This window comes from Streptomyces sp. LUP47B (assembly GCF_001746295.1).
Taxonomy (GTDB): domain Bacteria; phylum Actinomycetota; class Actinomycetes; order Streptomycetales; family Streptomycetaceae; genus Streptomyces.
This window is the reverse complement of record NZ_MJAH01000011.1, coordinates 123345-334562: the sequence shown is the minus strand read 5'-3', so window position 1 is coordinate 334562 and position 211218 is coordinate 123345. Positions and strand designations below refer to the sequence as shown.

The window sequence follows — 211218 nt, the reverse complement described above, 5'->3', positions numbered from 1 at the left end:
GCCGGCGGCCGGGTCGGCCGGGGTGGATGCGGCCTCCGGCAAGACCGTGGGCGCGGCTGCGGGGTCCGGCCCCACGGGACCGTCTGCGGTCGCCCCCGTCCCGCCGCCCCCGCCCTCCCCTCCCGCGGGCTGGCCCGGAACCGGAAGCGGCAGCACCTGGCACGGACCCGGTGCCGCCGGTGCGCCCGGTGCCCCCGACGGCGGCTGGTCCTCCGTCGAGCAGCTCGGTGGCGGATCCGCGCCGTCGGCCGAGTGGTCGGGAACTTCCTGGTCGACCGCCGCACAGACCGCCGCACAGACCGCCCCACCGACCGCCGCTCAGACGGCCGTCACCCCGCCTCCCACCCGGACGAACCGTCGGCTCGTCTGGTCCGTGCTCGCCGGGGTCGCCGCCGTCGGGGTCGCCGTGACCCTGGTGGTGACGCTGGCCGGCGGCGGGGACGAGGACGACAAGGCCGGTGGCCCGAGCCCGGCGCCCACGGGAGTCGTCTCGCAGCAGAGCGGCCCCGACGGGTCGCCGACCCCCTCGCCGACCGAGGACACGGCGTCCCCGCTCGCCTCGGCGCCCGAACTTCCCGCCGGGTACGAGCTGTACGAGGACGAGGAGGGCTTCCGTATCGCACGGCCCGCGGGCTGGTCGCGCACCACCGTGACGTCCAAGTACGGCATCGACGTGGTCAACTACCGCAGCGCGGACGGCGAACGCCGGCTTCAGGTCTACCAGGTCGCGGAGGAGTCCCCGGAGGCGTCCTTCGAGCTCTACCTCTCCGCCGAGACCAGGAAGCCGGACGGCTTCGAGAAGCTGGACCTCCAGCCCGTCGAGGAGGACGGGTTCACGGGCGAACGCATGGAGTACCGGGCCGACTCCCTCAGCGGTGAGCCGGACGTGGGCCCCTGGCATGCCTACGACGAGCGGTTCGTCGCCCAGGACGGCCTCATCTACGCGATCGCCGCGTACGGCCTGGAGAACGACGGCGGCGAGGACGAACTGGAACTCCTGACCACCGCTCTCTCCGGCTTCTGCGCGCCCTACGCCTGCGACGCGGCGGCGATCGACTGAACCGGCGTCCGGCCACACCCGCCGCCGTGCCTTTCGTCCCGATTTGCCCTCATGTTCAGTGAGCCAGCCCACTTTCGGCCACCGATTGCGCATGCAATCGGGGCCCGGGGGCAGGCGACGACGGTCCCCGTGAGTGACACGTGTGTGACACAGGGGAACTGAACAGGAACGGAAGGCAACACCGATCATGGCCGGACAGCAGGCGCGGCAGGAGCCGCAGACCATCCACGCGGGCGGCGAGTGGCGCGCAGCCGTCTCCGGAGCCACCCGCGAGATCCTCGACCCTGCCGACGCGCGGCCGTTCGCCGTGGTCGCCGAGGGGGACGAGAAGGACACCGACCTGGCGGTCGCCGCAGCCCGCCAGGCCTTCGACTCAGGACAGGGCCCCTGGCCGCTCACCCCCGTCGCCCAACGCGCCGCACTTCTGCGCCGCGTTGCCGATCTTCTCGTACGCGACCGCGAAGAGCTCGGTCTCCTGGAGAGCCGTGACGCGGGCAAGACGGTGGAGGAGGGCCGGGTCGACATCGACTGTGTCGCCGACGCCTTCCGCTACTTCGCCGACCTGGTCGCGGGCGAGGCGCCGGGCCGGGTCGTCGACGCCGGCTCGACCGACATCCACAGCGTCGTCGTCCACGAACCCGTCGGCGTGTGCGCGCTCATCACGCCCTGGAACTACCCGCTCCTCCAGGCCAGTTGGAAGATCGCTCCCGCACTCGCGGCCGGCAACACCTTCGTGGTCAAGCCGAGCGAGATCACCCCGATGACGACGATCGCGCTCATCGAGCTGCTGGTCGAGGCCGGTCTGCCGACAGGTGTGGCCAACATCGTCACCGGGCCCGGCCACACGGTCGGCGCCCGGCTCGCCGAGCACCCCGACGTCGACCTCGTCTCCTTCACCGGTGGCCTGGTCAGCGGCACGAAGGTCGCGCAGGCGGCGGCCGTCTCGGTGAAGAAGGTCGCTCTCGAACTCGGCGGCAAGAACCCGAACGTCGTCTTCGCGGACGCCTGCGCCACCCCCGAGGGCTTCGACACCGCCGTCGACCAGGCCCTCAACGCCGCCTTCATCCACAGCGGTCAGGTCTGCTCCGCGGGTGGCCGCCTCATCGTCGAGGAGTCCGTCCGGGACCGCTTCGTCGCCGAACTCGCCCGCCGGGCCGCGAAGATCCGCCTCGGCCGCGGCACCGAGGACGGTGTCGAGTGCGGGCCGCTGGTCTCCGAACAGCAGCGGACCAAGGTCGAGTCCTACGTCGCCTCCGCGCTCGCCGAGGGCGCGGTGCTGCGCTCCGGCGGTCAGCGCCCCGAGCCGTCGGCCGAGCGTCCCGCCGACGGCTACTTCTACGAGCCGACCGTCCTCGACCGCTGCCACCGCGAGATGCGGGTCGTGCGGGAGGAGGTCTTCGGACCGGTCCTCACCGTCGAGACCTTCCGCACCGAGGCCGAGGCGATCGCCCTGGCCAACGACACCGAGTACGGCCTCGCCGGCGCCGTCTGGACCACCGACGCCGGACGTGCCCGCAGGGTCGCCGGCCGTCTCCGCCACGGGACCGTCTGGATCAACGACTTCCACCCCTACCTCCCGCAGGCGGAGTGGGGCGGCTTCGGAAAGAGCGGAGTGGGCCGCGAGCTCGGCCCCGCCGGACTCGCCGAGTACCGCGAGAGCAAGCACGTCTACCAGAACCTGGCGCCGAAGCCGGTCCGCTGGTTCGCAGGCTGAGCGCACTCGCCCCCCTCTCCTCTCTCAAGACTTTCCTGGAGTACCCCCATGTCCGAGATCAAACAGGAGTACGACTACGTCGTCATAGGCGGCGGAACGGCAGGCTCCGTCATAGCCTCCCGCCTCACCGAGAACCCCGACGTCACCGTCGCCGTCATCGAGGGCGGCCCCAGCGACGTCGGCAGGGACGACGTCCTCACCCTGCGCCGCTGGATGGGCCTGCTCGGCGGCGAGCTCGACTACGACTACCCCACCACCGAGCAGCCGCGCGGCAACTCCCACATCCGGCACAGCCGCGCCCGGGTCCTCGGCGGCTGCTCCTCCCACAACACCCTGATCGCCTTCAAGCCGCTGCCCTCCGACTGGGACGAGTGGGAGGAGGCGGGCGCCAAGGGCTGGGGCGCGGTGCCGATGGAGGCGTACTACGCCCGGCTGAAGAACAACATCGTCCCGGTCGACGAGAAGGACCGGAACGCCATCGCCCGTGACTTCGTCGACGCGGCCCAGAAGGCGCTGGACGTGCCCCGCGTCGAGGGCTTCAACAAGAAGCCGTTCGACGACGGCGTCGGCTTCTTCGACCTGGCCTACCACCCGGAGAACAACAAGCGCTCGTCGGCGTCGGTGGCGTATCTGCACCCGGTGATGGACGAGCGGCCCAACCTCCACCTCTTCCTGGAGACCTGGGCGTACAAGCTGGAGCTGGACGGCACGCGTGCGGAAGGCGTGCACGTGCGGACGAAGGACGGCGAGGAGACCCTGATCAGGGCCCGCCGCGAAGTCCTGCTGTGCGCCGGTGCCGTCGACTCGCCCCGTCTGCTGCTCCACTCCGGCATCGGCCCCCGCGAGGACCTCGAAGCACTCGGCATCCCGGTCGCGCACGACCTGCCGGGCGTCGGCGAGAACCTCCTCGACCACCCCGAGTCGGTGATCGTCTGGGAGACCAACGGACCGATCCCCGAGAACTCCGCGATGGACTCCGACGCGGGCCTGTTCGTGCGCCGCGACCCCGAACACGCGGGCCCCGACCTGATGTTCCACTTCTACCAGGTCCCCTTCACGGACAACCCGGAACGTCTCGGTTACGAACGCCCGGCGTACGGCGTCTCGATGACCCCGAACATCCCCAAGCCGAAGAGCCGCGGCCGCCTGTACCTGACCAGTGCGGACCCGCAGGTGAAGCCCGCCCTCGACTTCCGCTACTTCACCGACGAGGACGACTACGACGGCCGCACCCTCGTCGACGGGATCAAGATCGCCCGCGAGATCGCGCGGACCGAACCGCTCGCCGGCTGGCTGAAGCATGAGGTGTGCCCGGGCCCCGACGTCACCGGTGACGAGGAGCTGAGCGAGTACGCCCGCAAGGTCGCCCACACCGTGTACCACCCGGCGGGCACCTGCCGTATGGGTGCCGCCGACGACGAACTGGCCGTGGTGGACCCCGAGTTGAGGATCCGGGGCCTGGACGGCATCCGTATCGCCGACGCGTCCGTGTTCCCGACCATGACCGCAGTGAACCCGATGATCGGAGTGCTCATGGTCGGCGAGAAAGCCGTAGACCTGCTGGGAGGTGGTGCGTGATGAGTACGACCGCGACCATGGAGAATCCGCCGACGACGGATCAGTCCGTGTTCTCCGTCGACGGCCTGTGGAAGGTCTTCGGCCCCAAGGCGGACCGCGTCCCCGAGGACGCCGAGCTGTCCGCCCTCGACCCCGCCGAGCTGCGCGCGCAGACGGGCTGCACGGCGGCCGTGCGCAACGTGAGCTTCGACGTCCGCAAGGGCGAGGTCTTCGTCGTCATGGGCCTGTCCGGCTCCGGCAAGTCCACGCTGGTGCGCTGTCTGACCCGGCTCATCGAGCCGACCGCGGGCACGATCTGCATCGACGGCGAGGACGTCCGCGCGATGGACAAGTCCCGGCTGCGCGAACTGCGCCGCCACCGCGCCGCGATGGTCTTCCAGCACTTCGGCCTCCTGCCGCACCGCACGGTCCTCGACAACGTGGCGTACGGCCTGGAGATCCAGGGCATGGGCAAGGCCGAGCGCCGGGCGCGGGCCGCCGAGGTCGTCGCCAAGGTCGGCCTGGACGGCATGGAACAGCGCAGGCCCGCCCAGCTGTCCGGCGGTCAGCAGCAACGCGTCGGCCTCGCACGGGCGTTGGCGGTGGACCCGCAGGTCCTCCTCTTCGACGAGCCGTTCAGCGCGCTCGACCCGCTGATCCGGCGGGACATGCAGGAAGAGGTCGTCCGCCTGCACCGTGAGGAGGGCCGCACGATGGTCTTCATCACCCACGACCTGAGCGAGGCCCTCAAGCTCGGTGACCGTATTGCCCTGATGCGTGACGGCAAGGTCGTCCAGCTGGGCACCCCGGAGGAGATCGTCGGCTCCCCGGCCGACGGCTATGTCCGCGAGTTCGTCCGGGACGTGCCGCGCGAACAGGTGATGACGGTCCGCAGGGCCATGAAGCCGGGCGACTGCGCGGGCCCGACCCACCCGGGCGCACTGGCCCCGGACTCCGTCGTCGCCGACGCCATCAAGGTCGTCGCCGGCAGCGGCAGGCCGGCCTGCGTCGTGGAGAACGGGCGGTGCCTCGGCGTCGTCGACCACGAGCGACTGCTCGGCGTCGTCGCGGGAACCGAGCTCGGCAGGGGAGTTGCCGGAACGGAGCTTCGCAAGGAGGCCGTCTGATGGCAACCGTCACCGCGTCCACGCCCCGCGCCCTGCCCAGCGGTCTGCTCAGGCACCGGGCGGTCCACAAGCTCCTTCTCATCGCCCTCGCCGCCGCGGTCCTCGTGCCGCTCGCCAACGCCCGCTGGGCCAGCGGCAGCTGGCCGAGCGCCCTCACCGTCGACCTCACGAGCCCGCTGTCCAGGGCGAGCGACTGGATCATCGACAACCGCGACAGCCACCCGCTGTTCCTCTACTTCTTCGGCTACGTCAGCAACGCCGTCGTGATCTCCGTACGCGCCGTGTATCTCGTCCTGCTCGGCGCGGGCTGGGCCGGCGTCACAGCGCTCGGCGCCCTCGTGGCGTGGCGGGTCGCGGGCGTCAGGCTCGCCGTGGGCACGACGGCGGCGTTCCTCGCCTGCGGTCTGCTCGGCATGTGGGTCCCCACCATGCAGACCCTCGCCCTGATGGTCGTCGCCGTCCTCGCCTCGGTCGTCGTCGGTGTCCTGCTGGGTCTCGCCGCCGGGCTGTCCCGCCGGATGGACAAGATCCTTCGCCCGGTCCTGGACACCATGCAGGTCATGCCCGCCTACGCCTACCTCCTCCCGGTGGTCCTGGTCTTCGGCATGGGCGTGCCCGCCGCCGTCCTCGCGACCGTCGTCTACGCCGCCCCGCCCATGGCCCGCCTCACCGCGCTCGGTCTGCAGGGCGCGGACAAGGAGGTCCTGGAGGCGGTCGAGTCGCTCGGCACCACCGCCCGCCAGCGGCTGCTGACCGCCCGTGTCCCGCTGGCCCGCAAGGAACTCCTCCTCGGCCTCAACCAGACGATCATGATGGCGCTGTCGATGGCCGTCATCGCGTCTGTGATCGGCGCCGCCGGCCTCGGTGACCGCGTCTACCAGGCGCTGGCCTCGGTCGACGTCGGCGCGGCGCTCGCGGCCGGCATCCCCATCGTGCTGCTCGCCGTCGTCCTCGACCGGGTGACGGGCGCGGCGGGCGACGGCACCGAGCCACGAGGGCGCGCGGGATGGGCGTACGCCCTCGCCGGGGCCGTCGTCGTGGCGGTGGCCGGGCGTCTGCTGGGCCGTCTCGACTGGCCGGACGCCTGGACCCTGAACATCGCCGAGCCGGTCAACCGGGCCGTCGACTGGATGACGGACCACCTCTACTCCGGTGTCCCCGTCGTCGGCGGCACCGCCGACTGGGCCGGCCACTTCACCACCTGGGTCCTCGACCCGGTCCGCGACGGGCTCCAGGGGCTGCCCTGGTGGTCCGTGCTGCTCATCGTCGCCACCCTGGCCTGGCTGATCGGCACCTGGCGCACCGCGCTCACCGCCGTCCTCGCCATGGCCGCGATCGGCGTCCTCGGTGTGTGGACACCCGCGCTGGACACCTTGTCGCAGGTCCTCGCGGCCGTCGCCGTCACCCTTGTCCTGGGCTTCGCGACCGCCGTCGCGGCGGCCCGCAGCGACCGCGTCGAGCGGCTGCTGCGGCCCGTCCTGGACGTCTTCCAGACCATGCCGCAGTTCGTGTACCTGATCCCGGTCGTCGCGCTCTTCGGCGTGGGCCGCGCGCCCGCCGCGGCGGCGGCCGTCGTCTACGCGCTGCCCGCCGTCGTCCGCATCACCACACAGGGCCTGCGCCAGGTCGACCCGGCCGCGATGGAGTCCTCGAGGTCGCTCGGCGCGACCAGCTGGCAGCAGCTGCGGCAGGTGCAACTCCCGCTGGCCCGACCCGCGTTGCTGCTCGCCGTCAACCAGGGCGTGGTGCTCGTCCTCGCCGTCGTCGTCATCGGCGGTCTGGTCGGCGGAGGAGCGCTCGGCTACGACACCGTCTTCGGCCTGGCCCAGGGCGACCTGGCGACCGGCCTGGTCGCGGGCGCCGCCATCGTCTGCCTCGGCCTGATGCTCGACCGGGTCACCCAGCCGACCGAACGCCGCACGGGGAAGGGAGCCTGACATGCGAGTACGTGCGATCGCGGGCGTCGGCGCCCTGCTGCTCCTCACCGGCTGCGGCGCCGCCGACATGACCAAGCAGGCCTCGCCCTTCGCCAACGCCCAGGGCGCCAAGAGCCTGACCCTGTCCGTGCAGTCCTGGGTCGGCGCCCAGGCCAACGTGGCCGTCGCCCAGTACCTCCTCGAGCACAAGCTCGGCTACCGCGTCGACACCGTCCAGGTCGACGAGGTGCCCGCCTGGGACGCGCTCAGCCAGGGCCGGGTCGACGCCATCCTGGAGGACTGGGGCCACCCCGAGCAGGAACAGCGGTACGTCAAGGACAAGAAGACGATCACGCCGGGCGGCGGACTCGGCGTGACCGGGCACATCGGCTGGTACGTCCCGACGTACTTCGCCAAGCAGCACCCGGACGTCACCAACTGGAAGAACCTCAACAAGTACGCCTCGCAGCTGCGCACCGCGGAGAGCGGCGGCAAGGGCCAGCTGATGGACGGCTCCCCGTCCTATGTCACCAACGACAAGGCGCTGGTGAAGAACCTGGACCTGGACTACCAGGTGGTGTTCGCCGGTTCGGAGGCCGCGCAGATCACCCAGATGAAACAGTTCGCCAAGGAGAAGAAGCCCTTCCTGACCTACTGGTACGCCCCCCAGTGGCTGTTCGAGAAGGTGCCCATGACCGAGGTGAAGCTGCCCGCCTACAAGGAGGGCTGCGACGCGGACCCGGCGAAGATCACCTGCGCCTATCCGCACACCCCGCTCCAGAAGTACCTCAACACGGACTTCGCCAGGTCCGGCGGCAAGGCGGCGGCCTTCCTGAAGAAGTTCAAGTGGACGACCGAGGACCAGAACCAGGTCTCCCTGATGATCGCCGACCAGAAGCTGACACCCGAGGAGGCGGCGAAGAAGTGGGTGGACAGCCACACGTCGACGTGGAAGGCGTGGCTGTCCTGAACAGCACTATCGCTGGAGGCGGTCGGCGCTCTCCCGCAGCTGGCGGGCCATCCTCCGCTGCAGCCCCGGTCCGAACGTGACGCGAGTGGCCCCGAGTTCACCGAGTTCGGTGGGCGAGGGGCCCTCGCCGTCCAGCCGGCCGAGCACGTTGACCGGCCCCTGGACACCGGACCGCAGCAAGGGGAGCACGCCCACCGGGGCGCCGATCGGATAGACGCAGTCGGCGCCCGCGGCGACGTACAACGCGGCTCGCTCGATGGCCCGTTCGGGATCGCCGTCGCCGTACGCGAACGTGTCCACGCGGGCGTTGACGAACAACTGGTCACCGGCCGCGTACCGCACCTCGGCGAGCCAGTCGGCGTGCTCGCGCGGGTCCTTGAGGACACCCTGGCGGGAGTCCTCGAGGTTGCAGCCCACGGCACCCGCCTCCAGGATCCGCTCCACCAGCTCTTTCGGCGCCAGCCCGTACCCGCCCTCGACGTCCGCCGACACGGGGATGTCCACGGCCCCGGCGACACGCGCCACCGCGGCGAACATCTCGTCGGCCGGGGTGGACCCGTCCTCGTGCCCGAGCGCGGCCGCGATCCCCGCGCTGGGCGTGGCGAGCGCCGGGAACCCGGCCTCCTCGCACACCCGGGCGCTGAGGGCGTCCCAGGGACCGGGCAGCACCAGCGGATCGTCCGGCAGACGGCCTCTGTGCAGGGCGCGAAAGACCTCCACCTTCCTCACGGCCGGTGACCCCCCGGCGGGATCCGGCGAGCGACCATCACCCGGTTCCAGTTGTTGATGGCGACGACCAGACCGATGAGATGGGCGAGTTGCCCCTCGTCGAAGTGCTCGGCGGCGGTGGCGTACACGTCGTCCGGCACGAACCCTTCTGTCAGAACGGTCACCGCCTCCGTCAGCGCGAGCGCGGCCCGCTCCCGCTCGTCGTAGACGCCCTCGGCCTCCTCCCACGCGGCGAGCAGTTCCAACTGGCGCTCGCTCACCCCGTGCTCACGGGCGATCCCGAGATGCATGTCCAGGCAGAAGGCGCAGTGGTTGAGCTGCGAGGCCCGGATGACGACCAGTTCGGCGAGGGCAAGGTCGCCGAGCCCCCGTTTCGCGGCGGCGCTGAGCGCGGACAGGGCCTGGCCGACCTCCCGGTCGAGGACCTCTGTACGGCTCACTGGTGCTTCCCCGCCTCGTAGTGGCCAGGGACCATACGGCAGGTCACGCCGAACCGGTTCCACGCGTTGATCACCGTGATCGCGGCGATCAGCTGGGCCAGTTCGGCCTCCTCGAAGTGCTTGGCCGCCGGGGCGTACACCTCGTCCGGCACGAAGCCGTCGGTGAGCACCGTGACCGCGTCGGTCAGTTCGAGGGCCGCGGCCTCCTTCTCCGTGTAGAAGTGCCGCGACTCCTCCCACGCGCCGAGCTGGATGATCCGCTCGACGCTCTCGCCGGCCGCGAGGGCGTCCTTGGAGTGCATGTCGAGGCAGAACGCGCAGTGGTTGAGCTGCGAGGCGCGGATCTTCACCAGCTCAAGGAGACGGGGGTCCAGGCCACGCCGGGCGGCCGTGTCGAGGCGGAGCATCGCCTTGTAGACCTCGGGGGCGTGCTGGGCCCAGGACAGACGGGGAGTGTGCTCGGGCGCGTACCGGACGGTTTCCTCAGTGGTCATGCCTCGACCCTAGGAGCCAGGCAGCCCAGGGGTATGGTCCACTTCCATGGCGAAACCCTGGGCCACTTTCGGCGTCGACCTGCACCTGGAACCCACCGGAGGGGGTGTCCGGCGGGGCCTCACCGACGCCCTGCGTGAGGCCGTCCGCACCGGCCGCCTCGCCCCCGGCACCCGGCTGCCCTCGTCCCGCGCCCTCGCCGCCGACCTGGGCGTCGCCCGCAACACCGTCGCCGACGCCTACGCGGACCTGGTCGCCGAGGGCTGGCTCACCGCCCGCCAGGGCTCGGGCACCCGCGTCTCGGAACGCACGGTCGTCCCGCCGACCGGCGCCCCACCCCGGCCCCGCCAACCCGGGCGTCCCACCCACAACCTCGTCCCCGGCACCCCCGACCTCGCCTCCTTCCCGCGCGCGCAGTGGCTCAAGGCCGCCCGCCGCGCCCTCGCCACCGCCCCCTACCAGGCCCTCGACTACGGCGACCCGCGCGGCCGCGTCGAACTGCGCACCGCCCTCGCCGGCTACCTCTCCCGCGCCCGCGGGGTGCGCGCCGACCCCGAACACATCCTGGTGTGCGCCGGGTTCTCGCACGGCCTGCGCCTCCTCGGCGCGGTGCTGCGGGCCCGGGGCGCCCGCACGGTCGCCGTGGAGTCGTACGGCCTCGACGTGCACTGGGACCTGCTCGCGGCCGCCGGTCTGCGGACCGTGCCTCTGCCGTTCGACGAACGCGGCACGAACCCGGGGGAGTTGACCGACCAGGGCGCGGTGCTGCTCACCCCCGCCCACCAGTTCCCGATGGGCGGCACCCTGCACCGCGACCGGCGGGCGGCCGTCGTCGAGTGGGCGCGCCGCACCGGCGGCCTGGTCGTCGAGGACGACTACGACGGCGAGTTCCGCTACGACCGCCAGCCCGTCGGCGCCCTCCAGGGCCTGGACCCCGACCACGTCGTCCACGCGGGCACGGCCAGCAAGTCCCTCGCCCCCGGCCTCCGGCTGGGCTGGCTGGTGCTGCCGCCCGGCCTCATGGAGGAGGTGCTGGCCGCCAAGGGCGGCATCGACTCCTGCGGCTCACTCGACCAGCTGACCCTCGCCGAGTTCCTCGTCTCCGGCGCCTACGACCGTCATGTGCGCGCCGCCCGACTGCGGTACCGGCGCCGCCGCGACGCCCTGGTCGCCGAGCTCGCGCGACGGGCCCCGAGGGTCCACGCCACGGGAATCGCGGCCGGTCTGCACGTGGTGCTGCGGCTCCCGCCGGGCACCGAGCAGCCGGCGCTGCGGGCGGCGGCCTGGCAGGGGCTCGCGGTCCACGGGCTGCACCGCTACCAGCACCCCGAGGCCGGCGTCGAGCGGCGCGACGCGCTCGTCGTGGGCTACGGGACGCCGCCGGACCACGCCTGGTCGACAGCGCTGGAGGCGCTGTGCGCGGTGCTGCCCGAATAACGCCGCCCATTTCGGCTGTTCCCCATTCCCGAATACGGCCGCCTGGATAGAGTCGCCCCATGAACAACAGCGCATCCATATCCCGTGTGGCCCTGAAGAAAAGCACCCCCGACGTTTCGTCGGCGATGGGCTCCCTGCACGCCGCCGCCGTTTCCGCGGCCCAGGACGCCAAGGTCGAACCGGAACTCCTGGAACTGATCCGGATCCGCGCCTCGCAGATCAACGGCTGTGCGTTCTGCCTCGACATGCACACCAAGGACGCCCGTGCGGCGGGCGAGACCGAGCAGCGCGTCTACGCCCTGAACGCCTGGCGGGAGACCCCCTTCTTCACCGCCCGCGAGCGCGCCGCACTGGCGTTGACCGAGGCCGTGACCCTGGTGCATGACGGGCAGGTGCCGGACGCTGTCTACGCCGAGGCCGCGGACGTCTTCGACGAGACGCAGATCGCGGCGCTGATCTGGGCGGCGACCGTCATCAACGCCTACAACCGGATCGCCATTGCCACGCGGATGGTTCCGGGGGGTTATCAGCCGACACCGAAGAATTGAATCAAGGCAGCTTTGATTGCGCCGGACCGTATATGGTCCGGCGCATTGTGCGGTAGCAGAGGCCGGATGCGCGGCAGCGGAATTCAGATGCGCGGCAGCGGCTCCATGATGTCGTCCAGCCACGCCCGCCATTCCGGGGCGCGCCGCGCCGGTGCCGCCCGCAACGGTCCGCCGCTCCACCCCGTCACCGGCCGTATTCCGTGCAGCGCGTTCACCAGCCACACCTCACGGCCGTCCAGCCAGGCCACGGTCCGTTCGCGGTGGGCGACGGGGATGCCCTCGCGCCGGGCCCGCTCCTGGACGAGGGCGACGGTCACCCCGGGCAGGACCGGCAGCCGGGGCGGAGGCAGACACAGGGTGTCGTCCTCCCACCACAGCACGCTGGCGGTGGCCGCCTCCAGCACGGAGCCGGAGGGCGCGACCAGCACCGCCTCCTCCGCCCCCGCACCGGACGCCCGCTCGCGCACCCGGGCGAGGGCGCCGAGGTCCGGTCCCTTGCGGCGGGGCACGGTCCGTGGATCGGCCTGGCCGGTCGTCCAGACCCGCACGCCGGTCCCGAGCGGAGGAGCGTGCCGCAGCAGCAACCGCAATTGCGGGGAGCCAGCGGCGAGTTCGACGCGGGGGAACCACTCGCCCGTACGGGGCAGCGCGTCGGTCATGTCCCGCCAGAACTCCAGCAGCCGGCGCAGCGGCGGTCCGTCCACCTCGCCGCAGCTCCGCAGGAACCGCTCCCGGTGGCGTTCGAGCCCGCGCACCCTGCCGTCCCGCACCAGCCAGGAGTCCGCGACGAGCAGGGGTGTCGTCGGCTCCGCGGCAGGGGTCAGCCCACGGGCCGGTGACCACGCCGACAGCCCCTCCACGACGACCGGTTGTGTCACAGCCGCTCCTTCCTCAGTACTTTCGGCCGGCGTTCACCGGCGCTCCGTGCCGGGGCCCGTACGGTGCGTGCTCCAGCCACGCGCCGCACCACGGCAGCACCGGCGCGAGCGTCGCCGCCGCCCGTTGGCGGGCCCGGACGATCCGGCGCCGGGGCCGCAGATGGTCCAGCGCGGCCCCGGCGGCGGCACTGTTGAACAGCGCCGCGGACCGCCGTACGTCGGCGAAGGCCTCGACCGTCCCGTCGGCGATGGCCTCCGCCGCGGCCGCCGCGTCCGCGATGCCGCTGTTCATGCCCCGCGCCCCGAACGGCGGGAAGAGGTGCGCCGCCTCCCCGACGAGCAGCACCCGCCGGTGCGGATCGGTGAACGAGGCGGCCACCTTGCGCAGAAAGCGGTACGTCGACACCCACAGGATCCGCTCGCCGTACCCCTCGCCCACCACCGCCGGAAGCCATCGCCGTACGGCCTCCTCGGTCCCGAACTCCTCCTCGGGGTCGTCGTCCCGGCACTGCAGGTCGACCTGGAAGCCCCCGGTGAACGGCACCCGCATCACACTGCGCCCGCCCGCGCCCGGATGCTCGTAGTGGAAGATCCGCTCGGGCGGCGGCTCGGCACCGGGGGTGTGGGCCACGTCGACGACCACATGGAAGCCCTCGCCCCGCTCGCCCTCCATGGCGATGCCCAGTGCGCCCCGCACGGCGGACCGGGCACCGTCGGCGGCGACGGCGTACGCGCAGCTCCACTCCCGGCCGTTCCCGCAGCTCAGCCGGACCCCGGTCGCCGTCGTGCGGACGTCCAGCACCCGTGCGTCCCACACGAACTCCACACCCGCCCGCTCACACGCGCCCCGCAGGAAGCGCTCGGTGTCCACCTGGCGCAGGCTGGTGAAGGGCGGCGGGCCCTCCTTCGGCGGATAGGTGCGGGAGTACACCTCGCGCCCGCGGTAGAGGGTCCGCCGGGTCCGCCAGGTCTGCCCGTACGCGGTGATCTCGGCGGCCAGTCCCGGACACATCCCGTCGAGCAGCGCGAGCGTCTCGCGATGCACGAACAGGGCACGGCTGCCGGGCCTTTCACGGTCCTCCGGCTCCGCCTCCAGCAGCACGACCTCCCGCCCGCGCGCCCGCAGCGCGAGCGCCGCCGACAGACCCACGGGACCGGCTCCGACCACCACGACCGGTGTCACGCGCGCGCACCCTCGGTGAGCATCCGGGTGATCTCCACCCGCTTCACCTTCCAGGTCGCGGTCATCGGCAGCTCCTCGAACCGCCACTGCCGCGGCTCGGCCATGGCCGGCAGGTCGGCCGTCGCCTCCCGCCAGCGCCCGAGGTCCAGCGGCTGCTCCCCGCGCACGCACACCACCGGCACCGGCTCCCGGTCGGCCCCCGGCACGATGACGACCTCCCGGAGCTCCTCCAGGCGCTCCATCAGGGTGTCCTCGACCTCCAGATTGCTGTGCACGGAGTCGATCCGGTCGATCTCCCGGTCGGTCAGATGCAGGGTGCCGAGGCGACTGCGGTACCCCATGTCGCCCATCTCCCACCAGCCGTCGTCGAGTTGACGGTCGTAGCGGTCCTGCATGCCGAGATAGGTGAGGATGCGGCCCCTGGTACGGGCCTCGATACGGCCGCTCGTCCCGGCGGGGACCCGCTCCCCGCCCGGCCCCGTCACCCGCACGCGGGTGAAGCCGGGTATGCCGATCCCGACCCGCCGCCCGTCCGCGCGGGCGGCACTGCGCCGGGTGAAGCACTGGAAGGCGACCGGGCCCGTCTCGCTCTGCCCGTACAGCTGGATCAGCCAGGGCGAACGGCGCTTCGAGGCGCCCAGCAGCCGCCGTACCGTGCGCGGATGGATCGCGTCGAACGTCGAGCCGTAGGACCGTACCCGCGACAGCGGGGCACCGGGCGCGTCGGTCAACTCCTCCCACAGCACGAACGTGTTGGGGTGGGTCTCCACGATGCCGGGCCGGTGCCTGGTCAGCAGCGGGCCCACGGCGGCCGGGTCAGGGTCGGTGATCAGCACCAGCGGGCTGCCGAAGTGCAGCAGGACGCCGAGCAGATGGTAGAAGCGCGAGTGCACGAACGACATGTGCAGCGCCGCGGTCTCCCCGCGCGTAGGCCAGCCCATGGCCTTCTGCGGTACGAGCCGGTTCCACATGGTGTTCGCGCAGTGCACGGCGAGTTTGGGGAGGCCGGTGGTGCCGGAACTGTGGGTGATCAGCGCCGGCTCCCGGGGATGGAGGCGTACGGCCGGCGGGGGCTCGGTGCCGGCGTACTTCTCCAGGGGCTCGGCGCCCGGCGCGTCGTCCACGGCGAGGACCTGACGCACCCGCAGGCCGATCCCCTTCAGCGGCCCCTCCAGTTTGGCCCGGTCGGTGACCAGCCACGGCTGCCGTAGCCGCTCGATCAACTCCCCGACCACCTCACCGGCCAGCCCGGGGGAGAGCAGCACGGGCACCGCGCCGATACGGGAGACCGCGCAGGTCAGCAGCACGATGTCGACGTTGTCCGTCTTGTGTACGACCACCTGCTCCGAGGGCCTCACCCCCGCCTCCCACAGGCGTCCGGACAGATCCTCGACGACCTTGGCCAAGGCCGGGTAGGTGAGATCGACACCGAGTGCGGGATGGGTGTCCAGCGGCCGGTCCAGGGTCACGAAGACGGCGCCGTGCCGGTCGGCCGCCCGGCGGAACACCGGGCCCAGGTAGAAACCCCGGTCGGTGAAGGGGGGTTGCTGCTCTCGCATGGGGCCGTTCCTCTCCGCGGTGCGGCTACGGTGCTGGTTCGATGCCTGTGGGATGTTCCTGCCGTGGTTCGTCACCAGGCGCCCCGGCGGACCAGGTGGCGGCGGAGCTTGCCGGTCGGGGTGCGGGGGAGCGACGGGACGAGGCTCACGCTCCTGGGCACCTTGAAGGCGGCCAGCCGTTCGCGGGCCAGGCCCAGGAGGTCCTCCTGGAGACTTCCGTCGGGGACCGGGGCGACGGGGACGACGAACGCCCGCAGTCGGCCCACCCCCCTCCCGTCGGTGACGGCCACGACCGCGACCTCCTTCACCGCAGGGTGGGTGCGCAGTACGGCCTCCACCTCCAGCGGGGAGACGGTGATGCCGCCGACCATCTCCATGTCGTCGGCGCGGCCCAGGTGCCGGTAGGTGCCGTCGGCTTCGCGGACCGCCCGGTCACGGGTGGCCAGCCAGCCACCGACCAGGGTGCGTTCGGTCTCCTCGGGCCGGTTGAGATAGCCGGGGGTCACCGTCGGGCCGCGCACCCACAGCTCGCCCTCCGTGCCGTCCGGGACCGGGTGGCCGGCGCGGTCGCGCAGCTCCACCTCGAAGCCCGGCACGGGGCGGCCGACGGTGCCCGGGCGGTTGTGGCCGAAGCTGTTGGCGCAGAAGGCGTGACCGGCCTCGGTGGAGCCGATCTGCTCCAGCACCGGCGCGCCGAGCAGCTCGGTGACCTGTCCGGCGAGCCCCTCCGGCAGGCCCTCGCCGGCCGACACCGCGGCCCGCACCGAGGCGAAGCAGGCCTCGTGCCCGCTGCCCCGGTCGGCCACCAGCGCGGCGTACGCGGACGGCACGGAGTACAGGAGGGTCACCCGGTGCCGGGCGACGAGCTCGTCCACGGCGGCCGGGGTCGGGCGCCGGTCCACCAGCACGGCGGAGGAACCGGAGAAGAGCGGGAAGACGAAGGAGTTGCCGAAGCCGTAGGCGAAGTACAGCTTCGACACCGACAGGGTGACGTCGTCCTGGCCGACCCGCAGCAGCCGCCGGCCGATGAGGTCGTGGTACGCCTTCGGGTCGCCGTGCCTGTGCACGACCCCCTTGGGACGGCCCGTGGTGCCCGACGTGTACTGGACGTACAACGCCGTGTGCGCGTCGACCGGATGGGCGGGGGCCGGCTCCGCGGAAGCGGTGAGCGCGAACAGCTGGTCGGCACCGAGCCGGGTCCGCCCGGCGAACCGGCCCTCCAGACCCGGCCCCGTCACACACAGCGCGGCGTCGGCGTCCGTGGCCATGAACGCGTGGTCGGCCGCGGGGAGTTCGGGATTGACGAGGACGGCGACGGCCCCGAGGCGCGCGACGGCGAGGAAGGCCGTCACCCAGGCGATCCCGTCCGGCAACGCCAGCACCACCCGGTCACCCGGCCCGGCGCCGTGACCGGCGAGCACGGTGGCCGCCCGGGCCGCGAGCGCGTGCACCTCGCCATGGGTCCAGACCCGGTGGCCCTGATGGAAGGCGGGCCGGTCCACCCAGCCGCGCCGCGCGGCGAGATCGGCGAGCTGGGCGGCGAGATTGCCGGGGGCGTCGAAGCCGGCCGAAGAGAGCACGGGCTGCGCAGTCGTCATCGGACCGGCTCCTCGGTGGCCGTGTGCCCTCCGCGGGCGTCGACGCGGACGGCTGTGTGCCGCCGCTGCTCCGCCGTCCGCTCCGCGGTGTGCAGGTGCAGGGCCCTCATCTGTGCCGCCGTCTTCAGCAGCATCTCGTCGTACTCGGCGACCGGATCGGAGTCGAGGACGATCGCGCCTCCGGCGCCCAGCTGCATCAGCCCGTCGGCGAACACGGCCGTGCGGATGACGATGTTGAGATCCGCGCCTCCGCCGCACCCCAGATAGCCGAGGGCGCCGGAGTAGACCCCGCGGGCCTCGGTCTCCAGGGAGTCGATGATCTCCATGGTGCGCAGCTTCGGTGCCCCGGTCATCGAGCCACCGGGGAAACAGGCCCGCACGCACTCCACCGCGTCGGTCCCCTCCCGCAGCCGCCCCTCCACGGTGGACACGAGCTGATGCACGGTCGCGTACGTCTCCGTGGCCATCAGCCGGGTCACCCGCACCGAACCGGTCCGACACACCCGCCCCAGGTCGTTGCGGAGCAGGTCGACGATCATCAGGTTCTCGGCGCGTGTCTTGGCGTCCGCCGCCAGGGCATCCCGCAGCCGGGCGTCCTCCTCCGGCCCGGCGCCGCGCGGCGCGGTGCCCTTGATGGGCCGGGCCTCGGCGATCCCGTCCCGGGTGATCCGCAGGAACCGCTCGGGGGAGGAACCCGCCACGTCGACGTCCCCGAACCTCAGGAACGCCGCGTAGGGGGCCGGGTTGACCCGGCGCAGCACCCGGTAGAACTCGTATGCGTCCGGCGGGGCGGGTAACCGGGCCGCATTCGTCAGACAGACCTCGTAGCTGGTGCCCGCCCGCAGCTCGCGATCGCAGGATTCGATGTCGGCGACATAGGCCGCCCGGTCCCGCACCAGCCAGGGCTCGGCGGCCCCGAGGCCGGCGCCGAGGCCGAGGCCGGGGTCGGTGGGGTCGGTGGGTGTCGGCGGCGCGGGTGTCGCCGTCGGGTCCGGCTCGTTGGCTACGAAGGTCAGCTGGGCCAGCGTGCTCTCCAGCCAGTCCTCGGCCTCCCGCGCGGCCTGCGGGGTGTCCTCGGCCAGGCAGACCGCGTAGGTGAACCTCTTCAGATGGTCCACGGCGATCAACCGGTCGGCGAACAGCCAGCAGGCGTCCGGAACGTCGGAGGTGTGCCGGTTCGGTGAGCCGCAGTCGGCCTTCATCTCGTAGCCGAAGTAGCCGACATAGCCGCCGGTGAAGTCGAAGGGCAGCCCGGCGCCGTCCACCCGGCGGCTCGTCAACTGCCGTCCCAGATAGTCGAAGACGCTCGCCGCGACCTTCCTCGTCGGCCGCCCGGCCCGCTCGATCTCGCACCTTCCGCTCTCGACGTCGTACCGGACGAACTCCGCGAGCGGACCGCTGTCGTCACCGAAGAACGAGAACCGCGAACGCCCGTCCTCGACCAGCGCGCTGTCCAGCCAGAACGCCCGCCTCGACGCCGCGTACATCCGGGTGAAGGCGGCCTCGGTGTCGACCGCGCCGGCGATGCGCCGAGTGTGCAGACGGTAGGCGGGCGCGGCCGGCCGGGGGCGCGGGACGAGCCGCGCGGGCCGGGGGATCACCGCCTCGGGCGGAGGCACCGCGGTGTTCTTCGTACGCGGTCTGCGGGCCCGTTCCGCCGTGAGATTGCGGAAGTTGACGAGCATGCGGTGGCCGTAGTCGGTGAGCACGGACTCCGGGTGGAACTGCACCCCCCACAGCGGCCGGCTGCGGTGCCTGAGCCCCATCAGCACACCGTCCTCGGCCCAGGCGGTGGCCTCCAGCGCCTGCGGGAGCGGCTCGGACACGGCCAGCGAGTGGTAGCGGACCGCGGTGAAGTCCTGCGGCAGCCCCCGGAACAGGTCCCGTCCGTCGTGCCGGACCGTCGACAGATGACCGTGCCGCGGCTCCGGGGCGGGTCCCACCCGGCCCCCCTCCCCGAGGGCGATGCCCTGGTGACCCAGACAGACGCCGAGCACGGGGATCGGCGACGCGGCGAGCACGGCGGTGCTCAGTCCGAAGTCGCGCGGCTCGGCGGGGTGCCCGGGGCCGGGCGAGACCACGACATTGTCGAATCCCGCAAGAAATTCCCCGAGATCGGGAAGGGCGCCGACCGCGTCATTGAGGACGACGACCGGTTCCTCGCCGTTGACCTCGGCGACCAGCTGGAACAGGTTGTACGTGTACGAGTCGTAATTGTCGATGAGCAGGGTCTTCACCCGCCCACCTCCCTCGGTTCGTGCCGGACCTATGCGGTCCGTCTTTTGTGCCGTCCGCGAAGCGCCTGCAGCGGTGGATACAGCCATTTCCTCAAGAAACGCTGAAGCCGGGGCATGAGAATCCAGGTGACGAGAGCCGTCACACACAGGCACAACAGCAGTGTGCGGATGAGCGGATTGAGTCCGCCGAGATAAGGAAGAACGATCAGATTGAACAGGAGCACCGGCGGAAAAACCGCGCTCATGTTCACGAACCACAGTTTCCATTTCGCCGGCGGGACGGGCGGCTTCGGTGTAGTGGTCTGCGAGTCGAACCACATCTTGGAGCCCCGCACGCTCCTGCGCTCCGTCTGCCGGGCGAAGGCCGTCGCCCGGTCGTGCCATTGGTTCCGGACGGGCGAATCTTCCCAGGCCCGGGCCGTTCCCTCGCTGGCGAAGCGATAGACCACATGCCACTCCGCCTCTCGGTCGACAAGAACGCCACCCCCAAGGAAGCCCGGCTGCTGCGCACTCGCGGCCAGCATGGCCCACCCCCAGGAGTGGAAGTCGGCCTCACGGCCCGGCACCACGTGATAGGCCACGGTGACGGTGACGGGATTACTGCTCACGCCGTCGTATACGCAAGGCCTTCACAGCACGTTCAAATATTCAACGAGGCTTTTTCGGCTGTCCGGATCGTGACTCTTTATCGTCCTTTCGGTCGGCATGGCTCAGTCTGTCGAGCTGTGCCGGAAGTAAATCGATCAACCCCTTACGGAATTCGGGAAGGGGAATGCGGGGCGGAATGTTCAGGGGCCTCCCCGAACCTGGCCAGCGCCAACGCTCCCGCGACGGCCACGGCGAAACCCAGCACCGCCACCCACGCCAGCCCCTCACGGGTACGGTCCCCGAGCCACACCACGCCCACCAGCGCCGGCCCGATCGTCTCCCCGATCACCATCCCGGCGGTCGCCGTGGTCACCGAGCCCCGCTGCAGCGCCGAGGTCAGCGACAGGAAGGCCGCACCACCGCCGATGAGAAGCGCGTACGTCGCCGGGTTGGCCAACAGTGCCGACGGCGCGAGCGAGTCGATCAGCCGTACCGCCACCTCGACCACCCCGAACCCGAACCCGGCCCCCAGCCCGAGCGCCAACCCCCGTCCCCGCTCCGGCAGTCGCCCACCGAGCAGCGCGAGCCCCAGCACGGCCAGGGCCATCCCGAGCATCACGTACTTCAAGGCCGACGGCCCCTCCCGGTCGCCCTCCGTCCCGGACGCGATCCCCAGCAGCGCCATCCCCGCGCACACCACCCCGACGGCACCCCACTCGCGCGCGCTCAGCCGGACCTTCAACAACCGCGCCGACACCACCGCGGTCACCGCGAGGCTCGACGCGAGCGCCGCGCCCACCGCGTAGATCGGGACCGACCGCAACGCGGCGATCTGCAGCAGGAACCCCACCCCGTCCAGCGCCAGCCCCGCCAGATACCGCCACTGCCGCACCGCCCGCAGGAACAGCGTCACCGCGAACGCCGTCCCCTCGCCGTCGCGGCCGCCCGTGTCCGCAGCCCGCGCCGCCATCGCCTGCAGCACGGTGGCCGTCCCGAAGCAGACGGAGGCACCCAGAGCACACACCATTCCAAAGAGCACGAAGTGACCTTAGGGGGAGGTGGTGCGGGGTGGGTCGGTTTCCGACCGGCTCTCACCGATCTCCAGCTGTCCGCCGGACCCGAGCCGTATCCCCGGGCCGTGTCCCCGAGGCAGGGTCCGCGAGCGGCCGGCGAAAACGCGTTGTCGGCCCCCGTCCGGTCGCGTTACGGTCGGCGCACTCTGACGCACACGCTCTCTGGAACCATCGCCGCAGAACGGGAGCAGGTCCGCGCACAGCGCGCGGCACCACGGAGGGGCGGCACCGGATCCGGCCGACCGGCGGATCCCGTACGCCCTCCGGAGGACTCTCCCATGAACATCGGCCTCGGCCTTCCCATCGACGACCCCGCCCAGCTGCTCCCCTGGGCCTGGCGCGCCGACGCGAGCCCTTTCAGTACCCTCGGCCTGCTCGACCGCCTCGTCTACGACAACCCCGAGCCCCTCGTCACCCTTGCGACCCTCGTCGGCGCCACGTCCCGCATCCGCGTCCAGACCGAGGTACTGCTCGCACCTCTCCACAACACCGCACTGCTCGCGAAGCAGACCGCGACCCTCGACCGCCTCTCCGGCGGCCGCTTCACCCTCGGCATCGGTGTCGGAGGCCGCGAGGACGACTGCCTGGCCGCCGGCACCGACCTCCACCGCCGAGGCCGCCGCCTCGACGAACAGATGACCCTGCTGCGCCGCACCTGGTCCGGCGAGCCCTACGGCCAAGGCGTCGGCCCCATCGGCCCCACCCCCGCCACCCCCGGCGGCCCGGAGGTGCTGTTCGGCGGCTTCGCCCCCGCTGCCCTCGAACGCGTCGGCCGCTTCGGCGACGGTTTCCTCGGCGCCGCACTGCCGCCCTCCTTCATGTCCAACCTGTTCCGCGCCGCCGAAACGGCCTGGCAGAAACACGACCGCCCCGGCCGCCCCCGCCTGGTCGCCCAGGCGAACGTCGCTCTCGGCCCCGACGACACGCTGGACCGGGCCCGCCGCAACCTCCGCGACTACTACGCCTTCAGAGGCCAGGTCGAGTACATGGAGGCCGGCTTGCTCACCACACCGCGGCAGATCCGCGAGGCCGCCGACGCCTACGTCGGTATCGGTGCCGACGAGGTGATGCTCTATTGCTGGGCCTCGGACGCCGACCAGATCGACCGCCTGGCCGACGCGCTGTTCTGACGCCCTGCACCGCCCCGGCTTCGAGGCCCCGGCCCTTGCCCGGGCCTCGAAGCCGTCGCTCGCATGGTGGACGCCGCACCGGGGCCGTTCCACGTGCCCGGTAGGCTGGCCGACAGGCCGTGACTGGCGCGCTGGGATGGGACGGACCATCGGGGAGCGGCCTGTGAATGACCAAGTGCCGTGCGCCTGGGCCGAACCGTGATCCGTGACCGCTTCAAGCCACGCAGCCCGGAGGCCGCCATGTCAGAGCAGCAGCCCCTGTCCACCGAGTCCACGGCCTTCCGCGCCGCCCTCGACGTGATCCGCGCCGTCGAGCCGCGCGTCGCCGACGCCATCGGCCAGGAGGTCCACGACCAGCGCGAGATGCTCAAGCTGATCGCCTCCGAGAACTACGCCTCCCCCGCCACCCTCCTCGCGATGGGCAACTGGTTCAGCGACAAGTACGCCGAGGGCACCGTCGGCCGCCGCTTCTACGCCGGCTGTCGCAACGTCGACACCGTCGAGTCCCTGGCCGCCGAGCACGCCAGGGAGCTCTTCGGCGCCCGGCACGCCTACGTCCAGCCGCACTCCGGTATCGACGCCAACCTCGTCGCCTTCTGGTCCGTCCTCGCCCAGCGTGTCGAGGTCCCCGCCCTGGAGAAGGCCGGCGTCCGCCAGGTCAACGACCTCTCCGACGCCGACTGGGCCGAGCTCCGCCAGGCCTTCGGCAACCAGCGCATGCTCGGTATGTCCCTGGACGCCGGCGGCCACCTCACCCACGGCTTCCGACCCAACATCTCCGGCAAGATGTTCGACCAGCGCTCCTACGGCACCGACGCCACCACCGGTCTGGTCGACTACGACGCGCTGCGCGCCTCGGCCCGTGAGTTCAAGCCGCTGATCATCGTCGCCGGCTACTCGGCCTACCCCCGCCTGGTGAACTTCCGGATCATGCGCGAGATCGCCGACGAGGTCGGCGCCACGCTCATGGTCGACATGGCGCACTTCGCCGGTCTCGTCGCAGGCAAGGTCCTCACCGGCGACTTCGACCCGATCCCGCACGCGCAGATCGTCACCACCACCACCCACAAGTCGCTGCGCGGCCCGCGCGGCGGCATGGTGCTGTGCGACGACTCCCTCAAGGACCAGGTCGACCGGGGCTGCCCGATGGTCCTCGGCGGCCCGCTCCCGCACGTCATGGCCGCCAAGGCCGTCGCCCTCGCCGAGGCCCGGCAGCCCTCCTTCCAGGACTACGCCCAGCGGATCGTCGACAACTCCCGCGCCCTGGCCGCCGGCCTGATGCGCCGCGGCGCCACCCTCGTCACCGGCGGTACCGACAACCACCTCAACCTGATCGACGTCGCCTCCTCCTACGGCCTCACCGGCCGCCAGGCCGAGGCCGCCCTGCTCGAGTCGGGCATCGTCACCAACCGCAACGCCATTCCGGCCGACCCCAACGGCGCCTGGTACACCTCCGGCATCCGCATCGGCACCCCCGCCCTGACCACCCGTGGCCTGGGCACCGCCGAGATGGACGAGGTCGCCGGTCTCATCGACCGCGTCCTGACCACCACGGAGCCCGGCACCACCAGCAAGGGCGCCCCGTCCAAGGCCCAGCACATCCTGGACCCGAAGGTCGCGGACGAGATCTCCCACCGGGCCACCGACCTCGTGGCCGGTTTCCCGCTGTACCCGGAGATCGACCTCGGCTGACACACGTCCTCTCTTGAGTTGTCAAAGACCGGTGACTCCTAGAGATCGATGAGTTCCTGTCGTGGCTCATCCCGCGGCGGTCCGGCTCCTGGCCCGACCGCCGCGCGGCGTATCAGCCGCGTGCCGCCGGCTCCCGCCGCGAATCCCACGACGAGCCCCGGCACCGCCCACCACACGCCGTGCTCCGGGCCGGTCGAGCTCTTGGACCTCTCCTTTCCCTGTCGCTCCCCGGCACCGCCCGCGAGGCCCGCCCGGTCCAGCCGATCGAAAACCGCCCGCGGCGCCCGGTGCCAGCGGATGTCGTCGTCCTCCCGCTCCGGCGCCGGATCCGAGCGCACCCACGGCGTGCCGTCCCCCGTCAGGAACAGCTGGTCCTGCCGCGCCACCGCCACATCACCCCCTGGCGCCGAGTCCGTCCGAGGCCAGCCGCCGACACCCGTCAGCCCCCACAGGACGGTGAACCGCACCGCCGGATACCGGCCCTCCTCCCAGGCGCCCGGCACCCGCTCCGTGCCCGGGTACGTCGGCTGCAGCAGCTGCCACAGGCGGGTGAAGTACGGCTCGTCGGAACGCACGGCCTCCGTCCGGCCCGAGCCGCCGGTGACGACCATCGCCAGGTCGGGCCGGTCGAGGCCCGCTTCCCGCGTCTGCTGTGTCGCCGCAACGGCTGCCGGCGCCCCGAGCACGGTCACCGCCACCACCGGCGCCAGCGCTGCCAACGCCCTGCGCGGTCCGAGCCGCGTCCTCGTGTGTCTGCTCCGCACTGCCATCCCCCTCGGTCGATCAGCCTCGCTCTCTCCAGCTCGCGGGCACCTCCTTTCGTCACAGATCACGCAGTTCCTGCCGAGGCCCCGGCTCCCGGCGCACACGATCCCCTCGCATCCGCACGGCGAACGGCCGCAGCGCCAGCGCCAGCACGGCTCCGGCCGCAAGCCCCGGAAGCGCCCACCACCAGTCGGTGCCGTCGTCCGCCGTGGAGGACGGGCCCACAGACGCCTCCGTGGCCACCGCCCCCGCGTCGATCCCCGGCTCCTGCCCGGGCGCCGGGAAGATGGCATGGCCCTCGCCGGATACCTTGCCCATCACTCCCAAGTCCTTCAGCAGAGCGCGCAGTTGGGGCGGATTCTTTGTGCGGTGCCAGTGGCCGTTCACCGACTGGGGGACGTGCTCCGCCGTGTGTATCCACACCTCGTCCGTGTCAGCCAGCGGGAAGACCTGGTCCAGCCGCCACGGTGAGACGTCGTGCGCCATCCACGTGACGTTGATCTGCCGGGCGGCGAGCAGATTCGCCTCGGGTGGTTTGGTGCGGGCGCCCGCACCCGGAGGGCCGAGAAGCCGCTCCAACTCGGCGTACTCCTCGTCGGAGTAGTACAGCGATGCCGTCTCCCCGCTCTCCGGCGAGACCACGAGCACGCTCGTCGGTCCGCCCGCCGACGCTGAGGGCGCACCCCACACCGTCAGCGCGAGCGCCACCGCCAAGGCCCCCGATGCCGCCGTCAGTTCACGACAGCGGCCCCTCCGTCCAGCTACACGCTTCTTCATGCCGGCCCCCAACAGGCGATCCCCGTGCGGCCCGTCCGCGAGCCGCGTGTCACTTCTGGTACACCGCCCGGCCCGTCGGGGTTCCCACCCCGCGCGCACTAATCCGAGGGCGTCTCGGCGCCCTCGTGCCCCGGCTCGCCGAGGGACTTCGCGATCTCCACGGCACGCGCCTTCGACGCGACCCCCTCCAGCCGCAGCGTCACGTCCGGCACGTCCAGGACACCCGACCCGTGCATCCACAGCAGCGTCGGCCCGGCGGTGCGCTGCTCGCGGGTGTAGTGGGAACCGGCCGCGTCCACCAGCCAGAAGCTCAGCAGGTGGGGCCGCGGAAACCACAGAGCTGTGTCACGGGTCCCACCGAGCTCCGAGGAGTCCTTGTCCAGCGAGAGCCACTCCGGCTGCTCCCGCACGCTCTTGGTGAAGCCGATGTCCAGACGGGCCCGATACTCGTCCAGCCGTATGGTGTCCCCCCGCTCACGCCAGCACAGACTCACCAGGGACCGCCCCCGCGGCTCCGCCGTCACCGTCACCACGTCCGGAGCGCCGAGCGCCGACGGAACCAGCGGTTCGAACCCCGCCCGCCGCTCGGCCTGCGCGAGCGACACCGAGCGACCGCAGCCGGGCACCTCGGCCCCCGGCGAGGGCACCGCCGACGGGTCGTACCGCACCTCGACCCCCCCGAAGTCGAACCAGTCCAGGACCGCCGCCCGCACCGGAGGAGTGAGCGCGAGGACCGTCAGCAGCCCGCACAGGGTCGCGGCCAGCGAACGCCACCGCGTCCGCGTCCACCGCCGCACCGCCCGCAGCCGCTCACCCGGCCCCGGCGCCTGGGCCACCGGGACCGGCAGCCGCTCGGCGAGTATCTGCTCCAGCACCCGCTCCACCATCGACTCGGGCCCACCCGCACCCGGCGCGTCCAGCGAACGCCCGAGCGCCCGCAGCTCCTCGGGCAGCCGGGACGCAGGCTCACGCCCGCTCCGGTCGGCGCCCTCACCGCCGTAGGCCTCACTCACGCTCATCACCCCCTTCCCGAGGCTCGAAATCCGGCAGCAGTCTGCCGAGCTTGCGCAGCGCGCGGTTCAGCCGGGACTTCACCGTCCCCCGGGGCCAGCCCAGGGCCTGGGCCGTCTCCGACTCGTCCATCTCCAGCAGATACCGGTAGGTGACGACCAGACGGTGCTCCTCGCTCAGCTTCTCCAGCGCGGATCCCAGCGCGGCGCGGCGCTCTATCTCCACGGCCGCGACCGCCGGGTCCGCCGATTCCGGTATCAGCGGCTCGGCCTCCGCGAAGGCCGCCTCGCGGCCGGCGAGCGTGCGCTGGCGCGCCGCCGTCCGCACTGTGTTCCTCGTCTCATTGGCCACGATCGACATGAACCACGGCTTGAACGCCGAGCCCTCCTTGAAGCGGCCCAGCCCGCAGTACGCCTTGACGAAGGCCTGCTGAACCACGTCCTCCGCGTCCGCACCCGCCCCGAGCGCGGCGGCCGCTCGCAGCGCCAGGCCCGTATGGGCCCGCACCAGCTCCGCGTACGCCTCCTGGTCTCCGGCGCGTACACGTGCGATCACCGCGGCCTCATCGACGATGCGGCCCCCCTCCCGCGTCCTCACACGATTGGTACACCGTCCGGACTGAATCGGTTCCCCCTCGTGGCGCATCTGTTTCCGACTGGTTCCGGATCGGACCCCGACACCTGAGAGAATGATGAGCATGGCCTCTGACCGACCCCGTGTGCTCTCCGGAATCCAGCCCACCGCAGGCTCGTTCCACCTCGGCAACTACCTCGGCGCCGTCCGCCAGTGGGTGGCTCTGCAGGAGTCCCACGACGCGTTCTACATGGTCGTCGACCTGCACGCGATCACGGTTCCGCAGGACCCGAAGCAGCTCACGGCCAACACCCGCCTGGCCGCCGCGCAGCTCCTCGCCGCGGGCCTCGACCCGGAGCGCTGCACGCTCTTCGTCCAGAGCCACGTACCCGAGCACGCCCAGCTCGCCTGGGTCATGAACTGCCTCACCGGATTCGGCGAGGCCTCCCGCATGACCCAGTTCAAGGACAAGTCCGCCCGCCAGGGCGCCGACAGCGCGAGCGTCGGCCTGTTCACGTACCCGATCCTCCAGGTCGCGGACATCCTGCTCTACCAGGCCAACGAGGTCCCGGTGGGTGAGGACCAGCGCCAGCACGTCGAGCTGACCCGTGACCTCGCCACGCGCTTCAACGGCCGCTTCGGCGAGACCTTCACGATCCCGAAGCCGTACATCCTCAAGGAGACGGCGAAGATCTACGACCTCCAGGACCCGTCGATCAAGATGAGCAAGTCGGCGTCCACGCCGAAGGGCCTCATCAACCTCCTCGACGAGCCGAAGGCCACCGCCAAGAAGGTCAAGAGCGCGGTCACGGACACCGACACCGTCATCCGCTACGACACCGAGAACAAGCCGGGCGTCAGCAACCTGCTCACCATCTACTCGACCCTGACCGGCACCGGCATCCCCGAGCTGGAGCAGCAGTACGAGGGCAAGCTCTACGGCGCGCTCAAGACGGACCTCGCCGAGGTCGTCGTCGAGTTCGTGACGCCGTTCCGGGAGCGGACCCAGCAGTACCTGGACGACCCGGAGACGCTGGACTCGATCCTGGCCAAGGGCGCGGAGAAGGCGCGCGCGGTCGCCGCGGAGACCCTCTCGCAGACGTACGAGAAGGTGGGCTTCCTGCCCGCGAAACACTGATCGCCGCCGGCCGGCGGTACCGACCGCCGGCCACCGGGGCGTACCACCGCACACCAGCACCACCGGGCAGAGCGCTGCACATCACTACGCCTGCGCCTGCCCACAGCACAGCCGTGGCCGTACAGTCGATAGCCGGACGGCTGGGAACGAATCCGACAGGACGACGGGGAAGAACAGGAGACGACGTGGGGACCGTAACGATCGGTGTGTCGATCGCGGTCCCGGAGCCTCACGGCAGCCTGCTCCAGGAGCGGCGCGCGGGCTTCGGCGACGCCGCGGCTCACGCCATCGCCACCCATGTCACCCTGCTGCCGCCCACAGAGGTCGCGGACACCGCGCTGCCCGCCATCGAGGCCCACCTCGCCGAGGTCGCCGCGACGGGCCGGCCCTTCCCCATGAAGCTGTCCGGCACCGGCACCTTCCGGCCGCTGTCACCCGTCGTGTACGTCCGGGTCGCCCAGGGTGCCGAGGCCTGCACCTGGCTCCAGAAGCAGGTCCGTGACGCCTCGGGGCCGGTCGCGCGGGAACTCCAGTTCCCCTATCACCCGCACGTCACGGTGGCCCACGGCATCGACGAGGCCGCCATGGACCGCGCCTTCGAGGAACTCGCCGAGTTCGAGGCCGAGTGGCCGTGCACCGGATTCGCGCTCTACGAGCAGGGCGCCGACGGGGTGTGGCGCAAGCTGCGCGAGTTCCCTTTCGGTCGCTCGACCGTGCCGCCCCAGGCGGCCCGCGTCGACCGCGGCTCCCTGCCCACAAGCCAGCTGTAACCACGGTTACAGCGGCAGCAGCCGGAACACCGCCCGCGGCAGATGCCGCATCGCCGCCATCACCACCCGCAGCGCCCCCGGCACCCACACCGTCTCCGAGCGGCGCCGCAGGCCCAGCTCGATCGCCGTCGCGACGGCCTCCGGGGTGGTCGCGAGGAGCGCCCCCTCCAGACCGGCCGTCATCCTCGAGCGGACGAATCCGGGACGTACGACCATGACGTGCACGCCCGTGCCGTGCAGGGCGTCCCCCAGCCCCTGGGCGAAGACGTCGAGGCCGGCCTTGCTGGAGCCGTAGATGAAGTCGGCGCGGCGGGCGCGCTCGCCGGCCACGGAGGAGAGCACGACGAGCGAGCCGTGCCCCTGGGTCTGCAACGCGCGCGCGGACACCAGGCCTGCCGAGACGGCGCCCGTGTAGTTGGTCTGCGCGACCCGCACCGCCGCGACCGGGTCGCGCTCGTCGTGGGCCTGGTCGCCGAGGATCCCGAAGGCGAGCAGCACCATGTCGATGTCGGCCTCGGCGAACACCTTGCCGAGCACCGTCTCGTGGGAATCGGGGTGCAGCGCGTCGAAGGCGACGGTGTGGACCTCGGCCCCCAGAGAGCGCAATTGCGTGGCGGCCGCCTCCAGGGCCGGTGACGGGCGCCCCGCCAGCCACACCGTGCGGGTGCGGCGGACGACGAGGCGGCGGACGGTGGCCAGGGCGATCTCGGACGTACCGCCGAGGACGAGCAGGGACTGGGGAATGCCGAAGGCGTCCTTCACGAACAGCTCCTTGGAGGGCCTGGGATCTTCAGAGGGCTTGGAGGGTCAGACGGCGGGACAGGTCCGAGGTGAACACCCCGTGCGGGTCCAGCTCGGCGCGCAGCGCACGGAAGTCGTCGAGGCGCGGGTACATCGCGGTGAGCAGTTCCGGCCGCAGACGGGAGTCCTGGGCCAGGCAGACCCGCCCGCCTGCCATGGCCACCTCCTCGTCCAGTTCGTCGAGGAGGGCGCAGAGACCGGGCAGGCCGGCCGGGATGTCCAGAGCCAGGGTCCAGCCGGGCACCGGGAAGGAGAGCCATCCGGGGTCGGCGTCCCCGAACCGCTTGAGCACGGCGAGAAGGGACGGGCATCGCCGCTCGGAGACCCGCCGCACGATCCGGCGCAGGGTGTCGTCCTGGTCCTGTCCGACGACGAACTGGTAGTGCACGAGGCCGCCGCGGCCGTAGATCCGGTTCCAGTGGGGCACACCGTCGAGGGGGTGGAAGAACGCGGAGATCCCCTGCAGCCGGCCGGTACGCGCGCGGGGCGCCGTCCGGTACCGGAGCTCGTTGAACAGCCCCACGCTCGTGCGGTGGAGAAGTCCCTCGGGGAGGAAGCGGGGCGGGGCCGGGAAGCGCGGGGTCCCGAACGTCAACGGGTCTCTCCGCGCGCGTGTGCTCCTGGCGAGCGGCCCCGGTGTCTCCAGCGCTTCCAGCGGCGCGTGGTCGCCCCGCGTGAGAACCGCCCGCCCCGTCGCGGCCCCGCGGGCCAGCAGGTCGACCCAGGCGGCCGAGTAGCGGTACTGGTGATCGGTCGCCGTCAGACGGGCCATCAGGTCGTCGAGGTCGCGCGCGCGTTCCGTGTCCACCGACATCAGGGACGTCTCGACCGGCTGGAGCTGGACCGTCGCGGTGAGGATCATCCCGGTCAGACCCATGCCGCCGGTGGTCGCGTCGAACAGAGGTGTGCCGCGGCGCACGGTGCGGATCTCGCCGTCGGCGGTGAGCAGTTCGAAGGACAGCACATGGCGGGAGAAGGAGCCGGACACATGGTGGTTCCTGCCGTGGACGTCCGTGCCGATCGCACCGCCGACGGTGACGTACCGGGTGCCGGGCGTCACCGGCACGAACCAGCCGAGCGGCAGCAGCACCTCCATCAGCCCGTTCAGGGAGACGCCCGCGTCGCACAGCACGGTGCCGCCTTCGGCGTCGATCGCGTGGATCCGGTTCAGGCCGGTCATGTCGAACACCGCGCCGCCTGCGTTCTGTGCCGCGTCCCCGTACGCCCGTCCCAGGCCCCTCGGGATGCCGCCACGGGCCCCGCAGCCCCGGACGGCGGCCACGGCCTCCTCGTAGCTCCGTGGACGGATCAAACAGGCCGCGGTGGGGGCGGTGCGCCCCCATCCCGTGACGGGAACGGTGTCGGCAGACATGCCGGTGACCGTATCGCCGCTATAGGGACAATTTGATCTCAAACTTCATGCCTCTACCCGGAATGGGTGATTAATGGGCGCGCCCCCGCCCGACGCCGTCCCGCGTTTTCGGGGTACTCACACATCGGTCTTCCACGCGGAGGGCAAGATCCGATCATGGACTGGCTGAAGAGACTCCCCGTCGTCGGGCCGCTCTGGGTGCGCCTGACGGCCACGCACGCGTGGCGGTCGTACGAACGGCTGGACCGGGTGAAGTGGACTCGGCTGGCCGCGGCGATGACGTTCACCAGCTTCGTCGCGCTGTTCCCGCTGCTCACCGTGGCGGCGGCGATCGCGGCCGCCACGCTCAGCACGAAGCAGCAGGACGACCTCCAGGACAAGATCGCCGATCAGGTGCCCGGCATCTCCGAGCAGCTGAACATCGGCGGCCTGGTACAGAACGCGGGCACCGTCGGCCTCATCGCCGCCGCCGCCCTGCTGTTCACCGGCATCGGCTGGGCCGGCTCGATGCGCGAGTGTCTGCGCGCGGTGTGGGAGCTGCCCGACGAGGAAGAGAACCCGATCCTGCGCAAGGGCAAGGACCTGGGCATCCTGGTCGGATTCGGCGGCGCCGTCCTGGTCACGCTCGCCATCTCCACCGTCGCCTCGGCGCTGGTCGACTGGATCAGCGGGGAGCTGGGCCTTCAGGAGGGCGGCGCGGGCCGGGTCCTGCTGCGTGTCGTCGCGTTCGTCATCGCCGTACTCGCCGACTTCCTGCTCCTGTTGTACGTCCTGACCCTGCTGCCGGGGGTCGAGCCGACGCGCCGCCGGCTGTTCGTCGCCGCGCTGACCGGCGCGATCGGCTTCGAACTGCTGAAGCTGCTGCTGAGCGGCTATATCCAGGGCGTGGCGACGAAGAGCATGTATGGCGCGTTCGGCGTCCCCGTCGCCCTGCTGCTGTGGATCAACTTCACGGCGAAGCTGGTGCTGTTCTGCGCCGCGTGGACGGCGACGGGGAGCAAGGAGCAGGAGCTCACGGACGAGAAGAGCGACGACGTACCAGATCCGGCAGCGGCCAGCGGCGGTTGACGAGGAACGCGGCGCCCGCGAGCAGCACAAGGAGGCCGCCGGAGATCGCGAGGGCGGTGCCCATGCCGCGGGAGCCGTGGTCGGCCGTGGCGGCCGCGGCGTGCTTCGCCGAGTCCCCGGAGCCCGCCGAGTCCCCGGAGCCGCCGGATCCACCCCCGGCCTCCCCGGCCTCCCCCTGGCCGCTGGACTGCGCGGCGCCCTTGGGCGGCACCAGCTCACCCACCGGCTGGACCTTGCCGGCCGCCTTGAAGCCCCAGTCGAAGAGCTTCGCGGTCTCCTTGTAGACCTCGTTGTGCCCTTCCTTCGACGGGTTCATGACGGTGACGAGCAGCACCCTGCCATTGCGCTCGGCGACACCGGTGAAGGTGGCGCCGGCGTTGGTGGTGTTGCCGTTCTTCACACCTGCGATGCCCTGGTACTGCGAGATGTCGTAGTCGCCGCTCAGCAGTCGGTTGGTGTTCTGGATCTCGAAGGGCTTGCGGACGACCTTGCCCTTCTTGTCCTTCTTGGTCTCGCCGGGGAACTTCGCGGTGACCGTCGAGCAGTACTCGCGGAAATCCTTCTTCTGCAGGCCGGAACGGGCGAACAGGGTCAGGTCGTAGGCGGAGGAGACCTGGCCGGGGGCGTCGTAGCCGTCGGGGCTGACCACATGCGTGTCGAGGGCCTGGAGCTCCTCGGCGTGCTCGTTCATCTCCGTGACGGTCTTGGCGACGCCCTTGTTCATCGCGGACAGGACGTGCACGGCGTCGTTGCCGGAGCGAAGGAAGACACCGAGCCACAGATCGTGGACCGTGTACGTCTCGCCCTCCTTTATCCCGACCAGGCTGGAACCGGCGCCCATGCCCGCGAGGTCGGAGGGGACGACCTTGTGCTTCTCGGTCTTGGCGAACTTCGGCAGCACGGTGTCCGCGAAGAGCATCTTCATGGTGCTCGCCGGGGGCAGCCGCCAGTGCGCGTTGTGTGCGGCGAGCACATCGCCGGACTCGGCGTCCGTGACGATCCAGGAGCGCGCGGTGATGTCCTTGGGCAGCACCGGAACGCCGCTCGCGAGATTGACCTGCGTGCCCGCCTGGCCGAGCCGTGAGCCGCCCACGGTCGACATGTTCGCCGGGGGAGTGGCGCTGGGGGACGCACTCGGGGACGTGCTCGGTGACGGGCCGGGAGCCGCGAGAGCGACCGGCGCGGTCAGCGCGAGGGACGACAGGGCGGCGGCGGAGGTGACCAGCAGGGATCGCCCGGCGGTCTTCTTGTGGGGTGCGGACACGCTCAGGAACGTACATGGCGCGGAGGGTGAAGTCCCAGCACCCTCCCCACCCCGGCCGTCGAACCGGCCAACGGCCCGCGATACTGGACCCATGAAGCTCAGCCGCCCCGTCTCCTGGTTCCTGCTCGCCTTCGGGGTGTGGAGCTGGATCATCTGGATCACTTTCGTCAAGAACCTCGTCAAGGACGCCAGCGGGCTCGCGTTCGACGACGCGGGCGACCCGACGGGGTACTTCTGGGTGCACCTGCTGCTGGCCGTCGTCTCCTTCGTATTGGGGACGGTCGTCGGGCTCATCGGGTTGCGTGGAGTGCGCGCACTGCGCCGGAACTCACAGCCGACCCCCGAGAGTTAGCAGACCGTGGTCATCGTCTTCGCACTGCTCGCCCTGGCCGTCCTCGTCACGGCCAACTGGTACCTGTGGCGCCGCCTGTTCCGCGACACCACCGACGGCCCCGGCCGGGCCCGCCGCGTGGGCGCGGTGCTCATCGGCGGCGGCTGGGTGCTGGCGGTCGGTGCCCTGGTCGCGGAGCGCACCGGCGCCCCCTTCTGGCTCCAGCGTGTGCTCGCGTGGCCCGGCTTCCTGTGGCTGGCGCTGTCGATCTACCTGCTGCTCGCGGTCGTGGCGGGAGAGGTCGTACGACCCCTGCTGCGACGTTTCCTCGAACGCCGGGACCGGCGCGGCGAGCCCGCCGTGACCGCCGTACCGCACCCGGAGCGGGTACCGGCGGGAGCACCTGCCGAGAAGCCGCAGGAGCCCGGGAGCCCGCCCCGGGAACCCGGGAAGGACGGACCGGCGTCCGGGGAGCCGTCGGAGCCCGGCGGCGCCACCCTCGTCGGCGCCCCCTCCCGCCGCCTCTTCGTCTCCCGGGTCGTCGCCGGAGCCGCCGCCGCGGCCGCCGTGGGAACCGTCGGCTACGGCACGTACGGCGTCCTGCGCGGGCCCGGGGTCAAGCGGGTCACCGTGCCGCTGGCGAAGCTCCCGCGCGCGGCGCACGGCTACCGGATCGCGGTGGTCAGCGACATCCACCTGAGCCCGGTGCTCGGCCGTGGCTTCGCCCAGAAGGTCGTCGACACCATCAACTCCACCCGGCCCGACCTGATCGCGGTCGTCGGCGACCTGGTCGACGGCAGTGTGAAGGACCTCGGCCCGGCGGCAGCCCCCCTCGCGCGGCTCGAGGCACGACACGGCTCGTTCTTCGTCACCGGCAACCACGAGTACTTCTCCGGCGCCGAGCAGTGGGTCGAGGAGGTACGGCGGCTCGGTCTGCGTCCGCTGGAGAACGACCGTACGGAACTGGCGTGGTTCGATCTCGCCGGCGTCAACGACATCGCGGGCGAGAGTGAGGGCCAGGGCCCCGACTTCGCCAAGGCCCTCGGCGACCGGGACACGGCACGCGCGTGCGTGCTCCTCGCCCACCAGCCGGTCCAGATCCACGACGCCGTCGACCACGCCGTCGACCTCCAGCTCTCCGGCCACACCCACGGCGGCCAGCTCTGGCCCGGCAACCTCCTCGCGAAGGCCGCGAACCCGACCGTCGCCGGTCTGGAGCGCTACGGCGACACTCAGCTCTACGTCAGCCGCGGCGCCGGCGCCTGGGGCCCGCCCACGCGCGTGGGCGCCCCGTCGGACATCACGGTGATCGAACTGGCGTCGAAGCAGGCCTGAACAGCGGCCCGGACCGTCGTGCTGCTGTGCCCGGTGCGGGAGTCGGCGTACTTTGACCACGACGGCCCTCCCGGGGCCGGCCGGGGGAGGGTTCGCGCATGATGTCCGACACGTCCCTCCGGCGCCTCGCCCGCAGCAGGCCGGTTCTGTTCGCCCTGTACGAGACCCTGCTCACCGGTGGCTGCGCGCTGTTCTGGTACGCGGTCGCCGGATTGCTGTATCTGGAGAACGCGGCTCACGACCCCTGGGATCCCGACTACCCACCCGCGCGGCAGTTCTTCCTCCTCGCCTGCGTGTCCGCGCTCTCCCTGCCGGTCACCTGGCTGCTGAGAGGCGTTCCGGTCCCGTGGCTGCGGCGGATCGTGGACCGGGCGATCATGGCGCGGGCCGTCGCGTCGGTCCTGGTGTGCGCCGCGGCGGTCGCCTGCGCGACCGTCCGTTGATCGCCGGCCGGAGATCCTGTGGGAACTCTGTGAAACATGGCCGAAACCCCTTGCGGTAACGTCTTGCCCAACTCGACAAATCCCTCTTCCCCCAGCTGAAACACCTGTGATTAGGTGATCCGCGCCACTAGGGGGTGGCATGTGCACTGGGACCCATGGGGTCCGGGGAGGGCAAACCGATGCGGTCGGTTCGCGTGCGGATTCTCGCGACGCTTCTTGTTCTGGGGGTCGTGGGAGTTGGCGGCTGGCAGTTGCTCCCGTCCGAAGGGACGGGCAGGACGATCAAGGTGGGGACGACGGACGAAGTCACCTCCCTCGATCCGGCCGGAGCCTATGACGCCGGCTCCTGGGCGCTGTTCAACAACGTTTTCCAGTCACTGCTGGCCTTCGAGCCGGGCAGTGCCACTCCCGTGCCCGACGCGGCCGAGAGCTGTGGGTTCGAGGGCAGTGATCTGCGCACGTACCGCTGCGTGCTGCGCGAGGGCCTCACGTTCCCGAGCGGCCGCGAGATGACCGCCAAGGACGTCAAGTACTCCTTCGACCGGGTCAAGAAGATCAACTCGGATGTCGGCCCGGCCTCGCTGCTGAGCACCCTGCAGTCGGTCGGTGCCAGCGGCCGGACGATCACCTTCCGGCTGTCCTCGCCCGACGCCACCTTCCCGTTCAAGGTGGCCACGGGAGCCGGTGTCATCGTCGACAGCACGAAGTACCCCGCGAATTCACTGCGCACCGACAACGGCGTCGACGGCACCGGGCCGTACGAACTGACGGCGTATACGAAGGGCAAGAAGGCGGTCCTCGCGCCCAACGGCGACTACAAGGGTGAGATCAAGAGCACCGGCCGCCCCGTCGAACTCGACTACTACGGCAACTCGAACAAGCTGAACAGCGCCTGGAAGGCGAAGCGGATCGACGTCGCCTACCGCCAGTTGCCGCCCAATGTCCTCGCCGGACTGAACCCGAGCGACCCCGGCCAGCGCGTCTCGGAGGCCGACAGCTCCGAGGTCCGCAACCTCTACCTCGACACCCGCGCGGGCAAGCCCCTGCACGACCCCAAGGTGCGTCAGGCCATGGCCTGGCTGATCAACCGCGAGCAGCTGGCCGCCTCGGTGTACGACGGGACCGTCGACCCGCTCTACTCGCTGATCCCGACCGGTATCACCGGCCACACCACGTCGTTCTTCGACACCTATGCGGAGCCGAGCGTCAAGAAGGCGCGTGCCCTGCTCACCGAGGCCGGCGTGACCACCCCGGTCAGCTTCACCTACGGCTACGGCCTCACCAGCGGTTCAGCCGCCGCGGAGGCCAAGGAGCTCAAGAAGCAGCTTGAGGCGAGCGGCCTGTTCAAGGTGACGCTCAAGGGCTACGAGTGGACCGACTTCCAGAAGCGCTGGGCGACCGGGAAGCTGGACGCCTACGCGGTGGGCTGGGTGGCCGACTACCCCGACCCGGACACGTACGGCTCCCCGCTCGTGGGCACCGACGGCACCATGAACACCGGCTACAGCAGCCACGAGGTCGACCATCTGATTCAGGACAGTCAGCGGTACGCCGACCGCGGCGAGGCAGGGCAGGACTTCCGCGACCTCCAGGCGGACATCGCCCGCGATGTCCCGGTCATCCCGCTGTGGCAGGCCAAGGACTACGTCGTGACCAGCGAGGACGTCGGTGGCGGCCAGTACCTCTCGGACGGCACCGGAGTCTTCCGCCTCTGGCGCCTCAGCTGGATCTGATGTCGGCGTCCTGGATCTGATCCCGACGTCATCGCGCCGTTTCCGACGCATTCCCGTGGAACCGACATTCGCCCGAGTGACGCCGGGCAGCCACTCAACGCAGCACCGTGTGACGGAGGTGTGCGCGGGGTGAGGAGCAAACGTGTTGAGACGCAACTCCTTCCGGCTGCCCCGGCATCCGGCTTCCGTCGGTCTCGCCCGGCGGCGGGTCCGGGACCACCTGGCCGACTGGGGCCACGGACCCGACGATCCGGCGCTGGCCGACGTGGTGCTGCTGGTCTCGGAACTGGCCACCGATGTGGTGCGCCACGGGCCGCTCCTGGAGCGGGAGTTCGAGGTCGCGGTGACCGCCCTCGCGGACGGCTCCTGCCTGATAGAGGTCTCCGACGAGGACCGACTGGAACCCCGGCTGCGAGCGGTCGGCGAGGGCGAGGAGACCGGCCGCGGTCTGCGTCTGGTGGAGAACATCGCCACCGCGTGGGGGGTGTGGAGCCGGGGGCGGCACGGCAAGACCGTGTGGGCCCTGCTCATGGCCGACTGAGCGGACGTACGCGTGGGGTCACTGACCCGCGGACACCCGCGCCGGCAGGCTGACCGTGACCGCCAGCCCCTCGCCCGGGGCCGTGCGGACCGCCACCTCGCCGCCGTGGGCCCGCACGACGCCCTGGACGATCGCCAGACCGAGGCCGCTGCCCGCGCCGCCGCCGACCCGGAAGAACCGGTCGAAGACGCGCGCCGCGTCGTCCGCGTGCAGCCCCGGGCCCTCGTCCGCGACACACAGCCGTACGACCCCGTCCTCGCGCTCCACCCCCAGCCGCACCGGCACCTCGGCGGGTGTGTGCGTGCGCACGTTGGCCACCAGGTTGCCCAGGACCTGTCTGAGCCCCGACTCGTCGGCCCGCACCAGCAGCGAGCCTTCGGCGGCGACCTCGACGGGCCGGCCGGGCTGCTGCACCCGCAGATCCTCGGCCGCGTCCCGCACCAGCCGGCTCAGGTCGACGTTCCTGAACCGCAGTTCGGGCTGCTGGTCGAGGCGGGCGAGGGTGAGCAGCTCGTCGACGAGCCGCCCCATCCGGTCGGTCTCCGCGAGCACCCGGGCCCAGGCGCGCTTGCGGTCGTCCGGGTCGGACAGCATGCCCTTGTCGTACAGCTGGAGATAGCCGCGTATCGCGGACAGCGGGGTGCGCAGCTCGTGCGAGGCGTCGGCGACGAAGCTGCGCAGCTGGGCCGCGCTGTGCTCGCGCGTGCGGTACGCCGACTCGACCTGGTGGAGCATGGAGTTGAGGGCGACCCGCAGCTGCTCGACCTCCAGGGTGGCCTCGCGGCTGGAGGGGACGCGCCGGGTCAGATCGCCCTCGGCGATCGCCGACGAGGTCTCCACCATGTCCTCCAGCGGCCGCATCCGGCGCCGGACGCTGAACATCGTCAGACAGGCCAACAGCGCGAGCAGCAGGGTGCCGATCGCGAGGTCGAGCCGGACGGCCTTGGCGACGCCCTGGTGCAGGACGTCGGTGGGCGCGGCGAGCAGGGCGTAGGAGCCGTCGCCGAGCCGGGCCGCCGTGGCGCGGTAGGCCGATCCGCCCAGAGTGACGTCGTGCGGCTCGGAGTCGGCGGCGAGCGCGCGCGGGTCGCCTGCCGCCTCCGCCAGGCCCTGCTGGGCCTCGGTCGGATCGAAGCCGAGGATCCTGACCGGCTCGCCCCGGCGGTCGACGACCGCGAAGACGGTCTCCGTCGAGCGCTCGTCGCTCGACTCCTGCTGGGTCGGCATGAGCCGGTCGCGCACGAAGCCCAGCATGCTCAGCGAGTCGATCTCCCGCAGGGTGATCTGTGAACCGCCCAGGGAGTCCCGGGTCTTGAGGAGTTCGCTGTCGATCTGGTCGAGCAGGTAGTACCGCATGCCCATCACGCTCACGGCGGTCGCGGCGACGATGCCGATCGCGAGCAGCGCCACATTGGCCAGCGTCAGCTTGCCGCGCAGCGAATGGATGCCGTGTCGGCCACGCGGCAGGCGGACCTTCATGCGAGCCCGTACCCGACACCCCGCCGGGTGGTGATCACCGGCGGTCCCAGGGCGTCCAGCTTGCGCCGCAGATAGCTGATGTAGGTCTCGACGACGGTCGACTCGGGCGGGGTGTGCTCGTACTGCCAGACATGCCGAAGGAGTTGCTCCTTGGGCACGATCCGGCCGCCGTTGCGCACCAGGAAGCGCAGGAGCGCGTACTCGGTGGGGGTGAGCTGGACCGTGCGGCCGTCGCGGTGCACGGAGTACGTCGTCTCGTCCAGCTCCAGGTCGCCGTAGCGCAGGGGCGGGCGCTGGGGCAGGACGTCGGCCGGGCGGGTGCGGCGCAGGACCGCGGTGATCCTGGCGACGACCTCGTCGATGTTGAACGGCTTGGTGATGTAGTCGTCGCCGAAGCCGAGCGCGCCGACGATCTCGGCGGGAGCGTCCCGCGCGGTGAGGAAGACGAGGGCCAGATCGGGCCGCCGCTCGCGCAGTTCACGGCCGAGGGCGCGGCCGTCGCCGTCGGGCAGCATGACGTCGAGCAGGGCCGCGTCCGGGCGGGTGCGGTCGGTGAGCGCGAGCGCCTCACGGACGGAGCCGGCGACCATCACCTCGAACCGGTGGTAGCGCAGGGCGATCGCGAGCACGTCGGCGATGCTCTCCTCGTCCTCCACCACCAGCACGGTGCCCGGACTCTTCGTCTCTCCCTCAGCGCTGCCCCCAGTCATGCCCCCAGTATCGACGGGCCCACTGACAACCGCGCGGCTTCGCTGCTTTGGAGTTCCTTGTGAGTCATGGCGTGCCGCCCCCACGCGCGCGCGGCGCCACCGAATCTGTTGCGCAGGACCTGGGGGACCAACCGACCGAGTAAGGAGCTGTTGAGCGTGGCGGCATTGGCACGGTGGTGTTACCGGCACCGGCTGGTGGTCCTGTTGCTGTGGGTGGGGGCGTTGTTCGGCCTGGGCTTTTCGGCCTCGACGGCGGGCACGGACTACGCGAACGTCTTCTCCCTCCCGAACACGGACTCCAAGCGCGCGTACGACCTGATGGAGAAGGCCTTCCCGCAGAGCGCGGGCGACACCGACACGGTGGTGTGGAAGGTCGACGAGGGCTCGGTACGGGACCAGGCCGTACGGTCCCGGATCCAGCCCGCACTCGACAAGATCGCCGGCATGAAGGGCGTCGGCGGCGTGACCAGCCCCTACAAGGCAGACGCGGCCCAGGTCAGCGGCGACGGGCGGATCGCCTACGCCCAGATCACCTTCACCGACCAGGCGAACGCCGTCCCCAAGGAGCTGGTCCAGGACGTCGTCGACACCGCGCAGGGCGCCGAACGCGCCGGACTGCAGGTCGAGTTGGGCGGTCAGGCGATCCAGCGGGTGCAGGAACCGCCCACCGGCCTCGCGGAGATGGTCGGCATCGTGGCGGCGGCCGTCGTACTGTTCCTGGCCTTCGGCTCGTTCTTCGCGATGCTGCTGCCGCTCGCCGTCGCCATCTTCGGTGTCGGCATGGGCCTGTTCTCGACGCAGCTGCTCAGCCACGGCACCGACATCCCTGACCTGGCCCCGCTGCTGGCCACCCTCATCGGCCTCGGTGTCGGCATCGACTACGCCCTGTTCATCGTCACCCGGCACCGCAAGGGCATCCTGCGCGGCATGGACCCGGAGGAGTCGGTGGTCACCGCCCTCAACACCTCGGGTCGCGCGGTGCTGTTCGCGGGCGGCACGGTGTGCATCGCGCTCGCCGGGATGCTGGTGACGAACCTGCGCTTCCTGGACGGCGTGGTCATCGGCACCTCGCTGACCGTGGTGCTGAGTGTCCTCGCGGCCACCACCCTGCTGCCGGCGCTGCTCGGCTTCCTCGGCAAGCGGGTGCTCAGCCGCCGGCAGCGGCGCAGGCTCGCCGCCGCCGGGCCCGAGCCGGAGCGGACGAGCGGACTGGCCGCCCGCTGGTCGGCGGGCGTGCAGAAGCGCCCGCGCCGGATCGCCGTGCTCGCCCTCGCCGTCATGGCCGTCCTCGCGCTGCCGGTGCTGTCACTGCGCCTCGGCGCGACGGACCAGGGCAACGACGACACCACGACGACCACCAGGAAGGCGTACGACCTGCTCGCCGAGGGCTTCGGCCCCGGCTTCAACGGACCGCTCCAGGTGGTCACCGACGGCGGCGACAGCTCCGCTCTGGTCAAGGGCATCCAGGGCACGGACGGGGTCGCCCGGGTCGCCGCGCTGCCGCCCGCGCGGGGCGTGACGGTGATCCAGGTCGTCCCGACCACGTCACCGCAGTCCGAGGAGACCGACCAGCTCATCGACACCCTGCGGGACAAGGTGATCCCGCAGGCCGGGGTGCAGGCCCACGTGGGCGGCGTCACGGCGGTCTCCAAGGACTTCGCGACGGTCACCGGCGACCGCCTCCCGCTCTTCATCGCGACCATCATCGGCCTCGGCTTCCTGCTCCTGCTGATCGCCTTCCGCTCCCTGGTGGTGCCGCTGACGGCCGCGGTGATGAACCTGATCGCGGCGGCCGCCTCCTTCGGCGTCCTCGTGGCGGTCTTCCAGTGGGGCTGGGGACTCGACCTGCTGAGCCTCGGCAAGGAGGGCCCGATCAACGCCTTCCTGCCGGTCATCATGCTGTCCCTGCTGTTCGGCCTCTCGATGGACTACCAGGTGTTCCTGGTCAGCCGCATGCACGAGGAATGGGTCCACACCAGGGACAACGCCCGCGCGGTCCGTGTGGGCCTGGCCGAGACCAGCCGCGTGATCAACTCCGCGGCTCTGATCATGGTCTGCGTGTTCCTGGCCTTCGTCCTGAGCGGCGACTCAGGGGCCGCGATGGCGGGCGTGGGCCTCGCGGCCGCCGTGGCCCTGGACGCCTTCATCCTGCGCACGGCCCTGGTGCCGGCCGCGATGCATCTGCTCGGGGACTCCAACTGGTGGCTGCCCAAGGGGCTGGAGAAGCGGCTGCCGCATCTCGCGGTGGAGCCGAAGGAGGAGGCACCTCCGGCGACGGCGGTTCCCTCGGGCGGCGGCCCGTCGTCGGCCGTCCACGGCTTCGTCCGTACGGCGGAAGGGGAGCCCGTGGAGGGCGCGGCCGTCTCGCTGCTGTCGGCCGGGGGCCGTCAGCTGGACCGGGTGGAGTCGCTGGCCGACGGCTCGTACATCGTCTCGGTCCCGGCCCCCGGGACGTACCTGCTGTCGACCACGGCTCCGGCGTACGGCTCGCGCGCGCGGCACGTCGTCGTGGGGGAGGGGCCACTGGTGTACGACGTCGAACTGGTCGAGGGCGAGGTCGACGCCGTCAACTGACGTGACTACGCCTTCCTGCCGGGGTCCGGCATCACCTTCGTCATCCCCGGCAGGAAGTCCGTGAACAGTTCGTGCACCTCCCGTACCAGTGGCCTGAGCACCCGGAACCGGGCCAGCGACACGCCCCTCGCGGTGAGCTTGGCGCCGCGCTCGGCGAGCCGGTAGCTCCGCTCGCGGCCCTCCGTGCGGTCGAAGATCCAGTACAGGACGAGCCCCATCTGGGACAGCCACATCAACTCGGGCAGGATGTCCCGGAGTTCATCGGGCACTTTCGTCTTGGTCGCGCCCCGCAGCACCTCGCGGTGTACGGCGATCGCCTCCACGCGCGCGGGCTCCGACTCGGGCGAGAACGGACTGAGGGGGCTGTCGGGATCGGCGGCGTTCTTGAAGAACTGCACCGCGAACTCGTGGTACGGCTGCGCGATGTCCAGCCAGACCTTCAGCACGCCCGCGAGCCGTGCCTCCAGGTCGCTCTCCCGGGCCAGGACCTCCCGGACCGCCGCCTGGTGCTCGGCGGCGATCCGGTCGTAGAAGCCCTGGATCAGGTGCTCCTTGCCCGCGAAGTAGTAGTACGCGTTGCCGACGGAGACCCCGGCCTCCTGGGCGATGGCCCGCATGGTCGTCTTGTCGTACCCTCGCTCCTGGAACAGCCGCATCGCCGTCTCCAGGATCAGCGCGCGCGTCTGCTCGGACTTGCTCGTCTGATCGGACTTGCTCGGGGTACTGCCCTCGTCGGGGCCGTCGTTGTTCGCAGGCACGGAAAGAGAGCCTAACCAGTGGCGCGGCCGCCGCTGTCGCACCCCGGTGGGGTGTGGACCCAGCCCCGGCCGGGGTCGTACGCCCAGCCTTCCGAGCGGCGGTACGCAGGGCCGCCCCACTGACCGCCCTGCCACTGTGCCCCCCGCCACTTCGCGGCGGCGAGTACCGCGCCCTTCGCGAGCCGTGCCCCGGACGGGGTGCTGAGCCGGTGAGCGAGCGGCCGGTGCTCGCGCAGCGCCCACAGGGTCACGATCCAGGCGGCGGTGTCGCGGTAGACCTGTCCCGCGTCGCCGACGACGGTGATCTCCTCCAGGGTGGCGCGGTGATCGAGCCCCGGGAACCTCAGCCGGGCCTCCTGCGACCCGGCCGGCACCAACTCCAGCGGCACCAGCTGCGGCTGCCGTACGAGCCAGTCGCGCAGGAAGGCGCACAGGGAGCAGTCGGCGTCGTACAGGACGGTGAGCCGGCGGATGGGGGTGCGGTCCGCCGGGACGCCCGCACCGCCCGTGGCACCTGTCGGGCCTGTCATGCCCGGACCCAGTCCTGCGGCGCGACCGGCGGCACCTGCTCCCGCTCCATGGCGCCCCGCCTGCGGATCCGGTTGAGGACGTACACATTGGCCAGATGCATCACGCCAAGCACCAGCAGCACCACGCCCAGCTTGGTCGACAGGGCCTCGAAGACGCCGCGCGTGTCCTCGATCGTCCCGTCGCCACTGAGGTAAAGGGCGACGAACCCGAGGTTCACGAGGTAGAAGCCGACCACCAGGAGGTGGTTGACGGCCTCGGCGAGCTGCTCGTTCCCGCGCAGCACGTCGGCGAGGAAGATCCGGCCGTTCCTGCTGAGCGTGCGGGCCACCCAGACGGTCAGGGCGATGCTGACGACCAGGTAGATGACGTAGGCGACGACCGTGCGGTCCATGCGCCTCCCCCTTCTTGAACGCGTTCAAAACGTTGACAGGGCAGACTCTAGACCTGCTTTTGAACGTGTTCAACTCGCTTGCGGAGAGGTCTGCGTCACGTGTGCGTCCGTGAGCCCTCAGGCTCGCCGGCCGAGCTCGGGACGCTTGGTGTAGTCGGTGAACCCGAGGACGTTCCCCCAGGGGTCGGCGACCTCGACGGTCCACCCGGTGACCACGGAGAAGGGCTCGTCGAGCAGTTCGAGGCCGGCCGCGCGCAGCTCCCGGCCGGCGGTTCTGGCGTCCGGCACCTCCAGCCACACGCGCGTGGCGGGCCACGGCGGCGGCCGGTGCCCGAGCGCCTCCTCCTGTCGGAGCAGGATCCCGGGCGTCTCGCCGCCGACCTTCAGCTGCGCGATCCCGGCCTCGTCGAGCCTGAAGCCCACCGTGAAGCCCGCGCGCTCGTAGAAGGAGACGGCCTCGCCGAGGTCCCCGACGGGCAGCAGCACGTTGTCGAAACCGAGCAGTTCGTACGACTGGTCATCTGACATGTCGTCAGATTAAGCCGGGGCTGACGGAACGGGCTTCTGCGACGCGGTGTCCGTCGGGCATGATGACCGGGCTCATTGTCTTTTTTTCGCGGGTCCTCCCGCTTCGGTCCCCAGGAGCAGTCCCCCTTGAGCGAGCAGCAGGGTCACGAGCAGCAGGGCCCCCAGCAGGGCCCCCCACCCGGATATCAGCAGCAGGGCTATCCGCCACCGGGCTACCCGCCTCCCGGCTATCCGCCGCCGGGCTACTACCCGCCCCCGGGGACGTACACGGGAGACCCCAACGCCCCCTACGGCTACGACCCGTACGGACGGCCGTACTCCGACAAGTCGAAGGTCATCGCGGGCATCCTCCAGCTCACCCTCGGCGGCTTCGGGGTGGGACGCTTCTACCTGGGCAATGTCGGGATGGGACTCGCACAGCTCTTCACCTGCGGCGGCCTGGGCATCTGGTCGCTGGTCGACGGCATCCTCCTGCTCACCGGGAACGACCACACCGATGAACACGGCCGGATCCTCCGAAGCTAGCGCGGAGGGCGCCGCGCCCGCCGGGACCGCTCCGGCGGCGCCCTGGTCCTCCGCACGACGCTCCCCGCTCCGCCACCCCGCGACGGCACCCTCGGCGGTACTCGCCGCGGGAGCCGCCGGTGCCGTGTACCTCTACCGCACCGACCCGCACGACCCCGGCCACCTCCTGCCGCAGTGCCCGTTCCGCATGCTCACAGGCCTGCTCTGTCCGGCCTGCGGCGGCACCCGCATGGTGTACGACCTGATGCACGGCCACTTCACCGAAGCATGGCTGGACAACCGGGCCCTGCTGCTCGCCTCGCCGTACGCCCTGATGCTGCTGGGCCGTTGGGCGTGGGAGGGCCTGCACGGCCGCCGCTGGCGCCCCACGCTGAGCCCCCGGGCGCAGGTGGTCGTCCTCGCGGTGGCCGTGACGTGGACGGTTGTCCGCAACCTCGTGTGAACCCTCCGAGCAGGGCCCGTTGTCAGTGGTGTCTCGTACTGTCCTCGGTATGGGAATCGTGATGTTCGTCGACGAGACGACGAGCGGGAGCCGTAGCGACGGCTGGGGTCTGGAGATCGCCGAAGAGCGGCTCGCCGTGCGCGAGTTGATCCGCCGCCGGGTCTTCCAGGAGGTCGCCGAGTACAACGCGCGAACCCCCGCCGTCTTCCAGGGCCTGGTCCAGCCAGAGAACACCGAACGCGTGCTGAACGGCTACGCGTTGCGCACGCCCCGCCGCTTAGACCCCCAGACCCAGACCGAGCTCGCCCTCAAGGCCTTCGCGGGCAACGGCTTCCTGGTGCTGGTCGGCGACCGTCAGGTGACCGAGCTCGACGAGGAGATCGACCTCGTGCTCGGCACCGAGGTCACCTTCCTCAAGCTCGTCCCGCTGGTGGGTGGCTGACCATGGGCGAGATCCAGAAGTACAAGGACCTGATCCGGCAGCGTGCCGCCGACGGTGACCTGGAGGAGCTCGCCGCCGACCTGCTCAGGGCCGCGGTCGCCAACAAAGGCAACTGGGCCGGCCTGTGGGACGGCGTACTGGCCCGGCTGCTCGAACTGCCGCCGGACGCGCGGTCACGGATCGCCGACGGCCTCGTGACGCAGTACCACTCGGACCAGGCGGGCCCGAACGCCCGGCAGAACGCGCTGATCCTGCTGGGAATCGTCTCCCGGGACCTGCCGCCCCACGACCGCCTCACCGCGGAGCGGCTGTCCCTGCTCGACGGGATCTCCCGGCAGCACTCCTTCTGGTGGGGCGCCCGCTACGAGAACCTCATCGAGGCCGAACTGGCCGCGGGCCGCCCGGTCGCGCCCGCTGTCGTCGCCACGGTCCGCCGCTCGGTCCTCCACGCCTACCAGAACGAGGACCTGCCCAGGACGGCCAAGAAGCTGACCGAGCCGCCCCTCAACGTCGGGGAGGCGTGGGCCGAGGAAGCCCTGCGCGAGACCGGCCCCGCCTGGCAGCGACTCCTGACCCACATGACGACCGCCACCGCGGCCAAGCCTTCCCTCAAGTGGGACGAGCAGGCAGCCGCCCTGGTCGACCCGCTCGGGCCCGACCGCGTCCGCGAGGCGGTGATCCGCTGGCTCGCCCTGGTCGGCCGCCCCCGCACCTTCGAGCTGGAGCGCGGGCGGTACGAACCCGACGTCAACAGCGCCTACGACCCCTACAACGCGAACGCCCTGCGCGGCCTCGCCTGGCTCCTCTCCCTCCTCCCGGCCCACCCCGACACCGCCCGCGCCCTCGGCGCCCTCGTCGAGACCTCCCTCAAGAAGGTCGCCGGCCTCGGCCCGCGCAACCCGAAGGTCGCCAACGCCGGTGTCAACGCCCTCGCCCGCATCGACAGCGAGGCCGCCCTCGCCGAACTGGCCCGCCTGGCCACCCGGGTGACGTACAAGAACACCGCCAAGCTGCTCGACGCGGCCCTGGAGGCACGCGCCGTCGCCCTGGGCCTCAGCCGCGAGGAGATCGAGGAACTGGCCGTACCGGCGTACGGCCTGACCGAGGTCGGACGCGCGGAGCACCGGCTTGGCGAGAACACGGCTGTCCTCGAAGTACAGGGCACCAAGGCCGTGTTGACCTGGAGCAACGCGAGCGGGAAGCCGGTCAGGAGCGTGCCGGCTGCCGTGCGACGGGACCACGCGGAGGAGCTGAAGGAGCTCAAGGCGGCCGTCAAGGACGTCGACAAGATGCTCTCGGCCCAGAGCGAGCGCCTGGACCGCCAGTTCCTGGCCGACCGCACCTGGTCCTACGACACCTGGCGCGAGCGCTACCTCGACCACCCCCTCGTCGGCACCCTCGCCCGTCGCCTGCTGTGGACGGTCGACGGCACGACGGCCGGATACGCCGACGGCTCGCTGCGCACGGTCACCGACACCCCGGTCACCACAGGCACGGAAGTCCGCCTCTGGCACTCGGTGGACCACACCCCCGCCGAGATCGTCGCCTGGCGCGACTGGCTGGAACGCCATGAGATCACCCAGCCCTTCAAGCAGGCCCACCGGGAGGTCTACCTGCTGACGGACGCGGAGCGCATCACCGGCACCTACTCCAACCGCTTCGCGGCCCACGTCCTGCGCCAGCACCAGTTCCACTCCCTGGCGGCGGCCCGGGGCTGGCGCAACAGACTCCGCCTGGCCGTCGACGACGAGGCCCCGCCGGCCGGCCGGGACCTCCCGCGCTGGGGCCTGAGAGCCGAGTACTGGATCGAGGGCGAGGGCGGCGAGGACTACACGGACATCACCGACTCCGGGACCTTCCTGCGCCTGCGCACCGACCAGGTCCGCTTCTACCCGATCGGCGCCCCGGAGAACTGGGCGCACTGCGCCGGCGGCGAGTACCGCATGTGGCTGCGCGACGGTGCCGAGCCGGTGGACCCTCTGCCCCTGACGGAGATACCGCCCCTGGTCCTGTCCGAAGTCCTGCGCGACGTGGACCTGTTCGTCGGCGTGGCCAGCATCGGCAACGACCCCACCTGGCAGGACGGCGGCCCCGGCGGCCGTTTCCGCGAGTACTGGACGTCGTACGGCTTCGGAGAGCTCAACCAGAGTGCCGAGACCCGCCGTCTCCTCCTGGACCGCCTGATCCCGAGGCTCGCGATAGCCGACCGATGCACCCTGGAGGGCCGCTTCCTCCATGTGAAGGGCGACCGCCACACGTACAAGATCCACCTCGGCTCGGGCAACATTCTCCGCACCCCGAACGACCAGTACTTGTGCATCGTCCCGAAGTCCAACCCGTCGGCACCGCAGGCCGGTTACCTCCCCTACGAGGGCGACCGCATGCTCGCGGTCATCCTCAGCAAGGCGATGATGCTGGCGGACGACACGAAGATCACCGATCCGACGATCCTGAGCCAGCTGTGACCGGCCGGAGCGGGGGGCGCGGTCACAGACTGAAGGAGGCCGTCACAGGTTTCCGTAACCGTCCCTGACGACTTCACGGGCCAGCGTCCCGCGTACGTCCGCCAGCTCACTGGCGATGCGCTCGGTCCGGGCGGCGTCCATCGTCACCGAGGCGGGCACCGGCGTACCGTCCAGCAGGAGCCGCCGGCGCAGATGGGTCGGCGGGTGGCTCGCGTCGACGCTGTGGCCGCGCAGTGCCCCCACCCGGCGCTGACGTTCGAACTCGGACTCCGGGACGGAGTCCAGATGGGCGACGAGCGCTTCCCACAGGCCGTCGGCGTTCTGCTTGCCGCCCCGGCCCGTCCCGCGGAGCCGGCGGCTGTTGGTCTCGCGCTGCAGGGTGGTGACGATCGAGTCGGTGACCATGAGGCGGTCCATCAGACCGACCGCTCCCTCGGTCGACCCGGTGCGCGCCGCCGTCGCGTCGGCCAGATACTCACCGCGCTGGGAGGCCCGCGCGGTCAGCTGGTCGAGCAGTGCCATGACGCCGGTGATGAGCAGGCGGAGCGGGACGCACGCCAGGTTGGTGATGGCCTGGACCACGTTCGGGTTCGGCATCGGCTGGACGTAGTAGAGCCAGGTGCTCAGCGACCTGAAGGCGGTTCCCACGACCATGCCGTGCCGGGTGTCGCCGTGGGTGAAGTGGCCGAGCTCGTGGCCCAGGAGCGCTATCCGCTGCTGGGGGCTCAGCACCTCCCACAGCGGCAGCCCCAGCGTCAGGAGCCGGCGCCGCAGCCCGAGATGGGTGACACTCGCGTTGGCGTCGACGTCGACGACGACGGCGTCCACGCTCCGGGTGCCCAGGCCGGCGGCGACCTCGTCGACGAGCGCGAACAGCTCGGGCGCGTCGCCTCGCAACAGGACACGGTCGTCATCGGACAGCCGGTTCAGCCGCGGCCGCAGCGACCAGGCAAGCGCCAACAGGAACAGCCCGAAGACCATAGCGAGCCCGCCCCAGCCACGGACCAGGCCCCACAGGCCGACCGCGGCCAGAACGACGGTCAACCCGTGCACGGTGAGCGCGAGCGCGTAGGCGAGCGGACCGGACCAGGTGAGCCCGCTCCCGCTCCCCTTCCCGCCCCCACCCCTCAGCTCGTCGAACAGCCGCGCGCCGTACCGCTGCGCCAGCCCGCGGCGCACCCTGTCCAGCCCACGCTTCTGCTCGCCGGGCCCCTGCGGGTCCACGTTCCACTCACAGGCGGCACACCACGTGGTGAACCGTCTGTCCGTACGGATCTCCACCCCGCACTGCGGGCACGGCGACACGATCTCTTCTCCAGCGGTACGCACCGCTGCCTCCCCTGTCCCCCGGCCCCTCCCCAGAGGCCCCAGTGCATGACCGCCGAAGTGGATCACGCCCGCTGCGCCAGGCGCAATCCCAGGTTCAACTCCCGTTTTCGCAACCGCCAACGCGCCGTGTGCCGAGCGCGATGTCGTCCATACGGATGTCGTACGACGACGGCGTCGGGTCGCCCTGATAGAGCTGCCAGCCCAGCTTCAGCTTGTCGAAGGAGGGAAAGACGAAGTCGTCCGAGGTCCCCCCGTGCGCCCTCGTGGACACGGTCAGGTCGGACTGCTCCACGCCGCCCAGGTACACGGTGACCCGGTTGTCGGTGGCGTCGAGATGGAACTCGACGCACTGCCAGGCCCCACCTACGGCCGGCGCGGAGGTCTTCCAGGAGGTCCAGTCCCCGGTGGGCCCGAGATCGGACCCGACGCCCCAGAAGTTGCCGCGATCGGTCGGCGCGTACTGCCCACCGATCGGCCGTACCAGCGTCGCCGAGCGCGCCCCCGACGCCTCGGCGATGGTCCAGTGCGCCCAGTCGGGCGCCGTGGGGAAGCCCCCGACCCGCAACCGCACCCGTCCCCAGAAGCTGTTGCCGGGCGGGGAGAGCTCATCGAACACAAGGAAGGCCCGACCGTTGCCCTCGGTACGAATCCGCAGCTCACGTCCATGCCCCGTGGCGCTGGGGACAACGGTCAGCGTGCCGCCGGCCGTATCGGTGCTCCAGCCACGTCCCTCGGCGACCGGCCCGAGGGGGAGACGATCGAAGTTCTCCCTGGCCAGGGTTCCGTGGGGAGCGGGGGTTGCGGAGGCAGTGGGGGGTGTCGCGAGCAGTACCGCTGCGGCGGCGCACAGCGCGGCGGCGGATTTCCTCAGGAGTGCCATGGTGGCAGTCTGCGACCGGCGCCCCACAAGTAACAACAATCACATGGGACTTGACCGGTGCCGGCCACGCGCGTGGCTTGATCGCACCACGCACCCTCCCTGCTCTCTGCTTGACACGGCGCTTCATACTGAACAGCGCTCAGGGGCCTACGGGGAGGGCGAGCTTCGTGCGACGGGTGCTGTCGGTGCGTTTCGCGCCGTGCGCGCTGTTCGTCGCCGGGGTGCTCGCGCTGGTGCGGGCGGGGAGTTTTTCAGGGCGGAGCAACTGGAGAGCGTTGAGGCCGCAAGGGCCGGAGGCCGCGCTGGGGGTGATCCTGGCGGTCGTTGTCTGCGCGGCACTGCTCGGGCTGCTGGTGCAGCCGTTCCAAGTGCGTCTAGTGCGCGTTCTGGAGGGTTACTGGGACCGCTGGGTACTCACGGCCAGGCTCGCGGGGCTCTTGGCCCGGCTGCAGCGCAGGCGCTGGCAGGCACTCCACCGGCGGGCTCACGGCCAGACGGGCGGGGACCGGGAGCTGCGCCTACGCGCGGACGCACGCCGCCGACTCGCCGCTCACCCGCCGGCCCACGTCCTGCTGCCCACGGCACTCGGTAACGCCCTGCGCGCCGGGGAGCTGAGCGCGGGTGAACGCTACGGTCTGAGGACGCTGAGCTCCTGGCCCCGCATCTACCTGCAGGTCTCCGATCGCATGTCCGAGGTACTCCGCTCGACCCGGGACGCACTCGAGACCGCGGTGAATTTCTGCTGGGCGTTCCTCGCCCTCATGGGGGTCGGGACAGCCGCCCTGTACGACGAGCCGTCACAGTGGTGGCTGTGCGGAGCCGCCCTGGCCCTTGCCGCCGTTTCGTACAAGGGCGCTGTGACCGCGGCGCAGGCGTACTCGGGCCTCATGCATGTGGTGTACGACCTGCACCGCTTCGACCTGCTCGACGCGTTGCACTACCCCCTGCCCGCGGACCGCGCCTCCGAGGAGGTCATGTTCTCCGAGGTATCGGACCTGTTCGCCGGGGTTCGGCGACAGGACCGACGGTACAACCACCCAGGGGGCTGGACCTCAGAGTCGTCGGCGCAGGATCGTGACGATCCCTCAGCGTCCTAGTACTCGGGAAGGATCGCCTGCACCTTCCTGAGCTCCGCCCTGAGCTGATCGGGTGTGCTGAGGGCGACGACGGCTGGTGGAAGACACCTGAAGGCACAGGTCGTCCTGTGCAACTCATGCGCCCTCGACTGGTGGATGTACAACCGCAGCGCTTCGGCATCACGCCGCTCGACAGTCTGGTACCACTTCTGCAGATCTCCGTGCCCGAAGATTCCGTGGAAGATCTCTTCGCATCCGCCGCACAAGTGCGCGACAGGAGGTTCGCCCGGCAGTGTCACGTCGTACAACGTCACTTCGTTCCTCCGTCCAGGGATTTCTGCTTGTCCGGGCGCTTCCTGAACTCCCGGAAGAAGAGGTGATACATCCACCAGGCCTCGCCAAAGGCGCCCAGCAGTGCCAGGCCGGTGGCGATCCAGCGCCAGGCGGCTTGATCTCCGCCAGGGGGAACCAGTACCGATGTGATCGCGAAGATCAGCAGCATGGTGCCCGCATTGAACGCGATCACCGCGCGTTGGTTGCGGATCTTCCACTGGATGAAATGTTTCTCGCGCTCGGCCAGCGCTCGCGGGCCGCGCTTCAGTTCGTCCTCCGTGTACCAGGCCTCGAGCGTCTGCCTGTTGTAGAGGAACCGGCGTGCGTCCGCGCCCACCTGGATGCTCGCGATCAGGGTGATGGACGCCGAGACGACGAGGAGCAGTGTCGCCCCTGGCCAGCGGAACGTGCTGTCATCGACGACGACGACACCGAGCAAGGTCAGTGAAGCGCCCGCGAGTAATGGCGCAGCCACTGTCTGGGTCGCGGCCGAGGCTTCCGCATAACCGAGCGGATACGGAACGCCTGGCCATATGTACGGTTCTTTGCTCCGCTCCATGAACCGCCCCCCACTTATTGGGCATTGTGCCCGGAGTGTGACAGGCGGAACGAAGTATTCGGTAGAGGGCGAATTTTTGCCAGATATACCAGAGGGCCCTGTTTCCCAAGTGAAGGAAGCAGGGCCCTGATGCAGAGCTGGAAAGATCAGTAACGCCGAGTGATCAGCGCCCTCTTCACTTCCTGGATCGCCTTCGTGACCTCGATCCCGCGCGGGCAGGCGTCCGTGCAGTTGAACGTCGTGCGGCAGCGCCACACGCCGTCCCGGTCGTTGAGGATCTCCAGTCGCTGCTCGCCCGCCTCGTCACGGCTGTCGAAGATGAAGCGGTGGGCGTTGACGATGGCCGCCGGGCCGAAGTACTGGCCGTCGTTCCAGAAGACCGGGCAGGACGACGTGCAGGCAGCGCACAGGATGCACTTCGTCGTGTCGTCGAAGCGCTCGCGGTCCTCGGCCGTCTGGAGGCGTTCGCGCGTCGGCTCGTTCGTGTCCTTCGTGATGAGGAAGGGCATGACGTCGCGGTACGCCTGGAAGAACGGGTCCATGTCGACGACCAGGTCCTTGAGGACCGTCAGGCCCTTTATGGCCTCGACCGTGATCGGCTTCTCGGGGTTGATGTCCTTGATCAGGGTCTTGCAGGCAAGGCGGTTCTTGCCGTTGATCCGCATGGCGTCCGAGCCGCAGATGCCGTGCGCGCAGGAGCGGCGGAAGGTCAGCGTGCCGTCCTGCTCCCACTTGATCTTGTGGAGGGCGTCGAGGACACGTTCCTTCGGGTCGATCTCCAGCTGGAAGTCTTCCCAGACCGCTTCCGCCGAGACCTCGGAGTTGAAGCGGCGGATACGGAAGGTGGCCGTGATGTACGGGGAGTCGGCGAAGCCGGGCTCGGGTGTGCCGGCCGCGTCCGCCTTGTCCAGGGTCGGGGTTGCCATCAGTACTTACGCTCCATCGGCTGGTAGCGGGTCTGGACGACCGGCTTGTAGTCGAGACGGATGGACTCGGCGCCGTCGTCGCCCACCTCGCGGTACGCCATGGTGTGGCGCATGAAGTTGACGTCGTCCCGGTTCGGGTAGTCCTCGCGGTAGTGACCGCCACGGGACTCCTTGCGGGCCAGCGCGGAGACCGCCATGACCTCGGCGAGGTCCAGCAGGTTGCCGAGCTCGATCGCCTCCAGCAGGTCCGTGTTGAAACGCCGGCCCTTGTCCTGGATCGAGACGTTCAGGTAGCGCTCGCGCAGTTCCGCGATCTTCTCGACCGCCGTCTTGATCGTCTGCTCGGTGCGGAACACCATGACGTTCGCGTCCATGGTCTCCTGCAGCTCGCGGCGGATGACCGACACGCGCTCGGTGCCCGTCGCGTCCCGCAGCCGTTCGACCTGCGCGATGACCAGCTCCGCCGGGTTCTCCGGCAGCTCGACGTAGTCCGCCTTCTGGGAGTACTCGGCGGCGGCGATACCGGCCCGCTTGCCGAACACGTTGATGTCGAGGAGCGAGTTCGTGCCCAGGCGGTTGGCGCCGTGGACCGAGACACAGGCCACCTCGCCGGCCGCGTACAGGCCCGGGACCACCGTGGTGTTGTCGGCGAGCACCTCACCCTCGACGTTCGTCGGGATGCCGCCCATCGCGTAGTGCGCGGTGGGCTGGATCGGGATCGGGTCCGTGTACGGCTCGATACCGAGGTAGGTACGGGCGAACTCCGTGATGTCGGGCAGCTTCGCGTCCAGCTGCTCCGGCGGGAGGTGGGTGAGGTCCAGGTAGACGTGGTCACCCTCGGGACCGCAGCCGCGGCCCTCGCGGATCTCCGTGTAGATGGAGCGGGACACGACGTCACGGGACGCGAGGTCCTTCATGACCGGCGCGTACTTCTCCATGAAGCGCTCGCCGTCCTTGTTGCGGAGGATGCCGCCCTCACCGCGGGCGCCCTCCGTCAGCAGGATGCCCATGCGCCAGATGCCGGTCGGGTGGAACTGGAAGAACTCCATGTCCTCCAGGGGCAGGCCACGGCGGTAGACCGCCGCCTGGCCGTCACCGGTCAGCGTGTGCGCGTTCGACGTCACCTTGAAGAACTTGCCGCAGCCACCGGACGCGTAGATCACGGCCTTCGCCTGGAAGACGTGGATCTCGCCGGTCGCCAGTTCGTACGCCACGACACCGGCCGAGCGCTTGACGCCGTCGACCTCGGTGATCAGCTGGTCCAGGACGTAGAACTCGTTGAAGAACTCCACGCCCTCCTTGACGCAGTTCTGGTACAGCGTCTGGAGGATCATGTGGCCGGTGCGGTCGGCCGCGTAGCAGGAGCGGCGGACCGGCGCCTCACCGTGGTTACGGGAGTGACCGCCGAAGCGGCGCTGGTCGATCGTGCCGTTCGGCGTGCGGTTGAACGGCAGGCCCATCTTCTCCAGGTCGAGGACCGAGTCGATGGCCTCCTTCGCCAGGATCTCTGCGGCGTCCTGGTCGACCAGGTAGTCACCGCCCTTGACCGTGTCGAAGGTGTGCCACTCCCAGTTGTCCTCCTCCACGTTGGCCAGCGCGGCGGCCATGCCGCCCTGCGCGGCGCCCGTGTGGGAGCGGGTGGGGTAGAGCTTGGTCAGCACGGCGGTGCGGCTGCGCTTCGTCGACTCGATGGCCGCGCGCATGCCCGCGCCACCGGCGCCGACGATGACGGTGTCGTACTTGTGGATCTTCATGATTCTCGCAGCCCCGTGCCTAGCGGATGTTCGGGTCGAAGGTGAAGATCACCAGCGTGCCGAGCAGGATGGTGAACACCGTGGCGGTGTAGAGCAGGCCCTTCAGCCACAGGCGGGTGTTCGGGCGCTCCGCGTAGTCGTTGATGATCGTGCGCAGGCCGTTGGCGCCGTGCAGCATCGCGAGCCACAGCATCAACAGGTCCCAGACCTGCCAGAACGGGGACGCCCAGCGGCCCGCGACGAACGCGAAGCCGACCTTCGACACGCCGCCGTCCAGTACCAGCTGGATCAGCAGGTGGCCGATGACCAGGACGACCAGCACGATGCCGGACAGGCGCATGAACAGCCACGCGGCCATCTCGAAATTGCCACGGGTCGAGCGAGGCGTCTTCTTCGTGCGCTTGCGCGGGGCCTCGATCAGGGGCGCCGGGTTGTCGACGCCGTAGCCGGACGCGCCCTCTACGGGGCCGATGCCGGAAGCGGTGGTTTCAGTGGTCGCCATCGGTGTCAGCTCCCGAACAGTTCACGAGCGGCGTGGCCGAGGACGGGGTAGATCGCCCCGAGCATCAGCACGACCCAGATGCCGGCCACGGCCCAGAACATCTGCTTCTGGTAGCGCGGGCCCTTCGACCAGAAGTCGACGGCGATGACGCGCAGGCCGTTGAGAGCGTGGAAGAGGATGGCGGCCACGAGGCCGTACTCCAGGCACGCGACGAGCGGGGTCTTGTACGTGGACACGACCTTGTCGTAGTCCTCGGGGGAGACACGGACGAGAGCGGTGTCCAGCACGTGAACGAACAGGAAGAAGAAGATGAGGACGCCGGTGACTCGATGAGCCACCCAGGACCACATTCCTTCCCGGCCGCGGTACAGCGTTCCAGCCGGCACGGAAGTCCCTCCGGGAGCGGGGTATCGGGGCCAGCCGGCTTGTGCTGTCGGTCGGGCCCGGCCGGGTACGGTCCACCGGCCCCCAGCATCGTAGCGATGCGCTGCCGCTGGGCTTACCCCGGGCCTACCTGTGTGATCAAAGTGGCACGCAGATGGGGGTACTCGACAGCTATTGGGGTGGTCTGAGCTGTTATGTGCCGGGTGCGGCGCCGTGGGGGCCGGTCGCGCCCACGCGGCGGCAGCCGCACATCGACTACCGCCCCGCGCCCCTCAGGGCGGACACCAGCCGGCCCCTCGCGATGCGGCGGAGTTCCTCGGCCGCCACCACCCGTTCTTCCTCCGGATCGTTCGTCAATCGTGACCGGATGCCCGCCAGGACGTGATCCAGCGCCTCTGCCGGGGGCAGGCCGTCCAGGCAGATGACGAAAGCGTGTCCGAAGCGGGCCTCATAGGCCGCGTGGGCCGCGTCCATGGCCATGTGGGCCGCCGAGTAGACCCCGTCCGGCAGCGCCGGCAGGGACTCGGCCGCCAGGGCCTCGGAGAGATCCGCCACGGTCAGGTCGTACGCCGCCTCGTCCGACGCGGCCAGCAGGGCGTCCACGGTCGGGTAGGGGCGGTGGGCCGCGACCCGCTCCGCCCAGCGGAGGCTGTGCAGGCAGTCCAGGAGAAAGGGCCTGGCCTCGTCGGCGGGCGCGATGTTGAAGGCGTCCAGGACGGTGGGCAGGGACGGTATGGCCAGTCGGCCAGGAGAATGTGTGGGCGTCACGTGTGTTTCGGCAGGGGAAGCTGTGAGCGGTGTGACGCCACGCTATCGAGAGTGGACATGATCTGTCCGACGGATGCCCGAATTTCACCCGGACGGGGGCGTTTCGGTACGGGTGCAGGACGCGGTCCTCCCTCACCAGGCCCTAGGTTGACAATGTGAGCCAGCACAGGAAGCGAACGGAGAAGCAGACGCGAGGGCTGATCGCGGGGGCGGTCGTCGTCACCGTCGCGGTCGGGTTGGGTCTCGGTCTGTGGGCGGGCGGCGACAGCGACCCGGCCGGATCGGCCCGGTCCCAGGCCGAGTCACCCATGGGCGGCAGAGCGGAAGGCTCCCCGGCCCCTTCGAGGGCCCCGAATCCGGCCCCCAGCCCCACCCGGTCGTACCCGCTGTCCACCACACCCCGCACCATCCCGGCCGTCCGCGCCCACACCCCGGCGCGCGGTCCTGGCTGGCGTCCCGCCCCCGGCCGGCGCGTGGTCGTGAACGACGCCGGCCTCGCCGACGAGGGGCGTCTGCTCGCCGGTGAGCTGGGGCTGACGTACGCCGGACGGAAGAACGACGTACGCGCCGGGGACGTACGCCTCACGGTCAACGGCGGCAAGGGCGCGAACCCGGAGTCGTACCGCATGACCGTGGGCGGCGGGCGGGTCGTCATCAGCGCGCCGGGCGACGCGGGGGTGTTCTACGGCACCCGCACGCTCAAGCAGGCGGTGCACGGTGGCGGTACGGCGCCGGAGGGCGTCGTGCGCGACGAGCCGGCCAAGCCGGTGCGCGGGTTCCTCCTGGACATCGCGCGCAAGAACTTCACGGCCGGCTGGATCGAGGACCGGGTCCGGGAGCTGGGCGACCTGAAGTTCAACCGGCTCCAGCTGCACTTCTCCGACGACCAGGCGTGGCGGATCGAGTCCGACTCGCACCCGGAGATCGTGTCGAGGCAGCACCTGACCAAGGCGCAGGTGAAGAGGATCGTCGCCCTCGCGGCCCAGCGGCACATCGCCGTGGTCCCTGAGATCGACTCGCCCGGACACCTGGGGGCCGTCATCGCCGCCCACCCGGAGCTCCAGCTGCGGAGTGCGGCGGGGAACGCGGCGCGCGGGGCCGTCGACATCTCCAACCCGGCTTCCGCCAGGATCGTCGACGACCTGCTGAACGAGTACGCCGGTCTCTTCCCCGGCGCCGACTGGCACCTCGGCGGCGACGAGTACCGCGCGCTCATGGTGTCCGACCCGGCGGCGACCTACCCGCAGCTCGCCGCCGCCGCCAGGAAGGCCTACGGCGCCGGTGCCACCGTCGAGGACCTGACCACGGGCTGGCTCAACGACCGCGCCAAGACCGTCCGGGCGCACGGCAGGGCCCCGATCGCCTGGAACGACGGCTTCTTCCGGGGGACGTCCGTCCGGGCCGCCGACGACATCCGGGTCGGGTACTGGACGGGCAAGGAGATCGGCGCCCGGCAGCCGCTGGAGTATCTGAGCGAGGGGCGCACGGTCGTCAACTACAACGACAAGTTCCTCTACTACGTCCTCGGGCAGCCCAACCAGTTCTACTATCCGACGGGCCGGCGGATCTACGAGGAGTGGACCCCGAGGGTCCTGCGCGGAACGACTGCCGTCCCCGCGAAGTACGACGGCCAGATCCTCGGCGGGTACTTCGCGGTGTGGTGCGACTTCCCGAACGCGCAGACGCAGGACCAGGTCGCGGCAGGCATCCGGATGCCGCTGCGGGCGACCGTGCAGAAGCTGTGGGACCCGGGAAAGCCCGCCCTGACCTGGACGCGGTTCAAGGCGCTCGGGGACCGGCTGGGCTGAGGTGCCGGGGATTCCTGTGGACGTACGGGCCCGTCGAACCGTATGTTCCGCATGCCGCGCGTGAGGCTCTGGGGAGAAACCCGCGCGGTCTGCTGATCATCCGCACCTCGGGGGGACCTCACCATGCTCTGTACACGCTGCCATCACTTCGAAGCGGCGCCGGACGGCGTCCTGTGCACCCAGTGCACCGCCCCGGCCGGATTCCAGTCCCCACCCGTCGGCGCGCCGAAGCTCTGGCTGCGCTCGCCGGTCGGGCTCGGGCGCGCCACCGCGGTGCTGCTCGCGGTGGCCGCGGCCGTCGACGTGTTCGCCCTCGGCGCGGACTTCCTGATGTACGACGTCACGGGCGATGTCGTCGGCGGCGACCTCGGGGACGATGTGCTGGACCGGGCCGACCTGGCGGACACGCTGACGGCGGTGGCCGCCTCCGCACAGGCCGCCGTGCTGCTGGCCTGTGCCGTGGTCTACGTGATCTGGTTCTGGCGGGTGCGGGTGAACGCCGAGGTGTTCGCCCCGGACGGACACCGCAAGGCGCGCGGCTGGGTGATCGCCGGCTGGGTCGTGCCGTTCGTCGGCTTCTGGTACCCGCGTCGGATCATGCTCGACGTCTGGGACGCGAGCAGCCCCGAGGGCAGGCCCAGGGGGCATGCGCTGGTCAACGCCTGGTGGACGCTGTGGCTCCTGACGACCGGCGCCGGGCGGTTCGTGTCGAGCATGGCCGGGGAGGCCGACACCTCCCAGGAGATCCACGACTCCATGCCGCAGATGATGTTCGCGGACGGTGTCGACCTCGTGGCCGCCCTGTTCGCCGCCGCCGTCGTGCTGCGGCTGACCCGGATGCAGGACGAGAAGGCCCACCAGGGTCCCGCCGTGCCTGTCGCGGTGTGACGGATTTGGTCCATCCTGCTGCGAACTGCCGTACGAATGTGGTCTATTCGGGCTCGAGCCGTACCGAGCAGCCAGGGGGAACCGGGGATGGGCTACTGGGGTTACTTCGTCGTGGGCCGCGGGGAGCGGCCGCTCGCCGAGCTGGACGCGCTGGCCGGGGCCGAGGGCATGGTCCTGCGCGAGTCGGCGCCCGGCGGATGGCAGGTCTGGGAGTACGCGAACGGCGAGGGCGACGTCGGGAACATGAACGCCCTTGCCGTGGAGAGCGGTTCGCCCGCGCTCTTCGGATACGTCATGGACAGCGCGTCGGTCGTCCTGGAGGCGGCGGGGCCGGAGAGCGGGGCCTGGACGACCTGTCTGGCCCGTTCCGCCATGGCCGCGTACATCGGGGGCGGCGAGGAGGGGCTGACCCTGGAGGACTACTTCCTCGAACCCCGGGACGCGGCCGCGCGGGCCGTCGCCTGGGCGGCCGAGGCGGGGCACGAGGTGGCGGAGGAATCGCTGTTCGACGTACTGAGCGCCGAACCCGACCTGTTGGCCGAAAACCTCTTCTTCCGTATGCTCGACCGGCTCGGCGTGGTGCCCCTGTGACACTCCCGGGCCATCGCGCGCAGTAAGGGGAAGTGCGGGTTCCGTTAGGGAATACCGCTCGGCGAGGGAGGCGTGGATGAGTCTGGTGGAGCTGATCGGCCAGGCCGACGAACGCGGACTGGCCGTCAGCGGGTTGGCTTGTTTGGATCGCTGCGTACCGCTGCTCGGTGGCGACGACGAGGTCCTGCGGCCCCTGTGGGCGGGGCTCGCGGACGACGCCGGGGCCGCGGAGTGGGGCGAACGGCTGGAGCAGGTTCGAGGCAAGCTGGGCGGGGAGTTCGGGGCAGGCGACGGGGAGGCGGATGCGGGTGGCTCCGCTGTCCTCTCCGGTTCCGGTGAGGACGAGGCCGTGCTGCTGGCCCGCCGGATGCTCTCCGCCGCGCCGGTCGAACGGTCCGCCGCCGGGCTACGGGTGTGGGCCGACGCCTGCTCGGTCGCCGCGCTCCGGATCCACCGGCTGCTCGACCCCCTGAAGGACGCCGGCGACTCGGTCGAAGCCCGCCGTGAGGGACGTACGGAGGGCATGTCCCCGCTCGTCGCCGCCGAACTGCGCCGCCAGATCACCGTCCTGGAACTCCTCTCCGGCCACGGCCCGGCAGGCCTGCGCCCGGCCCTGGAGGTGTCGACGGAGGGCCGCCGGGTGCTGCGCGCGGTGGTGTCCCGGAGGAGCCGGCGGCGGGGGTGAGGGTGGGCGGCTCAAGGGAGGAGCGGCTCAGTGGACGATCCACTTGACCACCGCGTCCCCGTACCGCGCCGTCTGGTCGTAGAACGCCGTCAGATCCCGGTGCGCCGCCGCGAACACCCCCCGCGCCTCCCGTTCCGCGGCCGCCCCGCCGTGTCTGGGCAGCAACTCCTCGCGGACGACCAGCCACAGGGCCTCGAAGTCGGCCGAACCGAGGTACGCCGAGACGCGGTTCGCCCGGGCCGCCGTCAGGAGCAGGAACGGGGGCTTGTCGTGGTCGCCGGGATAGACCGGCAGTCCGCCGAGGACCACCTCGGCGCCGGCGTAGAGAAGTTCGTGGTCCAGGTAGGACTTGTCCAGCACCTCCTCCCGATGTCGTCCGATGCGTTCGCGGACGGCGTCCCAGTCGTCCTCGAACAGCCGTTGCATCCAGTTCGCGCTGTTGCGCAGGGCCGAGGGCGGCACCGCGCGGAGATGGAAGTAGTCGCTCATCAGAGACAGGAGCGCAGCGGCGGGGTGAATCGTCACTCTGGCGTCAACCTCGCTACCGAGAGGGTCCTGTGACCGTCCCGGGAGGGATACGGCGAAGGTGGGTCGGTCCTGCACCGGTCCGCGCGAAGTCCCCGATCCGCGTGACGAAACACCTCGCTGAGACGCTTTCCCCAAGTGATGACTGATGTGACGGCTCATGCGACCGCTGATGTGACGACCCGCCAGGCACCCAAGCCGGCGACCAGGCCCTCCGCCGCGACCAAACCCGTGCGCTGGGCGGCCGACGCGGTGTCGGCCCTGCGCGAGGGCGCACGCGTCCGGCTCGACTACTCGGCGCAGAGCCTGTGGCGCGTCGACCGGCTGATCGAGGAGATACGGCGGGAGGGGGCGCCGTACGCCGCCGTGGAGACCGTGCTGCGCGGGCTCGGCGCCTACGCCGGTGAGGTGGTCGTCCGCCAGACGGGTGCCGAGTGGTGGAACAGCGGCGGTGACCACTGGGTCCGTACGCCCGACGGACGGCTGTGGGACCCGGTGGACGAGGCCCGCCGCTGCTTCGCCGGGGACGGCTCGCTGCGACTGCTGTGCCGGGATGCGACGGGTGCCGTGCGGCGCTGACCGGAGACGCAAAAAAACCGTAATAAGAGACGCTGCCGTTCCCAAAGGGGCGTCGGCAGGCGCACGATGGGGTCATGGCCGACAACCGTCGTTGGTGGGCGCTCGTGGTCATCGCGCTCGCCCAGTTGATGGTCGTGCTGGACATGACCATCGTGAACATCGCCCTGCCGTCCGCCCAGGCCGACCTGAACATGTCGGACGCGAACCGGCAGTGGGTGATCACCGCCTACACCCTCGCCTTCGGCGGGCTCCTGCTGCTCGGCGGCCGGATCTCCGACCTCGCCGGGCGCAAGACCACCTTCATGATCGGGCTCGTCGGCTTCGCCGCCGCCTCCGCGCTCGGCGGGGCCGCGACCGGGCAGGGGATGCTGTTCGGGGCACGCGCCCTGCAGGGCGTGTTCGCCGCGCTGCTCGCGCCGGCCGCGCTGTCGCTGCTCGCGACGACCTTCACCGAACCGAAGGAGCGGGCGAAGGCCTTCGGGGTGTTCGGGGCGATCGTCGGGGCGGGCGCCGCGATCGGGCTGCTCGCGGGTGGACTGCTCACCGAGTATCTGGACTGGCGCTGGTGTCTGTACGTCAACGTGCCCGTCGCGCTGGTCGCGTTCGCGGGCGCGTGGGCGATCCTCGCGCCCGGCGGACGGCACCCCGAGGCCCATCTCGACGTGCCGGGCGCGCTGCTCGGCTCGGGCGGCATGCTGGCGCTGGTGTACGGCTTCTCCGAGGCGGCGTCCCGGGGTTGGGGCGACGGGCTCGTGGTGACCCTGCTGGTCGCCGGAGTTGTGCTGCTCGCCGCCTTCGGGGTGTGGCAGACCCGGGCGCGGGTGCCGTTGCTGCCGATGTCGGTGGTCAAGGACAGGCAGCGCGTGGGCGCCTTCCTGACCGTGCTGTTCGTCACCGTCGGGATGTTCGGCGTGTTCCTCTTCCTGACGTACTACCTCCAGGGCGTCCTCGGCTGGTCGCCGCTGAAGACCGGGCTCGCGTATCTGCCGATGACGGCCGCGATGATCGTCGGCTCGACTCAGATCGCCGCACGGCTGCTGAGCAGGGTGCCGCCGAGGACCCTGATCGTGCCCGGACTGCTCGTGGCCGCGGGCGGGTTGGCGATCATCGCGCAGGTCGGCGTCGAGCCGGCGTACGTCTCCCATGTCCTGCCCGGCATGCTCATGCTGGGTCTCGGCATGAGTACGGCGATGATGACCTCCATCTCGCTGGCCACCGGCAGCGTCGCGCCGCGTGACTCGGGGGCGGCCTCGGCGACCTTCAACACGGCCCAGCAGGTGGGCGGCTCGATCGGTACGGCCCTGCTGAACACGATCGCCGCGAGCGTGACCGCGACCTACCTGACCGCGCACGCCGGACCCGGCGTCGACAAGCGGCTGCTGCAGGCCGAGGCCACGGTGCACGGCTTCAACGTGGCCACCTGGTGGGCGTTCGGGGCGCTGCTGCTGGCCGCACTGATCGCGGGAGTCGTCGTGAACGCGGAACGGGCGCCCACTCCCCAGGGTGCTGGGGAGCGGACGCCCGAGCCGGTGGACTCGCTGGGCTGAGGCCCTACTTGATGTAGACCAGGCCGTCCGTCGTGATCGTCGGGCGGCCGCTGGTGCCGACCACCACGATCTTCACCGTGTGCTTGGCGCTGCTGGACCACGACTTGGTCCAGATCGCCTGCCGGTAGGCGGTGGTGGAGGACTTCAGGTCCACGGTCGCGACCTTGGTGCCGTCCACGTACACGTACGCCTGCCCGGAGGTGGACGCCCGCGAGACCACCCACGCGGCGGACTTGCCGGTGAACGTCCAGGTCAGGCTCGCGTTCTTGGAACCGCTGGAGTACGACTTGCCGCCGAGGTAGCTGGTCGACGAACGGGTCGTCCAGCTACCGGACTTCGTCGCCGAGGTCTCCTGAAGGATCATCGGCGTGTACGAGGGGGACGACGTACGAGTGTTGCCCGCGACGTCGTACGCCTTCATCGACCAGGTGCTCGCGGTGCCGGGCTTGGCGGTACGGCTGGAGCTGGTGGTGGTCGGGCCGAAGGTGGCCGTCGTCGGGGACAGCAGGCTCACCTGCTTCAGGGCCTGGGAGTCGGCTGCCTTCCAGCCGAGGGTGACCGGGGCGGCCGTGGTGGTGACCGTGCCGGTGCGCAGGGTGATCTTCGGCGTGGTGGAGAAGGTCGGCGCGGTGGTGTCGGTGACGACCGTCAGCGCGGTGGTCGCAGGAGTGGTCTTACCGGACTGGTGCACGGCCCGTACGGCGACCTTGTGGCTGCCCGCGGCCAGGGTGGTGGCGGCCGAGGTGGCCGTACCGGGCGCGGTGGCGACGACCTTGCCGTCGACCAGCAGCTCGAACTTCGAGATCAGCGAAGCCGGCGTGGTGGCCGTCCACTTCGCGGTGATCGCGCCCTTGGTCCAGTATGTCGAGCCGGACAGGACCGCGCCGGTCAGCGAGGTGAGATTCAGTCCCTGCACCGGGCCGGACGCCCAGGCGCGGATGGTCGGCAGCTGGGCGTAGAGGGAGGTGCCGGGGCACTCGGTGGCGTAGCCGTCGCGGTGGCCGGAGACCCGGTTGAAGGTGTAGAGGCTGCCCGCGGTGAAGCTCGTACCGGCGAGGTTCTTCTGGGTCGCGCCCGCCTTCAGCTGGACCGTCGAGTTGGGGTCGACACCGTACTGGCCGAGCTTCCAGGCCGTGATCCGGGCGACCGAGGTGAGAGCGGCGTTCGAGGCGCCCGCGTCGGTGAAGTTGCCGAGGACCGCGATGCCGGTGGACTCACGGTTCCAGCCGTAGGTGTGCGCACCGAGGACCGGCAGGTCCACGCCCCCCTTGCGGCCCTCGAAGATGGTGCCGCACTTGTCCACGAGGAAGTTGTAGCCGATGTCGTTCCAGCCGTTGGTCTGCGTGTGGTACGCGTAGATGCCGCGCACGATCGCCGCGGAGTCGGCGCACGAGTAGTCGTTGGAGCCGTCCGTGTGGTGCACGAAGACGGCCTTCACATCGGCGTTGTACTCCGACGGGTCGGGGCTGAGCGACTCGTCGGCGCCCCAGCCGGCGCGGGAGACCATCGAGGGCTCGGGGGCCGTCGACGGGGGCGCGGTGGGGATGGTGGCGGTGGGCGAAGGTGTGGCCGTGGCGGTGGCCGTAGCCGTGTCGGTCGGGGTCGCGGTCGGAGAGGCGGACGCGCTGTCGCTGACCGTCGGTGTCGGTGTCGGCGTGGGCGTGGGCGTCTCGTCCGCGGCGAACGCCGCCGGGTCCGTGTCGTCGCCCGCGTTCTTCTGCTCCGCGGCGGTCGCGATGCCCGGGTCGACGAGGTTGACCTCAAGTCCCTTGGGCAGCCCGGCACTTGTGGTGCCGTCCTCGTGGACGACCTGTACCTGCACGCCGTCCGAGGGGCCGACCCACAGCGGTTCGGACGCACCGCGGGCGCCCTCGCGCTCCTCGGGGTCCTCCGGCGGGTCGATGTTCGTCTCCAGGTCCTGCCAGGCGGTCCACTCGCCCGTGTCGCTGCTGCGGGTACGGACCTGCGCCTTGCCCTCCAGCGGTTTGGTCACCCCCGTCCAGGAGACACCGAGCAGCGAGAACTCCTTGGTCTCGGTGCGCGGCAGCTCCCGCTTGCCGGCCGCGGCGCTCTTCAGCGCCAAGTCGTAGACCTTCACCGGCCGCTTGGGCTGCACGTCCCCCGCGGCGTCGGTCGACGGACTGGCGACGGCGTAGGTCGCGATGCCGCCGCCTCCCAGAACCACCGCGCCGAGCGTCAGCCACGCTCGCCGCTTCATGCTGAGCGGTCTGTACGCACGGCTATTACGACGACTCACTACCCCACCCCTGAATTTGGTCACAGAAACACCACCTGTCACACAGGTGGCACCTATACAGCGTACGAACTCTGCCAGCTGTCACAGGTGTTCGAGTGCGGGTGCCCGGGATGTCCGACCCGCTGTGACACTTCTGTGAGGTCCGACGCTGTTGACCGTGGGGGACATGGGCAAGGGCGTGACCGTGCCGGACGGTGCGGAATCGCCACGAACCGGTACGGACAGGAAAGTTCTTGGGCCAGGGAGGGGAACCCCGCCGCGTGCAGGCCTACGACGGGGAACTGGGCGCGGCCGTCGCGCGGGCCCAGGAGGGCGACGAGGCTGCCTTCGCGGTCGCCTACCGGCTGGTGCAGCCCGGACTGCTCGGGTATCTGCGCGGGCTGGTCGGGGAGGACGCGGAGGACGTGGCGTCGGACGCCTGGCTGGAGATCGCCCGGGACCTGGGCAGGTTCAAGGGTGACGGGGCGGGCTTCCGCGGCTGGACGGCGACCATCGCCCGGCACCGGGCCCTGGACCATCTGCGCCGGCAGCGGGTGCGGCCCCGGTCGGCGGCGCTGGAGCAGGACATGCTGGACCTGCCCGGCCCGCACAGCACCCACGACCAGGCGCTGGAGTCCCTCTCCACCGAGTACGCCCTCGAACTGGTCCGGGGGCTCCCGCGCGACCAGGCCGAGGCGGTGTTGCTGCGGGTCGTCGTCGGACTGGACGGCCCCGCCGCCGCCCGCGTCCTCGGCAAGCGCCCCGGCGCGGTACGCACCGCGGCGTACCGGGGACTGAAGCGGCTGGCGCACCAGTTGGGCGCCGAGAGTGTGACGGATGAAGGCCCCCGGACGCTGGGGGAGTCGACATGACAGGCGAGGACGCCACATCGGACAGGAACGGACACGACATGGGTGACGAGCGGAGCGGCGATGCCCCCGGCCGTCGGCATGCGCGTCCGGAGGAGACCGCGCGGGGCCGGACCGCGGGGGACGGGCGGCAGCCGTACGACGAAGCCGCCCACGACGGCACCGCCCTCGCGCCGAAGGCGCCGTACGACGACGGTCCCCTCGAGGCGCTGCTCGCCGCGGCCCTCCGTGGTGAGAAGTCCGACGGCGAGGCGGAGCGGCGGGCCGTGGCCGCCTTCCGGACGGCGAGGGACACCGGGGCGCACCGGGCGCGGACCCGGCGGCGGGACGACTGGCGGCCCCGCCCGCAGCGGCGCCGGGCACGTTCGCTGAAGGCGACGCTCTCCGTGCTCCTCGCGAGTCTCACCCTCGGCGGTGTCGCCTACGCGGCGATCGGCTCGGCTGGCGGCGGCGGGGCCAAGGGCGCCGCGGACGGCAAGGACGTACGCCCGAGCGTCTCGGCGAGCACCCCGGCCGAGTCGCACAGCAGCGCGAGGCCCACCACGTCGGCCCCCGCCGCCCCTGCCGAGCGCCCGCCCACCGCGAAGGACACGCTGGCCCACTGCCGCGCCTACGAGAAACTCCGGGGCCGGGGCAAGGCGCTGAACTCCACGGCGTACCAGCGGCTCGTGACGGCGGCCGGTGGCGAGGCGAACGTGAGCGCCTACTGCGCCACGCTGACGGGTACGGGGGCGGCCGACGCGAATGACACCGCGGACGCGGCGGACGCGAAACCGGGGCAGCAGAAGGGCAAGACGAGCGGCCCGCAGAACGCGGACAAGAACAAGTCCAAGAAGGACTGACCCGGCACGGGTGGACCGCGGAGACGGCCGGAGCCGCCACCCCCCACAGGAGAGGCCCCGGCCGTCGCGCGGCACGGGCCGCGCGGCGGCCCGTACTTTCTTCAGCGCCGTGGGTGCGGTTTCTGTCACACCCCGCAGTGCCCACCTCGGATCACGAGGTAGTTGCATTTTGTACGGACATGGACGAGCAGCGGTTTCAAGTCGTAACGTGCCTTTCGCGCCGGGCGGGGAAGTTGAATGATCAGCGCGACTCTCGAGCGATCACCACCACCCTCGACGGCTCGAAGCGGCGACCATCGATCGCGACCATGTATTGAGGATTCACGGGTGCTGGGGGACGACGCGGAGCTGACTGCCGCGGTGCTTGCGGCACAGGACGGGGACGAGACCGCGTTCCGGACTGTGTACCGCGCGGTGCACCCGCGGCTGCTCGGATACGTCCGGACGCTGGTCGGTGACCCGGACGCCGAGGACGTGGCCTCCGAGGCCTGGCTCCAGATAGCCCGCGACCTGGACCGGTTCGACGGGGACGCGGACCGCTTCCGGGGCTGGGCCGCCCGGATAGCCCGCAACCGCGCCCTCGACCACATCCGGATGCGCGGCCGCCGGCCCGCCATCGGCGGCGACGAGACCGAGCTGACCGGGAAGCCCGCCGAGTCGGACACCGCGGGCGAGGCCATCGAGGCGCTGGCCACCGGCAGCACCCTCTCGCTCATCGCCCGGCTGCCCCAGGACCAGGCCGAGGCAGTGGTGCTGCGCGTGGTGGTCGGCCTGGACGCCAAGACCGCCGCCGAGACCCTCGGCAAACGTCCCGGCGCGGTACGCACGGCCGCGCACCGAGGTCTGAAACGGCTCGCCGAGCTCCTCGGCGACGATCCGGAATCGGCCGGCGCGCTCGATGCCCTGCCGCCCCAGCGAGAACCGCAGGACAGTGCGGTGACGTCCGCGAGTGTGACGCATATGCGCCCGCGGACGCAGAAGGACATGTGATGGCCGACGAGAGCTACGAGTGGCTGGACCTCGAGACAGCAGAGCGGTTGCTGCGCGGCGAGTCACTGGAAGCTGTCGACCCGGCCGACCGCGACCAGGCCGAACGCCTCGCGAAAACGCTGGAGGCGCTGACCGCGGAACCCGCCCCGACCAGCGGCGGACTGCCCGGCGAGGAGGCCGCGCTGGCCGCGTTCCGCAAGGTGCGCGCGGATCGTACGGACGACTGGGTGAGCCCGGCCGCCCGGGGCCGGCACCGGACCGGAGCCGGCCGCACCGACGCCGGTCTCGTGCGGATCGGCACCCCGGACGCGGAGGCCGGCCGTCCCCGCAGGCGGCGCCCCGCGCACCTCGCACTGGCCGCCGTACTGGCCGTGGGCATGGTCGGCGGAGTGGCCGCGGCGGCCGGAACCGGAGTCCTGCCGCACTTCGGGGACGGCCAACCGGAACCCGGCGCGTCGGTGTCGGCCGCCGCCACCCCGGACCGTCCGTTCGTCTCGCCCTCGGCCCCTCAGGTCGCACCCTCGCCCGAGAACTCCCCTTCCGGCGGGGCCGGCTCCCGGGACACGGCGGGCGGCGACACCGGCGCGGCGCCCGGCACGGGCTCCGACGGACCGGGCGCGGGATCCCGCAGGGACTGGAGCGGATCCGCCTCGGCCTGCCGGGACATGCGCGACGGCAAGAACCTCGACCCGACCCGCAAGCGTTCCCTGGAGGGCGCGGCGGGCGGCACCTCGCGGGTGTGGAAGTACTGCAAGGGCGTCCTGTCCGGCACCGACACCCGGGGCGACGCCAAGTCGGGCCCCGACGACCGCAACGGTGACGGCAATGGCGACGGCAAGGGCGAGGACACCGGCAGCCGTGACGACAACGACAAGAGCGGCCACGGCGACCGGGACGGCCACGGGAACGGGAACGACCACCACGACGGCCAGTTCACGTCCCCTCGCAAGAACCACCACGCCCCCGACGGCGGCACCTCCGGCGCCCCGCTCGCCTCGCCCGGGGCAACGATGTCACCGACCCCGTGGCCGAGCCCGTCGTACAGCGCGATCTGACCGCTCCCCGAATCGCTGACCTGCACTTTTCTCACCCACTGCGGTTTCGGTCGCGGTGGGTGTGACATTTTCGGCCGCTGCGGCGCAGTACTGAGTGAGCCGACTGGTCATCGGCCGTCGCACAGAGCCGGGGTTCCCCCCGTACCTACGGCTCGTGCACCTGGCGCGGGCGGGACACGTTCCCCCGGTCCCGTCCGCGCCCCTGATCCCTCTCGCGGAACTCACCAGTGGACGACGACCTTGTCGCCGTTCCGTACCTGGTCGAACAGGTCGGCGATCGCCGCCTCGTCCCGCACGTTGACGCAGCCGTGCGAGCCACCCGCGTATCCGTGGGCCGCGAAGTCGGCCGAGTAGTGCACCGCCTGGCCGCCGCTGAAGAACATGGCGTACGGCATTGGGGAGTCGTAGAGCGTCGACACATGGTGGCGGGACTTCCAGTAGACGCTGAACACGCCCTCACGGGTCGGCGTGCCCACCGAACCGAAGCGCACCGACACGGTCTTCACCGTCCGCCCGTCGATCATCCAGCGCAGTGTCCGGCTCGTCTTGCTGATGCACAGCACCCGCCCGGTCAGACAGCGCGCGTCCGGCGCGTCGGCCGGCTGCCCGCCCATCAGATACAGCTCCCACTTGCCCGGTGCGTGCGTCATGTCCTTCAGCCGCTTCCAGGTGACCGTGTCGGTCTTCCCGGTCCTCGGCAGCCCGCGCTTGCCCTGGAACCCCTTGACCGCGCGTTCGGTGAGATCGTCGTACGACCCCGTCGGCCCGTCGTAGAGCCACGCGACCTGCCGCAGCCGGGCCTGCAACTCCCGCACGTCGCGCCCGGAGTCGCCGCGCGACCACAGCACGGCGGCGGGCGCGGCGGAAGGAGCGGACGACGGAGCAGACGGTGTCGCACTCGGCTTCGGGTCGTCGTCCGCCGGTGGCGTACTGCGCTTGGGGACCTCGATCCGTACCGGCAGATGCCGCTTCCCGTCGCCGTCCCCGTCGGCGGTCCGCACCGTACAGCCGCAGGCCATCGCCAGGACCAGCAGTGCGGCGAACGATCTCCCCATGCCCGTAGTACGCATCCGGACCCCCTGTCGTCTCACCGGCATCCCCTGAGATGTCTCCCCCCGGACGGCCGGTTGCGAACGACCCGGCGGCGCTTCGCCCGGGACCGCAATACGGTGGTGGGCATGACGCGTGAGTCGGAGTCCGGACTGCCCATCGAACCCGTCTACGGTCCCGGCGCCCTGGAGGGCTGGGACCCGGCCGAGAAGCTCGGCGAGCCGGGCGGGTACCCCTTCACGCGGGGCGTGTACCCGTCGATGTACACGGGCCGCCCCTGGACCATGCGCCAGTACGCCGGTTTCGGCACGGCCGTGGAGTCCAACGCCCGCTACCGGCAGCTGATCGCCCACGGCACGACGGGACTGTCGGTGGCCTTCGACCTGCCCACCCAGATGGGTTACGACTCGGACGCGCCGATCGCGCACGGCGAGGTCGGCAAGGTGGGTGTGGCGATCGACTCGATCGACGACATGCGGGTGCTGTTCGGCGGGATCCCGCTGGACGAGGTGTCGACGTCGATGACGATCAACGCCCCGGCCGCGGTGCTGCTTCTCCTGTACCAACTGGTCGCCGAGGAGCAGGGAGTTCCGGCCGACCGGCTGACGGGGACGATCCAGAACGATGTGCTGAAGGAGTACATCGCGCGCGGGACGTACATCTTTCCGCCGAAGCCGTCGCTGCGGCTGATCGCGGACATCTTCAAGTACTGCCAGGTGGAGATCCCGCGGTGGAACACGATCTCGATCTCCGGCTATCACATGGCGGAGGCGGGTGCCTCGCCCGCGCAGGAGATCGCGTTCACGCTGGCGGACGGCATCGAGTACGTGCGTACGGCGGTCGCGGCCGGCATGGATGTCGACGACTTCGCCCCGCGTCTGTCGTTCTTCTTCGTGGCGCGGACGACGATCCTGGAGGAGGTCGCCAAGTTCCGTGCGGCCAGGCGCATCTGGGCGCGCGTGATGCGGGAGGAGTTCGGTGCGCGGAACCCCAAGTCGCTGATGCTCCGCTTCCACACGCAGACGGCCGGGGTGCAGTTGACGGCCCAGCAGCCGGAGCTCAACCTGGTCCGGGTCGCCGTCCAGGGGCTGGGGGCGGTTCTGGGCGGTACCCAGTCGCTGCACACCAACTCCTACGACGAGGCCATCGCCCTCCCGACCGACAAGTCCGCCCGTCTCGCCCTGCGCACGCAGCAGGTGCTGGCCCACGAGACCGACGTGACGGCGACGGTCGACCCGTTCGCGGGCTCGTACGTGATCGAGAAGATGACGGACGACGTGGAGAGCGCCGCACTGGACCTGATGCGGAAGGTCGAGGACCTCGGTGGCGCGGTCGCCGCCATCGAGCACGGTTTCCAGAAGAACGAGATCGAGCACAACGCCTACCGCATCGCCCAGGAGACCGACGCCGGCGAGCGCGTCGTCGTGGGCGTCAACCGCTTCCGGCTCGACGAGGAGGAGCCGTACGAGCCCCTCCGCGTCGACCCCGCCATCGAGGCCCAGCAGGCGGAGCGGCTGGCCCGGCTCCGTGCCGAGCGCGACGGGTCCGCGGTGGAGTCGGCCCTCGCCGCCCTGAAGAAGGCCGCCGAGGGCGACGACAACGTCCTCCACCCGATGAAGGACGCGCTCAAGGCCCGCGCGACGGTGGGCGAGGTGTGCGACGCCCTGCGCGAGGTGTGGGGCACCTATGTCCCGGCGAACGCGTTCTGAGTGCGACACTCGTTCCCATGTTCGGTGTCATCGACCTCCCCACGTATCTGGCGGGCCTCGTCCTGATCGTCCTGCTCCCCGGGCCCAACTCGCTGTACGTCGTCTCCGTCGCCGCGCGGCGGGGAGTGCGGGCCGGGTACACGGCGGCCGCGGGCGTCTGGTGCGGGGACGCCGTGCTGATGACCCTGTCCGCGGCCGGGGTCGCCTCGCTGCTCCAGGCCAACGCCGTGCTGTTCGGGATCGTGAAGTACGCGGGGGCCGGGTATCTGACCTGGCTCGCGGTGGGGATGCTGCGCGCCGCGTGGGGGATGTGGCGGACCCGGCGGGAGCGGGCCGCCGAGGAGGCTCCCGTCGCCGGGGCCGGTGACGAGCGGCCTTATCGCAGGGCGCTCGTGATCAGTCTGTTCAATCCCAAGGCGATCCTGTTCTTCGTCGCCTTCTTCGTGCAGTTCGTGGATCCGGGGTACGCGTACCCGGCGATCTCGTTCGTCGTCCTGGGAGCCTTCGCCCAGCTGGCCAGCTTCCTGTACCTCACCGCGCTGATCTTCGGCGGGACGAGGCTGGCGGACGCCTTCCGGCGCCGGCGGCGACTGTCGGCGGGCGCGACCTCGGCGGCGGGCGCGCTGTTCCTCGCGTTCGCGGTGAAGTTGTCGTTCGCTAGCGCGTGACCCCTCGCCCCATATAGCTCACCAGCGCCGAGGCGTCCTCACCCGCCCAGCCCACATAGCCGTCCGGACGCACCAGGAACAGTCCCTTCCCGTACGACGGCTGCTCCTCGCCGGTGACCACCCGCACGGACTCCGGCAGCCCCGGTGCCGCCACGCCCACCGCCACCAGCGTCCAGTGCGGGCCTCGGAACGCGTCGAAGAGGCGGACGTCGCCCAGCTTGCCGTCGGGGGCGCGATCGCCCGCGCGGAGCCCGCCCGGTGCCGTGCGTGTCTCCTGCGTCAGGGACGAGTCCCGGTACCCCAGGCCGAGTTGGCGGGTCGCCTCGCCGCGGCGGACCTCGCCCCGGTGCACGCCCGTCGAGATGCCGAGCATGTGCGCGGCGATGGGCCGGCGTTCCTCCTCGTAGGTGTCCAGGAGAGCGGCCGGGGCACCGCCCCGCAGCACCGCGCCCAGCTTCCAGCCCAGGTTGTACGCGTCCTGGACGCTCGTGTTCAGGCCCTGGCCGCCCGCGGGGGAGTGGACGTGGGCCGCGTCACCGGCGAGGAAGACCCGGCCGGAGCGGAAACGGTCCGCGAGGGCCGCGCGGGGCCGGAAGTCGGAGGCCCAGCGGACCTCGGTCACCGACTCGGCGGCCAGGTGGGAGCGGGCCGCGACGACCGCGCGGATGGCGTCGAGGGACAGGTCCACCTGCGTGCCCTCCGGGAACTGGGCCACGACCTGGAAGTCCTCGGTACCGGCGAGCGGGCAGATCGCGAGGTGGCCGACGCTCTCGCGGGGCGGGAAGACGTGCCAGTTGTCCCGGTCGAGTCCGGTGATGCGGACGTCCGCGACGAGGAGCGGATTCGGGTCGACCGTCTCGCCGGTCATGCCGATGCCGAGCGTCCGGCGGACGACCGAGCGCCCGCCGTCGGCGGCGACCACGTACCGCGCGCGGACGTCCGCTCCCGCCGCGAAACGCACGGTCACCCCGTCGGCGTCCTGCTCGAATCCCACGACCTCCCGGCCGAAGGACACCCGCCCGCCCAGCTCCTTCAGCCGCGCGAACAGCACCTCCTGGGTGCGCCACTGCGGCACCATCCACGGCGCGTTGTACGGCGAGTCCTCCGTCGCCTCCGCCGGGTCGAACATCCGGTGCTCGCCGACCCGCTCGCCGTCCTGCCAGACCATGCCGACCGGGTAGGTCCCGCCGACCGCGAGGATCGCGTCGAGCACGCCGAGGTCGTCGAAGACCTCCATCGTGCGCGGCTGCAGGCCCTTGCCGCGTGAGCCGGGGAACAGCCGGTCCGCCTTCTCCACGATCAGCGCGTCCACACCCCGCCGGGCGAGGTCGATGCCGAGGGCGAGCCCCGTGGGGCCGGCGCCGACGACCAGTACGTCCGTGTTCATACCCATCTCCTTAACGCTGTTAAGTGCCGTCGACCCCGAGGGTGCCCTTAACGCTGTTAAGCTGTCAAGCGTGAGTACGGAGAAACGCCCGCCCCTGGACCGCGCCCGGGTCGCCCACACCGCCCTGAAGCTCCTGAACGAGGTGGGCCTCGACGGCCTCAGCCTGCGGGCCATCGCCAAGGAACTCGACGTCAAGGCGCCCGCCCTGTACTGGCACTTCAAGGACAAGCAGGCGCTGCTCGACGAGATGGCGACGGAGATGTTCCGGCGGATGGTCGCCGGGACCGAGCTCGACCCGTCCGACAGCTGGCGGGAGCGACTCCTCAGGTCCAACCGCGGGCTGCGCACCGCCCTGCTCGGCTACCGCGACGGCGCCAAGGTCTACAGCGGCTCACGCTTCACGGGCCTGGTCCACGTCGAGCACATGGAGGAGACCCTGCGGCTCTTCACGGACGACGGCTTCACCCTCGCCCAGGCGGTCCGGGCCACGTCGACGTCGTACCTCTACACCCTCGGCTTCGTCATCGAGGAGCAGGGCGTGGAGCCGCTGCCCGGCGAGCGCCGCGAAGGCTTCGACGTGGCGGAACGCGCCCGCCTGATGGCCGGCTTCCCGCTGGCGGCAGCGGCGGGCGCGGAGATCTTCCAGGACTTCGAGCGGCATTTCGAGGAGGGGCTGGCCCTGGTGCTGGCGGGAATCGAGAAGCGGTACCGGCCTACCGGGCCCGCACCTTCCGCACCGCGCGCGTGACGACCGGCGGCAACAGGTCCACGGCGATCCGCCGGGCCGGGGACCGACGCGGCTTCGGAGCGGGGGCGGGCGCGGCGGGCGGCGCGACATAGTGCCGGGAGCGGGGGAACGGCGGCGCCTGCATCTTCTGCGCCCGCGCGCGCACAAGGCGGTGACCGGCCGCCTCCTGCACGCTCAGCCCGACGTCGGTGCGCTCCTGGAGCATGGCCAGCAGCTCCTCCTGCACCGGCTCCGGGTCCCCCCACGTGCCGTAGAGCTTCTGCGTGCTGAGGCAGATCGGCCGCAGCCCGCGGTTCAGCACGGCCTCCCACACGGCGACGGAGACACCCGGGGTGTGCTCGGAGCGGAAGTCGTCCAGGACGACCAGCCCGTCCGGCAGCAGGATCTCGCGCGCGGCGCCGATGTCGTCGCGCACGTGCTCGTACAGATGCGAGGCGTCGATGTGGACGAAGCGGCAGGTGCCCGCCTTCACCTCACCGGAGATGACCGAGGTGGGGGCCTCGATCACCCTCGGCAGGGTGTCGTGGAAGGAGAGGTAGTTGCGCTCGAAGGTCTCGCGGGTCAGGGAGGCGTACGACTTGGAGGTCTCCGCGCGGTTCGCGCCGTCGGGGGCCTCGCCGCCGAACAGGTCGCAGACGGTGAACGCCTCGCCCGGGCGCAGCTGGTGCCCGAGCAGGATCGCGCTCTTGCCCATGTAGACGCCCAGTTCGAGGAGGTCGCCGGCGAGCTGCTGTTTCTCCAGGAACCAGGTGAACAGCACCTGGTCGAGCGGCGGGAACCAGCCGGGGACGTCCTTCAGTTCACCGGGGAGCTTGGGAGTCTGCTGTGAGTCGGCCATGAGACATGCTTGCTCGCCCACGCCCGGCCCAACTGGCGGCCCGCTGAACGTCCGGTGAACAGATTCAGAGCCGACGGGCCAGCGCCGAGCGCAGACGGGGGGTCAGTGGCTTCTCGACGTAGCGGTTGATCAGCCAGGCCAGCAGCAGCATCCCGGCGATCGTCAGCGCGAAGGTCCCGGCCGCGGGCACGCCGAGCCGGACGTGCAGTTCGTGCACGACCACCCAGCCCAGGTGTTCGTGCACGAGGTAGAACGGATACGTCAGCGCCCCGGCCACCGTCAGCCAGCGCCAGTTCGCCCAGCTCAGCCAGCCCAGCGCGATCGCCGCGACCGCGAGGAAGCCGAAGGCCACCACCAGCACGATGCCCAGCGTGGTGCGGTGGGCGAAGGCGTTCGGGTCGGACGCGTTCCACAGCGAACGGACCGCGTAGTGCTGCCCGATCAGGAAGCTGACCGCGACGATGCCCCACGCGTACACGTCCCGCCGGTCGCGGTGCACGAGGTAGAGGCCGACACCGCCGATGAAGAAGGGGGCGTACTCGGGCATGAAGACCACGTCGAGCAGCGGCTGGTGCGCGGACTGGGTGATCGCCGCTGCCAGCGTCCAGCCCGCGCAGAACATGATCACCCGGCGCCGGGAGGCCCCGGGCAGGACCACGCACAGCGCGAACAGCACGTAGAAGCGGACCTCCGCCCACAGCGTCCAGCACACCCCGAGCACCCGGTCCACGCCCAGCGGCTGCTGAAGCATGGTCAGGTTCACCAGGACATCGCTCGGCGACAGCGCCTCGTAGGCGACCACCGGCAGCGCGAACACGGCCGTGACCAGCAGAACGGCGAACCAGTACGCGGGCAGGAGCCGGGAGGCGCGAGAGGCGAAGAACGACTTCAGGGGCCGCCCCCAGCCGCTCATGCAGATCACGAAACCGCTGATCACGAAAAAGACCTGGACGCCGAGGCAGCCGTAGGAGAAGTACGTGTGCAACGTGGGGAACTGCTGTTGTGCGGAACTTCCCCAGGCCTTGGTGATCTCGCCGCCCCGACCGCCGTAGTGGTACGCCGCCACCATCAGCGCGGCCACCAGCCGCAGTCCGTCCAGGGCCCGCAGCCGGGTCTCCCGGGGGCGTGGTGCGGACGGCGGCCCCACCTGTTGCGGCCCTTCCGGCCGCCGGGGCAGGTCGGCCGCCGGCCGGACGGTCATGCTGGTCACGGAAATCCCCTTCGCAAGCTCTGCGGAGCCTATGTCACTCCTGTGGATGCGCCCCAGCACGTTAGTCCGAATCACGACGATGTCTTACTCGCCGGGCCAACCATTAGCCGCCTGGTCCCGGTGAGTTCACCTGTTTGTCGTTTTGGCTTTCTAAGTTCGCCCAGAATCCCCCCACGTCGCAATAAACACATGAACTTGTCTTTGCTTTGGCAAGAAAACAACGGGAGTGCCATGACGACGGTCCAGAAGAGGCGTGCACGCGCGCGTGGAGGGGAGCTGGACGAGTGCCTGCGCGCCTGCGCGGCGCACAGCGGCAAGGTCGTCGGCAGCGTCGACCGGCGCCGCGTCGAACTCGGCGAACAGCTGCGCAAGCTGCTCGTCGTGTGGGGGACGACCGCCACCGCGGCCCCGGCGACGCCCGCCCCCTCCGGTGCGACGGCCCTGCTCAAGCGGGCCGTCAAGGGCGCCGCGACCCCCGCCGCCGGCATCCCCGCCGAACTGCTCGACGCCTTGCTCGCCGTCGCCAACAAGGCCCTGGAGTGCGGTTACGACGACGAGCTGAACCTCGCCCTGATCATCAGCGACACCGTCCTCGCCCAGCGCAAGAACTCGCGGGCCGGCTGGCGGCTGCGCGCCCGGCTCCTGGAGGCCCTCGGTGAGGACGCCGAGGCCCTGGAGGCCTACGAGCGCTATCTCGCCCTCACCGACGACGACGGCTTCGGCGTCCGCGCCCGGATCGCGGGCCTGCGCATCGCGGGGGAGAAGGAGCGCGAGCTCCTCGACCTCCTGAAGCGCCAGGTGCCCGGCGCCCGCGCGTTCGCCGCCCGCCCCGCCACCGACGTGTGGGCCGAGGGCCTCGCCGCGCATGCCGTCGGCGACTGGGCCGAGGCCGAGCCCCGGCTCGTGGGAGCGCTCCTCGCGCTGACCGACGAGAGCGCCCCCGTGCAGGAGCGCCAGGAACTGCTCAGCCAGTACCTCGACCTGCGCTCCACCGAGGACACCGACATCACCGCGCTCACCCAGGCCGTCGCGCTTTACGCCGAGCAGCGCCGCAACCGCATGCGCGGTCCGGTCACCGACCCGACCGTGGGCGGCGTGCAGTGGATCACCCTGGGAGAGTTCCGCAACCTGATCGCCGGCAAGTCGATCTGCCTGATCGCCAACTCCGGGCGGGTCGGCGCCAGTTCCATGGGCGCCGAGATCGACGCGTACGACCTCGTCGTCCGCTTCAACTCCTACCGGATCGACCCGAAGCACACCGGCAGCAGGACCGACATCCACGCCACGATCCACAAGCACGGCTTCAACTGGGACCAGCAGGTCACCACCCGGCTCGTCTTCGGCGGGGTCTCCGGCGACTGGAAGTACTCGCTGCGCAACCGCCTGGTGCCCGGCGCCCAGACCTACCTGGGCGACGAGTCGCTGCGCTGGCCCCTGCGCAACATCGGCAAGGTCTCCACCGACGCCTGGTCCGGCATCCCCACCACCGGCTTCAACATGCTCTACCTGCTCGACTTCCTCGACGTCAGCCCGAAGCTCGACCTGATCGGCTTCGACTTCTACGAGAGCGGTGCCTACCGCGTCCAGGAAGCGATGAAGCTCGCCATCACCTCCGTGCACGAGTACACCAGCGAGAAGGCATGGGTCATGGAGCGGGCCCAGAGCGTGACCGACATGAGGATATCCCTGCGATGACCATCAACTCCCTTACCGGGACCGCCGCCCCCCTGGCCCCGGTGACCGACGCGCACGCCCTCACCGGCAAGCGCAGGATCGCCTTCGCCAGCTTCGTCGACGAGAACTACCTGCCCGGCTTCCTCGCCCTGCTGCGCAGCCTCGCCCTGTCCAACCCGGGCGTGTGCGAGGACTTCGTCGTCCTCTACGACGACCTGCGGCCCGGCTCGATCGCCCGGATCCGCGCGCTCCACCCGCGGATCGTCCTCAAGCGGGTCGACGCCGACCACTACGACTCGTACAAGAAGGGCGACCAGGACAACTACCTGGTCCGCAAGGCGTACTTCATCCTGGACGTCTTCAAGATCCGCGAGTACGACACCGTCATCACGCTCGACACCGACATGGTCGTCCTCGGCGACCTGAGCGAACTCCTCCAGCTGCGCGAGGGGCTGGCGGCCGTCCCGCAGTTCTTCTACGGCCAGCACAAGCTCAACTCCGGTCTGCTGGTCATCCAGCGCGAGTACCTGAGCGACGCGTTCTGCGCCCGGCTCGACAAGTGCGGCCGCTCCGGCGACTACGAGCTCGACAAGCACGACCAGGGCATCCTCAACGCCGTCCTGGACGGCGACTTCGTGCGCCTCGACGCTCGCTACAACTTCGTCAAGCGGCGGCTCTCGGGGGACCTGCCCGTCCCCGACGACACCGCCATCCTGCACTTCACCGGTCGCCACAAGCCCTGGCAGGGCGGCGAGGCCGGCTACAGCCGGGCCGAGGACCGCTGGCGCGAGTTCGAGCTGTCCGACGCCGACTTCCAGTCCGCGTACCTGGAGTCCACCGGCGCACTGCACCACGACCTGATCGTGCACTACGGCACGCCGCACGTGGCCCGCACCGGGGACGTCGAGGTCGCCCGCAAGGTGGCCGCCGCGCACATCGCGTCCGGTGACTACCAGGACGCGGTCGACGTGCTCTCCGGCGTCCGCATCCCGCTCGACGAGGCCTGGCCGCACGAGGTCCTCGGTCACGCCCTGATGAGCGTCTCCCGCTACGAGGAGGCCAAGACCCAGCTCCTGCTGGCCGCCGCCGCCCCCAACCGGGCCGCCACCGCCTACGCCCGCCTCGCCCAGATGGCCTGGGTGCACGGCGACCACACCGAGGCCCTGAAGTACGCCACGGCCGGCATGTCCGTCGACCCGACGCACCGCCCCAGCCGTCTGTGGGCGCAGCGCGCGGCCGCCGTACCGGCACAGGAACTGGGCGCCCCCGAGGACCAGTTGTCCCATGTCGCCTTCTACATGGACCGTCAGGGCAACGCCGGTGACAAGCTCCTCCCGGAGAGCGTCCGCTCCGCCTTCGGCCCGGACACCACCTCCCGCCGCTGGCACTCCGTGCACGCCCACCGTCTCTTCGACGAGGCCGCCCTCCAGCGCGTCAACCGCCGCCGCGGCCTGGTCATCGGCGGTGGCGGACTGTTCATCCCGGACACCATGCCCAACGGCAACAGCGCCTGGCAGTGGAACGTCCCGGACGAGCTGCTCAAGCGCATCGACGTGCCCGTCGCGGTCTTCGCCGTCGGCTTCAACGCCTTCGACGGCCAGTCCTACCGCGCCAACCGCTTCCGGGACTCGCTGCGTCTGCTCGTCGAGCAGTCCTCGTTCTTCGGTCTGCGCAACCACGGCTCGATCGAGAAGGTCCGGGCCATGGTCCCGGCCCAGCTGCACGACAAGATCCGCTTCCAGCCCTGTCCGACGACCGTCGCCCGCCAGCTGGTGCCCGGCTGGCAGGACCCCGCCAAGCGCGACGACACCATCCTCATCAACGCCGCCTACGACCGCGCGGGCCTGCGCTTCGGCCACGACTACGGCTACTTCCTGGCCCAGATGGCCCAGGCCGTACGGGACCTGGGCAAGCTGGCCGAGGTGCAGTGCGTGGCGCACTCCCTCGACGACGAGAAGATCGTCTTCGACCTGCGCCGCGAGCACGGCATCTCGATGCCGGTCATCCCGATGTACGACTTCGAGAACAAGGAGATCCTCGACCTCTACGCCCGCACCAAGCTGGTCATCGGCATGCGCGGCCACGCGGGAATGATCCCCTTCGGTGTCGGCACCCCGATCATCAGCCTGATCTCGCACCCGAAGATGGCGTACTTCCTGCGGGACATCGAGCGGCCCGAGTGGGGCGTCTCGGTCCACGACCGCCACCTCGCGGCCCGTCTGGTGGAGCGTTCGACGGAGCTGCTCGCCGACCACGACAGGACGGTCGCCGACGTCCACGGCCGCCAGCAGGAGCTGTGGAAGGTCACCGAGGCGAACGCGGCCGACCTCCGGGTCATCCTGGGCGGCTGACCGTGACGAGCACCCTGGCGGGCGGCGCCACTGTCGCCGCCCGGCCCCGTACCACCGGCCGCCGCTCACCCCTGTGGTGGGCGGCGGCCGCCCTGCCGTCCGCGGTGGCCGTGGTGTACACGGCCCTCACCCGCGGTCTGACGGGCGACATCCACTACGTCCTCGCTGCCCTGCGCACCGGCCGCGCGGCCGGCTACTCGCCGTCGGAGGTCTTCACCCACCGCCCGTACTTCTACCGGTGGTTCGTCGCGCTCCTGGACCGGCTCGCCTTCTTCGGGAGCACGGAGGTGCGCGAGGCGACGATGAACGTGGCCGGGGTCCTCCTGGCCGTCGCCGCCGGCTACGCGCTCCACGCGGCGCTGGTCCGCCGCGTGGGCGCCCGCGAGGCCGCCCTGACGGCCGGCGCCACCGGACTGGCCCTGGCACTCGCGCCCCGCAACGACTTCCTCCAGCCCGAGTGGGCGGCCGTCGTCCTCACGGTGTTCGGGGCGGCCGCCGCGCTCGGCCTCCGGCGGCCCTGGCCGGCGGCGCTGCTCGCCGCGCTCCCGTTCGGCCTCGCGGTGATGATGAAGTACTCCACGGCCGCGACCGCCGCGATCGGCGTGCTGCTCGTCTACGCGGTCGACCGGGGCCGGGCGGTACGCGTCGCGGTGCTCGGTGTGCCCGCCGCACTCGCCCTGTTCGGCATCAGCGTCCTCGCCGGCAGCCACGAGTGGCAGTGGACCGAGGACATGCCGCAGATCAACCAGTCGGCGCTGAGCCGCACCGGTATCCGGCCGCACTTCATCCTCGACCGTTCGCTGGACTTCCTCGCCGACCGCGCGGTGGCCAGTCCGGTCCTGCTGCTCCTGCCGGGCGCGCTGCTGCTCGTCCTCACCCGGGTCCAGGGCCGCCTGCGGCGGGCCGAGCTCCTGGCGATCGCCGCGCTCATCGGCCTCGCCGCGCAGGCGGTCGTGGTCGTCCAGGGCAACTGGTTCCTCTACCACGGGGCCCAGATGCCGGTCGTCGCGGCGGTGGTCTGGGGCGTCGCGGTCGGCGGAGCGCGCCGCTCGCCCCCGTGGTGCTTCGGGGCCGTGTCGCTGCTGTACGGCGTGGCGCCCGTGGTGTACGCGCAGTTGCCCAAGGGGGCGCAGCGGTCGTGGGAGGTGTGGGTGGCGGGGCTGGTCGCGCTGCTCGCGGCCGTGCTGGACGTGGTGCTGGAGAAGCGGCTCCGGAACCGGTCGGCCGTCCTGGTCGCCCTGTCCGGTGTGGTGCTGCTGGCCGCGAGCATCTGGCCCGGCTCCCCGCACCTGGTGCAGTACGGCAAGGTCACCGTCACCGGTGCCGCGTACCTGCAGTCGCAGCGGCGGGCCGCCGAGGACGCCGACCGCATCCGTGCCGAGCTGCCCGCCGGGGTGCCGGTGCTGTACCTCGCCTTCGGCGAGACGGCGTACGACGTCGGGCATCCGGCCCGGTGCCGCTACCCGATCGCCACGTTCCTCCAGCGCACCCGCTATCTGCCGGACGTGGCCGAGCTGAAGTCGTTCAAGGAGAACGCCGACTGCGTCGACCACGACCCGGCCCCGTACGCCGTCCTGGAGCGGCCCTGGTTCCAGCCGGGCCGTGTGGACCCGGAGCTGTGGCGCCGGGTCACCGCGGTGTACGACTGCCCGCGCGGCGAGGAGGGCGCACGGCTGGTGCTGTGCGTCAGGCGCTGAGCCCCAGGGACCTGGTGACCTTGCGGGCCATGGCCACCGAGTAGCTCTGGCCCCGGTCCTGCGGGTAGATCTGGGCCATCGTCGCCAGCGTGACCCGGCTCATGGGTGTCTCGTGGGCCGGGATCAGCGCGCGGTACTCCGGCGTCACCACCGGCTGCGCGAACCCGGCCTTCGAGAAGTGCCAGTCCTTGATCCAGGACTTCTCGAAGTCCGGGTTGATCCGCCGCAGATACGGCACGAACGCGTCGAGCAGCTCACTCGGTTCGGTGGTGAAGCGCCAGTCCTCGCGCTCCACGTAGTTGCCGACGTAGAGGATGTGCCGCCCGCCGTAGACGGCCGGGTCGATCATCTTGGTGTGCTCGACGACCGCGAGGAAGGGGAAGTCGGGCTCGTTGATGTTGAGCCAGTAGTACGGGATCGCGCTGCGGTCCAGTTCCAGGACGAAGCAGGTGGCGCCCAGGTACTGGTTCTTCCACACCGTGTCGTCGGCCGGGAGCCCCGCCGCCTTCGCGAAGGCCGGCTGCGGGGTCGTGACGATCAGGTGGTCGAACTCGTAGGACGAACCGTCCGCGCAGCGCACCGACACCAGGTCGCCGTCCTGCCGTATCGTCCCGGCCGCCTTGCCGAACTCGACCTTGCCGCCGCGCTCCTCGATGCCGTCCCGCAGCGCCGCGTAGACCCGCTCGAACCCGCCGTCCACATAGCCGAGTTCAAAGGTGCGGCAGTGGATCCGGGCCCACAGCCAGGCCATCGACACCTGTTCGGCGCGGTCGCCGAACTTGCCGGTCAGCAGTGGCTCCCAGACGGCCGCGGTGGCCTTCTTCCCGGCCCACTTGCGCAGCCAGGCCAGCGCGGTGAGGTCGTTGTAGCGGTCCCCCTTGCGCACCGCCTTGAGCACCGCCGAGGAGCCGGCGAAGCGCACCGCGTCGACGGGGCCGAACTCCGGGAAGCGCACCATGTCGAACGGCGTGGTGAAGTCGATCAGCCTGCCACCCCGGTAGATACCGGTGGTCGGCCGGTGGAAGCGCAGCGCGTCCCCGAGCCCCAGCTCCTCGATCAGGGCGATCATCGCCTTGTCGCTGCGGAAGATGTGGTGGTAGTAGCGCTCCAGGGGAACCCCGCCGACCTCCAACGAGGCGGCCAGGCCGCCGAGTTCGTCCGCCGCCTCCAGGATGGTGACGCGGTGGCCGGCGCGTACGGCGTCCCAGGCGGCCGTCAGGCCGGTGGCGCCGGCGCCGATGATGCCGAGGTTCATGCGAAGCTCCACTTTCTGTTGAGCACGAACTGGAGCGCCAGGACCAGCGGCAGTGAACCCGCCTTGACCAGGTTGGCGTCGATCCCCAGACCGTCGGTGAAGGCCAGGAACAGCAGGTTCGTCAGGGCGATGCCGGTCAGTCCGACGGCGTAGAAACGCAGGAAGCGGACGACGAGCCGGTCACGGCGCTCGAAGGTGAACCGGGCGTTCAGGGCGAAGTTGCTGGTGATGCCGAGCGTCGTGCTCAGCGCGTTGGCGAACTGCTCGTTCATCCCGGTGAAGTTGTGCAGCAGCAGGAAGACGACCAGGTCGAGGGCGACACCGCTGCCGCCGATGAGGGTGTAGCGCAGCAGTTGCCGGGTGATCCGGGGCGGGGCGGGGGCGGGGGCGGTCTCAGTGGTCACCGTCACCGCCGACGACCTCGCGCACCAGGTACAGCGGCCGGCCCTGTGCCTCGCTGTAGATGCGCCCGATGTACGCGCCGATGACCCCCAGCGACAGCATCTGCGTGCCGCCCAGGAACAGCACGACACACATCAGCATGGTCCAGCCGGAGACGGTGATCTCGGGCCGGAAGAACTTCATGGCCAGTGCGTAGAGGATGCCGAGCAGTGACAGCGCGAGCACCACGAAGCCGAGCCGCGTGATCATCTTCAGCGGGGCGGTGGAGAAACTGGTCACGCCGTCGATCGCGAGCCGGGCCATCTTGCGCAGCGGGTACTTCGTCTCGCCCGCGAACCGTTCGTCGCGGTCGAAGGCGACCTCGGTCTGCCGGTAGCCCATCGAGGCGACGATGCCGCGCACGAACCGGCTGCGCTCGCGGTACCTGCGCAGCTCGTCGGCGACCCGCCGGTCCAGGAGCCGGAAGTCCCCCGTGTCCAGCGGGATGTCCACGTCGGTGGAGGAGCGCAGGACGCGGTAGTACAGGTGCGCGGTGGCCCGCTTGAACGCGCTGTCCTGCCGGGAGCGCCGACGCGCGTGCACGATCTCGGCCCCCTCGCGCCAGGCGTCGACCAGCTCCAGGCTGACCTTCGGCGGGTCCTGGAGGTCGGTGTCCATCACGATCACCGCGTCGCCCCGGGCGAGGTCCAGCCCGGCGGTGATGGCGAGCTGGTGCCCGAAGTTGCGCGCGAAGTCGACGACCCGGACCCGTCCGTCCCGCTCCGCGAGGCCCTTGAGCAGCTCCAGGGACCCGTCCGTGGAGCCGTCGTTGACGTACACCAGCTCGAAGTCCAGCTCGGGGCGGCTGTCGAGGGCCGCGGTGAGCTCGGTGTGGAAGGCGGTGATGCCGTCCCGCTCGTTGTAGACGGGGAGGACGTAGGAGATCAACGGCCGCCCCCGCTCCGGCTCCGCGGTGACGAGCGTGACGGGAGCCGGAGCGGGGGACGGCGGACGTATGTCCTGTTGGGTCATGTTGCGGGAAGTTATGGAGCTACTGTGAACCGCAACCCAACAACCCGCGTCGGACAGGCGTCCTCCCTGTTTCTCTTCGGCTTTCTTCCGCGATTTCGGGTTCGGATGTCAGTCGCGGGGGAGGAACAACAGATTCCGCGTCTTGGGCGGCCGCGGCCCGGACGACGGAACGAGTTCACCGTCGAGTTCGGAAATCCAGTGGGAGTCGTAACCGAGCGGGTCGAATTCCGCGAGAAGCGGGTCCAGCGGGGCGCCGGCGAGTGCCTCCAGCAATACGGCGGGCCGGTCGCGTTTCAGGACCTGCCGGGCGCCTTCCAGGACCGACATCTCGTGGCCCTCCACGTCGATCTTGATCAGGTCCAGTTTCGTGTCGGCGAACACCTCGTCGAGACAGACCAGGCGAATGCGCTTGAGCTGGGCGTCGGCGGTGGAGTGCTCCAGGGTGGAGCCCGTCGACAGCAGGTTTCCCGAGAAGCGGACGCTGATCTCCGCCCAGCCGGCGGCGGTGGACACACCGGCCTGGTGGAGCCTGACGTTCTGGACGCCGTTCGACCGGACGTTCACCGAGAGCCGGGCGTGGATCTGGTCCACCGGCTCGAAGGAGTGCACGGTCGCCTCGGGACGGGAGAGCGCGGCGATCATCGAGAAGTAGCCGACGTGCGCGCCGACATCGGCGATCGTCGTGCTCTTCGCGGCGAGCCGGGCCCAGGTGGCGAGGCTGCCGGGCTCGTAGCCGAACCGCCCGTTCCACAGGGTGTCGAGGGCGACGGCGTCGTCGTTCACACAGAACATGACGAACGGCGGACAGTACGGGGAGTCGATCTCGGCATAGCCCCGGTACGGGTGCTTCTTGCGGTGGACGCGGATGATGTCGCTGGTGGGAACCGGCCTGACGGATGGTGCGTGGGCCAGCATGCGGGCATTGGCTTCATCGAGCTGGTGGATACGCATCCGGCGATGGTAGGGCCAGGTCATACGGGGTGACCTGGCCTTTTCCCCGGCGTCATGTTCCAGGCGCGCCGTGTTCACTCACGGTTCGTTCAGCGCTTCACGGCCTTCTTCAGCGCCCGGGCCCGCCGCACCACCCGGCGCGCGGTGGAGCTGCGCGGCAGGAAGGCCAGCCGCTCGGGAATGCCACCGGGCAGGCCCAGCGCGGTGAGCCGCTTGCGCTTGAAGTAGCGCTGGGTGCGCGGCTTGAAGTGCTTCGCGAGATACCCCTCCGCCGCCGACCGAAGGGTCGGATAGATCTGCGGCTGCATGGTGAATCCGACCGCGGTGACCAGGGCGTTCAGATCCCCGGCCGGGATCGCGTCCTCACTCCCGCGGCCGTCCAGGTCCGCCAGCACCGCGTCCGCCAGCACCACCGGGACCCGGTTGCTGTTCTGGTACGGCGTCAGCCGTTCAAGCAGCAGCTCGGTGCCGACGCGAGCGGTCGGCAGGTCGTAGAGGGCGGAGGCCGTGAACAGCGCGGTGGAGAAGCAGCCGACGACCAGTGCGGGCCGCGCCTTCTCGAACAGGACCTCGGCGAGCACCGGGATGTCGAGGACGGTGAGGTCCACGCCGAGTTTCTCGGCCTCGGCCTCCAGGGCGCGGCTGAAGCGGGCCGGCGCGCTGGGGTGCGGCTTGAAGACGATCGAGCGGTGCCCCTTGGCGACCGCGCCCTTCAGCATCCGTACGTGCAGGTTCTCCTCCTCGACGGGGGAGAGGATGTCCAGCGCGGAGAGGTACTGACCGAGCAGCAGCGCCGCGTTGTCCGGCAGCGGCGGCAACTCCTCCACGGTGGCGGTCAGTTCGCTCATCGCCTTCAGGAAGGCGGACGTCGGCACCACGACCGGCGGTACGCCGAACTCGGTCAGCAGCATCGGCGTGAGGCCCGCGATCAGGTCCAGGTGGAGCAGCCGCCGCACACGCGTGCCGACCAGCGGGTCCAGCTTGCTGCGGGTGGGTCCGTAACTCATCAGGCCGTCGGCGTAGACGTCGACCGGGGCGCCGGTGAAGATCTGGGCGACGGTGAGGGCGGGGGCGACCTGGAGGGACTCCAGGACCAGTTCGACACGGTCCTCGCCGAGGCCCCACAGCAGGCGCAGATAGCGCTCGAAGAGGGGGATGTCGTCCGGGCGAGGGGTCCAGGAACCCGGGTGGAAGGGGCGGATCGCCTCGTTCCAGGAGAGCACCTCGTCGAAGTGGTCGCGCAGCGGAGCGAAGCCCGGCATCGCGTCCAGCGGCAGCGAGGTCTCCGGCGTCGCGGTGTTGTTGAACACCAGCAGCACCCGGCGCTCGGCCTCCTCGAAGAGGTCGGAGTCGATCGCGGCGGCCAGGGTGACCGCGCCGTACAGCGTGGAGGCGCAGAAGATCTGCGTGGTGCGGGGGGTACGGGGGGACATCACGCGGCCGCCTTCGCTGTGGTCATCCGCCGTCGCAGCCGCCGCAGCTTGGCGGAGCGGCGCAGGTCCATGGTGTCGAGTACGTCCCCGAGCGCGTCCTGCGGCATCCGCTGTATGGCCGCCGCGCTCATCGCCCGCAGCTGCTTGGCCACGGACGGCTCCCACTTGGACTCGTCGGAGAGATGGTGGGCGATGATCGCGCAGTAGGTGCGCACCGCCTTGGGGAGCAGCTGGTCGGCGTCCCGGTCCGCCGCCGTCTCCTCGACGACCTGGTCGAAGGCGCGGATGAAGTCGAGCTGGCGGGCGTCGCCGATCTGGGTGAGGGAGGAGGCCACCCCGCGCCGGTAGAACACGCCCAGCAGACTGACCACGGCGAACGACTCGGCCTCGCGGTGCAGCTTCCAGATCCACGGCCGGTCCTCGGCCGTGCGCAGTCCGTCGGTGAAGTGCAGCAGGCCCTTGTCCAGCAGGCGGCGGTGGTAGGCGCCGGCCCACGCGTACGCGTAGTCGACGGACGTCGACCGGTTGGCGGGCAGGATCGCGTCCCGCGGGTTCATCACCTCGCCGCGCCGACCGATCGGGACCCGGTGCACGGTGCGGGCGCGGGCGACGGTCTGCACATGGTCGGTGCGGACGAAGTCACAGCCCAGTTCCTCGATGGCGGTGACCAGTTCCGTGAGGTAGCCCGGCGCGAGCCAGTCGTCACCGTCCAGGAAGGTCAGGTACTCGCCCCGCGCCGCGTCCAGACCGGTGTTGCGCGCGGTGGCGAGCCCCCCGTTCGTCTCGTGGTGGAGGACCTGCACCTGGGCGACGTCCGAGAGCTCCTCGGCCGCGCGGTCGAGAATCGCCGGCGTTTCGTCCTTTGATTTGTCGTTCACCAGCACGAACTCGAAATCTCGCCGCGCATTCATGCGAAGACTTCGGAGGGTGTCCGGGGCGTATTGCTGCACGTTGTAGAAGGGCACGATGACGGAGAGCTTTGGCACCCGCGAAACGCTAGAAGGCGGTCCGGCAGCGGAACTTTCGGGCAGGGGGACTGCGGGTGAACTCAATGTGTCGGAACGGTGCATCCCGTGTACTTCCCGGTCTTCGGCGGGCCAGTTCGGCTCTCGGTGGTCTTTTGTTAACTTCTCGTTGATTCGCGGTTGGGTAGGACCTAGAAATTGCTTCCTAGCGTCTTCGTTGTGCCGCCAAGTACAACGAAGTCCCTTCGAATCGCCGTCCTCGCGGACTCCGACACCCGCTGGAAATGGGGTGCGCTGACCGCCGACCGCATCGCTCCGGGTCCGTCCATGGAAGCCGGACCGCGAGGCGGGGCGCAAGTCGGTCTCGCGCTGGACGGATTCCTGCTGCGCGGGCGGGCCACGCCCACCGCACGCCAGCTCGAAGAGGTCGGTGTGCGTGCGGACTCCCTGCGGGAGGTCACCGCCGTGGAGTTCCTGCGCGCCATGGCCGAGACCTCGTACGACATCGTCGTGCTGGCCCTGGTCGGCGGCGGGGTCCAGGCCATGCTGCACGGTCTGAAGCGGGTCTGGGAGGGACGCGGCGAGCGGCCCGTCGTCGTCACCGGCTATGTCGGCGTCGTCTACGAGAAGCTCGCCGACGGCCTGCTCCTGCGGCACGGGGCCGACCTGGTCCTCGCCAACTCCCGCCAGGACGCCGAGCGGTTCCGGGCGGTGTACGAGGGTGTCGGCGCGGACGCCTCCTCCGTGACCGAGGTGGCGCTGCCGTTCCTCGGCGGCGCGGCGTACGAAGGTGAACACGACCCGTACACCGTGGTGTTCGCGGTTCAGCCCTCCGTGCCCGACAACCGCAGGGACCGGGTGTACCTGCTGGAGCGGCTCGTGGGGCACGCCCGGCTGCACCCCGAGCGCGAGGTGCTGCTCAAGCTGCGCTCCAGGCCGGGCGAGCACACCACGCACATCGAGGAGCTGCCGTACCAGAAGCTGATCCAGCGGCTCGATCCGCCGGCCAACTTCCGTCTGGTGTACGGCAACATGGGCGAGGTCCTCGACCGCACCGACCTGCTGGTCACCATCAGCTCCACGGCGGCCCTGGAGTCGCTGCACCGCGGCATCCCGACGGTCGTGCTGACCGATCTGGGCGTGCGCGAGGTCCTGGGCAACCACCACTTCGTCGGCTCCGGCTGCCTCGCCTCCTGGGACCAGCTCGACGAAGGGCACCGGCCGGCACCCGACGAGGAGTGGGTGGCCCGGCAGGGCGTCGTCGCGGACGGCACGTACGCGCACGCCTTCGACGGGGCCCGTGAGCGCATCGCCAAGCTGCTCGCCTCGCCCGAGCGGGCCCCGCTGACCCCGTACTACACACCCGTCACCGCCCCCGGCTACCTCCCGGGCATCCTCGCCCGCCACCACCTCGGCCCCGACGGCACACCGTTGCCCGGCGCACCCGCCCACGACAAGGAGCCGGGCCCGGTGCGGCAGATCGTCCGCCGCGCGGCCCGGGGCGCGTACCGGCACGGAGTGCAGCGGGTGGCCCCGGTGATCCGGCGGATGGGGGAGCTGTGAACACCTTCCAAGGCCTTTCGCAAGGAGCAGACCCCATGTCCAACCCGCAAGCGGGCCAAGGCGCTTCGGTGCGCCGGGTGCTCGCGGTGATTCCCGCGCGCGGCGGCTCCAAGGGCGTGCCCGCGAAGAACCTCGCCCCGGTGGGCGGTGTGCCGCTGGTGGCACGGGCCGTACGCGAGTGCCTCGCCACCCGGCTGGTGACCGACGTCCTGGTCTCCACCGACGACCAGGCGATCGCCGCCGCCGCCCGCGAGGTCGGCGCCGAGGTCGTGCTGCGCCCCGCCGCCATCGCCGGTGACACGGCGACCTCGGAGGCCGCCGTCCTGCACGCCCTGGACACCCACGAGGCCCTGCACGGCGCGGCCGTGGACGTCGTGGTGTTCGTGCAGTGCACCAGCCCCTTCATCGTCCGCGAGGACATCGACGGGGTCGCCGCCGCGATCGTCGAGGACGGCGCGGACACCGCCGTCACGGTGGCCCCCTTCCACGGCTTCATCTGGCGGGACGCCGAGACCTCCCAGGAGGCGGCCGACGCGGCCACCGGCGGCGGCCACGGTGTCAACCACGACAAGTCCTACCGCCCCCGCCGCCAGGACCGCCCCCAGGACTTCCTGGAGACCGGCGCCGCCTACGCGATGGACGCGCAGGGCTTCCGCAAGCACCAGCACCGCTTCTTCGGCCGCACCGAACTCGTCCGTACGGACCCCGCGCGTGTGCTGGAGATCGACGACCCGCACGACCTGGCCCGCGCCCGCGCGCTGGCCCCCCTCTTCGACGCGGACCGCGCCGGCGCCCTGCCGTCCTTCGGCGACGTGGACGCGGTCGTACTGGACTTCGACGGCACCCAGACCGACGACCGGGTGCTGATCGACGCCGATGGAAAGGAGTTCGTCTCCGTGCACCGCGGAGACGGACTCGGCATCGCAGCCCTGCGCAGGTCGGGCCTGAAGATGCTGATCCTCTCCACGGAGCAGAACCCGGTCGTCGCCGCCCGCGCACGGAAGCTGAAGATCCCCGTGCTGCACGGCATCGACCGGAAGGACCTCGCACTGAAGCAGTGGTGCGAGGAGCAGGGCATCGCGCCCGAGCGCGTGCTCTACGTCGGCAACGACGTCAACGACCTCCCGTGCTTCGCCCTCGTGGGCTGGCCCGTGGCGGTCGCGAGCGCCCACGACGTGGTACGCGGCGCCGCCCGTGCGGTCACCACCGTCCCCGGTGGCGACGGCGCGATCCGAGAGATCGCCAGCTGGATCCTCGGCCCCTCTCTCGACTCCCTCGACAGTTAAGGAACGTTCCCGTCATGTCTGTTAACTCCCGCCTCCGCACGTTCGGTACCGAGCGCATCGCCGGCCCCGGCCAGCCCGTCTACATCTGCGGCGAGATCGGCATCAACCACAACGGCGAGCTGGAGAACGCCTTCAAGCTCATCGACGTGGCCGCCGAGGCCGGCTGCGACGCCGTCAAGTTCCAGAAGCGCACGCCCGAGATCTGCACCCCGCGCGACCAGTGGGACATCGAGCGCGACACCCCCTGGGGCCGGATGACCTACATCGACTACCGCCACCGCGTGGAGTTCGGCGAGGACGAGTACCGCCAGATCGACGAGTACTGCAAGAGCAAGGACATCGCCTGGTTCGCCTCCCCGTGGGACACCGAGGCCGTCGCCTTCCTGGAGAAGTTCGACGTCCCGGCCCACAAGGTGGCGAGCGCCTCCCTCACGGACGACGAGCTGCTGCGCGCGCTGCGCGCGACCGGCCGCACGATCATCCTGTCCTCCGGCATGTCGACCCCGAAGCAGATCCGTCACGCGGTCGAGGTCCTCGGCTCGGAGAACATCCTTCTCTGCCACGCCACGTCGACCTACCCGGCGAAGGCCGAGGAGCTCAACCTGCGCGTGATCAACACCCTGCAGGAGGAGTACCCGAACGTCCCGATCGGCTACTCCGGCCACGAGACGGGCCTGCAGACCACCCTCGCGGCGGTCGCCCTCGGCGCCACCTTCGTCGAGCGCCACATCACCCTCGACCGCGCGATGTGGGGTTCCGACCAGGCCGCGTCGGTGGAGCCGCAGGGCCTCACGCGCCTGGTCCGCGACATCCGCACCATCGAGGCCTCCCTCGGCGACGGCGTCAAGAAGGTCTACGACTCCGAGCTCGGCCCCATGAAGAAGCTGCGCCGCGTCACCGGCGTGATCGCCGAGGCGGAGATCGCCGCCGCCGCGGGCGAGCCGCTCTCGGTCTGAGCCACCAGGTACCGGGTCCTCGGCGACTGTCCGTCCGGGACCCGGTTTTCATTACGCGCGCCGCATGAGCGCCTTACGACGGGACGGTCGTACGTCGATGAGCCCCCGCGCCGGAAAAACCGGCCCCCACACTCTCGCGTTCGTCGAGAGCCCGGTCCAGCTGCTGAACGTGCTGGAGTGGGCGCACGCCCACGCGCCCGGCGCGGAGCTCACCCTCGTCGTGCTGTCCCCGACCGACCCCATGACCCGCGGCCAGCTGCGCCGGATGGCGGAACTCGCCCGCGAGGAGGGCCACGAGGTCCGCTGGGAGGAGGCGAGGGGCGGCCCCGCGGCCCCCTTCCAGACCATCGGGGGCCTCGCGGGCATGCTCCGCAAGGCGGACCGCGTGGTCCTGGGTGACCCCTTCTCCCGCTATGTACAGCTGCTCCTGACCATCACCCGCGCCGGCGACCTGGTCGTGGTCGACGACGGCACGGCGACGATGGAGTTCGTGTCCCAACTGGCCCGCGGCGAACGCCTGGTGCGCTGGCACCGCAAGGGCGGCCGCCCGAGCCCCCGGGACCTGGCCTTCGCCCCGATCTCGGCGGCGGCCCGCAAGCGCCTGACACCGGGGGCGGGGCGGGGAGTCGAGATATTCACCTCGATGCCGATGGAGGAGGCACCGTCGGGAGTGACGATGTCGGTGAACTCCTTCGCCTGGACCCGCGGCCGCTTCGGCCCGCCGCGCATCACGAAGGGCGCGGACATGGTCGGCACCTCGCTGGTGGAGACCGGCGTGGTGGACGCCGACCGCTACCTGGAAGCGGTCACCCGCCTGGCCAAGACCCACGGCGCGACCCGCTACTTCGCCCACCGCCGCGAGTCCACGGAGAAGCTCCACCGGCTGGCCGTGGAAACGGGACTGGAGATCGTCCGCCCGGATCTCCCGCTGGAACTGATCGCCCGCCGCGGCCCGATCGGCCGTACGATCCTCAGCTTTCCGTCGACCGTGGTCCACACCCTGCCCCTGGCGCTGGCCGGCACCGAGGTCCGCGTGGCGGTCTGCGACATCGACCCGGACTGGCTGACGGAGACGGCTTCGCCGCGGGCCCAGGGATTCCTGTCGGGGGTCACCGGGACGGCCCGGGACGTGCACCGCCTGTCGGCGGTGGCGACGGGCTGATTCTCAACTGCACGCGCTAGCATCATCGTTCACTTGTGCGACGTTCGATGAGGGCTATGACGGGGGCGGCTGGAGTGAGTGCCGAGGCGTTGCGGCAGGGCAACCTGCGTGCGGTCGTGGGGGAGTTCCGGCGCAGCGAGGTGCTGGTGCCGGTCGTGGACGGTTCGCTGCTGTCGGCGGAGTCGGGCGGGATCCGCTGGCTGTTCGCCTTCACGGATCTCACGGCGCTGGAGCGTTTCGCCGAAGCGCGCGGGGAGCCTGTGCCGGAGCGAATACCGGTGTACGGGGCGCGGCTGCTCGACCAGGTGATCCCGAAGGTGGACGGTCCGGCCGGCATAGCGGTGGACGCGGGGAGCCCGACGGGTCTCGTGCTGCCGCCGGTTGCGGGGATCGTGCCGGACGCGGTGGCCGTGGACGCTTCGGCGGGAGCGCGACCGTGAGCGCCGGTGACGGCTACCAGGTCGACCCGGAGGCGATGGAACGGATCACCCGCGGGATCAACCAGGCGATGGCGGAGCTGAAGGAGTTCGGCTTCGACATCGAGGCGAACCTCGGCCGCGGCTTCGACGACCTGTCGATGACGGGCCTGGAGGTGGGCGACGACGGCCTGCAGCAGGTGTTCGGGGACTTCTGCGACCGCTGGGGCTGGGGTGTGCGTTCGCTGATGCGGGACGCGAACGAGTTCGCGGGTCGGCTGGGGCTGTCGGCGGGGATCTACCACGAGCAGGAGCAGTACGTCTCGGACACCTTGAAGTCGGTGTGGACGGCGGGCACGGGCAACCCGTACCTCTCCCCGGACGAGGTGAAGGAACGTTCCTGGGCACAGACGCTGAAGGACAACCCGGTCTCCCAGGTGGCGAACGCCGATTACAGCGCGGAGTCCTTCACGTCGGGGCAGGACGAGGTGAAGGCGGCCTGGTCGCAGGCGGCGGAGGACGTGGAGACGTCGACGGTGACGCCGGACGCGTTCTTCGATCCGCGGACGGACTGGCAGTGGAGCGGTCCGCCCTCTCCGGCTTCCGACGGGGAGGGTGAGGGCTGATGGGCTTCGGGGATCTGGTCGACGACTTCGGCGACGGTCTGGAGAGCGCGGCCGACGGCCTGAACAAGGGTGTCGGCGAGGCGGTCGGCTGGGGCGCGGACAAGACGGCCGGACTGCTGTCGGACGTGGGCGCGGACGGCGCGGCCGAGAAGGTCCGCGACGTCGGCGAGGGTGTGAACAACCGCCTGGGCGGCACGGTGGCCGAGCGCGCGCTGGGCGAGAGCGAGGACCCGAAGGAACTGGTCCACGGCAGCGAGCCGGCGCTCCGCGAGCGGGCCGGGCATCTGCGGAAGTTCGCGGCCGGCTTCGAGAACGTCGGCCAGGGCATGCGCTCGCTGGACCCGGGCGAGTGGCGGGGCCAGGCGGCGGACGCCTTCCGCGCGAAGTTCGACGTACAGCCGAAGCAGTGGCTGACGGCGGCGGACGCGTGCACGGCGGCGGCCGGCGCTCTCGAGTCGTACGCGGACATGGTGGGGTGGGCGCAGAAGCGGGCGCAGGTGGCGATCGACACCTACCGCCGGGCGCAGGACGCCTCCCGGCGGGCGGCGGACGCGTACGACGCGCAGGTGTCGGCGTACAACCGGGCGGCCGAGCGATACAACGCGACCGCCGAGGCGGGCGGCGACCCGGGCGTGAAGCCGACGAAGCCCGGCGATTTCACCGACCCTGGGACGACGGGCCGCAAGGAGGCGCAGGAGATCCTGTCCGACGCCCGCCGCCAGCGCACGGACGTGGCCCAGGACGCCCGCCGCAAGATAGCCGCCGCCCTGGAATCGGCCCCGCCGAAACCGGAGTTCACCGACCGCCTGGGCGCGGGCGCGGGGGACCTGTTCGTCGGCACCCAGCTCAACTCGGTCCACGTCCTGGGCGGCCTCCTGCGCGGCGGCACGGACGTCCTGAAGCTGGCCCGCACGGTCAATCCGCTGGACCCGTATAACCTGACCCACCCCGGGGAGTGGTCGAAGAACTCCCAACTCCTGTTGGCGGGCCTGGTGGGGACGGCGGCACACCCGGAACGCCTTCCGATGTCGCTGCTCGGCACGGGGTGGTCGAGCGATCCCGGGGACGCGTTGGGGTACCTCGCGTCGAACCTGATCGGGGGGAAGGGCGCGGGGGGTGTGGGCCGTGCGGCCGCGCGGGATGCTTTGCGCGGGGTTGCCAAGGACGCGGCGACGGGAGCCGCGCGCCAAGGCACGCGCCGGGGGCTCATGGACGTCGCCCGTGAACTGAAGTGCAAGCTGTTCGGCGGCGACCCGATCGACATGGCCACCGGCCGTATGTCCCTCCCACAGACGGATGTGACGCTACCGGCCAGGCTTCCCCTGCTCTTCTCTCGCCAGTTCGAGTCGTCGTACCGGGCGGGCCGCTGGTTCGGCGCGTGCTGGACGTCGACGGCAGACCAGCGCCTGGAGATCGACGCCGAAGGAGTCATCTTCGTCCGCGACGACGGCTCATTGCTGGCGTACCCGCACCCGGCGCCAGGCGTCCCGGTGCTGCCGTCGGCGGGCGCTTCCTGGCCGCTGACGGTGGACGAGTGGGGCGACTACACGGTCACCGACCCGGAGTCGGGCCGCGTCTGGGACTTCGCGGGCCCGGGCGGCGACGGCATAGCTCTGTTGGCGCAGGTCATCGACCGCTCGGGCGGCCAGTGGCTGACCTTCGAGTACGACGACGAGGGCGCCCCCACGGGCATCATGCACTCGTCCGGTTACGACCTGAGGATCACGACCGAGGGCGGCCGGATCACGGCCCTGCACCTGGCCGACGACATCGAATTGGTCCGCTTCACCTACGACGCGCACGGCCACCTGTCGACGGTGACGAACTCCTCGGGGCTGCCGACCCGGTTCGCCAACGACGCGATCGGCCGGGTCACGGCGTGGACGGACACGAACGACTCCTCGTACCACTACGCCTACGACGACGAGGACCGGTGTGTTTCTCAGGGCGGCGAGGCGGGCCACCTGCGCAACACGTACACCTACGGCGACCCGGACCCGACAACCGGTCATCGAACCGTCACAGCCGTCAACTCGCTGGGCCACAGCACCCGTTACGAGGTCAACGGCGACCTTCAGGTGGTGGCGGAAACCGCCCCGGACGGCGCCACGACCCACACCACCCACGACCACGCCCACCGCCCGCTGACCGTCACCGACCCACTGGGCCGAACCCGCAGCTATGCCTACGACGGGGCGGGCCGCACGGTCCTGGCGATCCGCCCGGACGGCCGCTACACCAGCATCGCCTACGACGATGGCGGCCTGCCCGTCGCGGTGGTTGGCGCGGGCGGCACCCACGTCACCCAGCAGTTCGACGAGTTCGGCAACCGCACGGCGGTGACCGACACCTCGGGGACGACGACTCGCTTCACGTACGACGACCACGGCCACCTGGCATCCGTCACAAACGCCCTCGGGGACACCACACGAGTCCGCTGCAACGCGGCGGGCCTGCCCCTGGAGATCACCGACCCGCTGGGCGGGGTGACCCGCTACGAACGCGACGCCTTCGGCCGCCCGGTGACGATCACGGACCCGACGGGCTCGGTGACCCACCTGGAGTGGACGGTGGAGGGCCGCCTGTCCCGCTGCACGGCGGCGGACGGCACGGCGGAATCCTGGACGTACGACGGCGAGGGCAACTGCACGTCCCACACGGACGCGTTGGGCGCGGTCTCCCGCTACGAGTACACCCACTTCGACCTGCTGGCGGCCCGCACGGGCCCGGACGGCGTGCGCTACGAGTTCGCCCACGACACGGAGCTACGCCTGACGAAGGTCAGCAACCCACAGGGCCTGACGTGGAGTTACGAGTACGACCCGGCGGGCCGCCTCATCGCAGAGACGGACTTCGACGACCGCAGGCTGACGTACGACCATGACCCGGCAGGGCAACTGAGAGGCACCACCACCGCATCCGGCCAGTCGATCCACTTCGAGCGGGACGTCCTGGGCCAGGTGACCCGCAAGGAGGCGGCGGGTGCGGTCACGACGTACGCATACGACCTGACGGGCGCCCTGACGGAGGCGACGGGCCCGGACGCGAAGGTGACTTGGGAGCGTGACGCGGCTGGCCGCGTCCTGTCCGAGGCGGTCAACAACCGCACCCTCACTCACACCTACGACGAACTGGGTCGCCGCACGGGCCGCACGACGCCCACCGGCGCGAAGACGACGTGGTCGTACGACGCGTCGGGCAACCGCACCGGCATGGCGGTGTCGGGCCGAACCCTCACCTTCACGCACGACGAGGCGGGCCGCGAACTGACCCGCCACATAGGCGAGACGGTGACCCTCACCCAGGCGTTCGACCCCCTGGGCCGCCTGACGAAACAAGACATCATCGGCCCGGCCGGCAGCCACCTCCAGCACCGCGCCTACACCTACCGAGCCGACGGCAACCTCAGGGCCATCGACGACGACCTGAACGGCACGCGCCACTTCGACGTCGATGCGACGGGCAGGGTGACGGCGGTCCACGCGGCGAACTGGACGGAGACCTACGCCTACGACGAGGCGGGCAACCAGACGGCGGCGAGCTGGCCCTCCAGCCACCCTGGCCACGAGTCGACGGGGGACCGCACCTACACAGGCACCCGCATCACCCGCGCCGGCACCATCCGCTACGAACACGATGAAGTGGGCCGCATCACCCTCCGCCAGAAAACCCGCCTGTCCCGCAAGCCGGACACCTGGCGCTACGAATGGGACGCGGAGGACCGCCTGACGGAGGTAACGACCCCCGACGGCACCCGCTGGCGCTACCGCTACGACCCGTTGGGCCGCCGCATCGCGAAGCAACGCCTGGCGCCGGACGGCGACTCGGTCCTGGAACAGGTGGACTTCACCTGGGACGGCACGACCCTCTGCGAACAGACCACGACGTCCCCGTCCCTCCCCAACCCGGTCACCCTGACCTGGGACCACCAGGGCCTGCACCCGATCACCCAGACGGAACGCATCACCGCGGCCGAGGCCCCCCAGGACGAGATCGACTCCCGCTTCTTCGCCATCGTCACGGACCTGGTCGGCACCCCGACGGAGTTGATCGACGAATCCGGCGACATAGCCTGGCGCACCCGAAGCACCCTGTGGGGCACCACGGCCTGGGCGGCCGACAGCACCGCCTACACCCCTCTCCGCTTCCCGGGCCAGTACTTCGACCCCGAAACGGGGCTCCACTACAACTACTTCCGGCACTACGACCCCGAAACCGCGCGCTACGCCACGCCTGACCCACTCGGCCTAGCGCCAGCGCCCAACCCAGGGACCTACGTCTCGAATCCGCTCACCTGGAGCGATCCGCTCGGCCTGGCGCCGGGAGTCTGCTCTCGAACGGGCCAGTCAATAAATCCTAGGGGGTACACGTCGCTTTTTGAGATGCAACTTGACCCCTCAGACTTTGGAAGAAGTCGTAGTGTGCATTTCAATCGCGCCAATGCTGCCCTCGATGAAGCCATAAAGGCGGACCCTGAGCTGGGTAGGCATCTGGACCAATTCTCCCCTGGAATAGCTGACCAAGTAGGCGAAGCGGGTGGCCGAAGGAACCCCGTCGGCCATACATGGCAGCATGAGCCCGCAGCCAACGCCGGTGGGCGTCAGGGTGTGATGCGACTCGTTCCAACTTATCAGCACAGCCCAGGAACTCCGTGGTGGGATGTCCTGCACCCTGGTAATTCAGGGGGGTATGCTGAATGGGCTGTCCCTAATGGTGCGCCTCCTAATCGGAGAGGATGACCTCATGTCATACTTCATGAACAACGTCATGGGTGAGTCTATTGATGAACCTGATGAGCAAGGAATTCGTGAAGTTCTTGCGGAGCTACGGGATGTGGATGGTGAACACTTTGACGTATCGCTGGTCCATGAGTCCGGCTGGTCTCTGAGTGTCTACCCTGACAAGAATCTGGTATGGGAAAATGTTAATGAGGGTGAAGTTCGGCCGCGTGAACTCACTCTTGACTCTTGGCAGGGTGTTGTCGATGCCCTTCTGAAACTGTCTCAGGGAGAAATCTCGACTCTGAACTCGCTCGACTGGCGCGAGGGGTGAGGGCTGCAGGGGACGGGTAAAAGTGTCCTGCGCCGCCAGTTTCCTCGCCACTAGAAAGCCGTTACAGCCCCTAAAGGAATGACCTGTCAGCGGTTTCAAGGTCACGTCAGAGTCGTTGACTGTGGTTGCTAGGGTCCGACAGTGACCTTGACGGACCTCAGTAACTGCTTTCGCGATGATGATCAGCGGCGACGCGTCCAGACGGTCATCCACGATCGCCTCGCCGACGACCGCGAGCCGCAGGAGTGCCGCTACCTCATGCGGTTCTGGTGGCAGTTGGGTATGCCCTACCAAGAGGTTCGAAGCTCAAGGTTGATGTGTTCCTGGCATCGGTCGCTGAGGGACTTTGAATGATTTGACATCACGGCCGGCATCTCGGGGCAACCGCTAGAATTTATTGCTCGGAAGGGTGATGGGTAGTGGTGCAGAAAGCCCGCGAAGAATTGGTTCGCATGGTTCAGTTGCTCATTGACGCGTATCTCCCAGAGGAGGAGGAAGACCAAATCGTTGAGGAGCTGAAGTCGAGCGTCTTGCATCCACGAATTACTGACCTGATCTATTGCAACATCCCTAAACTGACAGCTGAAGAGGTAGCGGACAGGGCTCTCTCCTACCGTCCCATTCAGGCGTAGGCCTACCCGACCGTGGGGGGACTCCCTCGGGCTTTAGTTGCCCGGAGCCCGCTTTCTGTCTTGATCGGGCTCGATTACTGCTTCCGGTGTGTGCAGCCAGTAGTTTGCGGCCGAAGCATCGTCGAGGCGTGGGTGGGTGAAGAGCGCCGCGCCGGGCCTATGACGTTATAAATGAGACGCAGAGGACAGCCTCACGTCGATGACGACTTCGAACGGCGAACCGGTCCTGGAACAGGTTGACTTTCACCTGCGGCCAGGGCACATCGGTCCCCTGCCTCCGACTGGGGGGGCAGAACCTGATACGTGTGCCGGGGCAGGGACACAGCTACGGCCTGCCCATCCGTCCGCGTCGATCGGCTCCTGGAGGAGCAGTAGTCAACTCATGACGTCTGCCGCTAATCCAAGGCTGCGACCCCGCAGTTGACTTCGAGTGCCCTATCCCCCTACCCCGCGAGCGAGTCCAGGGCCTCTGCGACCGGGACGGGATCCAGGGGGCCGATGTGTGACGCCTCGGGAAAATCGTGGACGTGGAAGCTGTTGCCGGGTGTGGACGCGTCGGCTTCCGCGATCATCCTGTCCTGGAGTGCGGTGGCGATCGTCCGGTCCCTGCCGAAACGCAGGTAGGTGCGGGGAATGCGGCCCCAGCTGCCGGCCCGGCCGACCGCTCGGCCCGCATAAGCGGCGACGGGCTCGTCGGTCTGCATGCCGGCCAGTATCCGGCGGAATTCGGCGTCGGGGTAGTCCGCGCAGATCATCTCCTTCAGGAGGGCCAGCGCACGGCTGTCACCTGTCCGGAAGTTCAGTCGGAATACACCGAGCCGGTCAAGGTCACCCACCGCCAGCTCGACCGGGCTGACGGCGTTCGCGTTCTCGGGTGCCGCCGTGCAGGCGTCCGCTGTGGGCAGGGCGCGGCTGGGGCAGAAGGCCGCCATGTAGCAAATGTGGTGCAGCAGATGCGGGACGGCATCGCCGACACGGCTGACCGACACGCCTCCCAGGCTGTGCCCGACCAGCACCACCGGGCCGTTGCGTGCCGCCCGGCGCACGATGCCCGTGACGCGCGCCTCGTAGTCCTCCAGCCCGAGCCCCTTCAGCGGGGAAGGCTCGACCGCCATCGCCTTGAGGTCCTGCCGCTGATACGACTCCGGCACGAAGGCCTCCGCGCCATGCCGTGGTTGGTCCACCATGACGACGCGGTGACCGCGCAGCGTCAGCTCCCGTGCGATCGGCATCCAGAACGCGCCGGCGCTGTGGGTACCGTGCACCAGCACGTACGTGGTGATCCCGCGACGCGGGTCCGCTGCGGCCGGGGAGGCCCCGAGCCCGGTGGCCAGTGCCACGCCACCTAACGCGAGTCCCAGCCCACGTAATGCCGTCCGCCTGGAGGCATCTGTTCGCTCTTCGTTCGTGTCATCCGTCATGAGTACGACGCTATGAAGAGCTCGCTCGACCCACCAGCGGTCCAGCACCCCCACTGGGGTGGACCCAGCCCCCGTGCTGGTTGCGCGCGCCTGCCGGTGGGCCGACGACGGTGGTGAGCTGGAGTTTGGTCTCGTCCTCACTGCCCGGCGCGGCGGTCATGATGACGATCTTGAGCTCGGTGTCGCCGTCGGTCAGGACATCGCAGTCCACCGTGACCGCGCCCACCGACGGGTGGTCGACCGTCTTGTGGACGTCGCGGTTCGCGGCCACCTCTCCCGCCGCCCACAGCTCGGCGAACCTCGCGTTGCCCGCGTTCAGGTCGCCGACCAGCGCGGCGAGGCGGCTGTCCCGGGGGAAGCGGCCAGTGGCGCGGCGCAGGTCGGAGACGAGGGCGGCGTCGGTGGTGTCGGGATCCGCGTCGGTGACCGGCCACAGGGCGAGGGAGGTGTGATCGGCGTCCACCGGGAACCTGTCGCGGGCGAAGTTGCGCATCCGCGGCGGCGCGGCCGAGGGATCGCCCAGCAGGGCGGCCCAGCGGTGGTTCCACCACACCAGTTGCCAGTCCGCCGCGAACACGGCGACCGCTACGTCTCCGAGGCGGACGAGCACGCGTTGCATGCCGGGCGGGAGATGGTCGCTGATCGTGCCGTCCGCGGGTGGCACGATCCGGGCCAGCCGGTAGAGGTGGTCCCGCTCGGCGGTGGACAGTTGGAGGGCACGCGCCAGGGAGGCCACCACCGACGCCGAGGGTGTCGTGGCCCGCCCCTGTTCCAGGCGTACGACGTAGTCGACCGACACCCCGGCCAGGTCGGCCAGTTCCTCGCGCCGCAGACCGGCCGCCCGGCGCTTGCGGACGACCGGCAGCCCGGCAGCCGACGGGGGCAGGCGGTTGCGCCACGTGCGGATCATCGCGCCCAGTCCGGCCCCCGGGGGTGTCGTCGTCATGCCCTCCATCCTCCCGCCTCCCCGATCACCTCAGGGGGCGCAAGGGTGGTACTGCTCTTCCCACCGTCGAAGCGTCCCTGGTCCGGCTCGCTCGGCAGAGCAACCATCGAAGGCATGACGATCACCTTCATCACCGGAGCCAACAAGGGCCTCGGCCGCGAGACCGCCCGCCGCCTCGTCGCGTGCGGTCACACCGTTCTCCTGGGAGCCCGCGACCGTGAGCGGGGCGAGGAGGCGGCCGCCGCGCTGGGCGCACGCTTCGTGCCCGTCGACGTCACCGACGACGCGTCCGTGGCCGCGGCCGCCGCGGACGTCGCCGAGCACGAGGGCAGGATCGACGTCCTGATCAACAACGCGGGGGTGCAGGGTCCCTTCGCGGATCCCGGCGAACTCACCGCCGCCGACGCCCGCGCCGTCCTGGACGTCAATGTCATCGGCGTCGTCCGCACCATCACCGCCTTCCTGCCGCTGCTGCGCCGCTCGGACGACCCCGCGATCATCAACGTCAGCAGCGGCATGGGCTCCCTCGCCTTCACCCACGACCCCGGCCGGCCCGAGTCGCACGTCGTCGTGCCGCTGTACGCCTCCTCGAAGGCGGCGCTGACGATGTTGACCACGCAGTACGCCAAGGGCCTCAAGGACATTCGCGTCAACGCCGCCGACCCCGGCTACACCGCGACCGACCTGAACGGTCACAGCGGCCCCCAGACCGTCACCGAGGGCACGGACGCGATCGTCGCCCTCGCCACGGAAGGGCCCGGCGCCGGCACCGGGCGCTTCATCGACCGCCATGGCGAGATCGCCTGGTCCTGAGACCGGCGGTGCCGGGTCACCAGCGCTCAGCGTGCGGGCAATGCGTCTACGCCGGTTTCCTCGCCACCAGGTACGCCCGGGACAGTTTCTCCTCGCCCAGGGGCTCCCTGAGCACTCGGACGATCACCTCGAAGCCCGCCTTGACCAGGGGCTCGACCACGGCTTCCGGTGCGCGCAGCCAGTAGTCGAGGGAGATCTTGTGGCCGAAGCGCTCGTCGAGGTGCATGTGGGTGCCGCCGGGCTCGTACTGGAAGCCGATCAGGGCGTGGGCGCCGGGGGCCAGGGTGCGGTGGAACTCCGCGAAGGCCGTCGGGAGGTGGTCGTCCGGGACGTGGATGATCGAGTACAGCGCCGTGATTCCGCCCAGGGTCTCCGACGGCAGGTCGAGCGACGTCATCGAGCCCACGTGGAAGCGGAGGTCAGGGTGGGCTCGGCGGGCCAGTTCGACCATCTTCGGGGAGACGTCCACGCCGAAGACCGGGACACCGAGTGCGGCGAGCTGTGCGGTCACGTGCCCCGGGCCGCTGCCGACGTCGGCCACCGGGCCCTTGCGCTGCTCCTTCACCAGTTCCGCGAAGCCGGTGATCTGGGTTCTGTCCAGCGTGGGGATGCCGGCCCAGTCGGAGAACTGCTCGGTGTAGGGCTCGGCGATCGTGTCGTACGCGGTTCGGGTGGCCCGTATGAAGTCGGGATTCTCGGCGTTCACGGGCTGCACCCTAGCGGGGCGATTCCGGGCGCCGGGCGGGAAGTCGCGGACGGCCGCGAGGAGTTTCCCTGGCGGTCATCGGGCGGTGGAGTGCGGGGACTTGAGGGCTTCGAGGATCCCGAACGACGTCCGAGCCGTCACCGTCGCCCGCCGCACCCTCCGGCTCATCCTCACGATGCACGGCCTGATCCGCCTGACCGACACCGCGGAGCTGCTCGCGGCCGAGCTGGTCTCCAACGCCGTACGGCATACGAAAGAGCCCGCGGCCCTCAGGGTGCGCTGGTCGGCGGGGGTGCTGCGGGGCCTGGGATGCCGACCCTGGTTCTCCGGAGCCGCCCGAAGAGTTGAGCGCCATGGGGGAGGTGGAGGAGGGGCGGGGCTGGCGTTGGTGCGGGCCTGCGCGGATCTGTGGGGGTGGCAGCCGTTGGCCGGACACGGCAACCGTGGGAGGTTCGTGTGGTGTGAGCCGGCGGGCGCTTAGGAGCTTCCACCTCGGCGTGGCTCGCGACACAGTCCGACGGACGCGTATGAGCCAGGCGACCCCGCCCACCACCGCTGATCACCCCGCGTGACCATCCCCACCCTGTCCCAATGCCGTTTCGACAGATGAACGGTGCCACCGGACGCAGGCCCAGCATGGTATGTGTGGGAAAAGAGGTTCCTACCCACCTCAAATCACGTCCATGCGTCGAGCGGCCAGATTTTCTTCCCTGCGACGGGTTGAAGTTTTGTTGATCGCGGGTCGGTTGGTCGCCCCGGCGTCCTACCCTTTAGAGGGTGAAGCAACTGATGTCACTGGAGTCCGAGGTCGATCTTCCCGGGGAAGCAATCCTTCCCGGCGTGCTGAGCGAGGAACTGCACGCCGAACTCGTACTGTTCCGACGCGACTTGCACATGCACCCGGAGCTCGGCAACCAGGAGTTCCGAACCACCGCGGCGATCAAGGAGCGGCTGGAGCGGGCCGGGCTGAAGCCCCGGGTGCTCGCCATGGGGACCGGTCTCGTCTGTGACATCGGGGACTGGGACGGGCAGAAGCCCATGCTCGCCCTGCGCGCCGACATCGACGGCCTGCCCATCCCGGACACGAAGACCGAGTGCTCGTACCGGTCGACCGTGCCCGATCGGGCGCATGCGTGCGGACATGACGTTCACACGACCGTGGTGCTCGGGGCCGGGCTCGTCCTCGCCGACCTGCTCAAGCGCGGGCTGCTGCCGCGGCCCGTACGGCTGCTCTTCCAGCCCGCCGAGGAAGTGCTCCCCGGCGGTGCCGCCGACGCCATCGAGTGCGGGGTGCTGGAGGGGGTCGGGAAGATCCTCGCCGTGCACTGCGACCCGCGGGTCGACGCCGGGATGATCGGGCTCAGGACCGGTGCCATCACCTCCGCCTGCGACCGGCTGGAGATCTCCCTCGACGGGCCCGGTGGGCACACCGCCCGGCCGCACCTCACCACCGACCTCGTCACCGCCGCCGCCCGCGTCGTCACCGACGTGCCCGCCATCGTCGGGCGACGGGTGGACACGCGGGCCGGACTCGCCGTGACCTGGGGGCGGATCGAGTCGGGACACGCGCCCAACGTGATCCCGCAGCACGCCGAGCTCTCCGGGACCGTGCGCTGCCTGGACCTCGACACCTGGCGGCAGGCCCCGGACATCGTGGTCGCCGCGATCGACGAGGTCGCCAATCTGCACCGGGCCAAGTCCGAGATCAACTACGTGCGGGGGGTTCCGCCCGTCGTCAACGACGCGGACGTCACCGAGCTGATCCGCGAGGCCATGACCGCCCGGCGCGGGGCCGACTCGATCGAGAGCACCGAGCAGAGCCTGGGCGGCGAGGACTTCTCCTGGTATCTGGAGCACGTGCCGGGTGCCATGGCGCGTCTCGGCGTGCGCACGCCGGGGGAGCGGACCGTGCGCGATCTCCACCAGGGCGACTTCGACGCCGACGAGTCCGCCATCACCGTCGGTGTGGAGATGTTCACGGCGGCGGCCCTGCTGGATGCCGCACAGTGATCCGGGTGTGACGGACGGCCCCCACGTGGGCCGTCCGCCGACCGGCGCAACATGGTTGTAAGCCAATTGTGCGCACATCGAAATCCCGGTGTGCGACGGCGGAAGAGCCTGAGTTCAGACGCTGTTTGCCTCGAATCGATAACGGCTTCGGAAGAGGTCTGTTTCCGACATCTACGCGCGTTACGATGCCGCGAAGCCAACGCCGCAGGGGCGTACAGGCCCGGGCACTGGCATGGTGCTCACATGAAGCGCCGACAAGGCGCTCAGGTCAGGTGAAGGAGCCTCCCGTGCGCCGGGTAGCCAAGCTTTCCGCTGCGTGTATCGCCACCGCAGCTCTCGCAATGACTGCCACAGCCTGTGGCAGCACTTCCTCGGACAACGACAGCTCGTCGTCCGCCTCCGCCGGCAGCAGCAAGGGCGGTATCAAGATCGGTCTCGCCTACGACGTCGGCGGCCGTGGTGACCGCTCCTTCAACGACTCCGCCGCGCGCGGTGCCGACAAGGCCGCGAAGGCGTTCGGCGGTTCCCTCAAGGAGCTGACCGCCAAGAGCTCCGACACGGAGGCCGACCGCGAGCAGCGCCTGACCGACCTGGCGGACGCCGGCTACAACCCGATCGTCGCCGTCGGCTTCTCCTACGCCACCTCGGTCGACAAGGTCGCTCCCAAGTACCCGAAGGTCAACTTCGGCCTCATCGACTCGGTCGCGAAGGCCACGAACGTCGACAGCATCACCTTCACCGAGGAGCAGGGTTCCTACCTGGCCGGTGTCGCCGCGGCGCTGAAGACCAAGAAGGACCACGTCGGCTTCATCGGCGGCGTGGACACCCCGCTGATCAAGAAGTTCGAGGCGGGCTACGCCCAGGGCGTCAAGGACACCAACCCCAAGGTCAAGGTCGACGTCCAGTACCTGACCCATGGCTCGGACTTCTCCGGTTTCGCCGACCCCGCCAAGGGCAAGGAGGCCGCGTCCGGCATGCTCGACAACGGCGTCGACGTGATCTACGCCGCGGCCGGCTCCTCCGGCAACGGCTCGATCGAGGCCGTCTCCGGCGTCAAGGGCGCCTGGGCCATCGGCGTGGACTCGGACCAGTACAACATCCCGGGCCTGGCCAAGTACAAGAACTCGATCTTGACCTCGATGGTCAAGAACGTCGACGTCGGCGTCTACGACTTCATCAAGTCCGTCAACGACGGCAAGCCGCTGACCGGCAACCAGATCTACTCCCTCGCCAAGGGCGGTGTCAGCCTCTCCACCAGCGGTGGCTTCATCGACGACATCCAGCCCAAGCTGGACGAGGCGAAGAAGAAGATCGTCGACGGCACCATCAAGGTCAAGACCAGCTGACCTGACGGTTCCCGCCGGAACCCGGGCTCGACGAGGGGGCCTCGACAACCCCCTCGTCGAGCCATAACAATGTGTCAACTCTACGCGTGTAGCACGGAGTTGCCGCGCTAGCGTCGCCGACGCCTGCCCTCCCCTACGCAGCCCCTTTCCCTCAGGAGAGTGCGCCATCAACGCGTCCAGCCCTCCCGCTGCCGTCGAACTGCGCGGCATCACCAAGCGATTCCCAGGCGTCGTCGCCAACAAGGACATCGACATCACCGTCCGCACGGGCACCGTGCACGCTCTGTGCGGTGAGAACGGTGCCGGCAAGTCCACCCTGATGAAGATCCTCTACGGCATGCAGCAGCCGGACGAGGGCACCATCACGGTCAACGGCGAGACGGTCACCTTCCACACCCCCGCCGACGCCATCGCCCGCGGCATCGGCATGGTGCACCAGCACTTCATGCTCGCCGACAACCTCACCGTCCTGGAGAACGTCGTCCTGGGCGCGGAGAAGCTGTACGGCATCGGCGCCAAGGCCCGCGCGAAGATCAGGGAGATCTCCGACGCGTACAACCTGAACGTCCGCCCCGACGTCCTCCTGGAGGAGCTCGGCGTCGCCGACCGCCAGCGCGTGGAGATCCTCAAGGTCCTCTACCGCGGCGCCAAGACCCTGATCCTCGACGAGCCCACCGCCGTCCTCGTGCCCCAGGAGGTCGACGCCCTCTTCGACAACCTGCGCGAGCTCAAGGCCGAGGGCCTCACCGTCATCTTCATCTCCCACAAGCTCGGCGAGGTCCTGTCGGTGGCCGACGAGATCACCGTCATCCGGCGCGGCACCACCGTCGGCACGGTGAAGCCCGCCGACACCAACACCAAGCAGCTCGCCGAGCTGATGGTGGGCAGCGAACTGCCCACCCCGGAGACCGAGGAGTCCACGGTCACCGACGTCCCGCTGCTGAAGCTGGACGGCCTGCGCCTGGCCCAGACCGACCTCGACGGCGTCGAGCGGATCATCCTCGACGACATCTCCTTCACCATCCACAAGGGCGAGGTCCTCGGGATCGCCGGTGTGGAGGGCAACGGCCAGTCCGAGCTGGTCGAGGCCATCATGGGCATCCGCGACCCCGACTCCGGCACGGTCACCCTCGACGGCACCGACATCTCCCACGTGCCCACCCGCCACCGCCGAGAGTCCGGTGTCGGCTACATCCCCGAGGACCGGCACCGTCACGGTCTGCTCCTCGAGGCCCCGCTGTGGGAGAACCGCATCCTCGGCCATGTCAGCGAGAAGCCCAACTCCCGCGGCCAGCTCCTCGACATCAAGGCGGCCCGCACCGACACCGAGCGCATCATCCAGGCGTACGACGTCCGCACCCCCGGCATCGACGTCACCGCCGCCTCGCTGTCCGGCGGCAACCAGCAGAAGCTGATCGTCGGCCGCGAGATGAGCCACGCGCCCAAGCTGCTCATCGCCGCCCACCCCACCCGCGGTGTGGACGTCGGCGCGCAGGCCGCGATCTGGGACCACATCCGCGAGGCCCGCCGCGAGGGCCTGGCCGTGCTGCTGATCTCCGCGGACCTGGACGAGCTCATCGGCCTGTCCGACACCCTGCGGGTGATGTACCGCGGCCGACTGGTCGCCGACGCCGACCCCGCCACCATCACCCCCGAGGAGCTGGGCTCCGCCATGACCGGTGCGGCCACCGGCCACCTGGAGCACGCAGAAGGCTCCGCAGGGGACTCCGCAGCGGTCTCCGCCGAGGACGACGAGGACGACGAGGACGACTCCCGATGAACAAGCTGACCCAACGCATCGACAAGGAGCGGCTGCTCCTCGGCATCGCGGCGCCGCTGCTCGCGGTCGTCGCCGCACTCGTCGTCACCACCCTGGTGATCCTCGCCACCGGCAAGAACCCGGGCGCCGCCTTCAGCGACATGCTGACCTACGGCTCCGCCAGCGACAGCCAGGTCTACATCCTCAACAAGGCGACGACGTACTACCTCGCGGGTGTCGCGGTGGCCATCGGCTTCCGCATGAACCTGTTCAACATCGGCGTCGACGGCCAGTACCGCATCGCCGCGTTCTTCGCCGCCGTCCTCGGCGGCGCGCTGACCACGCCGGGCTGGATCTCCATCCCGCTGATCATCCTGTGCGCCATGGGCACCGGCGCCGTGTGGGCGGGCATCGCGGGCGTTCTGAAGGTGACCCGCGGCGTCAGCGAGGTCATCTCGACGATCATGCTCAACGCGATCGCCACCGCGATCATCGCCTATCTGCTCCAGCCCGGAAAGCTCGCCGAGCTCCAGGCCGGCGGCACGGTCGTCTCCACCAAGCCGCTGCCGTCGTCCTCGCACTTCTTCCAGATCGACACCGGCGCCGCGGGCGTGCTGTGGGGCTTCATCGTCATCGCCGTGCTCGTCGGCATCGCGTACTGGTTCGTGCTCGGCCGCACCCGCTTCGGCTTCGACCTGCGCACCGTCGGCCAGTCCGAGAGCGCCGCCGCCGCGAGCGGTGTCTCGGTGAAGAAGATGATCGCCACCAGCATGCTCATCTCGGGCGCGGTGGCCGGCCTGATCGGCATGCCGACCCTGCTCAACGACAGCCACCAGTTCAGCAACGACTTCCCCGTAGGCATCGGCTTCACCGGCATCGCCATCGCCCTGCTCGGCCGCAACAACCCGGTCGGCATCGCGCTGGGCGCGCTGCTGTGGGGCTTCCTCGAGCGCACCACCAACCACCTGGAGTTCGAGGGCTACGACAAGGAGATCCTCGGCGTGATCCAGGGCGTCATCGTCCTGTCCGTCGTCATCGCCTACGAAGTCGTACGCCGTTACGGACTCAGGCGCCAGCAGCAGCGGGTCGGCGCCGAGCTCGCCGCGCAGGCCGCAGCCCCGACCCAGAAGCAGGAGGTGGCGTGATGACTGCCACGATGACCGACACGCCGCCCCCCGCGGCACCCAAGGTGGACACCCCCACCCGGTCGGGCCGCTCGCTCGGCCAGATCCTCATGATCGTCGCCGGTGCGCTGCTGCTCGTCGCCGCGGTCCGCGTCATCTCCGGCTCCGACCAGCTCACCTCCGAGGGCCAGGTCTCCGCGGCGCTCAGCCTCGCCGTGCCGATCGGCCTCGCGGGCCTCGCCGGTCTGTGGTCCGAGCGGTCCGGCGTGGTCAACATCGGCCTCGAGGGCATGATGATCCTCGGCACCTTCGGTGCCGGCTGGATCGGCTGGCAGTCCAGCCCCTGGCTCGGCCTCCTGTGCGGCGTCGGCTTCGGTGTCGTGGGCGGTCTGCTGCACGCGGTCGCGACCGTCACCTTCGGCGTCGACCACATCGTCTCCGGTGTCGCGATCAACCTCCTCGCGCTCGGCACCACCCAGTACCTCGCCAAGCTCTTCTTCGTGGACGGCAAGGCGGCGGACGCGGGCGGCAACCCCAAGCAGTCCCCGCCGGTGGACTCGCTGCCCAGCTTCGACGTCCCGGGCGTCTCGAGCGGGCTGCACTCCATCGAGAACCACCACTGGTTCCTGATCTCCGACATCGCGGGCATCCTCGGCGGTCTGTTCACCGACCTGTCCATCGTGACGGTCCTGGCGGTCGCGCTGTTCGTCGGCAGCTGGTGGCTGCTGTGGCGCACCGCGTTCGGTCTGCGGCTGCGCTCCTGCGGCGAGAACCCGATCGCCGCCGAGTCCCTCGGCGTCAACGTCTACAAGTACAAGTACATGGCCGTGGCCGTCTCCGGCGGCCTCGCCGGCCTCGGTGGCGCCTTCCTGGCCCTGGTCACCTCGCACACCTACCTGGAGGGCCAGACCGGCGGACGCGGCTACATCGGCCTCGCGGCCATGATCTTCGGCAACTGGCGGCCGGGCGGACTCGCCATGGGCGCGGGCCTGTTCGGCTACTCCGACGCGCTCCAGCTGCGCAACGGCGGCGAGACCGTCCACGCGCTGCTGCTCCTGCTGTTCGTGCTGCTCCTGGCGATGGGCGGCTGGAAGCTGTACAAGAAGGCGCACTGGCAGGGCGGCATCAGCCTCATGGTGGCCGCGGGCGTCCTGGTCTGGTACCTGGTCACCGACGAGGTACCGAGCGACTTCGTGGGCGCCACCCCGTACGTCGTCACGCTGCTCGTGCTGTCGCTGTCCGCGCAGCGCCTGCGGATGCCCAAGGCGGACGGCATGCGCTACCGCAAGGGCCAGGGCAAGTGACCGCGCGGTCCGACGTCGACTGGGAGTCGCTGCGCGAGCGGGCCCGGGACGCCATGTCCCGGGCGTACGCCCCGTACTCCGGCTACCCGGTCGGCGTGGCCGCCCTGGTCGACGACGGCCGTACGGTCACCGGTTGCAACGTCGAGAACGCCTCCTACGGCCTCGGCCTGTGCGCCGAGTGCGGTCTGGTCTCGGAGCTGCAGAACACGGGCGGCGGCCGTCTCACCCACTTCACCTGCGTCGACGGCGGGGGCGAGATCCTCGTCCCCTGCGGCCGTTGCCGGCAGCTGCTGTACGAGTTCGGCGGCCCCGAACTGCTCATGGAGACCCCGGCGGGGATCCTGCCGCTGTCGGAGATGCTGCCGCAGGCCTTCGGGCCGGGGCATCTCACCAAGTAATTCCCGGAAGGAAAGCCCTGCATGGCCATGGACGCCATCTCCGTCATCCGCACCAAGCGGGACCGCGGTGAACTCAGCGACGAGCAGATCGACTGGGTCATCGATGCGTACACCCGCGGGGAGGTCGCCGACGAGCAGATGTCCGCACTCGCGATGGCGATCCTGCTCAACGGCATGAACCGTCGCGAGATCGCCCGCTGGACGGCCGCGATGATCGCCTCGGGCGAGCGCATGGAGTTCTCGTCCCTGTCCCGCCCGACGGCCGACAAGCACTCCACGGGCGGCGTCGGCGACAAGATCACCCTCCCGCTGGCGCCCCTGGTGGCCGCCTGCGGCGCGGCCGTCCCCCAGCTCTCGGGCCGCGGCCTCGGCCACACCGGCGGCACGCTCGACAAGCTGGAGTCGATCCCGGGCTGGCGGGCGCTGCTGTCGAACGAGGAGATGCTGAACGTCCTCGACACGACCGGCGCGGTGATCTGCGCGGCGGGCGACGGTCTCGCTCCGGCCGACAAGAAGCTATACGCCCTGCGTGACGTTACGGGAACGGTCGAGGCCATCCCGCTGATCGCCTCCTCGATCATGTCGAAGAAGATCGCGGAGGGAACGGGCTCGCTGGTCCTGGACGTGAAGGTCGGCACCGGCGCCTTCATGAAGACCATCGAGGACGCGCGCGAGCTGGCGTCCACGATGGTGGGCCTGGGCACGGACCACGGCGTGCGGACGGTCGCCCTCCTGACGGACATGAGCACGCCCCTCGGTCTGACGGCGGGCAACGCGCTGGAGGTCCGCGAGTCGATCGAGGTCCTGGCGGGCGGCGGCCCGTCGGACGTGGTGGAACTGACCCTCGCGCTGGCCCGCGAGATGCTCGACGCGGCGGGCGTCCGCGACGCCGACCCCGCGAAGGCCCTGGCCGACGGCTCGGCGATGGACGTGTGGCGACGGATGATCGCGGCGCAGGGCGGTGACCCGGACGCGGAGCTGCCGGTGGCCCGCGAGCAGCACGTGATCAAGGCGCCGGCCTCGGGCGTCCTGACCCGCCTCGACGCCTACGGCATCGGCGTCGCCGCTTGGCGCCTCGGCGCGGGGCGGGCCCGCAAGGAGGACCCGGTGCAGGCGGGCGCGGGCGTCGAACTGCACGCCAAGCCGGGCGACACGGTGACCGAGGGCCAGCCCCTGCTGACCCTCCACACCGACACCCCGGAACGCTTCGAGTACGCCCTCCAGTCGATAGAGGGTTCCTACGACATCGGGGCGGCCGGGACGGACTTCACGGCGTCGCCGGTGGTGCTGGAACGTATCGCCTGACCGGGGGTTCCTTTGAGTGAACGGGACCGGTGAATCTGCGCCGGTCCCGTTCGGCATGTTTGCTGTCCCCATGGATGAGCACGACGGCGACTACGTCATGGCAGACAACGAGTGGGACGAACTGGTCTGGGTCTGGCAGCGGACGGACGTCCCCAAGGGTTGCCGAGTGGAGATCCTGGCAGGGCTGATCACCGTGACGCCCTACTCGGCGGGGACTCACCACGGCATCGTGGAGCGAATGCAGCGGCGCCTGTATGAAGCGATCCCGGAGGGCTGGGGCGTCTACCAGAGGCTGGCCATGGCTGTGCCGTCCCGGCTCGGGCTGTTCGCCCCCGACCTCGCGGTCGTCCCCCGGGAGGCGCTACGCGCGGGCGACGGGCTGGTGTGCTTGGACACCGCCGAACTCGTCGTGGAGATCGCCTCGGAGACCACCGCACTCCACGACCGGACGACGAAGACCATCGGCTACGCCGACGCCGGTGTCCCGCTCTATCTTCTCGTCGACCGCCTGGCACCTGACGGACCTGCCGTCACGCTCTACGGAGAACCGAGAGACGGTGCCTACCGCGTCCTTGGGACCTACGGGTTCGGCGACCTGGTCACCCTGCCCGAGCCGTTCGCCGTCACCCTCGACACCGGATACTTCGCTCACCCCAACAACGCCGCCACGACCACCAGCACCGGCACCGACAACACCGTCGACACCAAAATCGAGTCGCGGGCCAGCCGCTCGCCCACGCCGTAGGTGGAGGCGTACGTGTAGAGGTTCTGCGCGGCCGGCAGGGCCGATGTCACCACCACGTCGAGGAGCTGGGCCCCGTGCAGGCCGAAGACCCCGGCCGCCAGTGCCCAGGCCACCGCGGGCTGCCCCACCGACTTCAGCGCGACCGACAGCAGGACGAGCTGCCGGTCCGGGCCCCGGCCGGGCATCGTGCTGCCGCACAGGGAGATGCCGAAGGCGAGGAGGACGGCCGGTACCGACATGCCGCCGATCAGGGTCAGGGGGTCCATGACGGGGGCCGGGACCTTCAGACCGGCCGCCGAGACCGCCACACCGGCCAGCGAGCCGACCGCGATCGGATTGCGGAGCGGGGTCAGGAGTCTCCGCCACAGCGGGCCCTTCTCCCCGTTGCCCGACGCCAGGTCCAGGACGGTCAGCGCGACCGGGGTCACCCCCACCAGCTGGAACAGCAGCACCGGCGCCACGAGCGACGCGTCACCGAGGACGTACACCGCGATCGGGATGCCGAGGTTGCCGGAGTTGACGTAGGACGAGCACAGCGCGCCGATCGTCGTACGGCCCAGCCCCCAGCCGCGTGCGACACCCACCGCCACGAAGACGCCCGCCGCCGCCGCCGTGCTGAGCGCGGTCACCAGCAACCGGCTGGAGAAGATCACCGACAGATCGGCCCGCGCCAGCGTCGTGAACAGCAGGGCGGGGGACGCCACATGGAAGGCCAGCTTGGTGAGGACCTCCCGGCCCTGGTCGCCGAGGTAGCCGCGCAAGCCGATGAGGTAGCCGACCCCGATGACCACCGCGATGACCGCGAAACCGGTCAGCACTCCCTGCACGGGGACTCCTCAAGGGTGAGGAGGGCGTGCCGTATCCAGGAAGGTGCTGATGGGTGGCGCATACAGGCAACCCTCGCGGGAAGACGGCCCGCTGGTCAACGTGATCCTGCCCGCGCGGACGGGGCGTCGGCCGATGAGTTACGCCCGCCCGCCCGGTCTACCGATCGTGGACGCCATGACACCCGCTGTACTCGTGCTGGCCGGCCCCGTCACCCGGGACGAGGTGACGGGGCTGAGCGACGAGGTCGGGGCGCTGCTGCGGGCGAGCCGTACCGACGTGGTGGTGTGCGATGTCGCCGGGCTCGGGCCGCCGGGGCTCGGCACGGTCGAGCTGCTCGCCCGGCTCCAGCTCGCGGCCCGGCGCGCCGGGGGCCGGATCAGGCTGCGCGACCCGGACCCCGGGCTACACGCCCTCCTCGACCTCGTCGGCCTCCGCTTCGAGGTGGAGGGGCAGTCCGAACAGGGGGAACCAGCGCTGGGTGTCGAGGAAGAAGTGGAACCCGGTGAGCCGGCCGTCTGAGATCTCCAGCACCTGTACCGCCCAGGGGATGTGACCGCCCTTCTCCGGGTCCGGCTTGTACTGCGCGAACCCCGGCAGGCCGTTGACCTGCACCGGCACCAGACGTGAGCCTTCGCAGGCCGAGCCCAGGGTCGTCATGAAGCCCGTGATGTCGTCGTGGCCCGTCAGCCAGAGGTCGAACGGCGGCATCGTCATGATGGCGTCCTCGTGGAGGAGAGCCGTCAGGGCGGTCATGTCGTAGCCCTCGAACGCCTTCACATAGCGGTCCAGGAGCTTCTGCTGCTCCTCGTCCAGCGGGTCGGACACGGCCGCGTCGGCGCCCCGCTCCTCCCGCTCGGCGAGGGTGGCGCGGGCCCGCTGGAGGGCGCTGTTGACCGAGGCGACGGAGGTGTCGAGCAGTTCGGCGACCTCGCTCGCCTTCCACGCCAGCACCTCGCGCAGGATCAGCACCGCGCGCTGCTTGGGCGGCAGTTGCTGCAGGGCGGCCATGAAGGCGAGCCGCACGGTCTCCTTGGCGACCGCCGCCTCGGCCGGGTCCTCGACCGTCGGCAGGATGCGGTTGTCCGGCATCGGCTCCAGCCAGGTGTGGTCGGGGCGGGGGGAGAGGACGGCCTGGGCAAGCGGCGTCGACTCGGTGAGGTCCATGGGGCGGGCGCGCTTGTTGCCCGCCGTCAGCATGTCCAGGCAGACGTTGGTCGCGATCCGGTACAACCAGGAGCGGAGGCTGGAACGGCCCTCGAACCTGTCGTAGCTCCGCCAGGCCCGCACCATCGTGTCCTGCACCGCGTCCTCGGCCTCGAAGGAGGAACCGAGCATGCGGTAGCAGTACCCCATCAGCTCCGTGCGGTGCTTCTCGAGCCTGACGTCGAGGTCTGTCGTAGCCGTAGCGTCCGTCATCGTCCACCCACCCCTGTGGCCGTGCTGTGCCGCGCCTTTGCGCCCACTACTCGGAAACTACCGCAGGGCTCTGACAATGGCGTGCCGAGTGAACGAACGTGCAGGTCAGAGCTTTCTCGCCCCCGCCGCCCCTACCCGTCCCGTCCCCAGGGGCTGCCGCCCCTTCGGCCCCGCTCCCAGGGGGCTCTGCCCCCTGGACCCCCGCTCCTCAAACGCCGGAGAGGCTGAATTCATCGCAGCCCGTCCGGCGTTTGAGGACGAGGCCCTTCGGGCCGATGGGGGTCTGGGGGCGCAGCCCCCGGTCGGGGTCTAAGGGGCAGCGCCCCTGGGGACGGGACGGGTAGGGGCGGCGGGGGCGAAAAAACATCCCCCTGACCGGCCGACCCCGGTCAGGGGAAGCAGAACCTGCCGCTCAGACCGTCGCGAGCCGCTGCTCGGCCCTCGCCGCACGCGTACCAAGAACGGTGATCGACACCACGCCGAGTACCGCCAGCAGCCCGACCCCGACCGTCCCGGTCCAGCCGCCCGCGTGGAAGGCGAGCGCGCCGACCGTGCTGCCCGCGCTGGAGCCGATGTAGTACGCGGACTGGTAGAGGGCCGAGGCCTGGGCGCGGCCGTGGGTGGCCGTCTTGCTGACCGCCGAGGACGCCACCGCGTGCCCGGCGAAGAAGCCGCCGGTGATCAGGACCAGGCCGAGCAGGACCAGCGCCAGGGAGCCGGCCAGGGAGAGGAGGAGGCCGGCGGCCGTCGTACCGCCCGCTGCGTACAGCGCGCCCCGGCGGCCCAGGCGGCCGACCAGCCGGCCCGCCGTCGACGCGGACACCGTGCCCACCAGGTAGACCAGGAAGATCGAGCCGACGATGCCCTGGGGGAGCGAGAAGGGCGCCTCGGTCAGCCGGTAGCCGATGACGGTGTACACGCCGCCGAAGACCGTCATGAACAGCGCGCCGATGGCGTACAGGCGGCGCAGCAGCGGGTCGCCCAGGTGTCCGTGGACCGTGCCGAGCAGCACCCGCGGCCGCAGCGAGCCCGCCACGAAGTGCTTCGGCGCCGGCAGCAGGAGGCGGAACGCCACCGCGCAGGCCACCGCGATCGCGCCGATGACCCCCACGGCCACCCGCCAGCCCCACTCCTGTGCGACCCAGCCGGTGATGACCCGGCCGCTCATCCCGCCGACGCTGTTGCCGGCGACGAACAGACCGATCGCCGTGACCAGTGCCTTCGGCTTGACCTCCTCGGCCAGATACGCCGTCGCCGAGGCGGGCAGCCCCGCCAGGGCCGCCCCCTGCACCGCCCGCAGCACGACCAGCGCGGGCAGCGAGGGCGCGAAGGGGACCAGGAGACCGACCGTCACCGCGATCGCCAGCGACGCCGTCATGACCGTACGGCGTCCGAAACGCTCGGAGAGGGCGCTCATCGGCAGCACGAACAGCGCCAGACCGCCGGTCGCCGCCGCCACCGTCCAGCTCGCCTCGCTCGCCGCCACCCCGAAGTCGTTTGAGATCAGCGGGAGAAGGGCCTGCGTGGAGTACAGCAGTGCGAAGGTCGCGACACCGGCGAGGAAGAGGGCGAAGCTCATCCGGCGGTAGCCGGGGCCACCCGGAGTCAGACGGGAATCGACGGCGGCAGAGGCGGAGGCGGCAGAGGCGGGAGATACGGCGCCCACGCGGGTGGGCGCCTCGGTACTGGCAGGCATGCCTCGAAGTTACGTACGACGCCGCTCATCCGTCCAATGCATGGATTCGCCATAATCGTTCCCATGGAGCATCAGCAGAGGTCACAGGCGCGTCTGTCACCATCCAGTGACACAGAAGACATGGTGATGTCGCTGGCCCCGCGGCTCGCCCACTTCGCCGGCGTGGCCCGCACCGAGCACGTCACCCGTGCCGCGCAGGAGATGGACGTACCGCAGTCGACGCTCTCGCGGGCCATGGTCCGCCTTGAGCAGGACCTCGGCGTCGATCTCTTCGCCCGCATCGGCCGGACGGTCTCCCTCACCCCCGCGGGCCGCACCTTCCTCGCCTCCGTCGAGCGCGCCCTCGCCGAGATCCGGCGCGCCGCGGACGAGGTCCGCGCGGACGCCGACCCGGCCACCGGCAAGGTCGCCTTCGGCTTCCTGCACACCATGGGCTCGGAAACGGTCCCCGGCCTCATCCGGGCCTTCCGCGCCGACCATCCCCGTGTCCGCTTCAGCCTGGTCCAGAACTACGGCGAGGCGATGATCGAACGCCTGCGGGCGGGGGAGCTGGACCTGTGCCTGACCTCCCCGGTCCCGGACGCCCCCGACCTCGTCGCCCGCCGCCTCGACGAACAGAAGCTACGGCTCGTGGTCCCCGCCGATCACCCCCTCGCGGCCCGCAGACGCGTGCGCCTCGCCGAGGCCGCCGAGGAACCCTTCGTCACCCTGGAACCCGGCTACGGCCTGCGCCGCATCACGGACGACCTCTGCCAGGAGGCCGGCTTCAAACCGAGGATCGCCTTCGAGGGGGAGGAGGCCGAGACGCTGAGAGGGCTCGTGGCGGCCGGACTGGGCGTGGCCCTTCTGCCCCCGCCGGCCTTCCCCCGCCCGGGAGTCGCGGAACTGACGGTCACGGCCCCGCGGGCGGCCCGTGAGATCGGCGTGGCCTGGCTCGACGGCCACCCGGACACACCCCCGGTGGCCGCCTTCAAGAAGTTCCTGCTGTCGAGAAGGGGAAACCTGCTGCCCTGACCTACCGTCTGCGCCCGAACCCGGAGGCGAGCGGCATCCGCAGCCCCAGCGGCGGAGGCGCGGCCAGCGCGTCCTGCACCGGCCGGGACAGCGCCCGCCCGAACAGTGCTCCCATGACGAAGTCCTCGGTCAGCGCCTGTACTTCGGCCCGGTACTGGTGCAGCCCGTGGCCGTCGGAGTGCACCTCGAAACGGCACACCTCCCGGTTCGCCTTCTTCGCCCGGGACGCGAGCCGGAACGACAACTCCGGGTCCGTCTGCTCGTCGTTCGTACCGTGCACGATCAGCACCCGCCGGCCCACGAGCTGCTTCACCGGTTCGGGGGTGGCCGCCACATCCTCCTCGGGCAGCCAAGGGGCAATCGCCACCACGGAGTTGACGGCCTCGTGCCCGGCCGCGCGCAGGGCGGCCCGTGCGCCCATGTCGACGCCGACCAGGGACACGGGGACGTCGCCGTATCGCCGTACGATCTCGTCGGCGGCCCAGGTCGCGTCGTGCGCGAGATGCGCCTCGCTGCCGTTCCAACCGCGATAGCGGTAGTGCACCAGGTGTGCCGCCAGCCCGTCGGCCTGTCCTGACCGGGCGAGCCGCCGTCCCAACGCCCTTACGGCGGAGGGCAGTCGCATCGAGGCGGGCCTGCGCAGAGAGCTTTCGTCGCCGCCCGGGAGGAGCAGCACCACCCCGCTCACCGCCGCCGGCTCCGGGCCGAGTGTCCTGCCCAGTCGGGCGCTGCGAACCGGCGTCGCTTGCTGTGCCATGACAGAACAGTGTCAGAAGCGCGGGTGTACGACACGGGGCGGGGCGGTCACCGTTACGTATCGGCGGATTCGTACAACGAGCCGTCTACGCGCGTAGGCGTTAGAGTGCCAGGATGACGAGCAAAACTGACCGGATGGGGAACCCCCCGAGCTCGGACCAGATCCGCCGGGCACCCAAGGTTCTGCTGCACGATCACCTCGACGGCGGGCTGCGTCCCGGCACGATCGTCGACCTCGCCCGGGACACCGGGTACACCCAACTCCCCGAGACCGACGCGGACCGGCTGGGCGTCTGGTTCCGTGAATCCGCCGACTCCGGTTCGCTGGAACGGTACTTGGAGACCTTCTCCCACACCGTGGGCGTCATGCAGACCCGTGAGGCGCTGGCGCGGGTGGCCGCCGAGTGCGCCGAGGACCTCGCCGAGGACGGCGTCGTCTACGCCGAGGTGCGGTACGCCCCCGAGCAGCACCTGGAGAAGGGCCTGACCCTCGAAGAGGTCGTCGAGGCCGTCAACGAGGGCTTCCGCGAAGGGGAGCGCAGGGCCAGGGCGAACGGCCACCGCATCCGCGTCGGCGCCCTGCTCACCGCGATGCGGCACGCGGCCCGTGCCCTGGAGATCGCTGAACTCGCCAACCGTTACCGCGACCTGGGCGTCGTCGGCTTCGACATCGCGGGCGCGGAGGCCGGTTACCCGCCCACCCGCCACCTCGACGCCTTCGAGTACCTGAAGCGCGAGAACAACCACTTCACCATCCACGCCGGTGAGGCCTTCGGGCTGCCGTCCATCTGGCAGGCCCTGCAGTGGTGCGGCGCCGACCGGCTCGGACACGGTGTGCGCATCATCGACGACATCCAGGTCCACGAGGACGGCACGGTCAAGCTCGGGCGGCTCGCCTCCTACGTCCGGGACAAGCGGATCCCGCTGGAGTTGTGCCCCAGCTCCAATCTGCAGACCGGGGCCGCCGCGTCGTACGCCGAGCACCCGATCGGGCTGCTGCGGCGGCTGCACTTCCGGGCGACCGTGAACACCGACAACCGGCTGATGTCCGGCACCGGCATGAGCCGGGAATTCGAGCATCTCGTCGACGCGTTCGGCTATACGCTCGACGATCTTCAGTGGTTCTCCGTCAATGCGATGAAATCAGCGTTCATTCCTTTCGATGAAAGACTCGCGATGATCAATGACGTCATCAAGCCCGGATATGCCGAGCTGAAGTCCGAATGGCTGTTCCAGCAGACTGCTTCCACCAGCGGTTCTGTGGCCGAGGAGAGCTGAGCGAGCACGTTCTTGAGTATGAAATGCGGGCGGGTGTTCACCATTCGTCCGCATTTCGATGTTTGCGGCGGGCGGGGCGGCATGTTTACGGTCGTGAACCGCTGACATTCCCGTAAAACCATTTCGAGGACGCATTTTATGAAGCAGTCTGCTGCCAAGACCCTCGGTGTCGCCGCCCTCGGTGCCGCCTTCGCCGCCACCGGCGCGGGTGCCGCGAACGCCGCTCCGGCGGTACCGGACGCCACTCAGGCGCTCGGCTCCGTCTCCAAGGGGCTCCCCACCGAGAACGTCACCAAGGCGCTGCCCGGTGGCGGTGAGGCGCTGGCGCAGGCCCAGCCGACGCTGGGCGCGGGCCTCGCGACCGCCCAGCCCGTCGTCGCGAAGATGCTCGTCGACGGTCCGGCCGCGCCCGTCGCCGGTCTCCTCGGCGGTCTGCCGGTCGCCCCGCTCCTGCTGGGCGGCGACTCCGGCCTGAACGGCCTGCCGCTCGGCTGAGGTCCGGCACTGCTCGCACGCGCCGGTGGGGCGCACCCCGAGATCACGGGGTGCGCCCCACCGGCGTACGTGCGTAGGAGGGCTTACCAGGCGGCCTGCGCCTTCTCCTCCGAGGGGAACAGGACCCACAGCGCGATGTAGAGCAGGAACTGCGGGCCCGGCAGCAGACAGGAGACCAGGAAGATCACGCGCATCGTGGTCGCGGAGGTGCCGAAGCGCCGTGCCAGCGCGGCACACACTCCGCCGATCATGCGGCCGTTGGTGGGGCGGGCGAGGCGGGACATTGCGGCTCCTTCGTGAGCGTCGGTGGTCGGGTCCGAGTGACCTCTCCAGCTGTCTTCAACGCTACGGAGACGAACGGCACAAAGCGTCGCTCTACGGTGCGATCCCGACCCTGGGAATCGTCGGGGTCCGACCCTGAGCCGGCTCCTCCTGGCGGACGGCGGTGCGCCGGCGGCGCTCGGTCCCGCGGCGGAGCCAGTGCCGTGCCGCCGGCACGACCGCGACATGCGCGAGGGCCACCCCGGCGGTGTTCAGGAGCAGCGAGTCGATGTCCACGACCTGGCCGGGAACGCCGGTCTGGAGGAGCGCGATACCCAGGGAGATCAGGGCGCCCGCGGCGGACGTACGGATCAGGGAGCCGAGCGGAGAGGCCCACAGCCTGCCGTGCGCCATCGGCAGCAGGAAGCCGAGCGGGGCCAGCAGGGCCAGTCCCTCACCGATACGGCGGGCCGCCTCGTGCCAGCCGAGAGCGAGGTCGGCGCGGATACCGGCCAGCGGGTGCAGGTTGGCCGGGACGACCCAGGGCACGTCCAGCGGACGCAGCGTGAACCAGGCGACGAACGCGAGGTGTGCGACCAGGAGGGCACCTCCTGCCACACGGACGCGAAGGGCGGCACTGCCGCCGACGAAGCCTTGACGCTGCACGCCCCCCTAGACGCCCCGCTCGCCACGAACGGTTCCGGAACACCCCGAGGTACCTGGGTGAGGTCTGCGCCACACGTGGTGGTCGCACCGGCGTCAGCCGCCCGTCACCTCGCTCGACGCGGGCTGCCGGCTGCCCGGTTGGGAGCGGACCTCGTCCGTGCAGTCGTAGCGGCGCAGCGGGGTGGTCGTGGGTCCGCCGAGGATGACGGAGCCGTCTCCCTCGGCCGCGGCCGAGTCGGAGAACGTGCACACCAGCTGGGCGAGCGCGTAGGCGGAGAGCTCGGCGGGCGGGGTGCTCAGCCGGAGCGTGTCCTCGGGGTCCTTGGCACGCGGTCCGCTGACGGTCATGCCGCCGCGCACATACGTCTGGTACCCGGCCTCCCGCTCGGCCGCCGACGGTGTCTCGGCGAGCTGGTCGAGGAGCCGCTGCGCGACCAGCACCCGTCGCGCGGAGTCCGCCGTGCCGTCCGGGACCCTCAGGCTCCGGTCCACGGCCACCAGCGACGACCCGCACAGCAGGAACACCTGCACGGCCAGCCCCCGCGAGGCCTGCGTCGCCGTGTCCGGCTCGGACAGCGAACACCGCACCCGCGAGGGCGCGGGACCGAAGTCGGTGGGCACCTCGGTGGAGCGGATCCCGCACCCGGCGACCAGCAGCCCGAGCAACGGCAGCGCCAGCAGCCGGCGTACGTTCAGCCCGGCGCGCGCTGGTACGGCCCGTCCCCGGTGTCGCCTCTCGAAGCTCATCAGGCGTTCCCCTTCTTCGACGCGCCGTCGCCCTTCTTGGCCTCCAGGAGTTCCTCGGCCAGCTCCGAGGCGTCCCGGGGGAGCCGCAGCGTGAAGACGGCACCCCCGTCGGGAGAGTTCGCCGCGGTGATCTCGCCGCCGTGGATATGGGCGTTCTCCCGGGCGATGGAGAGGCCGAGGCCACTGCCCTCGGAACGGGGACGGGAGGCGCTGGCCTTGTAGAAGCGGTCGAAGACGTGCGGGAGGACGTCCTCGGGGATGCCGGGGCCGTGGTCGCGGACCCCGATGACCACCTCGTCGGCCGCCGCGCGCACCGCCACCCGCACCGGGGAGCCGCCGTGCTTGAGGGCGTTGCCGATCAGGTTGGCCAGGATCACGTCGAGGCGGCGCGGGTCGAGGCGGGCGTGGATGCCGCGCTCGGCGTCCAGCTCCACCGCGTCCAGCCACGCGCGCGCGTCGATGCACGCGGTGATCTGGTCGGCCACGTCGACGTCGTCGAGGACCAGCCGGGCCGTACCCGCGTCGAAGCGGGTGACCTCCATGAGGTTCTCGACCAGGTCGTTGAGCCGGCGCGTCTCGCTGACCACCAGCCGCACGGCCGGCTCGATCATCGGGTCCACCGAGCCGGTCCCCGCCTCCAGCTCCTCCTCCAGGATCTCCGTGACGGCGGTGATCGCGGTGAGCGGCGTACGGAGCTCATGGCTCATGTCCGCCACGAAGCGCCGTGAGGCGTCGTCGCGGGCGGCCATGTCGTCGACCCGCTTCTCCAGCGCCGCGGCCGCGTGGTTGAACGTCCTGGAGAGATCGGCGAGTTCGTCGGTGCCCGACACGCTGAGCCGGGTGTCCAGCTTGCCCTCGCCGAGCCGGCGCGCGGCGACCCCGAGCCGGTGCACCGGCTTCAGTACGGTCGTCGAGGCGGCCTGCGCGAGCAGCGCGGAGCCGATCAGGGCCAGCCCGGTGGCGATACCCAGCGACCAGGCGAGGGAGTTGAGGTCCTTGGCCTCCGGCTCGAGGGACTTGAGCATGTAGCCGGTCGGGCCGCCGCCGATCACCCTCGTCCCGGCGACCAGATAGGGCGTGTCGTGGTCGACGGTCCGCTGCCAGTACAGGTGGTAGGCGTACTTGTTGGCGGAGTCGACCTTCTGCTTCTCGTTCACCGCCTCGCGTAGCGACACGGGCACGTCCTGGAGTGTGAAGCCGTCCAGGGCGCCCGAGTTGCCGTACACCGTCCTGCCGTCGGCGTCGTCGGCGACGAGCAGCACGCTGAAGCGCTGGCTGCTGCCCGCCATCTGCCCCGCAGCCTGCTGGAGCTCGTCCTGCGTGGGGTCCTCGGGCAGGGCGCCCGCGCGGTTCTGCATCTCCTGCTGGAAGTCCCGCAGCACCGCGTCCTGGGCGCGGGTGAGCACCGCCTCGCGGTTGAGCCAGTAGGCGATCCCGGACGCGGACACGGCGGCGGTCAGCGCCACCAGGCCGAAGACGACCACGAGCCGCAGCCGCAGACTGGTGAAACGCAGCCGCGACCACACACCCTTGCGAGCCGCGAACCAGCCGCGGAACCCCCCTTGCGCTTCGGTCACTGAGGCGTGTCCAGCCGGTATCCCACGCCCCGCACGGTACGGATCAGCGTCGGGGACGACGGCACGTCCTCGACCTTGGCGCGCAGCCGCTGCACACACGCGTCCACCAGGCGCGAGTCACCCAGGTAGTCGTGCTCCCAGACCAGCCGCAGCAACTGCTGCCGCGACAGGGCCTGGCCGGGCCGCCGGCTCAGCTCCAGGAGCAGCCTGAGCTCGGTGGGCGTGAGCTGGAGGTCCTCGCCGTTCTTCGTCACGGTCATGGCCGCGCGGTCGATGACCAGGGAGCCGAAGCTCGCCGCGTCGGTCGACTCGCGTTCCCCGCGTCGCAGCACGGCCCGGATCCGGGCGTCCAGCACCCGCCCCTGGATCGGCTTGACGACATAGTCGTCGGCGCCGGACTCCAGTCCGACGACGATGTCGATGTCGTCGTTGCGCGCGGTCAGCAGAATGATCGGCAGCTGGTCGGTGCGCCGGATGCGCCGGCACACCTCGAACCCGTCGATGCCGGGCAGCATCACATCCAGCACGATCAGGTCCGGCCGCTGCTCACGCAGCAGCTTCAGGCCGTCCTCGCCGGTGGCAGCGGTGGCAACCCGGTGGCCCTGGCGCGTGAGGCTCAGCTCCAGGGCCGTACGGATGGCGTCGTCGTCCTCGATCAGCAACAGGGAAGGCACGGGCTCATTCTGGCCCATGGAGGGCCTGCGGTTCGACCTGTGGGGACAGGCAGTCCTTACGGCACCCGTCCGTGGGTCCGCTGTGCAATTCCTGAGACGGGCCCCTGTGACAGGTCTGTGACAGTCGGCGGACACGGCCATGAAGGTGCGTTGGCAGAGTTCTCGGCACGGGCAAGGCAGCACCGCCCGAGCAGACCGAACACCGGTAAGTCCACGACGGGGGGCGCGAGATGAACACGCTGCACAGCATCAGCACCAGCGCAGTGGTCACGCGACTGCACGACGTGACCCGGAGTTCCGAGAAGTCCGGTGCCGTGAGCGGGCGGGGGTGCGCTCGCGGCACCGGGCGTCAGCACACCGGGTACATGTCGGTGGTTGACACCATCACGGGGGAATCGCACGGGGGATCGTCGTACAGGGAGGACACGGGGGAGCGTCGTTCGCTGTCGGAGGCGGAGTTCACCGCCTACGTCCAGGAGCGCCGCGCCTCCCTGTACGCCACCGCGTACCACCTGACCGGGGACCGCTTCGAGGCCGAGGACCTGCTGCAGAGCGCGCTGTTCTCGACGTACAAGGCATGGGACCGGATCAGCGACAAGGCCGCGGTCGGGGGCTACCTCCGCCGCACCATGACGAACCTGCACATCAGCGCGTGGCGCCGCCGCAAGCTGAACGAGTACCCGACCGAGGAACTGCCGGAGACGCCCGGCGACACGGACGCGATGCGCGGCACGGAACTGCGCGCGGTCCTGTGGCAGGCGCTGGCCCGGCTCCCCGAACTCCAGCGCACGATGCTGGTCCTCCGTTACTACGAGGGCCGCACCGACCCGGAGATCGCGGAGATCCTCGACATCAGTGTCGGCACGGTGAAGTCCAGCATCTGGCGGTCGCTCCGCCGGCTGCGCGAGGACGAGGTCCTCAGCTTCGGCCGTGACGAGGAGAACGCCTTCGGGGAGCTTGTCGCCTGAGGGTCGGGGGGAACGGGGGATCAGGGGTACCGGCTGGGGGGCCGGTACCCGGGGGGATCAACGGGGGTCACGGGGGACCCACGGGGACAGCGGGGAAGCACCAAGAAGCGGGACCGGAGGGCCGGGGGGTCCGTCCGGTCCCGCTTTGGTGTGTGCTCAGCGGATCTCCACGAGCCTCGCCAGTGCGGGCGAGTCACCGACGGCAATGGCCTCGGCGGGGTCCCTGCCCTCGACGAGGTACGCGTTGGTCGTGCTTTCGGGAACGGCGACGCCGGGATCGTTCGGGGTGTCGTCGCACTCGAGGATGCGGGCGGTGCCCAGGCGCTCGCCGACGGTGAAGTCCTCGTCCTGGGCGGGCAGATAGTCGCGCTTCTCGTGCGTCACGACCCCTGCGCAGGAGACCGCGGCTTCTCCGCCGGCCGAGCCGCCGGACGAGCAACCGAGCACCACCGCCAGCGTCGCCACCGTCATGACCAGCCGTGCTGTCGTCATCCGCTTCCTTCCCGAGGTGACCGTTTTCCGGTCCTACGACGGAGAAGGCGCCGCATTCGTTCGGCCGGGCCGCTCAGGTGGCCGCAGTCGCCGCCGGTCGGTGACCCGTTGCCGCGGCGGTCAGGCGGGTCAGGGCCTCGTCCTTGTCGCAGGGGTGGGCGCCCAGGGCGGTCTGGCGGGCCACGATCGAGCGCTCCAGGCGCATCAGCCGCCAGCCGCGGCGCAGCAGGAACGGCACCGACTTGCGGCCCTCGCGCAGATCCCGCAGGAACCGGCGGCGGAACGTGCGCACCGGGCCCCGGCTCAGGCACAGCGCGTCGGCCAGCACGCCGAGCTCCCGGCAGCGGGTGACGATCTCCGCGGCGAAGATGCCCTCCGCGATGAACAGCGGGGTCCGGCCCATGTCGACCGCCTCCTCGCCGGTGCGGGCGCTCAGCGAGATGTCGTAGACCGGGATCTTCGTACGACCCGTGCGGCACAGTTCGACGATCGCCGCCACCGCGGTGTCCGCGTCCCAGGACCCGGGGTCGTCCCAGTCGATGTCCGAGCTCCCCGCCACCAGCGGCAGCGTCGGGTCGTCGCCCTCCTTGTAGAAGTCGTCGAGCCTGAGAACCGGAAGACCGGAACGGGCCGAGAGAAGGGACTTGCCGGAGCCGGAGGGGCCGCAGAGCAGCACGACTCGCGTCGGTATGGGCGGTTGGGAGCTCACGGGACACCAGTGTGGGGCATTCACCTGCCGTTCATCGACCCCGCGGGTTGGCTTTGAAGCGTGCGTCACACCTCAACTACCCTTCGTGTCGACACGCTTACCCAGTGCACGGAAAAGGTGGCAGAAACACATGGCACGACACGCGAACCCGACAGCCCGGCGCACGCTCACCGCCCTCGCCACCGCGGGTGTCGCACTCGGCGCAGGCGCCGGGGTGGCCGCCGCGGACACCGAGCCGGTCGTCGGCATGGTGGGCGCCCGGCCCACCTCGCTGGGCAACCTCGACCCGCAGGCCGGGGTGCGGTCGCTCACCGGCTCGGTCGGCTACGTCACCGGCCCGGTCGCCGGTTTCAAGCCGAACCCGCTGGCGGGGACGGGCGCGGACCCGTTGGACAACGGGGTGGCGCTCGGCGACTCCCAGCCGATCGCTTCGCGGGCGCTGCTGGCGCCCGTCGCGCAGGCGCCGTCGATCGGGAGCATGCCGGTGGTGGGGCAGGTGGTGGGGCTGCCGGTCAACTGACCCTGGGACGAAGGCCGCTTCGGCGGAGAGCCGCGTCTCCCCCCGGACGGAGGGGAGGCGCGGCTCCGCGGTGCGGACGGGTCAGTACGACGAGCCCGAGGCCCCCAGAGAACCCGTCGGGTGCCAGACCGTCTTCGTCTCCAGGAACGCCGTCAGGCGCTCGATGCCCGGCGACGCCGTCCAGTTGTCCACAGGCTGTGGACGCAGCACGCGCTTCAGGTTGTCCGCCGCCGCGATCTCCAGCTCCTTCGCGAGAACCTCGTCGGCGCCCGCCAGGTCGATCGCGTTGACGTCCTGGTGGGACGCCAGGGGGGCCGCGATCTCCGCCGTACGGCCCGAGAGGACGTTGACCACGCCGCCGGGGACGTCGGAGGTGGCCAGGACCTCGCCCAGGGACAGCGCCGGGAGCGGGGACCTCTCGCTCGCCACCACGATCGCCGTGTTGCCCGTGGCGATCACCGGGGCGACCACCGAGACCAGGCCCAGGAACGACGACTCCTGCGGGGCCAGGACGGCCACCACACCCGTCGGCTCGGGGGAGGACAGGTTGAAGTACGGGCCCGCCACCGGGTTCCCGCCGCCCACCACCTGGGCGATCTTGTCGGTCCAGCCCGCGTACCAGACCCAGCGGTCGATCGTCGCCTCGACCTGCTCGGCGGCCCTGGACTTGGACAGACCCTCGGCGTCGGCCACCTCGTGGACGAACTGCGCCTTGCGGCCCTCCAGCATCTCCGCGACGCGGTAGAGGACCTGGCCCCGGTTGTACGCCGTCGCGCCGGACCAGCCGCCGAACGCCTTGCGTGCGGCCACGACCGCGTCACGGGCGTCCTTGCGGGAGGACTGCGGCGCGTTCGCCAGCCACTTGCCCTTGGAGTCGGTCACTTCGTACACCCGGCCGCTTTCGGAGCGGGGGAACTTGCCCCCGACGTACAGCTTGTAGGTCTTGAGGACGGACAGACGGTCAGACATCGAGGTACGCCTCCAGGCCGTGGCGGCCGCCCTCGCGGCCGAAGCCCGACTCCTTGTAGCCGCCGAACGGCGACGTCGGGTCGAACTTGTTGAACGTGTTGGACCAGACGACCCCGGCCCGGAGCTTGTTCGCCACCGCCAGGATCCGCGAACCCTTCTCCGTCCAGATGCCCGCCGACAGGCCGTACTGGGTGTTGTTGGCCTTGGCGACGGCCTCGTCCGGGGTGCGGAAGGTGAGGACCGACAGCACCGGGCCGAAGATCTCGTCGCGGGCGATGGTGTGCGCCTGGGTGACGTTCGTGAAGAGCGTCGGGGCGAACCAGTAGCCGGAGGAGGGGAGTTCGCACTCCGGGGACCAGGGCTCGGCGCCCTCGGCCGCGCCCTTCTCGACGAGCGAGGTGATCCGCGACAGCTGCTCGGCGGAGTTGATCGCGCCGATGTCGGTGTTCTTGTCGAGCGGGTCGCCGAGGCGGAGGGTGGACAGCCGGCGCTTGAGCGAGTCGAGCAGCTCGTCCTGGATCGACTCCTGGACGAGGAGTCGGGAGCCCGCGCAGCAGACCTGGCCCTGGTTGAAGAAGATGCCGGTGACGATGCCCTCCACCGCCTGGTCGATCGGGGCGTCGTCGAAGACGATGTTGGCGCCCTTGCCGCCCAGTTCGAGCGTGACCTTCTTGCGGGTGCCGGCGACGGTCCGCGCGATTTCCTTGCCCACGGCGGTGGAGCCGGTGAAGGCCACCTTGTTGACGTCCGGGTGCGCGACGAGCGCGGCGCCCGTGTCGCCGTAGCCCGGAAGGATGTTGACGACACCCCTGGGCAGGCCGGCCTGGCGGCAGATGTCCGCGAAGAACAACGCCGACAGGGGAGTGGTCTCCGCCGGCTTCAGGACGACGGTGTTGCCGGTCGCCAGCGCCGGGGCGATCTTCCACGCCAGCATCAGGAGCGGGAAGTTCCAGGGGATGACCTGGCCGGCCACGCCGAGGGGCTTCGGGGCAGCGCCGAACCCGGCGTGCTCCAGCTTGTCGGCCCAGCCCGCGTAGTAGAAGAAGTGCGCGGCGACCAGGGGGAGGTCGGCGTCGCGGGTCTCCTTGATGGGCTTGCCGTTGTCCAGGGTCTCCAGGACGGCGAGCTCGCGGCTGCGCTCCTGGATGATCCGGGCGATGCGGAACAGGTACTTGGCGCGCTCGGAGCCGGGCAGCGCCGACCACTTCTCGAAGGCCTTGCGGGCGGCCTTCACCGCGCGGTCCACGTCCTCGGAACCGGCCTGGGCGACCTCGGAGAGGACCTCCTCGGTGGACGGCGAGACGGTCTTGAAGACCTTGCCGTCGGCCGCTTCCACGAACTCGCCGTCGATGAACAGGCCGTAGGAAGGGGCGATGTCGACGACGGAGCGGGACTCGGGCGCCGGTGCGTACTCAAATACGGAAGCCATGGTGATCAGTCCACCGTCACGTAGTCGGGGCCGGAGTAGCGGCCGGTGGCCAGCTTCTGACGCTGCATCAGCAGGTCGTTCAGAAGCGAGGAGGCGCCGAAGCGGAACCAGTGGTTGTCCAGCCAGTCCTCGCCGGCGGTCTCGTTGACCAGTACGAGAAACTTGATGGCGTCCTTGGACGTCCTGATGCCGCCGGCCGGCTTCACACCGACCTGGATGCCGGTCTGCGCACGGAAGTCACGCACCGCCTCCAGCATCAGCAGGGTGTTCGCCGGGGTCGCGTTCACCGCGACCTTGCCGGTCGACGTCTTGATGAAGTCCGCGCCGGCCAGCATGCCGAGCCAGCTCGCGCGGCGGATGTTGTCGTACGTCGACAGCTCGCCGGTCTCGAAGATGACCTTGAGCCGGGCGTCCGTACCGCAGACCTCGCGCACGGCGACGATCTCGTCGTACACCTTCGAGTACCTGCCGGAGAGGAACGCCCCGCGGTCGATGACCATGTCGACCTCGTCGGCGCCCGCGGCCACGGCGTCGCGCACGTCGGCCAGCTTCACCTCGAGGGCGGCGCGCCCGGCCGGGAACGCGGTGGCCACGGAGGCGACCTTCACGCCGGAACCGGCCACGGCTTCCTTCGCCACGGGCACCATGTCGGGATAGACACAGACGGCGGCCGTGGCGGGGGTCGTCCGGTCGGTCGGGTCGGGACGGACCGCCTTGGCGCCGAGCGCCCGGACCTTGCCCGGGGTGTCCGCGCCTTCCAGCGTCGTCAGGTCGACCATCGAGATGGCGAGGTCGATGGCGTACGCCTTCGCGGTCGTCTTGATGGAACGCGTACCGAGAGAGGCGGCACGCGCCTCCAGGCCGACCGCGTCCACGCCGGGCAGCCCGTGAAGGAACCGGCGCAGCGTGCTGTCGGACGCGGTCACGTCCGTGAGCGGGTGTGCGGCTGATGCAGTGGTGGGCATGGTCACCAGACGAGCATATCTACGCGCGTAGCGGCTGTACAGCCCGGTGTGCGGATTCCGATGGCACCCGCACACCGACACGAACCGGGGCGGCGCTTAGGATCGGCCTCATGACGACCGCACCCCCCGAGTCCAGGGACCGCATCTACCGCTCACCCATGGCACTGATCGGCGGCTCCCTCGTCCTCGTCATCATCGGCTGGCTCGGCATCGACGCCGTCGTCTCCGGCACCGGCCGCACCCCCTGGCTGGCCCTCGCCACCCTGATCCTCGTCGTCCCGCTGGTGGTCGCCTTCACCCTGCGCCCGGCCGTCTTCGCGAACCACGACCGCCTGCGCATCCGCAACCCCTTCCGCGTGATCGTCGTGCCGTGGGGCGAGGTCGAGATGCTCCGCTCCGGCTACTCGAACGAGGTGCTCGTCAAGTCCGGCGCCAAGTACCAGCTGTGGGCGATCCCGGTCTCCCTGCGCGGCCGCAAGAAGGCGGCACGGCAGACGGCCCAGCAGAGTGCCCGGCAGTCGTCGGGGCGTGGTGCAAGCAGGGGCCTCGGCCTGTTCGGCGGCGGCATGCAGCCGGACGGCTTCGGCGGCCGTACGCCCGTCCCGGAGGGGCCCGCCCGCGCCGAGACCGACAAGATCATCGACGAGCTGCGCGAGATGCTGGAGGCCCGGGGGAAGGCGCAGACCTCCCAGGGCGAGGTGACCGTGCGGTGGGCGTACGAGATCGCGGGGCCGGCGGTGGCCGGGGCGGTGCTGCTGGCGATCCTGGCGGCGGTTGGGTGAGGCGGTTCGGGGGGCGGGGGGGCGTGGTGTGACGTCTGCGCGCCGTTGTAGCAGGCCGCGGTCAGGTGGTGGAGCCGTCCCTCGGTGGGGCGGCTGAACGGGTGGCCGTCCTGGTGGTGCTTTGTTGACGCGTCTCGGGGTGCCACGTGGTGTGGTGTGACGTCTGTCGCGACGGTGTGGCAGGCCGCGGTCAGGTGGTGGAGGGGCACGTCGGCGGGGCGCGGCTGAACGGGTGAGGGGCGGCTCGGGTGGGGGCCGCCCCTCGGCCACAGCCCCGCGGCCACCCGGCGGAGTCGTACCTCGGCGGGGCGGCTGTGGGTTCAGGTTTTGGCAGGTTCAGATTCCTGCCGCTGCGGACAGGTCCCGCTTGATGGTGGTCAGGAGGGCGGTCGCCTTGGTGCGGGCCGTCGGGAGGCCGGCGTGGGTGGCTACCGGGACGACCACCTCCAGGTAGCACTTCAGCTTCGGCTCGGTGCCGCTCGGACGGACGACGACCCGGGCGCCGGTGAGGGTGTAGCGCAGGCCGTCGGTGGGCGGGAGCCTGTCCGTGCCCCGCGTCAGGTCCTCGGCCCTCGTGATGGCCAGGCCCGCGAGCTCGGTCGGCGGGTGCTCGCGGAGCTGCTCCATCGCCCGGGCGATGACCGACAGGTCCTCCACGCGGACCGCTAGCTGGTCCGTGGCGTGCAGGCCGTGCTCCACTGCGAGGTCGTCGAGGAGGTCGAGGAGCGTGCGGTTCTGTTCCTTCAGCCCGGAGGCGAGCTCCGTGATGAGCAGGGCCGCGGTGATGCCGTCCTTGTCCCGAACGCCCTCGGGGTCCACGCAGTAGCCGAGGGCCTCCTCGTAGCCGTAGCGCAGGCCCTCCACCCGGGCGATCCACTTGAAGCCGGTGAGGGTCTCCTCGTAGGGAAGGCCCGCCTTCTCGGCGATCCTGCCGAGGAGCGAGGAGGAGACGATCGACTCCGCGAAGGTGCCGTGCGCTCCGCGGGCCACGAGGTGCGCGGCGAGGAGGGCGCCCACCTCGTCGCCGCTGAGCATGCCCCAGGTGTCGTCCCGCTTGACGGCTACCGCGCAGCGGTCCGCGTCGGGGTCGTTCGCGATGATCAGGTCGGGGTTCGTCTCGCGGGCCTTCGCGAAGGCCAGGTCCATCGCGCCGGGCTCTTCCGGGTTGGGGAAGGCGACGGTCGGGAAGTCGGGGTCGGGCTCGGCCTGTTCGGCGACGAGTTCCGGGGCGGGGAAGCCGGCGCGGTCGAAGGCGGCGAGGAGAGTGTCCTTGCCCACGCCGTGCATCGCGGTGTAGACGGTGCGGGCGGTGCGGGGGGAGTTCTCGGCCAGTACGGCGTCCGTGCGGGCCAGGTAGGCGGTCAGGACGGCGTCGTCGAGGGTCTGCCAGCCGGCGTCCGGGCGGGGGACGTCGTTCAGGCTCGCGATCGCCGCGATCTCGGCGGCGATGTCCGCGTCGGCGGGCGGGACGATCTGGGAGCCGTCGCCGAGGTAGACCTTGTAGCCGTTGTCGCGGGGCGGGTTGTGGCTGGCGGTGACCTCTACGCCTGCCACCGCGCCGAGGTGCCGTATGGCGAAGGCGAGGACGGGGGTGGGGAGGGGGCGGGGGAGGAGCGCCGCTTTGAGGCCGGCGCCGGTCATCACGGCTGCCGTGTCCCGCGCGAAGTCTTCCGATTTGTGGCGGGCGTCGTAGCCGATGACCACGAGGCCGTCTGTGCTGCCGTGCTTCTTGAGGTATGCGGCGAGGCCGGCGGCGGCTCGGATGACGACCGTGCGGTTCATGCGCATCGGTCCTGCGCCGAGTTCGCCGCGTAGGCCGGCGGTGCCGAACTGGAGGGTGCCGCTGAAGCGTGCGGTCAGTTCGGTGACGTCGCCGGACTCGATGAGCTTCGCGAGCTCGTCGCGGGTGTCCGGGTCGGGGTCCTCGGCGAGCCAGGTCCTGGCCCGTGCGATGAGGTCGTCGTGCACGGTGCGTCAGCCTCTCGTTGTCGTTGTGTGCGGGGTCGGTGGGGGCGGGCGTTTTTTGCGCAGTTCCCCGCGCCCCTGGGTGCCTGCGGCGGCCTGTTTCGGCCCCGGTGGGGGCGGGTGTAGCGCGTGGGGTTCGGTGGGTGGGTCGGGGCCGGGGTGGGGGGTGTCCGTCCTCGGTCCGGCGGCTCGGCTGCTTCAACAGTGCCCTGTAACGGACGCCGGCCGCTGCGGGCGGACACCCCCCACCCCGGCCCCTTCGCGCCGTACGCGGCTGCCCGCCCATCGTGGCGGGCGGTGCGGCGGACGGTTCGTCGTGGTGGGCGGTGCGGCGGACGGTTCGTCGTTAGCTTGCGGTGCGGCGAGTGGTCCGTCGTGGTGCGTGAGGTGGGGATCGGTCCGTCGTGGCGCAGGTGACTGCAACTCCCTAGGGGCGCGGGGAACTGCGCGACCAGCCACAACGGGCCCGCAGCCGCCCTACGACATCACCTGGCACCCCCTACCGCGTTCCTTCAGATCCGGCCCAGCACCTGCGCCAGCAGTGAACCCATCCGCGTCGCGCTGTCACGGCCCGCCTGGAGAACCTCCTCGTGGTTCAGGGGCTCGCCCGTCATGCCCGCGGCGAGGTTCGTCACCAGCGAGATACCCAGAATCTCCGCCCCCGCCTCGCGCGCGGCGATCGCTTCGAGGACCGTCGACATGCCCACCAGGTCCGCGCCGATGACGCGGGCCATGCGGATCTCGGCCGGGGTCTCGTAGTGCGGGCCGGGGAACTGGGCGTAGACGCCCTCCTCCAGGGTGGGGTCGATCTCCTTGCACAGGGCACGCAGCCGGGGCGAGTAGAGGTCGGTGAGGTCCACGAAGTTCGCGCCGATGATCGGGGACGTCGCCGTGAGGTTGATGTGGTCGCTGATCAGGACCGGCTGGCCGGGGCGCATGCCCTCGCGGAGGCCGCCGCAGCCGTTGGTGAGGACGACGGTCTTGCAGCCGGCGGCCACGGCGGTGCGGACCCCGTGGGCGACGGCGGCGACACCGCGGCCTTCGTAGTAGTGCGTGCGGCCCAGGAAGACCAGGGCACGCTTCTCGCCGATCTTGTACGAGCGGATCTTGCCGCCGTGCCCCTCCACCACCGGCGGCGGGAAACCGGGCAGCTCGGTGACGTGGAGCTCGGCGTCGGGGGCACCGAGGGCGTCCACGGCCGGTGCCCAGCCCGAGCCCATCACGAGGGCGACGTCGTGGGTCTCGGCGCCGGTCAGTTCGCGCAGGCGCGCGGCGGCGGCGTCGGCGGCGGCATGCGGGTCGCCCTGGATGTCGTCCGGAAGAAGAGATGCGTTCACGCGGATGAGGGTAGCCGGTCCGGGCCTACGCGCGTAGATGACAGAGCTGACGGGATGGCGATCGTTGTCTTGTCGTTTCCAACCAACTCTGTGACGCCGGTGACCTGTGTGATTCAGCAGGGGCGCTTGCGGAGTTCCATCACGTAGTCGTGGGGCGCGCCCGCCGATTCCGCCGCGTCGGCCACCTCGCCCAGGTAGCGGGCGGAGGGCAGGCCGCCCTCGTAGCCGTTCAGGACGTACGTCCAGGCCTGCTCCTCGCCCTCCAGGGTGTGGACGCGGATGCGGGTGCGGCGGTAGATGTCCAGGCCCACGCCCTCCCAGCGGTCCATCGAGTCGTCGTCGGCGGGCGCGATCTCGTAGAGCGCCACGAACACCTGGCAGAGGGGGTCCTCGACGATCGTCGCGAGTGCGCCCTCCCAGCCCATGTGCTCGCCCCCGAAGGTCAGCCGCCACCCGTTCAGCCACCCCGTGGCGCGCATCGGCGAGTGCGGGGCGCGGCGGGTCATCAGCCGCGCGTCGAGGTTGCCGGCGTAGGCGGCGTAGAGCGACATGGGTCGAGGGTACGGCAGTCGTCCCCGGCGTCTCTCCCGTAACAGTGGCATCTCGGGGTGGCCCCCGGGGCCGTAGCACCTCGGGTCGTGCGGGACAATGGAGTACGTGACTCGGATCGTGATCATCGGTGGCGGACCCGGCGGATACGAGGCGGCCCTGGTGGCCGCCCAACTCGGCGCGGAGGTGACCGTCGTCGACTGCGACGGCCTGGGCGGAGCGTCGGTGCTGACCGACTGCGTGCCGTCGAAGACCCTTATCGCTACGGCCGAGGTCATGACGACCTTCGACTCGTCGTACGAGGAACTGGGGATCATCGTCGCCGACGACACCCCACCGCTGGAACAGGCGGCCCGGGTGGTGGGCGTCGACCTGGGCAAGGTCAACCGGCGTGTGAAGCGGCTCGCCCTCGCCCAGTCGCACGACATCACCGCCTCCGTGACGCGTGCCGGTGCCCGGGTGCTGCGCGGGCGTGGGCGCCTCGCGGGCATGCAGGCCCTCGACGGGTCGCGGAAGGTCGTGGTGCGGGCCGTCGACGGGAGCGAGGAGACGCTCGTCGCCGACGCCGTGCTCATCGCCACCGGCGGGCATCCCCGTGAGCTGCCCGACGCCCAGCCCGACGGCGAGCGCATCCTCAACTGGACCCAGGTCTACGACCTCACCGAGCTGCCGGAAGAGCTCATCGTGGTCGGGTCCGGTGTCACCGGTGCCGAGTTCGCCGGCGCCTATCAGGCGCTGGGTTCCAAGGTGACGCTCGTTTCGTCGCGGGACCGCGTGCTTCCCGGGGAGGACCCGGACGCGGCGGCGGTGTTGGAGGACGTCTTTCGGCGGCGCGGCATGAACGTCATGGGGCGTACTCGGGCGCAGTCCGCCAAGCGGGTCGGGGACCGGGTCGAGGTCACGCTCGCGGACGGGCGGGTCATCAGCGGGTCGCACTGTCTGATGGCCGTGGGTGCCATTCCGAACAGCGCCGGGATGGGGCTGGAGGAAGCGGGCGTCAAGCTGCGCGAGTCCGGGCACATCTGGACCGACAAGGTGTCCAGGACCTCGGCTCCCGGCGTGTACGCCGCCGGTGACGTGACCGGGGTGTTCGCGCTGGCTTCCGTGGCCGCCATGCAGGGGCGCATCGCCATGTACCACTTCCTCGGTGACGCGGTGGCCCCGCTGAACCTGAAGACGGTCTCGTCGAACGTCTTCACCGACCCGGAGATCGCCACCGTCGGCTACTCGCAGGCGGACGTGGACGGCGGCAAGATCGACGCCCGGTCCGTGAAGCTCCCGCTGCTGCGCAACCCGCGCGCGAAGATGCAGGGCATCCGCGACGGGTTCGTCAAGATCTTCTGCCGGCCGGGGACCGGGATCGTCGTCGGCGGTGTCGTCGTCGCGCCCCGCGCCTCGGAACTGATCCATCCCATCTCGATCGCGGTCGACAACAATCTGACGGTCGAACAGATCGCGAACGCTTTCACCGTTTACCCGTCCCTTTCGGGGTCGATCGCCGAGGTGGCGCGGCAGCTGCACACGCGCAAGGAGACCGGCGGAGCCTGACGGCCGAAAGCGATTCCTGCCTGGTCACAGGGAGTTGTCGACCATTCGCGCGGCATAGGCGGGGGGATTAGGCCCTATACCACTTCGCGCCCTGGCGTGCGAACATCTTCTGCTATTCGGCGCAAACAGCTGAAAGCAGACGGTCGTTGGCGTTACTGTCAGTTTCGTGTTCGCTGCAGAACGTCGCCAATTGATCCTCGAAATGGTGCGAGCCAACGGGGCTGTATCGCTCCGTGAGCTCGCCCGCGTCGTCCAGACCTCCGAAGTGACCGTACGGCGGGACGTGCGCGCACTGGAGGCAGAAGGACTCCTCGACCGCCGGCATGGCGGTGCGGTATTGCCGGGCGGGTTCACGCGAGAGTCCGGCTTTCCGCAGAAATCGCATCTCGCGACCGCCGAGAAGACGGCCATCGCCGATCTCGCCGCGGGTCTCGTCGAAGAAGGCGAGGCCATTGTGGTGGGGGCGGGTACCACCACGCAGGAGCTGGCTCGCCGGCTCGCCCGGGTTCCCGGGCTGACCGTCGTGACCAATTCCCTTCTGGTGGCTCAGGCACTCGCCCATGCCAACCGGGTGGAGGTCGTGATGACCGGCGGCACTCTGCGCGGTTCCAACTACGCCCTGGTGGGTTCGGGAGCGGAACAGTCGCTCCAGGGCCTGAGGGTCTCGCGGGCCTTCCTTTCCGGGAGCGGGCTCACCGCAGAGCGCGGTCTGTCCACGTCCAACATGCTGTCGGCGTCCGTGGACCGGGCTCTGGTGCAGGCCGCCGCGGAGGTCGTGGTCCTCGCCGACCACACCAAGCTCGGTACGGACACGATGTTCCAGACCGTGCCGACGGACCTCATCACCCGGCTTGTCACCGACGAGCCCCCGGCCCACGACGACCGGGCCGCTACGGAACTCCAGGCGCTCGCCGACCAGGGGGTGCAGATCGCCGTGGCCGGCGCGTCGGGAGCACCGGGGGGTGATCAGGTCCCGGCGCGGCAGCAACAGCGTCGGGACGTGCCCCTGCCGGGGCCCCGCCGCGGTCAGGTCCCCTCGCCGGGCCCCGGCCTCCGCACGGCCACATCCCTGGGTGACCCGATTCAGGGTGCGGAGCGGGCACGGGTGGCGGATCTTCGGCGACGCTGATCGCCGACGGCGTCAACGAACTGGCTGTGGTGAACGGCCCGATCCGCTACGTCGTCGCCGCGCACGTCGTCGGCGCGATCCTGCTCGGTGTCGCCCTGCTGCGCGGCCGCGTGATCCCGGCCTGGCCGCCCGGCTGCTGATCCTGTCCACGCCGCTCGACGCGGCCGGACGTGATCGGCATCGCGGCTCTGACCGCGCTGTCCTTCGGCACGGCGGCCGTCGCCTTCGGCTGCGTCGGCCTCGCCCTGGTCGGCCACGGCACCGGTTGGGCGCCAGCCCCGTGGGTCACCGTCTCGGGAGACGGGGAAAACGAGGCGCCCGGCGCACTGAGTGCTTCAGTCCGCCGGGCGCCTCGAATGTCGTACGACTGCTCAGTCCTTGATCTCGCAGATCGCGGCGCCGGAGGTGATCGACGCTCCGACCTCCGCCGTCAGGCCCTTGATGGTGCCGGCCCTGTGCGCGTTGAGGGGCTGTTCCATCTTCATGGCCTCGAGGACGACGACGAGGTCGCCCTCCTTGACCTCCTGGCCCTCCTCGACGGCGATCTTGACGATCGTGCCCTGCATCGGCGAGGCGAGGGTGTCGCCGGAGGCGACCGGGCCGGACTTCTTGGCCGCGCGGCGCTTGGGCTTGGCCCCGGCGGCGAGGCCGGTGCGGGCCAGCGACATGCCCAGGGAGACCGGCAGGGAGACCTCCAGGCGCTTGCCGCCGACCTCCACGACGATCGTCTCGCGGTCCGCGTCCTCGTCGGCCTCCGCTTCCGTGGGAGCGGAGAAGGGCTTGATGTCGTTGACGAACTCGGTCTCGATCCAGCGGGTGTGGACCGTGAACGGGTCGGCGGAGCCGGTCAGCTCCGGGGCGAACGCCGGGTCGGTGACCACCTTGCGGTGGAAGGGGATCGCGGTGGCCATGCCCTCGACCTGGAACTCCTCCAGGGCGCGGGCGGCGCGCTGGAGGGCCTGCTCGCGGGTGGCGCCGCTGACGATGAGCTTGGCCAGCAGGGAGTCCCAGGCGGGACCGATGACGCTGCCGGACTCGACACCGGCGTCCAGGCGCACACCCGGGCCGGACGGCCCCTCGAAGCGGGTGACGGTGCCGGGCGCGGGCAGGAAACCCCGGCCCGGGTCCTCGCCGTTGATGCGGAACTCGAAGGAGTGGCCGCGCAGCTCGGGATCGCCGTAGCCGAGCTCCTCGCCGTCGGCGATGCGGAACATCTCGCGCACCAGGTCGATGCCGGCGACCTCCTCGGTGACCGGGTGCTCCACCTGGAGGCGGGTGTTGACCTCCAGGAAGGAGATCGTGCCGTCCATGCCGACCAGGAACTCCACCGTGCCGGCGCCGACGTAGCCGGCCTCCTTGAGGATGGCCTTGGACGACGCGTACAGCTCGGCGACCTGGGCGTCGGAGAGGAAGGGCGCGGGGGCCTCCTCGACCAGCTTCTGGTGGCGGCGCTGCAGCGAGCAGTCGCGGGTGGAGACGACGACCACGTTGCCGTGGGTGTCGGCCAGGCACTGGGTCTCCACGTGGCGGGGCTTGTCGAGGTAGCGCTCGACGAAGCACTCGCCGCGGCCGAACGCGGCGACCGCCTCACGCACGGCGGAGTCGTAGAGCTCGGGGACCTCTTCGAGGGTGCGGGCGACCTTCAGGCCGCGTCCGCCACCGCCGAAGGCGGCCTTGATGGCGATCGGCAGGCCGTGCTCCTGGGCGAAGGCGACGACCTCCTCGGCACCGGAGACCGGGTCGGGGGTGCCGGCCACCAGGGGGGCGCCGGCCCGCTGGGCGATGTGCCGGGCGGCGACCTTGTCACCGAGGTCGCGGATGGCCTGCGGGGGCGGCCCGATCCAGATCAGACCCGCGTCCAGGACCGCCTGCGCGAACTCGGCGTTCTCGGAGAGGAATCCGTAGCCGGGGTGGATGGCGTCCGCGCCCGACTCGCGTGCGGCACCCAGGACCTTGCCGATGTCCAGATAGCTGGTGGCCGGGGTGTCACCGCCCAGGGCGAACGCCTCATCCGCGGCGCGGACATGCAGAGCGTCCCGGTCCGGGTCGGCGTACACGGCCACGCTCGCGATACCGGCATCCCGGCAGGCCCGGGCAACGCGGACAGCGATTTCGCCACGATTGGCGATGAGCACCTTGCGCACGATTGAGGCTCCCTCCTTGAAACAAGCCGAGTTTAGGGACTGCCGACACGTCTCTTCGACCCATCCCCAGTGGTGAGCTTCCCCACACGGAGCGTGATGCGGGGCTTGCCCGACACGCGAAATCCCTTGTCGCACCTCGTTACGCAGGACTCCTCCCGGAAACCCTAGCCCTCCTCTGTGGCCAAGGTCTCTGTGAGAGCGTGCTGCGGACCACTCCGTTTCTTTGTGGAGTCCCTACGAATGGCCCAATGAATCTTTGCCCGCGGCCGAACCCTTGTCCCCGGGTTTACCCGTTAGTAGCGTTCGCGCTGTATTGAACGTACGTCTGGTAACCGGAGCATGGCTCGAAAGTGGGTGGGGACCGGTGATCCGCAGGCCGGTGGCGTGGGTCGTGGCGGTTGTTCTCTTCGCAGAGGCTCTCGGCGTGGCGATGCTGAACTGGGTCATGGGCAATCTCGTCGACGCGCAGAACATGTCGCTGGCCGGTCTGGACCCGGACGCGATGTCGATGTCCTCGAAGATCGGCGGGATCGTCTTCGGTCTCTACTTCATGCTGTGCGCGCTGGTCGCCCTGCTGGTGGCGGTGCGCGACCGGCAGCCCGCCGGGCTCGGCCGGGTCCTGCTGATCAGCGCGGCCGTGGTGCACGGTGTGCTGGGCGCGGTCGCCTGGGCGCTGATCGGCTGGCGCCCGTTCCTCTTCATGGTCGTGATGCTCGGGCTGCTCGTGCTCGTGCTGGTGACCTACGACGGACAGCGAGGGCCGGTCGCGGCGGGGCCGCAGGACGCGAAGGGTCCGGGCGGCCCCGGGGGTCCCAAGGAGCCGGAGGGTCCTCAGGGAGCAGGCGGCTCGCCGCTCACGCCTCCGCCGGCGCCCACAACTCCGTGATGCCGACGCCGAGCTCGGCCAGCAGCCGGCGCAGCAGTGGCAGGCTGAGGCCGATCACATTGCCGTGGTCGCCGTCGATGCCCTCGATGAACGGGGCCGAGCGGCCGTCCAGGGTGAACGCCCCCGCCACATAAAGGGGTTCGCCGGAGGCGACGTACGCGGCGATCTCGTCGTCGGTCGGCTCGCCGAAGCGGACGACGGTCGAGGCGGTGCCGGAGACATACCGGCCGCTCGTCGTGTCGTAGACGCAGTGGCCGGTCTGCAGGGTGCCCGCGCGCCCGCGCATGGACTTCCAGCGGGCCGACGCCTCCTCGGCGTCGGCCGGCTTGCCCAGTGCCTCGCCGTCCAGGTCGAGCACCGAGTCGCAGCCGATCACCAGCGCACCCTTGACCTCGGGCTTCGCGGCCACGACGGAGGCCTTCGCCTCGGCGAGGGCGAGCGCGAGATCGGCTGGGGTGGGAGCGGTGACGGCGTCCTCGTCGACCCCGCTCACGAGTACCTCAGGAGTGAGGCCGGCCTGCCGCAGCAGGTTCAGGCGAGCGGGTGACTGGGAGGCCAGGACGAGTCGGCGGCGCGGCTGGTCGGTCATGCGGTCAGCGTAGTCCGATCACAATCATCGCGAGCACCATGGCCAGCGCGAGGAAGATGCTCAGACGCCGAAGCATCTCCTGCGTGTCGCGCAGTTCCTTGGGCGGTTCGTTCTCGGGGTCGGACCACAGCATGGTTTCCAGCGTGCGGCGATTTCGCGGAGGGCGCCTGAGTACGCGTACTCAACTTCTCCGACGGGCGGGGCCGCCTACCCCGGCCAGTAGGTGCGTGCCCACGAGGTGGGACCTGGCTGGGGCAGACGGTGGCCCGCGATCCGCGACGGGTCGGACCACGCGGCGCTGCGCTCCTCCGCGCCGGACGGCGTGTCCGTCGCCGCCGCGGCGCGGGCCCGGACCACCGCCAGGGCGGCGGCGAGCTCCTCCGGGGTGGGGTTACCCCGTACGACCTTGATGTTCATGAGGGCTCCCGGCAGGGCTAGAGGGGGATGTTGCCGTGCTTCTTGGGGGGCAGGGACTCGCGCTTGGTGCGCAGCTGGCGCAGGCCCCGGACCACGTGGCGGCGGGTGTCCGACGGCATGATCACGGAGTCGACGTAGCCGCGCTCGGCCGCGATGTAGGGGTTGAGGAGGGCGTCCTCGTACTCCCGGATCAGGCGGGCGCGGGTCGCCTCCAGCTCTCCGGCCGCCTCCGCCTCCGCGATCGTGCGGCGGTGCAGGATGTTGACCGCGCCCTGGGCGCCCATGACGGCGATCTGGGCGGTCGGCCAGGCGAGGTTGAGGTCCGCGCCGAGGTGCTTGGAGCCCATGACGTCGTAGGCGCCGCCGAAGGCCTTGCGGGTGATCACCGTGATGAGGGGGACGGTGGCTTCCGCGTAGGCGTAGATCAGCTTGGCGCCGCGGCGGATGATGCCGTCGTGCTCCTGGTCGACGCCGGGGAGGAAGCCCGGCACGTCGACGAAGGTGATCACCGGGATGTTGAAGGCGTCGCAGGTGCGCACGAAGCGCGCCGCCTTCTCGGACGCGGTGATGTCGAGGCAGCCGGCGAACTGCATCGGCTGGTTGGCCACGATGCCGACCGGGTGGCCCTCGACACGGCCGTAGCCGGTGAGGATGTTCGGCGCGTACAGCGGCTGCGTCTCGAAGAACTCGGCGTCGTCCAGGATGTGTTCGATCACCGTGTGCATGTCGTACGGCTGGTTCGCGCTGTCCGGGACGAGCGTGTCCAGCTCGCGGTCCTCGTCGGTGACCGCGAGGTCCGCCTCCTCCGGATAGACCGGCGGCTCGGAGAGGTTGTTGGACGGCAGGTACGACAGCAGCTGCTTGACGTACTCGACGGCGTCCTTCTCGTCGCCGGCCATGTGATGGGCCACGCCGGACACCGCGTTGTGGGTGCGGGCGCCGCCCAGCTCCTCGAAGCCGACGTCCTCACCGGTGACCGTCTTGATGACGTCGGGGCCGGTGATGAACATGTGCGAGGTCTGGTCGACCATGACCGTGAAGTCGGTGATCGCCGGGGAGTACACGGCCCCGCCGGCGCAGGGACCGACGACCAGGCTGATCTGCGGGATGACACCGCTCGCATGGGTGTTGCGGCGGAAGATCTCGCCGTAGGCGCCGAGTGAGGCGACCCCCTCCTGGATGCGGGCGCCGCCGGAGTCGTTGATGCCGATGACCGGACAGCCGGTCTTCAGCGCGAAGTCCATCACCTTGACGATCTTCTGGCCGTAGACCTCGCCCAGCGCGCCGCCGAAGACGGTGAAGTCCTGGGAGAACACGGCGACGGGACGGCCGTCGACCGTGCCGTACCCGGTGACGACACCGTCGCCGTAGGGGCGGTTGTTCTCCAGGCCGAAGTTGGTGGAGCGGTGCCGGGCGAACTCGTCCAGCTCGACGAAGGAACCCTCGTCGAGGAGGAGCTCGATGCGCTCACGGGCCGTCAGTTTGCCCTTGGCGTGCTGCTTCTCGACGGCGCGTGCGGAGCCGGCGTGCGTCGCCTCGTCAATACGACGCTGGAGATCCGCGAGCTTGCCCGCGGTGGTGTGAATGTCGGTCGCTTCCGGCTCGGACATCGGGATCGCGGCTCCCTGCCTGCTCAAAAGGGGGGACGGTTACTCATCCGTAGAGTAGTGGTGCCCCTCGGAATCAGCAGTGCGGCGTTTCACACACCTAGGGTGGCTTGCATGACGCCGCGAGATGTTTCAGGAGACGACAGCCGTTGGTCGGACCTCGACCGGCCGCCCCTCAACGCGGCCGCGCTGCGCCGCGGGCTGGTGCGGGACGGCGGGCTGTGGTCCGGGATCGAGGTGGTGACCGGCACCGGCTCCACCAACTCCGACCTGGTCGCCCGCGCCGCCGCGGGCAAGGCGGCCGAGGGCGCGGTCCTCGTCGCCGAGGAGCAGACCGCGGGGCGGGGCCGCCTGGACCGCCAGTGGACCGCGCCGCCGCGGTCGGGTCTGTTCTTCTCCGTGCTGCTGACGCCCGCCGAGGTGCCGGTGGCCCGCTGGGGCTGGCTGCCGCTGCTGACGGGGGTGGCGGTGGCGACGGGGCTGTCACGGGCCGCGGGTGTCGATACGGCCCTGAAGTGGCCCAACGACCTCCTCGTGACCGTGGGGGGCGAGGAGCGCAAGGCCGGCGGAATCCTCGCGGAGCGGGCGGGCGAGGGCGGCGTCGTCGTGGGCGTGGGCATCAACGTCACCCTCCGGGAGGACGAGTTGCCGGTCCCGACGGCGGGTTCGCTGGCGCTGGCCGGAGCGGTGAGCACGGACCGCGATCCCCTGCTGCGGGCCGTCCTGCGCTCCCTGGAGGAGTGGTACGAGCGGTGGCGCTCGGCGGCGGGCGATCCGACGGTGAGCGGACTCCAGGAGACGTACGCGGCGGGGTGCGCGACGCTGGGAAGAACGGTACGGGCGGAGCTGCCGGGTGACCGCTCACTGGTCGGCGAGGCGGTCGCGGTGGACGGCGACGGTCGTTTGGTGATCGCGACGGAGGAGGGCGTACAGGAACCGGTGGGCGCGGGAGACATCGTCCACCTGCGACCGGCGTGAGCGGAGCTGTCCCACCTCATGGAGTGAGGACGTGAGCTACCGCACACCTGCCGTACAGTTGAGGCCGGTCGATACCTGACCGTGACAGATCGGAAGGGCAGCAGGCGTGACCGCAGACGACACGGGCTCCGGCGCGGACGCGACCCCGCACCCGCTCGCCGTGCGTCTCGAGCAGCTCATCCTCGGCGCGGAGCGGCGCTACACCCCTTTTCAGGCGGCCCGCACCGCCGGTGTCTCCATGGAGCTGGCCACCCGCTTCTGGCGGGCGATGGGCTTCGCCGACGTCGGCCAGGCCAAGGCGTTCACCGAGGCGGACGTCCTCGCGCTGCGCCGGCTCGCCGGTCTCGTCGAGGCGGGGCTGCTGAGCGAGGCCATGGCCGTACAGGTGGCGCGGTCCACCGGGCAGACCACCGCCCGGCTCGCCGAGTGGCAGATCGACTCCTTCCTGGAGGGCCTGACCGACCCCCCGGAGCCGGGCATGACCCGCACCGAGGTGACGTACCCGATCATCGAGCTGCTCCTGCCCGAGCTGGAGGAGTTCCTCGTCTACGTCTGGCGCCGCCAGCTCTCCGCCTCGGCGGGCCGGGTCGTGCAGGCCGCCGACGACGAGGAGATGGTCGACCGGCGGCTGTGCGTCGGCTTCGCCGACCTCGTCGGGTTCACGCGGCTGACCCGCCGTATGGAGGAGGAGGAGCTCGGCGAGCTCGTCGAGGCCTTCGAGACCACCGCCGCCGACCTCGTTGCCGCGCGCGGCGGGCGGCTCATCAAGACGCTCGGTGACGAGGTGCTGTACGCGGCCGACGACGCGGCGGTGGCCGCCGAGATCGCCCTGCGGCTGATCGAGACCATGGCGAACGACGAGACCATGCCCGAACTGCGCGTCGGCATCGCCTTCGGCACGGTGACCACCCGAATGGGTGATGTCTTCGGTACGACGGTGAACCTCGCCTCCCGGCTGACCTCGATAGCTCCCCGCGACGCCGTTCTCGTCGACAGCGCCTTCGCGGAGGAGCTGATCCGGCACGGCGAGGCGCCCGCCTCCGAGGCGGAGGCGGCCGAGGCCGCGGCCACCGCCGAGAAGGAGGGCGAGGAGCCGCCGACGTACCGCTTCGCGCTCCAGCCGATGTGGCAGCGGCCGGTGCGCGGACTCGGCGTCGTCGAGCCCTGGCTGCTGACCCGCAGGGACGGGCCTCCCTCCTAGCCGCGCTGCTGTACGCACAGGCCGATGATCGGTACGCACAGGCCGGGTGCGGGCCGGCTCGTGTGAGTGGGCTGGGTGGGGTGAGTGGGTGCCGGTGCCGGTGGGGGCGTGGTCCGGGACGGTTGCGGGGCCGTGGTCGTCGACGGTGAGTGGGGCGTGGTGGAGGCCGTGGGGGCCGGGGCCGGGGTGTTCGGTGCCTCCGGGATCGTCGTGGGGGCCGCCGCGAGGGGCAGTGGTACGGCGGTCGCGGAACCCGCCCGGGCGTGCGGGACACCCGGTGTGGGCGTCGCCGAGATCCCGCCCATCGTCGTGGTCGACGACGGGCTCGCCTGCGGGACGGAGCCCACGGTCGCGGCGGCGTTCGTCGCTCGGTCCGTGCCGGTGTCGATGTCGATGTCTCCGTCCGAGTCGGCGCCCGGGGCGGCCTGGGGATCCGTCTCCGTCGCGCCGTAGCCGCCCAGTCCCGCGTCGGGGGCCATCCGTACGAGGCTCAGGGCGCCGGCGGCCAGGGCGAGACCACCCGCGGCGAGCACGATCTTGCGGGGGCGGGGTTTGCGGTGGCGGCCGCGCGGTCCGAACAGGCGGGTGCCGCCGTCCGCCGTCGGCTCTGTCGTCGTCACCGTCGTCATCGTCGCCGTCATGGTTCCTCCCCTGGGTGCCTGCGCCCCCGTGCGCTGCGGCGGGGCGCACGTTATGCGCTGCTGTGGGCGGTCGGGGAGGAGTTGGGCGGGATGTCACTCGAACGGGGTGTCGGGTGGGTCGGCGGGAACCTTTCGCGGTGTGGGTGGGGCTGCGATGATCGGAGCGTTCTTTGTTAACCCGCGTTAACCGGGAGGGTGTCATGGGTGAGGAGCGGTTCGGGGAGTTCGTGCTGGTGCGGCGGCACGGGGAGGGGGACGGCGGCACCGGGGAGGGGACTGTCGCCGAGCTGGTCCTCGATCGGCCCAAGGCGATGAACGCGGTCTCCACGGAGATGGCGCGGTCCGTCGCCGCGGCCTGTGCCTCGCTGGGGGGTGATGAGGGGGTGCGGGTTGTCGTGGTGACCTCCACGCATGAGCGGGCGTTCTGTGTCGGGGCTGACCTGAAGGAGCGGAACTCCTTCAGCGACGCCGAGCTGCTGCGGCAGCGACCGGTGGCGCGGGGGGCGTACACGGGGGTGCTGGAGCTGCCTGTGCCGACCATCGCCGCGGTGCACGGGTTCGCGTTGGGCGGGGGGTTCGAGCTGGCGCTGTCGTGCGACCTGATCGTGGCCGACCGTACGGCGGTGGTGGGGTTGCCGGAGGTGTCGGTGGGGGTGATCCCCGGGGGTGGGGGGACGCAGTTGCTGCCTCGGCGGGTGGGGGCCGCGCGGGCCGCGGAGCTGATCTTCAGTGCGCGGCGGGTGGAGGCGGAGGAGGCGCATCGGCTGGGGCTCGTGGATCAGCTGGTGGATGCGGGGGAGGACCGGGCGGAGGCGTTGGCGCTGGCGGGGCGGATCGCGGCGAACTCGCCTGTGGGGTTGCGGGCGGCGAAGCGGGCGCTGCGGGTCGGGCAGGGGTTGGACCTGCGGGCCGGGCTCGAGGTGGAGGATGCGGCGTGGCGGGCGGTGGCGTTCTCGGGGGATCGGGCGGAGGGGGTGGCGGCGTTCAATGAGCGGCGGTCACCGCGGTGGCCTCCGGCGGTTTGAGGGGGGTGCCTGCGGGTGTGGGTGCGGGTGCGGGTCGGTGGGGGCGGGCGTTTTTGCGCAGTTCCCCGCGCCCCTGGGTGCCTGCGGCGGCCTGTTTCTGTCCGGTGGGGGACTGGGTAGCGCGTGCGGGTGTGTGGTGGGTCGGGGCCGGGGTGGGGGGTGTCCGTCCTCGGTCCGGCGGCTCGGTTTCTTGAGCAGTGCTCGGTGACGGACGCCGGCCGCTGCGGGCGGACACCCCCCACCCCGGCCCCTGCGCGCCGTACGCGGCCACCGGCCCGTCCTGGCGCCCGGTACGGCGAACGGCCCGTGGTGGCGCGCGGTGCGGCGGACGGTCCGTGGTGGCGCGCGGTGCGGCGGACGGTCCGTCGTGGCGGGGGKGACTGCACCCACCTAGGGGCGCGGGGAACTGCGCGACCAGCCCCCACCGGGCCGCAGCCGCCCGGCAACCCAACCCGGAACCCCCGTAGGCGCCCCGCGCAGCTGCCCGCGGGTTCTCGAACGGCCCAACCACAACCGGGTCCCCAACCGAATCCTCCCTAGCCTGGAGTGATGGGTGAGGACATCCGGCTGGCTGCCGTCGTGGCGTTGGCTCAGGGCATGGCGGCGGCCCACGGCTCGCGGGAGGCGTGGCGGGCCGCCGCCGCTGGGGCGTGCCGTGCGCTCGGCGGGAGCTTTGCCGCGTTGTCCGTGTGGGAGCGGGAGCTCGGGCGGCTCAGGGTGCTGGTGAACGTGGGGGAGCTGGCCGCCGGGGAGGAGGAGTTTCCCGACGGTGAGGCCTACCCCGTGCACCAGTTCCCGGAGATCACCGAGTTTCTGCACGAGCGGTGGGCCGGGGGCGGCGAGCCCAACGCCTGGGTCGAGACGGCGGAGGGGCCTGCGGCCGGGGGGCGGCCCGGGTATGTGCATCAGCGGGTCGCCGCGCTGCGTAGAAGGGGGCGTGGGAGTTGTGTCGTCGCGCCCATCGTGCTCAATGGACGGGCTTGGGGGGAGCTGTATGTGGCCCGGCCCGCCGGTGCCCCCGTCTTCGGGCGGGAGGACGCCGACTTCGCCACCGTTCTGGCCTCCGTCGTCGCCGCCGGAATCGCCCAGGCGGAGCGGCTGGAGGAGGCGCGACGGCTGGCGTTCACGGACGCGCTGACCGGGCTCGCCAATCGCCGTGCCGTTGACGCGCGGCTCGACGAGGCCGTCGACCGGCACAAGCGGGACGGTGTCGTCGTCAGCCTCGTCGTGTGTGATCTGAACGGCCTCAAGCGGGTCAACGACACCCGTGGACATGCCGTGGGCGACCGGTTGCTGGAACGATTCGGCTCGGTGCTGTCGCTGTGCGGGGCCATGCTGCCGGGTGCCCTCGCCGCGCGGCTCGGCGGGGACGAGTTCTGTCTGCTCGCCGTCGGCCCGCCCGCCGACGACGTGGTCAGGGCGGCCGGTGAACTGTGTCGGCGGGCGGGGGAGTTGGAACTGGGCGAGGGGGTGGCCTGTGGGGTCGCCTCCACGGCGGATCCGATCGGGCCCGTTCAGTCCGCCCGGCGGCTGTTCCGGCTCGCCGATGCCGCGCAGTACCGGGCCAAGGCCGAACGCGCCGTCAAGCCCGTCGTCGCGGGGCGGGCGGGGCCCGACGACCCCGTCGTACGGCTGGCCGATGCCGCTCCTTCCGGGGAGACGCCCGAGCGGCGGCAGTTCCGGGGGCGACTGCCCTGACGGGGTGGGTAGGTGTAAGGGGCGTAACCCCGACCCAGTAGTGACATCCTGGAATTCAGTGCGTACGCTCCTGAATATGGATATGCACACTGTGGTGGTGGGGACGTCCGGGGTCACCGCGTCCGACGTCCTTGCCGTGGCACGAGACGGTGCCCGCATCGAGCTCTCCGAGGAGGCGGTCGCCGCTCTGGCCGCGGCCCGCGGGATCGTGGAAGCCCTCGCGGCCAAGCCCGAGCCGGTCTACGGCGTCAGCACCGGTTTCGGGGCCCTCGCGACCCGGCACATCAGCCCGGAGCTCCGCGCCCAACTGCAGCGCAACATCGTCCGTTCGCACGCCGCGGGGATGGGGCCGCGGGTGGAGCGGGAGGTCGTACGGGCGCTGATGTTCCTGCGGCTCAAGACCGTCTGCTCGGGACACACGGGGGTGCGGCCCGAGGTGGCGCAGACCATGGCCGACGTGCTCAACGCCGGGATCACACCGGTGGTCCACGAGTACGGTTCGCTCGGCTGCTCCGGCGATCTCGCGCCGCTGTCCCACTGCGCTCTCACGCTCATGGGGGAGGGGGACGCCGAGGGACCGGACGGTGTGGTGCGCCCTGCCGGTGAGCTGCTCGCGGAGCACGGGATCGAGCCGGTCGAGCTGCGCGAGAAGGAGGGGCTCGCCCTTCTCAACGGCACCGACGGCATGCTCGGGATGCTGGTCATGGCGCTCGCCGATCTGGACATGCTCTACAAGTCCGCCGACATCACCGCCGCCCTGTCGTTGGAGGCGCTGCTCGGTACCGACAGGGTGCTCGCTCCCGAGCTGCACGCCATCCGACCGCATCCGGGGCAGGGGGCCTCCGCCGCCAACATGCTGGCCGTGCTGCAGGGTTCGGAGCTCACCGGGCATCATCAGGACGACGCGCCCCGGGTCCAGGACGCCTACTCCGTGCGCTGCGCGCCGCAGGTCGCCGGGGCCGGGCGGGACACCATGGCGCATGCGCGGCTGGTGGCGGAGAGGGAGTTGGCGTCCGCGGTGGACAACCCCGTTGTGCTGTCCGACGGTCGGGTGGAGTCCAACGGCAACTTCCACGGTGCGCCGGTGGCTTATGTGCTTGATTTTCTCGCCATCGCCGTCGCCGACCTCGCGTCGATCGCCGAGCGGCGCACCGACCGGCTGCTCGACAAGAACCGGTCCCACGGGCTGCCGCCGTTCCTCGCGGACGACGCCGGCGTCGACTCCGGGCTGATGATCGCCCAGTACACGCAGGCCGCGCTGGTCAGTGAGTTGAAGCGGCTGGCCGTTCCGGCGTCCGCGGACTCGATCCCGTCGTCGGCGATGCAGGAGGACCACGTCTCGATGGGCTGGTCGGCCGCGCGCAAGCTGCGCACCGCCGTCGACAACCTCACCCGGGTTCTCGCCGTCGAGCTCTACGCCGCCTCGCGCGCCGTCGAGTTGCGCGAGGGTCTGAGCCCGGCGCCGGCGACGCAGGCCGTCATCAGCGCCGTACGCAAGGCGGGTGTCGAGGGTCCCGGTCCGGACCGGTTCCTGGCGCCCGACCTCGCCGCGGCCGACGTGTTCGTGCGGGAGGGGCGGCTGGTGTCGGCGGTGGAGGCCGTCACCGGGCCGCTGCTGTAAGGGGGCGGGGCCCTGTTCGCCGTACGACCGAACAGGGCCCTCGCCGCGGTTACTTGAGCTTGGTCAGCTGGGCGTCGATCACGGCCGTCGGCACCGGAGCCGCCTTGCCGCTGTCGAACGAGGCGAAGTTCACCGTGTAGTACGAGGAGACGGCGTTGCCGACGCGGACCACCTCGGTGTTGATGGTGGCCGTGCCCTCGCCGTCCATGTCGGACGCGACGGAGAACCCGACGGACTCGTCGCCCTTGCCGGAGGCCTTCACCGAGGCGACCTTGGTGACCTTCTGCTTCTCGCCCTGGGCGGTGATGGTGAAGCCGCCGGAGCAGGCGGCGATGGCGTCGGAGACGGACTTGACGGCCTTCTCGGCGCCGTCGCCGGCGTAGGAGGACAGGCCCACGAAGGTGATCTCGACGTTCAGGGCGTCCTCGAGGGAGGCATCGTCCGGGGACGCGCCGGCCTTGGGGGTCTTCGTGACGGTGTAGCTCGCGCTCGCGTCCGTGTCGCCCGGCGCGAGGCCCGCCATGGCGTGGGCCAGCGGGGCGCACTCGGTCTTGTCGGTCTTCACCTCGCTCTTGGACTTCGGCAGGGAGCCGTCGTCGGCGGTGTCGACCTCGTACCCGGCGACATCGCCCTTGGCGAGGAACAGCTTCTTCAACTCGGCCGTGCTGAGCGCCTTCGCGGCCGTGGTCGTGCTCGGGGAGGAGGAGGCGCCGGCCTCCTTGGACGCACCCGACTCCTTGGAGTCGTCGTCCGAACCCCCGCATCCTGTGATGAGGGCGAGCGACAGCACGCTCACGGTCGCCGTGGCGCCTATGCGCACCCTCGATGTTCTCTTCATGGGCGGACTATGAACGTTGGGCCAAGAAATCGTCAAGCGAGTTCAAGCGGAGCCCAAGCGGCCTCAGAAACCCAGTCGTTCCCGGCGTACCGAATAGACGACGAAGCCCGCACCCAGAGTGAGGAACAGGGTGCCGCCGACGACGTACGGCGTGGTGTCGAAGCTGCCGGTGTCGGCGAGCCGGGTGTCGTCCACGGACGTCTCCGCGCTCGTGGTCGTGACCCGCGCCTGTGCCGTGACCTGCGGGGACGGCTCTGTTCTCGCCGGGCTGTCCTGGGACGCGTTGGCGGACGGGACGAACCACAGGGCACCCAGAAGGGTCCCCGCGGCGGTGGCGGTCAGCAACGGACGGCGAACGGATGACACGGAATATCGATCCCCTTGTGGTGCTGGCGAATTGGCCGTGTGGGGCGATGTTAGTGAAAGGCGCGGGTCACGGGAAAGTCACGGGAGGGATGGGCTTTACGCTCCGGGCATGAGCACTGAAAAGACATCACGTTTTGTACGGCTTCGTGTGGAACTCGTCGTCGAGGTCGACGATCTGGACGCCGTGACCGGGGCCGCACTGGCGCGGATCGCGGAGGATCCGGACATGCCGGGTGACGAGCGGGCGCATGCCGAGGGTGCTGTGACGGAAGACACTGCGGAGGCCCTCGCCTATCTCGTGGACCCGTTCGACCTGGTGGGGGACCTGCCGGGCGTCGAACTGGCCCAGGCTTCCTGGAGCAGCGAGCAGATCGACTACGACCCGGATTCGCCGGACTGGGACCTCGACGAGGATGATGTAGAGGAAGACGAGGAAGAAGAGGTCGTCGGCTGAGCGTGCTCGGGAAAATCGTGACCCCGGGTGGCAACCGCCGTCCGGGGTTTCGTCGTCTCATGGGTCGCACGGACCGACAGACGCCACCTTCCGCCGCAGCGGACGTGGTGTGCCCCACACCTTCCGAGAAGGTGGAACGGGATGAACCGGTCGTAGCGTTTAGTTCTTGGCGGGGACTCTCGGGGTTTCTGGGATTCGGCAACGATGGAGAAGCGTGTGATGACGGTCAGTAAGCGGCGCAGGGGCCTGACGGTCGCGTCCGCACTGCTCGGCGGGGTGCTGATGCTCTCTGCCTGTTCTGGTGGCGACGACTCCTCGTCGAAGGGCGGCGGCAGCGACACCTCGCAGGCCAAGGCCGACGAGGCGGCGGCCAAGAAGAGCTCCCAGGCCGAGATCAAGATCACGCCCAAGGACGGCACGGACAACGCCTCCATCAACAACTCCGCCGCCGTCACCGTGAGCAAGGGAACGCTCACCGACGTGACGATGACGACCACCGACGGCACGAAGGTCGCCGGTGAGCTGTCCGCCGACAAGACCAGCTGGAAGCCCGACACCCAGTTGGAGCGCTCCACGACCTACAAGGTCGCAGCCGAGGCCAAGGACACCGACGGGCTCGTCGCCCACGAGAACGCCTCGTTCACGACGGTCTCCCCGGCCAACAGCTTCATAGGCAACTTCACTCCCGAGGACGGCTCGACCGTCGGCGTGGGCATGCCGGTGTCGATCAACTTCAACAAGGAGATCAGCAACAAGGCGGCCGTGCAGAAGGGCATCACGGTTTCCTCCAGCAGCGGCCAGGAGGTCGTCTGCCACTGGTTCTCCACCGTCCGCATGGACTGCCGTCCCGACGAGTACTGGAAGGAGAACTCCACCGTCACGCTGAAGCTCGCGCTCGACGGTGTCGAGGGCGCCTCCGGTGTCTACGGCGTCCAGCAGAAGACGGTCACCTTCAAGATCGGCCGCAACCAGGTCTCGTACGTCGACGCGAAGACCAAGCAGATGAAGATCACGCACAACGGCGCGGTCATCAAGACCATCCCGATCTCGGCCGGCTCGCCGGAGAACAAGACGTACGAAGGCATCATGGTGATGTCCGAGAAGTTCAAGGAGACGCGCATGAACGGCGCGACCGTGGGCTTCACCGACGACGACGGCAAGGGCGAGTACGACATCAAGGACGTGCCGCACGCCATCCGGCTCACCAACTCCGGCACCTTCGTGCACGGCAACTACTGGGGCGCCAAGTCCGTCTTCGGCAACGTGAACACCAGCCACGGCTGCGTGGGCCTGTCCGACACCAAGGGCGCCAACGACACGGGCACGGCGGGCTACTGGTTCTACACCAACTCGATCGTCGGCGACGTGGTGGTCGTCCAGAACACCGGCGACAAGACGGTGGCCCCGGACAACGGCCTCAACGGCTGGAACCTGAGCTGGGCGGACTGGAAGGCGGGGTCGGCGGTCTGACGCCCACTTCGGCCTGAGCACACGAGAGGCGGTCGCCCTGAGGGGCGGCCGCCTCTCGGCTTGAACGGTCCCGCCTTGACAGGCGTGTGAGGGCTCGTCCCTGGCTCGCGGACAGCCTTCTCATGCAGCTCTTATCCGTGCCTTATGGAGTCATCACGCGCCGTACCTAGCTTGCGGCCATGTTCTTCACCTACCTGAGGCGCGAACTGCGCCGCCGCAGAAAGGCGGCCCTCGTCGTCGCCTCCGGGCTCGCGCTCGGGATCGCGCTGGTCATCGTGGTCAGCTCCGTGTCGTCCGGCATGGGCAAGGCCCAGGACAAGGTCCTCCAGTCGCTGTACGGGCTGGGCACCGACATGACGGTCAGCAAGGCCGCCCAGCCGCAGGCGAGTTCGTCGGATCGGCCGCGCTTCCAGTTCGACGCCCAGGACAACGGCTCCGACTCGGAGCAGAGCAGCGACCGGGTGCTGGTGCAGGGCTTCCAGACCCTGTCCACCTCCACGGTCACCAAGGTCGACCAGCAGACCGGGGTCTCGGACGCGGTCGGCGGGCTGAGCCTCCAAGTCATCAAGGTGAGCGGGCAGTTCACCCGTGGCCAGTTCCAGCAGGGCCAGAACGGCGGGAACCGGCAGCCCGGCAGCGGCGGCACCGGTCAGCCGCAGGGCGAGGTGCGGGGCGGCGGCGCCAACTTCGACGTCAACAACTACTCCGTCTTCGGCACCGACGTCACCAAGGCGGCCCTCGGCCCGCTGACCTCCTCCAAGATCACCACCGGCCGTACGTTCACGTCGGCCGAGACCGACGCCAAGGTCGCCGTCGTCGACTCCGCGTACGCCAAGGAGAAGAAGCTCAAGGTCGGCTCCACCGTCACCATCAAGAGCGTCAAGTTCAAGGTGATCGGTATCGCCACCGCGGACAGCGGTGACGCCGCCGCCAACGTCTACATCCCGCTCACCCAGGCGCAGACCCTCAGCGACTCGAAGAACAAGGTCACCACGATCTACGTCAAGGCGACCGACTCGCAGAAGATCGACTCCGTCAAGTCGTCGATCCAGAAGAACATCTCGGGTACGACGGTGACGACCTCGGCGGATCTCGCGGACACGGTGTCGGGGTCGCTGTCGACGGCCTCCTCGCTCGCCACGAACGTCGGCAAGTGGCTGTCGATCGCCGTGCTGGTCGCCGCGTTCCTCGTCGCCGGTCTGCTGACCTCGTCGGCGGTGTCCCGTCGCGTACGTGAGTTCGGCACGCTCAAGGCGCTGGGATGGAAGTCGGGGCGGGTGACCCGGCAGGTCGTCGGTGAGGCGATGGTGAACGGGCTGCTGGGCGGGGCGCTGGGCATCGCGCTCGGCCTCGCGGGCGCGTACGTCGTGACGGCCGTCAGTCCCACGCTGCAGGCCCAGTTGGGCGGTGGCGGTGGCGGTGGCGGCGGCGCGGGTGGTCCCGGTGGCGGAGGCTTCGGTGGGTTCGGCCGGCAGGCGGCCGCCAAGACGCTGGACGTCTCCCTGACCGCTCCCGTCAGCCTTACGACGGTGTCGATCGCGGTCGGGCTGGCTGTGGCCGGTGGTCTCATCGCCGGGGCGTTCGGCGGCTGGCGTGCGTCGCGGCTGCGGCCGGCGGACGCGCTGCGCCGAGTCGAGTAGCGGTGTCCGACGCGGTCGGTTGCAGGTGCGGGCCCGGACCGATCGATCAAGGTGACCGCATCCACCCAGGGGCGCGGGGAACTGCGCGACCAGCCCCCACCGACCCGCAGCCGCAGACGATCCGCACCACCCCGGAAACCGGAACCCAGGAGCACTCACATGTACGAACTCAGAAGCGTCACCAAGCGCTACTCCCGAGGCAAGGACACCGTCGACGCGCTCGCCGGTGTCGACCTCACCATCGCCGACGGGGACCGGCTCGTCATCCAGGGCCCCACGGGCGGCGGCAAGTCCACCCTGCTCCAGATGCTCGGCGCACTGGACAAGCCCACGGAGGGTGAGGTCGTGCTCGACGGCACCGACCTGGCCAAGCTGTCGGAGGCCAAGCTCACCAAGGTCCGCAGCGAGAACATCGGCTTCGTCTTCCAGTCCTTCAACCTCATCCCCACCCTCACCGCCCAGGAGAACGTCGAGACCGCCCTCGTACCCCTCGGTGTGAAGGGGAAGGAGCGACGGGAGCGGGCGGCCGAGGCCCTCACCTCGGTCGGGCTCGGGGAGCGGCTGCGGCATCTGCCCTCCGAGTTGTCCGGTGGACAGCAGCAGCGTGTCGCCATCGCCCGCGCCCTCGTCAAGCAGCCGAAGGTACTCCTCGCCGACGAACCCACCGGCAACCTCGACGAGTCGATGCGCGACGAGATCATGGACGTACTCGAACGCATGTGGAAGGAGCTGGGGCTGACCTTCATCATGGTCACCCACGACTCCGCCATCGCGAAGAAGGCCCCGCGCCTCGCCACGATCCGCAAGGGCAGGATCACGGTGAAGGAGAACGCCGCCACCTGAGCCGGAAACCCCAACTCCCCCTGAACCCGGCAGTCTTGTAACAGACTTTGCTGTCGGCCAGTTGTCTATTGAGGTCGTGATCACCCCTCGGCATACTTCGAGCACCGGGGGGTGCACGTATATGCGTGCGAGTCTCCCCCCGCCCGGGTGAACGGGGAATTCACCCGGTCCTTCTGCAAGGGGGAATCTTGCGCAGACAAGTGAAAAAGGCATGCGCGGCCACCATCGCCACAGCGGCCGCGGTAGCGCTTGCGGCGGGCATGACCAGCCCGGCGTCGGCGGACGCGAAGCAGACCTCGAGCGTCTCGCAGTCGAACAAGGCGCAGCTCACGCCCAAGCACCGCATCACCCTGATCACCGGTGACCGCGTCGTCGTGGACGCCAAGGGCCGTGTCGTGGGCCTGGAGCCCGCGAAGGGCCGCGAGCACATACCCGTGCAGCTCCGCAAGGCCGACGGCCACACCTATGTGCTGCCGTCCGACGTCGTCCGCCTGGTGTCGAGCGGCAAGCTCGACCAGCGCCTGTTCGACGTCACCGAGCTCAACAAGGCCGCCACCCGCAAGTCCCAGAGCAAGGGACTGAAGGTGATCGTCGGCTACAAGGGCGCGGCGAGCGCGGCCAAGGACGACGTCCGGGACGCGGGCACGCTCCGCCACTCCCTGACCTCCCTGAACGCCGACGCGGTACAGACGCCGAAGGAGGACGCGCCCGAGCTGTGGGACGCGGTCACCAACGGCGACAAGACCGCCTCCGGCATCGCGCACGTCTGGCTCGACGGCGTCCGCAAGGCCAGCCTCGACAAGTCCGTGCCGCAGATCGGCGCCCCGACCGCCTGGGCCAAGGGCTACGACGGCAAGGGCGTCAAGATCGCCGTCCTGGACACCGGCATCGACGCGACCCACCCGGACCTCAAGGACCAGGTGATCGCGGCGAAGAACTTCTCCACCTCCGCCGACGCGACCGACAAGTTCGGTCACGGCACCCACGTCGCCTCCATCGCGGCCGGTACCGGCGCGAAGTCGAACGGCAAGTACAAGGGTGTGGCGCCGGGCGCCAAGCTGCTCAACGGCAAGGTGCTCAGCGACGACGGCTACGGCGAGGACTCGCAGATCCTCGCCGGCATGGAGTGGGCGGCCGAGCAGGGCGCCGACGTCGTCAACCTCAGCCTCGGCGGCGGCGACACCCCTGAGATCGACCCGCTGGAAGCCGAGGTCAACAAGCTCTCGGAGACCAAGGGCATCCTGTTCGCGATCGCCGCCGGCAACGACGGCGACTTCGGCGAGCAGACCATCGGCTCCCCGGGCAGCGCCGCCTCGGCCCTGACCGTCGGCGCGGTCGACGACAAGGACAAGCTGGCCTCCTTCTCCAGCACCGGCCCCGGCCTCGACGGGCAGATCAAGCCCGACGTGACCGCGCCCGGCGTGGACATCACCGCGGCCGCCGCCCCCGGCAGCCTCATCGACAAGGAGGTCGGCGAGAAGCCGGCCGGCTACCTCACCATCTCCGGTACGTCGATGGCGACCCCGCATGTCGCGGGCGCGGCGGCGATCCTCAAGCAGGAGCACCCCGACTGGAAGTTCTCCGAGCTCAAGGGTGCCCTGACCGGATCGGCGAAGGGTGGTAAGTACACGCCGTTCCAGCAGGGTTCGGGCCGTATCGCCGTCGACCAGGCCATCAAGCAGACCGTCATCGCCGACCCGGTGTCGGTGAGCTTCGGCACGCAGTCGTGGCCGCACACCGACGACAAGCCGGACACCAAGCAGGTGACGTACCGCAACCTCGGTACGAAGGACGTCACGCTGAAGCTGTCGTCGACGGCCACCAACCCGAAGGGCCAGGCCGCTCCGGCCGGCTTCTTCAAGCTGGGCGCCACCACGGTGACCGTCCCGGCGGGCGGCAAGGCCTCCGTCGACCTCATCGTCAACACCAAGCTGGGCGGCACGCTCGACGGTGCCTACTCGGCGTACGTGACCGCGACGGGCGGCGGCCAGACCGTCCGCACGGCGGCCGCGGTGCAGCGCGAGGTCGAGTCGTACGACGTCACGCTGAAGGTCCTCGGCCGTGACGGTCAGCCGACGAAGAACTACTCGAGCGACCTGAGCGGTATCTCCGGCCTCGGCAACGGCAAGTGGTACACGCCGTACGACGAGGACGGCACCGTCACCGTGCGCGTGCCCAAGGGCGGCTACGTCCTCAGCACCACGACCTTCGTCGACCCGAAGGACGTCACCAAGGGCACCGACTGGCTGGTCCAGCCGAAGCTGAACGTCACCAAGAACACGACGGTCACGCTGGACGCGCGCAAGGCCAAGCCGGTCGACATCACCGTGCCGGACACGGCCGCCAAGTCGGAGTTCGCCTCGCCCGGCTTCGAGATCGACACGCCCGAGGGCGGTTACGGCTTCGGCTGGTTCCTGGACTCGTACGCGGGCTTCAACACCGCGCACATCGGTCCGCAGGTGACCGACGGCTCGCTCAGCGAGCAGTTCGACGGCCACTGGAGCAAGGGCGCCACCGAGCAGTACGACACCGTCGCCGGCGGCAAGGTCAAGCAGTTCGCCACCGGTTACACCAGGCACTACAAGGCGAGCGAGCTGGCCAAGGTGAAGGTCGGCATGGGCGCGGCGACGAGCGGCAAGAAGGGCTCGATCAACGCCGTGGGCTGGCTGCCCGGCTCCTCCTCCGCCTCCTCGATCGGCATCCAGCAGACCCTGCCCGGCACCCGCACCCTGCACCTGTCCACCGTCAGCGGTGTCAAGTGGGGGCTGGAGTTCGAGCAGGACGGCGGTGTCGACGCGGACGGCTTCCCGATCTCCGAGGCGTACTACACCCTCGGTGCCTCGCAGTCCTTCACGGGCGGCAAGTCCTACGCGAAGACCTTCAACACCGCGGTCTTCGGCCCGCATCTCAACGCCGACTTCGGTCTGTACCGCGACGGCAACGAGATCTTCGGCTCCCTCCCGCTGTTCGCGGACGGCCCGGGCCACGCCGGCTCGTCGCTGTTCACCTCGGTCAACACCACGCTGTACAAGAACGGCGTCAAGGTCGGCTCGAACGACGACCCGCTGTTCGGTGAGAAGACCTTCAAGGTGCCGGCCGGCCAGGCCTCGTACAAGCTGACGACCTCGGTCAAGCGCAGCACCAAGGTCGCGGCCGCCTCCACCCGGATCGACGCCAGCTGGACGTTCACGTCCAAGAAGCCGGCCGACCTCGCCAAGCTGCCCGCCTCCACGGTCCGCTTCAACGCGGCCATGGGTCTGGACAGCCGCGTCGAGGCCGGCAAGACGGTCAAGATCCCGCTGACCGTCGAGGGCTCCGCCAAGGGCTCCAACCTGAAGTCCCTCGCGGTGTACGTGTCGTACGACTACGGCCAGACCTGGAAGAAGGTCACGGTCTCGGGCGGCAAGATCACCGTGAAGAACCCGGCGAAGGGGAAGGCCATCTCCTTCCACGCCAAGATCGCCGACAAGAAGGGCAACAAGTCGACGATCTCGATCTACAACGCCTACTACGCGAAGTGACCTGTAGGACGCGGTAAGGGAGAGGCCCGTCGGAAGCACCGCTTCCGGCGGGCCTTCTCCGTGTCTCAGCCCGCCGTCCAGGGCCGCAGCTTCTCCGGGTTCCGTACCGCCCAGATGCGGGTGACCCGGTCGTCCTCGACATCGAGGGCGAGGACCGCCTCGACGGTGTCGTCGACCTGGACCACCAGGCCGGGCCGGCCGTTCACCGTGCGTTCCAGGAGGGCGAGCTCGGGGGCCCCGGTGACGAGGCCGGCGAGGAAGCGGGCGATCGGCTCGCCGCCGTGGAGCGGGACGGGCAGGGCGGTGACGAGGCCGCCGCCGTCGCTGGTCGCCACGGCGTTCGGGTCGAGGAGCTGGACGAGGGCGCCGATGTCCTTCGCCTGCCAGGCCTCCTTGAAATCGCGCACCACGCCCGCGTGCCGGGCCGTCGAAGTCGTGGGGGGCCGGGCCTCGCGCACGCGCCGGCGGGCCGAGACGGCCAGCTGACGGCAGGCCGCCGGGGTACGCCCGACGATCTCGGCCACGTCGGCGAACGGGTAACGGAAGACGTCGTGCAGGACGAACGTCACCCGCTCGGCCGGGGTCATCGACTCCAGCAGCACGAGGAAGGCCATCCCGACCGACTCGTCGAGGGTGACCCGGTCCGCCGGATCCGCCGGGGGGCCGGCCCACTCCGCGCTGTCCGGCACAGGCTCCGGGAGCCACGCACCGACGTACCTCTCGCGCCGGGCCCGCGCCGAGCCGAGCGCGTCCAGGCAGATCCGCCCGGCGACCGTGGTCAGCCAGCCGCCCGGCGATCTGATCCCCTGCCGCTGCTCGGGGGGCATGGCGTACCAGCGGGTGTACGTCTCCTGCACGACGTCCTCGGCGTCCGCGAGGGACCCGAGGAGCCGGTACGCGAGATGGAGCAGCCGGCGCCGCTCACCCATGATCGCGCCCAGGGCCGGATCGGACGGTGTGCTCATGACGGTCTCCTCCTCGGTCTCACCACTACGACGAGACAGCACCCCGGAACGTGAGGTCCTCACATTCTCGGTGGCCGTGTCGTCGTAGCGGTGAGACCGAGGAGGAGACCCATGACTGATGTGCGGGCCATTGCCGACCGCATCGAGATCCAGGCACTGCCGGGCGAGTTCACCGACGCGGGGATGCTGCGGGACTACGACCGCCTCGCCGCGCTGTTCGCCGAGGACGGCGTCCTGCGGATACCCGCCGCCGGCGTCGCGTTCACCGGCCCCGAGGAGATCCGCGAGGGGATCGAACGGCTGCGGGGCGTGTGGGAGTACTTCGTGCAGACCGTGCACCCGGGAGTCGTCAGGGTCGACGGGGACAGCGCGTACGGGCGGGCGTACATCGTGGAGTTCGGGCGGATGCGCGACGGCAGCTCGCACGCCAACCACGCCCTGTACCACGACCGCTACCGGCGCACCCCGGACGGCTGGAGGTTCACCGAGCGCTCCTACGAGATCCGCTACCTCGACACCACCGCGCTCACCGGCGCCCCGCCCGAGCCCGGCCTGACCATGACCCTTCCCGCCGGCAGGGCCGAGGCATGACGGCCACGACCGGAGCCGAGGAACTGACCGGCGACTACGTCCTCGACACCGCCCGCACCCGGCTCGGCTTCGTCAGCCGGTCCCTGCTCGTCGTGAAGGTGCGCGGCCGGTTCGAGGAGTTCGAGGGCAGCGCGCGTCTGGACGGTGACGACCCGTCGCGGTCCGTCGTCCGGCTCACGATCCGGGCCCGGAGCATCCGGACCGACCACGACAAGCGCGACGGGCATCTGCGCGGCGGCGACTTCCTGGACGCGGACCGCCACCCGCTGCTCACTTTCTCCTCGACCGGCGTGCAACCGGCCGGTCCGGGCTTCCGGGTCACCGGCGACCTGACCGTGCGGGGCGTGACCAGGACGGTCGTCCTCGACCTGGAGCGGACCGGCGACGCGACCGACCCCCGGGGTGCACTCCGGCTCGCCTTCGCGGCCAGGGGCAGCCTCGACCGCAGGGACTGGGGGATCAACTGGGGGCGGGGCATGATCGCCCGGAAGGTGGCCCTGGAACTGGACGTGACCGTGGTCCGGCGCGGCCCCGGATGAGCCCACAGCGAACTCCGGGTCGGAAGGGGAGCCTCCGGCGGGGTGTCCGTGTTTGTGTGAGGTCATGACCACAGAGACCGTCGAGTACATCCGCTACCGCATCCCGGAAGACCGCTCGGCGGAGTTCCTGTCCGCCTACACCCACGCCTCGGTCCAGCTGGCGGCGGCCCCGCAGTGCGTCGACTACGAACTGGCGCGCTGCGAGGAGGACTTCGCGCACTTCGTCCTGCGCATCACCTGGACCTCCACCGAGGACCACCTGGAGGGCTTCCGCAAGTCGGAGCTCTTCCCGGACTTCCTCGCCGAGATCCGGCCGTACATCGAGAACATCGAGGAGATGCGCCACTACAAACCGACGACGGTCCGCGGCCGGGGCGGCGCCGTCCCCACCCTGTTCTCGTGGGCGGGCGGCGCGGAGGCCTTCGGCCGGCTCACCACGGTGTTCTACGAGAAGGTCCTGGCCGACGATCTCCTGGCGCCGGTGTTCGCGGGGCTGGCCCCCGAGCACGCCGAGCACGTCGCCCTCTGGCTCGCGGAGGTCTTCGGCGGCCCGGCCGGCTACTCCGAGACCCAGGGCGGCCACGGCCACATGGTCGCCAAGCACCTGGGCCGCGGCATCACCGAACCGCAGCGCCGGCGCTGGGTGAACCTCATCCAGGACGCGGCCGACGAGGCCGGCCTGCCCACCGACGCGGAGTTCCGCTCGGCGTTCCTCGCCTACGTGGAGTGGGGCACCCGGCTCGCGGTCCACTTCTCCGGCCCGGACGCCAAGCCGCCGGCGGAGCAGCCGGTGCCGAGGTGGAACTGGGGAGCGGCGCCGCCGTACCAGGGCTGAGAGCGGCTCAGGAGTGCGTGGACTCGCCCGCCCGGGTCGCGTCCGCGCCCCAGCTCGCCAGCAGCCGCAGCGCCTCCGCCGAGGGGGAGCCCGGTTCCGCGTGGTAGGTGACCAGGGCCTGCTCGGTGCCGTCGGACAGGGGGAACGACTCGAAGTTCAGGGTCAGTTCGCCGACCAGTGGGTGGCGGAGCTGCTTGACGCCGAAGTTCTTCTCCTTGACGTCGTGAGTGGCCCACAGACGCCTGAACTCCTCGCTCTTCACGGAGAGCTCGCCGACCAGCGCGGACAGCCGCGGGTCGTCGGGATGGCAGCCGGCGTCCATGCGCAGATAACTGACCATGTCGGTCGCCTTCTGCTCCCACGGCACGAACAGGTCGCGGTACTCCGGCCGCAGGAACACCAGCCGGGCCCAGTTGCGCTCCTGCACCGGCAGCTCCGACCAGTCCCCGAAGACCGCCGCCGCCATCCGGTTCCAGGCCAGGATGTCCGAGCGCCGCCCCGAGACGTACGCCGGGACGTCCATCGAGTCCAGCAGCTGCCGGATCGACCCGCGCACCTGCTCGGTGCGCGCGGTGGCCTTCTTCTTGTGCTGCTTGGGCTTCGCCAGATGCGTGAGGTGCGCGCGCTCGGCGTCGGTCAGCCGCAGCGCACGGGCGATGGCGTCCAGGACCTCCGCCGAGACATTGCGCCCGTTGCCCTGCTCCAGACGTGTGTAGTACGCCACCGAGACGCCCGCCAGCTGCGACAGCTCCTCGCGGCGCAGCCCCGGTACCCTGCGGTGCCGCCCGAAGTCCGGCAGCCCCACATCCTCCGGCTTCAGCCGGGCCCGCCGGGTGCGCAGAAACTCACTGAGCTCGGCGCGCCGGTCCAGCGAGCGGCCTCCGGGCAGTTCCTCGGCCATGTCGTCCATACGTCAAGTATTCACGGTCGTACGCACACCATCCTGTCCCCGCCAGTAGTAGAACCGGCGAACGTACGCAAAGCCGTGGCCTGGGTGGGCGTCGATTCCTGGGGCAGGCTGTGCAGCGTGCCCGGACGGATGGACAAGACAGAAGGCAGCCGGGCACGCACTCTCCCGAGGAGAACCACCCTCATGACCACTGTTGCCGCATACGCCGCCCCCGCCGCGAAGGCTCCGCTGGAGCGCACCACCATCGAGCGCCGGGCGGTCCGCGAGCACGACGTCCTGATCGACATCAAGTTCGCCGGCATCTGCCACTCGGACATCCACCAGGCCCAGGAGGGCTGGGGCGAGGCCATCTTCCCGATGGTCCCGGGCCACGAGATCGCCGGCACAGTCTCCGAGGTCGGCCCCGGTGTCACCAAGTACCAGGTCGGCGACCGGGTCGGTGTCGGCTGCCTGGTCGACTCCTGCCGTGAGTGCGACAACTGCAAGGCAGGCCTCGAGCAGCACTGCACCGGGGGCTCGGTCGGCACGTACAACGCCATCGGCAAGGACGGCGAGCCCACCTACGGCGGCTACTCCGAGAAGGTCGTCGTCGACGAGAACTTCGTCGTCCGTATCCCCGAGGGCCTGGCCCTCGACGAGGCCGCCCCGCTGCTGTGCGCCGGCATCACCACGTACTCCCCGCTCAAGCGGTGGGGTGCCGCTCCCGGCAAGAAGGTCGCCGTGATCGGCCTGGGCGGTCTCGGCCACATGGGTGTCAAGATCGCGCACGCGCTCGGCGCCGAGGTCACCGTCCTGTCGCAGTCCCTGCGCAAGAAGGACGACGGCCTGAAGCTGGGCGCGGACCACTACTACGCGACCAGCGACGAGAGCACCTTCAAGGAGCTGTCCGGCTCCTTCGACCTCATCCTCTCCACGGTCTCGGCCCCGCTGGACTTCGGCGTGTACCTCGGCCTGCTCAAGGCGGGCGGCGCCCTGGTGAACGTCGGCGCCCCCGAGGAGCCGATCGCCCTGAACCTCTTCTCCCTCATCGGCGGCAGCAAGACCCTCGCCGGTTCGGCGATCGGCGGCATCGCCGAGACCCAGGAGATGCTGGACTTCTGCGCCGAGCACGGCATCGGCGCCGAGATCGAGCTGATCACCGCGTCGGAGATCAACGAGGCGTACGAGCGGGTCGTCAACAGCGATGTCCGCTACCGGTTCGTGATCGACACGGCGACGATCTGACGCACACGGCGTGAACGAAGGGCCCCGGTCTGATGCCGGGGCCCTTCGGCGTACGGCTGGGGCGGGCCAGGTGTTGGTGCTTGGGTGTACGGCTTGCTTCCGTGGGGGCCTTGGGTGTGTGGCTGGCGCGGGCCGGGGGTCTTCAGCGCATGGCTCGCTTCGCGGGAGGGCTTTGCGTGTGCGGCTCGGTCCGGTGGGGGGCTTTGCGTGTGCGGCTCGGCCCGGTGGGGGCTTGGGTGTGTGGCTTGCGTCGGTCGGGGGTCTTCAGGGCATGGCTTGCTCTGCGGAGAGCTTTGCGTGTGCGGCCGGCCCCGGGAGGGCCTTGGGCGGGCGGCTTGTGCGCGCCGGGGGCCTTCAGCGCACGGCTCGCTTCGGCGGGCGGCGCCTCGGTGTGCGGGTCGCTCCGAGGACGACGAACAGCCGGCCAGCAGCCCTCCGACGACGGTCGCGGCCACGACGGCCTTCACTGCTGCTGCGCGCACGGCTGCTCCGGGAAGTACTGGGGTTGCAGGAGGTCTGCTAAGGCAAGGCTTACCTTAACCCGTGGCGGAGTAGGGTCTGAACGAGGAGGTACCGATGACCGTTCAGCTGAACCACACCATCGTCGCCGCACACGACAAGCACGCCTCGGCCCACTTCCTGGCCGACCTCCTGGGCCTGCCGGTGAGTCCGCAGTACGGCCCGTTCGTCCCGGTCGAGATCCCGAACGGGGTGACTCTCGACTATATGGACACGCGCGACGAGATCACGCCCCAGCACTACGCGTTCCTCGTCACCGAGGACGACTTCGACACGATCTTCACCCGGATCCGGGAGGCGGGGCTGACCTACTGGGCGGACCCGTTCCACCACCGCCCGGGCGAGATCAACCACAACGACGGGGGCCGGGGCGCGTACTTCGATGATCCGAACGGCCATCGGCTGGAGATCCTGACGAGGCCCTACGGCAGCGGAGGCTGACGTTCCCCGAGGGGCACGGGCGGTTCAGCGGGGCGTGATTCAGCCCTTCGCCCCGCCGGCCAGGTAGGCACCCAGGCTGTCGAGGAGCATGGTGCTGCCCTGCTCGGCCATGTCGCGTTCCTCCGCGCTGTCAGAGGTCTGGCGGAGCACGATCCGCGTACGGCGGTCGTCCCGCTCCTCGAGTTCCATGGTCATGACCGCGGGCGCGGGCTTGCCGGGTACGTCCATACAGACCACCAGAACGCGGTTCTCGTCGACCTCGAGGTAGGAGCCGGTCAGCGGGAACTGTCCGCCGTCGGGTGTGACCACCGTGGCCTTCCACGCGCCGCCCGGTCGTACATCCATCTCGACGGAGCCGGGAGCGGCGTAGGCCCACTGTGCGTACTGGTCGGGGGTGGTCCACGCCCGCCACACCCGCGCCGCCGTAACGTCCAGCGTTCGGGTCAGCTCGTAGGAGAAGCCGTTGGCCGGGGTCGTCTGCTCGGTGCTCATGCTTGGTCGCCTCGTTTCGTGCCTCGCGGAACTGTCGTGCCTGTAGACGTCCGCGGGCACGAGGACTCATCGGTGCGCCGGCCCTTGTCCGGTGTCGGGGTGCGCCCCGGGTCGGGGGCGCACCCACGGTCCACCGGTCTACGGGGTGCCGTTGGCGGCGAACGTCCACACGGCACGGCTGCCGGGGCCGACGGTGAGGGTCGAGTGGCCGAGCTGCTCCACGTGCCGGTCCTTCACGGGCCGGTTGAGCGACATCTCGACCCGCTGCAACCCGGCCTGTTCGCGCGGGACGGCGTCGAACCTGATCGTGGTGCCGCCCCCCGTCGCGACGACGCCACCGCCCGGCACGTTCTTGACGGCGAACCCGCCGGCCCGCAACAGCGGCACGGTGTCGGCGAGGTCTCCCTCGGTGACCGCGAAGTGGACGTAGGTCACGTCACGCATCAGGTGGGTGCGGTAGTCGTCGGACAGGTAGCGCTCCCGGCCGACGTCACCGGGGAAGCTCGCGGGCTCGGTGTTGCCACGAGGATCGGCGAAGTACTCCGGCCGGTACTCCATCGCCCAGGCGTTGAAGGCGTCGTACTCGGTGGTGGTGAGGATGGCGTCGAACCACGGCACGGGCACACCGTCACCGAAGTCCTTGGTCTGGAGGAATTCGACGGGGTCGGTGACCCCTTCGCTCTTCAGCCGCTCGGTGACCGTCGCCAGGTCTCCGTCCCGTTCGGTCGACAGGCCCAGCCCGCCGGAGCCGAGGGTGCCGTCCGGGCCGGCGATGTCACCGACTCCGAACAGTTCCAGATAGGTCTCGCGGCCCATCAGGTAGCGGCCGGTCCAGGTCTGTCCGCCGGTACCGGTCGTGGTGCGGACCTGGAAGTTGGCGAAGTCCCGCAGGTAGTCGGAGTGTTCGATGGCGTCGGCGGTCTCCCGGTCGAGAACCCCGTAGGAGTGGTTGTAGAACAACAGCTGCCGGTCGGACGAGACCCGGCTCCCTTCGGCCTGTGCCGTCCCCACGGCACCCCCGATCGCTGCGGCGAGGGCCGCGGCGAGTACGACGATCATCCGTAATATCCGCTGAATCCGCATGCGGGCGATCGTAGGTCGGGACGGCCGCGGCCGCGGTTCATTTTCAACGGGGTCGAAATGCTTGACACATGGCGTTCAGTGCGGTGCCGCACGGCGCCGCCCCGCTGTTACGCGGGGAGGTAACTCGGCCACCAGGGTGGGACGTTGCCCGGGCAGAACGGGTCGGGGTAGGAGTCCGGCATGCCGAGCCACGTCACGAGGAACCAGGCGAACCACAGGGTGAAGACGAGCCCTGTGACCCGAGCGGTGCGGGGGTAACGCCTGCCGAGGGTGTTGTGCAGGATCATCCACGGAACCGAAGTGGCGATCCATATGAGAGGCACCAGGAACGCCAAGGTCATGCTGTTGGCCGCCGCCTTGATGCCGATGTCACAGGCAGCCCACGCCCTGCCGATCGCGGCGACGCACACCACCGCGGTGAGCCCGCCGAGGAGGACACCCGAACCGGCTCCTCGGAAGTGACGGCTCGCAGGACGCGACGGACCGGCTCCCACGATCAACCCCCCGGGCAGTGGTCACGCAGGGTACCAATGCCTTGACGAAGGACGCCGGGGCCATGGCCTTCACGGAGTGGCTCAGGTGGCCCGGAATCGTCCGGAACCCTCGTGCGTTGAGGGGGGTGGGCACAGAATGTCGGTGACGTGCGAGCCGAGTGGCCCGACTGACCGAGCCGACAGATATGGGAGGACCGCAATGGCCACGCAGACACAGAGGGCCGTGCTGGCGGGCGGATGTTTCTGGGGCATGGAGGAACTGATCCGCCGGCTTCCGGGCGTCACGGCGACCCGGGTGGGATACACCGGCGGTGACGTGCCGAACGCGACGTACCGCAACCACGGCACGCACGCGGAGGCCATCGAGATCCTCTACGACCCTGAGAAGACCGACTACCGCGCGCTCCTGGAGTTCTTCTTCCAGATCCACGACCCGAGCACCAAGAACCGCCAGGGCAACGACATCGGCCTCAGCTACCGCTCGGCGATCTACTACGTGGACGACGAGCAGAAGCGGATCGCCGAGGACACGATCGCGGACGTCGACGCCTCCGGTCTGTGGCCGGGCAAGGTCGTCACCGAGGTCGAGCCGGTGGGCCCCTTCTGGGAGGCCGAGCCGGAGCACCAGGACTACCTCCAGCGGTACCCGGACGGTTACACCTGCCACTTCCCGCGGCCGGGATGGCGCCTGCCCGCCCGCACGGAGGGCTGACCGCAGGGCGCCCCGCAGCCCTGTTCCGTTGCGGAGAGACCCGTCACCGTGCCTCGCGCAGCCGAAGAAGATACGTCGCGGTCAGCGCGACGGCACGGTCGATGTCGTACGACAACGCCACGAGGGCGCGTGCGGCCGTGGCTCCGGGGATGTCCGCCAGCGCCTGGGTCAGCCGGGCGCGGGCGGGCGCCTCGGCGGCGCCGTCGGCGAGGCGCCCGACGAGCCCGGTGGCGATCCGGTCCGCGGTCGCGGTGTCACCCGCCAGCATGCTCAGTGCGTCGGCCGCGTCGGTGTCGTTCGGCCCCGCCACGATCATGTCGATGAGCGCCGGGACGGCATCGGCCACGCCACGCGTCCCGAGTGCCAGCGCCGCCTGACCGCGGACCACGGCATCGGTGTCCGCGAGAGCCGCACGCAGTCCGGCGGTGGACTCCTCACCCGGCATCTCGGCGAGGGACCGAACGGCACGTTCCCGTACCGCGGCCGACGGTGAGTCGAGGCCCTGAGCCAGCAGTGCCGCGCTGCCGTCGCCCGACCGTGCCAGCGCCCATCGAAGGGCTCCGGCGACGTTCGGATCCGTCTCCCTGAGCACCGCCTCGACCAGGGCCTCCACCGGCACGCGGATCTCGTCGACCGAGGACAGCGCGGCACGCTGGCGGGCGGCGGCGCTCTTCGACCCCAGCGCCCGAAGCATCACGACGACCTGGAGTACGGACTCCCAGTCCGCGGGTTCCACGGCATCGATCCGGCGGAGCCGCGTCAGCAGCTCGGTCTCGGCCGCGATGCGTTCGCGCGTCTGACGGATGAGGTCGTCGACGAGCGCCGAAGGTGTGAAGCCGGGATCGTCGAGCGCGCGCCCGATCTCACGCAGCGACAGTCCCAGCGACCGCAGGCTCTCGATGTGGAAGATCCGCCGGATGTCGTCGCCGGAGTACTCCCGGTAGCCGGAACCCGTACGACCCGAAGGGCGCAGCAGGCCGAGCGACTCGTAGTGCCTGAGCATGCGGGCACTGACCCCGGACCGTCGCGCCACCTCACCGATCAACACGCCCTATCGTCCCTCCTGGCCGTCCCCGCCGAGGGCCACTACGCGCTTCGCCTCCTCGACAGCGAACTCGAATCCGGCATCAGGGTCGCGCAGCAGCCGTTCCGTGGCGAGCGCGTGTGTGCGCACGCGTCGGTCAGGGGCCGTCGTCGCGGCACGCAGCACCGGCAGCACGACCTCACCCAGTGCGACCAGCGCCCTGCTGAGACTCAGCTGCGTCTCCCGCTCGCCACGGCCGAGCTGCGTCGCCAGTACCGTGGCCAACCCGGACTCCCCGCCTTCCGGCACCAGCACGACCGCGGTCCGCCAGGCACTGCGCGCCACCTCCTCGTCGCCGTCGGACAGAAGCTCCCTGGTGATCGCCGGCCACGCCCGCCGGTCCCCGATCTTGGACAGCGTGTGCAATGCCTGGCTCCGCGCCTGCGCACGCTCCGAGGCGACCTCGCGGAGCAGCACGGGGAGCGTCACGGACACCGGGTGGCGGGTGAGGGCCCAGGTGAGCATGTCCCGGACGAAGAACTCTGGCTCGACCGCGCACCGCTCGACGAGCTTGTCGACGAACCGCGCATCCGGCGCCGTACCGACCGCCAGGGCGGCCCGCAGCCGCACGGACGAACGACGGTCCTCCAGCCCCTGAAGCGCCCGCATGTGCTTCGCGTCCGGTCCCTGTCCCTGCTCTGCCATGGTCACCGAGACCACCTCCTCGGCAAGCAGTGAAGGCCTTGTCACGGTGTCAAGGTCAATGGGCGCGGTGCGTGCTTGGTTGCTCAGCGCTCGATGAAGCGGGGGTCCGGCCACGTGGAGATCGGTTCGTCGGAGACCGAGTAGATCTCCAGGAGCGACAGGTAGCCGTCCTCGGTGCAGACGATGACACCGGCCGAGTGCGGGTCGGTGTAACCGGCGTCCACAGCCGGATTGTCGTGCGGCGGCGCAGGAGCGACCGCTGTACGGTCCACCTCCAGATCGACCGTCGCGCAGCCGCAGCCACATCGGCCCGACACGCGGGTGTGAGGAACCTGGGCCAGCAGGGCGCCACTTACCGGATCCGGGCCGGCCAGCAACGCCCGCAGGGTCGCCGTGACCTCCGGCGACAGCGACTCAGCCATCGGCCTTGGCCCCGCAGATCGGGCAGGAGACACCGGTCCGTCATTCGCGTAGGTGGGCAAGAAGTTCGTCCTCAACGGGATAGGGGCGTTCCTCGGGCAGCAGCCGGGTGGCCGCGTCCAACTCGCCGGCTCTGACCAGGGCGTGAATTTCGTGGGCGAGTGGGGTCACGTCGCGGATGGCGATCGTCCACTCGTCCGCGTAGCGTCGTGAGGCCTCGCCGGAGAGGCCCAGTTGCAGGGAACGGTACGGCCGGGGCTGGAGTTGCAGATCCCGCTCAGGATCCCACTGCACGCGAGCCGGGGCGCGTTTCAACTGACGCTGCCAGGTGGCCCGGTCGGCATGTGTGCCGCGAGCGTAGGCCGACAGGCAGGCGTTGGTCAGCGCCCACTCGAAGCCGTCACGGTTGATCTCGACCGCGAGTACGGTCTCCTGCCCCTCTTTGGTGCCCCAGCCGCAGCGGTACATCATCCACAGGAACGACGGCTTGATCCACGTCATCCTGTCGCGCTTCCACGCGGCGGGGAAACGGCCCTCCTTGACGGCGGGCAGGCCGATCTCCGGGGCGTACGCCTGGTAGACGGTGATCGTCGATGCCGTGTGCAGCGCGCGGATCCTGTGTTGCGGTTCGTCCATGACGTACAGGGTGCGGCCCGTTGATCCCTGCCGGCCATCGGTTTTCGAACGCTTGAGATGCCACAGCGAGGGTTGGGCAAGACCGAGTATCTGGACCGCCGGTGCCTCGGACCTGGGGGCCGCACTGCGATCAACTGCAGGTGCTTCCTGAAGCTGCACTCACCGACCCGGTGATCACCGAGCGCGGACATCGGCGAGCGGTCAGTCGTCCGCAGGAGTCGGCGTAAGGCCTGTCGGGCAGGACGCCCCCCCAGTTCGTCCCGACCGGGTCACCCAGCCTGATCCCCGTCCACGATCCCGCAGTACCCCGCCGGGGATTCTTGTCGAGGTACTGCTGGTGGTAACACTCGGCGGCGTAGGAACGGAGTAACCTCATCCAGCCCGCTGACCAGCCCAGCTATCACCGCGTGAGACCGACTAGACTGAGGCCAGCGCGAGGCCGCGAACCTCAGCAAGGCCGCCGCACTCCGCATCGGCCAGGAGGCCGGCCACGGCGAGATCATGGCGTGGGCGTGGGAGATCGAGCATGGTTCGCCCTCACTCAGAGCCGTTGGCAAGGCATGCTCCAAGCCGTCGAAGCCGGCCACGTCGCCGACCAGACGCATTCCGTCGGCGTCCAGCTCTACGCCCACAAGGCGGGAGCCGCCGCCCGCCTCGGCTTCGGTGATGCGTACAACGCGGGAGTAGCGGTGATCCTCGAAGCCGCTGAGATGCCTGAGAACGGCCGCCGCGTTGTCCCGGTGCAACATTGTGGGTGCCGGTCACACCGCGCGGTTCCAGTCCCCTCCATGGGGCTCCCAAAGTGAATGTCGACAACAACCGACCGGTCGTGACCTTTACTGACGCTGCAGGCAGCCGCTGGATCCTTGATGAACATGGTGAACTGCGCGAGGCCCCCGGAGCATAGTCGCGCGCCGTCCCAGAGATCTCCGATCCGTTGGTCATGCAGCCGACCAGGGAGAAAAGGTCTGTGAGGGTGGCTTGACATGGGTCATCAAGCCGCGTCCACAGTCCTCAACCACGCTGCCGGTGCGGTCTGGCGGGCTGGACTGACCAGGTGGGAACGGGCAGGTCTGTGAGAAAGTGCGGCGTGATCCACTATCTGCGGTTCTTCTTCGAGGCCGGCGTGAACACCCCTCTGTGGCCGGAAGACATGGACAGCCCGTACGGCTACCCATGTGATCTGGCGCGCCTCCCGATCAGTCCACAGACACGGGCCGAGTTGGCCAGGTTGAGCGAGTGGTACCAGTCGTCGATTGACTGGGACTACCCGCCGGATCCGTCACCGTGGTCCGACGAGGAACTCCAACAGTTCAAGCAGCAGGCTCTCAGCACATTGGACGTGCTGCGTCGCGAACTGGGTGTGGGCTGGGTCGTCAGGGACGAGAGCCTGCTCTGAGACGTGAGCGGAGGTCAGAAGAGCAGTTCATATAGAAGGCCTCAACCCGGTGCTCGTGCCCACCAGTCGGTTCACCGCCAACGACATGGACTTCACCCTGCTCAACCGCTCCACCGACTACGGCACGTTCGCCGAAGTCCAAGCAGCAGACCCGGAGCACACCACAAGCTGACTGCCTCACTGCCGGAGGAGGCCTGCTACTCAGGGTGCTCAACTTAGGATGAGTGAGGCCTGGATGGAGGAAGGATGCTTGGCGAGCAGCAGTGATAAAGGTCTGTGAGCGAGGCTTGACATGGATCAAGCCGTCGTTGCTGGCCGACTGCCGTCCGCGGGAGGAACGAGGACTTGAGCCAGGTCATCCGGTTCCGCTTCCACACGGCGGGAGCGTCCCTCTCGGATGATCGAGCAGGACGGCCCCGGTTCGTCTCCAGTGACGCCTCCGCTCCACCTCCGTCCGGCCGAACTTGACCTGCCGTGTGACCTGACGGGCCCTTTCGCCGGTGTGACGATCAGTTGACGGTTACACCGGGAACGAAGGCAACGAGCCCCGACAGGAAGCTGCCAATAGCCGCGAGGGTGACGAGGGTGGCCTTGCCATCCGAGAACAGCCCTGAACAGAAGGCACGTACCTGGCGTCGGAAGATCAGCATCTTGAGTTTCTGCCAACGGTGCTGACGGATGTGGCAGCCCATGAGAAGGCCAGTTGCGTTGTTACGGCAGCCGTCCTCGCGTCCACGGACGGGGGCACTGCACGTCACTGGGGCTTGGAAGAAGCACCAGAGCAGGACGGCGGCCGAGAGAGTGATCACCACCGCAGGTCCAGCCGCCTTGTTGATCCATGCGGCGATCAGTAGTGCGCCGGCCAGAACTCCCCACCACTGTCCCAACCCGCCAAGTCGACTGCTTCGTGCCCCCGAGGTTGCCATGTCTTGAATCGTGGCGAGCTGCATGGCAACTCATGCCCTGGGATGGCTTCCTGACCGAAAAGAGCCTCAGGACGGCCGACTGGTGCTGCAGCGGAGAGTCTGCCGCTGCACTCCCTGAGGTGTCGGTGCCACAGCCGCCCTGCTAGACGGAGTGCCGCGCCGCCGCCTACTTGCCCGTTTCCTCCGGCGCTGTGGCGATGCCCGTCGGGCAGGACGCCCCCCAGTTCGTCTCGAATGGGGTACTTAGCTTGACTCCCGTCCCGCCCAGCCCGCAGTACCCGCCCGGGTTTTTGCTACCCGAAAGGTACTGCTGGTGGTACCCCTCCGCCGGGTAGAAGGGCCAGCCCTTCGCGGGGAGGATCTCCGTGGAGATCGTGCCGTGGCCCGAGGACGTGAGGGCCTGCTGGTAGGCGGCTCGGGAGGCTTCGGCCGTGGCTGCCTGTGCGGGGGTGTGGGTGTAGATCGCCGAGCGGTACTGGGTGCCGACGTCGTTGCCCTGGCGGAAGCCCTGCGTCGGGTCGTGGGACTCCCAGAAGGTCTTCAGGAGGCGCTCGTACGAGATGAGGGCGGGGTCGAAGACCACGCGGACCGCTTCCGTGTGGCCGGTGAGACCCGAGCAGACCTCCTCGTACGCGGGGTTCTCGGTGTGGCCGCCCTGGTAGCCGACCAGGGTCGTCCACACACCCACCGGGAGCTTCCAGAACGTGCGCTCGGCGCCCCAGAAGCAGCCCAGGCCGAAGTCGGCGATCTGGTGGCCCTCGGGGTAGGGGCCGAGCAGCGGGGTGCGGAGGACCGTGTGGCGGTCGGGGACCGTGAACATCGGCTCGGGGCGGCCTGTCAGCGCCTGCTCGGCGGTGGGCAGGACGGGCGTACGGCCGAACAGCATGACGTGGGCTCCTTCGTTCGTGCGCGTCGCACGGGATGCGCAGTCGGCATCGGGAACGTTTCCGTGCGGGGCCGCATTCCGACTGGCCCGGACTGGATGTGAGCCCGGCGCCGGCCCGAGCCCGCTGTCAGTCCGAACGTGCCGCGCCGGATCACCCTCGACGTCACTGCGTCAGCGTCGCCGGACTGCCGCCGTTCGCCTCGTACCCCGCCACCGCCAGTGCCCGGTATATCGCGAACTCCGCGGCCGGATCGGCGGACAGTGTCCAGGGCAGGGCGCCGACGTGGCCGTCGATGTGGACGAGCTGGCTCATCGCCTCCGCCCAGCGCTCGCCGCGCACGAGGAAGAAGACGAGCAGATGGCGGACGTGGGCCAGCATCGGATCGTCGGCGCGGGCCGAGTGGACCGCGTGCAGCGCGCCGTGGATCGCCTTGGTCACGACCTCGCTCCGGTAGAAGCCGCTGACCAGGTTCACCTCGGGCAGGTGCTCGAAGACCGCGAACAGGGGCATCGCGGCGAGGAGGGAGCCGCGCGGCGCCCGGGCGGCGGCCGCCTCCGCGAAGCTGTACGCCAGCTCCCGAGAGCCGTGCCACTTCTCGCACCAGTAGTGCAGCGCGGCCAGGTGCGCCCCCATGTGGGCCGGGGCGCGGTCCAGGATCTTCAGCCACAGTTGCTCGAACTCCGCCTGCGAATAGGCCATTCCGCGCGCCACGGAGAGCTCGACGATGTACGGGACCGGATCGCCGGGGGCCAGCAGCGCCGCCTCACCGCAGGCCACCTTCGCCTCCTCCATGATGATCCGGAACTCGTCCGTGCCCGGCGTCGAGGTCCGCCACGCCTGGTGGACCAGGAACTCCGCGTGCACGGCCGCGCCGCCCGCGTCCTTGGGCTGCTCGGCCCGCCACACCCGCAGCCACTGCCCGCCCGGCGCCTCGCTGACCCCGCCCGGACGCTGCTGCAACTCCAGCGAGGCGGCTCCGGCGAAGGCCTGCACGCGCTGCCAGCGCAGCTCGCCCTCCCGCTCGGTGCCGGCGAGGAGCTGGGAGGCCGCCTTGTAGTCCTGTGTGCGCTGCACCAGGTCCAGGACGTCCAGCAGATCCTGGTCGGGGCCGGGCATGCGGATGTCCAGCTCCTCCTGCCGCGCGAAGCCGTAGTCCTCCGGGTCCGCGGCGTCCGGGTGGCCCGCCGGGACCTGTTCGATCCCGCCTCGCCTGCGCCGCAGGAACGGAAGCAGCACGAAGCCCAGCATGACCGCCGCCATCAGGACCCAGAGAATCTCCATGCCCCAAGAGTTCCAGACGCCGCCGACAATTGCCCAACCCGCTCGGCGGCCTGTGGAAAACTTCCGGACCGGCCCGAATGTCCTGTGGGAAACTCCCCGCGGACCGCCCGAACGCCTGGGGAAACCCCTGCCGTGGGGCCTTGCGGAGCCCGTCGTCCGTCATCGGTCCTCCGGGCGGACTACTCTCGGAGCCCATGAGCGACAGGCACATCAGTCAGCACTTCGAGACCCTCGCGATCCACGCGGGCAACACCGCGGACCCCGTCACCGGAGCGGTGGTCCCGCCGATCTACCAGGTCTCGACCTACAAGCAGGACGGCGTGGGCGGTCTGCGGGGCGGTTACGAGTACAGCCGCAGCGCCAACCCGACCCGCACCGCCCTCGAGGAGAACCTCGCCGCCCTCGAAGGCGGCCGCCGGGGCCTCGCGTTCGCGTCCGGACTGGCGGCCGAGGACTGCCTGCTGCGTACGCTGCTCAGCCCCGGCGACCACGTGGTCATCCCCAACGACGCGTACGGCGGCACGTTCCGCCTCTTCGCGAAGGTCGTCGCCCGCTGGGGCGTCGAGTGGTCGGTCGCCGACACCAGCGACCCGGCCGCCGTACGGGCCGCGATCACCCCGAAGACCAAGGTCGTGTGGGTGGAGACCCCCTCCAACCCGCTGCTCGGCATCACCGACATCGCCGCCGTCGCCCAGGTCTCCCGGGACGCGGGCGCCAAGCTCGTCGTCGACAACACCTTCGCGACGCCCTACCTCCAGCAGCCGCTGGCGCTCGGTGCCGATGTCGTCGTGCACTCCCTGACCAAGTACATGGGCGGCCACTCCGACGTCGTGGGCGGCGCCCTGGTCACCGCCGACGAGGCACTGGGCGAGGAACTGGCGTTCCACCAGAACGCGATGGGCGCGGTCGCCGGGCCCTTCGACTCCTGGCTGGTGCTGCGCGGCGCCAAGACGCTGTCGGTGCGCATGGACCGGCACAGCGAGAACGCCACGAAGGTCGCCGACATGCTGACCCGGCACGCGCGCGTGACGCAGGTGCTCTACCCGGGCCTGGCGGAGCACCCCGGGCACGAGGTCGCGGCCAAGCAGATGCGGTCCTTCGGCGGCATGGTCTCCTTCCGGGTGGAGGGCGGCGAGGAAGCGGCCGTCGAGGTCTGCAACCGCGCCAAGATCTTCACGCTGGGGGAGTCCCTCGGTGGCGTCGAGTCGCTGATCGAGCACCCCGGCCGCATGACGCACGCGTCCGTGGCGGGCTCGGCGCTCGAGGTCCCCGCCGACCTCGTGCGCCTCTCCGTGGGCATCGAGAACATCGACGACCTGCTGGAGGACCTCCAGCAGGCGCTCGCCAAGTAGGCCGGGCCGGGCTCACCAGCCCCCCATCGGTGGAGTCGTCGTGGACGGCGGCTCCACCCACGGGCGCGCGGTCAGCGCCCACACCACGAACGCCACACTCGCGGCGAACAACAGCAGCCACATGATCCGGCGCGCCGCTGTCCTGCGCCGGAGCATGCGCGATCCACGCCGTACGACGTCCCCGTACAGATCCGCGGGCACCTGCGGCGCTCCCCGTTCCATGATCTGTCGCACGGCGGCCTCACGCTGGGTCCGGTTCACGCGCACCTCCCGAGACGACGCACGTGTCCCCGGGCACGGCCGCCACTCCGTCCCGCCTCCTCATGACGCCGCCACCTTCGCCTTCACCACTGCCGGTGCGGGCCCGCGCGGTGGGTGCAGCAGCGTGGCCGTCGCCCGGTCGCAGATGGTGCGGACGCGTTCTGTCGGCAGGCCGAGCAGGGCGGCCGCCTGTTCCTCGGCCACGCCCTCGTAGAGGCGCAGTACCAGGATCAGCCGCTCCTGGGGGGCGAGCCGGGACAGCGGGCTGTCGGGGTGCGTGCGGCCGCCGAGCAGGACGCCGTGGCGGCGCCATGCCCCGTGGGCGAAGCGCAGGGCGAGGTGCTGGCGGGTGCGGTCGTAGGGATCTTCACCGCGCAGCCGGTCCCAGCACGCGTACGTGTGCGCGAGCGCGAGTGTGAGCAGGCGTCGCGCGCGCGGGTTGTCGTCCGGTGCCTCCGCCGTCAGGAGCGTCGCGGTGTGCAGCAGCCGTCCGGCCGCGCCTGCGACGAACGCCTCGAACTCCCGGGCCCGACGCGTCCCCTGGAACACCTGCTGTTGCGGCACCGCACCTCCCCGCCTGCGGATGGCCGTACGACGGCTTCGTACGACCACGAGGACCCGGTCTCAGAGGACCCGGTCTCATATGAGGCCCGGCACGGCCGTCCGGTCAAGGGGCGGGGCGGTACACACGTGTGCGCGTGCCTAAGAGGACTGCGCCTCCGGTCCCGGGAGGCCCTGGACCGCCATCCGGGAGGAGAGGGCGCTGTTGAAGCGTGTGAGGAGCGTGCAGAACGCCTCGCGCTCCTCCGGCGCCCAGTCGTGTGTCAGCTCGGCCATCAACTGACGACGTGAGGAGCGCACTTCCTCCAGCCGGGACTGCCCGCGCGGGGACAGCTGGAGCACCACCGCGCGTCCGTCCTCGGGGTGCGAGGTGCGCTTGACCAGGCCGGTGTCGACGAGCGGCGCCACCTGCCGGGTGACCGTGGACGAGTCGATCCCCATGCTCGCCGCGAGCGCCTTGACGCCCATCGGGCCTTCCTTGTCGAGCCGGTTGAGCAGCAGGTACGCGGCGCGGTCCATGGAGTTGCGCACCTGCCCCACCCCGCCGAGCCGGGTCTGTTCCGCACGACGGGCGAAGACCGCCACCTCGTGCTGCAGGGTGTCGAGAAGACCGGTGTCACCGACGGTCGTCATGTCCATCGACATTCCAGGTGTTGTGGGCATGGCCGGAGGCTCACTTCATGAAGGGGCAGCTGAATTGGGGGACAGAGTACGCGGCCCGGAGGCAGGCCGTACCAGCGCTGAGTAAACCCGTCTCGGACGTTGGTCACAGCGCGAGCACGCGCGTGTGAACTGCGAGACTCGAGTCATGAACTACCGCAAGGCCCACCCCGTGCCGCCGGTGACGCTCGACGACGTGCGCGGCGCGCAGAAGATGCTGTCGGGCGTGGCGCGGACGACCGCGATGGAGGGCAGCCGCCACCTGAGCCGGCTGGTGGGCGCGCCGGTGCACTTCAAGTGCGAGAACCTCCAGCGGACGGGCTCGTTCAAACTCCGCGGCGCCTACGTCCGGATCGCCGGGCTGCTGCCCGAGGAGCGGGCCGCGGGTGTCGTGGCCGCGAGCGCCGGAAACCACGCGCAGGGCGTCGCGCTGGCCTCCACGCTGCTCGGCGTGCGCTCCACGGTGTTCATGCCGAAGGGTGCCCCGCTGCCGAAGATCAGCGCCACCAGGCACTACGGCGCCGAGGTGCGCCTGCACGGCCAGGTGGTCGACGAGACGCTGGCCGCCGCACAGGAGTACGCGGCCGAGACGGGCGCGGTGTTCATCCATCCCTTCGACCACCCCGACGTCATCGCGGGGCAGGGCACGGTCGGCCTCGAGATCCTGGAGCAGTGCCCCGAGGTGCGCACGGTCGTCCTCGGAATCGGCGGCGGCGGACTCGCGGCCGGTGTCGCGGTCGCCGTGAAGGCCCTGCGGCCGGACGTGCGGATCGTGGGTGTGCAGGCGGCGGGCGCGGCCGCATATCCGCCCTCGCTGGCGGCCGGGCACCCGGTGGCGGTCGAGAATCCGGCGACGATGGCCGACGGCATGAAGGTCGGGCGGCCGGGGGACGTGCCGTTCGGGATCGTGGAAGAACTCGTGGACGAGGTCCGCACGGTGACGGAGGACGAGCTGTCCGCCGCGCTGCTGCTGTGCCTGGAGCGGGCCAAGCTGGTCGTCGAGCCGGCCGGCGCGAGCCCGGTCGCGGCGCTGCTGAGCGACCCGGGCTCCTTCGAGGGCCCGGTCGTCGCGGTGCTGTCCGGCGGCAACGTCGACCCGGTGCTGCTGCAGCGGGTGCTGCGGCACGGCATGGCCGCGCAGGGCCGCTACCTGGCCGTTCGGCTCCGGCTCACGGACCGGCCCGGTGCCCTCGCGACACTTCTCGGGGTGTTGTCAGTGGTCGACGCTAATGTCCTGGACGTGAGCCACGTCCGGACCGATCCACGGCTCGGGCTCGCGGAGGCGGAGGTCGAGCTGCACCTGGAGACGAAGGGTCCGGAGCACTGCGCCGAGGTCGGCCGAGCCCTCCGCGAGGCGGGCTACACGGTCATCGACTGAGGTCAGGACCCCCTTCAGGACACAGGAGTCACTCTTTGGAGTAAGTCCATTGAGAGACGCGATACATCGCGTTATGGTGTGTCTCGTGCCCCCGTTCACGCCGCCCGCGGAAAAAGCACGGGCGGTGGAAACCGCACAAACCTAGGCTTTCCCAAGAATCCCGACGACGTGGAGACTCATATGCCAGGCGCCATCTATGCCGAAGGTCTGGTCAAGACCTTCGGGGACGTAAAGGCTCTGGACGGCGTCGACCTCGATGTCCCGGAGGGCACCGTCCTGGGCCTCCTCGGACCGAACGGCGCGGGCAAGACGACGGCCGTCCGCTGCCTGACGACCCTCCTGAAGCCGGACAGCGGCTCGGCGGTCGTCGCGGGCGTCGACGTCCTCAAGCACCCCGACGCCGTGCGCCGCTCCATCGGCCTCTCCGGCCAGTTCGCGGCCGTCGACGAATACCTCACCGGCCGCGAGAACCTGCAGATGGTCGGCCAGCTCTACCAGATGAAGGGAAAGCAGGCGAAGCTCCGCGCGACCGAGCTGCTGGAGCAGTTCGACCTCGCCGACGCGGCCGACCGCCCCACCAAGACCTACTCCGGCGGCATGCGCCGCCGCCTCGACCTCGCGGCGGCCCTGGTGGTCTCACCACCCGTGATGTTCATGGACGAACCGACGACCGGTCTCGACCCACGCAACCGGCAACTGCTGTGGGAGGTCATCAAACAGCTGGTCTCCGCCGGCACCACCCTGCTGCTGACCACCCAGTACCTCGAAGAGGCAGACCACCTCGCCCATGACATCGCCGTCGTCGACCAGGGCCATGTCATCGCCACGGGCACCTCCGACCAGCTCAAGGCCCGCACCGGCGGTGAGCGCGTCGAGGTCGTCGTCCACGAGCGGGAGCACATCCAGGCCGCCTCGGAGGTCCTGCGCGGCTTCGGCAAGGGCGACACCACGGTCGAGGACCACATGCGCAAGCTCACCGTGCCCGTCACGGGCGGCGCCAAGCTGCTCGCCGAGGTCATCCGTGAACTCGACACCCGCGGCATCGAGATAGACGACATCGGTCTGCGCCGCCCCACCCTCGACGACGTCTTCCTGTCACTGACGGGACATGCGGCTGAGGTCAAGGACGCGGAGAGCGACAAGGAGGCCGCCAAGTGAGCATGATGAACGATTCCCTGGTCATCGCCCGACGGAACCTGATCCGCATGACCCGGATCCCCGAGATGATCCTCTTCGGGCTGATCCAGCCCATCATGTTCGTGGTCCTCTTCACATACGTCTTCGGCGGCTCGATGAAGATCGGCGACAGCACCGACCCGGACGTCTACAAGAACTTCCTGATGGCCGGCATCTTCGCGCAGACCGTCACGTTCGCCACCGCGGGCGCCGGCGCGGGCATCGCCGACGACATGCACAAGGGGCTCATCGACCGGTTCCGCTCGCTGCCGATGGCGCGCGGTGCGGTGTTGACCGGCCGTACCGTCGCCGACCTCGTGCAGACGGCCCTGACCCTGCTGGTCCTGGCCATGGTCGCCCTGCTCGTGGGCTGGCGTCCCGGCTCCGTGGACTCGACCAACCTCGGCAAGATCCTCGGCGGCTTCGGTCTGCTCCTCCTGCTGGGGTACGCGTTCACCTGGATCGGGGCCCTGATCGGTCTGTCCGTGCGGACCCCGGAGGCGGCCACGTCCGGAGGGCTGATCTGGCTCTTCCCGGTGACGTTCATCTCGAGCGCCTTCGTGGACTCCGCCCAGATGACCCCGTGGCTGCGGCACATCGCCGAGTGGAACCCGTTCAGCGCCACCGTGCAGGCCTGCCGTCTGCTCTTCGGCGACCCCGGTCTGTCCCAGTCCGACGCTTGGCCCATGCAGCACCCGGTCTGGGCCTCGCTGATCTACTCGGTCCTGATCATCGTCATCTTCAGGACCCTGGCGGTCCGCAAGTACCGCTCGGCCACCGCATGACGGAGCCCCCGGCGCCGCGAGGGCGCCGGGGGCCCGCCAAGGACAACGGTCGGCCGGGGTCAGCCGTTGTAGGGCTCTGCCGTGAGGATGGTCACGGAGGCCTTCTTGCCGTTCGGCAGTTCGTACTCCGCTTCCTCCCCGACCTTGTGGCCGATCACGCCGGAGCCCAGCGGGGACTGCGGCGAGTACGTCTCGACGTCCGCGCTCGCGTACTCGCGCGAGGCGAGCAGGAAGGTCATGGTGTCGTCCTCGTCACCGTCGAAGGCGATCGTCACGACCATGCCGGGCGCCACCGTCCCGTCCGCGGACACCGGAGCCTCGCCGACCTTGGCCTTCTCCAGGAGCTGGGTCAGCTGGCGGATGCGGAGCTCCTGCTTGCCCTGCTCTTCCTTGGCTGCGTGGTACCCGCCGTTCTCGCGCAGGTCGCCCTCCTCGCGCGCGGCCGCGATCTTCGCGGTGACTTCCTCGCGCGCGGGACCAGACAGGTACGCCAGCTCTTCCTTGAGCTTGGTGTACGCCTCCTGGGTCAGCCAGGTGACGTCTTCGCTGGTCTGGGTCACAGGTGCTCCTCGTAGGTACTGGGAATACAAAGCATCGCCCTACCCAGAAGAATGTGCCTTCACGGATGGGCGAAACCACGAGCCTAACAATTCAGCGGCCGAAGGGGGAGGACATAAGCCATCAGAAATACGTCCGCGCAGGTCAGCGTCACGCATCGAGAGTGACGTCAGTCGGCGTGACAGCCCAGCAGCTCGGCCGTGGTGCCCGGGGCCGTCGTACGGAGCGTGACGACCTTGTCGATGCGGGTGGCGTCACCGCCGAAGCGGAAGTCGGCCCGGCCCACCTCGGAGCCGTCCGCCGCCTGGGAGCGGATCGTGCAGTAGCCGGAGGTGCCGGAGTCCTTACGGACCTCCAGATGCACCTGCACCGCGGACTTCTGCGAGTCGAACGTGATCACCTCGGCGCTGATCTTGTTCTGCACGACGTAGTGGTAGGCGAAGTAGCCGATCAGCGCGAGCAGGAGGGCGCCGAGGACGGCACCGGCGATCCGGAGCTTGTGGTCGGCACGCTCGTCCGAGGAGCGGCCGTAGCGTCCCTCGGGCAGCCGGGTGCTCGCCGTGCTCATGATCGTCTCCTGGTAAACCAAGGCCGTGGAATTAATCGCCCCCCGATTCGGTCACTATAGAAGCCGCCGTTCGCCCCCGAAGACACCGGGGCGCCGACTTACTGAGGATTGAGTCTTGACTGACCAGCTGCGACTGATGGCCGTGCACGCCCACCCCGACGACGAGTCGAGCAAGGGCGCGGCCACCATGGCGAAGTACGTGTCCGAGGGGGTGGACGTGCTGGTCGTGACCTGCACGGGCGGGGAGCGCGGCTCCATCCTCAACCCGAAGCTTCAGGGCGACAAGTACATCGAGGAGCACATCCACGAGGTACGCAAAAAGGAGATGGACGAGGCCCGAGAGATCCTCGGCGTACGGCAGGAGTGGCTCGGCTTCGTCGACTCCGGCCTGCCCGAGGGCGACCCGCTGCCGCCGCTGCCCGAGGGCTGCTTCGCCCTGGAGGACGTCGACAAGGCGGCCGGCGAGCTGGTGAAGCAGATCCGCACCTTCCGTCCCCAGGTGATCACCACCTACGACGAGAACGGCGGCTACCCGCACCCCGACCACATCATGACCCACAAGATCTCGATGGTGGCGTTCGAGGGCGCGTCGGACACCGAGAAGTTCCCCGAGTCCGAGTTCGGCCCGGCCTACCAGCCGCTCAAGCTCTACTACAACCAGGGCTTCAACCGCCCCCGCACGGAGGCGCTGCACCACGCGCTGATCGAGCGCGGCATGGAGTCGCCGTACGGGGACTGGCTCAAGCGCTGGGACGAGTCGCCGATGCGCAACCGCACCCTGACCACGCACATTCCGTGCGCGGAGTTCTACGAGATCCGCGACAAGGCCCTGATCGCGCACGCCACACAGATCGACCCCGACGGCGGCTGGTTCAAGGTCCCGCTGGACCTCCAGAAGGAGGTCTGGCCGACGGAGGAGTACGAGCTCGCGAAGTCCCTCGTCGATACCTCCCTCCCCGAGGACGACCTCTTTGCGGGCATCCGCGACAATGCCTGACATGAGCGCAAGCGCAAGCCTGGCAATGACGCACCTCGCGACCCTCGCCAAGGAGGTCGACGAGGACAAGGTCACCCCCGGAGTCCTCGGCTTCATCGTCTTCGCGGCGATGGCCCTGGCGGTGTGGGCCCTGATGAAGTCCATGAGCAAGCACATGAACAAGGTCGACTTCAAGGAGTCCCCGGACAGGGCGGCCTCCGGCGAGGAGACCGCCGACAGTCCGTCCGGCAAGACCTCGCCGGCCAAGGGCTGAACCACGCGGCGGCGACGGGAGGGGACACCAGAGGCCCCTCCCGTCAACGGCCGTGCCCGGCCGACGGCCGCCAGCCGAAGGCCCGCCCACCTCAGCCCCGCGCCGGGGCCACCGCCACCCCCATGACCTCCCGTGCGTGCCGGTTCGGCACCATCCCGAGGCGCCAGGCCTGCCATCCGGCGTCCAGATTCACGCCCCGCTCCAGCAGCAGTCCGTACGCCCCCACGTAGTCGTCCAGCTTCTCGTCCCGTGCCCCGTGCTCCCGGCGGCCCAGCTCCGCCAGCTCCTCCTGGGCGACCGCCGCGCCGATCTCCACGCCGCCCGGTGCCGCGTACGGCAGCAGGGTGCAGCGCAGGAAGCGGGCCCAGTCCTCGCCCCGCTCGTCGCCGTAGGAGGCGAACAGGGCCACCGCCTCGTCGCACAGGGCGAGGGCCTGCGGGGTACGGCCGTTGCCCGCGTCCACCACCGCCAGTTCGAGGCAGGTCCACCCCTCCCCGTGGGCGACGCCGATGCGCTGGAAGTCGGCGCGGGCGTCGACCAGGAGCTGGCGGGCGAAACCCGAGTTGCGCAGCGAACCCGTCTGCGCGGCGCGCTGGTCGCGGGTGGCACGGGCCGAGTGGTGACGGGCGCAGGCCAGGCCGTAGACGTCCCGCATACGGGAGAACATCGTCCGCGAGCGTTCCAGCTCACGGACCGCGAGGTCCAGGTTGCCCGTCTCCTCCAACGCCTGACCCAGGTAGTACACCGTCCACGCCTCGCCGCGCGCGTCCTCGTTGTCGCGGTGGCGGGACGCGGCCTGGCGCAGGCCGTCCACCGCCGCCGACGGATCCCCGGCCACCAGGCGGGCCCGCGCCAGCTGGGTCAGCGCCCACGCCTCACCGCGGGCGTCGCGGGTACGGCCGTACAGGTCGAGGGCTGTCCTCAGCTCCGACTCCGCGCGCGGTACGTCGCCCATGCGCAGGGCCAGCTGGCCGAGCTGGAAGTGGGCCCAGGCCTCGCCGTGGACGGACTCGCCGGCGCGGTGCAGGACCAGGGAACGGGTCAGCAGGTCCTGTGCCTGCGCGACACGGCCGCGGTCGCGTTCGACCGCCGCCAGGGCGTGCATGGTCCAGGCGCGGTCCGTGGCCAGCTCGGGAGGCGACTGGAGGGCCAGGGCCTCCTCGAGTTTCGCCGCCGCCTCGGTCAGCTGGCCCTGGTGGTGGAGGGTGATGCCCAGGGAACACAGAGCGCGCGCGGCGCCCGCGTCGTGGTGGGCCTCCATATAGAGGTCGACCACCGAGGTCAGTGTCGTGCGCGCCTTGTCCAGCTCACCCAGCTGGCGGGCCGCGATACCGGTGCGCCACTGCACCGAGCGGACCAGCAGCCCCTGGTCCACCGCCTGCGCCAACTCGCTTATCTCACCCAGGCGGTAGAGGTCGCCGCGCAGCAGGCAGTAGTCGCACAGCGCGCCCAGGAGATTGAGGACCGCCCCCTGGTTGACGCCCTCCGCGTGCCTGAGCGCCGCCGTGATGAAACTCGACTCGTCGTCCAGCCAGCGCAGCGCCTCGTCGAGGGAGGTGAAGCCGTGCGGACTGAAACGGTCCGAGCGGGTCGACATGTTGCCGTCGACCAGGCGCAGCACCGAGTCGGCGAGGTCGGCGTAGTTGACGATGAGGCGTTCCTGCGCGGCCGTGCGCTCGGCCGGCTCCTCCTCATCCAGCAGTCTGGCCTGAGCGAAGGCGCGGACCACGTCGTGGACGCGGTAACGGCTGCCGCGGACGTGGTCGATCAGGCCCGCGCGGGCCAGCGCCACCAGGTGCCGGGTCGCCTCCGTCTCGTCGGTGGCCAGCAGCGCGGCGGCCGCGGCGGCGCCGAGCGAGGACCGGCCGGCCAACGCGAGGCGGCGCAGCAACCGGCGGGCCTGCTCCGACTGGTCGGTGTAACGCAGCCACAGGGCGCGTTCGACGGGCCCGACCGGACCGTACGCGCCGAGATCAGTGGCCAGTTGGCGCGGGGAGCGGGGACCGAGGGACGAACCCGCTATGCGCAGGGCCAGGGGCAGACCGCCGCACAACTCCCTGATCAGGTCGGCCGACTGGGCGTCGTAGGGGCCGCTGGTGGACTGCGCGGCCGCCTCGAGGAGCTCCTCGGCGCCCGCCGCGTCCAGGGAGTCGACCGGGAGTTCGTGCACATGGGCGGCGAGGTCCGACGGCAGGCCCAGCGGCTCGCGGGCGGTGACCAGGACCAGACTGTCGGAACGCTCGGGCACGAGGGTGCGGACCTGCTCGGGGTCCGAGGCGTCGTCCAGCACGATCGTCACCGGCAGGCCGGTCAGATGCTGGTGATAAAGCTCGCTCAGCCGCTTGACCTGCTGGTCGGGAGAGGAACGCTCACGGAACAGCAGCTGCTCGCGCGGGGCGCCGAGCCGGTTCAGCAGATGCAGCAGTGCGTCCCGGGTGGAGAGCGGGGACTCCTCCGGGTTGTCACCGCGCAGGTCCACGACGCAGGCGCCGCGGAAGTAGTCCCTGAGGTCGTGCGCCGCCCGCACGGCCAGTGCCGTCCGGCCGCTGCCGGGCGGGCCGTGCAGCACGACCACCGTGGGCCGGGTCTCGGTCGTCGCGCGCGAGGCCTGCACCCACTGCCGGATGCGGCCCATCTCCGTCCGGCGGTCCGCGAACTCACTGATCGGCTCCGGGAGTTGCCCGAACGACTGCTCCAGCACACTCCTGCCGCGGGCCGCCGCGCTCTTGTCCGTGCCGCGCAGTCGCGGGCCCGCCTTCTTCGGGCCGGTCGACGCGCTCAGCACCCGCTGCTGGTCGAGGAAGGGCCGGATGCCCCGTACCTCCAGGGCCGTCAGCCACTGGAGCCGGAGCTGTTCCGGGCCGCCGGGCTGGCCGATGGCGCCCGCCCGGTGGTGCGCGGCCGGCAGATGCGAGCCGGCCACCTTGACCACGGTCGTCGCCGCGGCCACGACGCCCACGGTCACGCCCGCGCCCAGCGCGGTGCCCGTGTCGGTGCCGAGCGCCAGGTCGGCCACGGCAGCGGCCAGAGCGGCGACCGCGGCCACCAGCAGAGGAGTGCCGGACGCCTCCTTCGCGTACCGCTGCCCGAAGGTGAGTTGACCGGCCTGCGCCTCGTCCAGCGCGTGTGTGTACGCCTCGTACTCGTCGGCGGCCGTCTGCGCCATCGCGTCCAGTGATCCCCGGGCCCGCGCGAGCAGTACGGCCCCGTCGACCCGCCCGCCCGAGCGCCGCACCTCCTCCTCCACGGCCCGCCCCAACAGCCGTTCGGCTTCCGCCCGATGACTGTCCCGCATGTCACTTCCCCCTCCGGCGGCAACGACTTCGCCTATGAGTGTCCTTCGAGGCGGGCGGGAGCGCGAGGGGGCGGCGATCACGAACGGTCAGGCTTGAGAGAGATCCAGAACTCTTCAGGATTCCGTTTGATCACCAAGTGCCCGTCTCGTAATGGATCGTGCCTCATTCTCAGAAAACGGAGGAGAGGGTATCAATGCCGCATAGCCTCTTCGCGGGACGCGAGGGGAGTCTTGGTGCGCGAGGATCACGCGACGCTGGTCGCATTGGGGTTCGGTTCTGACGAGTTGGAGGGGATGGGCCTGGACAAACCCGCGTCCGGGGAGCCGTCGGGGCTTGTGGACGCTTATCTGCGTCGCAGCGCCAAGAAGGAGGATCTGGCCACCCTTCGGGGACACGTGAGAGACCTGGTTCGCTGGGCGCAGGCAGAAGGTCTTCAGATTCGGCACATCTGGTTCGAGCAGCTTTCAGCATCCAAGACGTATGTCCGGCGCAGGGAGTTCGAGAAAGCCACACATGCCGTCATGGCAGGCAAGTCCAAGACGCTCGCCGTGTGGAAGACGGACCGCTTCGACCGGCGCGGTATGGGAGCGGTCGGCCGGATGCTTGACGAGTTCGACCGCAGGCGGGCGCGGCTCGTTTCTGTGTCGGAGGGATTGGATTCATCGAAGGGCGGACGAGTGGTCTTCGCGATCCTGAGCGAGAGGGCGAGGGAAGAAGCGAAGGACATGGCGCAGCGGGTCAAGTCCGGCCATGACTCGCACAAGGCCGAAGGGCGGAGGGGCACGGGAAGGCCGCCGTTCGGGCTCTGCAGCCCTCCGGGAAGCGGAAAGGTCGAACCCGATCCTGGAGAGTACGAAACGGCTCGCAGGGTCGCCGATCTGCTGCTGGACAGGAAGAGCACCAAGGAGACGGCCCATCAACTCAATGAAGAGGGACGTCGAACCCGAAGCGGCGCCACGTGGTCACCCACCGCAGTGAGCAAGCTCGCTCAGTCCCCGCTCTTCGCGGGCATGGTCCCGGTCCGGCGGCGCAGAACCGACGAGTGCGGGAACCCTCTGGGTAGTTGGGAGGGTTACGGAGAGCCCCTCTACAGCGAAACGGGCGGGATCGTCTCGTGCGGGACAGGGGTGGTGACCACGGACGAGTGGTTTCGCATCAAGGCCCTCATCGCCGAACGGACCGATGCGCGGTGGGCCATGGGAAGACCAGAGGGGAAGTACCTGGGTACGGGCATTTACCGGTGTGGCCGGATGCGGGACAAGACAGACAGCGGAATGCTTGAACCGTGCGGTGGCCCCATGAGCCAGCGCGGTGGACGCTACCGGTGTGAAGTCCGCCAGACGCGCGGCAGGTCAGTCTGCGAGGGTTTGGTGACCCTCGCTGAACGCGTTGATCGCGCGGTCGGGCAGGCATGGATCGACCACATCACCGCTCTTGAGCCGGATGCGCCAGTGATCACCGCGATTGCTCGGCGGTGGACCATGTTCGCAGATCCGGCGACTCAGGTGAAGAGGAACGAAGTAGAGAGGGCTCTCGAAGCAGCGCAGAAGCGGGTGAGGAAGCTCGAAGAGGACTTTTATGTCTACGGGAAAATGGACGAGGGCCGCTTCGAGGAACTGAGCGAGGGACAACGCGCTGTCATCGAGAGTGCAAGCTCGACGCTGGAGGCGGTCGGAGCGGAAAGTGGCCTGTCGTACGTCCCGCAGCCCGATGCTCTGAAGGAGGCGTGGGGACGAGCAGACATGGTCGACAAGCGGATGTTGCTGAAGTGCGCGCTCGGGGGCACAGGCATTACGGTGATGCCGGCGGCCAGGCAGGGGGATCCGAGTCCGATCCTGGATCGGCTCGTGTTCGACTGGTTGTGATGTGAGGACTCAGGGGCGCATGAGCTTGATTTATCAGGTTCGTGCTCCATGCCTGTGGCGGGGATGCGTGTGGATTGCGACGTGCGCGAGGATGGACGCATGCCCAACCGACTTGCACGCGCCACGTCTCCCTATCTCCTCCAGCACTCGGACAACCCGGTGGACTGGTGGCCGTGGGAACCCGCTGCTTTCGAGGAGGCGCGGCGACGTGACGTGCCTATCTTCCTGAGCGTGGGGTATAGCGCTTGCCACTGGTGCCATGTCATGGCGTCCGAATCCTTTGAGGACCAGGCCACCGCGGATTACCTCAACGCCCACTTTGTCTGCGTAAAGGTCGACCGCGAGGAACGTCCCGACGTCGACGCCGTCTACATGGAGGCCGTGCAGGCAGCCACCGGGCAGGGCGGCTGGCCGATGACCGTGTTTCTCACGCCGGAGGCCGAGCCCTTCTACTTCGGCACCTACTTCCCACCCTCCCCCCGCCAGGGCATGCCCTCCTTCCGGCAGGTCCTGGAGGGTGTCCGGCACGCCTGGACCGACCGGCGGGACGAGGTCGCCGAGGTCGCCGGGAAGATCGTGCGGGATCTCTCCGGGCGGGAGATGTCCTACGGCGACGCGCAGGCACCCGGCGAGGAGCAGCTCGCGGCGGCTCTGCTCGGGCTGACGAGGGAGTACGACGCGCAGCGCGGCGGATTCGGCGGGGCGCCGAAGTTCCCGCCGTCCATGGTCCTCGAATTCCTGTTGCGGCATCACGCCCGCACCGGATCCGAAGGCGCGTTGCAGATGGCGCAGGACACCTGTGCGCGCATGGCGTGCGGCGGGATCTATGACCAGCTCGGTGGTGGTTTCGCGCGGTATTCGGTCGACCGAGACTGGACAATTCCGCATTTTGAGAAAATGCTCTACGATAACTCCCTTTTGTGTCGAACCTACGCCCATCTCTGGCGAACAACCGGCTCCGATCTCGCCCGCCGCGTCGCCCTCGACACCGCCGAGTTCATGGTCCGTGAACTGCGCACGAACGAGGGCGGTTTCGCCTCCGCGCTGGACGCCGACAGTGACGACGGGACGGGCAGGCACGTCGAGGGCGCGTACTACGTGTGGACGCCGGAGCAGTTGCGTGAGGTGCTCGGGGAGCAGGACGCCGAGGTCGCGGCGCAGTACTTCGGTGTGACCGAGGAGGGCACTTTCGAGCACGGGCAGTCCGTTCTGCAACTTCCGCAGCAGGACACCGTGTTCGACGCCGAGACGATCGAGTCGATCAGGCGGCGGCTCCTCGACGCGCGTGCGGAGCGCCCCGCGCCCGGCCGGGACGACAAGGTCGTCGCCGCGTGGAACGGGCTCGCGATCGCCGCGCTCGCCGAGACCGGCGCCTACTTCGACCGGCCCGACCTGGTCGAGGCCGCCGTATCGGCCGCTGATCTTCTCGTGCGGGTGCATCTGGACGAGCAGGCCCGGCTGTCCCGTACCAGCAAGGACGGTCAGGTCGGTGCCAACGCCGGTGTGCTGGAGGACTACGCCGATGTCGCCGAGGGTTTCCTCGCGCTGGCGTCCGTGACCGGGGAGGGGGTCTGGCTCGACTTCGCCGGGTTCCTGCTCGACCATGTGCTGACGCGGTTCACCGGGTCCGAGGGCGGGCTGTTCGACACGGCCGCCGACGCCGAGCGGCTGATTCGCCGGCCGCAGGATCCGACCGACAACGCGGTGCCCTCCGGGTGGACGGCCGCGGCGGGGGCGCTGTTGTCCTACGCCGCGCAGACCGGGTCCGAGCCCCATCGCACGGCCGCGGAGCAGGCGCTCGGCGTGGTGAAGGCGCTCGGGCCCCGGGTGCCGCGGTTCGTCGGATGGGGACTCGCGGTGGCGGAGGCACACCTCGACGGGCCGAAGGAGGTCGCGGTCGTGGGACCCGCGCTGACCGACGACGCCACAAGGGCCCTGCACCGTACGGCACTTCTGGGGACCGCTCCCGGCGCCGTGGTCGCGGTGGGCACTCCGGACAGTGACGAACTCCCGCTGCTCGCCGACCGTATCCTCGTCGACGGCGAGCCCACCGCCTACGTCTGCCGGCACTTCACCTGTCAGGCGCCTACGACCGACGCGGAGGCGTTGCGGATGGCGTTGGGCGGTTGACCTCCGCCAGGGCGTTCGCCACGATCGCCTCCAGCTGTTCGTGGTGTGCGCCCTTCCAGTAGGCGCGGCCGCACTCCTGGCATTGTGCGAAGACGTCGTACGAGCGTTCCGTCCCGCCCTCCAGCCGGTCCGCCACCTGCTCCTTGGTGGCCCCGCGCAGCAGGCCGTTGCAGGCTGTGCAGCGGGTCCAGGGGCGTAGTTCGGGGCGGAAGCGGTCCAGGATGTCGCGGAGTTGGTCCTCGGGGCGGGTGCTGTAGACGAAGGCGCCCGCCCAGAGTTCCCTGCGGTGCAGAAGGCCCCGGTCGCGGCTGAGCATGACGCGTTTCTCGGTCGCGGAGCGGGTGGCGAGGGCCGGGTCGCCGATGTCCGTGGACTCGTACGCCGTGTCCACGCCGAGCAGGCGCAGGCGGCGGGCGAGGGTGCCGAGGTGGACGTCGAGGAGGAAGCGCAGGGGAGCGCCGGGGATGTGCTGGGGGCGGGAGACGGGCGTGATCTCCACGGAGTCGCCCGCGGCGGGGACGTAGGACCTCGGGACCTCGCGGCCGTTCACCCGCAGGGCCCCGACCTCGGTGAGCGGGACGCCGGTGGACTCGACGACGTGGCCGAGGGAGGAGACGCCGTCGGTGGTGAGGGCGGTGGGCCCCCGGCGGCGGCCGCTCGCGACGAACATGGCCAGGTCGGGGGCGAACTCGACGTGGATCTCGGGACCGTTCACCTGGTCAGGATGCCATGGGAGGGGAGAGCGGATTCAGCGCTTTTTCGTCGGCAGGCCCTGGTCCAGGACGTCCAGGGCCTGGTCCAGGAGGTCGCGCATGTCGCCCTGGAAGTCGTTCTCCGCCCAGTACATGGAGACTTCCATGAGGCCGCCGATGAGGGACATCGCGAAGACGCGGACCTGGAGGCTGTCCGCGGGCAGTCCTGAGCGTTCGGCGAGGGCCTCGCAGAGCATGCGCCCGGTCTCCGACATGCTCTCGAGCATCCGGGCGCGGACGGCGGGGACCTGGACCCCGAGCTGGGCCCGGACGCGGATCGCCTCGGGGTCCTGTGCCGTGGTGCCGTCGAGGGCCAGGCGCATCACGTGCCGTACCGAGTCGATCCACGGCTCGTCGGCGGGCCGGGCGCGCAGTTCCTCGACCATCAGAGGGTCGTACTCGTCCGTGAGGACGATGTCCTCCTTGGTCGGGAAGTAGCGGAAGACGGTCGACGGTGACACCTCGGCGCGCTCGGCGATCTGCTCGACGGTCGTGGCGTCGTAGCCCTGTTCCTTGATGAGCGCGTAGGTCGCGGTGCGGATCGCCTCGCGGGTCTTGATCTTCTTGCGCTCTCGAAGGCCCAGTTGGGGGCGGTCGGCGGGGGAGAGGGGGGAGCGTGCGGCCGTCATGTGGTTCATTGTCGGGCATCCGCCTCCTCGGCGGCCAAGTCCGGGGCTGTGGAGGTCTCGGCGGGACGGGGTGTGCCCGGCAGGAAGGCGGCGGCGAGCAGCGCGGCGACGAGGGCCGCGATCCCGCAGACCAGTAGGACGACGCCCATGCCGTGGACGTACGCGCTGTTCGCGGAGGCCAGCAGGTCGGCGGAGCCGGTGCGCCGGGCGACCAGGTGCGCGGCGACCACGGACTCCCCGGCGGTGTCGGCGGCCCCGGCGGGCAGCCCGGTGACGTCGAGGCGGTCCCGGAAGGTGCTGGAGAGCAGGCTGCCGAGCAGGGCGATGCCGATCGCGCCGCCGACCTGGCGCATGGTCATCAGGAGTCCGGAGCCGCTGCCGGCGCGGTCGCGGGGCAGGGCGCTGAGGCCGCCGTTCATGGCGGGGATGAGCGAGAGGCCGAAGCCGAAGCCGGTGAGGGAGAGCCACAGCGCGACGAATCCGTAGCCGGAGTCCACTGTCGTACGGCTGCCCAGGAGCCCGGCGAAGGCCAGCACCACCAGACCGGCGCTCACCGCGGCGCGCGCGCCGAAGCGGGCGACGACCTGGGGGGCGAGGCGGGAGGCGACCAGCAGTCCGCCCATCATCGGCAGCAGCCGGACGCCGGTGCCCAGGGCGTCGTGGCCGAGGACGGCCTGGAGGAAGGGCGGCAGCACGAACAGCAGGCCGGACAGGATGAAGTTCACCAGGGTCGCGGCGACGGTGTTGAAGAGGAAGCCGCGGTGGGTTAGCAGGGTCATGTCGAGCATGGGGCGCGGGACCCGGCGTTCGCGCAGCACCAGCCCGGCGATCAGCAGGACGGACGCCGTGATCATGCCCAGTACCAGCGGGTCGCCCCAGCCGCGGGTGGGTGCCTCGATGATCGCGTAGACCAGGGCGCCGAGGCCGGTGACGGTGAGTGCGGCGGAGAGGGCGTCGACCTTGGGTGAGGAGGGGTCGCGGGTCTCGGGGAGCAGGAAGACGCAGGCGGCGATGCCGATCGCGGCCATCGGGACGTTGACCAGGAAGACCGAGCCCCACCAGAAGTGGTTCAGCAGCCAGCCGCCGATGATCGGGCCGAGCGGCAGGCCGAGCGCGGAGGCGGCGGAGACGATGCCGACAGCCTTGGTGCGCTCGTCGGGGGCGAAGAGCGTGGGGAGCACGGAGAGGGCGAGCGGGGTGACCAGGGCGCCGCCGACGCCCATCACCGCACGGGCGGCGATCACCGCGTTGACATCGCCCGCCAGCGCGCCGACCAGTGATCCGGCGAGGAAGATCGCGAGGCCGGTGATCAGCATCCGGCGCCGGCCGAACCGGTCGCCGAGCAGTCCGGCGGGGAGCATCAGGGCTGCGAAGACGACGACGTACGCGTCGGCCATCCACTGCTGTGCGCCGGTGCCGGCGTCGAGGTCGGCGGCCATGGTCGGCAGCGCCACGTTGAGGATCGTCAGGTCGAAGCCGAGCGTCAGCATGCTCGCGACGAGGGCGGCCAGGGCCCACCAGCGGCGGGGGTCGGGAGTGATAGTTTCCATGAAATGATAGTAGCTCTCAAAAGCTAGGAACTGTCAATCGGTTTGGCCATGCAAAAAGGGCCACGGCTCGGAAGCCGTGGCCCTCGAAAGGCGTGGAACGGTCTACGTGTGCTGGTACGCCACCAGCGAGATGCCGACGTAGTGGACGGCGAAGGCGGCCACCGTGAGGGAGTGGAACACCTCGTGGAAGCCGAACCAGCGCGGTGACGGGTTCGGCCGCTTGAGACCGTAGATCACACCGCCCGCGCTGTAGAGCAGGCCGCCGATGACGACCAGGACCAGGACCGCGACACCGCCGGCGCGCATGAAGTCGGGCAGGAAGAAGACGGCGGCCCAGCCCATCGCGATGTAGCAGGGGGTGTAGAGCCAGCGTGGGGCGCCGACCCAGAAGACCCGGAACAGGATGCCGGCCACCGCTGCGCCCCAGATGCCCCACAGGAGCCACCGGCCCTTGCTGCCCGGCAGGAGCAGCATGGTCAGCGGGGTGTAGGTGCCCGCGATGATCAGGAAGATGTTGGCGTGATCCAGCCGCCGCAGTACGCCGTCCATGCGGGGGGTCCAGGTGCCCCGGTGGTACAGGGCGCTGACGCCGAACAGCAGGCAGGCGGTCAGGGCGAAGATCCCGCAGGCGATCCGGCCTCTGGTGGAGTCCGCGAGGGCGGTCAGTACCAGCCCCGCGATCAGTGCGGCCGGGAACATGCCGAGATGCAGCCAACCGCGCAGCTTCGGCTTGATGGGCTCGGCCAGCTGCTGGGCGTGCTGCTTGATTTGGTGCGGCAGGGACGGGGCGTCGGCGTCGTGGGCGGGCGGCGTCATGACCGGCATCGTACCTACGGGACCGTAAGTTACGCATGAGTAGAGCGCGCGGAACGGTCAAGAGTGGCCATCCTCTCACGGGAGTTGACCAGTAAAGAGACGGTTGGCTGAACGCTAAGTGCACGCAAATAAACGCGCTGTGCACAAAGGGAGCGTGGCGATCCTCACTCCGCTCACCTGTGATGCCCTCTGGACAGATGGGCGCATCAGTCGGATGATCAAATGAGTGCGGTCGACACCGGATGAGCGCCAAGGTCACCACCAAACGGCACAAGAAGCATCCGGGTCGCAGCCCCCACGGGGCCTCCAAACAAAAAATCCCTCATCTAGGAGCAATCGTGGCGCGCGACATCGCGGCTCCCCCCGTCATCCCCACCCAGCACAAGGAACTGATCTCGTGGGTGAACGAGATCGCCGAACTGACCGAGCCGGACAGCGTGGTCTGGTGTGACGGATCCGAAGCGGAGTACGAGCGCCTGTGCGAGGAGCTCGTGGCGAAGGGCACCTTCAAGAAGCTCGACCCGATCAAGCGCCCCAACTCCTACTACGCGGCCTCCGACCCGACCGACGTCGCGCGCGTCGAGGACCGCACCTTCATCTGCTCGGAGAAGGAGGAGGACGCGGGGCCGACGAACCACTGGAAGGCACCGGGGGAGATGCGGGACATCTTCGCCGGCGAGAAGGGCGTCTTCCGCGGTTCGATGAAGGGCCGGACGATGTACGTCGTCCCCTTCTGCATGGGCCCCCTCGGCTCGGACCTCTCCGCGATCGGCGTCGAGATCACCGACTCCGCCTATGTCGCGGTCTCCATGCGCACGATGACCCGCATGGGACAGCCGGTCCTCGACGAACTCGGCTCCGACGGCTTCTTCGTGAAGGCCGTGCACACCCTCGGCGCCCCCCTCGCCGAGGGCGAGACGGACGTCCCGTGGCCGTGCAACTCCACCAAGTACATCTCGCACTTCCCGGAGTCCCGCGAGATCTGGTCCTACGGTTCGGGCTACGGCGGCAACGCCCTGCTCGGCAAGAAGTGCTACGCCCTGCGCATCGCCTCCGTCATGGCGCGTGACGAGGGCTGGCTCGCCGAGCACATGCTCATCCTCAAACTCACCCCGCCGCAGGGGGAGTCCAAGTACGTCGCCGCCGCCTTCCCGAGCGCCTGCGGCAAGACCAACCTCGCCATGCTGGAGCCCACCATCTCCGGCTGGACCGTCGAGACGATCGGCGACGACATCGCCTGGATGCGCTTCGGCGAGGACGGCCGCCTCTACGCGATCAACCCCGAGGCCGGCTTCTTCGGCGTCGCGCCCGGCACCGGTGAGCACACCAACGCCAACGCGATGAAGACGCTGTGGGGCAACTCCGTCTTCACCAACGTCGCCCTCACCGACGACAACGACATCTGGTGGGAGGGCATGACGGAGGAGACCCCGGCGCACCTCACCGACTGGAAGGGCAACGACTGGACCCCGGAATCCGGGGTCCCGGCCGCCCACCCCAACGCCCGCTTCACCACCCCCGCCGCCCAGTGCCCGATCATCGCGCCCGAGTGGGAGGACCCCAAGGGCGTGCCGATCTCGGCGATCCTCTTCGGCGGGCGGCGCGCGAGCGCGGTCCCGCTGGTGACGGAGTCCTTCGACTGGAACCACGGCGTCTTCCTCGGCGCCAACGTGGCCTCCGAGAAGACCGCCGCCGCCGAGGGAAAGGTCGGCGAGCTGCGCCGCGACCCCTTCGCCATGCTGCCGTTCTGCGGCTACAACATGGGCGACTACATGGGGCACTGGGTCGACGTGGCCAAGGACAAGGACCAGTCGAAGCTGCCGAAGATCTACTACGTCAACTGGTTCCGCAAGAACGACGACGGCAAGTTCGTCTGGCCCGGCTTCGGCGAGAACAGCCGCGTCCTGAAGTGGATCGTGGAGCGGCTGGAGGGCAAGGCCGACGGCGTCGAGACCCCGATCGGCGTCCTGCCGACCAGGGACGCGCTGGACACCAAGGGCCTCGACCTGGCCGAGTCCGACCTGGAGTTCCTGCTCACGGTGGACAAGGAGGTGTGGCGGGAGGAGGCATCCCTGATCCCCGAGCACCTCAACACCTTCGGCGACCACACGCCGAAGGAGCTGTGGGACGAGTACCACGCGCTGGTGCAGCGCCTGGGCTGAGTCCCCCCGAGAACCCCCGTGGCCGGCCCCGATGGGAGCCCTGACCCGTGATCGTCACGGGCCGGCCGCGGGAGGCGGCACGAGGGCAGGTCCGCAAGGACAGGCCCTGAGTCACGAACCGGCCCCGCACAACGGCGTGCGGGGCGTGCTGCCCTCAGTGCGAGACCCTCGGTCACGCACTGACCCCGTTGTGCCCGCCCCGGTCCTCCAGATACCGGGTGTGGGTCTCCTGGCGGCGGGCCTCCGTGTCCCGGAGTGCCGCCGCCAGCTGCTGCGCCTCCTGCTTCATGAGACCCAGCTGCTGTTCCAGGTGGAGTTCGGGGGACTCCGTGCCCGGTGTCATCCGCGTCCACCACCGGGTGCGTACGAAGCTGTCGACGGCCTCGGGCAGGTCGCGCCGGACGATCCGGGACAGCGAGTGCACGCCCTCCGGGTCATGGGCCAGCAGCTCCTTGCTCCAGCCCTCGTCGAGCAGCGCGGTCAGCAGCTCGGTGAGTTCCCGCAGCCGGGCCGCCGCCGTGACGGACAGGTCGATGTCCGTCAGATAGGCGCGGACCTTCTCGAAGTCCCCCCGCACCTCGTCCAGTTGGGCCGACGGGTCCGGGAGGTCCGGCGGTGCGGGGCGCTCCGGCGGGGCGATCAGCGCGCCCGCGCCGTACAGCCCCGCCACGACCACCGGCCAGTACGGGCCGGCCACCCCCGCGAAGGTCAGCACCAGACCGACCAGACCGCACGCGCTTCCCGCGATGTTCTTGCGGGACTCCAGATACCTACTGATAGCCACGGATCTCCTCGAAGGCGCCGTCCAGCGAGCCCTGTTGGGCGTCGAAGAGGCGGCCGCCGGTCAGATCGGCGATATGGGCCAGTTCGGAGCGGTCGGAGTCGCCGAAGAGGATGGGGAAGACGGGGATGTCGCGAGCCTCCCGGCCGAGCCCGGCGTAGAAGGTGTCGAAGTCCCTCGCCTTCGCCCCTGCCGTGTTCTCGCCGTCCGTCATCAGCACGATCGACGTGAACGTGTCGCGGCCGGCGCCGAGATGGCCGTACGCCTTCTCCAGCGAGGTGTAGATCGCGGTGTCCCCGTCGGCGGAGAGCGCCGAGGTGTCCTCGCGGATCGCGTCGAGGCCCGTCTGCGGATCCGAGGGCTCGACCACATGGGTCCGCACGCTCTTCACCTGTGAGCCGAACGGCATCAGCGTGACCTCCTCGCGTTCGCGGAAGTCACCGGTGAGGTCGGTGAGGGCCGTCTTGAGGCGGTCCAGGCGGTCGCCCTCCATCGAGCCCGAGGTGTCCAGGACGTACACGGTCCTCGACGGGCGGCGCAGCTCGTTCTCGTAGGAGTCGAGCAGGCCGTCGGCGACGGGACGGGTGCCCGGGAAGGGCAGTTCGCGTCGGCGGGTGGTGTCCAGACCGCTAGCCGGAGGGACCGAGGCGACGACCGGGCGGCGGTGGGTGCGCGCGGTGATCTCCCGCTGGATCTTCTCGGTGCGCAGGTCCTCCGTCAGCCGGCGGACGTCCTCGCGGGTCCGTGTGTTCGTGGACTTGAGCGTGGTGAGCGGGTAGTCGGCGGTGATCACGCCGTCGCGGGGGCGGATCACGGTCAGTCCCGGGATGCCCTTGAGGACGGACTCGTAGTTGAGCAGGGCGTCGACGTCGCCGCGCCGGTCGTACGTCGCGGCCAGCCAGCCCGAGGAACCCGAGGTCAGCTTCTGGCCCTTGAAGAACTCCTTCAGCCGGGGCGTGGCCTTGGTGACGTCCGCGTCGGTGAGCGCCGACTGGGCGCCGGAGAGGGCGGAGGCCACCGAAACCAGTGTGGAGAAGCCGGAGTTGGAGCGGGCCGGGTCGGTCATGCCGTACGTCAGCTTTCCGTCCTGGACGGCCTGCTCGACCTGGGACCAGGTGACGTCATCGGGCTTCCAGCCGAGCGCCTTCACCTTCGCCGACTTCACGCCGATCGCGACCGGGCTCGACATGACGGGCGTCTCGGAGACCACCTTCGCGGCCGCGTCGGGGTGCAGCCGGAGATAGTCGTTCGACGACAGCCACAGGGCGTCGTACCGTCCGTCGGTCGTGCCCTTCGCCAGCATGTCCACGGCGTCCAGGGTGCCGATGTACGTCGGCCGGACCTTGATGCCGGTGTCCTTCTCGACCTGGTCGAGCACCGGCGTCATGTCGCTGAGCTCGCTGGAGGCCAGGACGCGCAGGGTGCCCGGCTCGGCGGGCCCGGGGACGCCGGGCGTCGAAAGGCCGCTGATCCCGTCCTTCTGTGCCGTACAGGCGGTGAGCAGGCCGAGCGCCGCGAGGCAGACGGCCAGTGCGTGTCGTCTCATCCGAGGCCCCCCTCCAGCGCGCCCTGCGACCGGCTGCGCTCCAGGTACCCGCTCGCCTGCTGGAGTTCGGAGGTCAGTGACTCCACGGTCGCCGCCATCACCTCGGTCGCCTGGACCTTGTACGTGTCGATCGCGTCGAGGGTCCGGTAGATCTGCTGGAAGGCGGAGCGCAGTGTCTCGGCGCCGACCGCCGGGTCGGCCGCGATGCGCTGGATCTCCCCGCTCTGGGTCGCGAGCATCTCGGCGTTGCCCCGGATCAGGTCCTCGGTGGTCCCGCGCAGGGCGTTGACCTGCTCGACGACCTTCTTCTGGTTGTCGAGCGCGGATGCCAGCATCACGGAGATGCGCAGCGCCGACACGGTGGTCGTGGCCGCCCGGTCGACGCCCTTGATCAGCTCCTCGTTGTTGCGCCGAACGACGTCCATGGCGAGGTAGCCCTGCGCGCAGACGGCGAGCTGGGTCAGCAGGTCCTGGTGCTTCTGCCGGACGGGGAAGAGGACGTCGGCGCGGAGCGAGTCGGCCGCCTCCGGATCTTCTACGGCGGTGATGTGCCGCTCGACGGCCGTGTCCAGGGCCTCGGTCAGCACGACGTACTCCTGGAGCTTGCCCATGGTCTCCCACAGGCGGACCCGCTCGGTCTGCAACGCGGCGTTGTCCCGGCGCAGTTCGTCCTGGCCGCCGCGCAGCGAGCCCACGATCTTGTTCAAGGTCCCTTGTGCGGAGGCGTACTTGGCCATGTGATCGCGCAGCCTGTTGCCGCCGGGGAGCCGGGACAGGAACCTGCGGCCCTTGGCGGCGGACAGGTCCCGGGGGTCCAGGTCCTCGACCACGCGCCGCAGTTCGACGAGCGAGCCCGCGACCAGGGACTGGGCGTCCCCGCCCTTGTCCGGCAGGCTGCGCACGGTCCGCTCCAGCATCCGGTTGGACTGCGCGGCGGCGCTGCGCATCTCGCCGGCACCGAGCCCGGTGATCTCACCGACCTTGCCGGCGAACTCGGGCGAGCGGGCGTCGAGGGTCGCGAGCCCCTCGACGTACGCGGAGGCCTTCTTGGCCATGTCCGTGCGCACGGAGTCGTCGACGGGGACGAGCCCGCCGGCCTTCTCGCGGGGCACGGGTGCGACGGCCTCGGGAGGCGTCAGGACGAAGGTGTCGTCGTTGATGGATGTCATGGCTGGTGTCCCCCGTTATCCGCGCGCCCGTCGCGCCAGCTCGTGCAGCACCGCGGAGGTGGGCACGGGCGCCTGGCGGACGCCGGTCAGTTCCTGCTTGAGATAGGTGGCGGCCGAGGCGAACTCGGTGGCCTCGCCCTGCGGCCGGAACCCGTGCCGGACCTCCAGCTCCCGCAACCGCCGGTCGGTGGCGAGGAGCCCGGCGAGGGCCTGGCCGTTCTCGGTCAGCGGTACGACCGTGTGGTCGCTGTTGACCGTGGTGTCCGGGTAGAGGACGACCAGGTCGTCGGGGTGCTGCCCGTCCGCCAGGAGCGAGGCGACCTGGGACTCGTAGACCAGCACGAGCGGATTGCCGGCGCCGCTGACGAAGTCCCGGAAGGCCGCGTCCGTGCTGGACTGCTGGGCGCCCTGCACACTGACGAGCTTGTGCAGCAGGGGAGCAGTCTTCTTGACCTCCGCCTCGCTCGCGACGACCTTGCCGCCGTTGGCCACACAGGAGGCGGCGGCGAGGTAGAGGGCGCCGGAGTTGGAGGTCTCCGGGTCGGTGCTGGAGAGGTAGAGGGTGCCGGTGAGCTCCCCGTACTTGTCCGCCCCCTTCAGTTGCTGCCAGGTGCGGTCCTTGCGGGCCGCGTCGAGGTAGGCGGCCATCTTGAGGGTGCCGCGGTGCTCCGCGTCCAGCGTGGCCAGGCCGTTGCCCGCGAGGACCTCGGCGGCGCTCTTGTGCGCCACGACGACCAGGGGCGAGTAGAAGGGGCGGGGGAGGGTCCCCCGTACCTTGTACTTCGCGGCGAGCTCGGTGGCCGGGGCCTGGCTGGACGGGAAGGCGAAGTCGTACCCGTCGAGGTCGAGGCCCTCCATGGCCCAGGACCCGGAGGTCTCGGCCGTCACGGTGTAGCCCTTGGCGGCGAGGGCCTTCACCACGTCGGGATCGGCGAAGAACTCGGCCTTCTCCGATCCGATCACTCCCTGCACGGTCTTCGTTGCCGTGCCCTTGTCGTCCGCTTCCCGGCCTGCCACGACGGCTGCCACCACGCCGCCGATCAGCAGGACCGCGAGGACGATCCCTGCGATTCGTCTCACATGGGGAGCCTGCTCGCGGAACCCAACATTCCCCGGCGAACAGGATGAACGGAAGGTGTACCACCGGTCCCGACTCGACACGGGCGCGCATTCCAGGGCCGCGCGGAACAACCTGCACAGGCTGAGCGGAAGGTGCAGCACCGGTCCCGACTCGACACGGGTGCGCATTCCAGGGGCGCGGGGAACGGCGCGCCAAGCCACGACGAAACCTGCACCCGCGAGCCGACAGGCCCCTCCCACGGCGAAGAGGGTCGACGGAAGGTGCAGCACCGGGCCCCGACTCGACACGGCCAGTGAATGCGCCCCTCAGGGGCGCGGGGAACGGCGCGCCAAGCCACGACGAAACCCGCACCCGCGAGCCGACAGGCACCCCGACGGCGAACAGGCTGAGCGGAAGGTGCAGCACCGGGCCCCGACTCGACACGGCCAGTGAATGCGCCCCTCAGGGGCGCGGGGAACGGCGCGCCAAGCCACGACACACCCGCAGCCGCGACACGACGGGCACACTTACGGCGAACAGGCGCCCTGCTCAAGCGAACGCAGTGCTATGGCGCCCGGTCCGCACGTCGCTGCGGGAGCGCGCGGACCGGGGCCGTTCAGGGAGCCGTAGGGCTCAGTGGGCGGCGAGTTCGCGGGGCTCCAGGGCCGCCGCGTGGGAGTCCATCCGCTCCGCCGACAGAATCGCCGCCGCCGTGTCCGCCCGGGACGCCGCCACGAGCAGGGCACGGCCCGCCACGGCGTGGGCGCGGCGGTGCAGGGCGTCCAGGCTCGACGTGGCCGCGGTCAGCGACGCGCGGGCAGGCACACCTCCGCCCCGCAGCCGGGTCACCTGCTCGGCGAGCCGCTCGGCCGCGGCGTCCAGGTCCGCGGACGGCGCCACCGCCCGCAGCTCGTCCGTGACGGCGAGCAGCGCCGCGAGATGTCCCGCCAGCTGGATGTCCAGCTCTTCCTCGCGGGAGCGGTGGGGGAAGTCGGAAGGGGCGTCGGCCATCGTGCTGTGGACCGACTTGGTACGGATCGGTTCGTACATGGGATGGCCTCCTGATGCTGTCAGGAAACCATCCTAGCTTGGATCCTGTCTAAAGTTGGCCGTACCCATCCAGGAAGTTCGCGATCCGCCCCACCGCGTCCCGCAGGTCCCCGACCGCCGGCAGGGTGACCACCCGGAAGTGGTCGGGCTCGGGCCAGTTGAAGCCGGTGCCCTGGACGACCATGATCTTCTCCTGGCGCAGCAGGTCCAGGACCATCCGCCGGTCGTCCTTGATCTTGAAGACGTCGGGGTCGAGCCGCGGGAAGAGATACAGCGCCCCCTTCGGCTTCACACAGCTCACGCCGGGGATCTGCGTGAGCAGCTCGTACGCCACGTCCCGCTGCTCGACGAGCCGCCCGCCCGGCAGCACCAGGTCCTTGATCGACTGCCGCCCGCTGAGCGCGGCGACCACCCCGTGCTGTCCCGGCATGTTCGCGCACAGGCGCATGTTGGCCAGGATGGTCAGGCCCTCGATGTAGGAGTCGGCGTGCGCGCGGGGCCCGGAGATCGACATCCAGCCCACCCGGTAGCCCGCCACCCGGTACGCCTTGGACATGCCGTTGAAGGTGAGGGTCAGCAGGTCGGGGGCGATCGCGGCGGTCGGGGTGTGCGTGGCACCGTCGTAGAGGATCTTGTCGTAGATCTCGTCCGAGCAGACCAGCAGGTTGTGCCGGCGGGCGATGTCGGTCAGGCCCTTGAGCACGGTCTCGTCGTAGACCGCGCCCGTGGGGTTGTTGGGGTTGATGATGACGATCGCCTTGGTGCGGTCGGTGACCTTCCGCTCCACGTCCGCGAGGTCGGGCATCCAGTCCGCCTGCTCGTCGCAGCGGTAGTGGACGGCCGTACCGCCGGACAGCGACACGGCGGCCGTCCACAGCGGGTAGTCGGGCGCGGGTACGAGGACCTCGTCGCCGTCGTCGAGCAGACCCTGCATCGCCATCACGATCAGCTCGGAGACGCCGTTGCCGATGAAGACGTGCTCGACGTCGGTCTCGATGCCGATGGTCTGGTTGTGCATGACGACGGCCCGGCGCGCGGCCAGCAGGCCCTTCGCGTCGCCGTATCCATGGGCCGTCGACACGTTCCGGAGGACGTCCTCCAGGATCTCGGGCGGTGCCTCGAACCCGAAGGCCGCGGGGTTGCCCGTGTTCAGCTTGAGGATGCGGTGCCCGGCCGCTTCCAGGCGCATCGCCTCCTCGAGAACCGGGCCCCGGATCTCGTAACAGACATTGGCGAGCTTCGTCGACTGGATCACCTGCATGTCTGGGAGCTTACGGCCCGGTAACGCATCGTGGGCCGTGCTTTCCGCCACGTGAGACGCGTCCATTTGGGCTGTTATCGCCGGTAGCTGTCCCACCTGCCACATCCGTCTCTAGAATTCGTCGCCATGTCGAGGCCAGTCGAGTACGAGTCCGGGGCGCCGAACGTCTACCAGCCGCAGCCCGCACCGGCCCCGGCGTACGAGGAGTACACGGATCCGGCAGCGGCGCATGGCTGGCAGAACGTGTACGACGCGACGGCCGAGCTCCCCCGGGTCGAGCCCGCGGCCCCGGAGCCCGGCGACGCGGAGCCGACCGGCCCGCAGCCCGCCGGCCGGGCCGCCCGGCGGCGCGCCGCGCAGGGCAAGGGCCCCTGGCGCTCGCGGCGGGTGGTCGTGGCCGTCGGAGCCGTCGGAGTGGTGTCGGCGGCGGCCCTGATCGCGGGGCTGTCCTCTTCGGGCTCCTCCTCGGGACCCGCGCGGGGCGGCACCCCGTCGGCCTCCGCCGGGACGAGCGACGCCACCGACCCGGCGTCCTCCGCCCGCCCTGCGGTCCCGGGGTCGACGGCCTCCGGTGCCGCCGCGTCCGGCGTGGACACCTCCGCGGATACGTCCGCGGGCCCGGAGACGGGCGGGAGCCCATCGGCGGGGGCCTCCTCCGGAACCCGGCCCACCCTTTCAAGTTCCCCGTCGCCATCCCCCTCGTCGAGCTCTGCCCCCGCCGGCGGCCCGGGCAACTCCAATGGCAAAGGACGCGGACAGGGCAGCACCAAAGGACCCAAGTAGCCGTCCGAATGGGTAAGTTGACCATGCGCGACGGGAAGGCGGGCATGGACTTCGCCCTGTTGAACGACGGGCCGGGCAGCCCGTGAGCCGGCCGCGCTGATGCCGGGCGCGGAGATCGCCATGCCCGGTGAGGAGTTGTACCGGTGCGTCGACGCCGTGCTCCGTTCCGCCCGCCGGGCCTCCCTCCCGGCCGGGCCGAACACGCGGGCTTGACACAGCTTCTTGCCCAATAACCCACCTCTCTTCACAATGTGCATGACAAAATCGCGGGCGGCCGGAAGATTTCCGGCCGCCCAAGTCGCAAGAGGGGACCCCCACATGAGAAAGCCTCTCGTCGCCGCGCTCAGCATCCTGGCCTTCGCCGGGATGAGCACGGCACCCGCGGTCGCGGCCGAACCCACGGCCACGAGCGTGGGCAAGGGCGCCGACACGGACACGGTCACCTCCGTGGTCCACGACGTGGTCACGTCCACCACGGCGAGTCTGTCCCAGCTCACGTCACCGTCGCCCCAGCTGAAGGCCGTCACCCTCGCCGGGACCGTCTCGCTCAGCAACTGTTCCGGCTCGGTCATCCGGTTCCCGAACTCCCTGGACACCGACCCGGCGCTGGTGCTCAGCAACGGGCACTGCCTCACCACCGGCTTCCCGGAGCCCGGCGAGGTGCTCACCAACCAGTCCTCCAGCCGGACCTTCGGACTGCTCAACTCCGCCGGCACCAAGGTCGCCACCCTGCGCGCCAACAAGCTCGCCTACGGGACGATGACCGACACGGACGTGTCGATCTACCAGCTCACCAGCACGTACGCGTCGATCAAGAGCTCGTACGGCATCTCCGCGCTCACCGTGCAGGACACGCACCCGACCGCCGGAACCGCCATCACCGTGGCCTCCGGCTACTGGAAGAGGCTCTACAGCTGCAACATCGACGGGTTCGCGTACCGCCTGAAGGAGGGCGACTGGACCTGGAAGGACTCGGTGCGTTACACCTCCGCCTGCCAGACCATCGGCGGCACCTCGGGCTCGCCCGTCATCGACCAGTCCACCGGCAAGGTCGTCGCCGTCAACAACACCGGCAACGAGGACGGCGAGCGCTGCACGGAGAACAACCCGTGCGAGGTCGACGCGAACGGCAACGTCACCGTCCGCGAGGGCATCAACTACGCCCAGGAGATCTACAACATCCCGGCCTGCTTCACGACGGGCAACCAGCTCAACCTGAACGCGAGCGCGTGCACCCTGCCTAAGCCGTAGCGCTGTGCGGGGCGTTCCGTCGCACGGGACTGTGACGGACCGCCCGGCCTGCCATGACGTCCGTGCGCAGGCCGTTCTCGATCACGAACCGTCCGTCGACCAGGACGTGCGGGATTCCGGTCGGCAGCCGGCGCGGCTCCTCGAACGTCGACCCCGGCGCCACCGTCTCCGGATCGAAGAGGACCAGGTCGGCCCGGTAGCCCTCCCTGACGAGACCGCGGTCCGGCAGGCGCAGCCGGGATGCCGGGCGCGAAGTGAGATGCGCGACGCACTCCTCCAGTGACAGGACGCCCAACTCCCGCACGTAGGTACCCAGGTACCGCGGGAAGGTGCCGTACGCCCGCGGATGCGGCTTGGCGCCCTGCAGGATGCCGTCGGAGCCTCCGGTGTGCACCGGGTGGCGCATGATCGTCCGGACGTTCTCCTCGTGGCCGACGTGCTGGAGGATCGACGGGGCCAGCCGGTCGGCGAGCAGGAGCCGGCGGGCGGTCGTCCAGGGGCTCTCGCCCCGTGAGCGGGCCGACTCCGCGACCGTACGGCCGACGAAATCGGCGAAGGCCGCGTCACCGACGCCCGAGATCTCGATCGTTTCCCACTCGACGGGCACACCGTGGCAGCCGTCGGCGCCGATCTCCTCCAGGTGATGCCGGATCCACTCGGCCGTGTCGTCGTCCGCCAGCCGCTTCAGGACGGCCTCGGGACCGCCCTCGCTCGCCCAGCTCGGCAGCAGGGCCGCGAGGGTCGTGGAGCCGGGGGTGTAGGGGTAGGTGTCCAGGCTGATGTCCGCGCCCGACGCCAGCGCCTCGTCCAGGAGGGCGAGCAGTTCAGGCGCCCGGCCCTTGTTCACGCCGAAGTTCATGGTGGTGTGGGCGAGATGGAGGGAGCAGCCGGCCTCCCGGGTCAGGGCGACCATCTCCTCGTACGCCTCGAGCGCGCCCGCCCCGTACGAGCGGTGGTGCGGGCAGTAGTAGCCGCCGTACTCGGCCACCACCCGGCACAGCTCGGTCAGTTCGGCGTCCTTGGCGTACATGCCCGGGGTGTAGGTCAGGCCTGACGACATGCCGACGGCGCCCTGTTCCATGCCTTCCGCGACGAGCCGGCGCATACGGTCCAGCTCCCGCGCGGTCGCCTCGCGGTCCTCCCAGCCGACGACGAGTGCGCGGAGCGTGCCCTGGGGGATCAGATAGGCCGCGTTGACGGCGATCCCGCGGTCGAGGCGGTCCAGGTACTCGCCGACCGACCGCCAGTCGAAGTCGATGTCGTCGCCGTGGCCGTTCCACCCGGTGATGGCGCGGCGGACCTGCTCCAGGGTGCGGTCGTCGACCGGCGCGTACGACAGCCCGTCCTGGCCCAGCACTTCGAGTGTGACCCCCTGCGCGGCCTTGGCGCTGTGGTCGGGGTCGCGCAGCAGGGCCAGGTCGCTGTGGGCGTGCATGTCGATGAAGCCGGGGGACAGGACGAGGCCTTCGGCGTCCAACTCCCTTCTCGCCGTGGGACGTTGGCAGCCCGCGTCGGCCGCCTCCTTGACGATCGAGACGATCCGGCCGCCGTCGACCACCACGTCGGCGCGGTACGAGGGGGCGCCACTGCCGTCGACGACGTCGGCGTCCCGGATGACGAGCTCTTCCATCGCCGTGCTCCCTTCGTGTCTCAGAAGAACGTGTCTCAGAAGAACGTGCGGATGTATTCCACAACGGTGCCGTCGGCCTGCGCCACGGGGATGAGCTGCCACTTGTCGAAGGACGTGCACGGGTGGGAGAGGCCGAGGCCCAGCCAGTCACCGACCTCCAGGTCGGTCCCGGGAGCCGTGCGCAGCCAGGCGTGCTGGTCGGAGAGGGCGGTCACCTCGATGCCGGTGGCCGGGCGCTCGGTGCCGCCCCGGCGGACCACCTGGGGGAAGGGCAGGTCGAGGTCGTGGGCCGCGTCCCGCTTGCCCGCGTTGGTGAAGGCCTGGTCGGGGGAAGGGCGGGAGACGACCTGCGTCCACAGGCGGAACGCGGGCTCCAGGGCGCCCTCCTCGGGGATCCGGTTGAAGGGGGTCACCTTGCGGTAGTGGCCGTCGTCGTGCGAGACGTAGGCGCCGGAGCGGAGCAACTTCAGGACCGGGCGGGAGAGTTCGGGGATCTCGGCGAAGACGTCGGCGACCGCGTCGAACCAGGCGCTGCCGCCGGCGCTGATCACGATCCCGTCCGGTCTCGCCGCGGTGAACCGTCCCGCCTTGTCGAAGTCGGCGGCCAGGGCGACGAGCCGGCGCAGCCAGGTGTGGACGCGCTCCGGGTCCGCCCCCGGGACCTCGCCCTCGTATCCGGCGACGCCGACGAGCCGTAGCGTCCCGGTGCCCGAGACCGCGTCGGCGACCGCCGCGCACTCCGCCTCCGTGCGGACGCCGGTGCGGGCGCCCTCGCCGGCGGCGAGTTCGACGACGACGTCCACGGGGCGGGCGGCGCCCTGCAGGGCCGCGTCCATCAGCTCGACTCCGCGCACGGAGTCGACGTAGCAGATGAAGCGGAAGTCCTCGTCGCCCGCGAGTTCCCCGGCGATCCACTTCAGCGCCGCCGGGTCCACGAGCTCGTTGGCGAGGAAGATCCGCTCGATGCCGAAGGCGCGGGCGACGCGTACCTGATGGGGGACGGCGAGGGTGATGCCCCAGGCGCCGCGCTCGATCTGGCGCCGGAAGAGCTGGGGGGCCATGGTCGTCTTGCCGTGCGGGGCGAAGGCGAGGCCGTGGCGGGCGGCGTACGTCTCCATGAGCGCGAGGTTGTGCTCCAGGCGCTCGGCGGAGAGGGCCAGCACGGGGGTGGTGAAGCCGTCGGTGAAGAGGTTGCGGCGCTGGGCGGTCAACTCGGCGACGGACAGGCCGTCCGCGTCCGGGGGGAGGCCCTTGAAACGGTGGTCGACGCGGTCCTCTGCGAGGCGGGCGAGGGACACGGGGCCTCCCTGATCAGGTGGGTTGCAGTAACTGCAACGGCCATTGCGTATATCGCTTACTGCTGTCTAACATCCACGCCAATGCCGGGTCAATCAAGGGAGCTACGA

196 protein-coding genes, 1 pseudogene and 1 riboswitch are annotated in these 211218 nt (G+C 70.4%); of the genes and pseudogenes, 96 read left to right on the top strand and 101 right to left on the bottom strand.

Going from position 1 to position 211218, the window contains the following annotated elements; all coding sequences use genetic code 11:
- The 6 genes from BFN33_RS54665 to BFN33_RS31605 all read left to right on the top strand — a co-directional run.
- The coding region (locus tag BFN33_RS54665; RefSeq protein WP_370743330.1) for a hypothetical protein at window positions 1-1060 on the top strand (1060 nt) is incomplete at its 5' end.
- A 187-nt stretch (window positions 1061-1247) separates the two neighbouring features.
- On the top strand, window positions 1248-2774 hold the full coding sequence (locus tag BFN33_RS31625) for an aldehyde dehydrogenase family protein (RefSeq protein ID WP_069763566.1): 1527 nt from the start codon (window positions 1248-1250) through the stop codon (window positions 2772-2774).
- A 48-nt stretch (window positions 2775-2822) separates the two neighbouring features.
- Entirely contained in the window at window positions 2823-4352 is a 1530-nt protein-coding gene (locus BFN33_RS31620) for a GMC family oxidoreductase (RefSeq protein ID WP_069763565.1), read from the top strand.
- Entirely contained in the window at window positions 4352-5458 is a 1107-nt protein-coding gene (locus BFN33_RS31615; protein WP_069763564.1) for a glycine betaine/L-proline ABC transporter ATP-binding protein, read from the top strand. Before BFN33_RS31620 ends, BFN33_RS31615 begins: the two co-directional genes overlap by 1 nt.
- Entirely contained in the window at window positions 5458-7395 is a 1938-nt protein-coding gene (locus BFN33_RS31610) for a proline/glycine betaine ABC transporter permease (RefSeq protein WP_069763563.1), read from the top strand. Before BFN33_RS31615 ends, BFN33_RS31610 begins: the two co-directional genes overlap by 1 nt.
- Before the next feature lies 1 nt (window position 7396).
- A complete protein-coding gene (locus BFN33_RS31605; RefSeq protein ID WP_069763562.1) occupies window positions 7397-8344 on the top strand; it encodes an ABC transporter substrate-binding protein in 948 nt (315 codons plus the stop codon).
- 6 nt (window positions 8345-8350) lie between these two features.
- Here BFN33_RS31605 and BFN33_RS31600 read toward each other — a convergent pair whose 3' ends face one another.
- From BFN33_RS31600 to BFN33_RS31590, 3 genes are read right to left on the bottom strand one after another with little or no spacing between them, the layout of a single operon-like run.
- A complete protein-coding gene (locus tag BFN33_RS31600; protein WP_069763561.1) occupies window positions 8351-9073 on the bottom strand; it encodes an isocitrate lyase/phosphoenolpyruvate mutase family protein in 723 nt (240 codons plus the stop codon).
- Window positions 9070-9513, bottom strand: coding sequence for a carboxymuconolactone decarboxylase family protein (locus BFN33_RS31595; protein WP_069763560.1), 444 nt, complete (start codon window positions 9511-9513; stop codon window positions 9070-9072). The genes BFN33_RS31600 and BFN33_RS31595 overlap by 4 nt, the downstream gene beginning before the upstream one ends.
- Window positions 9510-10007 carry a carboxymuconolactone decarboxylase family protein gene (locus BFN33_RS31590; protein ID WP_069763559.1) on the bottom strand — a complete coding sequence of 166 codons (498 nt, stop codon included), beginning with the start codon at window positions 10005-10007 and terminating at the stop codon, window positions 9510-9512. The genes BFN33_RS31595 and BFN33_RS31590 overlap by 4 nt, the downstream gene beginning before the upstream one ends.
- A 46-nt stretch (window positions 10008-10053) precedes the next feature.
- Here BFN33_RS31590 and BFN33_RS31585 point away from each other — a divergent pair, with 46 nt between their 5' ends.
- Together BFN33_RS31585 and BFN33_RS31580 are read left to right on the top strand one after the other, a co-directional pair.
- Entirely contained in the window at window positions 10054-11442 is a 1389-nt protein-coding gene (locus BFN33_RS31585) for a PLP-dependent aminotransferase family protein (protein WP_069763558.1), read from the top strand.
- A 59-nt stretch (window positions 11443-11501) separates the two neighbouring features.
- Window positions 11502-11990, top strand: a complete 489-nt coding sequence (locus tag BFN33_RS31580) for a carboxymuconolactone decarboxylase family protein (protein WP_069763557.1) — start codon at window positions 11502-11504, stop codon at window positions 11988-11990.
- A gap of 83 nt (window positions 11991-12073) precedes the next feature.
- Here the strand turns inward: BFN33_RS31580 and BFN33_RS31575 are convergent, their stop codons facing one another.
- The 7 genes from BFN33_RS31575 to BFN33_RS31545 all read right to left on the bottom strand — a co-directional run bounded on the left by BFN33_RS31575 (window position 12074) and on the right by BFN33_RS31545 (window position 21060).
- Window positions 12074-12868: an aminotransferase class IV gene (locus tag BFN33_RS31575; RefSeq protein ID WP_069763556.1), complete on the bottom strand. Its 795-nt coding sequence runs from the start codon at window positions 12866-12868 to the stop codon at window positions 12074-12076.
- A 13-nt stretch (window positions 12869-12881) separates the two neighbouring features.
- On the bottom strand, window positions 12882-14051 hold the full coding sequence (locus BFN33_RS31570) for an FAD-dependent oxidoreductase (protein ID WP_069763555.1): 1170 nt from the start codon (window positions 14049-14051) through the stop codon (window positions 12882-12884).
- Window positions 14048-15610, bottom strand: a complete 1563-nt coding sequence (locus BFN33_RS31565) for a class I adenylate-forming enzyme family protein (protein WP_069763554.1) — start codon at window positions 15608-15610, stop codon at window positions 14048-14050. The genes BFN33_RS31570 and BFN33_RS31565 overlap by 4 nt, the downstream gene beginning before the upstream one ends.
- 71 nt (window positions 15611-15681) lie before the next feature.
- A complete protein-coding gene (locus BFN33_RS31560; protein WP_069763553.1) occupies window positions 15682-17208 on the bottom strand; it encodes an AMP-binding protein in 1527 nt (508 codons plus the stop codon).
- Complete coding sequence (gene pabB, locus BFN33_RS31555) at window positions 17205-19445, bottom strand: aminodeoxychorismate synthase component I (protein WP_079141098.1); 2241 nt, start codon at window positions 19443-19445, stop codon at window positions 17205-17207. The genes BFN33_RS31560 and pabB overlap by 4 nt, the downstream gene beginning before the upstream one ends.
- A gap of 29 nt (window positions 19446-19474) precedes the next feature.
- Window positions 19475-20053 carry an antibiotic biosynthesis monooxygenase gene (locus BFN33_RS31550; protein ID WP_069763552.1) on the bottom strand — a complete coding sequence of 193 codons (579 nt, stop codon included), beginning with the start codon at window positions 20051-20053 and terminating at the stop codon, window positions 19475-19477.
- 143 nt (window positions 20054-20196) lie between these two features.
- Window positions 20197-21060 (bottom strand): hypothetical protein, encoded by an 864-nt coding sequence (locus tag BFN33_RS31545; protein ID WP_069763551.1) that lies wholly within the window; start codon window positions 21058-21060, stop codon window positions 20197-20199.
- Window positions 21061-21384: 324 nt separating this feature from the next.
- Between BFN33_RS31545 and BFN33_RS31540 the strand changes: the two genes are divergently transcribed.
- Window positions 21385-22236 (top strand): LLM class flavin-dependent oxidoreductase, encoded by an 852-nt coding sequence (locus BFN33_RS31540; RefSeq protein ID WP_069763550.1) that lies wholly within the window; start codon window positions 21385-21387, stop codon window positions 22234-22236.
- Window positions 22237-22345: 109 nt separating this feature from the next.
- Window positions 22346-22435, top strand: a riboswitch (ZMP/ZTP riboswitch).
- A 41-nt stretch (window positions 22436-22476) separates the two neighbouring features.
- Window positions 22477-23928, top strand: a complete 1452-nt coding sequence (locus BFN33_RS31535) for a glycine hydroxymethyltransferase (RefSeq protein WP_069763593.1) — start codon at window positions 22477-22479, stop codon at window positions 23926-23928.
- A 38-nt stretch (window positions 23929-23966) separates the two neighbouring features.
- Here BFN33_RS31535 and BFN33_RS31530 read toward each other — a convergent pair whose 3' ends face one another.
- The 4 genes from BFN33_RS31530 to BFN33_RS31515 form a co-directional block, all read right to left on the bottom strand.
- The gene (locus tag BFN33_RS31530) at window positions 23967-24698 is read right to left on the bottom strand and encodes a hypothetical protein (RefSeq protein WP_370743329.1); all 732 of its coding nucleotides are present in this window, start codon (window positions 24696-24698) and stop codon (window positions 23967-23969) included.
- A 52-nt stretch (window positions 24699-24750) separates the two neighbouring features.
- Window positions 24751-25401, bottom strand: coding sequence for a hypothetical protein (locus BFN33_RS31525; RefSeq protein ID WP_069763549.1), 651 nt, complete (start codon window positions 25399-25401; stop codon window positions 24751-24753).
- Window positions 25402-25568: 167 nt separating this feature from the next.
- Window positions 25569-26489 (bottom strand): hypothetical protein, encoded by a 921-nt coding sequence (locus BFN33_RS31520; RefSeq protein WP_088245430.1) that lies wholly within the window; start codon window positions 26487-26489, stop codon window positions 25569-25571.
- The gene (locus BFN33_RS31515; protein WP_256122909.1) at window positions 26476-27036 is read right to left on the bottom strand and encodes an RNA polymerase sigma factor; all 561 of its coding nucleotides are present in this window, start codon (window positions 27034-27036) and stop codon (window positions 26476-26478) included. The genes BFN33_RS31520 and BFN33_RS31515 overlap by 14 nt, the downstream gene beginning before the upstream one ends.
- A 142-nt stretch (window positions 27037-27178) precedes the next feature.
- On the opposite strand from BFN33_RS31515, the gene trpS reads away from it, so the two are divergent.
- Entirely contained in the window at window positions 27179-28192 is a 1014-nt protein-coding gene (trpS, locus tag BFN33_RS31510; RefSeq protein ID WP_069763590.1) for a tryptophan--tRNA ligase, read from the top strand.
- Window positions 28193-28377: 185 nt separating this feature from the next.
- On the top strand, window positions 28378-28962 hold the full coding sequence (locus BFN33_RS31505) for a 2'-5' RNA ligase family protein (RefSeq protein ID WP_069763547.1): 585 nt from the start codon (window positions 28378-28380) through the stop codon (window positions 28960-28962).
- A gap of 6 nt (window positions 28963-28968) precedes the next feature.
- On the opposite strand, the gene BFN33_RS31500 is transcribed toward BFN33_RS31505, so the two are convergent.
- Both BFN33_RS31500 and BFN33_RS31495 read right to left on the bottom strand, forming a co-directional pair.
- The gene (locus BFN33_RS31500; protein WP_069763546.1) at window positions 28969-29724 is read right to left on the bottom strand and encodes a decaprenylphospho-beta-D-erythro-pentofuranosid-2-ulose 2-reductase; all 756 of its coding nucleotides are present in this window, start codon (window positions 29722-29724) and stop codon (window positions 28969-28971) included.
- A 28-nt stretch (window positions 29725-29752) separates the two neighbouring features.
- On the bottom strand, window positions 29753-31135 hold the full coding sequence (locus BFN33_RS31495; RefSeq protein WP_069763545.1) for an FAD-binding oxidoreductase: 1383 nt from the start codon (window positions 31133-31135) through the stop codon (window positions 29753-29755).
- A 156-nt stretch (window positions 31136-31291) separates the two neighbouring features.
- On the opposite strand from BFN33_RS31495, the gene BFN33_RS31490 reads away from it, so the two are divergent.
- Window positions 31292-32203: a YihY/virulence factor BrkB family protein gene (locus tag BFN33_RS31490; RefSeq protein ID WP_069763544.1), complete on the top strand. Its 912-nt coding sequence runs from the start codon at window positions 31292-31294 to the stop codon at window positions 32201-32203.
- Here BFN33_RS31490 and BFN33_RS31485 read toward each other — a convergent pair.
- The gene (locus BFN33_RS31485) at window positions 32148-33467 is read right to left on the bottom strand and encodes a D-alanyl-D-alanine carboxypeptidase family protein (RefSeq protein ID WP_069763543.1); all 1320 of its coding nucleotides are present in this window, start codon (window positions 33465-33467) and stop codon (window positions 32148-32150) included. The two genes, BFN33_RS31490 and BFN33_RS31485, sit on opposite strands and share 56 nt — an antisense overlap.
- A 91-nt stretch (window positions 33468-33558) precedes the next feature.
- Between BFN33_RS31485 and BFN33_RS54660 the strand changes: the two genes are divergently transcribed.
- From BFN33_RS54660 to BFN33_RS31460, 5 genes are all read left to right on the top strand, one after another.
- Window positions 33559-33819, top strand: a complete 261-nt coding sequence (locus tag BFN33_RS54660) for an SCO4848 family membrane protein (RefSeq protein WP_007384221.1) — start codon at window positions 33559-33561, stop codon at window positions 33817-33819.
- Window positions 33820-33825: 6 nt separating this feature from the next.
- On the top strand, window positions 33826-35133 hold the full coding sequence (locus BFN33_RS31475; protein WP_069763542.1) for a metallophosphoesterase: 1308 nt from the start codon (window positions 33826-33828) through the stop codon (window positions 35131-35133).
- 98 nt (window positions 35134-35231) lie between these two features.
- A complete protein-coding gene (locus BFN33_RS31470; RefSeq protein ID WP_069763541.1) occupies window positions 35232-35576 on the top strand; it encodes a hypothetical protein in 345 nt (114 codons plus the stop codon).
- Between the two features lie 179 nt (window positions 35577-35755).
- Complete coding sequence (locus tag BFN33_RS31465) at window positions 35756-37309, top strand: ABC transporter substrate-binding protein (protein WP_069763540.1); 1554 nt, start codon at window positions 35756-35758, stop codon at window positions 37307-37309.
- 142 nt (window positions 37310-37451) lie between these two features.
- Complete coding sequence (locus tag BFN33_RS31460; RefSeq protein ID WP_069763539.1) at window positions 37452-37850, top strand: ATP-binding protein; 399 nt, start codon at window positions 37452-37454, stop codon at window positions 37848-37850.
- 18 nt (window positions 37851-37868) lie between these two features.
- On the opposite strand, the gene BFN33_RS31455 is transcribed toward BFN33_RS31460, so the two are convergent.
- Together BFN33_RS31455 and BFN33_RS31450 are read right to left on the bottom strand one after the other, a co-directional pair.
- Window positions 37869-39329 carry a cell wall metabolism sensor histidine kinase WalK gene (locus tag BFN33_RS31455; RefSeq protein WP_069763538.1) on the bottom strand — a complete coding sequence of 487 codons (1461 nt, stop codon included), beginning with the start codon at window positions 39327-39329 and terminating at the stop codon, window positions 37869-37871.
- The gene (locus BFN33_RS31450; protein WP_069763537.1) at window positions 39326-40039 is read right to left on the bottom strand and encodes a response regulator transcription factor; all 714 of its coding nucleotides are present in this window, start codon (window positions 40037-40039) and stop codon (window positions 39326-39328) included. Before BFN33_RS31450 ends, BFN33_RS31455 begins: the two co-directional genes overlap by 4 nt.
- 165 nt (window positions 40040-40204) lie before the next feature.
- Here BFN33_RS31450 and BFN33_RS31445 point away from each other — a divergent pair, with 165 nt between their 5' ends.
- Window positions 40205-42613, top strand: a complete 2409-nt coding sequence (locus tag BFN33_RS31445; protein ID WP_069763589.1) for an MMPL family transporter — start codon at window positions 40205-40207, stop codon at window positions 42611-42613.
- A 5-nt stretch (window positions 42614-42618) separates the two neighbouring features.
- Here BFN33_RS31445 and BFN33_RS31440 read toward each other — a convergent pair whose 3' ends face one another.
- The 4 genes from BFN33_RS31440 to BFN33_RS31425 form a co-directional block, all read right to left on the bottom strand.
- The gene (locus BFN33_RS31440) at window positions 42619-43371 is read right to left on the bottom strand and encodes a TetR/AcrR family transcriptional regulator (RefSeq protein ID WP_069763536.1); all 753 of its coding nucleotides are present in this window, start codon (window positions 43369-43371) and stop codon (window positions 42619-42621) included.
- Between the two features lie 11 nt (window positions 43372-43382).
- A complete protein-coding gene (locus BFN33_RS31435; RefSeq protein ID WP_069763535.1) occupies window positions 43383-43901 on the bottom strand; it encodes a thiol-disulfide oxidoreductase DCC family protein in 519 nt (172 codons plus the stop codon).
- On the bottom strand, window positions 43898-44293 hold the full coding sequence (locus tag BFN33_RS31430) for a hypothetical protein (protein WP_069763534.1): 396 nt from the start codon (window positions 44291-44293) through the stop codon (window positions 43898-43900). The genes BFN33_RS31435 and BFN33_RS31430 overlap by 4 nt, the downstream gene beginning before the upstream one ends.
- 117 nt (window positions 44294-44410) lie before the next feature.
- Window positions 44411-44821 (bottom strand): VOC family protein, encoded by a 411-nt coding sequence (locus BFN33_RS31425; protein WP_069763533.1) that lies wholly within the window; start codon window positions 44819-44821, stop codon window positions 44411-44413.
- A 126-nt stretch (window positions 44822-44947) separates the two neighbouring features.
- Here BFN33_RS31425 and BFN33_RS31420 point away from each other — a divergent pair, with 126 nt between their 5' ends.
- The 4 genes from BFN33_RS31420 to BFN33_RS31405 are packed head-to-tail and all read left to right on the top strand — an operon-like array spanning window position 44948 to window position 48695.
- Window positions 44948-45346 carry a TM2 domain-containing protein gene (locus BFN33_RS31420; protein WP_069763532.1) on the top strand — a complete coding sequence of 133 codons (399 nt, stop codon included), beginning with the start codon at window positions 44948-44950 and terminating at the stop codon, window positions 45344-45346.
- Window positions 45318-45788, top strand: a complete 471-nt coding sequence (locus BFN33_RS31415; protein ID WP_069763531.1) for a DUF2752 domain-containing protein — start codon at window positions 45318-45320, stop codon at window positions 45786-45788. The genes BFN33_RS31420 and BFN33_RS31415 overlap by 29 nt, the downstream gene beginning before the upstream one ends.
- 49 nt (window positions 45789-45837) lie before the next feature.
- On the top strand, window positions 45838-46230 hold the full coding sequence (locus BFN33_RS31410) for a hypothetical protein (RefSeq protein WP_069763530.1): 393 nt from the start codon (window positions 45838-45840) through the stop codon (window positions 46228-46230).
- Window positions 46231-46232: 2 nt separating this feature from the next.
- A complete protein-coding gene (locus BFN33_RS31405; RefSeq protein ID WP_069763529.1) occupies window positions 46233-48695 on the top strand; it encodes a DUF4132 domain-containing protein in 2463 nt (820 codons plus the stop codon).
- Between the two features lie 42 nt (window positions 48696-48737).
- Here the strand turns inward: BFN33_RS31405 and BFN33_RS31400 are convergent, their stop codons facing one another.
- Window positions 48738-50024: a M48 family metallopeptidase gene (locus BFN33_RS31400; protein WP_256122908.1), complete on the bottom strand. Its 1287-nt coding sequence runs from the start codon at window positions 50022-50024 to the stop codon at window positions 48738-48740.
- A gap of 94 nt (window positions 50025-50118) precedes the next feature.
- Entirely contained in the window at window positions 50119-50904 is a 786-nt protein-coding gene (locus BFN33_RS31395) for a hypothetical protein (protein ID WP_069763527.1), read from the bottom strand.
- Between the two features lie 167 nt (window positions 50905-51071).
- On the opposite strand from BFN33_RS31395, the gene BFN33_RS31390 reads away from it, so the two are divergent.
- Window positions 51072-52001, top strand: a complete 930-nt coding sequence (locus BFN33_RS31390; RefSeq protein ID WP_069763526.1) for a hypothetical protein — start codon at window positions 51072-51074, stop codon at window positions 51999-52001.
- Window positions 52002-52290: 289 nt separating this feature from the next.
- On the opposite strand, the gene BFN33_RS31380 is transcribed toward BFN33_RS31390, so the two are convergent.
- The 6 genes from BFN33_RS31380 to BFN33_RS31355 form a co-directional block, all read right to left on the bottom strand.
- Complete coding sequence (locus BFN33_RS31380) at window positions 52291-52872, bottom strand: hypothetical protein (RefSeq protein WP_141758007.1); 582 nt, start codon at window positions 52870-52872, stop codon at window positions 52291-52293.
- Between the two features lie 146 nt (window positions 52873-53018).
- Window positions 53019-53798, bottom strand: a complete 780-nt coding sequence (locus BFN33_RS31375) for a succinate dehydrogenase iron-sulfur subunit (RefSeq protein ID WP_069763523.1) — start codon at window positions 53796-53798, stop codon at window positions 53019-53021.
- A complete protein-coding gene (gene sdhA / locus BFN33_RS31370; RefSeq protein WP_069763522.1) occupies window positions 53798-55552 on the bottom strand; it encodes a succinate dehydrogenase flavoprotein subunit in 1755 nt (584 codons plus the stop codon). Before sdhA ends, BFN33_RS31375 begins: the two co-directional genes overlap by 1 nt.
- A 19-nt stretch (window positions 55553-55571) precedes the next feature.
- The gene (locus BFN33_RS31365; RefSeq protein ID WP_069763521.1) at window positions 55572-56054 is read right to left on the bottom strand and encodes a succinate dehydrogenase hydrophobic membrane anchor subunit; all 483 of its coding nucleotides are present in this window, start codon (window positions 56052-56054) and stop codon (window positions 55572-55574) included.
- A gap of 5 nt (window positions 56055-56059) precedes the next feature.
- Window positions 56060-56440: a succinate dehydrogenase, cytochrome b556 subunit gene (sdhC, locus tag BFN33_RS31360; RefSeq protein WP_079141096.1), complete on the bottom strand. Its 381-nt coding sequence runs from the start codon at window positions 56438-56440 to the stop codon at window positions 56060-56062.
- A 253-nt stretch (window positions 56441-56693) separates the two neighbouring features.
- Entirely contained in the window at window positions 56694-57206 is a 513-nt protein-coding gene (locus BFN33_RS31355; RefSeq protein ID WP_069763519.1) for a 2-oxo-4-hydroxy-4-carboxy-5-ureidoimidazoline decarboxylase, read from the bottom strand.
- A gap of 155 nt (window positions 57207-57361) precedes the next feature.
- Here BFN33_RS31355 and BFN33_RS31350 point away from each other — a divergent pair, with 155 nt between their 5' ends.
- From BFN33_RS31350 to BFN33_RS31335, 4 genes are all read left to right on the top strand, one after another.
- Window positions 57362-59014: a family 20 glycosylhydrolase gene (locus tag BFN33_RS31350; protein WP_069763518.1), complete on the top strand. Its 1653-nt coding sequence runs from the start codon at window positions 57362-57364 to the stop codon at window positions 59012-59014.
- A gap of 123 nt (window positions 59015-59137) precedes the next feature.
- Window positions 59138-59902 carry a DUF4328 domain-containing protein gene (locus BFN33_RS31345; protein WP_069763517.1) on the top strand — a complete coding sequence of 255 codons (765 nt, stop codon included), beginning with the start codon at window positions 59138-59140 and terminating at the stop codon, window positions 59900-59902.
- Window positions 59903-59989: 87 nt separating this feature from the next.
- On the top strand, window positions 59990-60493 hold the full coding sequence (locus BFN33_RS31340; RefSeq protein ID WP_069763516.1) for a hypothetical protein: 504 nt from the start codon (window positions 59990-59992) through the stop codon (window positions 60491-60493).
- A 76-nt stretch (window positions 60494-60569) separates the two neighbouring features.
- Window positions 60570-61178 carry a hypothetical protein gene (locus tag BFN33_RS31335; protein WP_069763515.1) on the top strand — a complete coding sequence of 203 codons (609 nt, stop codon included), beginning with the start codon at window positions 60570-60572 and terminating at the stop codon, window positions 61176-61178.
- Between the two features lie 27 nt (window positions 61179-61205).
- On the opposite strand, the gene BFN33_RS31330 is transcribed toward BFN33_RS31335, so the two are convergent.
- Window positions 61206-61667: a DUF1877 domain-containing protein gene (locus tag BFN33_RS31330; RefSeq protein ID WP_069763514.1), complete on the bottom strand. Its 462-nt coding sequence runs from the start codon at window positions 61665-61667 to the stop codon at window positions 61206-61208.
- 177 nt (window positions 61668-61844) lie between these two features.
- Between BFN33_RS31330 and BFN33_RS31325 the strand changes: the two genes are divergently transcribed.
- Entirely contained in the window at window positions 61845-62282 is a 438-nt protein-coding gene (locus BFN33_RS31325; RefSeq protein WP_370743328.1) for a hypothetical protein, read from the top strand.
- 74 nt (window positions 62283-62356) lie between these two features.
- Entirely contained in the window at window positions 62357-63829 is a 1473-nt protein-coding gene (locus BFN33_RS31320) for an MFS transporter (protein ID WP_069763512.1), read from the top strand.
- Between the two features lie 4 nt (window positions 63830-63833).
- Here BFN33_RS31320 and BFN33_RS31315 read toward each other — a convergent pair whose 3' ends face one another.
- Window positions 63834-66047: a peptidoglycan recognition protein gene (locus BFN33_RS31315; RefSeq protein WP_176742503.1), complete on the bottom strand. Its 2214-nt coding sequence runs from the start codon at window positions 66045-66047 to the stop codon at window positions 63834-63836.
- Between the two features lie 272 nt (window positions 66048-66319).
- On the opposite strand from BFN33_RS31315, the gene BFN33_RS31310 reads away from it, so the two are divergent.
- From BFN33_RS31310 to BFN33_RS52135, 4 genes are all read left to right on the top strand, one after another.
- Entirely contained in the window at window positions 66320-66937 is a 618-nt protein-coding gene (locus tag BFN33_RS31310) for an RNA polymerase sigma factor (protein WP_069763510.1), read from the top strand.
- Window positions 66934-67776 (top strand): hypothetical protein, encoded by an 843-nt coding sequence (locus BFN33_RS31305; RefSeq protein ID WP_069763509.1) that lies wholly within the window; start codon window positions 66934-66936, stop codon window positions 67774-67776. The genes BFN33_RS31310 and BFN33_RS31305 overlap by 4 nt, the downstream gene beginning before the upstream one ends.
- A gap of 327 nt (window positions 67777-68103) precedes the next feature.
- Window positions 68104-68766, top strand: a complete 663-nt coding sequence (locus BFN33_RS31300) for an RNA polymerase sigma factor (protein WP_069763508.1) — start codon at window positions 68104-68106, stop codon at window positions 68764-68766.
- A complete protein-coding gene (locus BFN33_RS52135; RefSeq protein ID WP_069763507.1) occupies window positions 68766-69821 on the top strand; it encodes a hypothetical protein in 1056 nt (351 codons plus the stop codon). The genes BFN33_RS31300 and BFN33_RS52135 overlap by 1 nt, the downstream gene beginning before the upstream one ends.
- A gap of 221 nt (window positions 69822-70042) precedes the next feature.
- Here the strand turns inward: BFN33_RS52135 and BFN33_RS31290 are convergent, their stop codons facing one another.
- The gene (locus BFN33_RS31290; RefSeq protein WP_069763506.1) at window positions 70043-70876 is read right to left on the bottom strand and encodes a L,D-transpeptidase family protein; all 834 of its coding nucleotides are present in this window, start codon (window positions 70874-70876) and stop codon (window positions 70043-70045) included.
- A gap of 123 nt (window positions 70877-70999) precedes the next feature.
- Between BFN33_RS31290 and BFN33_RS31285 the strand changes: the two genes are divergently transcribed.
- Both BFN33_RS31285 and leuE read left to right on the top strand, forming a co-directional pair.
- On the top strand, window positions 71000-72580 hold the full coding sequence (locus BFN33_RS31285; RefSeq protein ID WP_069763505.1) for a methylmalonyl-CoA mutase: 1581 nt from the start codon (window positions 71000-71002) through the stop codon (window positions 72578-72580).
- Window positions 72581-72597: 17 nt separating this feature from the next.
- Entirely contained in the window at window positions 72598-73248 is a 651-nt protein-coding gene (leuE, locus tag BFN33_RS31280; RefSeq protein WP_069763504.1) for a leucine efflux protein LeuE, read from the top strand.
- Here leuE and BFN33_RS31275 read toward each other — a convergent pair.
- The gene (locus BFN33_RS31275; RefSeq protein WP_069763503.1) at window positions 73238-74635 is read right to left on the bottom strand and encodes an FAD-dependent oxidoreductase; all 1398 of its coding nucleotides are present in this window, start codon (window positions 74633-74635) and stop codon (window positions 73238-73240) included. The genes leuE and BFN33_RS31275 overlap by 11 nt on opposite strands.
- Before the next feature lie 70 nt (window positions 74636-74705).
- On the opposite strand from BFN33_RS31275, the gene BFN33_RS31270 reads away from it, so the two are divergent.
- Complete coding sequence (locus BFN33_RS31270; RefSeq protein ID WP_069763502.1) at window positions 74706-75383, top strand: TetR/AcrR family transcriptional regulator; 678 nt, start codon at window positions 74706-74708, stop codon at window positions 75381-75383.
- Here BFN33_RS31270 and BFN33_RS31265 read toward each other — a convergent pair.
- On the bottom strand, window positions 75349-76221 hold the full coding sequence (locus tag BFN33_RS31265; RefSeq protein WP_069763501.1) for a class I SAM-dependent methyltransferase: 873 nt from the start codon (window positions 76219-76221) through the stop codon (window positions 75349-75351). The genes BFN33_RS31270 and BFN33_RS31265 overlap by 35 nt on opposite strands.
- A gap of 64 nt (window positions 76222-76285) precedes the next feature.
- Window positions 76286-77422 carry an acyltransferase gene (locus BFN33_RS31260; protein ID WP_069763588.1) on the bottom strand — a complete coding sequence of 379 codons (1137 nt, stop codon included), beginning with the start codon at window positions 77420-77422 and terminating at the stop codon, window positions 76286-76288.
- Window positions 77423-77662: 240 nt separating this feature from the next.
- Between BFN33_RS31260 and BFN33_RS31255 the strand changes: the two genes are divergently transcribed.
- From BFN33_RS31255 to BFN33_RS31245, 3 genes are read left to right on the top strand one after another with little or no spacing between them, the layout of a single operon-like run.
- The gene (locus BFN33_RS31255; RefSeq protein WP_069763500.1) at window positions 77663-79126 is read left to right on the top strand and encodes a glycosyltransferase family 29 protein; all 1464 of its coding nucleotides are present in this window, start codon (window positions 77663-77665) and stop codon (window positions 79124-79126) included.
- Window positions 79123-81456 carry a glycosyltransferase gene (locus BFN33_RS31250; RefSeq protein WP_069763499.1) on the top strand — a complete coding sequence of 778 codons (2334 nt, stop codon included), beginning with the start codon at window positions 79123-79125 and terminating at the stop codon, window positions 81454-81456. The genes BFN33_RS31255 and BFN33_RS31250 overlap by 4 nt, the downstream gene beginning before the upstream one ends.
- Window positions 81457-81458: 2 nt before the next feature.
- Window positions 81459-83153: a hypothetical protein gene (locus BFN33_RS31245; protein WP_069763498.1), complete on the top strand. Its 1695-nt coding sequence runs from the start codon at window positions 81459-81461 to the stop codon at window positions 83151-83153.
- Here BFN33_RS31245 and BFN33_RS31240 read toward each other — a convergent pair.
- The 6 genes from BFN33_RS31240 to BFN33_RS31215 form a co-directional block, all read right to left on the bottom strand.
- Complete coding sequence (locus BFN33_RS31240; RefSeq protein WP_069763497.1) at window positions 83143-84408, bottom strand: NAD(P)/FAD-dependent oxidoreductase; 1266 nt, start codon at window positions 84406-84408, stop codon at window positions 83143-83145. The two genes, BFN33_RS31245 and BFN33_RS31240, sit on opposite strands and share 11 nt — an antisense overlap.
- Window positions 84405-84818, bottom strand: a complete 414-nt coding sequence (locus BFN33_RS31235) for a GtrA family protein (protein ID WP_069763496.1) — start codon at window positions 84816-84818, stop codon at window positions 84405-84407. Before BFN33_RS31235 ends, BFN33_RS31240 begins: the two co-directional genes overlap by 4 nt.
- Complete coding sequence (locus BFN33_RS31230; protein WP_069763495.1) at window positions 84802-85821, bottom strand: glycosyltransferase family 2 protein; 1020 nt, start codon at window positions 85819-85821, stop codon at window positions 84802-84804. Before BFN33_RS31230 ends, BFN33_RS31235 begins: the two co-directional genes overlap by 17 nt.
- A 108-nt stretch (window positions 85822-85929) precedes the next feature.
- Window positions 85930-86772 carry an FkbM family methyltransferase gene (locus BFN33_RS31225; protein WP_176742502.1) on the bottom strand — a complete coding sequence of 281 codons (843 nt, stop codon included), beginning with the start codon at window positions 86770-86772 and terminating at the stop codon, window positions 85930-85932.
- A gap of 89 nt (window positions 86773-86861) precedes the next feature.
- The gene (locus tag BFN33_RS31220) at window positions 86862-88205 is read right to left on the bottom strand and encodes an alpha-2,8-polysialyltransferase family protein (RefSeq protein WP_069763493.1); all 1344 of its coding nucleotides are present in this window, start codon (window positions 88203-88205) and stop codon (window positions 86862-86864) included.
- Window positions 88205-89191 carry a glycosyltransferase family 2 protein gene (locus BFN33_RS31215; protein WP_069763492.1) on the bottom strand — a complete coding sequence of 329 codons (987 nt, stop codon included), beginning with the start codon at window positions 89189-89191 and terminating at the stop codon, window positions 88205-88207. The genes BFN33_RS31220 and BFN33_RS31215 overlap by 1 nt, the downstream gene beginning before the upstream one ends.
- A 198-nt stretch (window positions 89192-89389) precedes the next feature.
- Here BFN33_RS31215 and BFN33_RS31210 point away from each other — a divergent pair, with 198 nt between their 5' ends.
- From BFN33_RS31210 to BFN33_RS52740, 8 genes are all read left to right on the top strand, one after another.
- Window positions 89390-90733, top strand: coding sequence for a DUF6716 putative glycosyltransferase (locus BFN33_RS31210; protein ID WP_079141094.1), 1344 nt, complete (start codon window positions 89390-89392; stop codon window positions 90731-90733).
- Between the two features lie 35 nt (window positions 90734-90768).
- A complete protein-coding gene (locus tag BFN33_RS31205) occupies window positions 90769-92019 on the top strand; it encodes an N-acylneuraminate cytidylyltransferase (protein ID WP_069763490.1) in 1251 nt (416 codons plus the stop codon).
- A 14-nt stretch (window positions 92020-92033) separates the two neighbouring features.
- The gene (locus tag BFN33_RS31200; protein ID WP_069763489.1) at window positions 92034-92975 is read left to right on the top strand and encodes an N-acetylneuraminate synthase family protein; all 942 of its coding nucleotides are present in this window, start codon (window positions 92034-92036) and stop codon (window positions 92973-92975) included.
- Between the two features lie 97 nt (window positions 92976-93072).
- Window positions 93073-94137: a hypothetical protein gene (locus BFN33_RS31195; protein WP_069763488.1), complete on the top strand. Its 1065-nt coding sequence runs from the start codon at window positions 93073-93075 to the stop codon at window positions 94135-94137.
- 56 nt (window positions 94138-94193) lie between these two features.
- A complete protein-coding gene (locus BFN33_RS31190) occupies window positions 94194-94577 on the top strand; it encodes an SseB family protein (protein WP_069763487.1) in 384 nt (127 codons plus the stop codon).
- The gene (locus BFN33_RS31185) at window positions 94574-95179 is read left to right on the top strand and encodes a hypothetical protein (protein WP_069763486.1); all 606 of its coding nucleotides are present in this window, start codon (window positions 94574-94576) and stop codon (window positions 95177-95179) included. The genes BFN33_RS31190 and BFN33_RS31185 overlap by 4 nt, the downstream gene beginning before the upstream one ends.
- Complete coding sequence (locus BFN33_RS31180) at window positions 95179-99918, top strand: putative T7SS-secreted protein (RefSeq protein ID WP_256122906.1); 4740 nt, start codon at window positions 95179-95181, stop codon at window positions 99916-99918. The genes BFN33_RS31185 and BFN33_RS31180 overlap by 1 nt, the downstream gene beginning before the upstream one ends.
- Before the next feature lie 4 nt (window positions 99919-99922).
- Window positions 99923-100231 (top strand): hypothetical protein, encoded by a 309-nt coding sequence (locus BFN33_RS52740; protein WP_141758006.1) that lies wholly within the window; start codon window positions 99923-99925, stop codon window positions 100229-100231.
- 1075 nt (window positions 100232-101306) lie between these two features.
- Here BFN33_RS52740 and BFN33_RS31165 read toward each other — a convergent pair.
- On the bottom strand, window positions 101307-102203 hold the full coding sequence (locus tag BFN33_RS31165; RefSeq protein WP_176742501.1) for an alpha/beta fold hydrolase: 897 nt from the start codon (window positions 102201-102203) through the stop codon (window positions 101307-101309).
- Window positions 102204-102294: 91 nt separating this feature from the next.
- Window positions 102295-103239: a helix-turn-helix transcriptional regulator gene (locus BFN33_RS31160; protein ID WP_088245425.1), complete on the bottom strand. Its 945-nt coding sequence runs from the start codon at window positions 103237-103239 to the stop codon at window positions 102295-102297.
- Window positions 103240-103344: 105 nt separating this feature from the next.
- On the opposite strand from BFN33_RS31160, the gene BFN33_RS31155 reads away from it, so the two are divergent.
- On the top strand, window positions 103345-104043 hold the full coding sequence (locus BFN33_RS31155; protein ID WP_069763585.1) for an SDR family NAD(P)-dependent oxidoreductase: 699 nt from the start codon (window positions 103345-103347) through the stop codon (window positions 104041-104043).
- Between the two features lie 46 nt (window positions 104044-104089).
- Here BFN33_RS31155 and BFN33_RS31150 read toward each other — a convergent pair whose 3' ends face one another.
- Window positions 104090-104749 carry a class I SAM-dependent methyltransferase gene (locus BFN33_RS31150; RefSeq protein ID WP_069763484.1) on the bottom strand — a complete coding sequence of 220 codons (660 nt, stop codon included), beginning with the start codon at window positions 104747-104749 and terminating at the stop codon, window positions 104090-104092.
- An 85-nt stretch (window positions 104750-104834) separates the two neighbouring features.
- Here BFN33_RS31150 and BFN33_RS31145 point away from each other — a divergent pair.
- The 9 genes and pseudogenes from BFN33_RS31145 (at window position 104835) to BFN33_RS31105 (ending at window position 114740) form a co-directional block, all read left to right on the top strand.
- Window positions 104835-105230, top strand: a pseudogene (locus BFN33_RS31145) (ATP-binding protein).
- 308 nt (window positions 105231-105538) lie between these two features.
- On the top strand, window positions 105539-106759 hold the full coding sequence (locus BFN33_RS31140) for a M20 family metallopeptidase (protein ID WP_069763483.1): 1221 nt from the start codon (window positions 105539-105541) through the stop codon (window positions 106757-106759).
- 287 nt (window positions 106760-107046) lie between these two features.
- Window positions 107047-108105: a BMP family protein gene (locus tag BFN33_RS31135; protein WP_069763482.1), complete on the top strand. Its 1059-nt coding sequence runs from the start codon at window positions 107047-107049 to the stop codon at window positions 108103-108105.
- 199 nt (window positions 108106-108304) lie between these two features.
- On the top strand, window positions 108305-109885 hold the full coding sequence (locus BFN33_RS31130) for an ABC transporter ATP-binding protein (RefSeq protein ID WP_088245424.1): 1581 nt from the start codon (window positions 108305-108307) through the stop codon (window positions 109883-109885).
- Complete coding sequence (locus tag BFN33_RS31125; protein ID WP_069763480.1) at window positions 109882-111009, top strand: ABC transporter permease; 1128 nt, start codon at window positions 109882-109884, stop codon at window positions 111007-111009. Before BFN33_RS31130 ends, BFN33_RS31125 begins: the two co-directional genes overlap by 4 nt.
- A complete protein-coding gene (locus tag BFN33_RS31120; protein WP_069763479.1) occupies window positions 111009-112292 on the top strand; it encodes an ABC transporter permease in 1284 nt (427 codons plus the stop codon). The genes BFN33_RS31125 and BFN33_RS31120 overlap by 1 nt, the downstream gene beginning before the upstream one ends.
- On the top strand, window positions 112289-112690 hold the full coding sequence (locus tag BFN33_RS31115) for a cytidine deaminase (RefSeq protein ID WP_079141092.1): 402 nt from the start codon (window positions 112289-112291) through the stop codon (window positions 112688-112690). Before BFN33_RS31120 ends, BFN33_RS31115 begins: the two co-directional genes overlap by 4 nt.
- A 27-nt stretch (window positions 112691-112717) precedes the next feature.
- Complete coding sequence (locus tag BFN33_RS31110; protein ID WP_176742507.1) at window positions 112718-113995, top strand: thymidine phosphorylase; 1278 nt, start codon at window positions 112718-112720, stop codon at window positions 113993-113995.
- A 70-nt stretch (window positions 113996-114065) separates the two neighbouring features.
- Window positions 114066-114740: a Uma2 family endonuclease gene (locus tag BFN33_RS31105; protein WP_069763477.1), complete on the top strand. Its 675-nt coding sequence runs from the start codon at window positions 114066-114068 to the stop codon at window positions 114738-114740.
- Here the strand turns inward: BFN33_RS31105 and BFN33_RS31100 are convergent.
- The gene (locus BFN33_RS31100; protein ID WP_069763476.1) at window positions 114644-115567 is read right to left on the bottom strand and encodes an AEC family transporter; all 924 of its coding nucleotides are present in this window, start codon (window positions 115565-115567) and stop codon (window positions 114644-114646) included. The two genes, BFN33_RS31105 and BFN33_RS31100, sit on opposite strands and share 97 nt — an antisense overlap.
- A gap of 133 nt (window positions 115568-115700) precedes the next feature.
- Between BFN33_RS31100 and BFN33_RS50350 the strand changes: the two genes are divergently transcribed.
- Window positions 115701-116087, top strand: a complete 387-nt coding sequence (locus tag BFN33_RS50350; protein ID WP_141758008.1) for an STAS domain-containing protein — start codon at window positions 115701-115703, stop codon at window positions 116085-116087.
- Here BFN33_RS50350 and BFN33_RS31095 read toward each other — a convergent pair.
- Window positions 115971-116984 carry a sigma-70 family RNA polymerase sigma factor gene (locus BFN33_RS31095; RefSeq protein WP_069763475.1) on the bottom strand — a complete coding sequence of 338 codons (1014 nt, stop codon included), beginning with the start codon at window positions 116982-116984 and terminating at the stop codon, window positions 115971-115973. The two genes, BFN33_RS50350 and BFN33_RS31095, sit on opposite strands and share 117 nt — an antisense overlap.
- 412 nt (window positions 116985-117396) lie before the next feature.
- Window positions 117397-118680, bottom strand: coding sequence for an MFS transporter (locus tag BFN33_RS31090; RefSeq protein ID WP_069763474.1), 1284 nt, complete (start codon window positions 118678-118680; stop codon window positions 117397-117399).
- A 63-nt stretch (window positions 118681-118743) separates the two neighbouring features.
- Here BFN33_RS31090 and BFN33_RS31085 point away from each other — a divergent pair, with 63 nt between their 5' ends.
- Complete coding sequence (locus BFN33_RS31085; RefSeq protein ID WP_069763473.1) at window positions 118744-119694, top strand: LysR family transcriptional regulator; 951 nt, start codon at window positions 118744-118746, stop codon at window positions 119692-119694.
- 1 nt (window position 119695) lies between these two features.
- On the opposite strand, the gene BFN33_RS31080 is transcribed toward BFN33_RS31085, so the two are convergent.
- A complete protein-coding gene (locus BFN33_RS31080) occupies window positions 119696-120451 on the bottom strand; it encodes a dienelactone hydrolase (RefSeq protein WP_069763472.1) in 756 nt (251 codons plus the stop codon).
- Between the two features lie 113 nt (window positions 120452-120564).
- Here BFN33_RS31080 and BFN33_RS31075 point away from each other — a divergent pair, with 113 nt between their 5' ends.
- On the top strand, window positions 120565-121728 hold the full coding sequence (locus BFN33_RS31075; protein WP_069763471.1) for an adenosine deaminase: 1164 nt from the start codon (window positions 120565-120567) through the stop codon (window positions 121726-121728).
- A gap of 138 nt (window positions 121729-121866) precedes the next feature.
- Window positions 121867-122223, top strand: coding sequence for an ATP-binding protein (locus tag BFN33_RS31070; protein ID WP_069763470.1), 357 nt, complete (start codon window positions 121867-121869; stop codon window positions 122221-122223).
- An 83-nt stretch (window positions 122224-122306) separates the two neighbouring features.
- On the opposite strand, the gene BFN33_RS31065 is transcribed toward BFN33_RS31070, so the two are convergent.
- From BFN33_RS31065 to afsQ1, 5 genes are all read right to left on the bottom strand, one after another.
- Window positions 122307-122507 carry a PspC domain-containing protein gene (locus BFN33_RS31065; RefSeq protein WP_069763469.1) on the bottom strand — a complete coding sequence of 67 codons (201 nt, stop codon included), beginning with the start codon at window positions 122505-122507 and terminating at the stop codon, window positions 122307-122309.
- Window positions 122508-122598: 91 nt separating this feature from the next.
- Entirely contained in the window at window positions 122599-123150 is a 552-nt protein-coding gene (locus BFN33_RS31060) for a VanZ family protein (RefSeq protein ID WP_069763468.1), read from the bottom strand.
- Window positions 123151-123243: 93 nt separating this feature from the next.
- Complete coding sequence (locus BFN33_RS31055; RefSeq protein ID WP_256122905.1) at window positions 123244-123897, bottom strand: hypothetical protein; 654 nt, start codon at window positions 123895-123897, stop codon at window positions 123244-123246.
- A complete protein-coding gene (locus tag BFN33_RS31050; protein WP_069763467.1) occupies window positions 123897-125474 on the bottom strand; it encodes a HAMP domain-containing sensor histidine kinase in 1578 nt (525 codons plus the stop codon). The genes BFN33_RS31055 and BFN33_RS31050 overlap by 1 nt, the downstream gene beginning before the upstream one ends.
- Window positions 125471-126148 (bottom strand): two-component system response regulator AfsQ1, encoded by a 678-nt coding sequence (afsQ1, locus tag BFN33_RS31045; RefSeq protein ID WP_037718821.1) that lies wholly within the window; start codon window positions 126146-126148, stop codon window positions 125471-125473. The genes BFN33_RS31050 and afsQ1 overlap by 4 nt, the downstream gene beginning before the upstream one ends.
- Before the next feature lie 230 nt (window positions 126149-126378).
- Here afsQ1 and BFN33_RS31040 point away from each other — a divergent pair, with 230 nt between their 5' ends.
- Window positions 126379-127116: a SigE family RNA polymerase sigma factor gene (locus BFN33_RS31040; RefSeq protein ID WP_069763466.1), complete on the top strand. Its 738-nt coding sequence runs from the start codon at window positions 126379-126381 to the stop codon at window positions 127114-127116.
- 156 nt (window positions 127117-127272) lie between these two features.
- Here the strand turns inward: BFN33_RS31040 and BFN33_RS31035 are convergent, their stop codons facing one another.
- Window positions 127273-127608, bottom strand: coding sequence for a DUF6281 family protein (locus tag BFN33_RS31035; protein WP_069763465.1), 336 nt, complete (start codon window positions 127606-127608; stop codon window positions 127273-127275).
- 73 nt (window positions 127609-127681) lie between these two features.
- Entirely contained in the window at window positions 127682-128386 is a 705-nt protein-coding gene (locus BFN33_RS31030) for a uridine kinase (RefSeq protein ID WP_079141089.1), read from the bottom strand.
- Window positions 128387-128447: 61 nt separating this feature from the next.
- Here BFN33_RS31030 and BFN33_RS31025 point away from each other — a divergent pair, with 61 nt between their 5' ends.
- Window positions 128448-128837 (top strand): hypothetical protein, encoded by a 390-nt coding sequence (locus tag BFN33_RS31025; protein ID WP_069763463.1) that lies wholly within the window; start codon window positions 128448-128450, stop codon window positions 128835-128837.
- 81 nt (window positions 128838-128918) lie between these two features.
- On the opposite strand, the gene BFN33_RS31020 is transcribed toward BFN33_RS31025, so the two are convergent.
- Genes BFN33_RS31020 through deoC form a run of 3 tightly spaced genes read right to left on the bottom strand, consistent with a single transcriptional unit; the run spans window position 128919 to window position 132200 of the window.
- Entirely contained in the window at window positions 128919-129806 is an 888-nt protein-coding gene (locus tag BFN33_RS31020) for an aldehyde dehydrogenase family protein (RefSeq protein ID WP_069763462.1), read from the bottom strand.
- Window positions 129799-131235, bottom strand: a complete 1437-nt coding sequence (locus BFN33_RS31015; protein ID WP_069763461.1) for an aldehyde dehydrogenase family protein — start codon at window positions 131233-131235, stop codon at window positions 129799-129801. The genes BFN33_RS31020 and BFN33_RS31015 overlap by 8 nt, the downstream gene beginning before the upstream one ends.
- Before the next feature lie 5 nt (window positions 131236-131240).
- Window positions 131241-132200, bottom strand: a complete 960-nt coding sequence (deoC, locus tag BFN33_RS31010) for a deoxyribose-phosphate aldolase (protein ID WP_069763460.1) — start codon at window positions 132198-132200, stop codon at window positions 131241-131243.
- 110 nt (window positions 132201-132310) lie between these two features.
- On the opposite strand from deoC, the gene BFN33_RS31005 reads away from it, so the two are divergent.
- Window positions 132311-132982: a PH domain-containing protein gene (locus BFN33_RS31005; protein ID WP_069763459.1), complete on the top strand. Its 672-nt coding sequence runs from the start codon at window positions 132311-132313 to the stop codon at window positions 132980-132982.
- A gap of 336 nt (window positions 132983-133318) precedes the next feature.
- Here BFN33_RS31005 and BFN33_RS31000 read toward each other — a convergent pair whose 3' ends face one another.
- The 3 genes from BFN33_RS31000 to BFN33_RS30990 all read right to left on the bottom strand — a co-directional run bounded on the left by BFN33_RS31000 (window position 133319) and on the right by BFN33_RS30990 (window position 136835).
- On the bottom strand, window positions 133319-134950 hold the full coding sequence (locus BFN33_RS31000; protein WP_069763458.1) for a phospho-sugar mutase: 1632 nt from the start codon (window positions 134948-134950) through the stop codon (window positions 133319-133321).
- A 509-nt stretch (window positions 134951-135459) separates the two neighbouring features.
- Window positions 135460-136284, bottom strand: coding sequence for a purine-nucleoside phosphorylase (locus BFN33_RS30995; RefSeq protein WP_069763457.1), 825 nt, complete (start codon window positions 136282-136284; stop codon window positions 135460-135462).
- Window positions 136285-136397: 113 nt separating this feature from the next.
- A complete protein-coding gene (locus BFN33_RS30990; protein ID WP_069763456.1) occupies window positions 136398-136835 on the bottom strand; it encodes a gamma-glutamylcyclotransferase in 438 nt (145 codons plus the stop codon).
- Between the two features lie 97 nt (window positions 136836-136932).
- On the opposite strand from BFN33_RS30990, the gene BFN33_RS30985 reads away from it, so the two are divergent.
- A complete protein-coding gene (locus BFN33_RS30985) occupies window positions 136933-138381 on the top strand; it encodes an NAD(P)H-quinone dehydrogenase (protein ID WP_069763455.1) in 1449 nt (482 codons plus the stop codon).
- Between the two features lie 166 nt (window positions 138382-138547).
- On the top strand, window positions 138548-139510 hold the full coding sequence (locus tag BFN33_RS30980; RefSeq protein ID WP_079141088.1) for a DeoR/GlpR family DNA-binding transcription regulator: 963 nt from the start codon (window positions 138548-138550) through the stop codon (window positions 139508-139510).
- Window positions 139511-139881: 371 nt separating this feature from the next.
- On the opposite strand, the gene BFN33_RS30970 is transcribed toward BFN33_RS30980, so the two are convergent.
- Complete coding sequence (locus tag BFN33_RS30970) at window positions 139882-141654, bottom strand: biotin carboxylase N-terminal domain-containing protein (RefSeq protein WP_069763453.1); 1773 nt, start codon at window positions 141652-141654, stop codon at window positions 139882-139884.
- A gap of 364 nt (window positions 141655-142018) precedes the next feature.
- Here BFN33_RS30970 and BFN33_RS30965 point away from each other — a divergent pair, with 364 nt between their 5' ends.
- A complete protein-coding gene (locus tag BFN33_RS30965) occupies window positions 142019-142540 on the top strand; it encodes a hypothetical protein (RefSeq protein WP_069763452.1) in 522 nt (173 codons plus the stop codon).
- On the opposite strand, the gene BFN33_RS30960 is transcribed toward BFN33_RS30965, so the two are convergent.
- The 4 genes from BFN33_RS30960 to BFN33_RS30950 form a co-directional block, all read right to left on the bottom strand.
- A complete protein-coding gene (locus BFN33_RS30960) occupies window positions 142509-143129 on the bottom strand; it encodes a nucleoside triphosphate pyrophosphatase (protein ID WP_069763451.1) in 621 nt (206 codons plus the stop codon). The genes BFN33_RS30965 and BFN33_RS30960 overlap by 32 nt on opposite strands.
- A 4-nt stretch (window positions 143130-143133) precedes the next feature.
- Entirely contained in the window at window positions 143134-143262 is a 129-nt protein-coding gene (mmpB, locus tag BFN33_RS54655; protein WP_088245423.1) for a morphogenic membrane protein MmpB, read from the bottom strand.
- A gap of 74 nt (window positions 143263-143336) precedes the next feature.
- On the bottom strand, window positions 143337-143546 hold the full coding sequence (locus BFN33_RS30955) for an acyl-CoA carboxylase epsilon subunit (protein WP_069763450.1): 210 nt from the start codon (window positions 143544-143546) through the stop codon (window positions 143337-143339).
- A gap of 17 nt (window positions 143547-143563) precedes the next feature.
- Window positions 143564-145156 carry an acyl-CoA carboxylase subunit beta gene (locus BFN33_RS30950; RefSeq protein WP_069763449.1) on the bottom strand — a complete coding sequence of 531 codons (1593 nt, stop codon included), beginning with the start codon at window positions 145154-145156 and terminating at the stop codon, window positions 143564-143566.
- 111 nt (window positions 145157-145267) lie between these two features.
- Between BFN33_RS30950 and BFN33_RS30945 the strand changes: the two genes are divergently transcribed.
- Window positions 145268-146131: a biotin--[acetyl-CoA-carboxylase] ligase gene (locus BFN33_RS30945; RefSeq protein WP_069763448.1), complete on the top strand. Its 864-nt coding sequence runs from the start codon at window positions 145268-145270 to the stop codon at window positions 146129-146131.
- Between the two features lie 106 nt (window positions 146132-146237).
- On the top strand, window positions 146238-147332 hold the full coding sequence (locus BFN33_RS30940) for an adenylate/guanylate cyclase domain-containing protein (RefSeq protein ID WP_069763447.1): 1095 nt from the start codon (window positions 146238-146240) through the stop codon (window positions 147330-147332).
- On the opposite strand, the gene BFN33_RS30935 is transcribed toward BFN33_RS30940, so the two are convergent.
- Window positions 147329-147973, bottom strand: a complete 645-nt coding sequence (locus BFN33_RS30935) for a hypothetical protein (protein WP_079141087.1) — start codon at window positions 147971-147973, stop codon at window positions 147329-147331. The two genes, BFN33_RS30940 and BFN33_RS30935, sit on opposite strands and share 4 nt — an antisense overlap.
- A gap of 200 nt (window positions 147974-148173) precedes the next feature.
- On the opposite strand from BFN33_RS30935, the gene BFN33_RS30930 reads away from it, so the two are divergent.
- From BFN33_RS30930 to hutH, 3 genes are all read left to right on the top strand, one after another.
- Window positions 148174-148998, top strand: a complete 825-nt coding sequence (locus tag BFN33_RS30930) for an enoyl-CoA hydratase/isomerase family protein (protein WP_069763446.1) — start codon at window positions 148174-148176, stop codon at window positions 148996-148998.
- A 549-nt stretch (window positions 148999-149547) separates the two neighbouring features.
- Window positions 149548-150696, top strand: a complete 1149-nt coding sequence (locus BFN33_RS30925; protein WP_069763445.1) for a sensor domain-containing diguanylate cyclase — start codon at window positions 149548-149550, stop codon at window positions 150694-150696.
- Window positions 150697-150778: 82 nt separating this feature from the next.
- A complete protein-coding gene (gene hutH / locus BFN33_RS30920; RefSeq protein ID WP_069763444.1) occupies window positions 150779-152317 on the top strand; it encodes a histidine ammonia-lyase in 1539 nt (512 codons plus the stop codon).
- Between the two features lie 49 nt (window positions 152318-152366).
- Here the strand turns inward: hutH and BFN33_RS30915 are convergent, their stop codons facing one another.
- Complete coding sequence (locus BFN33_RS30915) at window positions 152367-153155, bottom strand: hypothetical protein (protein WP_079141086.1); 789 nt, start codon at window positions 153153-153155, stop codon at window positions 152367-152369.
- 63 nt (window positions 153156-153218) lie between these two features.
- Window positions 153219-153500 carry an LPXTG cell wall anchor domain-containing protein gene (locus BFN33_RS30910; protein WP_057607672.1) on the bottom strand — a complete coding sequence of 94 codons (282 nt, stop codon included), beginning with the start codon at window positions 153498-153500 and terminating at the stop codon, window positions 153219-153221.
- A 130-nt stretch (window positions 153501-153630) separates the two neighbouring features.
- On the opposite strand from BFN33_RS30910, the gene BFN33_RS30905 reads away from it, so the two are divergent.
- From BFN33_RS30905 to BFN33_RS30885, 5 genes are all read left to right on the top strand, one after another.
- On the top strand, window positions 153631-153975 hold the full coding sequence (locus BFN33_RS30905) for a hypothetical protein (RefSeq protein WP_069763442.1): 345 nt from the start codon (window positions 153631-153633) through the stop codon (window positions 153973-153975).
- Window positions 153976-154179: 204 nt separating this feature from the next.
- A complete protein-coding gene (locus BFN33_RS30900) occupies window positions 154180-155445 on the top strand; it encodes an Ig-like domain-containing protein (RefSeq protein ID WP_069763441.1) in 1266 nt (421 codons plus the stop codon).
- 179 nt (window positions 155446-155624) lie between these two features.
- Window positions 155625-157085, top strand: coding sequence for an ABC transporter permease (locus tag BFN33_RS30895; protein ID WP_069763440.1), 1461 nt, complete (start codon window positions 155625-155627; stop codon window positions 157083-157085).
- 159 nt (window positions 157086-157244) lie between these two features.
- Window positions 157245-157928, top strand: a complete 684-nt coding sequence (locus BFN33_RS30890) for an ABC transporter ATP-binding protein (protein ID WP_069763439.1) — start codon at window positions 157245-157247, stop codon at window positions 157926-157928.
- Window positions 157929-158128: 200 nt separating this feature from the next.
- Window positions 158129-161449: a S8 family peptidase gene (locus tag BFN33_RS30885; RefSeq protein WP_069763438.1), complete on the top strand. Its 3321-nt coding sequence runs from the start codon at window positions 158129-158131 to the stop codon at window positions 161447-161449.
- A 65-nt stretch (window positions 161450-161514) separates the two neighbouring features.
- Here BFN33_RS30885 and sigJ read toward each other — a convergent pair whose 3' ends face one another.
- On the bottom strand, window positions 161515-162414 hold the full coding sequence (sigJ, locus tag BFN33_RS30880) for an RNA polymerase sigma factor SigJ (RefSeq protein ID WP_069763437.1): 900 nt from the start codon (window positions 162412-162414) through the stop codon (window positions 161515-161517).
- Between the two features lie 111 nt (window positions 162415-162525).
- Between sigJ and BFN33_RS30875 the strand changes: the two genes are divergently transcribed.
- From BFN33_RS30875 to BFN33_RS30865, 3 genes are all read left to right on the top strand, one after another.
- Window positions 162526-163005 (top strand): nuclear transport factor 2 family protein, encoded by a 480-nt coding sequence (locus tag BFN33_RS30875; RefSeq protein ID WP_069763436.1) that lies wholly within the window; start codon window positions 162526-162528, stop codon window positions 163003-163005.
- On the top strand, window positions 163002-163544 hold the full coding sequence (locus BFN33_RS30870) for a YceI family protein (RefSeq protein ID WP_069763435.1): 543 nt from the start codon (window positions 163002-163004) through the stop codon (window positions 163542-163544). The genes BFN33_RS30875 and BFN33_RS30870 overlap by 4 nt, the downstream gene beginning before the upstream one ends.
- 64 nt (window positions 163545-163608) lie before the next feature.
- On the top strand, window positions 163609-164379 hold the full coding sequence (locus BFN33_RS30865) for a group II truncated hemoglobin (protein WP_069763434.1): 771 nt from the start codon (window positions 163609-163611) through the stop codon (window positions 164377-164379).
- Window positions 164380-164386: 7 nt separating this feature from the next.
- Here the strand turns inward: BFN33_RS30865 and BFN33_RS30860 are convergent, their stop codons facing one another.
- Window positions 164387-165289 (bottom strand): helix-turn-helix transcriptional regulator, encoded by a 903-nt coding sequence (locus BFN33_RS30860; protein ID WP_069763433.1) that lies wholly within the window; start codon window positions 165287-165289, stop codon window positions 164387-164389.
- Between the two features lie 183 nt (window positions 165290-165472).
- Between BFN33_RS30860 and BFN33_RS30855 the strand changes: the two genes are divergently transcribed.
- Both BFN33_RS30855 and BFN33_RS30850 read left to right on the top strand, forming a co-directional pair.
- On the top strand, window positions 165473-166513 hold the full coding sequence (locus tag BFN33_RS30855; RefSeq protein ID WP_069763432.1) for an NAD(P)-dependent alcohol dehydrogenase: 1041 nt from the start codon (window positions 165473-165475) through the stop codon (window positions 166511-166513).
- A 576-nt stretch (window positions 166514-167089) separates the two neighbouring features.
- On the top strand, window positions 167090-167473 hold the full coding sequence (locus tag BFN33_RS30850) for a VOC family protein (protein ID WP_069763431.1): 384 nt from the start codon (window positions 167090-167092) through the stop codon (window positions 167471-167473).
- A 39-nt stretch (window positions 167474-167512) separates the two neighbouring features.
- Here the strand turns inward: BFN33_RS30850 and BFN33_RS30845 are convergent, their stop codons facing one another.
- From BFN33_RS30845 to BFN33_RS54650, 3 genes are all read right to left on the bottom strand, one after another.
- Entirely contained in the window at window positions 167513-167965 is a 453-nt protein-coding gene (locus BFN33_RS30845) for an SRPBCC domain-containing protein (protein ID WP_069763430.1), read from the bottom strand.
- A gap of 138 nt (window positions 167966-168103) precedes the next feature.
- On the bottom strand, window positions 168104-169024 hold the full coding sequence (locus BFN33_RS30840; protein ID WP_069763429.1) for a DUF5829 family protein: 921 nt from the start codon (window positions 169022-169024) through the stop codon (window positions 168104-168106).
- 131 nt (window positions 169025-169155) lie between these two features.
- Window positions 169156-169542, bottom strand: coding sequence for a hypothetical protein (locus tag BFN33_RS54650; RefSeq protein WP_069763581.1), 387 nt, complete (start codon window positions 169540-169542; stop codon window positions 169156-169158).
- A gap of 199 nt (window positions 169543-169741) precedes the next feature.
- Between BFN33_RS54650 and msrA (BFN33_RS30830) the strand changes: the two genes are divergently transcribed.
- A complete protein-coding gene (gene msrA, locus BFN33_RS30830) occupies window positions 169742-170254 on the top strand; it encodes a peptide-methionine (S)-S-oxide reductase MsrA (protein ID WP_069763428.1) in 513 nt (170 codons plus the stop codon).
- Window positions 170255-170297: 43 nt separating this feature from the next.
- Here msrA (BFN33_RS30830) and BFN33_RS30825 read toward each other — a convergent pair whose 3' ends face one another.
- The 4 genes from BFN33_RS30825 to BFN33_RS30810 form a co-directional block, all read right to left on the bottom strand.
- Window positions 170298-171302: a MerR family transcriptional regulator gene (locus BFN33_RS30825; protein WP_069763427.1), complete on the bottom strand. Its 1005-nt coding sequence runs from the start codon at window positions 171300-171302 to the stop codon at window positions 170298-170300.
- A gap of 3 nt (window positions 171303-171305) precedes the next feature.
- Window positions 171306-171983 carry a HEAT repeat domain-containing protein gene (locus BFN33_RS30820; RefSeq protein ID WP_176742505.1) on the bottom strand — a complete coding sequence of 226 codons (678 nt, stop codon included), beginning with the start codon at window positions 171981-171983 and terminating at the stop codon, window positions 171306-171308.
- Window positions 171984-172066: 83 nt separating this feature from the next.
- A complete protein-coding gene (locus BFN33_RS30815; RefSeq protein WP_069763426.1) occupies window positions 172067-172405 on the bottom strand; it encodes a hypothetical protein in 339 nt (112 codons plus the stop codon).
- A gap of 40 nt (window positions 172406-172445) precedes the next feature.
- Window positions 172446-173039, bottom strand: a complete 594-nt coding sequence (locus BFN33_RS30810) for a DUF4291 domain-containing protein (protein WP_069763425.1) — start codon at window positions 173037-173039, stop codon at window positions 172446-172448.
- A 1090-nt stretch (window positions 173040-174129) separates the two neighbouring features.
- On the opposite strand from BFN33_RS30810, the gene BFN33_RS30800 reads away from it, so the two are divergent.
- Window positions 174130-174438 (top strand): hypothetical protein, encoded by a 309-nt coding sequence (locus BFN33_RS30800; protein WP_069763423.1) that lies wholly within the window; start codon window positions 174130-174132, stop codon window positions 174436-174438.
- A gap of 509 nt (window positions 174439-174947) precedes the next feature.
- Here the strand turns inward: BFN33_RS30800 and BFN33_RS30795 are convergent.
- The 3 genes from BFN33_RS30795 to BFN33_RS30785 all read right to left on the bottom strand — a co-directional run bounded on the left by BFN33_RS30795 (window position 174948) and on the right by BFN33_RS30785 (window position 177532).
- Window positions 174948-175388 carry a hypothetical protein gene (locus BFN33_RS30795; protein WP_256122904.1) on the bottom strand — a complete coding sequence of 147 codons (441 nt, stop codon included), beginning with the start codon at window positions 175386-175388 and terminating at the stop codon, window positions 174948-174950.
- Between the two features lie 142 nt (window positions 175389-175530).
- Window positions 175531-176250 carry a peptide-methionine (S)-S-oxide reductase MsrA gene (msrA, locus tag BFN33_RS30790; RefSeq protein ID WP_069763422.1) on the bottom strand — a complete coding sequence of 240 codons (720 nt, stop codon included), beginning with the start codon at window positions 176248-176250 and terminating at the stop codon, window positions 175531-175533.
- A 163-nt stretch (window positions 176251-176413) separates the two neighbouring features.
- Entirely contained in the window at window positions 176414-177532 is a 1119-nt protein-coding gene (locus BFN33_RS30785; protein ID WP_069763421.1) for a hypothetical protein, read from the bottom strand.
- 194 nt (window positions 177533-177726) lie between these two features.
- Between BFN33_RS30785 and BFN33_RS30780 the strand changes: the two genes are divergently transcribed.
- Window positions 177727-178884, top strand: coding sequence for a cystathionine gamma-synthase (locus BFN33_RS30780; protein ID WP_069763420.1), 1158 nt, complete (start codon window positions 177727-177729; stop codon window positions 178882-178884).
- Between the two features lie 12 nt (window positions 178885-178896).
- On the opposite strand, the gene BFN33_RS30775 is transcribed toward BFN33_RS30780, so the two are convergent.
- The 3 genes from BFN33_RS30775 to BFN33_RS30765 all read right to left on the bottom strand — a co-directional run bounded on the left by BFN33_RS30775 (window position 178897) and on the right by BFN33_RS30765 (window position 180351).
- On the bottom strand, window positions 178897-179145 hold the full coding sequence (locus BFN33_RS30775) for a hypothetical protein (RefSeq protein ID WP_069763419.1): 249 nt from the start codon (window positions 179143-179145) through the stop codon (window positions 178897-178899).
- 60 nt (window positions 179146-179205) lie between these two features.
- Complete coding sequence (locus BFN33_RS30770) at window positions 179206-179709, bottom strand: sigma factor-like helix-turn-helix DNA-binding protein (protein WP_069763418.1); 504 nt, start codon at window positions 179707-179709, stop codon at window positions 179206-179208.
- A 138-nt stretch (window positions 179710-179847) separates the two neighbouring features.
- Complete coding sequence (locus tag BFN33_RS30765) at window positions 179848-180351, bottom strand: MarR family winged helix-turn-helix transcriptional regulator (protein ID WP_079141085.1); 504 nt, start codon at window positions 180349-180351, stop codon at window positions 179848-179850.
- 163 nt (window positions 180352-180514) lie between these two features.
- Here BFN33_RS30765 and ilvA point away from each other — a divergent pair, with 163 nt between their 5' ends.
- The 3 genes from ilvA to BFN33_RS30750 all read left to right on the top strand — a co-directional run bounded on the left by ilvA (window position 180515) and on the right by BFN33_RS30750 (window position 183705).
- Complete coding sequence (gene ilvA / locus BFN33_RS30760; RefSeq protein WP_069763417.1) at window positions 180515-181744, top strand: threonine ammonia-lyase; 1230 nt, start codon at window positions 180515-180517, stop codon at window positions 181742-181744.
- 180 nt (window positions 181745-181924) lie between these two features.
- On the top strand, window positions 181925-182902 hold the full coding sequence (locus BFN33_RS30755; RefSeq protein WP_069763416.1) for an ATP-binding cassette domain-containing protein: 978 nt from the start codon (window positions 181925-181927) through the stop codon (window positions 182900-182902).
- Window positions 182903-182907: 5 nt separating this feature from the next.
- Complete coding sequence (locus BFN33_RS30750) at window positions 182908-183705, top strand: ABC transporter permease (RefSeq protein ID WP_069763577.1); 798 nt, start codon at window positions 182908-182910, stop codon at window positions 183703-183705.
- 59 nt (window positions 183706-183764) lie between these two features.
- Here BFN33_RS30750 and greA read toward each other — a convergent pair whose 3' ends face one another.
- Together greA and BFN33_RS30740 are read right to left on the bottom strand one after the other, a co-directional pair.
- Window positions 183765-184265: a transcription elongation factor GreA gene (greA, locus tag BFN33_RS30745; protein WP_069763415.1), complete on the bottom strand. Its 501-nt coding sequence runs from the start codon at window positions 184263-184265 to the stop codon at window positions 183765-183767.
- Between the two features lie 167 nt (window positions 184266-184432).
- Entirely contained in the window at window positions 184433-184831 is a 399-nt protein-coding gene (locus BFN33_RS30740) for a DUF4307 domain-containing protein (RefSeq protein WP_069763414.1), read from the bottom strand.
- Between the two features lie 136 nt (window positions 184832-184967).
- Between BFN33_RS30740 and mca the strand changes: the two genes are divergently transcribed.
- Both mca and BFN33_RS30730 read left to right on the top strand, forming a co-directional pair.
- A complete protein-coding gene (gene mca / locus BFN33_RS30735) occupies window positions 184968-185828 on the top strand; it encodes a mycothiol conjugate amidase Mca (protein ID WP_069763413.1) in 861 nt (286 codons plus the stop codon).
- Window positions 185821-186081: a hypothetical protein gene (locus BFN33_RS30730; RefSeq protein ID WP_079141084.1), complete on the top strand. Its 261-nt coding sequence runs from the start codon at window positions 185821-185823 to the stop codon at window positions 186079-186081. The genes mca and BFN33_RS30730 overlap by 8 nt, the downstream gene beginning before the upstream one ends.
- Window positions 186082-186172: 91 nt before the next feature.
- On the opposite strand, the gene BFN33_RS30725 is transcribed toward BFN33_RS30730, so the two are convergent.
- Window positions 186173-189376 (bottom strand): tetratricopeptide repeat protein, encoded by a 3204-nt coding sequence (locus BFN33_RS30725; RefSeq protein WP_069763411.1) that lies wholly within the window; start codon window positions 189374-189376, stop codon window positions 186173-186175.
- Between the two features lie 234 nt (window positions 189377-189610).
- Here BFN33_RS30725 and BFN33_RS52735 point away from each other — a divergent pair, with 234 nt between their 5' ends.
- Window positions 189611-191242: a recombinase family protein gene (locus tag BFN33_RS52735; RefSeq protein ID WP_069763410.1), complete on the top strand. Its 1632-nt coding sequence runs from the start codon at window positions 189611-189613 to the stop codon at window positions 191240-191242.
- A 99-nt stretch (window positions 191243-191341) separates the two neighbouring features.
- Entirely contained in the window at window positions 191342-193372 is a 2031-nt protein-coding gene (locus tag BFN33_RS30715) for a thioredoxin domain-containing protein (RefSeq protein WP_069763409.1), read from the top strand.
- On the opposite strand, the gene BFN33_RS30710 is transcribed toward BFN33_RS30715, so the two are convergent.
- From BFN33_RS30710 to BFN33_RS30695, 4 genes are all read right to left on the bottom strand, one after another.
- On the bottom strand, window positions 193329-194087 hold the full coding sequence (locus tag BFN33_RS30710) for a Mut7-C RNAse domain-containing protein (RefSeq protein ID WP_069763408.1): 759 nt from the start codon (window positions 194085-194087) through the stop codon (window positions 193329-193331). The genes BFN33_RS30715 and BFN33_RS30710 overlap by 44 nt on opposite strands.
- Window positions 194088-194120: 33 nt before the next feature.
- Window positions 194121-194753 (bottom strand): TetR/AcrR family transcriptional regulator, encoded by a 633-nt coding sequence (locus tag BFN33_RS30705; RefSeq protein WP_069763576.1) that lies wholly within the window; start codon window positions 194751-194753, stop codon window positions 194121-194123.
- A 5-nt stretch (window positions 194754-194758) separates the two neighbouring features.
- Window positions 194759-196303, bottom strand: a complete 1545-nt coding sequence (locus BFN33_RS30700; RefSeq protein ID WP_069763407.1) for an MFS transporter — start codon at window positions 196301-196303, stop codon at window positions 194759-194761.
- 102 nt (window positions 196304-196405) lie between these two features.
- Window positions 196406-197119 carry a hemolysin III family protein gene (locus BFN33_RS30695; protein WP_069763575.1) on the bottom strand — a complete coding sequence of 238 codons (714 nt, stop codon included), beginning with the start codon at window positions 197117-197119 and terminating at the stop codon, window positions 196406-196408.
- A 338-nt stretch (window positions 197120-197457) separates the two neighbouring features.
- Here BFN33_RS30695 and BFN33_RS30690 point away from each other — a divergent pair, with 338 nt between their 5' ends.
- Window positions 197458-199281 (top strand): phosphoenolpyruvate carboxykinase (GTP), encoded by a 1824-nt coding sequence (locus BFN33_RS30690; RefSeq protein WP_069763406.1) that lies wholly within the window; start codon window positions 197458-197460, stop codon window positions 199279-199281.
- 172 nt (window positions 199282-199453) lie between these two features.
- On the opposite strand, the gene BFN33_RS30685 is transcribed toward BFN33_RS30690, so the two are convergent.
- The 6 genes from BFN33_RS30685 to BFN33_RS30660 all read right to left on the bottom strand — a co-directional run bounded on the left by BFN33_RS30685 (window position 199454) and on the right by BFN33_RS30660 (window position 206148).
- A complete protein-coding gene (locus BFN33_RS30685) occupies window positions 199454-200065 on the bottom strand; it encodes a hypothetical protein (protein ID WP_069763405.1) in 612 nt (203 codons plus the stop codon).
- Window positions 200052-201608 carry a VWA domain-containing protein gene (locus tag BFN33_RS30680; protein WP_069763404.1) on the bottom strand — a complete coding sequence of 519 codons (1557 nt, stop codon included), beginning with the start codon at window positions 201606-201608 and terminating at the stop codon, window positions 200052-200054. The genes BFN33_RS30685 and BFN33_RS30680 overlap by 14 nt, the downstream gene beginning before the upstream one ends.
- Window positions 201605-202777: a toxic anion resistance protein gene (locus tag BFN33_RS30675; protein WP_069763403.1), complete on the bottom strand. Its 1173-nt coding sequence runs from the start codon at window positions 202775-202777 to the stop codon at window positions 201605-201607. The genes BFN33_RS30680 and BFN33_RS30675 overlap by 4 nt, the downstream gene beginning before the upstream one ends.
- A gap of 15 nt (window positions 202778-202792) precedes the next feature.
- On the bottom strand, window positions 202793-203857 hold the full coding sequence (locus BFN33_RS30670) for a substrate-binding domain-containing protein (protein WP_069763402.1): 1065 nt from the start codon (window positions 203855-203857) through the stop codon (window positions 202793-202795).
- Between the two features lie 613 nt (window positions 203858-204470).
- Window positions 204471-204887, bottom strand: a complete 417-nt coding sequence (locus tag BFN33_RS30665; protein WP_069763401.1) for a hypothetical protein — start codon at window positions 204885-204887, stop codon at window positions 204471-204473.
- A gap of 49 nt (window positions 204888-204936) precedes the next feature.
- Window positions 204937-206148, bottom strand: a complete 1212-nt coding sequence (locus BFN33_RS30660) for a pyridoxal phosphate-dependent aminotransferase (protein ID WP_069763400.1) — start codon at window positions 206146-206148, stop codon at window positions 204937-204939.
- A 126-nt stretch (window positions 206149-206274) separates the two neighbouring features.
- On the opposite strand from BFN33_RS30660, the gene BFN33_RS50335 reads away from it, so the two are divergent.
- Window positions 206275-206931 (top strand): hypothetical protein, encoded by a 657-nt coding sequence (locus tag BFN33_RS50335; RefSeq protein WP_079141083.1) that lies wholly within the window; start codon window positions 206275-206277, stop codon window positions 206929-206931.
- 318 nt (window positions 206932-207249) lie between these two features.
- Window positions 207250-208182, top strand: a complete 933-nt coding sequence (locus BFN33_RS30650) for a serine protease (protein ID WP_069763398.1) — start codon at window positions 207250-207252, stop codon at window positions 208180-208182.
- On the opposite strand, the gene BFN33_RS30645 is transcribed toward BFN33_RS30650, so the two are convergent.
- On the bottom strand, window positions 208172-209812 hold the full coding sequence (locus BFN33_RS30645) for an amidohydrolase family protein (RefSeq protein ID WP_069763397.1): 1641 nt from the start codon (window positions 209810-209812) through the stop codon (window positions 208172-208174). The genes BFN33_RS30650 and BFN33_RS30645 overlap by 11 nt on opposite strands.
- 35 nt (window positions 209813-209847) lie before the next feature.
- The gene (locus BFN33_RS30640; protein WP_069763396.1) at window positions 209848-211110 is read right to left on the bottom strand and encodes an amino acid deaminase; all 1263 of its coding nucleotides are present in this window, start codon (window positions 211108-211110) and stop codon (window positions 209848-209850) included.
- Window positions 211111-211218 lie beyond the last annotated feature (108 nt).

What these genes read in the sequence shown, in the direction of transcription:
- BFN33_RS31625 (WP_069763566.1), top strand. Translation starts at nt 1,248, where the DNA reads ATGGCCGGACAGCAGGCGCGGCAGGAGCCGCAGACCATCCACGCGGGC.
- BFN33_RS31620 (WP_069763565.1), top strand. Translation starts at nt 2,823, where the DNA reads ATGTCCGAGATCAAACAGGAGTACGACTACGTCGTCATAGGCGGCGGA.
- BFN33_RS31615 (WP_069763564.1), top strand. Translation starts at nt 4,352, where the DNA reads ATGAGTACGACCGCGACCATGGAGAATCCGCCGACGACGGATCAGTCC.
- BFN33_RS31610 (WP_069763563.1), top strand. Translation starts at nt 5,458, where the DNA reads ATGGCAACCGTCACCGCGTCCACGCCCCGCGCCCTGCCCAGCGGTCTG.
- BFN33_RS31605 (WP_069763562.1), top strand. Translation starts at nt 7,397, where the DNA reads ATGCGAGTACGTGCGATCGCGGGCGTCGGCGCCCTGCTGCTCCTCACC.
- BFN33_RS31590 (WP_069763559.1), bottom strand. Translation starts at nt 10,007, where the DNA reads ATGACCACTGAGGAAACCGTCCGGTACGCGCCCGAGCACACTCCCCGT.
- BFN33_RS31585 (WP_069763558.1), top strand. Translation starts at nt 10,054, where the DNA reads ATGGCGAAACCCTGGGCCACTTTCGGCGTCGACCTGCACCTGGAACCC.
- BFN33_RS31580 (WP_069763557.1), top strand. Translation starts at nt 11,502, where the DNA reads ATGAACAACAGCGCATCCATATCCCGTGTGGCCCTGAAGAAAAGCACC.
- BFN33_RS31565 (WP_069763554.1), bottom strand. Translation starts at nt 15,610, where the DNA reads ATGCGAGAGCAGCAACCCCCCTTCACCGACCGGGGTTTCTACCTGGGC.
- BFN33_RS31560 (WP_069763553.1), bottom strand. Translation starts at nt 17,208, where the DNA reads ATGACGACTGCGCAGCCCGTGCTCTCTTCGGCCGGCTTCGACGCCCCC.
- BFN33_RS31545 (WP_069763551.1), bottom strand. Translation starts at nt 21,060, where the DNA reads ATGGTGTGTGCTCTGGGTGCCTCCGTCTGCTTCGGGACGGCCACCGTG.
- BFN33_RS31540 (WP_069763550.1), top strand. Translation starts at nt 21,385, where the DNA reads ATGAACATCGGCCTCGGCCTTCCCATCGACGACCCCGCCCAGCTGCTC.
- BFN33_RS31535 (WP_069763593.1), top strand. Translation starts at nt 22,477, where the DNA reads ATGTCAGAGCAGCAGCCCCTGTCCACCGAGTCCACGGCCTTCCGCGCC.
- BFN33_RS31530 (WP_370743329.1), bottom strand. Translation starts at nt 24,698, where the DNA reads ATGGCAGTGCGGAGCAGACACACGAGGACGCGGCTCGGACCGCGCAGG.
- BFN33_RS31520 (WP_088245430.1), bottom strand. Translation starts at nt 26,489, where the DNA reads ATGAGCGTGAGTGAGGCCTACGGCGGTGAGGGCGCCGACCGGAGCGGG.
- trpS (WP_069763590.1), top strand. Translation starts at nt 27,179, where the DNA reads ATGGCCTCTGACCGACCCCGTGTGCTCTCCGGAATCCAGCCCACCGCA.
- BFN33_RS31495 (WP_069763545.1), bottom strand. Translation starts at nt 31,135, where the DNA reads ATGTCTGCCGACACCGTTCCCGTCACGGGATGGGGGCGCACCGCCCCC.
- BFN33_RS31490 (WP_069763544.1), top strand. Translation starts at nt 31,292, where the DNA reads ATGGACTGGCTGAAGAGACTCCCCGTCGTCGGGCCGCTCTGGGTGCGC.
- BFN33_RS54660 (WP_007384221.1), top strand. Translation starts at nt 33,559, where the DNA reads ATGAAGCTCAGCCGCCCCGTCTCCTGGTTCCTGCTCGCCTTCGGGGTG.
- BFN33_RS31470 (WP_069763541.1), top strand. Translation starts at nt 35,232, where the DNA reads ATGATGTCCGACACGTCCCTCCGGCGCCTCGCCCGCAGCAGGCCGGTT.
- BFN33_RS31465 (WP_069763540.1), top strand. Translation starts at nt 35,756, where the DNA reads ATGCGGTCGGTTCGCGTGCGGATTCTCGCGACGCTTCTTGTTCTGGGG.
- BFN33_RS31455 (WP_069763538.1), bottom strand. Translation starts at nt 39,329, where the DNA reads ATGAAGGTCCGCCTGCCGCGTGGCCGACACGGCATCCATTCGCTGCGC.
- BFN33_RS31450 (WP_069763537.1), bottom strand. Translation starts at nt 40,039, where the DNA reads ATGACTGGGGGCAGCGCTGAGGGAGAGACGAAGAGTCCGGGCACCGTG.
- BFN33_RS31435 (WP_069763535.1), bottom strand. Translation starts at nt 43,901, where the DNA reads ATGACAGGCCCGACAGGTGCCACGGGCGGTGCGGGCGTCCCGGCGGAC.
- BFN33_RS31430 (WP_069763534.1), bottom strand. Translation starts at nt 44,293, where the DNA reads ATGGACCGCACGGTCGTCGCCTACGTCATCTACCTGGTCGTCAGCATC.
- BFN33_RS31425 (WP_069763533.1), bottom strand. Translation starts at nt 44,821, where the DNA reads ATGTCAGATGACCAGTCGTACGAACTGCTCGGTTTCGACAACGTGCTG.
- BFN33_RS31415 (WP_069763531.1), top strand. Translation starts at nt 45,318, where the DNA reads ATGAACACGGCCGGATCCTCCGAAGCTAGCGCGGAGGGCGCCGCGCCC.
- BFN33_RS31410 (WP_069763530.1), top strand. Translation starts at nt 45,838, where the DNA reads ATGGGAATCGTGATGTTCGTCGACGAGACGACGAGCGGGAGCCGTAGC.
- BFN33_RS31405 (WP_069763529.1), top strand. Translation starts at nt 46,233, where the DNA reads ATGGGCGAGATCCAGAAGTACAAGGACCTGATCCGGCAGCGTGCCGCC.
- BFN33_RS31395 (WP_069763527.1), bottom strand. Translation starts at nt 50,904, where the DNA reads ATGGCACTCCTGAGGAAATCCGCCGCCGCGCTGTGCGCCGCCGCAGCG.
- BFN33_RS31380 (WP_141758007.1), bottom strand. Translation starts at nt 52,872, where the DNA reads ATGGAGCGGAGCAAAGAACCGTACATATGGCCAGGCGTTCCGTATCCG.
- BFN33_RS31375 (WP_069763523.1), bottom strand. Translation starts at nt 53,798, where the DNA reads ATGGCAACCCCGACCCTGGACAAGGCGGACGCGGCCGGCACACCCGAG.
- sdhA (WP_069763522.1), bottom strand. Translation starts at nt 55,552, where the DNA reads ATGAAGATCCACAAGTACGACACCGTCATCGTCGGCGCCGGTGGCGCG.
- BFN33_RS31365 (WP_069763521.1), bottom strand. Translation starts at nt 56,054, where the DNA reads ATGGCGACCACTGAAACCACCGCTTCCGGCATCGGCCCCGTAGAGGGC.
- BFN33_RS31345 (WP_069763517.1), top strand. Translation starts at nt 59,138, where the DNA reads ATGCTCTGTACACGCTGCCATCACTTCGAAGCGGCGCCGGACGGCGTC.
- BFN33_RS31340 (WP_069763516.1), top strand. Translation starts at nt 59,990, where the DNA reads ATGGGCTACTGGGGTTACTTCGTCGTGGGCCGCGGGGAGCGGCCGCTC.
- BFN33_RS31335 (WP_069763515.1), top strand. Translation starts at nt 60,570, where the DNA reads ATGAGTCTGGTGGAGCTGATCGGCCAGGCCGACGAACGCGGACTGGCC.
- BFN33_RS31330 (WP_069763514.1), bottom strand. Translation starts at nt 61,667, where the DNA reads ATGAGCGACTACTTCCATCTCCGCGCGGTGCCGCCCTCGGCCCTGCGC.
- BFN33_RS31325 (WP_370743328.1), top strand. Translation starts at nt 61,845, where the DNA reads ATGACTGATGTGACGGCTCATGCGACCGCTGATGTGACGACCCGCCAG.
- BFN33_RS31320 (WP_069763512.1), top strand. Translation starts at nt 62,357, where the DNA reads ATGGCCGACAACCGTCGTTGGTGGGCGCTCGTGGTCATCGCGCTCGCC.
- BFN33_RS31315 (WP_176742503.1), bottom strand. Translation starts at nt 66,047, where the DNA reads ATGAAGCGGCGAGCGTGGCTGACGCTCGGCGCGGTGGTTCTGGGAGGC.
- BFN33_RS31305 (WP_069763509.1), top strand. Translation starts at nt 66,934, where the DNA reads ATGACAGGCGAGGACGCCACATCGGACAGGAACGGACACGACATGGGT.
- BFN33_RS52135 (WP_069763507.1), top strand. Translation starts at nt 68,766, where the DNA reads ATGGCCGACGAGAGCTACGAGTGGCTGGACCTCGAGACAGCAGAGCGG.
- BFN33_RS31290 (WP_069763506.1), bottom strand. Translation starts at nt 70,876, where the DNA reads ATGGGGAGATCGTTCGCCGCACTGCTGGTCCTGGCGATGGCCTGCGGC.
- BFN33_RS31285 (WP_069763505.1), top strand. Translation starts at nt 71,000, where the DNA reads ATGACGCGTGAGTCGGAGTCCGGACTGCCCATCGAACCCGTCTACGGT.
- leuE (WP_069763504.1), top strand. Translation starts at nt 72,598, where the DNA reads ATGTTCGGTGTCATCGACCTCCCCACGTATCTGGCGGGCCTCGTCCTG.
- BFN33_RS31275 (WP_069763503.1), bottom strand. Translation starts at nt 74,635, where the DNA reads ATGAACACGGACGTACTGGTCGTCGGCGCCGGCCCCACGGGGCTCGCC.
- BFN33_RS31265 (WP_069763501.1), bottom strand. Translation starts at nt 76,221, where the DNA reads ATGGCCGACTCACAGCAGACTCCCAAGCTCCCCGGTGAACTGAAGGAC.
- BFN33_RS31260 (WP_069763588.1), bottom strand. Translation starts at nt 77,422, where the DNA reads ATGACCGTCCGGCCGGCGGCCGACCTGCCCCGGCGGCCGGAAGGGCCG.
- BFN33_RS31255 (WP_069763500.1), top strand. Translation starts at nt 77,663, where the DNA reads ATGACGACGGTCCAGAAGAGGCGTGCACGCGCGCGTGGAGGGGAGCTG.
- BFN33_RS31250 (WP_069763499.1), top strand. Translation starts at nt 79,123, where the DNA reads ATGACCATCAACTCCCTTACCGGGACCGCCGCCCCCCTGGCCCCGGTG.
- BFN33_RS31240 (WP_069763497.1), bottom strand. Translation starts at nt 84,408, where the DNA reads ATGAACCTCGGCATCATCGGCGCCGGCGCCACCGGCCTGACGGCCGCC.
- BFN33_RS31230 (WP_069763495.1), bottom strand. Translation starts at nt 85,821, where the DNA reads ATGACCCAACAGGACATACGTCCGCCGTCCCCCGCTCCGGCTCCCGTC.
- BFN33_RS31225 (WP_176742502.1), bottom strand. Translation starts at nt 86,772, where the DNA reads ATGCGTATCCACCAGCTCGATGAAGCCAATGCCCGCATGCTGGCCCAC.
- BFN33_RS31220 (WP_069763493.1), bottom strand. Translation starts at nt 88,205, where the DNA reads ATGTCCCCCCGTACCCCCCGCACCACGCAGATCTTCTGCGCCTCCACG.
- BFN33_RS31205 (WP_069763490.1), top strand. Translation starts at nt 90,769, where the DNA reads ATGTCCAACCCGCAAGCGGGCCAAGGCGCTTCGGTGCGCCGGGTGCTC.
- BFN33_RS31200 (WP_069763489.1), top strand. Translation starts at nt 92,034, where the DNA reads ATGTCTGTTAACTCCCGCCTCCGCACGTTCGGTACCGAGCGCATCGCC.
- BFN33_RS31195 (WP_069763488.1), top strand. Translation starts at nt 93,073, where the DNA reads ATGAGCCCCCGCGCCGGAAAAACCGGCCCCCACACTCTCGCGTTCGTC.
- BFN33_RS31190 (WP_069763487.1), top strand. Translation starts at nt 94,194, where the DNA reads ATGACGGGGGCGGCTGGAGTGAGTGCCGAGGCGTTGCGGCAGGGCAAC.
- BFN33_RS31180 (WP_256122906.1), top strand. Translation starts at nt 95,179, where the DNA reads ATGGGCTTCGGGGATCTGGTCGACGACTTCGGCGACGGTCTGGAGAGC.
- BFN33_RS52740 (WP_141758006.1), top strand. Translation starts at nt 99,923, where the DNA reads ATGTCATACTTCATGAACAACGTCATGGGTGAGTCTATTGATGAACCT.
- BFN33_RS31160 (WP_088245425.1), bottom strand. Translation starts at nt 103,239, where the DNA reads ATGGAGGGCATGACGACGACACCCCCGGGGGCCGGACTGGGCGCGATG.
- BFN33_RS31155 (WP_069763585.1), top strand. Translation starts at nt 103,345, where the DNA reads ATGACGATCACCTTCATCACCGGAGCCAACAAGGGCCTCGGCCGCGAG.
- BFN33_RS31140 (WP_069763483.1), top strand. Translation starts at nt 105,539, where the DNA reads ATGTCACTGGAGTCCGAGGTCGATCTTCCCGGGGAAGCAATCCTTCCC.
- BFN33_RS31125 (WP_069763480.1), top strand. Translation starts at nt 109,882, where the DNA reads ATGAACAAGCTGACCCAACGCATCGACAAGGAGCGGCTGCTCCTCGGC.
- BFN33_RS31120 (WP_069763479.1), top strand. Translation starts at nt 111,009, where the DNA reads ATGACTGCCACGATGACCGACACGCCGCCCCCCGCGGCACCCAAGGTG.
- BFN33_RS31110 (WP_176742507.1), top strand. Translation starts at nt 112,718, where the DNA reads ATGGACGCCATCTCCGTCATCCGCACCAAGCGGGACCGCGGTGAACTC.
- BFN33_RS31105 (WP_069763477.1), top strand. Translation starts at nt 114,066, where the DNA reads ATGGATGAGCACGACGGCGACTACGTCATGGCAGACAACGAGTGGGAC.
- BFN33_RS50350 (WP_141758008.1), top strand. Translation starts at nt 115,701, where the DNA reads ATGAGTTACGCCCGCCCGCCCGGTCTACCGATCGTGGACGCCATGACA.
- BFN33_RS31095 (WP_069763475.1), bottom strand. Translation starts at nt 116,984, where the DNA reads ATGACGGACGCTACGGCTACGACAGACCTCGACGTCAGGCTCGAGAAG.
- BFN33_RS31090 (WP_069763474.1), bottom strand. Translation starts at nt 118,680, where the DNA reads ATGCCTGCCAGTACCGAGGCGCCCACCCGCGTGGGCGCCGTATCTCCC.
- BFN33_RS31085 (WP_069763473.1), top strand. Translation starts at nt 118,744, where the DNA reads ATGGAGCATCAGCAGAGGTCACAGGCGCGTCTGTCACCATCCAGTGAC.
- BFN33_RS31080 (WP_069763472.1), bottom strand. Translation starts at nt 120,451, where the DNA reads ATGGCACAGCAAGCGACGCCGGTTCGCAGCGCCCGACTGGGCAGGACA.
- BFN33_RS31075 (WP_069763471.1), top strand. Translation starts at nt 120,565, where the DNA reads ATGACGAGCAAAACTGACCGGATGGGGAACCCCCCGAGCTCGGACCAG.
- BFN33_RS31070 (WP_069763470.1), top strand. Translation starts at nt 121,867, where the DNA reads ATGAAGCAGTCTGCTGCCAAGACCCTCGGTGTCGCCGCCCTCGGTGCC.
- BFN33_RS31065 (WP_069763469.1), bottom strand. Translation starts at nt 122,507, where the DNA reads ATGTCCCGCCTCGCCCGCCCCACCAACGGCCGCATGATCGGCGGAGTG.
- BFN33_RS31055 (WP_256122905.1), bottom strand. Translation starts at nt 123,897, where the DNA reads ATGAGCTTCGAGAGGCGACACCGGGGACGGGCCGTACCAGCGCGCGCC.
- BFN33_RS31040 (WP_069763466.1), top strand. Translation starts at nt 126,379, where the DNA reads ATGAACACGCTGCACAGCATCAGCACCAGCGCAGTGGTCACGCGACTG.
- BFN33_RS31035 (WP_069763465.1), bottom strand. Translation starts at nt 127,608, where the DNA reads ATGACGACAGCACGGCTGGTCATGACGGTGGCGACGCTGGCGGTGGTG.
- BFN33_RS31025 (WP_069763463.1), top strand. Translation starts at nt 128,448, where the DNA reads ATGGCACGACACGCGAACCCGACAGCCCGGCGCACGCTCACCGCCCTC.
- BFN33_RS31020 (WP_069763462.1), bottom strand. Translation starts at nt 129,806, where the DNA reads ATGTCTGACCGTCTGTCCGTCCTCAAGACCTACAAGCTGTACGTCGGG.
- BFN33_RS31015 (WP_069763461.1), bottom strand. Translation starts at nt 131,235, where the DNA reads ATGGCTTCCGTATTTGAGTACGCACCGGCGCCCGAGTCCCGCTCCGTC.
- deoC (WP_069763460.1), bottom strand. Translation starts at nt 132,200, where the DNA reads ATGCCCACCACTGCATCAGCCGCACACCCGCTCACGGACGTGACCGCG.
- BFN33_RS31005 (WP_069763459.1), top strand. Translation starts at nt 132,311, where the DNA reads ATGACGACCGCACCCCCCGAGTCCAGGGACCGCATCTACCGCTCACCC.
- BFN33_RS30990 (WP_069763456.1), bottom strand. Translation starts at nt 136,835, where the DNA reads ATGTCGCTCTACGCCGCCTACGCCGGCAACCTCGACGCGCGGCTGATG.
- BFN33_RS30985 (WP_069763455.1), top strand. Translation starts at nt 136,933, where the DNA reads ATGGAGTACGTGACTCGGATCGTGATCATCGGTGGCGGACCCGGCGGA.
- BFN33_RS30960 (WP_069763451.1), bottom strand. Translation starts at nt 143,129, where the DNA reads ATGACCGACCAGCCGCGCCGCCGACTCGTCCTGGCCTCCCAGTCACCC.
- mmpB (WP_088245423.1), bottom strand. Translation starts at nt 143,262, where the DNA reads ATGCTGTGGTCCGACCCCGAGAACGAACCGCCCAAGGAACTGCGCGAC.
- BFN33_RS30955 (WP_069763450.1), bottom strand. Translation starts at nt 143,546, where the DNA reads ATGAACATCAAGGTCGTACGGGGTAACCCCACCCCGGAGGAGCTCGCC.
- BFN33_RS30950 (WP_069763449.1), bottom strand. Translation starts at nt 145,156, where the DNA reads ATGTCCGAGCCGGAAGCGACCGACATTCACACCACCGCGGGCAAGCTC.
- BFN33_RS30945 (WP_069763448.1), top strand. Translation starts at nt 145,268, where the DNA reads ATGACGCCGCGAGATGTTTCAGGAGACGACAGCCGTTGGTCGGACCTC.
- BFN33_RS30935 (WP_079141087.1), bottom strand. Translation starts at nt 147,973, where the DNA reads ATGACGGCGACGATGACGACGGTGACGACGACAGAGCCGACGGCGGAC.
- BFN33_RS30930 (WP_069763446.1), top strand. Translation starts at nt 148,174, where the DNA reads ATGGGTGAGGAGCGGTTCGGGGAGTTCGTGCTGGTGCGGCGGCACGGG.
- BFN33_RS30925 (WP_069763445.1), top strand. Translation starts at nt 149,548, where the DNA reads ATGGGTGAGGACATCCGGCTGGCTGCCGTCGTGGCGTTGGCTCAGGGC.
- hutH (WP_069763444.1), top strand. Translation starts at nt 150,779, where the DNA reads ATGCACACTGTGGTGGTGGGGACGTCCGGGGTCACCGCGTCCGACGTC.
- BFN33_RS30915 (WP_079141086.1), bottom strand. Translation starts at nt 153,155, where the DNA reads ATGAAGAGAACATCGAGGGTGCGCATAGGCGCCACGGCGACCGTGAGC.
- BFN33_RS30905 (WP_069763442.1), top strand. Translation starts at nt 153,631, where the DNA reads ATGAGCACTGAAAAGACATCACGTTTTGTACGGCTTCGTGTGGAACTC.
- BFN33_RS30900 (WP_069763441.1), top strand. Translation starts at nt 154,180, where the DNA reads ATGGAGAAGCGTGTGATGACGGTCAGTAAGCGGCGCAGGGGCCTGACG.
- BFN33_RS30895 (WP_069763440.1), top strand. Translation starts at nt 155,625, where the DNA reads ATGTTCTTCACCTACCTGAGGCGCGAACTGCGCCGCCGCAGAAAGGCG.
- BFN33_RS30890 (WP_069763439.1), top strand. Translation starts at nt 157,245, where the DNA reads ATGTACGAACTCAGAAGCGTCACCAAGCGCTACTCCCGAGGCAAGGAC.
- sigJ (WP_069763437.1), bottom strand. Translation starts at nt 162,414, where the DNA reads ATGAGCACACCGTCCGATCCGGCCCTGGGCGCGATCATGGGTGAGCGG.
- BFN33_RS30875 (WP_069763436.1), top strand. Translation starts at nt 162,526, where the DNA reads ATGACTGATGTGCGGGCCATTGCCGACCGCATCGAGATCCAGGCACTG.
- BFN33_RS30870 (WP_069763435.1), top strand. Translation starts at nt 163,002, where the DNA reads ATGACGGCCACGACCGGAGCCGAGGAACTGACCGGCGACTACGTCCTC.
- BFN33_RS30865 (WP_069763434.1), top strand. Translation starts at nt 163,609, where the DNA reads ATGACCACAGAGACCGTCGAGTACATCCGCTACCGCATCCCGGAAGAC.
- BFN33_RS30860 (WP_069763433.1), bottom strand. Translation starts at nt 165,289, where the DNA reads ATGGACGACATGGCCGAGGAACTGCCCGGAGGCCGCTCGCTGGACCGG.
- BFN33_RS30855 (WP_069763432.1), top strand. Translation starts at nt 165,473, where the DNA reads ATGACCACTGTTGCCGCATACGCCGCCCCCGCCGCGAAGGCTCCGCTG.
- BFN33_RS30850 (WP_069763431.1), top strand. Translation starts at nt 167,090, where the DNA reads ATGACCGTTCAGCTGAACCACACCATCGTCGCCGCACACGACAAGCAC.
- BFN33_RS30845 (WP_069763430.1), bottom strand. Translation starts at nt 167,965, where the DNA reads ATGAGCACCGAGCAGACGACCCCGGCCAACGGCTTCTCCTACGAGCTG.
- BFN33_RS30840 (WP_069763429.1), bottom strand. Translation starts at nt 169,024, where the DNA reads ATGATCGTCGTACTCGCCGCGGCCCTCGCCGCAGCGATCGGGGGTGCC.
- msrA (WP_069763428.1), top strand. Translation starts at nt 169,742, where the DNA reads ATGGCCACGCAGACACAGAGGGCCGTGCTGGCGGGCGGATGTTTCTGG.
- BFN33_RS30820 (WP_176742505.1), bottom strand. Translation starts at nt 171,983, where the DNA reads ATGGCAGAGCAGGGACAGGGACCGGACGCGAAGCACATGCGGGCGCTT.
- BFN33_RS30815 (WP_069763426.1), bottom strand. Translation starts at nt 172,405, where the DNA reads ATGGCTGAGTCGCTGTCGCCGGAGGTCACGGCGACCCTGCGGGCGTTG.
- BFN33_RS30810 (WP_069763425.1), bottom strand. Translation starts at nt 173,039, where the DNA reads ATGGACGAACCGCAACACAGGATCCGCGCGCTGCACACGGCATCGACG.
- BFN33_RS30795 (WP_256122904.1), bottom strand. Translation starts at nt 175,388, where the DNA reads ATGCAGCTCGCCACGATTCAAGACATGGCAACCTCGGGGGCACGAAGC.
- msrA (WP_069763422.1), bottom strand. Translation starts at nt 176,250, where the DNA reads ATGCTGTTCGGCCGTACGCCCGTCCTGCCCACCGCCGAGCAGGCGCTG.
- BFN33_RS30785 (WP_069763421.1), bottom strand. Translation starts at nt 177,532, where the DNA reads ATGGAGATTCTCTGGGTCCTGATGGCGGCGGTCATGCTGGGCTTCGTG.
- BFN33_RS30780 (WP_069763420.1), top strand. Translation starts at nt 177,727, where the DNA reads ATGAGCGACAGGCACATCAGTCAGCACTTCGAGACCCTCGCGATCCAC.
- BFN33_RS30765 (WP_079141085.1), bottom strand. Translation starts at nt 180,351, where the DNA reads ATGTCGATGGACATGACGACCGTCGGTGACACCGGTCTTCTCGACACC.
- ilvA (WP_069763417.1), top strand. Translation starts at nt 180,515, where the DNA reads ATGAACTACCGCAAGGCCCACCCCGTGCCGCCGGTGACGCTCGACGAC.
- BFN33_RS30755 (WP_069763416.1), top strand. Translation starts at nt 181,925, where the DNA reads ATGCCAGGCGCCATCTATGCCGAAGGTCTGGTCAAGACCTTCGGGGAC.
- BFN33_RS30750 (WP_069763577.1), top strand. Translation starts at nt 182,908, where the DNA reads ATGAACGATTCCCTGGTCATCGCCCGACGGAACCTGATCCGCATGACC.
- BFN33_RS30740 (WP_069763414.1), bottom strand. Translation starts at nt 184,831, where the DNA reads ATGAGCACGGCGAGCACCCGGCTGCCCGAGGGACGCTACGGCCGCTCC.
- mca (WP_069763413.1), top strand. Translation starts at nt 184,968, where the DNA reads ATGGCCGTGCACGCCCACCCCGACGACGAGTCGAGCAAGGGCGCGGCC.
- BFN33_RS30730 (WP_079141084.1), top strand. Translation starts at nt 185,821, where the DNA reads ATGCCTGACATGAGCGCAAGCGCAAGCCTGGCAATGACGCACCTCGCG.
- BFN33_RS30725 (WP_069763411.1), bottom strand. Translation starts at nt 189,376, where the DNA reads ATGCGGGACAGTCATCGGGCGGAAGCCGAACGGCTGTTGGGGCGGGCC.
- BFN33_RS30715 (WP_069763409.1), top strand. Translation starts at nt 191,342, where the DNA reads ATGCCCAACCGACTTGCACGCGCCACGTCTCCCTATCTCCTCCAGCAC.
- BFN33_RS30705 (WP_069763576.1), bottom strand. Translation starts at nt 194,753, where the DNA reads ATGACGGCCGCACGCTCCCCCCTCTCCCCCGCCGACCGCCCCCAACTG.
- BFN33_RS30700 (WP_069763407.1), bottom strand. Translation starts at nt 196,303, where the DNA reads ATGGAAACTATCACTCCCGACCCCCGCCGCTGGTGGGCCCTGGCCGCC.
- BFN33_RS30695 (WP_069763575.1), bottom strand. Translation starts at nt 197,119, where the DNA reads ATGACGCCGCCCGCCCACGACGCCGACGCCCCGTCCCTGCCGCACCAA.
- BFN33_RS30680 (WP_069763404.1), bottom strand. Translation starts at nt 201,608, where the DNA reads ATGAGACGACACGCACTGGCCGTCTGCCTCGCGGCGCTCGGCCTGCTC.
- BFN33_RS30675 (WP_069763403.1), bottom strand. Translation starts at nt 202,777, where the DNA reads ATGACATCCATCAACGACGACACCTTCGTCCTGACGCCTCCCGAGGCC.
- BFN33_RS30665 (WP_069763401.1), bottom strand. Translation starts at nt 204,887, where the DNA reads ATGTACGAACCGATCCGTACCAAGTCGGTCCACAGCACGATGGCCGAC.
- BFN33_RS30660 (WP_069763400.1), bottom strand. Translation starts at nt 206,148, where the DNA reads ATGCAGGTGATCCAGTCGACGAAGCTCGCCAATGTCTGTTACGAGATC.
- BFN33_RS50335 (WP_079141083.1), top strand. Translation starts at nt 206,275, where the DNA reads ATGTCGAGGCCAGTCGAGTACGAGTCCGGGGCGCCGAACGTCTACCAG.
- BFN33_RS30650 (WP_069763398.1), top strand. Translation starts at nt 207,250, where the DNA reads ATGAGAAAGCCTCTCGTCGCCGCGCTCAGCATCCTGGCCTTCGCCGGG.
- BFN33_RS30645 (WP_069763397.1), bottom strand. Translation starts at nt 209,812, where the DNA reads ATGGAAGAGCTCGTCATCCGGGACGCCGACGTCGTCGACGGCAGTGGC.